Annotated in this window: 179 protein-coding genes, 1 tRNA gene and 2 pseudogenes (1 of these 182 running past the window's edge); 89 read left to right on the top strand and 93 right to left on the bottom strand. The window is 73.6% G+C overall.

Features of this window, described 5'->3' with window-relative positions; translation table 11 throughout:
* The 4 genes in view from ACH4B3_RS16335 to ACH4B3_RS16320 are tightly spaced (each overlapping or abutting the next) and all read left to right on the top strand, a layout consistent with a single transcriptional unit that may run on beyond the window.
* Positions 1–586, top strand: the 3' portion of a protein-coding gene (locus tag ACH4B3_RS16335; RefSeq protein WP_398463502.1) for an ABC transporter permease. It extends 359 nt beyond the left edge of the window; 586 of the gene's 945 nt are visible here — the last part of the coding sequence; its start codon lies off the left edge, out of view; it ends in the stop codon at positions 584–586.
* Positions 583–1569, top strand: a complete 987-nt coding sequence (locus ACH4B3_RS16330) for an ABC transporter permease (RefSeq protein ID WP_398463501.1) — start codon at positions 583–585, stop codon at positions 1567–1569. Before ACH4B3_RS16335 ends, ACH4B3_RS16330 begins: the two co-directional genes overlap by 4 nt.
* Positions 1569–2573 (top strand): ABC transporter ATP-binding protein, encoded by a 1005-nt coding sequence (locus tag ACH4B3_RS16325; protein WP_398463500.1) that lies wholly within the window; start codon positions 1569–1571, stop codon positions 2571–2573. The genes ACH4B3_RS16330 and ACH4B3_RS16325 overlap by 1 nt, the downstream gene beginning before the upstream one ends.
* A complete protein-coding gene (locus tag ACH4B3_RS16320) occupies positions 2570–3544 on the top strand; it encodes an ABC transporter ATP-binding protein (RefSeq protein WP_398463499.1) in 975 nt (324 codons plus the stop codon). The genes ACH4B3_RS16325 and ACH4B3_RS16320 overlap by 4 nt, the downstream gene beginning before the upstream one ends.
* Before the next feature lie 37 nt (positions 3545–3581).
* On the opposite strand, the gene ACH4B3_RS16315 is transcribed toward ACH4B3_RS16320, so the two are convergent.
* A complete protein-coding gene (locus ACH4B3_RS16315) occupies positions 3582–4322 on the bottom strand; it encodes a YitT family protein (protein WP_398463498.1) in 741 nt (246 codons plus the stop codon).
* Positions 4323–4437: 115 nt separating this feature from the next.
* Between ACH4B3_RS16315 and ACH4B3_RS16310 the strand changes: the two genes are divergently transcribed.
* Positions 4438–5922 (top strand): PLP-dependent aminotransferase family protein, encoded by a 1485-nt coding sequence (locus tag ACH4B3_RS16310; RefSeq protein WP_398463497.1) that lies wholly within the window; start codon positions 4438–4440, stop codon positions 5920–5922.
* Between the two features lie 96 nt (positions 5923–6018).
* Here ACH4B3_RS16310 and ACH4B3_RS16305 read toward each other — a convergent pair whose 3' ends face one another.
* Positions 6019–6093 carry a 50S ribosomal protein bL37 gene (locus tag ACH4B3_RS16305; RefSeq protein WP_398463548.1) on the bottom strand — a complete coding sequence of 25 codons (75 nt, stop codon included), beginning with the start codon at positions 6091–6093 and terminating at the stop codon, positions 6019–6021.
* 318 nt (positions 6094–6411) lie between these two features.
* Here ACH4B3_RS16305 and ACH4B3_RS16300 point away from each other — a divergent pair, with 318 nt between their 5' ends.
* Entirely contained in the window at positions 6412–6840 is a 429-nt protein-coding gene (locus ACH4B3_RS16300; RefSeq protein ID WP_398463496.1) for a cold-shock protein, read from the top strand.
* 112 nt (positions 6841–6952) lie between these two features.
* Positions 6953–7372: a GNAT family N-acetyltransferase gene (locus ACH4B3_RS16295; protein ID WP_398463495.1), complete on the top strand. Its 420-nt coding sequence runs from the start codon at positions 6953–6955 to the stop codon at positions 7370–7372.
* A gap of 117 nt (positions 7373–7489) precedes the next feature.
* Here the strand turns inward: ACH4B3_RS16295 and eno are convergent, their stop codons facing one another.
* Positions 7490–8797 (bottom strand): phosphopyruvate hydratase, encoded by a 1308-nt coding sequence (gene eno / locus ACH4B3_RS16290; protein WP_398463494.1) that lies wholly within the window; start codon positions 8795–8797, stop codon positions 7490–7492.
* 163 nt (positions 8798–8960) lie between these two features.
* On the opposite strand from eno, the gene ACH4B3_RS16285 reads away from it, so the two are divergent.
* Positions 8961–9383: a MarR family winged helix-turn-helix transcriptional regulator gene (locus tag ACH4B3_RS16285; protein WP_398463493.1), complete on the top strand. Its 423-nt coding sequence runs from the start codon at positions 8961–8963 to the stop codon at positions 9381–9383.
* Positions 9384–9754: 371 nt separating this feature from the next.
* Here ACH4B3_RS16285 and sigJ read toward each other — a convergent pair whose 3' ends face one another.
* Positions 9755–10702: an RNA polymerase sigma factor SigJ gene (sigJ, locus tag ACH4B3_RS16280; protein ID WP_398463492.1), complete on the bottom strand. Its 948-nt coding sequence runs from the start codon at positions 10700–10702 to the stop codon at positions 9755–9757.
* A 169-nt stretch (positions 10703–10871) separates the two neighbouring features.
* Here sigJ and ACH4B3_RS16275 point away from each other — a divergent pair, with 169 nt between their 5' ends.
* Positions 10872–11861 carry an NAD(P)H-dependent oxidoreductase gene (locus ACH4B3_RS16275; protein WP_398463491.1) on the top strand — a complete coding sequence of 330 codons (990 nt, stop codon included), beginning with the start codon at positions 10872–10874 and terminating at the stop codon, positions 11859–11861.
* Positions 11862–12033: 172 nt separating this feature from the next.
* Here ACH4B3_RS16275 and ACH4B3_RS16270 read toward each other — a convergent pair whose 3' ends face one another.
* The 3 genes from ACH4B3_RS16270 to ACH4B3_RS16260 all read right to left on the bottom strand — a co-directional run bounded on the left by ACH4B3_RS16270 (position 12034) and on the right by ACH4B3_RS16260 (position 13632).
* On the bottom strand, positions 12034–13011 hold the full coding sequence (locus ACH4B3_RS16270; protein WP_398463490.1) for an ArsR family transcriptional regulator: 978 nt from the start codon (positions 13009–13011) through the stop codon (positions 12034–12036).
* A 113-nt stretch (positions 13012–13124) separates the two neighbouring features.
* The gene (locus ACH4B3_RS16265; RefSeq protein ID WP_398463489.1) at positions 13125–13436 is read right to left on the bottom strand and encodes an EthD family reductase; all 312 of its coding nucleotides are present in this window, start codon (positions 13434–13436) and stop codon (positions 13125–13127) included.
* A complete protein-coding gene (locus ACH4B3_RS16260; RefSeq protein ID WP_398463488.1) occupies positions 13429–13632 on the bottom strand; it encodes a hypothetical protein in 204 nt (67 codons plus the stop codon). The genes ACH4B3_RS16265 and ACH4B3_RS16260 overlap by 8 nt, the downstream gene beginning before the upstream one ends.
* Before the next feature lie 139 nt (positions 13633–13771).
* On the opposite strand from ACH4B3_RS16260, the gene ACH4B3_RS16255 reads away from it, so the two are divergent.
* From ACH4B3_RS16255 to ACH4B3_RS16245, 3 genes are all read left to right on the top strand, one after another.
* Positions 13772–14068 carry a winged helix-turn-helix transcriptional regulator gene (locus ACH4B3_RS16255; RefSeq protein WP_398463547.1) on the top strand — a complete coding sequence of 99 codons (297 nt, stop codon included), beginning with the start codon at positions 13772–13774 and terminating at the stop codon, positions 14066–14068.
* A 256-nt stretch (positions 14069–14324) separates the two neighbouring features.
* Positions 14325–15572, top strand: a complete 1248-nt coding sequence (locus ACH4B3_RS16250; protein ID WP_398463487.1) for an MFS transporter — start codon at positions 14325–14327, stop codon at positions 15570–15572.
* Positions 15573–15656: 84 nt separating this feature from the next.
* The gene (locus tag ACH4B3_RS16245) at positions 15657–16949 is read left to right on the top strand and encodes a GNAT family N-acetyltransferase (RefSeq protein ID WP_398463486.1); all 1293 of its coding nucleotides are present in this window, start codon (positions 15657–15659) and stop codon (positions 16947–16949) included.
* Positions 16950–17218: 269 nt separating this feature from the next.
* Here ACH4B3_RS16245 and ACH4B3_RS16240 read toward each other — a convergent pair whose 3' ends face one another.
* The 3 genes from ACH4B3_RS16240 to ACH4B3_RS16230 form a co-directional block, all read right to left on the bottom strand.
* Positions 17219–17881: an HD domain-containing protein gene (locus ACH4B3_RS16240; RefSeq protein WP_398463485.1), complete on the bottom strand. Its 663-nt coding sequence runs from the start codon at positions 17879–17881 to the stop codon at positions 17219–17221.
* Positions 17882–18421: 540 nt separating this feature from the next.
* Positions 18422–19369, bottom strand: coding sequence for a GlxA family transcriptional regulator (locus ACH4B3_RS16235; RefSeq protein WP_398463484.1), 948 nt, complete (start codon positions 19367–19369; stop codon positions 18422–18424).
* Between the two features lie 162 nt (positions 19370–19531).
* A complete protein-coding gene (locus ACH4B3_RS16230; protein WP_398463483.1) occupies positions 19532–20263 on the bottom strand; it encodes a hypothetical protein in 732 nt (243 codons plus the stop codon).
* Between the two features lie 424 nt (positions 20264–20687).
* On the opposite strand from ACH4B3_RS16230, the gene ACH4B3_RS16225 reads away from it, so the two are divergent.
* The 4 genes from ACH4B3_RS16225 (at position 20688) to ACH4B3_RS16210 (ending at position 25299) form a co-directional block, all read left to right on the top strand.
* Entirely contained in the window at positions 20688–21515 is an 828-nt protein-coding gene (locus ACH4B3_RS16225) for an alpha/beta fold hydrolase (protein ID WP_398463482.1), read from the top strand.
* Positions 21516–21590: 75 nt separating this feature from the next.
* Entirely contained in the window at positions 21591–22235 is a 645-nt protein-coding gene (locus tag ACH4B3_RS16220; protein ID WP_398463481.1) for a TetR/AcrR family transcriptional regulator, read from the top strand.
* Between the two features lie 17 nt (positions 22236–22252).
* Positions 22253–22855: a DUF2867 domain-containing protein gene (locus ACH4B3_RS16215; protein ID WP_398463480.1), complete on the top strand. Its 603-nt coding sequence runs from the start codon at positions 22253–22255 to the stop codon at positions 22853–22855.
* A 467-nt stretch (positions 22856–23322) separates the two neighbouring features.
* Positions 23323–25299, top strand: a complete 1977-nt coding sequence (locus ACH4B3_RS16210) for a protein kinase (RefSeq protein WP_398463479.1) — start codon at positions 23323–23325, stop codon at positions 25297–25299.
* 54 nt (positions 25300–25353) lie between these two features.
* Here ACH4B3_RS16210 and ACH4B3_RS16205 read toward each other — a convergent pair whose 3' ends face one another.
* Positions 25354–25704 carry a DoxX family protein gene (locus ACH4B3_RS16205; protein WP_398463478.1) on the bottom strand — a complete coding sequence of 117 codons (351 nt, stop codon included), beginning with the start codon at positions 25702–25704 and terminating at the stop codon, positions 25354–25356.
* A gap of 120 nt (positions 25705–25824) precedes the next feature.
* On the opposite strand from ACH4B3_RS16205, the gene ACH4B3_RS16200 reads away from it, so the two are divergent.
* From ACH4B3_RS16200 to ACH4B3_RS16165, 8 genes are all read left to right on the top strand, one after another.
* On the top strand, positions 25825–26721 hold the full coding sequence (locus ACH4B3_RS16200; RefSeq protein WP_398463477.1) for a LysR family transcriptional regulator: 897 nt from the start codon (positions 25825–25827) through the stop codon (positions 26719–26721).
* Between the two features lie 319 nt (positions 26722–27040).
* Entirely contained in the window at positions 27041–27235 is a 195-nt protein-coding gene (locus tag ACH4B3_RS16195; RefSeq protein WP_398463476.1) for a thiazolylpeptide-type bacteriocin, read from the top strand.
* A gap of 57 nt (positions 27236–27292) precedes the next feature.
* Positions 27293–27475, top strand: coding sequence for a thiazolylpeptide-type bacteriocin (locus ACH4B3_RS16190; protein ID WP_398463475.1), 183 nt, complete (start codon positions 27293–27295; stop codon positions 27473–27475).
* 136 nt (positions 27476–27611) lie between these two features.
* Positions 27612–30293: a lantibiotic dehydratase gene (locus ACH4B3_RS16185; RefSeq protein WP_398463474.1), complete on the top strand. Its 2682-nt coding sequence runs from the start codon at positions 27612–27614 to the stop codon at positions 30291–30293.
* A gap of 29 nt (positions 30294–30322) precedes the next feature.
* Positions 30323–31471, top strand: a complete 1149-nt coding sequence (locus tag ACH4B3_RS16180) for a lantibiotic dehydratase C-terminal domain-containing protein (protein WP_398463473.1) — start codon at positions 30323–30325, stop codon at positions 31469–31471.
* Positions 31468–33201, top strand: a complete 1734-nt coding sequence (locus tag ACH4B3_RS16175; protein ID WP_398463472.1) for a hypothetical protein — start codon at positions 31468–31470, stop codon at positions 33199–33201. The genes ACH4B3_RS16180 and ACH4B3_RS16175 overlap by 4 nt, the downstream gene beginning before the upstream one ends.
* The gene (locus tag ACH4B3_RS16170; RefSeq protein ID WP_398463471.1) at positions 33198–35093 is read left to right on the top strand and encodes a TOMM precursor leader peptide-binding protein; all 1896 of its coding nucleotides are present in this window, start codon (positions 33198–33200) and stop codon (positions 35091–35093) included. Before ACH4B3_RS16175 ends, ACH4B3_RS16170 begins: the two co-directional genes overlap by 4 nt.
* Before the next feature lie 121 nt (positions 35094–35214).
* The gene (locus tag ACH4B3_RS16165) at positions 35215–36888 is read left to right on the top strand and encodes a thiopeptide-type bacteriocin biosynthesis protein (protein ID WP_398463470.1); all 1674 of its coding nucleotides are present in this window, start codon (positions 35215–35217) and stop codon (positions 36886–36888) included.
* A gap of 197 nt (positions 36889–37085) precedes the next feature.
* Here the strand turns inward: ACH4B3_RS16165 and ACH4B3_RS16160 are convergent, their stop codons facing one another.
* The 4 genes from ACH4B3_RS16160 to ACH4B3_RS16145 all read right to left on the bottom strand — a co-directional run bounded on the left by ACH4B3_RS16160 (position 37086) and on the right by ACH4B3_RS16145 (position 39994).
* On the bottom strand, positions 37086–37805 hold the full coding sequence (locus ACH4B3_RS16160; RefSeq protein ID WP_398463469.1) for a S1 family peptidase: 720 nt from the start codon (positions 37803–37805) through the stop codon (positions 37086–37088).
* Between the two features lie 251 nt (positions 37806–38056).
* A complete protein-coding gene (locus ACH4B3_RS16155) occupies positions 38057–38671 on the bottom strand; it encodes a hypothetical protein (protein WP_398463468.1) in 615 nt (204 codons plus the stop codon).
* Positions 38668–39324: a GNAT family N-acetyltransferase gene (locus ACH4B3_RS16150; protein ID WP_398463467.1), complete on the bottom strand. Its 657-nt coding sequence runs from the start codon at positions 39322–39324 to the stop codon at positions 38668–38670. Before ACH4B3_RS16150 ends, ACH4B3_RS16155 begins: the two co-directional genes overlap by 4 nt.
* A gap of 241 nt (positions 39325–39565) precedes the next feature.
* Positions 39566–39994 carry an Rrf2 family transcriptional regulator gene (locus ACH4B3_RS16145; protein WP_398463466.1) on the bottom strand — a complete coding sequence of 143 codons (429 nt, stop codon included), beginning with the start codon at positions 39992–39994 and terminating at the stop codon, positions 39566–39568.
* Positions 39995–40291: 297 nt separating this feature from the next.
* Between ACH4B3_RS16145 and ACH4B3_RS16140 the strand changes: the two genes are divergently transcribed.
* A complete protein-coding gene (locus ACH4B3_RS16140) occupies positions 40292–42586 on the top strand; it encodes a glycosyl hydrolase family 18 protein (RefSeq protein ID WP_398463465.1) in 2295 nt (764 codons plus the stop codon).
* Between the two features lie 137 nt (positions 42587–42723).
* Positions 42724–44337: a carbohydrate binding domain-containing protein gene (locus ACH4B3_RS16135; RefSeq protein ID WP_398463464.1), complete on the top strand. Its 1614-nt coding sequence runs from the start codon at positions 42724–42726 to the stop codon at positions 44335–44337.
* 110 nt (positions 44338–44447) lie between these two features.
* Here the strand turns inward: ACH4B3_RS16135 and ACH4B3_RS16130 are convergent, their stop codons facing one another.
* The 6 genes from ACH4B3_RS16130 to ACH4B3_RS16105 form a co-directional block, all read right to left on the bottom strand.
* The gene (locus tag ACH4B3_RS16130) at positions 44448–45395 is read right to left on the bottom strand and encodes a catechol 1,2-dioxygenase (protein WP_398463463.1); all 948 of its coding nucleotides are present in this window, start codon (positions 45393–45395) and stop codon (positions 44448–44450) included.
* Positions 45396–45419: 24 nt separating this feature from the next.
* Positions 45420–46391: a quinone oxidoreductase family protein gene (locus ACH4B3_RS16125; protein WP_398463462.1), complete on the bottom strand. Its 972-nt coding sequence runs from the start codon at positions 46389–46391 to the stop codon at positions 45420–45422.
* Positions 46388–48289, bottom strand: coding sequence for an asparagine synthase (glutamine-hydrolyzing) (gene asnB, locus ACH4B3_RS16120; RefSeq protein WP_398463461.1), 1902 nt, complete (start codon positions 48287–48289; stop codon positions 46388–46390). Before asnB ends, ACH4B3_RS16125 begins: the two co-directional genes overlap by 4 nt.
* A 95-nt stretch (positions 48290–48384) precedes the next feature.
* A complete protein-coding gene (locus tag ACH4B3_RS16115; protein ID WP_398463460.1) occupies positions 48385–49893 on the bottom strand; it encodes a 4-hydroxyphenylacetate 3-hydroxylase family protein in 1509 nt (502 codons plus the stop codon).
* Positions 49890–50765 (bottom strand): TauD/TfdA dioxygenase family protein, encoded by an 876-nt coding sequence (locus ACH4B3_RS16110; protein WP_398463459.1) that lies wholly within the window; start codon positions 50763–50765, stop codon positions 49890–49892. Before ACH4B3_RS16110 ends, ACH4B3_RS16115 begins: the two co-directional genes overlap by 4 nt.
* A 294-nt stretch (positions 50766–51059) precedes the next feature.
* On the bottom strand, positions 51060–51515 hold the full coding sequence (locus tag ACH4B3_RS16105) for a GNAT family N-acetyltransferase (protein ID WP_398463458.1): 456 nt from the start codon (positions 51513–51515) through the stop codon (positions 51060–51062).
* Between the two features lie 122 nt (positions 51516–51637).
* Between ACH4B3_RS16105 and ACH4B3_RS16100 the strand changes: the two genes are divergently transcribed.
* Entirely contained in the window at positions 51638–52066 is a 429-nt protein-coding gene (locus ACH4B3_RS16100; protein WP_398463457.1) for a hypothetical protein, read from the top strand.
* Between the two features lie 174 nt (positions 52067–52240).
* Positions 52241–52768: a hypothetical protein gene (locus tag ACH4B3_RS16095; protein WP_398463456.1), complete on the top strand. Its 528-nt coding sequence runs from the start codon at positions 52241–52243 to the stop codon at positions 52766–52768.
* A gap of 259 nt (positions 52769–53027) precedes the next feature.
* Here ACH4B3_RS16095 and ACH4B3_RS16090 read toward each other — a convergent pair whose 3' ends face one another.
* The 7 genes from ACH4B3_RS16090 to ACH4B3_RS16060 form a co-directional block, all read right to left on the bottom strand.
* The gene (locus tag ACH4B3_RS16090) at positions 53028–54335 is read right to left on the bottom strand and encodes a phytase (protein WP_398463455.1); all 1308 of its coding nucleotides are present in this window, start codon (positions 54333–54335) and stop codon (positions 53028–53030) included.
* A gap of 627 nt (positions 54336–54962) precedes the next feature.
* The gene (locus ACH4B3_RS16085; RefSeq protein ID WP_398463454.1) at positions 54963–55709 is read right to left on the bottom strand and encodes a succinate dehydrogenase/fumarate reductase iron-sulfur subunit; all 747 of its coding nucleotides are present in this window, start codon (positions 55707–55709) and stop codon (positions 54963–54965) included.
* Positions 55706–57655 (bottom strand): fumarate reductase/succinate dehydrogenase flavoprotein subunit, encoded by a 1950-nt coding sequence (locus ACH4B3_RS16080; RefSeq protein WP_398463453.1) that lies wholly within the window; start codon positions 57653–57655, stop codon positions 55706–55708. The genes ACH4B3_RS16085 and ACH4B3_RS16080 overlap by 4 nt, the downstream gene beginning before the upstream one ends.
* A gap of 3 nt (positions 57656–57658) precedes the next feature.
* Positions 57659–58366: a succinate dehydrogenase gene (locus ACH4B3_RS16075; protein WP_398463452.1), complete on the bottom strand. Its 708-nt coding sequence runs from the start codon at positions 58364–58366 to the stop codon at positions 57659–57661.
* 175 nt (positions 58367–58541) lie between these two features.
* On the bottom strand, positions 58542–59186 hold the full coding sequence (locus tag ACH4B3_RS16070) for a response regulator transcription factor (protein ID WP_398463451.1): 645 nt from the start codon (positions 59184–59186) through the stop codon (positions 58542–58544).
* Positions 59187–59343: 157 nt separating this feature from the next.
* Complete coding sequence (locus ACH4B3_RS16065; RefSeq protein ID WP_398463450.1) at positions 59344–60753, bottom strand: sensor histidine kinase; 1410 nt, start codon at positions 60751–60753, stop codon at positions 59344–59346.
* Between the two features lie 23 nt (positions 60754–60776).
* Positions 60777–61397, bottom strand: coding sequence for a response regulator transcription factor (locus ACH4B3_RS16060; protein ID WP_398463449.1), 621 nt, complete (start codon positions 61395–61397; stop codon positions 60777–60779).
* 237 nt (positions 61398–61634) lie between these two features.
* Between ACH4B3_RS16060 and ACH4B3_RS16055 the strand changes: the two genes are divergently transcribed.
* From ACH4B3_RS16055 to ACH4B3_RS16000, 12 genes are all read left to right on the top strand, one after another.
* Complete coding sequence (locus ACH4B3_RS16055) at positions 61635–62984, top strand: cation:dicarboxylate symporter family transporter (protein ID WP_398463448.1); 1350 nt, start codon at positions 61635–61637, stop codon at positions 62982–62984.
* A 94-nt stretch (positions 62985–63078) separates the two neighbouring features.
* Entirely contained in the window at positions 63079–63780 is a 702-nt protein-coding gene (locus tag ACH4B3_RS16050; RefSeq protein WP_398463447.1) for a LuxR C-terminal-related transcriptional regulator, read from the top strand.
* Between the two features lie 204 nt (positions 63781–63984).
* Entirely contained in the window at positions 63985–64593 is a 609-nt protein-coding gene (locus tag ACH4B3_RS16045) for an NADPH-dependent FMN reductase (protein WP_398463446.1), read from the top strand.
* Positions 64594–64701: 108 nt separating this feature from the next.
* Complete coding sequence (locus tag ACH4B3_RS16040; RefSeq protein ID WP_398463445.1) at positions 64702–66000, top strand: DegT/DnrJ/EryC1/StrS family aminotransferase; 1299 nt, start codon at positions 64702–64704, stop codon at positions 65998–66000.
* Entirely contained in the window at positions 65994–66956 is a 963-nt protein-coding gene (locus tag ACH4B3_RS16035) for an ornithine cyclodeaminase family protein (RefSeq protein WP_398463444.1), read from the top strand. The genes ACH4B3_RS16040 and ACH4B3_RS16035 overlap by 7 nt, the downstream gene beginning before the upstream one ends.
* Positions 66957–67502: 546 nt before the next feature.
* Positions 67503–67886, top strand: coding sequence for a GYD domain-containing protein (locus ACH4B3_RS16030; protein ID WP_398463443.1), 384 nt, complete (start codon positions 67503–67505; stop codon positions 67884–67886).
* 100 nt (positions 67887–67986) lie between these two features.
* Positions 67987–73185, top strand: coding sequence for a beta-ketoacyl synthase N-terminal-like domain-containing protein (locus tag ACH4B3_RS16025; RefSeq protein WP_398463442.1), 5199 nt, complete (start codon positions 67987–67989; stop codon positions 73183–73185).
* The gene (locus ACH4B3_RS16020; RefSeq protein ID WP_398463441.1) at positions 73182–76682 is read left to right on the top strand and encodes a bifunctional LLM class flavin-dependent oxidoreductase/SDR family oxidoreductase; all 3501 of its coding nucleotides are present in this window, start codon (positions 73182–73184) and stop codon (positions 76680–76682) included. The genes ACH4B3_RS16025 and ACH4B3_RS16020 overlap by 4 nt, the downstream gene beginning before the upstream one ends.
* Positions 76679–80128: an amino acid adenylation domain-containing protein gene (locus tag ACH4B3_RS16015; protein WP_398463440.1), complete on the top strand. Its 3450-nt coding sequence runs from the start codon at positions 76679–76681 to the stop codon at positions 80126–80128. The genes ACH4B3_RS16020 and ACH4B3_RS16015 overlap by 4 nt, the downstream gene beginning before the upstream one ends.
* Entirely contained in the window at positions 80125–85425 is a 5301-nt protein-coding gene (locus ACH4B3_RS16010; protein ID WP_398463439.1) for a MupA/Atu3671 family FMN-dependent luciferase-like monooxygenase, read from the top strand. Before ACH4B3_RS16015 ends, ACH4B3_RS16010 begins: the two co-directional genes overlap by 4 nt.
* A 128-nt stretch (positions 85426–85553) precedes the next feature.
* Positions 85554–86360 carry a methyltransferase domain-containing protein gene (locus ACH4B3_RS16005; RefSeq protein WP_398463438.1) on the top strand — a complete coding sequence of 269 codons (807 nt, stop codon included), beginning with the start codon at positions 85554–85556 and terminating at the stop codon, positions 86358–86360.
* Positions 86361–86484: 124 nt separating this feature from the next.
* On the top strand, positions 86485–88689 hold the full coding sequence (locus ACH4B3_RS16000) for an MMPL family transporter (RefSeq protein WP_398463437.1): 2205 nt from the start codon (positions 86485–86487) through the stop codon (positions 88687–88689).
* Between the two features lie 24 nt (positions 88690–88713).
* Here ACH4B3_RS16000 and ACH4B3_RS15995 read toward each other — a convergent pair whose 3' ends face one another.
* Complete coding sequence (locus tag ACH4B3_RS15995; RefSeq protein ID WP_398463436.1) at positions 88714–89871, bottom strand: Dyp-type peroxidase; 1158 nt, start codon at positions 89869–89871, stop codon at positions 88714–88716.
* Between the two features lie 87 nt (positions 89872–89958).
* On the opposite strand from ACH4B3_RS15995, the gene ACH4B3_RS15990 reads away from it, so the two are divergent.
* Positions 89959–91296, top strand: a complete 1338-nt coding sequence (locus tag ACH4B3_RS15990; protein ID WP_398463435.1) for a right-handed parallel beta-helix repeat-containing protein — start codon at positions 89959–89961, stop codon at positions 91294–91296.
* A gap of 7 nt (positions 91297–91303) precedes the next feature.
* Here the strand turns inward: ACH4B3_RS15990 and ACH4B3_RS15985 are convergent, their stop codons facing one another.
* Together ACH4B3_RS15985 and ACH4B3_RS15980 are read right to left on the bottom strand one after the other, a co-directional pair.
* Entirely contained in the window at positions 91304–91984 is a 681-nt protein-coding gene (locus ACH4B3_RS15985) for a hypothetical protein (RefSeq protein ID WP_398463546.1), read from the bottom strand.
* Positions 91985–92302: 318 nt separating this feature from the next.
* A complete protein-coding gene (locus ACH4B3_RS15980; RefSeq protein ID WP_398463434.1) occupies positions 92303–94732 on the bottom strand; it encodes an SdrD B-like domain-containing protein in 2430 nt (809 codons plus the stop codon).
* Positions 94733–95828: 1096 nt separating this feature from the next.
* Here ACH4B3_RS15980 and ACH4B3_RS15975 point away from each other — a divergent pair.
* The 3 genes from ACH4B3_RS15975 to ACH4B3_RS15965 all read left to right on the top strand — a co-directional run bounded on the left by ACH4B3_RS15975 (position 95829) and on the right by ACH4B3_RS15965 (position 99279).
* Positions 95829–97454: a DHA2 family efflux MFS transporter permease subunit gene (locus ACH4B3_RS15975; protein ID WP_398463433.1), complete on the top strand. Its 1626-nt coding sequence runs from the start codon at positions 95829–95831 to the stop codon at positions 97452–97454.
* 398 nt (positions 97455–97852) lie between these two features.
* Positions 97853–98506, top strand: coding sequence for a leucine efflux protein LeuE (gene leuE / locus ACH4B3_RS15970; RefSeq protein WP_398463432.1), 654 nt, complete (start codon positions 97853–97855; stop codon positions 98504–98506).
* 533 nt (positions 98507–99039) lie between these two features.
* Entirely contained in the window at positions 99040–99279 is a 240-nt protein-coding gene (locus ACH4B3_RS15965) for a DUF5133 domain-containing protein (protein ID WP_398463431.1), read from the top strand.
* Between the two features lie 108 nt (positions 99280–99387).
* Here ACH4B3_RS15965 and ACH4B3_RS15960 read toward each other — a convergent pair whose 3' ends face one another.
* The 5 genes from ACH4B3_RS15960 to ACH4B3_RS15940 form a co-directional block, all read right to left on the bottom strand.
* Positions 99388–102147 (bottom strand): DEAD/DEAH box helicase, encoded by a 2760-nt coding sequence (locus ACH4B3_RS15960; protein WP_398463430.1) that lies wholly within the window; start codon positions 102145–102147, stop codon positions 99388–99390.
* Between the two features lie 184 nt (positions 102148–102331).
* Positions 102332–103567, bottom strand: a complete 1236-nt coding sequence (locus ACH4B3_RS15955) for a vanadium-dependent haloperoxidase (protein ID WP_398463429.1) — start codon at positions 103565–103567, stop codon at positions 102332–102334.
* Positions 103568–103929: 362 nt separating this feature from the next.
* The gene (locus tag ACH4B3_RS15950) at positions 103930–105648 is read right to left on the bottom strand and encodes an acyl-CoA dehydrogenase family protein (protein WP_398463428.1); all 1719 of its coding nucleotides are present in this window, start codon (positions 105646–105648) and stop codon (positions 103930–103932) included.
* 101 nt (positions 105649–105749) lie between these two features.
* Complete coding sequence (locus ACH4B3_RS15945; protein WP_398463427.1) at positions 105750–106304, bottom strand: PadR family transcriptional regulator; 555 nt, start codon at positions 106302–106304, stop codon at positions 105750–105752.
* Positions 106305–106641: 337 nt separating this feature from the next.
* On the bottom strand, positions 106642–107133 hold the full coding sequence (locus ACH4B3_RS15940; RefSeq protein WP_398463426.1) for a GNAT family N-acetyltransferase: 492 nt from the start codon (positions 107131–107133) through the stop codon (positions 106642–106644).
* 26 nt (positions 107134–107159) lie between these two features.
* On the opposite strand from ACH4B3_RS15940, the gene ACH4B3_RS15935 reads away from it, so the two are divergent.
* Complete coding sequence (locus ACH4B3_RS15935; protein ID WP_398463425.1) at positions 107160–107681, top strand: CGNR zinc finger domain-containing protein; 522 nt, start codon at positions 107160–107162, stop codon at positions 107679–107681.
* A 115-nt stretch (positions 107682–107796) separates the two neighbouring features.
* On the opposite strand, the gene ACH4B3_RS15930 is transcribed toward ACH4B3_RS15935, so the two are convergent.
* A complete protein-coding gene (locus ACH4B3_RS15930) occupies positions 107797–109014 on the bottom strand; it encodes an MFS transporter (protein ID WP_398463424.1) in 1218 nt (405 codons plus the stop codon).
* A gap of 332 nt (positions 109015–109346) precedes the next feature.
* Between ACH4B3_RS15930 and ACH4B3_RS15925 the strand changes: the two genes are divergently transcribed.
* Complete coding sequence (locus ACH4B3_RS15925; protein ID WP_398463423.1) at positions 109347–109814, top strand: MarR family transcriptional regulator; 468 nt, start codon at positions 109347–109349, stop codon at positions 109812–109814.
* 176 nt (positions 109815–109990) lie between these two features.
* Here the strand turns inward: ACH4B3_RS15925 and ACH4B3_RS15920 are convergent, their stop codons facing one another.
* Both ACH4B3_RS15920 and ACH4B3_RS15915 read right to left on the bottom strand, forming a co-directional pair.
* On the bottom strand, positions 109991–112096 hold the full coding sequence (locus ACH4B3_RS15920; RefSeq protein WP_398463422.1) for a transporter substrate-binding domain-containing protein: 2106 nt from the start codon (positions 112094–112096) through the stop codon (positions 109991–109993).
* 90 nt (positions 112097–112186) lie between these two features.
* The gene (locus tag ACH4B3_RS15915) at positions 112187–113302 is read right to left on the bottom strand and encodes a serine hydrolase domain-containing protein (protein WP_398463545.1); all 1116 of its coding nucleotides are present in this window, start codon (positions 113300–113302) and stop codon (positions 112187–112189) included.
* A gap of 442 nt (positions 113303–113744) precedes the next feature.
* Between ACH4B3_RS15915 and ACH4B3_RS15910 the strand changes: the two genes are divergently transcribed.
* A complete protein-coding gene (locus tag ACH4B3_RS15910; protein WP_398463421.1) occupies positions 113745–115337 on the top strand; it encodes an amidase family protein in 1593 nt (530 codons plus the stop codon).
* Positions 115338–115671: 334 nt separating this feature from the next.
* Here the strand turns inward: ACH4B3_RS15910 and ACH4B3_RS15905 are convergent, their stop codons facing one another.
* On the bottom strand, positions 115672–115848 hold the full coding sequence (locus ACH4B3_RS15905; RefSeq protein WP_398463420.1) for a hypothetical protein: 177 nt from the start codon (positions 115846–115848) through the stop codon (positions 115672–115674).
* Positions 115849–116088: 240 nt separating this feature from the next.
* On the opposite strand from ACH4B3_RS15905, the gene ACH4B3_RS15900 reads away from it, so the two are divergent.
* Both ACH4B3_RS15900 and ACH4B3_RS15895 read left to right on the top strand, forming a co-directional pair.
* Positions 116089–117222, top strand: coding sequence for a hypothetical protein (locus tag ACH4B3_RS15900; RefSeq protein ID WP_398463419.1), 1134 nt, complete (start codon positions 116089–116091; stop codon positions 117220–117222).
* 186 nt (positions 117223–117408) lie between these two features.
* Positions 117409–118212 carry a M23 family metallopeptidase gene (locus ACH4B3_RS15895; RefSeq protein WP_398463418.1) on the top strand — a complete coding sequence of 268 codons (804 nt, stop codon included), beginning with the start codon at positions 117409–117411 and terminating at the stop codon, positions 118210–118212.
* A gap of 118 nt (positions 118213–118330) precedes the next feature.
* On the opposite strand, the gene ACH4B3_RS15890 is transcribed toward ACH4B3_RS15895, so the two are convergent.
* The 3 genes from ACH4B3_RS15890 to ACH4B3_RS15880 all read right to left on the bottom strand — a co-directional run bounded on the left by ACH4B3_RS15890 (position 118331) and on the right by ACH4B3_RS15880 (position 122496).
* Positions 118331–120130: a SpoIIE family protein phosphatase gene (locus ACH4B3_RS15890; protein WP_398463417.1), complete on the bottom strand. Its 1800-nt coding sequence runs from the start codon at positions 120128–120130 to the stop codon at positions 118331–118333.
* Between the two features lie 115 nt (positions 120131–120245).
* Positions 120246–121184: a DUF5996 family protein gene (locus tag ACH4B3_RS15885; protein WP_398463416.1), complete on the bottom strand. Its 939-nt coding sequence runs from the start codon at positions 121182–121184 to the stop codon at positions 120246–120248.
* 391 nt (positions 121185–121575) lie between these two features.
* On the bottom strand, positions 121576–122496 hold the full coding sequence (locus ACH4B3_RS15880) for a carbohydrate kinase family protein (RefSeq protein ID WP_398463415.1): 921 nt from the start codon (positions 122494–122496) through the stop codon (positions 121576–121578).
* Positions 122497–123315: 819 nt separating this feature from the next.
* Between ACH4B3_RS15880 and ACH4B3_RS15875 the strand changes: the two genes are divergently transcribed.
* Positions 123316–125013 (top strand): carbohydrate-binding module family 20 domain-containing protein, encoded by a 1698-nt coding sequence (locus ACH4B3_RS15875; RefSeq protein WP_398463414.1) that lies wholly within the window; start codon positions 123316–123318, stop codon positions 125011–125013.
* Between the two features lie 165 nt (positions 125014–125178).
* On the opposite strand, the gene ACH4B3_RS15870 is transcribed toward ACH4B3_RS15875, so the two are convergent.
* From ACH4B3_RS15870 to ACH4B3_RS15850, 5 genes are all read right to left on the bottom strand, one after another.
* Positions 125179–126411, bottom strand: coding sequence for a cation:proton antiporter (locus tag ACH4B3_RS15870; RefSeq protein ID WP_398463413.1), 1233 nt, complete (start codon positions 126409–126411; stop codon positions 125179–125181).
* A 4-nt stretch (positions 126412–126415) separates the two neighbouring features.
* Entirely contained in the window at positions 126416–126886 is a 471-nt protein-coding gene (locus tag ACH4B3_RS15865) for a cation:proton antiporter regulatory subunit (RefSeq protein WP_398463412.1), read from the bottom strand.
* A gap of 249 nt (positions 126887–127135) precedes the next feature.
* The gene (locus ACH4B3_RS15860; protein ID WP_398463411.1) at positions 127136–127543 is read right to left on the bottom strand and encodes a GNAT family N-acetyltransferase; all 408 of its coding nucleotides are present in this window, start codon (positions 127541–127543) and stop codon (positions 127136–127138) included.
* 308 nt (positions 127544–127851) lie between these two features.
* Entirely contained in the window at positions 127852–128775 is a 924-nt protein-coding gene (locus tag ACH4B3_RS15855; protein WP_398463410.1) for an SMP-30/gluconolactonase/LRE family protein, read from the bottom strand.
* Positions 128776–128881: 106 nt separating this feature from the next.
* Positions 128882–129442, bottom strand: coding sequence for a hypothetical protein (locus tag ACH4B3_RS15850; protein ID WP_398463409.1), 561 nt, complete (start codon positions 129440–129442; stop codon positions 128882–128884).
* Positions 129443–129951: 509 nt separating this feature from the next.
* Here ACH4B3_RS15850 and ACH4B3_RS15845 point away from each other — a divergent pair.
* Together ACH4B3_RS15845 and ACH4B3_RS15840 are read left to right on the top strand one after the other, a co-directional pair.
* Positions 129952–130548, top strand: coding sequence for a TetR/AcrR family transcriptional regulator (locus ACH4B3_RS15845; protein WP_398463408.1), 597 nt, complete (start codon positions 129952–129954; stop codon positions 130546–130548).
* Positions 130549–130815: 267 nt separating this feature from the next.
* A complete protein-coding gene (locus ACH4B3_RS15840) occupies positions 130816–131715 on the top strand; it encodes a putative RNA methyltransferase (protein WP_398463407.1) in 900 nt (299 codons plus the stop codon).
* A gap of 60 nt (positions 131716–131775) precedes the next feature.
* Here the strand turns inward: ACH4B3_RS15840 and ACH4B3_RS15835 are convergent, their stop codons facing one another.
* The 3 genes from ACH4B3_RS15835 to ACH4B3_RS15825 all read right to left on the bottom strand — a co-directional run bounded on the left by ACH4B3_RS15835 (position 131776) and on the right by ACH4B3_RS15825 (position 135436).
* Positions 131776–132324 carry a DUF1062 domain-containing protein gene (locus ACH4B3_RS15835; RefSeq protein WP_398463406.1) on the bottom strand — a complete coding sequence of 183 codons (549 nt, stop codon included), beginning with the start codon at positions 132322–132324 and terminating at the stop codon, positions 131776–131778.
* Positions 132325–132665: 341 nt separating this feature from the next.
* Complete coding sequence (locus ACH4B3_RS15830; RefSeq protein ID WP_398463405.1) at positions 132666–133901, bottom strand: serine hydrolase domain-containing protein; 1236 nt, start codon at positions 133899–133901, stop codon at positions 132666–132668.
* 140 nt (positions 133902–134041) lie between these two features.
* Positions 134042–135436 (bottom strand): MFS transporter, encoded by a 1395-nt coding sequence (locus tag ACH4B3_RS15825; protein WP_398463404.1) that lies wholly within the window; start codon positions 135434–135436, stop codon positions 134042–134044.
* A gap of 71 nt (positions 135437–135507) precedes the next feature.
* On the opposite strand from ACH4B3_RS15825, the gene ACH4B3_RS15820 reads away from it, so the two are divergent.
* From ACH4B3_RS15820 to ACH4B3_RS15805, 4 genes are all read left to right on the top strand, one after another.
* Entirely contained in the window at positions 135508–136524 is a 1017-nt protein-coding gene (locus ACH4B3_RS15820; RefSeq protein ID WP_398463403.1) for a GlxA family transcriptional regulator, read from the top strand.
* 83 nt (positions 136525–136607) lie between these two features.
* On the top strand, positions 136608–137000 hold the full coding sequence (locus tag ACH4B3_RS15815) for a GntR family transcriptional regulator (RefSeq protein WP_398463402.1): 393 nt from the start codon (positions 136608–136610) through the stop codon (positions 136998–137000).
* A gap of 106 nt (positions 137001–137106) precedes the next feature.
* Positions 137107–137781 carry a response regulator gene (locus ACH4B3_RS15810; RefSeq protein ID WP_398463401.1) on the top strand — a complete coding sequence of 225 codons (675 nt, stop codon included), beginning with the start codon at positions 137107–137109 and terminating at the stop codon, positions 137779–137781.
* 83 nt (positions 137782–137864) lie between these two features.
* The gene (locus ACH4B3_RS15805; protein ID WP_398463400.1) at positions 137865–139388 is read left to right on the top strand and encodes a sensor histidine kinase; all 1524 of its coding nucleotides are present in this window, start codon (positions 137865–137867) and stop codon (positions 139386–139388) included.
* 89 nt (positions 139389–139477) lie between these two features.
* Here the strand turns inward: ACH4B3_RS15805 and ACH4B3_RS15800 are convergent, their stop codons facing one another.
* The 4 genes from ACH4B3_RS15800 to ACH4B3_RS15785 all read right to left on the bottom strand — a co-directional run bounded on the left by ACH4B3_RS15800 (position 139478) and on the right by ACH4B3_RS15785 (position 145752).
* Positions 139478–140095 (bottom strand): 2'-5' RNA ligase family protein, encoded by a 618-nt coding sequence (locus ACH4B3_RS15800; RefSeq protein WP_398463399.1) that lies wholly within the window; start codon positions 140093–140095, stop codon positions 139478–139480.
* 26 nt (positions 140096–140121) lie between these two features.
* Entirely contained in the window at positions 140122–142626 is a 2505-nt protein-coding gene (locus ACH4B3_RS15795) for a SpoIIE family protein phosphatase (protein ID WP_398463398.1), read from the bottom strand.
* A gap of 229 nt (positions 142627–142855) precedes the next feature.
* Positions 142856–144841 carry a glycoside hydrolase family 5 protein gene (locus tag ACH4B3_RS15790; RefSeq protein WP_398463397.1) on the bottom strand — a complete coding sequence of 662 codons (1986 nt, stop codon included), beginning with the start codon at positions 144839–144841 and terminating at the stop codon, positions 142856–142858.
* Positions 144838–145752 (bottom strand): phosphatidylinositol-specific phospholipase C, encoded by a 915-nt coding sequence (locus ACH4B3_RS15785; RefSeq protein ID WP_398463544.1) that lies wholly within the window; start codon positions 145750–145752, stop codon positions 144838–144840. Before ACH4B3_RS15785 ends, ACH4B3_RS15790 begins: the two co-directional genes overlap by 4 nt.
* Positions 145753–146114: 362 nt before the next feature.
* On the opposite strand from ACH4B3_RS15785, the gene ACH4B3_RS15780 reads away from it, so the two are divergent.
* Positions 146115–147188: a hypothetical protein gene (locus ACH4B3_RS15780; RefSeq protein ID WP_398463396.1), complete on the top strand. Its 1074-nt coding sequence runs from the start codon at positions 146115–146117 to the stop codon at positions 147186–147188.
* Between the two features lie 67 nt (positions 147189–147255).
* Here ACH4B3_RS15780 and ACH4B3_RS15775 read toward each other — a convergent pair whose 3' ends face one another.
* Both ACH4B3_RS15775 and ACH4B3_RS15770 read right to left on the bottom strand, forming a co-directional pair.
* A complete protein-coding gene (locus ACH4B3_RS15775) occupies positions 147256–147939 on the bottom strand; it encodes a DUF899 domain-containing protein (RefSeq protein WP_398463395.1) in 684 nt (227 codons plus the stop codon).
* Positions 147936–148160 carry a PT domain-containing protein gene (locus tag ACH4B3_RS15770; RefSeq protein ID WP_398463394.1) on the bottom strand — a complete coding sequence of 75 codons (225 nt, stop codon included), beginning with the start codon at positions 148158–148160 and terminating at the stop codon, positions 147936–147938. The genes ACH4B3_RS15775 and ACH4B3_RS15770 overlap by 4 nt, the downstream gene beginning before the upstream one ends.
* Positions 148161–148468: 308 nt before the next feature.
* On the opposite strand from ACH4B3_RS15770, the gene ACH4B3_RS15765 reads away from it, so the two are divergent.
* Positions 148469–149392 carry a MurR/RpiR family transcriptional regulator gene (locus tag ACH4B3_RS15765; RefSeq protein ID WP_398463393.1) on the top strand — a complete coding sequence of 308 codons (924 nt, stop codon included), beginning with the start codon at positions 148469–148471 and terminating at the stop codon, positions 149390–149392.
* A gap of 349 nt (positions 149393–149741) precedes the next feature.
* A complete protein-coding gene (locus ACH4B3_RS15760; RefSeq protein WP_398463392.1) occupies positions 149742–150125 on the top strand; it encodes a hypothetical protein in 384 nt (127 codons plus the stop codon).
* 255 nt (positions 150126–150380) lie between these two features.
* Here the strand turns inward: ACH4B3_RS15760 and ACH4B3_RS15755 are convergent, their stop codons facing one another.
* Positions 150381–151832, bottom strand: a complete 1452-nt coding sequence (locus ACH4B3_RS15755) for an MFS transporter (RefSeq protein WP_398463391.1) — start codon at positions 151830–151832, stop codon at positions 150381–150383.
* Positions 151833–151918: 86 nt separating this feature from the next.
* On the opposite strand from ACH4B3_RS15755, the gene ACH4B3_RS15750 reads away from it, so the two are divergent.
* The gene (locus tag ACH4B3_RS15750) at positions 151919–152305 is read left to right on the top strand and encodes a MarR family winged helix-turn-helix transcriptional regulator (RefSeq protein WP_398463390.1); all 387 of its coding nucleotides are present in this window, start codon (positions 151919–151921) and stop codon (positions 152303–152305) included.
* A gap of 197 nt (positions 152306–152502) precedes the next feature.
* Here ACH4B3_RS15750 and ACH4B3_RS15745 read toward each other — a convergent pair whose 3' ends face one another.
* Positions 152503–153747: an MFS transporter gene (locus ACH4B3_RS15745; RefSeq protein WP_398463389.1), complete on the bottom strand. Its 1245-nt coding sequence runs from the start codon at positions 153745–153747 to the stop codon at positions 152503–152505.
* A 72-nt stretch (positions 153748–153819) separates the two neighbouring features.
* Between ACH4B3_RS15745 and ACH4B3_RS15740 the strand changes: the two genes are divergently transcribed.
* Both ACH4B3_RS15740 and ACH4B3_RS15735 read left to right on the top strand, forming a co-directional pair.
* Positions 153820–154662, top strand: a complete 843-nt coding sequence (locus ACH4B3_RS15740; RefSeq protein WP_398463388.1) for a LysR family transcriptional regulator — start codon at positions 153820–153822, stop codon at positions 154660–154662.
* A gap of 262 nt (positions 154663–154924) precedes the next feature.
* Positions 154925–156433 carry an alkaline phosphatase family protein gene (locus ACH4B3_RS15735; protein ID WP_398463387.1) on the top strand — a complete coding sequence of 503 codons (1509 nt, stop codon included), beginning with the start codon at positions 154925–154927 and terminating at the stop codon, positions 156431–156433.
* Between the two features lie 798 nt (positions 156434–157231).
* Here ACH4B3_RS15735 and ACH4B3_RS15730 read toward each other — a convergent pair.
* On the bottom strand, positions 157232–157738 hold the full coding sequence (locus ACH4B3_RS15730) for a MarR family winged helix-turn-helix transcriptional regulator (protein WP_398463386.1): 507 nt from the start codon (positions 157736–157738) through the stop codon (positions 157232–157234).
* A gap of 126 nt (positions 157739–157864) precedes the next feature.
* Between ACH4B3_RS15730 and ACH4B3_RS15725 the strand changes: the two genes are divergently transcribed.
* The 5 genes from ACH4B3_RS15725 to ACH4B3_RS15705 all read left to right on the top strand — a co-directional run bounded on the left by ACH4B3_RS15725 (position 157865) and on the right by ACH4B3_RS15705 (position 164742).
* On the top strand, positions 157865–158455 hold the full coding sequence (locus ACH4B3_RS15725) for a malonic semialdehyde reductase (RefSeq protein ID WP_398463385.1): 591 nt from the start codon (positions 157865–157867) through the stop codon (positions 158453–158455).
* A gap of 52 nt (positions 158456–158507) precedes the next feature.
* A complete protein-coding gene (locus ACH4B3_RS15720; protein ID WP_398463384.1) occupies positions 158508–159731 on the top strand; it encodes an MFS transporter in 1224 nt (407 codons plus the stop codon).
* 437 nt (positions 159732–160168) lie between these two features.
* Entirely contained in the window at positions 160169–160672 is a 504-nt protein-coding gene (locus ACH4B3_RS15715) for a hypothetical protein (RefSeq protein WP_398463383.1), read from the top strand.
* Between the two features lie 1180 nt (positions 160673–161852).
* Positions 161853–162512, top strand: a complete 660-nt coding sequence (locus tag ACH4B3_RS15710; protein WP_398463382.1) for a DsbA family protein — start codon at positions 161853–161855, stop codon at positions 162510–162512.
* 310 nt (positions 162513–162822) lie between these two features.
* Positions 162823–164742: a hypothetical protein gene (locus tag ACH4B3_RS15705; protein ID WP_398463381.1), complete on the top strand. Its 1920-nt coding sequence runs from the start codon at positions 162823–162825 to the stop codon at positions 164740–164742.
* Positions 164743–165021: 279 nt separating this feature from the next.
* On the opposite strand, the gene ACH4B3_RS15700 is transcribed toward ACH4B3_RS15705, so the two are convergent.
* A complete protein-coding gene (locus ACH4B3_RS15700; protein ID WP_398463380.1) occupies positions 165022–165522 on the bottom strand; it encodes a carboxymuconolactone decarboxylase family protein in 501 nt (166 codons plus the stop codon).
* A gap of 87 nt (positions 165523–165609) precedes the next feature.
* Here ACH4B3_RS15700 and ACH4B3_RS15695 point away from each other — a divergent pair, with 87 nt between their 5' ends.
* From ACH4B3_RS15695 to ACH4B3_RS15670, 6 genes are all read left to right on the top strand, one after another.
* Complete coding sequence (locus ACH4B3_RS15695) at positions 165610–166533, top strand: pirin family protein (RefSeq protein ID WP_398463379.1); 924 nt, start codon at positions 165610–165612, stop codon at positions 166531–166533.
* Between the two features lie 56 nt (positions 166534–166589).
* On the top strand, positions 166590–166931 hold the full coding sequence (locus tag ACH4B3_RS15690; RefSeq protein ID WP_398463378.1) for a GNAT family N-acetyltransferase: 342 nt from the start codon (positions 166590–166592) through the stop codon (positions 166929–166931).
* Positions 166932–166997: 66 nt separating this feature from the next.
* Positions 166998–167570, top strand: coding sequence for an antibiotic biosynthesis monooxygenase (locus ACH4B3_RS15685; protein WP_398463377.1), 573 nt, complete (start codon positions 166998–167000; stop codon positions 167568–167570).
* A gap of 273 nt (positions 167571–167843) precedes the next feature.
* Positions 167844–168563, top strand: coding sequence for a DUF4232 domain-containing protein (locus ACH4B3_RS15680; RefSeq protein ID WP_398463376.1), 720 nt, complete (start codon positions 167844–167846; stop codon positions 168561–168563).
* Positions 168564–168997: 434 nt separating this feature from the next.
* Positions 168998–169777, top strand: a complete 780-nt coding sequence (locus ACH4B3_RS15675; RefSeq protein WP_398463375.1) for a LamG domain-containing protein — start codon at positions 168998–169000, stop codon at positions 169775–169777.
* A gap of 297 nt (positions 169778–170074) precedes the next feature.
* Positions 170075–170659 (top strand): sigma-70 family RNA polymerase sigma factor, encoded by a 585-nt coding sequence (locus ACH4B3_RS15670; protein WP_398463374.1) that lies wholly within the window; start codon positions 170075–170077, stop codon positions 170657–170659.
* A gap of 3 nt (positions 170660–170662) precedes the next feature.
* Here ACH4B3_RS15670 and ACH4B3_RS15665 read toward each other — a convergent pair whose 3' ends face one another.
* Positions 170663–171604, bottom strand: coding sequence for a hypothetical protein (locus ACH4B3_RS15665; protein WP_398463373.1), 942 nt, complete (start codon positions 171602–171604; stop codon positions 170663–170665).
* A 247-nt stretch (positions 171605–171851) separates the two neighbouring features.
* On the opposite strand from ACH4B3_RS15665, the gene ACH4B3_RS15660 reads away from it, so the two are divergent.
* Positions 171852–176234 (top strand): FtsK/SpoIIIE domain-containing protein, encoded by a 4383-nt coding sequence (locus tag ACH4B3_RS15660; protein WP_398463543.1) that lies wholly within the window; start codon positions 171852–171854, stop codon positions 176232–176234.
* A 205-nt stretch (positions 176235–176439) separates the two neighbouring features.
* Here ACH4B3_RS15660 and ACH4B3_RS15655 read toward each other — a convergent pair whose 3' ends face one another.
* Positions 176440–176739 (bottom strand): WXG100 family type VII secretion target, encoded by a 300-nt coding sequence (locus ACH4B3_RS15655; RefSeq protein WP_398463372.1) that lies wholly within the window; start codon positions 176737–176739, stop codon positions 176440–176442.
* A 295-nt stretch (positions 176740–177034) separates the two neighbouring features.
* Here ACH4B3_RS15655 and ACH4B3_RS15650 point away from each other — a divergent pair, with 295 nt between their 5' ends.
* The gene (locus ACH4B3_RS15650; protein WP_398463371.1) at positions 177035–177907 is read left to right on the top strand and encodes an aldo/keto reductase; all 873 of its coding nucleotides are present in this window, start codon (positions 177035–177037) and stop codon (positions 177905–177907) included.
* A gap of 313 nt (positions 177908–178220) precedes the next feature.
* Here the strand turns inward: ACH4B3_RS15650 and ACH4B3_RS15645 are convergent, their stop codons facing one another.
* On the bottom strand, positions 178221–179369 hold the full coding sequence (locus tag ACH4B3_RS15645; RefSeq protein WP_398463370.1) for a DUF475 domain-containing protein: 1149 nt from the start codon (positions 179367–179369) through the stop codon (positions 178221–178223).
* Between the two features lie 755 nt (positions 179370–180124).
* On the opposite strand from ACH4B3_RS15645, the gene ACH4B3_RS15640 reads away from it, so the two are divergent.
* Together ACH4B3_RS15640 and ACH4B3_RS15635 are read left to right on the top strand one after the other, a co-directional pair.
* Positions 180125–181006 (top strand): LLM class F420-dependent oxidoreductase, encoded by an 882-nt coding sequence (locus tag ACH4B3_RS15640; protein WP_398463369.1) that lies wholly within the window; start codon positions 180125–180127, stop codon positions 181004–181006.
* A gap of 114 nt (positions 181007–181120) precedes the next feature.
* Positions 181121–181762 (top strand): annotated as a pseudogene (locus tag ACH4B3_RS15635) (histidine phosphatase family protein); the annotation flags it as partial.
* Between the two features lie 45 nt (positions 181763–181807).
* On the opposite strand, the gene ACH4B3_RS15630 reads toward ACH4B3_RS15635, so the two are convergent.
* The 10 genes and pseudogenes from ACH4B3_RS15630 to ACH4B3_RS15585 all read right to left on the bottom strand — a co-directional run bounded on the left by ACH4B3_RS15630 (position 181808) and on the right by ACH4B3_RS15585 (position 197206).
* Positions 181808–183169 carry an aldehyde dehydrogenase family protein gene (locus ACH4B3_RS15630; RefSeq protein WP_398463368.1) on the bottom strand — a complete coding sequence of 454 codons (1362 nt, stop codon included), beginning with the start codon at positions 183167–183169 and terminating at the stop codon, positions 181808–181810.
* Positions 183169–184227 (bottom strand): AMP-binding protein, encoded by a 1059-nt coding sequence (locus ACH4B3_RS15625; RefSeq protein WP_398463367.1) that lies wholly within the window; start codon positions 184225–184227, stop codon positions 183169–183171. The genes ACH4B3_RS15630 and ACH4B3_RS15625 overlap by 1 nt, the downstream gene beginning before the upstream one ends.
* A 299-nt stretch (positions 184228–184526) precedes the next feature.
* Entirely contained in the window at positions 184527–185639 is a 1113-nt protein-coding gene (locus ACH4B3_RS15620; RefSeq protein WP_398463366.1) for an NAD(P)/FAD-dependent oxidoreductase, read from the bottom strand.
* Positions 185636–186604 (bottom strand): hypothetical protein, encoded by a 969-nt coding sequence (locus ACH4B3_RS15615; protein WP_398463365.1) that lies wholly within the window; start codon positions 186602–186604, stop codon positions 185636–185638. The genes ACH4B3_RS15620 and ACH4B3_RS15615 overlap by 4 nt, the downstream gene beginning before the upstream one ends.
* 675 nt (positions 186605–187279) lie before the next feature.
* Positions 187280–190024 carry an AAA family ATPase gene (locus ACH4B3_RS15610; RefSeq protein WP_398463364.1) on the bottom strand — a complete coding sequence of 915 codons (2745 nt, stop codon included), beginning with the start codon at positions 190022–190024 and terminating at the stop codon, positions 187280–187282.
* A gap of 998 nt (positions 190025–191022) precedes the next feature.
* Positions 191023–191958 (bottom strand): MerR family transcriptional regulator, encoded by a 936-nt coding sequence (locus tag ACH4B3_RS15605; protein ID WP_398463363.1) that lies wholly within the window; start codon positions 191956–191958, stop codon positions 191023–191025.
* A gap of 159 nt (positions 191959–192117) precedes the next feature.
* Positions 192118–192510, bottom strand: coding sequence for a hypothetical protein (locus ACH4B3_RS15600; RefSeq protein ID WP_398463362.1), 393 nt, complete (start codon positions 192508–192510; stop codon positions 192118–192120).
* A 320-nt stretch (positions 192511–192830) separates the two neighbouring features.
* Positions 192831–193168, bottom strand: a pseudogene (locus ACH4B3_RS15595) (ATP-binding protein); the annotation flags it as partial.
* A gap of 68 nt (positions 193169–193236) precedes the next feature.
* The gene (gene gyrB / locus ACH4B3_RS15590; protein WP_398463542.1) at positions 193237–195261 is read right to left on the bottom strand and encodes a DNA topoisomerase (ATP-hydrolyzing) subunit B; all 2025 of its coding nucleotides are present in this window, start codon (positions 195259–195261) and stop codon (positions 193237–193239) included.
* A gap of 598 nt (positions 195262–195859) precedes the next feature.
* Entirely contained in the window at positions 195860–197206 is a 1347-nt protein-coding gene (locus tag ACH4B3_RS15585; protein WP_398463361.1) for an MFS transporter, read from the bottom strand.
* A 47-nt stretch (positions 197207–197253) separates the two neighbouring features.
* Between ACH4B3_RS15585 and ACH4B3_RS15580 the strand changes: the two genes are divergently transcribed.
* Positions 197254–198678, top strand: coding sequence for a PLP-dependent aminotransferase family protein (locus ACH4B3_RS15580; RefSeq protein ID WP_398463360.1), 1425 nt, complete (start codon positions 197254–197256; stop codon positions 198676–198678).
* A 153-nt stretch (positions 198679–198831) separates the two neighbouring features.
* Here the strand turns inward: ACH4B3_RS15580 and ACH4B3_RS15575 are convergent, their stop codons facing one another.
* On the bottom strand, positions 198832–199587 hold the full coding sequence (locus ACH4B3_RS15575) for a helix-turn-helix domain-containing protein (RefSeq protein ID WP_398463359.1): 756 nt from the start codon (positions 199585–199587) through the stop codon (positions 198832–198834).
* Between the two features lie 226 nt (positions 199588–199813).
* On the opposite strand from ACH4B3_RS15575, the gene ACH4B3_RS15570 reads away from it, so the two are divergent.
* From ACH4B3_RS15570 to ACH4B3_RS15545, 6 genes are all read left to right on the top strand, one after another.
* Positions 199814–200485: a DUF4097 family beta strand repeat-containing protein gene (locus ACH4B3_RS15570; protein ID WP_398463358.1), complete on the top strand. Its 672-nt coding sequence runs from the start codon at positions 199814–199816 to the stop codon at positions 200483–200485.
* Between the two features lie 31 nt (positions 200486–200516).
* Entirely contained in the window at positions 200517–201512 is a 996-nt protein-coding gene (locus tag ACH4B3_RS15565) for an ATP-binding cassette domain-containing protein (RefSeq protein ID WP_398463357.1), read from the top strand.
* Positions 201509–202300 (top strand): ABC transporter permease, encoded by a 792-nt coding sequence (locus ACH4B3_RS15560; RefSeq protein WP_398463356.1) that lies wholly within the window; start codon positions 201509–201511, stop codon positions 202298–202300. The genes ACH4B3_RS15565 and ACH4B3_RS15560 overlap by 4 nt, the downstream gene beginning before the upstream one ends.
* A 393-nt stretch (positions 202301–202693) precedes the next feature.
* Entirely contained in the window at positions 202694–203731 is a 1038-nt protein-coding gene (locus ACH4B3_RS15555; RefSeq protein ID WP_398463355.1) for an SGNH/GDSL hydrolase family protein, read from the top strand.
* 521 nt (positions 203732–204252) lie between these two features.
* Positions 204253–204552, top strand: a complete 300-nt coding sequence (locus ACH4B3_RS15550) for a DUF6506 family protein (protein WP_398463354.1) — start codon at positions 204253–204255, stop codon at positions 204550–204552.
* A 310-nt stretch (positions 204553–204862) separates the two neighbouring features.
* Positions 204863–205141: a tyrosine-type recombinase/integrase gene (locus tag ACH4B3_RS15545; RefSeq protein WP_398463353.1), complete on the top strand. Its 279-nt coding sequence runs from the start codon at positions 204863–204865 to the stop codon at positions 205139–205141.
* 70 nt (positions 205142–205211) lie between these two features.
* On the opposite strand, the gene ACH4B3_RS15540 is transcribed toward ACH4B3_RS15545, so the two are convergent.
* Positions 205212–205285 (bottom strand) — tRNA-Pro (locus ACH4B3_RS15540).
* 172 nt (positions 205286–205457) lie between these two features.
* Here ACH4B3_RS15540 and ACH4B3_RS15535 point away from each other — a divergent pair.
* A complete protein-coding gene (locus ACH4B3_RS15535; RefSeq protein ID WP_398463352.1) occupies positions 205458–205751 on the top strand; it encodes a YiaA/YiaB family inner membrane protein in 294 nt (97 codons plus the stop codon).
* A gap of 352 nt (positions 205752–206103) precedes the next feature.
* On the opposite strand, the gene ACH4B3_RS15530 is transcribed toward ACH4B3_RS15535, so the two are convergent.
* A complete protein-coding gene (locus tag ACH4B3_RS15530) occupies positions 206104–207057 on the bottom strand; it encodes an alpha/beta fold hydrolase (RefSeq protein WP_398463351.1) in 954 nt (317 codons plus the stop codon).
* 171 nt (positions 207058–207228) lie between these two features.
* Positions 207229–208254 (bottom strand): LysR family transcriptional regulator, encoded by a 1026-nt coding sequence (locus ACH4B3_RS15525; protein WP_398463350.1) that lies wholly within the window; start codon positions 208252–208254, stop codon positions 207229–207231.
* 71 nt (positions 208255–208325) lie between these two features.
* Between ACH4B3_RS15525 and ACH4B3_RS15520 the strand changes: the two genes are divergently transcribed.
* A complete protein-coding gene (locus tag ACH4B3_RS15520; protein ID WP_398463349.1) occupies positions 208326–209441 on the top strand; it encodes a C4-dicarboxylate ABC transporter in 1116 nt (371 codons plus the stop codon).
* Positions 209442–209476: 35 nt separating this feature from the next.
* Here the strand turns inward: ACH4B3_RS15520 and ACH4B3_RS15515 are convergent, their stop codons facing one another.
* The 3 genes from ACH4B3_RS15515 to ACH4B3_RS15505 all read right to left on the bottom strand — a co-directional run bounded on the left by ACH4B3_RS15515 (position 209477) and on the right by ACH4B3_RS15505 (position 214222).
* On the bottom strand, positions 209477–210214 hold the full coding sequence (locus tag ACH4B3_RS15515) for a helical backbone metal receptor (RefSeq protein WP_398463348.1): 738 nt from the start codon (positions 210212–210214) through the stop codon (positions 209477–209479).
* A 164-nt stretch (positions 210215–210378) separates the two neighbouring features.
* Positions 210379–213006 (bottom strand): ABC transporter permease/substrate binding protein, encoded by a 2628-nt coding sequence (locus tag ACH4B3_RS15510; RefSeq protein ID WP_398463347.1) that lies wholly within the window; start codon positions 213004–213006, stop codon positions 210379–210381.
* A complete protein-coding gene (locus tag ACH4B3_RS15505) occupies positions 212999–214222 on the bottom strand; it encodes a betaine/proline/choline family ABC transporter ATP-binding protein (protein WP_398463346.1) in 1224 nt (407 codons plus the stop codon). Before ACH4B3_RS15505 ends, ACH4B3_RS15510 begins: the two co-directional genes overlap by 8 nt.
* Before the next feature lie 359 nt (positions 214223–214581).
* Here ACH4B3_RS15505 and ACH4B3_RS15500 point away from each other — a divergent pair, with 359 nt between their 5' ends.
* Both ACH4B3_RS15500 and ACH4B3_RS15495 read left to right on the top strand, forming a co-directional pair.
* On the top strand, positions 214582–215499 hold the full coding sequence (locus ACH4B3_RS15500) for a 5'-3' exonuclease H3TH domain-containing protein (RefSeq protein ID WP_398463541.1): 918 nt from the start codon (positions 214582–214584) through the stop codon (positions 215497–215499).
* 37 nt (positions 215500–215536) lie between these two features.
* On the top strand, positions 215537–216391 hold the full coding sequence (locus ACH4B3_RS15495; RefSeq protein ID WP_398463345.1) for a siderophore-interacting protein: 855 nt from the start codon (positions 215537–215539) through the stop codon (positions 216389–216391).
* A 265-nt stretch (positions 216392–216656) separates the two neighbouring features.
* On the opposite strand, the gene ACH4B3_RS15490 is transcribed toward ACH4B3_RS15495, so the two are convergent.
* The 12 genes from ACH4B3_RS15490 to ACH4B3_RS15435 form a co-directional block, all read right to left on the bottom strand.
* Positions 216657–219488, bottom strand: a complete 2832-nt coding sequence (locus ACH4B3_RS15490) for a DEAD/DEAH box helicase (protein WP_398463344.1) — start codon at positions 219486–219488, stop codon at positions 216657–216659.
* Between the two features lie 197 nt (positions 219489–219685).
* Positions 219686–220576, bottom strand: coding sequence for a diacylglycerol kinase (locus tag ACH4B3_RS15485; RefSeq protein ID WP_398463343.1), 891 nt, complete (start codon positions 220574–220576; stop codon positions 219686–219688).
* Between the two features lie 62 nt (positions 220577–220638).
* Entirely contained in the window at positions 220639–221604 is a 966-nt protein-coding gene (gene tatC, locus ACH4B3_RS15480) for a twin-arginine translocase subunit TatC (protein WP_398463342.1), read from the bottom strand.
* Positions 221605–221682: 78 nt separating this feature from the next.
* A complete protein-coding gene (tatA, locus tag ACH4B3_RS15475; protein ID WP_398463341.1) occupies positions 221683–221958 on the bottom strand; it encodes a Sec-independent protein translocase subunit TatA in 276 nt (91 codons plus the stop codon).
* Positions 221959–222215: 257 nt separating this feature from the next.
* Positions 222216–222422 carry a hypothetical protein gene (locus ACH4B3_RS15470; protein WP_398463340.1) on the bottom strand — a complete coding sequence of 69 codons (207 nt, stop codon included), beginning with the start codon at positions 222420–222422 and terminating at the stop codon, positions 222216–222218.
* A 55-nt stretch (positions 222423–222477) separates the two neighbouring features.
* A complete protein-coding gene (locus ACH4B3_RS15465; RefSeq protein ID WP_398463339.1) occupies positions 222478–222726 on the bottom strand; it encodes a hypothetical protein in 249 nt (82 codons plus the stop codon).
* 13 nt (positions 222727–222739) lie between these two features.
* Positions 222740–223711 carry a helix-turn-helix transcriptional regulator gene (locus ACH4B3_RS15460; protein ID WP_398463338.1) on the bottom strand — a complete coding sequence of 324 codons (972 nt, stop codon included), beginning with the start codon at positions 223709–223711 and terminating at the stop codon, positions 222740–222742.
* 20 nt (positions 223712–223731) lie between these two features.
* Entirely contained in the window at positions 223732–224730 is a 999-nt protein-coding gene (locus tag ACH4B3_RS15455; RefSeq protein WP_398463337.1) for a helix-turn-helix transcriptional regulator, read from the bottom strand.
* A gap of 134 nt (positions 224731–224864) precedes the next feature.
* Complete coding sequence (locus tag ACH4B3_RS15450) at positions 224865–225236, bottom strand: FKBP-type peptidyl-prolyl cis-trans isomerase (RefSeq protein WP_398463336.1); 372 nt, start codon at positions 225234–225236, stop codon at positions 224865–224867.
* A 54-nt stretch (positions 225237–225290) separates the two neighbouring features.
* Entirely contained in the window at positions 225291–226292 is a 1002-nt protein-coding gene (locus ACH4B3_RS15445) for an FKBP-type peptidyl-prolyl cis-trans isomerase (protein ID WP_398463335.1), read from the bottom strand.
* Between the two features lie 183 nt (positions 226293–226475).
* Positions 226476–227837, bottom strand: coding sequence for a Pup--protein ligase (gene pafA / locus ACH4B3_RS15440; protein ID WP_398463334.1), 1362 nt, complete (start codon positions 227835–227837; stop codon positions 226476–226478).
* Positions 227838–227846: 9 nt separating this feature from the next.
* Positions 227847–229118: an MFS transporter gene (locus tag ACH4B3_RS15435; RefSeq protein WP_398463333.1), complete on the bottom strand. Its 1272-nt coding sequence runs from the start codon at positions 229116–229118 to the stop codon at positions 227847–227849.
* A gap of 369 nt (positions 229119–229487) precedes the next feature.
* Here ACH4B3_RS15435 and ACH4B3_RS15430 point away from each other — a divergent pair, with 369 nt between their 5' ends.
* Positions 229488–230528 (top strand): LacI family DNA-binding transcriptional regulator, encoded by a 1041-nt coding sequence (locus tag ACH4B3_RS15430; RefSeq protein ID WP_398463540.1) that lies wholly within the window; start codon positions 229488–229490, stop codon positions 230526–230528.
* The last annotated feature ends 158 nt before the right edge of the window (positions 230529–230686 follow it).

Below are 230686 nucleotides of genomic sequence, written 5' to 3'. Positions count from 1 at the left end.
CGCCATCGTGGTGATCGCCGGTACCGCGGCGGGCGTCGCGGCCGGCTACTTCGGCGGGCGCACCGACACCGTGCTCTCCCGGCTGATGGACCTCACCATGTCCTTCCCGTCCCTGATCTTCATGATCGCCATGATGTCGGTGGCCCGGGACGTCAACCGGATCCTGCTGATGGTCGCCGTCATCGGCCTGTTCGGCTGGCCCGGCATCGCCCGTGTGGTGCGCGGCCAGACCCTCTCCCTCAAGCACCGCGAGTACGTCGACGCCGCCCGGGTCGGCGGCTCGGGACCCTGGCGGATCCTCACCCGGGACATCCTGCCGGGTGTCGCCGGCCCGGTCATCGCCTACACCACGCTCATCATCCCGGGGATGATCGCCACCGAGGCGGCCCTGAGCTACCTGGGCGTCGGTGTCCGCCCGCCCACCCCGTCCTGGGGCCAGATGATCGCCGAGAGCGTCGCCTTCTACGACACCGATCCCATGTACTTCGTCATCCCCAGCACCTGCCTCTTCCTCACCGTGCTCGCCTTCACGCTGCTCGGCGACGCGCTGCGGGACGTCCTGGACCCGAGGGGTAGCCGCACATGATCCTCTACATCGGCCGCCGGCTGCTGGGCGTCGTCGGTGTCCTGATCGCCGTCGCCGCCGTGACCTTCACCATCTTCTACGTCCTGCCGTCCGATCCGGCGGCCGCGGCCTGCGGCAAGTCGTGCAGCGCCGAGCGGCTGGCGGCGGTCCGGGCCCACCTGGGCCTGGACCAGCCGCTGTGGCGGCAGTTCGCGGACTTCGTCACCGGCATCTTCACCGGCCGCACCATGGGCAGCGGCCGGTACGCGCTGCACTGCGACTTCCCGTGCCTGGGCTACAGCTACGAGAACAGCGAACCGGTGTGGGACCTGCTCATGGACCGCCTCCCGGTCTCCGCCTCGCTCGCCTTCGGCGCCGCGGTGATCTGGCTCGCCCTCGGCCTGACCGCCGGGGTCGCCGCGGCCCTGCGCAAGGGCACGCTCACCGACCGGGCCCTGATGGTCGGCGCGGTGGCCGCCGCCTCGCTGCCGGTCTACTTCACCTCGATGATGCTCATCTACGGGGTGATCCGGGTGGCGGGCCTGCTGCCCTACCCCAGTTACGTGCCGTTCGGCGACGACCCGCTGGACTGGGCGTCGAACCTGCTGCTGCCCTGGCTGGCGCTGGCCGTGCTGTACGCGGCCATGTACGCGCGGCAGAGCCGCAGTTCGATGATCGAGACGATGGCGGAGCCGTACATCCGCACCGCCCGCGCCAAGGGCCTGCCGCGCCGCACCGTGGTCGTCAAGCACGGCCTGCGGGCGGGCATGACGCCGATCCTCACCATCTTCGGCATGGACCTGGGCGGGCTGCTCGCGGGCGCGGTGATCACCGAGTCCATCTTCGGGCTCCCCGGGGTCGGGCGGCTCTTCCACGGCGCCCTCTCCACCGGGGACCAACCGGTCATCCTCGGCGTCACCCTGCTGGCCGCCACCTTCATCGTGATCGCCAACCTGGCCGTCGACCTGCTGTACGCCGTCGTCGACCCCCGAGTGAGGTACTGATGGCCGACTCCGCGCCACTGCTGTCCGTGCGGGACCTCAGCGTCACCTTCCGCACCGCACACGGCCCGGTCCGGGCCGTCGACTCCCTCGGCTTCGACGTCCGCCCCGGGCGGACGCTCGGCATCGTCGGGGAGTCCGGATCCGGCAAGTCCGTCACCTCGATGGCGGTGATGGGCCTGCACACCGATGCCGAGATCGGCGGCTCCGTCACCCTCGGCGGACAGGAACTGATCGGCCTGCCGGAGCGCCGGCTCAACCGGCTGCGGGGCCGCAAGATGGCCATGATCTTCCAGGACCCGCTCTCCAGCCTGCACCCCTACTACACGGTGGGCGAACAGATAGCCGAGCACCACCGGGTCCACTTCCGCTCCGGCCGCAGGGCCGCCCGGGCGCGGGCGGTCGAGGCGCTCGCCGAGGTCGGCATCCCCGAACCGCGGCGCCGGGCGGGCGAGTACCCGCACCAGTTCTCCGGCGGCATGCGGCAGCGCGTGATGATCGCCATGGCCCTGGCCTGCGAGCCGGAGCTGCTGATCGCCGACGAACCGACCACGGCGCTGGACGTCACCGTCCAGGCCCAGATCCTGGAACTGCTCGCCCGGCTCCAGCAGGACCGGGGCCTGGCCGTCGTGATGATCACCCACGATCTGGGGGTGGTGGCCCGGGTCGCCCACGAGGTGCTGGTGATGTACGGCGGCCGGGCCGCCGAACAGGCCCCGGTGGAGCGGTTGTTCGCCACTCCGGCGCACCCCTACACCCGGGGCCTGCTGGACTCCCTCCCCCGGCTGGACGACCGGGACGACGAACCGCTGCGGGCCATCCCCGGCAGCCCGCCGTCGCTGCTCACCCCCGCGCCCGGCTGCGCGTTCGCACCGCGCTGCCCGCGGCCGGCCACCGCCTCCGCGGCGGAGCGGTCCCGCTGCTCCACCGAACGCCCGGCGTTCGGCGGCCCGGGCGGCCACTCGGTCGCCTGCCACCTTCCCCTGCACGAAGGCGTCGTCTCATGACCATCACCCCACCGCTGCTCTCGGTACGGAACGTGACGATGGCCTTTCCCGGCAAACGGGCCCGTTCGGCGCCGGTCCGCGCCGTCGACGGCGTCAGCTTCGACGTCGCCGCCGGGGAGACGCTGGGCCTGGTCGGGGAGTCCGGCTGCGGCAAGTCCACCACCGGCCGCCTGATCGTCCGCCTCCTGGAACCCACCACCGGCTCCCTCCACTACGACGGCCGGGACATCAGCCACCTGTCCCAGCGTGCGATGAAGCCCCTGCGCAGGGATCTGCAGATGGTCTTCCAGGACCCCCACTCCTCCCTCAACCCGCGCCAGACGGTGGCCCGAGTCATCTCCGACCCGCTGCTGGTGCAGGGTGCCTCGGCGGCCGAGGCGCGCAAACGCGCGGTGGAGCTGATGGAACTGGTCGGGCTGATCCCCGAGCACGTCGACCGCTATCCGCACGAGTTCTCCGGCGGGCAGGCGCAGCGCATCGGCATCGCCCGCGCGCTGGCCACCGGCCCCCGGCTGGTGGTGGCCGACGAGCCGGTCTCGGCCCTCGACGTCTCGGTACAGGCCCAGATCGTCAACCTGATGGAACGGCTGCAGCGGGAACTCGGTCTCGCCTACCTCTTCATCGCCCACGACCTGTCGGTGGTCAAGCGGGTGTGCGACCGGGTCGCCGTGATGTACCTCGGCCGCATCGTCGAGATCGGCGGGAAGGAACGGGTGTACTCCGCGCCCGCCCACCCGTACACCCGGGCGCTGCTGTCGGCCGTGCCGTTGCCGGACCCGGTGGCCGAGCGGGCCCGGGAGCGGATCACCCTGCTCGGCGATCCGCCGAGCCCGGCCGCTCCCCCGCCCGGCTGCACCTTCCATCCGCGCTGCCCCAAGGCCCGGGAGGTATGCCGGTCCGAGGCGCCGCCGCTGCGGATCACCGGGCCGTCCGAAGGGCGGCAGGTGGCCTGCCACTTCCCGGAGGCGTGACCGGGCCGGGGCGGGTCCGCGCTCCCGGGGCGGCGGTTCACGGCGCGTCCGGGCGGCGGGCCGGCGGGCGTTCGGCGGCGCCGCGGTAGGCGAACCGGGGCAGGAAGAACTGGGCGACCGGGCCCACCCCGAGCGCGTACAGCACGGTGCCGACGCCCGCCGTCCCGCCGATCAGGCACCCCAGGACGAGCACGGAGACCATCAGGGTGCGGACCAGCCGGATGGAGCGCCCGGTCAGGGCGGCGGCACCGGTCATCAGCCCGTCCCGGGGGCCGGGCCCCAGCCGCGCACCGACGTAGACCGCGACGGCCAGGCCGTTGAGGAGGATCCCGCCGACGAGCAGACCCGCCCGGGCGGGAAGCCCGAGGTCCGCCGGCACCACCAGCAGGCCGAGGTCGGACGAGCACGCCAGGACGACGATGTTCGCCCCGGTGCCGAACGTCGGCCGCTGCCGGAGGGGGATCCACAGCAGCAGCACCAGCACCCCCACGGCCGCACCGACCGTGCCGAAGCTCAGCGAGGTGTGGCGCACCAGGCCCTCGTACAGCACGCTCCACGGGCTCACCCCCAGCGAGGCCCGGAGCATGACCGCGAGGCTGAACCCGAAGAGGGCGAGGCCGAGGAAGAGCTGCGGGAGCCGGCGCAGCGGGCGTTCGGCGAGGCGGACGTATCCGAGCGGGAGCGGCGGCGGCCGCTCGTCGGTGACCGGCGGCGCCGCCGGGACCGTCCTACGGAGCCCGGCTCCGCCCTGGTAGCCGTCGCCGGTCTGCCGCTCCATACCGCTCCTTCGTCGTGGGGTCCTCGTGGCGGCCGCCGTCCGACCAGGCCGCCGGAGCGAGTCTGTAGAGTGATTGGCCTGGAAGACATGGCCAATCTCGAAGGAATGGTCGGTTATGGCGGAGCGGACCCCCCATCGGCCCCCGGCCGGGGCGGCACACGGCGACCGGGCGCTGGGCAGCCGGCAGCTCGCCGGCATGCTGCCCGACCCGGCAGGCGCCCGGCCCGCCTATCGCCATCTGGCCCGGGCGATCGGTGAGCTGATCCTCGACGGGCGGATCGCGCTGCACGTCCGGCTGCCCGCCGAACGGGAACTGGCCGCAGCGCTGGACACCAGCAGGGCCACCGTGACCGCCGTGTACGACCTGCTGCGCGAGCGCGGGTTCGCGCACAGCCGTCAGGGCTCGGGCACCTGGACGGACCTGCCGGAAGGCCGGAGGCCCAGGGGCGTCACCCGGCTCCTGGGTCCGGAGGACTCCGCGATCGACCTGGCCCGGGCCGCCCCGCAGCTGCCCGGGCAGCTGCTCACCGACGCCCTCGCCCGCATCACCCCGCTGCTCGCGGAACACGCCGGCACGGCGGGCTACCACCCCTACGGGCTGCCGGAACTGCGCGCCGCCGTCGCCGAGCGGTTCACCCGGCGCGGGCTGGCCACCGTGCCCGAGCAGATCCTGGTGACCTCCGGCGCCCAGCACGCGCTCACCCTGGTCCTCGGACTGCTGTGCCGGCCCGGCGACCGGGCCGTGGTCGAGAGCCCGTCCTACCCCAACGCCCTGGAGGCCATGCGCCGCGCCCGGTTGCGCACCGAGTCGGTGCCGGTGACCGACACCGGGTGGGACATCGGCGTCGCGGAGTCGACCCTGCGCCAGGTGGTGCCCCGGCTCACCTATCTGATCCCCGACTTCCACAATCCGACCGGCCACCTCATGCCGGCCGCGGAGCGGGCCCGGCTGCTGCGCGCGGCGGCCCGCTCCGGCGGCTGGCTGGTGATCGACGAGACGCTGGCCGAACTCGCCCTCGACGTCCCGCCGGAGCCGCCCTTCGCCGCCACGGCCGCCGGCGGAGCGGGCCAGGTCATCACCATCGGCTCGATGAGCAAGACGCACTGGGCGGGGTTGCGCATCGGCTGGCTGCGGGCCCCCGCGCGGCTCGTCACCGAACTCGCCGGGCAGCGGGTGGCCACCGACATGGGCGGCTCGGTCCTGGACCAGCTGCTGGCCCTGACGTTGCTGGACCGGTCCGCGGAACTGCTCACCACGCGGCTGGAGCAGCTGCGCACCCAGCGCGCGGCCCTGGCCGGCGCCCTGGCCGAGTATCTTCCGCGGTGGACCTGGCGGCTGCCGCCGGGCGGTCTGTCGATCTGGGCCGACCTGGGAGAACCCGTCAGTTCGGCACTGGCCGACCAGGCCCTGGAGTACGGGGTGCGGATCGAGGGCGGCGGCTACTTCGCCGCCGACCCGGGCCTCTTCGAACAGCGCCTGCGCATCCCCTACACGGCGCCTCCCGACACCCTGCGCGAGGCCGTCCGGCGGATGGCCACCGCCCTCGCGGAGGGCGCCGCGGCGTCGTCCGCCGCCCGGCGCTCGCACTGGGTCGCCTGAGCCGGGCCGCGGCCGGCGGTCCGGCGCACTCCCGCCGGACCCTCCGCACGGAGCCCGCGCTGGCGGGGCCGGCCGCGGGGGCCGCAGACGCGCCCGTCAGGCGTTGGGGCGCTTGCCGTGGTTGGCCGCCTTCTTCTTCCGGGCGCGCCGCTTGTTGCCTCGTGTGGACATGGCACACATCTCCTAGCGGAGCGGACTTTCCGCCCTGCCGTCAGTCTAGTTTCGCCGCGCCGGGCCCGCATCGGTCCGCCCGGGCCCGTACCTGGGTGCAGCGCACCGGGGCGCGCCGCACCGGGGCGCCGGGCGCGCGATGAGCCCGCCCCGCCGGCGCCCGCCCCGGCACCTCCCGGCGTCCCGGCCGGGTTCGCCGTACCCCCGGTGGCGAACAGTGGCTGCTTGTATCCTGAGGCCCGGCGTTCGCGCCGAGCAGCCGTGCTGATGCGGTGGTTCGAGGTTGGTCTGGGGTTGAGTGGGGTGCCTGGTATGGCGATGGGGAAGGTTGTCCGGTTCGACGAGGTCCGTGGTTACGGCTTCATCACACCCGACAACGGCACAGAAGACGTCTTCATGCACGTGAACGATCTACTGGACGACAAGTACCTGTTCCGTCCGGGTCTGCGGGTCACCTTCGAGGTCGAAGAGGGGGAACGCGGTCCCAAGGCCTCGGACGTCCGCATCGTGGAGCAGAGTGGCACCGTCCCGCCGGCGCGGACCGTGCCCGCACTGGGCACCGCGCCGTCGCAGCCGGCCGGCGGCGCCGACGACTCGGTGTGCGACCTGCTGTCGGTCGGCGAGTTCCAGCACGAACTGACCGAGGCACTCCTCAGGGCGGTCCCCTCGCTGACCGCCGCTCAGGTCCTGCAGGTGCGGAGCACCGTCAGCGAACTGGCCCGCACCCACCGGTGGATCGACCTCTGACCGTTCCGGTCACCGGCGTGTACCGGGCCACCGCGCCCGTCCGCGAGGCGCGGCCGAGCGGTGGTCCGGCCGCCCGGGCCGGGGGCTCCGGACGCCCCTACGATACGGGCCCATGAGGATCACGTACGAGTGGCGCGGGGACTTCGACAACACGGCCCTCAACTCCCTCCACGCGGAGGCGTTCGAGCACGCTCCGCTGCCCATCGACTGGCGGACGCAGGTGCAGCGGCACAGCCTCGGCTGGGTCTGCGCCCGCGAGGACGGCAGGCTCGTGGGGTTCGTCAACGTCGCCTGGGACGGCGGGGTGCACGCCTTCATCCTGGACACCATGGTCGCCGGGGACCTGCGCGGGACCGGTGTCGGGACCGAGCTGGTGGCCGTCGCGGCGCGGCACGCCCGCGCGGCCGACTGCGAGTGGCTCCACGTGGACTTCGACGAGCACCTGCGCCCCTTCTACTTCGAGGCCTGCGGCTTCCAGCCGACCGACGCCGGGCTCATCGCCCTGCCCCGGCCGGACGGCCGCCCGGAGTGAGGCACGCCCCGGCCGCCCCGGCCGCCCCGGCGCCCCGGCGGTCGGGCCGGCCCGGCCGCCGGGATCCGGCCGGACCGGGCCGGTGCGGCCCCGGGCGACGGTCTCGCCACCCGCTGGTCACGCCCGGCGCAGTGCGGAGCGGCCCGCGAAGCGCGCCGCGTCGCCCAACTCCTCCTCGATGCGGATCAGTTGGTTGTACTTCGCGGTGCGGTCGGAGCGGGAGAGCGAGCCGGTCTTGATCTGACCGCAGCCGGTCGCCACCGCCAGATCCGCGATGGTGGTGTCCTCCGTCTCGCCCGAGCGGTGCGACATGACGGCCGTCCAGCCCGCCTGGTGGGCCGTGTCCACCGCGGCCAGCGCCTCGGTCAGGGTCCCGATCTGATTGACCTTGACCAGGACCGAGTTGCCGACGCCGGTGCGGATGCCCTCGCGCAGCAGCGTCTCGTTGGTGCAGAACACGTCGTCGCCGGTGAGCTGGCAGCGGTCGCCGACGCGGGCGGTCAGCTCGCGCCAGCCGTCCAGGTCGTTCTCCGCCATCGGGTCCTCGATGGAGACGACCGGATAGGCGTCGATGAGCCTGGCCAGGTGGTCGGCGTGCTCGGAGGGAGTGCGGCGCACTCCCTCGCCCGCGTAGTCGTACACTCCGTCGCGGAAGAACTCCGACGACGCCGGGTCCATGACCAGGCCGATGTCCGTGCCGGGGCGGTAGCCGGTGCGCTCGATGGCGGCCATCACGAAGTCGAGCGCCTCCTCGGCGGTACGCAGCGCGGGCGCGAAACCGCCCTCGTCACCGACGCCCGTGGAGTGCCCGGCGGCCAGCAGATCGCGGCGCAGGGTGTGGAAGACCTCGCTGCCCATCCGGACGGCTTCGGCGAAGGTGTCCGCGCCCACCGGCGCGATCATGAACTCCTGGAAGTCCAGCGGATTGTCGGCGTGGGCGCCGCCGTTGACGATGTTCATCATCGGCAGCGGCAGGAGGTGGGCGTCGGCGCCGCCGAGGTAGCGGTAGAGGGGCCGGCGGTGGGCGGCCGCGGCGGCCTTGGCGGTGGCGAGGGAGACGCCGAGTATCGCGTTGGCACCGAGCCGGGACTTCGTGGCGGTGCCGTCGAGAGCGACCAGCGCCGTGTCGAGACCCGCCTGGTCCGCGGCGTCCCGGCCGCGCACCGACGCCGCGATCTCCCCGTTGACGTGGGCCACCGCGCGGTCGACGCCCTTGCCGTGCCAGCGCGCGGGGTCTTCGTCGCGCAGTTCCACGGCCTCCCGGGCACCGGTGGAGGCGCCGGAGGGGACAGCCGCACGCCCCAGGGAGCCGTCCGCCAGGACGACGTCGACCTCGACCGTGGGGTTGCCCCGGCTGTCGATGATCCGGCGGGCGGTGACGGTCTCGATGGTGGTGGAGGCGGTTCCGGCTGCCGTTGCGGACATGGGCGTTCCTTCCCGTGGTGGTGTACCGCGGCCCCGGCTGCGACAACGCCGGCGCCGAGCCCGACGACGGCAAACCCTACAGCAATGCTGCGCAGTTTGGCTGTACAGCATTGCTGCGCAGGTCAGCTGCACAGCAATGCTGCCCAATGGGGTAAAGTGCCGTATGCCCACCTCGGAAGCCGCCGCCATCGCCGCCGAACTGCGCACCGCGATGGGCAAGCTCATCCGACGCGTCAAGAACGAGGACCGCATCCCGCTGGGCCAGGCCGCCGTGCTCGGCGCACTCGACCGCAACGGCGCCATGACCACCAGCGACCTCGCCGCCGATCAGCGCGTACGCCCCCAGTCGATGGCGCGGGCGGTGGGACTGCTCATGGAACAGGGCCTGATCACACGCCGGGCACACCCCACGGACGGCCGCAAGTCGCTGGTCGAGCTGTCGGACGCGGGCCGGGACGCGCTCGAAGCGGAGCGCGGCCGCAGGGCCGGCTGGCTCGCGCAGGCCATCGAGGCCGAACTCAGCGATGAGGAGCGGGCGCTGCTGGCCCGGAGCACCGCCCTGCTGGAGCGGCTCGCCGCACGCTAGTGACCTGAGTCGGAGATGCGTCATCGGCCTGGTGTGAGTCGTCCTGGACCGAGGATCCCGCCGGTCGTGTCGTCCGATGCCGAGCGGGCGGTGTCGCCGTCGTGGGTGCGTCGTCGTTCGAGTGCCCGGTCATTGGCACCGCGGTCACGGATCGTCCTGGAGAGCGCGGACGGACGTTCCTCGACGACGTCCTCGGTCTCCCCTGCCTGGTTGCGCCAGGGGCGCGGACGGACCCGGGACGCATCATGCTTGGGCGTCACCCGCCCGCCACCAGACCGGCCCGCTCCCCCGGCGAGGTGCGAGGTGGACAGCCCCCGGCGCGAGCACCTGCGGCGGCTCGCGCCGGGCAGGCGATCACCGACCCCGAGGGGTCAGCCCGCCCTCCACGGGCGGAGCTTGTCGGGGTTGCGTACCGCCCAGATCTGGGTGATCCGGTCGTCCGCTACGTTGAACGCGTAGACCGCCACGGTGACGCCTTCGTGCTCGATCACCAGCCCGGCCTGGCCGTTGACCATGCGCTCCAGGACCGTCAGGGCGCCGGCCGCCCGGACCGCGAGGCCGGTGAGGTAGCGCGCGATCCCTTCGCCGCCCTCGATCGGGTGGACGGCGGCGGCGACCACGCCGCCGCCGTCCGCCGTGAACGTGGCGCCGGGGGCGAGAAGGCCGACGAGGGCGTTGATGTCCTGGGCGTCCCACGCCTGCTTGAACTGCCTGACGAGGCGCTCCTGGTGGGCTGTCGGGTTCTCAGGGGGCAGGGAGGCGCGGACGCGGCGCCGGGCGGAGGAGGCCAGTTCGCGGCATGCCGCCGGCGTGCGGCCGGTGATCCCGGCGATCTCGCCGAAGGGGTAGCCGAAGACGTCGTGGAGGATGAGCGCGACGCGCTGGGCCGGGGTCATGGATTCGAGGACGACGAGGAGCGCCATGCTCACCGACTCGTCGAGTGTGACCCGGTCGGCCGGATCCGCGGGGTCGTTCGCGGCGGTGCCCGACCGACCGCTGATCCAGTCGGCCCGCTCGGGCAGCGGCTCGGGGATCCATTCGCCCACGTAGCGCTCGCGCCGTACCCGCGCCGAGCCGAGGAGGTCCAGGCACACGCGGGTGGCCACCGTCGCCAGCCAGGCGCCGGGGGTCTCGATGGCCTCTTGCTGCTGCCGGGACATGGCGTACCAGCGGGTGTAGGTCTCCTGGACCGCGTCCTCGGCCTCGGCCAGGGAGCCGAGGAGCCGGTAGGCGAGACCGATCAGCCGCCGCCGCTCGCTGATGATCGTGTCCAAGCCGGCGTCGGGCTCGTCGCGTCGTGGCTGCGCGTGGTCGGTCATGGTCCCGGTGGCTCCCTGGTCTCGGATCGTCCCTCGCCGGTCCGACGAGACAGCAGGTCCGATTGTCAGGCCCGCGGCTCTCCCTGACATTCCGCGGGGCGGTGTCGTCGTACCTCTCGGAGACGGAATCGGCCCGGCGGACCCGGGCCGCACACCTCAGGAGACAGCGATGACCAGGATCGGCATACTCATCGGCAGCACCCGCCCCGGCCGCAGGGGCGACCAGGTCGCCCGGTGGGTGCACGAGCGGGCGACCCGCCGCGGCGACGCGGAATTCGAGGTGATCGACCTGCTCGACCACCCCCTGCCGCATCTGGACGAACCGCTGCCCGCGCTCACCGGTCGGTACCAGCATGGGCACACCCAGGCATGGGCGGACACCATCTCCGGCTTCGACGGATTCGTCATGGTCACCCCCGAGTACAACGCCTCCATCCCCGGCGTGCTCAAGAACGCGATCGACTACCTGCACGCGGAGTGGACCCACAAGGCCGTGGGGATGGTCTCCTACGGTGCTCGCGGCGGCACCCATGCGGCCCGGCAGCTGCGTGCACTGTGTGAGCTCCTTCAGATGGCCGCGGTGACCCCGCAGCTCGCGCTGTCCCTGCACACCGACTTCGAGGCCCACTCGGTGCTCAAGCCGGGTGCCCACCACATCGGCGCCCTGGACACCCTGCTGGACGAAGTCGTCGCCCGGAGCGTGGCAGCACGGACAACCCCGCCTGCCCCGCGTGAGACGGACGAAGCCGCGATCCGCCGCCGCATCGACGGGATCACCGACGCGATCCGGGCCAAGGACCTGGAGGGCCTGCGGCGGCTCTACGCGACGGACGTGGTGTCCTTCGACATCGATCCGCCGCTCCAGCACCTGGGGGTCGACGCGAAACTCAAGAACTGGGCGAACGTCTTCACGATCTTCCAGGAAGTGACCTACGAGGTGCGCGACCTGATGCCCACGGTCGGCGAAGACCTGGCGTTCGCACACGGCTTCGGTCGCCTCAGCGGCACGCTGCCCGACGGGACGGCGGGGGGTGGCATGTGGGTCCGGGCCACCTTCTGCTTCCGGAAGATCGACGGTGAATGGCTGATCGCGCATGACCAGGTCTCCGTGCCCCTGGACATCCGGGACGGCAAGGGGGTCGTCGACCTCGAACCGTGATGTGAGCGCGCACCCGCCCTGCCCACCGGAGCGGGCAGGGCAGGTGCGCGGCTCCGGTGGAGTCTGCGGGGCGGTCGTGGCCGGCCGGGCACCGCCCTCGTCCGGATCGATGGCGATCGCCTCGGCGGTGATCCGCCGGCCGGCCTCCACGGCCGCGGACGGATCGCGGCTCTCAGCGGCCGGCCAGTTCGTCGCCGAGTGGTGTGCGCCGGTACAGCACGGTGCGGCCGCTGCGGGTGCGGGCCACCAGGCCGGTCCGCCGCAGCACCGCCAGGTGTCCGCCGACCCCGCCCAGGGTCATGGCGAGCTGGGCGACGAGGTGGCTGGTGCTGGCCGGGGTGTCGAGGGCCCGCAGGACCGCGGCGCGGCCCCGGCCGATGAGCGCGGCGAGGTCCCCGTCGGAGTCCGGAGCGCCCGGCTCCCAGAGCGCCGCGGCCCCGTGGGCGGGGTAGCCGATGCCGAACCCGCGCGGCGGGTCCGGGTGCACGCCGTCGGTGCCGAAGGCGTTGGGGACCAGGACGAGACCGGCGCCGCCGAGGTGGTACGTGCCGCCGTCGGTACCGCCGATGACGATGCGTTTGCCGCCGCCGGGCAGCCGGTACAGCGACAGGTCGATGTCGAGCCCGGTCATGACCTGGTGCCAGCCGTGCACGGACAGCCGCCCGGCGCGCTGCACGATGTCCCGTTCGAGCAGGGCGCGCAACCGGGTCCAGTCCGCGGCGAGCAGCTCCGTCCACACCGCGGTGAGGGCGTCCGCCACGCGGTGCGGGGCGTCCGGGCCGTCGAGCGGTCCGGGCACCGGGCGCCCCGCGCGGGCGCCGGAGAGCTCGGCACGGGCCCGCTCGGGCGGCGTCGCCCGGACCGCCGCCACCTCCTGCTCGAAGGTGGTGTCCACGCCCTCGGGCGGGAGCCGGTAGAAGTCGGGGAGGCGGTCCGCGCCGCGGTGCAAGGCGGCCAGCGCGCGCAGCGCCGGGTCGGCGGCGCACAGTTCCGCGAACCGCGGCCGGACCCGCGCCGTCCACGGCGTACGGCCGGGCCGCGTCCCGCGCCCGCCCGCGAGCAGCGTGACCGCGCCGACGGTCTGCGCCAGGGGGGACAGGCCGAACCGTGTCCTGGCCAGGTCCTCGGCGGTGCACTCCAGTACAGTCACGTCGCTCCCGGTGTGGTGTCGCGCGGTGGTGGGCTGTGACCCGGACATGGCCCGACCGGGCCGTGGGATGGTTTGCGGCCGGCCGAACGCGTCCCGGAGCGTATCGTCCTGCCTCAGCCGGTTCCGTCCCGCACCGGGTAGTGGATGACGACCAAACCGCCCGTGGCGTAGTTGACGACATCGGCGGCCACCCGCCGGCCATGCGGCGACGCCAGCGCCGCGGCCATGGCGGCGGCGTCGGCGAAGTCGGCTTCGAAGACCGCGAAATACGGCGCTTCTCCCTCGGTCGCCCCCACGTCGAAGCTGTAGCGCCACGCAAGCGGGCCGGGCCAGTTCCTGACCAGCGGAAGGTGGTTGTTCACGTAGTAGTCGCGGAAGTGATCAGGGTCGGCGGGCTCGGAATACAGGACCAACGACCTATGCATGACGACCTCCGTCCAGGGACGTCGGCCGGCTGCCCGACTCGTGGCGACCCCACCCGTGCACGGCGCCGGCCATGGGGAGGTTTCCGGCGAACATGCGGAACAGCCCGATCGGCGGGGCGTCCCCGGGCACCATGCGCGCGAGCAGTGCGCCGGCCTGGTCGGTGCGCTGCGGTCCCAGCAGGGCTATCCGCGACATCGGCTCTCCCGTCGAGCTCGTTTCGAAATCAGAAACACCGAGGGGATGCCAGTGTTTCGAATAAAGAAACGCAAGGAGGATCATGCCGACGCCGCGCCCAGGAACACCGGTTCGTGGATCGACGACCGGCCGTCCCATCATGGCCGCGATGGACCTGTTCGGCCGTCGGTGGGCGCTGCGAATTCTCTGGGAGCTGCGCGCGGGTCCGCTCGGTGCCCGCGCGCTGCTGGCACGGTGCGAAGGGCTGTCGTCCAGCGTCCTCTACCAGCGGCTCCGCGAACTCGCATCGAGCGGGATCATCGCGCACTCGGCCGATGGCTACGAGCTGACTCGGCTGGGGACAGCACTCCGTGACGCCCTTCGTCCGCTCGACGATTGGGCGATCGTCTGGGCGCAGGAGCAAGGTCACGACGATCAGGAGCCCACGGAGACGTGAAGCTCACGCCCGACCAGGCGGAGCGGTGATGTGACGGCCGCCGACTCGGGACACGGGCCCACGCGGCCTGCGAGAAACCCGCTGGCGAAAGTGCGACCACGTCGGCGACTTCACCGGCTTCGCGTGAAGGTGGCGCCCCCTCACGCCGCCAAGATCACTCCATGGCCCGTTTGGAGCGTATCCGGGTCACCCCCCGTGGTTTCGCGCAGCAACGAAACAATGGGCACGGTCCGGCGCTCCGGACACGCTCTACGGCATGCGCACGTACCGCGAGTTGTTCTCCCTGCGCGAATTCCGCGCCCTGTTCCTCGGCACCACCCTGTCCGTCGCGAGCTCCACGATGGGGACGCTGGGTCTGTCCGGCCTGGTCTACGCCCACACCGGCTCCCCGTTCCTGTCCTCGGTGGCCTTCCTCGCGGGGTTCCTGCCGTACCTGGCCGGTGCGATGACGCTGGGCGCGCTCACCGACCGGGTACCGCCCCGGCTGCTGCTGGCGGGCTGGCCCGTGGTGCGGGCGGTGGCCTGCGGTGTGCTGGCGTCGGGAGCGCTGTCGGTGCCCGCGGCGCTCGCCCTGGTCATGGTGCTCGGCTACCTGGAGTCGGTGCCGAAGGCGGTCGCCCTCTCGCTGGTCGTGGACCTGCTGCCGGGCGGCGGCTATGTGCTGGGCCGCTCCACGCTCAACCTCGCGGTCGGCGCGATGCAGGTCGCGGGCTTCGGCGGGGGCGGTCTGCTGATGGGGCTGGTCGGCCCGTACGCGGCCCTGTGGGCCGCCGCGGGCGCGCAGCTGGCGGTGGCCGCGGTGTACCGGGTGGGGTTGCGGGCCCGGCCCCCGCGGGCGGCCGGCGAACTGCGGTTCGCCGAGGCGGTCTCGGACACCTGGCGCGGCAACAAGGCGCTGTTCGAGCGGCGGGAGGTGCGGGGGCTGCTGTTCCTGCAGTGGGTGCCCAACGGCCTGATCGTGGGCGCCGAGGCGCTGTACGTCCCGTACGCGGGTGACGCGGCGGGGGCGCTGTTCGCCTGCAGCGCGGCGGGGATGTTCGCCGGGGACCTGGTCGTCGGCCGCTGGACCGACCCGGCCCGGCGGCTGCGGCTGGCGGTGCCGCTGTATACGCTGCTCGCGCTGCCGTTCCTCGCCTTCGCCCTGCGCCCCGGCCCGGTGCTCGGGTGCGTGCTGGTCGGCGTCGCCTGTTTCGGTTTCGCCGGCCACCTGGGCACCCAGGAGCGGTATCTGGACGCCGTGCCGGACCACTTGCGCGGTCAGGCGATGGGGCTGGCGAGCGCCGGCATGCAGACCCACCAGGCACTGGCCGCGACCCTCACCGGGGCGGTGGCCGAGTTCCTGCCGGTACCGGTGACGATGGCGCTGGCGGGGGCGGCGTCCCTGGCGGTCAGCGGCTGCCTGCGGCCGCACCTCACCGGGCGGCCGGCGGCCCGCCCCGCGGCCGCGGGTCCGGCCGGGGGGCCGGCGGCCGGGCGGCCGGACCGCTCGGGCCACCCGGGGTGACCGCGCCCGCCGGACGGCGGCGGACGCGGGACGGGGCCCGGAAGCGGGACGACGACGAGGGTGGACACACCGGTGGACGCTCCGATGGACACACCGATGAACGAGGAGACGACTGTGGCGGACCACGGGGCGGAAACGACCCGCACTCCGATCGTGCGGGAGATCGACGAGACGGAGCTGGCGGACTGGGCCCGCGCCTACAACAGCGGCAACTTCCTGCCGCAGCGGCCGGGCGCCGCGGACCGGCACCGGCAGGTCTTCGAGCCGGGCCGCTGGCTGGCCGCCTACGAGGGGCCGCGGTGTGTGGCGACGCTGCGCGGTCTGGCCCTGGACGTGAGCGTGCCCGGCGGCGCCGCGCTCCCCGCCGCCGGGGTGAGCAGCCTCTCGGTGGTCCCCACGCACCGCCGGCGCGGCCTGATGAAGGCGCTGATGACGCACGCCCTGCGGGCGGCGGCGGCGCGCGGCGAGGCCGCGGCGGTGCTGCACTCGGCCGAGTACCCGGTGTACGGGCGGTACGGGTTCGCGCCGGTCACCCGGCACGGCGGCTTCGCCGTCGACGTCACCGCCGCCCGGGGGCTGCGCCCGGGCCCGGTCGGCACCGGAGAGCTCCGGCACGCCTCGATGGAGGACATCCGACGGTGGGGCCCCGCGCTCTTCGACCGTGCCCGCCGGACGCGCCCGGGTGCGGTCAGCCGCTCGGACCGGCACTGGCTGCGGCGCACCGGCGGGACCGCTCCCGCGGAGGCGGACCGGGTCGAGCCCACCGCCGTCGTGCACCACGACGCCGACGGGCGGCCGAGCGGCCTGCTGCTGTACCGGGTGGACGGGAAGTGGACCGACGGGGTGCCGGACAGCACACTGACCGTCAGCGACCTGATCGCCACCACGCCCGAGGCGCTGCGTGCCCTGTGGGGGCATCTGCTCGCGCTGGACTGGATCCGGCGGATCGAGGTACCGGACGCCGCCCCCGACGACCCGCTGCCCCTGCTGCTGGTCAACGCCCGCGCGGTACGTCCGCTGCCCGGCCCCGCCGACTGCCTGTGGCTGCGTCTGCTGGACCTCCCCGCGGCGCTCGCGGCCCGGACCTACCCGGCCGCCGGCGCCCTGGTCCTCCAGGTCGCCGACGAGGGCGGGTACGTCGGCGGGCGCTGGCGGCTGGACGCCGCCGCCGACGGCTCGGGCCGCGCCGCCCCCACCGACGACCCCGCCGACCTGGCACTGGACGCCGCCGCCCTCGCCGCGCTGTACCTGGGCGGCGAATCCGCCTCCCGGCTGGCGGCGGCGGGGCTGGTGGCGGAGTTGCGGCCCGGAGCGCTGCGCACGGCGGACACGCTCTTCCCGGTCCCCGTCGCGCCGTGGTGCCCGGACCACTTCTGAGCCGGCCCCGCGGCCCCGGGGCGGGGCGACGGCCGCCCCGGGGGCCGGGGCGACGGGGCAGCGGGTCGGCGGGTCGGCGGGGAGACCGTCGGCGAGTCGGCGGGGCGACGGGTCGGCCGTGGGAAGGCGTCGACCACGCCCGGCGGCCCGCCCCGGCCCGGTCCGCCGGTGGTTTCCGGCGCCGGCTCGGGAGCGGGGTGCCGGGCTCGGGATCGGGTGCCGGTGCCGGGCTCGGGAGCGGGGTGCCGGGCTCGGGATCGGGTGCCGGCTCAGGAGCGGGGGCCGCCGTCGTCCTGCCAGTCGGCGGCGACGGTCAGCTCCTCCCAGGTCGGGAAGGCGTGCCCGGTGTACTGCCGGTGGAGTTCGCGGGGCAGGCTGAACATCGGGGCCTTGGCCGGGTCGGCCAGCGTCTGCGCCACGATCTCGTCCCGCAGCGCGCGGGCGACGCGCAGCCGGGGAAGGGCGGTGTGGACCCGCTCGACGTACTCGGCGGGGAGGGGTTCCGGGCCACCGGTGAGGTCGAACCTGGCGCCGGCGGACACCAGGGCGATCTCGGGCCGTTTGCGTCCCGCGATGCCGTCGCTGGTGTGCAGGGCGATGGCGTCCCAGACGACCTCCACCTCGGCGGCCGGAAGCCCCTGCGCGGTGAGGAAGCCGGCGGCGAGGTCGGCCCCGTCGACCTCGAAGCGCTGCTGTCCGTTGCCCTTGTCGCTCAGCCCCACGTCGTGCAGGACGCAGCCGAGGAAGAGCAGCTGGTCGTCGTAGTCGTGACCGGCACGCAGGCCGCGCCGCTCGCCGAGCCGGTGGCCGTAGAGGTAGGTGCGGACGCTGTGGTGGAAGACGGTCGTGGATTCCAGGTGCTCCGCGAAGTCCAGTGCGGCCGACGCCACCAGGGTGCGCGGGAGGGGCAGATCGAGCCGGTCGAGGTCCATCGGTCGTCCTTCTTTCCTCGGGGTGATGGTGCGGCGGGCTCCCGCCGGGGCGCGTGCTGCCCGGCCGGTCGTGCGGGCGGTGCGGTTTGTGCGGGGTCGTGCCGGGCGGGCCCGGCGGGGCGGACCGGTGGGCGGGGCGCGCCGGACGGGACCTGCGGCGGATGCCGCCCCGGCCCGGGTACCGGTCTCACCGGCCCGGATCGCGCACCCGGCTCGCCGGACGGTGTCCTGGCGTTCGCCCTCCGGCGCTTCCTCGGCGAGGAGGCCGGCCGCCGGCCGGCAGTGGCGCCCGACCAGCCACCTGGCCTCCGCGCAGGGGTGCTCCTGAGTGGTTCGGCGAAGCGGTTCGCCGCTCAGTCTGTCCGCGCCGCCGAACACCCGACAGTGGCGCTACTGCCCATGATCCGTAAGATACGGCCAGCCGCTCCGGCGGCGGCGTGCGGTGGCCGGCGGATGTCTGCACCGCCCCCGCCGGTGGGCGTTCCGCGGGGCCGGTGTGCCACGGCGGCGGTGTGCGGCGCGGCCGGCGGGCGCCGGGGGTCAGACCCGGAAGCTCGCGCGGTAGGACTTCGGGGTGGTGCCGACGTCCCGGGAGAAGTGGTGCCGCAGGGTCTCCACGGAGCCGAACCCCGTGGCCTCCGCGATCCGGCCCATCGGGAGGTCCGTGGTCTCCAGCAACTCCCGCACCCGTTGCAGGCGGTGGCCGAGCAGCCAGCGCAGCGGGGTGGTGCCGGTCTGCGCGCGGAAGTGCCGGGACAGGCTGCGGGTGCTGAGCCGCGCGTGGGCGGCCATGTCGGCGACGGACAGCGGCCGGTGGAGGTTCTCGCGCATCCATTGCAGGGTGGCGCCGAGGTCCTCCGGATCCGCGCCGGGATCGGGGTGCGTCATGAACTGCGCCTGGCCGCCGGTCCGCTGGGGCGCCATCACGATCATGCGCGCGACGTCGGCCGCGGCTGCCGCACCGTGGTCCCGGCGGACCATGTGCAGACACAGGTCGAGCCCGGCCGCGATCCCGGCCGAGGTCAGGATCTCGCCCTCGTCGACGAAGAGCACGGCGGGGTCCACCTCGACGTCCGGGAAGCCGTCGGCCAGCAGACCGGCGAACCGCCAGTGGGTGGTGGCCCGGCGGCCGTCCAGCAGTCCGGCGTGGGCCAGGGCGAACGCGCCGGTGCAGATCGACGCGGTGCGCGCCCCGCCGGCGGCCAGGTCCCGCAGCAGCCGGAGCGTCCCGGGAGGCGGCACCCGGTCCACCGGGCCGCCGGGGACGATCACCGTGTCGGCGGCGCGTGCGTCGTCCAGCCCGTACCGGGCGGAGATGCGGAAGGGTTCCAGTTCACCCGCGGTCGCGGTGACCGGGCGTTCGGCGCACACCCGCACGTCGTAGGCGGGCGTGCCGTCGGGAAGCCGGGCGAGCGCGAACACCTGGCAGGGGATGCTCAGATCGAAGGCTGACACACCGTCGGAGGCGAGCACGGCGATCACATGCATGCGGCGTCACCTTACGGCACGCCCGCCGGCCGGCCGGACCGGGGCGGCCGGCACACGGCGCCGGTGCGCTGCCCGCACGCCGGTGCCGGCCCGGGCCGGCACCGCGGGCCGCCGGTCCGCGCGCCACCCGCGGCCGCCCGCACCGGCCGGGCTCGCCCGCGGTCATGCGCCGCCGAGGTCCGCCGCGGGCTCGACGACCCGGTCGGCCGGCGGCGGGGTGGCCTTCACCGGCTCGTTGTAGTCGGTGAAGTTCAGGTCTCCCTTGGCCGCGCCCTTGCCCTGGGTGATCTTCACGATGTACGGCCTGCCGTGTGCGGCGACGTACACGGTCGTCCGCTCGTCGTCCGTCCTCCGCTGCAGCGCCAGTACCTCCTTGCCGTCCACGGTGACCGTCTCGCCCTTGGACATCCCCTTCGGGTGCGCGCCGCCGCCGTCGGCCGCGGTGAGAAAGCCGCGCTTGTCGCACACCCCGGAGATGGGCGCCTGCCCGGCCGGTGTCCTCACCCACCGGCCGGCCAGCCGGTCCGCCGAGCCCGCCGCCTCGCGTCCACCGGCAGCATTGGCCCAGAACTTGTCGTTGCCCCTGATGTACGCGGTGTGTCCGGTGCGGATGATGTCCGCCCGGCCGCCCTCGCCGGTCATCCGGCCGACGCAGTTCCCGCGCGCGTCCACCCGGATGTCGACGCCGATCGCGGACCCTTCGCGCCGTACCGCCCCCGTCACGCGCACCGAACCGGCGTCCCGGGTCGCCCGGACGGCCTCGGCGGCGATCCGGTCCGCGCTCTTGCCGCGGAAGCGTTTCCCGGGCGGTTCGCTGTCGGCACATCCCGCCACGCTCAGCACCGCACACGCGCACACCAGCGTCGACGCCTGGATCGCCGGCCTCCTCCGCATCCGCACTCATCCCCTTCGGCGGCCACCGGATGGCCGTTTCGCCCCGATTGCCCATCAGATCACCCTGTGTGAGGCGATTACCCCCAAGGAGCGGATTCTCACGTGGGCGCAGGGAATCACCCATCGTCTGCCGCGGCACCCCGCCGGGCCGGAGGCGTATCCCGGCAGGGCCGGCCAGCGCCCACCGGAAGCGGCCGGCGATGCCGGACCCGGACCGGGAACCGGCGCGCGGGCAGCACGCGGGCGCCGCGCGCCGGCACGGCCTGCAGGGAGCGCCTCACCGGAGTGACGCAGCAGACATTGACCTGTCGTTAACACCCAGTACATATTTCGGAACGCCGGTCGGCAATGCCGACCAGTGTTCGTCACTCGATGCCGCGCGCCGACGCGCCGGGTCGTCTCGTCCACCCTGGGGGGAACCGCCATGCGCCTTCGCCTGATCACCCGACTGCTGCTGACCGCCGCCGCCACCGCGGCCCTCACCCTCGCCGGGCCCGCCGCCCCGGCCTCCGCCTCCGGCCTGGACGCTCCGCCGGCCGGCGCCAACGACTGGTCCTGCAAGCCCGATCGGGACCACCCGGAGCCGGTCGTCCTGGTCAACGGCACCTTCAAACTGATGCGGGAGAACTGGGCGGTGCTCTCACCGGTGCTCAAGAGATCGGGCTACTGCGTCTTCGCCTTCAACTACGGGCACGCGGCCACCCGCCCGATCGCCGACTCGGCCGCCGAGCTCCGGGACTTCGTCGCCGCCGTCCGGGCCGCCACCGGCGCCGCGAAAGTGGACATCGTCGGCCACAGCCAGGGCGGCATGATGCCCCGCTACTACGTGAAGTTCCTGGGCGGCGCGGCACAGGTCGACGACCTGGTGGGCATCGTGCCCTCCAACCACGGGACGGCCAACCCCCTCGCGCTCGCCGCCGGCGTACTGCTCTGCCCCTCCTGCCTGGACCAGCGCACCGGCTCGGACCTGCTGAGCCGGCTGAACGCCGGCCCGGAGGCCCCCGCGGGGCCGGACTACACGGTGATCACCACCCGCTACGACGAGGTGGTCATCCCGTACACGAGCGCGTTCCTGAGCGGCCCTGCCGACCGCGTCACCAACGCGGTGCTCCAGGACCGCTGCCCGCTGGACCTCTTCATGCACGACCAGGCCACCAAGGACCCGAACGTCGCGCAGTGGGTCCTCGACGCGCTCGGCCGCCAGGGTCCGGCCGACCCCGGCTTCCAGCCGCGCTGCCTCTCCCTGGGCTGACTCTTCGACGGGGGGCGTCGCGCGCGGGACGCCCACGAGGGAGTAACATACAAACGTGTATGTAGGAGCTACCCCATGACCCGTGCGGGCGGGACGGGACCCGCGACCACGCGCCGCCCAACCCAGGCCGACCGAAGCGCGTACACCCGGAACGCGCTGCTGGAGTCGGCCGCCCGGGGCCTGTCCCGCTACGGCTACGGCCGCCTGCGGCTCGAAGAGGTGGCGCGCGAGGCCGGGTACACCCGCGGCGCGCTGTACCACCAGTTCAAGGACAAGCAGGACCTGGCGCTCGCGGTGATCGCATGGATCGGCGAGACCTGGACGCAGGAGGTGGGCAGCCTCATCGAGCGGGAGTCGGAGCCCGTGGCGGCGCTGCTCACGCTGGCGCGCGGACACGCCGTCTACTGCCGGCGCGACGTGGCACGCGTGGTGACCGCACTGCGACTCGAGTTCAACGGCCAGGACCATCCCGTCGGACGCGAGGTCGAACGCACTTACCAAGAGTTCGTCACCGACTGCATGGACCTCATCAGCGCCGGACGCGAGGCGGGGTCGATCCCGCCCGGCCCGCCGGTCAGAACTCTCGCACTCGCTTTCGTCGGCGCACTGGACGGAACGGTGATCGCCCTCGCCGGGCAGGCTCCTCATGACGAACTGCTCGCCGCCCGCGCCGTCGCGGGCGTCCTCGGACTCGACTCCCTTGCCGTGACACACCACTGAACACACGGAGGTCCACGATGAAGCTCCCGAACAGCGCGCACACCTCACGGCCCTGGCTGATCCACAAGATCGCACCCGACTTCCACCTCTACGACGTGTGGGCGCTGCCGACCCCCGGCGGGCCTGACGACTTCCACAAGCTGGTGCGTCAGACCTCCGGCGGGGACACGTCGACCAGCCCGTCCTGGGCCGCCCGGATGCTCTTCGAGATCCGCTGGAAGCTCGGGAAGGTGTTCGGCTGGGACGAGAAGAAGACCGGGGTCGGCCGCCGGGTCTCGACGCTGCGCGACCGGCTCCCGGCCGAACTGCGGGACGGCCCGTACGGGCCGGAGTTCCCCCGGCTCCCCTTCAACTCGGTGTACCTCACCGAGAACGACTGGGCGTCCGAGATGGCCAACCGCACCGTGCACGCGGTGATGCACCTGTCCTGGGTGGAGGACGGGAAGGGCGGGTACCGCGGTCAGATGGCGGTGCTGGTGAAGCCCAACGGCATCTTCGGGAAGGCCTACATGGCGGCGATCTCGCCCTTCCGGCACCTGATCGTCTACCCGCCGCTGATGAAGGACTTCGAGCGGACCTGGCAGGCCGAGCTGGCCCGGGAGAAGAAGTCCGCGGCCTAGGTTCCTCCTCCTCGGTCAGTGCCGCGTCCGGATTCCGGATGGGGACGACGGCGAGGTGGGCGCGGCCCGGTCAGGCGGCGGCTTCGCCGGTTCGCCTGACCGGGCCGCGCCGCGCCGGCGCCCGAGGGGTGGCGCGTCGTGCGAGGTGGCGCCCGCGTGCGTCCTCCCGGCCCGCGGGTGCCCGCTCCCGGACGGTGAGCGGGCACCCGTCTTTCCCGGCCCCCGGGCGAGCGGATCCGCCCGGTCGTTCACGGCGTCCTGACGTACGAAGTCGACCGCGGCGCCGACGGGCCGGCGCGCCGAGGGGGAACCGCGGCCGTCCCGGCCGTTTCGATCCGGAGCCGCAACCGCGGCGGGCCCGATTGTCGTGTCACCTACAGGTGATGCACACTCAGGTCACCGCACGGGCGGCCGGGTTGGCGGCCCGGCGCCGGTGGCGCGGGGCACGGCCGAGGGAGGCGACGGGGATGGCCGGTGTAGGCGTCAGGCCGCTCGGCGAGGACGACCCGAAGCGGCTCGGGCCCTACCGGCTGCTGTGGCGGCTCACCACGGGCGGCATGGGACGCATCTACCTGGCGCGGTCCCGTGCGGACGGCCCGCTCGTCGCGGTCAAGACGCTGCTGGCGGAAGGCGTCGTCAGCGAGCCGGACCGGAAGCGGTTCGCCCGCGAGGTGGAACTAGCCCGGCGGGTCGACAGCACCTGCACCGCCCGGGTGCTCGACGCCGACGCGCGGGCCCGGCGGCCCTGGATGGCCATCGAGTACGTGGCGGCCCCCTCCCTCGGAGATCTGGTCCGCGAGGCCGGACCCCTGCCGCCGGCAGCACTGCCCTGGGTCGCCGCGGGCGCCGTGCAGGCCCTGCTCGCCCTGCACGACAAGGGCGTGGTGCACCGGGACGTGAAACCGCAGAACATCCTGCTGCCGCAGACCGGACCGCTGCTCATCGACTTCGGCGTCTCGCACGCCATCGACCGGACGACCACCTCGCTGACGCTGGGCACCATCGACTACACCTCCCCCGAGCAGGCGCTCGGCGAGCGCTCCACCGCCAAGTCCGACGTGTTCTCGCTGGGCGCGACGCTGTTCCAGCTCGCCGTGGGCCGCGCGCCCTATCCGGAGACCGACGACGGCCCGCTGCAGCGACTGGCCCGGGTCCAGAACGGCAGGCTCGACCTCGCCGGGCTGCCACCGGAGCTGGACCCGCTGATCCGCCCGTGCCTGGCCGTCGAACCCGACCGCCGGCCCGCACCGGCGGACCTGCTGCTGCTCTTCCTGGAGGCGGCCGACCGGATGGCCGGGCGGCGGCCCGACGGGCACCGGCTGCCGGTCCGGTGGACCGCGCTGATCGGCGCCTACGAGGCGCACGGGCGGGCGCTCAGCACCGACCTGGGTGCCGCCGCGGCCATGGCAGACGAGCGCACCCGTCCGGTGCCACCGCCGCCGCCCACCCTCGTCGACACCCGGGAGCGGGCGGCCCGCCGGGAGCGCGAGCAGCAGGCGCTGGCGGCCCGGGAACAGCGCGAACGCGAGCTGCGCGAGCTGGCGGACGCCGCCAGGCGCGCCCGGGAACGGGCGGCGGACGAGCACCGGAGCGGCACCCCGGGCAGCGCGGGGACCGGCTCGCGGGGCCAGGGGCCGGCGTCGGGTGTGCTGCTGCTCGTGCTGCTCGTGGCCGCCCTGGTGGTCTGGCGGCCCTGGGACGCCGACGACGGGTCGAAGTCACCGGACGGCGCGGCCCACGGTTCGTCGACGAGCGCCTCCCCGGCCGGCCAGGACGCCACTCCCCCGGCCACCGGCCCGGAATCCGGCCGGCTCACCGGGGAGGCGGAGACCGACACCCCGGACCCGGACGGCGGCTCGGGCGACGACGCCTCCGGCGGGTACGACGAACCCGAGCCGGAGACCTCGTCGCCCGAGCCCGAGCGCGACCCCACCGAGGAGGCGTTCCAGGCCGTGTCGGTCGGTGACTGCCTGCCCGTCTTCGACACCGGCCGCGGCGGCGGCAGCATCGACTGGAGTGCCGCCGTCCCGCCGAAGCCGGTGTCCTGCGGCGGTGAGTGGGCGGGCCTGGTCCGCGTGACCGGAACGACGGGGAGCAGCTGCCCCGGCGGGACGGGACAGGCGTCGTGGACCTACAGCTCCTCCGTCTCGGGCGAGACCACGAGGCTGTGCCTCACCCGTGTCTACCGCAAGCACTACTGCATGCTGGGCAAGCAGTCCGGGGACCGGATCGCGATCGGTCCGATGACGGCCGTGGACTGCCGGGCGACGCAGGTCCCCGCCGCCTACAACCAGATCATGCACATCACCGGCGTCTACCAGGCCCCGCCGGGCGCCGGCGCCGGGAACTGCGTGCAAGGACCGAACGACCGTACGCGGTACTGGGCGTGGCTGGTGGACGACGGCGGGACACTGCTGTGCACGACGGTCTTCCAGGGCGGCTGAGGTGACCGGGGGTTGACCGCAGGGTCGCCGGGGGCGCTTCCGGCCCGCTCCGGGTCACCGGGTGACGGTGACCGCGAGGCAGGCGACGGACAGCGCCAGGAAGCCGCCGGAGGAGGCGAGACCGGGCAGGGCACGGGCCCGTACGTTCACGGCGACGGCCCCGACGAAGTACAGCACCAGACCGACGGCGGCGGCCGTCGCGATGCCGTGGGCGCCCAGGAGCCCGAGGAGCAGTCCGGTGGCTCCGGCCGCCTTGAGCGCCGCGAGCCAGGGGAACCAGGACTCCGGCACCCCCGCGTCGGCCGAGGCGGTGAGCAGGAACCTGGGCTTCACCAGGTCCACCACGGCGCTCGCGGTGTGCGCCACGATTGCGGTGACGGTGATGACGGCGTGGGCGGTGAACACGTGCCTCCCCCTTCGGGCCGGGCCTGCCGGGAGGTCCGGTGGGCCGGCTCCCGCTTGCGGTCACCAGCCTCGCCAGGCCCGGGCCGGAGGGTCCAATACCCGCCTCCATAACCTGGTGGCATGGATGTCGACACCCGGTTGCTGCGGTACTTCGTCGCGGTCGCGGAGGACGGGAACCTGACCCACGCCGCGCAGCGGCTCTTCGTCTCGCAGCCCGCGCTGACCAAGCAGATCAGGCAGTTGGAGACCCGGCTCGGCACGGCGCTGTTCACCCGCTCCCGGGCCGGGATGGCGCTGACCGCCCCGGGACGGGAACTGGCACGGCGCGCCCCGGCGCTGCTGGCCGAGTGGGACCGGACGGTGCGCGGGACGAAGGCCGCGGCGAGCCGGGCGGCGCGGGTGCTGCGGGTCGGCTCCATGGCGAGCGGGGCCAACGAGGCGACGCAGCCGATCGTGGCGGCGTTCGCCCGCCGCCGGCCGGGCTGGCGGGTCGAGATGCGGCAGGCCGCCTGGTCCAACCCGTCCGCCGGACTCGCCGACGGGGACGCGGACGTCGCCCTGGTGCGGCTGCCCTTCCCCGGTCAGGACGCCCTGCGCGTGCGGCCGCTGTTCACCGAACCCCGCTGGGTGGCGCTGCCCGCGGGGCACCCGCTGGCCGCCCTCGAGGTGGTCCCGTTCCCGGAGCTGTGGGGTGAGCCCTTCGTGGCGGCGCCATCCGAGACCGGACCCTGGCGGGACTACTGGCTGGCCGCCGACGAGCGGGACGGCCACCCGGTGCGCGTCGGCGCCGTCACCGAACTGCCCGACGACTGGCTCAGCGCCATCGCCAACGGCTACGGGGTCGCGCTCGCCCCCGAGGCCGCCGCTCGCTTCTACACCCGCCCGGGCATCACCTACCGCCCCGTCAGTGGGGTGAGCCCGAGCCGGGTCGCCGTCGCCTGGGCACCCGCGGACGACACCAACCCGGTGGTCCGGGACTTCGTCGGCTGCTGCCTGGACGCCCTGCCCGGCGGCTGACCGGCGAGCGTCCCGCCGCACCGGCGGCGTCTCCCGGCCGGCGCCGCCGGACCTCGGCGGCCAAGGTCCGTGCCCGTTGCATATGAGACAACGGAAATGACCCAGCCAATCCAGAGATGAGCCACTAAAACCGTGTTCTCTCACCCGACACGGGCCATATAGTCATACCCGCAATACGCGGTGATCGTTTCCGGTCACCGGGCGTCACCGGCAGGGGGGTTCTCGCCGGGTGACGCGTTCTTCGCAAGCCGTAAGGATCCATCCAGCACGGCTCATCCAGTGCACCTTCGGTCTTCACTTCCCCTCAAGGGAGATACGCATGTCCGACATCGCACGCAACGCCGACTTCGACCTCCAGGACATGGAGTTGGACCTCGGCGAACTCACCGTCACCTCCATGCGCGACACCGCCGCCCTCCCCGAGGGCGGGGCGTCCTGGGGCTCCTGCTCCTGCCAGGGCTCGTCCTCCTGCGCCCAGCCGCAGCTGGAGACCGGCGTCGTCGACGCGGGCTGACCGACCGGGACCATCCGGCCTTCCCGCCGACAAGCCGACCAGCGAAGGGAGACACCCATGTCCGACACCTCCGGCGGCCCGGGCTTCGAGCTCGAGGACCTCGACCTCGGCGAGCTCACCGTGACCTCGATGCGCGACACCGTCGCGCTTCCCGAGGGCGGCGCCTCCAACGGTGGCAGCTCCTGTTCCTGCGGGTCGTCCTCGTGTGCGACCCCGCAGCTGCCGCAGCTCCCGTACTAGTCCCGTAGCACCGGCGCGCGTCCCCCGACCCGCGTCCGGCGGTACACGATCGACCGAAGCCCGCCACGGGCCGTGTCCCCGCACCGCGGGTGCGGCCCGTGGCGGGCCGGAGCCACGAAAGGGACGAGGACCCAGCATGCCGTACTCCGCGAGCGGCGGACCCGTCGGCTACCTCGTGCGGTCGGCGCCGTACGCGCTCGCCCGCGCGACCGTGCTCGCGTACCCCGCGCAGACACCGGCCGCCGCGGAGTTCCGCGCCTCGCTCGCCCGGCTGTCCGCGCTCGACCGCGACCTGCGGGACCTCACCCGCCCGCTCTGCGACGACCTGTACGCCAGCCGCCCCGACCACCCGCCGGCCTTCCACCGCGACGTCGTGCTGCCGCTGCGCCGTGCGCTGCACAACGGGCGCGCCCCGCGGCCGGCCCTGCTGGACCGGCTCGGCGACCTGCCCGACCGGGTGCCCCGGCTGGCCGCCTGGCTCGCCCTGCGGCAGCGGCGGGAGGCGGTGCTGGCCGCCCTGGCCCCGGCGGCCGAACGGGCCCTGGCCGCCGAGCGCACCGCCCTCGCCGCTCTGTGCCGGCGGCCCGCCCTCACCCGGGCCGTCGCGCTCACCAGCGCCGACCTGCTCCGGGCGGTGCACCGCGCCGGCACCGGTGCCGACGACCGCAGGAGCCGCAAGGAAGAACCCAACGTACTGCGCCACGCCCTGCGCGCCAGCACCAAGACCAGCCCGCTGTCCTGGTTCACCGCGGTCGGCTGGGGCCGGCTGCCGGACCCGCCGGGCGCGCACCGCCGGGTGCCCTCCTGGGGCGAACCACACCTGTTCGACGGACCGCTGCGGGCGACGGTGAAGGTCAACCGGACCCTGACCGCGGCGCTCACCGTGGCGCTGCTGGACCGTCCGCACCGCCGCGCCGGACTTCCGCACCGCATCACCAGCACCGCTCGCGTCGCCGGCGACCGGGCCGGCTACGCACGCGACCGGACCGTCTTCGCCGGCGGCCGTTACCTGGCGGTCGACGAGGACGAGGTGGAACTGGCCTTCGGCGGCCCGCTGCGGCTCGTCACCCGCCTCGCCGGCACCCCGGTCCGGCTCGGGGAGCTGGCGGACGCGCTCGCCACCGCGCTGCCCGCCGCCGACGACCGCCACGCGACGGCCGGCGCCTTCCTCGACCGGCTGCGGGAGGCCGGTCTGCTGGTGCCCGCCGACCCGGTGCCGCCGCAGGACGACGACCCGCTCGGCGCTCTGGCCGGCTGGCTGCGCACCCTCGGCGGGTCCCCGGAGCAGGCCGCCGCGGAGGACCGGGCACTGGCCGGCCGGATCGACGAACTCGCCGATCTCACCCGCCGGTTCGCCGACGCCCCGGCCGCCGAGCGGCCCGCCGCCCTGGCCGGCCTCTCCCGGCGCTGGGCCGGCCTGCTCACCGACGCGGGCCGCCCGGTGCCCACCGGGGCCGCGCCGCTCAACGTGCTGTCCGAGGACGTCGTCGCACCGCGGCCGCTGCGGCTCGACGGCTTCCTCGACGGAGCCGACCACGAGGCCCTCGGCGAGGTCACCGCGCTGGCCGAACTCTTCGACCTCGGCCATCTGATGCGCAGGATCGCCCGCGACCGCTTCGTCGAGCGGTACGGCAGCGGCGGCAGCTGCCACCATCCCTGGGAGTTCGGCGCCGACGTGGCCGAGGCATGGGAGCGGGCCGGGCGGATCGCCGCGCTGCGCCCCGAGGACCGCGACGCGTTCCCCACCGGGGCCGCGGAACTCGCCGCCCTGCGCGGCGCGGTCGCCGACGCGGTCCGGGACGCCTTCGCCCCGTCCGGCCCGGCGGACGACGACGGCTACCTGCTGCTCCCCGCGGACCTGGTCAAGGGGCTGGGCGAGCGGCTGCCGCGGTGGGCCGTGCGACGCCCGCTCAGCTACGCGTACTTCGTGCAGCGCGACCCGGTCGGCGGCCTGCTGTGCGTGAACCACGTGTACGGCGGCTGGGGCCGGTTCACCAGCCGGTTCCTGGACGCCCTCGATCCGTCCGCGACCGAGGAGGTGGCCCGGCGGATACGCGACGGCCTGGGCCCGGCGGCGCGTGCGGCGCAGATCCGCCCGGTCGGCGGGTTCAACGCCAACCTGCACCCGCCGCTGGTGGCCGACGAGATCGGCCCCGACACCCGCTGGGCGTCGATCGCGGAGGGCGAGACGGAGCTGGTCCACGACCGGGCCGGCGACCAGCTGCGGTTCCGGCTGCGCGCCACCGGCGAGCTGCTCGACGTGCTGTACCCGGGCTTCCTCGCCCCGATCATGCTGCCGCGCCGGATCGGCGCCTACCTCAGCGACCACCCCAACGGCGTCGTCGACTTCCGGTCTCTGGTCCCCCGGCACACCGTGCCGGCGCCCGGCGGTGAGGTGGTCCGCACACCCGGCCTCCGCCACCGGCACGTGGTGCTGCTGCGCCGCCGCTGGCTGCTGCCTCCCGGCGTGGTCCGCGCGCTCGGTGCCGAACTGGCCGCCGGCGACGGGGTCCCGGCAGCGGCCGCGGCCCGCTGGCGGGCGCTGCTCGCCCTCCCCGAACAGCTCTTCCTGCACCCCGCCGCGACCGCCCCCACCGGGCGTGCCACCGAGGACTTCCTCGCCGGACTGGGCCGCCCGAAGCCGCAGTTCGTGGACCTGGGCAACGCGCTGCACCTGCGCTGCCTGGCCAAGTGGATCTCCCGCCACCCGGACGGCCTGGTCTTCGAGGAGGCGCTGCCCGCACCCGGTGGACAGTCCGCGCCCGCCCGGGCCACGGAGCTCGTGGTGGAGACCTACCGCGCCGGACGGCCGTGTTGACCCGCACCCCCCGGACCCAGGAGGCGACCGTGCCGCAGGCCCAAACCGAGGACGCCACCGCCCGCGACGTGGTCGCCTACTACCACCACCCGGTCAAGGCGCCGCTGCTGCGCGGGGTCCTGCTGCCGCTCGCCGGCTCCTGCCGCGACCGGGGCCTGACCGCCCATGTCGAACGGCACTGGCTCCACGGCCCGCACCTGCGGTTACGCCTCCGGGGCCGGGCCGCGGCCGTGGAGCCGGCCGCCGCGGACGCCGCCCGCGCGGTGCGCGGGTGGGTGAGGGCCCACCCCTCGCGCAGCGACCTCACCGAGGCGGAGCTGCTCGACCGGGCGGCCGCCGCGGGACGCGCCGAACTCATCGCCCCGCCCTACGGGCCGATCGTGCCGGACAACACCGTGCGGATCGAGCCGGTCGACCGCTCCGCGCTGCTCGGCCTCCTCGGCGTCGGCGGGGCGGCCCTCCGGGACGACCTGCTGGGCCTCGGGCTGCCCGCGCTGCGGGCCGGTGCCGAGTTCCTCGGCGAGCACGGCGACAGTCCCCAGGCACGGATGCAGCTCGCCGTCGCCGCGCTCGCCGCGCACGCCGCCGCCCACCCCGAGGGGCTCGCGGGCGGCCACTACTCGTACGTCTCCCATCTGGAGGACTTCCTGGTCCACGACGACCCGGACGGGCGGCTGCGGGACGGCTTCGAGCGGCACTGGGAACGCGCCGGTACCGCGGTGACCCGGCTCGTCGGCCGCATCGCCGACGGCGGCGCGGCGGGCTTCGAACGGGCGTGGGCCGACTGGTCGGCCGGCGCCTGGCGGCTCGCGCAGGCCCGCCACGACAGCGGAACCGACCTGCACGGATTCCCGCTCGAGTACCGGGAACGGGCGGCCGCCACCGGGGACCGGGAGGCCATGGAACGCTGGAACCAGGACATCCGCACCCGGTACAGCGAGTTCCACCGACTGCTGCGCCGCTCGGACCCGCAGGGCACCATGTGGAGCCGTCCCGACTACCTGGTGTACCGGGCCTGCACCAACGCCCTCTACCGGCTGTTCGCCATCTGCGACATCCGGCCGCTGGAGCGCTACCTCGCCGCCCACCTGGTCATCCGCGCCGTGCCGGGCCTGACCGGCTGCGACTGGCGCGCGGAAGTGGGCGCCGTCATCGACGCGGTCGAGGGCGGGTCATGACGGGACGGACCGCCGCCACGGCGGCCCCGGACGCACTCGGGACGGCGACCGGGTGGCGGCTGCGCCCGGGGGTCGCCGTCACCGTGCTGCGCAACGGGCTCCACCTGCGCGGCCGGCGCGGCAGCGTCACCCTGGAGGGCAGCACCGCGCTGCCGGCCCTGTGGCGGCTGCTCGAACCGCCGCTGCGCACCGGCGACGCGAGCGAACTGCTGCGGCGGGCGGAGCCGGACCCGGCGCTGCGCAAGGCGCTGGACACCCTGGTCGCCCAGTTGCACGCCCACGATCTGCTGGTGGCGGCGCCCACCGGGCCGGCGGCGGACTGGCTCACCGCGTCGGCCGGGGACCCCGCCCTGGCGGCCGCCGCGATCGCGGCGGCCCCGGTGGAGGTCGTCGGCGGCCCGCCCGGCGGCGCGCTCGCCGAGGCCGCCGCACGGGCCCTGACGCGGGGCGGGGCCCGGGTCGCGCGCCCGGCCGGGACGGCGGTGCCCGACGGAGTGGTGCTGCTGCGCACCGGACCGGCCGAGGAGCCGTGTGCGGTGGCGGTCGCGGTCCGGGGCGGCACCGGCTACGTCACCGCCCCGGGCAGCCCGGCGCAGGCCCGCGCGGACGCGGCCGCCCTGCTCGCGCGGACGCCGGCCGGCGACCCGGACACGGCCGGGCCGGCGGCCTTCACCGCACTGCTCGCCGGCGCCGCCGCGCACCGGTTGCTGTGCGCGGCGGGCGGACTGCCGGACCCCGCGGACGAAGGGGACGACCCGCGGCTGCTGCCGGGGCTGCCCGCCGTGCTGGTGGCCGGTGCCCGGCCGCCGCGCGCCGACTACCGGACCTGGCTGGGGCCGGACCGGATCGACGCGGACCGCCGGACGGCCGTCGAGCCCGCCCGTACCCTGGCCGGCGCGCTGGCCCGGGTGGCGGCACTGGGCGACGAGCGGCTCGGGGTACTGCCCGCGCCGCACCCGGGGACGCTGCCGCAGCTGCCGGTGCCGCTGGCCGGCTGCGAGCTGCCCGGCGGGGCCGTCCTGGCCGGCGCGCCCCGCCTGGACCTGGCCCGCCTCGACGTGTTCTGCCGGGCGGCCGAACTCCGGCTGGGCGACGGCCTGTTCACCGTGGGGGCGAACCCGGGCCACGCCTGGGGGCGGGCGCTGCGCCGGGCCGCCCGGCACGCCCCGGCCCCCTCCCCCGCGGGCGCCGCGCTGCCGGCACCGGTCTGGTCCGGGCATCCGCAGGCCCACCACTGGTGGACCACGCTCACCGTACGTCTGGGGGTGCGGGCCCGGCTGGAGGTGTTCCCGGCGGGGCCGGAGGCGCGGGCGCACCACGCCGTCGTCCGCCGGGACCCGGCCGGCGGCGGCCGCGCCGCGGTCCTCGGCCGGGCGGTGGAGGCCGCTCCGGGGGACGCGGCGGCGTTCGCCGCCCTCTCCGCCGTGGCCGCCGTGACCGCGGAGGGCGCGGGCCCGAGCACGGCCGGGCCGCTGTACCCGTCCTCCGGTTCGGTGGCGCCGCTGGCGGTCGCCGGGGCGCGCACCGCGGCGTGGGAGGACAGCGGGTGGACGACCGGGTGGCTCACCGAAGTGGCCGGGCGGGAACCGGCGCTGCACACCGCGCTGCATCGGCTGACCGGGCTGCGCGCCGACCCGGCGGCTCCGGTGGCGGCCGGTGCCCGGGAACTCGCCGGCCGGCTGGCGGCGTTCGGGTTCACCGTACTGGCCACCGGGGAGGGCGAGCGATGACATCGATGGTGCCACCCCCGCTGGGTCCGCTGCCGGTGCCGGTGCTGGACGCAGGTGCGGTGCCGGCGGCCCCCGCGGGACCGGCCGTGGTCTGGCTCGCGGAGTGGACGCTGGGCGTCGCCGAGGAGCTGAGCCGGCATGCGCTCGGCCGCCCGGGGCCCCTGGTCCCGGTGCGTTTCGACGGGGCGCTGGCCGTGGTCGGGCCGGTGCTGCGGCCGGGCGCGGCCGCCTGCCTGTGCTGCGCGGAGTACCAGCGGCTGGCCACGGCGGGCGGCCGGGTGCCGTGGCAGAGCCCCCGGCTGGCGCTGGCCGGGGTGCCCTCCCCGGCGCTGGGCGAGGCGATCGGCGCCCTCGCCCTGGAACTGCTGGAGGAAGCGCCGGCGGACACCGCCACGGTGTATCTGGTGCACAACGGGCGCGCCACCTGGTCCACCCACCGGATCCGCCCGGTCGGCGGCTGCGCGGTGTGCCGCCCGCTGCCGGCGGACACCGCGGACGGGGTGACGCCGCTGCCGTCGGGTCCCCGGCCGCTGCCAGACCGCACCCGGTTGCGGGAGGAGAATCCCCGGACCGGCACCGCGGATCTCCGCGCGGCGCTGCACGACGAACGGTTCGGGCCGGTGCGCCGGCTGTTCCGGTCCGAGGACTCCGCCTCCTGTCTGACCACGGCGTTCGTGACGGACGGGCGGCCGGTCGACGACGGGGGGTACGGCCGGGCCGCCGACTTCGACCACAGTGAACGGGTGGCGCTCTTCGAGAGCGTCGAGCGGTACGCGGGCATGCGTCCCACCGGCCGCCGGACCCTGCTGCGCGCCTCGTTCGCCGCGTTGGGGCCGGAGCTGGCGGTGGACCCGGAGCGGCTCGGCCTGCCCGACCCCGCCTACCACGGGCATCCGGCCTCCCTGACCGTGCCGTACACCCCGGAGCTGGAGCTGGACTGGGTGCACGGCTGGTCGCTCACCCGGGGCCGGGCCGTCGCCGTGCCCGAGCACGTGGCGTACTGGGACGTGCCGGGGGCCGGCCGGCCGCGCGTGGTGTACGAGTCGTCCAATGGCTGCGGGCTCGGCAACAGCCCGGAGGAGGCGGCGCTGTACGGCCTGTTCGAGGTGGCGGAGCGGGACGCGTTCCTGATGGCGTGGTACGCCGCCACGCCGCTGAACCGGGTCCAGGCGCCGCCGGAGGACGCGGAGGTGGCGCTGCTGGCCGACCGGGCGGCCGTGGCCGGCTACCGCCTGGTCCTCCTCGACGCGACCAACGACTTCGGGATCCCGGCGGTCGTGGCCGTCTGCCGCTACACGGGCCCGCACCCGGACGCGCCCCGGATGTTCCTGGCCGCCGGGGCCCACCACGACCCCCGCACCGCGATCCGGTCGGCGGTCGCCGAGGTGGTCACCAACGTCCTGGAGTCCGCCCACCGCTCACTGGCCGACGGCGGCCCGCGCGACCCCGAACGGCTCCGGCCGATGCTGGAGCGGCCGGAGCTGGTGGTGTCCCTCGACGACCACGTGGGCCTGAACACCCTGCCCGAGGCGGGCCCGCGGCTGGAGTTCCTGTTCGTCGACACGCCGTGCCGGACGGTCGGCGAGACCTGGCCCGGCGCGCCGGAGCCGGTGGACGACCTCTCCGAGCTGCTCGACGCGACCGTGCGCCGGCTCGCCGGCGCGGACCTGGAGGTGATCGCCGTGGACCAGACCGAACCGGGGCTGCGCGACCGGCTCGGCCTCCACTGCGCCAAGGTCGTGGTGCCCGGTTCGCTGCCGATGACCTTCGGGCACGTGAACCACCGCACCAGGGGCCTGCCCCGGCTGCTCGACGTCCCGTACCGGCTGGGCCGGACGGCCCGGCCGCTGCGCCCGCGGGACCTGGCGATCCATCCGCACCCCTTCCCCTGAGGCCCCGCGCCGGCCTCCGCCCGCCCACCTCCGCCCCGGCCTCCCCCACCTCTCCCCACCTCCCCACCTCCCCCGAACTCCCCCGGCCTCCCCCGACTTCCTCCGACAGACGAGGACCGCAGTGACGACCGACACCTGGCACAGCTACCACCTCTTCCTGCACTCCGGCACCGAGGACACCGACGGCTTCCTGGTCGAGGACGCGGCTCCGCTCCTCGACGGGCTGGTGGCGTCCGGCGACGCCACCGAGTGGTTCTTCATCCGGTACGGGGAGGACGGCCCGCAGGTGCGCGTCCGGGTGCGCGGGCTGCGCGCGGCGGCCGCCGCCGAACTGCCGGCGGCGCTGTCCCGGGCGGCGAAGGAGCGCCCGGCGGTCGCGGGGTCGTGGCCCTCGCACCACGGCGAGGTCCGGACGGTGGCGTACGTCCCGGAGACGCGCCGCTACGGTGGCCCGCGCGCACTGCCGGCCGCCGAGCGGGTCTTCGTCGTCTCCTCCCGGGTGGCCCTGGAGGCGCTGCGGGTGCTCCGCCGGCTGCCCGGCGGTTCGCAACGCCTCGCCGTCGCGGCGGACCTGGCCCACGCCACGGTGCACGCGCTCGGCATGGACCGGCTGCGCGGGGCGCAGTGGCTGCGGCGGCACGCCGCGGGCTGGCGGTGGGTCACCGAGGTCCCGCTGCTGCCGGGTGCCGCCGTACACACCCGGGTCAACTCCGTCTACGCGAGCCAGCGTCCGACGCTGGAGCGGCGGGCCCGGGCCGTCCGGGAGGGGCTGGACGGGGACACCGCGGCGCCCTGGCTCACCGACTGGGTGCACCTGGTCCGGGACACGGACGGGCTGCTGCGGACCGAACTCGGCGAGGACGGGGCCGCGGTGCTGCCCTGGGTCTGGGCGTCGCAGCTGCACATGCTCCTCAACCGGCTCGGGATCAGCCCGGACGAGGAGCGCGCGATGTGCCGGCTCGCCGCCCGGACCCTGCTGGACCCCGGGGAGCCGACGGCGTTCTTCCCGGCCGGGCACCGCTCGCCCGACCTGCAGTACCTGGAGCAGAGCAAGTTCCAGATCGGCCGGAACGAGGACACCGCGCTGCGGCCGCTGCCCGCCCCGCCGGCGGCCGCGGTGGACGGTCCGCCGGAGCTGGACCTCCCGTCCGGCCCGCTGCCCGAGGTGCCGCTGGGTACGGTGCTGGCGAGCCGGGCGTCGGTGCGCGGCGCGCTCGGCGGGCCCCTGGACGCGGCCGGGCTGGGCACGCTGCTGTGGCACGCGCTCGCCGAGAGCGGCCGCTCCGAGCAGCGGCTCGCGGACGGCTCGACGCGGTCCCTGACGCACCGCCCCTACCCGAGTGCCGGGGCGCTCTACACCGCCCGGGTGCGTCTGCTCGTCCTCGACGTGGCCGGTGTCCCGGCGGGCACCTACGACTGCGTGCCGGAGCGCCGGACGCTGCGCCGGATCGGGCCGGTGCCCGCGGTGGCGGAGATAAAGCCGCTCTCCACCTACCTCTCCCGGCCGCCGGCCGACCCCGACTGGATCGGCGTCGACGCGGCGCCGGTCGTGCTCGGCCTGTACACGGACCTCGGCCTGCTGCGCCGGCGCTACGGGTTGCGCGCGCTGCGGCTGGCCCTGCTGGAGACCGGCCACCTGGCGCAGACGCTGCTGCTGACGGCCGCCGCGCTGGGCCTGGCCGGAACCCCGCTCGGCGGCTTCCACGACGACCTGGCGCACGAACTCCTCGGGCTGGACGACCTGGACCAGCCGCTGCAGTACCTGCTGCCGCTCGGGCGCCGGCCGGCCGGCTGACCGGGGCCGGGCGCCCGCGCCGCCACCGGGCGCGGCGCCATGGCGAGGGCGCCTGACGGACGTCGCGGCCCGTCAGGCGCCCTCAGCGCGCCACCGTCGCACAGCGGTCCGGATCCGCTCGTCGGATGCGGATCCGCCCTCCGGGCACCCGGGTCCGAAGTCGCCGCCGGCGTGCGGGGCGGCCGGTCCGTGCGGGGTCAGACGCCCGCGACGGACTGGATCCAGGAGCGGTACGCGGTCACGTTGGTGTAGGCGGTGGTGGTCTGGCGGTCGCTGGTGGACGCGACACCGACCTGCACGCCGTTGGCCATCATGGGGCCGCCCGAGTCGCCGCCGGCGGTGATGCCGTCACCGCGCCGGGCGCAGATCGCCTGGCCGGAGTAGGCGTCCCGGCACCCGCCGGTCACCGTCACGTTGGCGACCTTCAGCAGCCGCGACTGGCAGTTGATCTCCGAGCCGCACTGGGAGGTCGCTCCCCAGCCGTAGACCTGGACGTTCTGGCCCACGGTCACCGACCCGGGCTGGCCGAGCCGGGCGTAGGTCGCCGAGACGGAGCGGTCGAGGCGGACCAGCGACAGGTCCGAACCGGAGTGGTTGTAGACCTGGGTCCCGTTCGCCGTGGTGCCGCCGCTGGTCTGGTCCAGGCTGCCGATGCGGAACGACAGCCCGCCGCCGCTGACACAGTGCTTGGCGGTGAGGATCCAGGTGGGGGCGATGATGGTGGCGGTACAGGTCTGCCGACCGTTGGAGAAGAGCCGGGCGGCCCACGGAGCGTTCTGGGCGTACCCGCCACCGATGATGGAGGGGCCGACGTCACCGCTGGTCGACCGGTTCTCGGCGGTGGCGGCACTGGGGGAGAGTGCGAGCAGAGAGATCAGCGCGGCTGCCAGCGCGGTGATCAGCTTGGGTATCCGCAAGGTTCCTCTTTTCCGATGACACGCGAGAGTTCGCGCGCGGTGGTGGGGGGTCACGAGGAATTCCTACGCCCTGGCCGGCCGGCACGGTACTCCCGGGAGCGTCCTAACCCGGTGTTATGGATGGGGTGTCGGGCGGCGGGCCGCCCGGTCCGGCCCCGCGAATTCCGCTTCCGGGTGCCGGGTACCGGACGGCTCGCTGCCCCCGGGCCGGGAGCCCGTCGGGGCGGCCGCACACGCCGCCGCCCCGGGAGTCAGCCGCTGGTCCCCTCCGTGAGCCCCGCCGGGTCCCGCGGCGCCCCGTCGCCCGTGGTCGGCAGGTCGCCGCGCTCGGTACCGCCCTGCCGGTCGCCGCCCGCCGGCTTCGGCGGCACCTCGGCAAGCTCGCCGTCGTCCGCCTGACGGGCGTTCACCACGGCCTGGCGGAGGATGCCGCGGGGGACCTCGTCCCGGTCCGCGGAGACCCGGATGACCCGGCCGGCGTCCTCACGGACGTACTCGTGGGCGGTGCCGGTCGTCCGGTACCAGTTCCCGCCGTCCCGCTCGCATGTCGTCCGCTCGCCCTCGGCCCGGGCGGTGGCCGGCTCCGCGCAGCCGGCCGGTCCGCTCCCGCGCTCGTCGACCCGCAGCTCGATCACCCCGCCGCCGGGCCCGGTGTAGGAGCCGCCGAAGCCCCGGTCGCCCAGCACGCCGACGGACTGCGGCGCGAGGGTGTAGCCGGGCACCTCGGTCACGTACGCCATCTCCGGTTCGGCGCCCAGCGGCCGGGCCCGCGTCTGCGGTGCGGAGCGGTCGGCCGACTCCGATCCGCAGGCGGCGAGCACCAGCGGCAGCAGCACCAGCGGCAGGGCTCTTCGTATGTGCGTCATCTGCCCATCACACCATCCCGGGTGGGCCGTTCCTCCCCCCGAGCCGGGCGGGCGCGGCGGGCGTTCGGGCCTCCGGGCCGCTCACCGCCGGGGCTCCGGGCCGGGCCGGGGGGGGCGGGCGGGTCGCCGCCGGCGCGGAGCGCGGCGGGGCGGGACCGCCGGAAGGCGTCCCGGTCCAGGGCGTGCACGGTGCACGGGCGGCCGAGCACGGTGTCCTCGCGCAGGGGGGTGAAGCCCAGGCGCCGGGCGACCGAGCGGGAGGCGGTGTTCCCGTGGTGGATCATGGCGGTGATCCGCTCCAGTCCCAGGGTGTCGAAGCCCCAGGCGAGGACGGCGCCGGCCGCTTCCGTGGCGTAGCCCCGGCCCCAGTGCGCGCGGGCGAAGGTCCAGCCGATCTCGGTCTCCTGGAACCCCTCCCACCAGTGGAGGCCGCAGCGTCCGATGGGTGTGCCGGTGTCCCGCACTTCGACGGCGCACAGTCCGTGGCCGCGCTCGGTCCACTGCCGCCGGATCTCGCGGAGGCGCTCCGCGGCCTGTGCGGGGGTGTAGCCGCCGACGTACCGCGCCACCTCCTCGTCGGAGTGGAGGCGCACCCACCACGGGGCGTCGGCTTCGGTGAGCGGGCGCAGCCGCAGGCGTTCGGTGGTGATCATGCTGGTTCGGTCCTGTCCGGTCAGGGGGTGTCGGTGGTGGCGGGCTGCCCGGCCGGCCGCGGCCGGCGAGCACGGAGCGGTCGGTGCCGATGGGCCGGCATGCCGGCGGCGAGGACGCGGGGTGGGCGGTACACGGGTACGGGGCCTCCATTGATGTAACAGAAGTGGTTACGACACGGCTCCGAAGAGAGGCCGGTCCGTGTGGACCGGCCGGGGTGGACCGCGCGCCGGCGGCCGGGGTTCAGGCGAGCGTCTCCCCGAGGACGTCGGCCACCGTGACGGCGGCGAGTTCGGCCTTCATCGACTCCTCGGCCCGGTCGTAGGCCGCCCGCAGCACCGGCGGGATGCCCCGCCCGACGACACAGCGGGGATTGGGGGGCGAGGCGTGCAGCGCGATGAGCGGTTCGGGTTCGACGGCCAGGTAGACGTCGCGCAGGGTGATCGACTCCGGCGGGCGGGCCGGCCGCCATCCCGCGCCCCGTCCGCGCTGCGACACCACCAGCCCCGCCTCGCGCAGACCGCCCAGCACCCGGCGGACGACCACGGGGTTGGTGCCGATGCTGACCGCGATCTCCTCGGACGTCACGATGCCGTCGTCCCGCTTGGGGCAGACCAGCGCCATCCAGGTCAGCGCGTGCGTGGCCACCGTCATCCGGCTGCTGCCGCTCACGAACCCTCCCCCTCCCGCGGATCGGCCCCCCCGGGATCTGTCGCAACCAATTCTGTTACGACACAGGGTCGCGCGTCCAGTCACAGCACGGCACGACCGGCCGGCGCCGCACCACGGCCGCACCGGACGGGGCGGCCGGCGGAGGTGGCCACGCCGCTCCCCGGCACCCGTTGACGACTTGGTCCAGACCATTTACGGTACGACTGCTCCTGGCCGCCGACCCCCCGCAGCACGCGGCCCAGGTGGTGCGCCCGAACGGTTCGAACACCCCTGTACGACCCCCACAGGGAGAGAGCCATGTCCCGTCACCAGCGCAGATTCCGGAGCAGAGCCGCGACCCTGCTCGCCGTCCTCCTCCTTCCCCTGGCCCTGCTGACCGGTGCGCACGGCACCGCGCAGGCGGCCGGAACCCTCACCGCCGGCTTCTCCGTCCAGGACAACGGCTCCTGGTGGAAGGGCACCTACACCATCCGCAACAGCGGTTCCGCCGCCGTCAGCGGCTGGCAGCTCGAATTCGACCTGCCGCCCGGCACCACCGCCACCGGCCACTACTACGGCGACGCCACCGTCAACGGACGCCATGTGACGGTCAGGAACGCCCACTACAACGGCACCGTTCCGGCGGGCGGCAGCACCGACCCGTTCAGCTACTGGTTCATCGGCAACGGTCCGGCCGGCACCCCGACCGGCTGCACCGTCAACGGCGACAAGTGCGACGGCTCCCCGGACGTGCCGCCCGGCGCGCCCGGCACCCCGAAGGTCACCACCGCCACCGCGCGCAGCATCGCGCTGGGATGGACCGCCGCCCCCGCCGGCGACTACCCGGTGGCGTCCTACGAGGTGCTCGGCGGCGACGGCGCCACCGTGGCCACCGCCACCACCACCTCGGCGACCGTCACCGGGCTGACCCCGGCCACCCGCTACGAGTTCCGGGTGCGGGCCAAGGACACCCGGGGCAACGTCGGTCCGCCCAGCGCGCCGGTGGCCGCCGGTACCGTGGACCCGGCCACCGACCCGGCCCCGCCGACCGCTCCGGGCGATCTGCGCTCCACCGCCAAGACCGCCTCCACCGTCACCCTGGCCTGGAACAGGTCGACCGACAACGTGGGGGTGGCGGCGTACGACGTCTACCGGGGCGGCACGCTGGCGAAGACCGTCGCCGGGGACACCACCACGACCGTGATCGACGGGCTCTCCCCGGTCACCGAGTACCCCTTCACCGTCAAGGCGCGGGACGCGGCCGACAACTCCTCGCCCGCCTCCGGCACGCTCAAGGTCACCACCGACGACCTGGCCGGCCCCGGCAACCACCTCAACGTGGGCTACTTCGTGCAGTGGGGCATCTACGGCCGCCAGTACTTCGTGAAGAACCTCGACACCTCGGGCGCCGCCGCCCGGCTGGACGTCGTCAACTACGCCTTCGAGAACATCGACCCGACCAACCTGACCTGCATGGCCGGCGTCACCAAGGGCACCTCCACCGATCCGCAGGACCCGGACCAGGGCACCGGCGCGGGGGACGCGGACGCCGACTACGCCCGGCCGATGTCGGCCGCCCAGTCGGTGGACGGCGTCGCCGACGACGGCTGGGGGAAGCTGCGCGGCAACTTCAACCAGATCAGGAAGCTCAAGGCGAAGCACCCGCACCTGAAGTTCGTGGTCTCCCTCGGCGGCTGGACGTTCTCGAAGTTCTTCTCCGACGCGGCGGCGACCCCGGCGTCCCGGGAGAAGTTCGTGAAGTCCTGCGTGGACGTGTGGATCAAGGGCGACCTGCCGGTCTACAACGGCGCGGGCGGGCCCGGCACGGGAGCGGGTGTCTTCGACGGCATCGACATCGACTGGGAGTGGCCCGGCTCCCCCGACGGCCACGCCGGGAACCACTACGACCCGAAGGACAAGGAGAACCTCACCGCCCTGCTCGCGGAGTTCCGCAAGCAGCTCGACGCCACCGGCGGCGAACGCAAACTGCTGACCGCCTTCACCCCCGCCGACCCGGTCAAGATCGAGCAGGGCTGGGACCTGTCGAAGATCTTCGACTACCTGGACTTCGCCAACATCCAGGGCTACGACTTCCACGGCTCGGGCAGCGACAACTCCTGGGAACCCGGCCGCACCGGGCACCAGGGCAACCTGTACACCGACACCGACGACCCGTACCCGACGCACTTCAGCGTCGACAGCGCGCTGAAGGTCTACACCGACGCCGGGGTCAACCCCCGCAAGCTCACCATCGGCTTCCCGTTCTACGGCCGCGGCTGGCAGAGCGTCGACGACGGCGGCAAACGGGGCGAGTGGCAGTCCGCCAGGGGCGCCGCCCCGGGCCAGTTCGCCGAGGAGGCCGGCATCCGCGGCTACCAGAACATGCTGACCAGCGTGCCCGGCCTGACCGTCCACCACGACGAACAGTCGGTCTCCACCTACGGCTACACCGGAGCGGGCGGTCAGTGGTGGACGTTCGACGACGCCTGGTCGATCGGGAAGAAGACCGCCTACATCAAGTCGAAGAACCTCCTGGGCGCCATGGTCTGGGAGATGTCCGGCGACACCCCCGACGGCCGTCTGATGACCGCCCTCGACAACGGCCTGCAATGAACCGCGCGGTCCGCCGCGACGCGGACCGGACGGTGCTCCCCCGCCCCCGCGGCCCGGCACCCGGCGGCGCCGGGCCACGGGGGCGGTGCCGCCACCCCCTCCCCCGCCTGCGCTCCACCACCGCACCAGGAGGTCCTGTGCGTATCCCGAGACGACTCCTCGCCTGCCTGAGCACCGCGCTGCTCGCCGCCGCCGGCGCGCTGGCCGCGCCGACCCCGGCCCAGGCCGCCAACCTGCTGGACAACCCCGGCTTCGAGTCCGGCTCGCTGTCCGGCTGGTCCTGCCCGGGCGGTACCGGCTCGGTGGTCGACAGCCCCGTGCACAGCGGGACCAAGGCACTCGCCGGTGCCGTGAGCGCGAACGGCACCGCGCGGTGCTCGCAGACGGTCCCCGTGCAGCCGAACACCACCTACACCCTCTCCAGCTGGGTGCGCGGCAGCTACGTGTACCTGGGGGTGGCCGGCGGCCCGTCCACCTGGACCCCCTCCGCCCCCGGCTACACCCGGCTCACCGTCACCTTCACCACCGGCGCCACCCAGACCAGCGCCGAGATCTACCTGCACGGCTGGTACGGCCACGGCACCTACCACGCCGACGACGTCAGCCTCGACGGGCCCGGCGGTGGCGACGACACCCAGGCACCCACCGCCCCGGACGGTCTCCGGGCGACCGGCACCACCTCGTCCAGTGTCGCGCTCGCCTGGAACCCCTCCACCGACAACGTCGGCGTCACCGGCTACGACGTCTACCGGGACGGCACCCGGGTGGCCTCGGTGACCGGTACCAGCGCCACCGTCACCGGCCTCGCCCCGAGCACCCGGTACGGCTTCACCGTGCGCGCCAGGGACCGCGCGGGCAACACCTCCCCCGACTCGGCGGCCGTGACCGCGACGACCGAGGCGGGCGGCGGCGGGCCCGGCTTCGTCCAGGCCGCGCCCTACCTCTACCTCGGCTGGGGCAACCCGCCGAGCGCCACCGAGGTGATGGGCGCCACCGGCATCAAGGGGTTCACCATGGCGTTCATCCTCGCCCAGAACGGCTGCAACCCCGCGTGGGACAGCCAGCGCCCGCTCACCGGAGGCGTGGACGAGTCGACCATCAAGGCGATCCGGGCGGCCGGCGGCGACATCGTCCCGTCCATCGGCGGCTGGAGCGGCAACAAGCTGGGCCCCAACTGCGCCACCCCGGAAGCGCTCGCCGGCGCCTACCAGAAGGTGATCGACGCCTACGGGCTCAAGGCGATCGACGTGGACATCGAGAACACCGACGAGTTCGAGAACCCGGCGGTCCAGGACCGCATCCTCAACGCCCTGAAGATCGTCAAGCGGAACAACCCGGGCCTGCGGACCATCCTCACCTTCCCGACGCTGAACACCGGCCCCAACTCCTGGGGAAACCGCCTCATCGAGCGGGCCCACGCGCTCCAGGCGGACATCGACAACTTCACGATCATGCCGTTCAACTTCGGTGGCGGCGCCGACATGTACGGCAGCACCGTCAACGCGACCGAGGGGCTGAAGAACAAACTCGTGTCGACCTTCGGCTGGTCGGACGCCGAGGCCTACGCGCACACCGGCATCTCCGGCATGAACGACCGCAGCGATACCGGCGAGGTCACCACCCCGGAGACCTGGACCCGGATCCGCGACTGGGCCAACGCTCACCACATCGGCCGGCTCTCCTTCTGGGCCGTCAACCGGGACCGGCCCGCCTGGCAGTTCACCTCGATCACCGCGGGCTTCACCGGCTGAGGCCTGCGGCGAGGGCCGGCACGCGCCCGGTGGCACCCCCGCCCCGGGGTACCACCGGGTGCGCCGCGCCGGCCCTCACCGGCCCACCGCCCGGCCGGGCGGTGGGCGGCTCAGCGCCGGACCGGGTCTCCGTGGCGGCCCCCGCCGCCCGCAGCGCCCGCGGTGCCCGGGGCGGCCGGGGCGCCCGTCCAGCCGGTGGCCGGGCGGTCGAACCACAGATGCGTCTGACCGGTGCCGATGGCGTTCTCGTAGGCCGAGAAACGACGGCCCGGCGCCGTGCAGTCCGCCCCGCCGACCGCTCCGGCCAGCATCAGGTAGTGGCCGAAGCGCGCTTCGGGCGCGAACCGCAGGAAGTCCGGCATGCCGCTGATCACCAGGTCGTGGCGGCCCGCCTCCAGCCAGCCGATCCGCTGCTCGTCCGCCTCCCGGGCCTGCGGGGTGACGATGTGCGCCGGGTCCCCCGCCATCCGCTCGCGCAGTTCTGCCAGCGGCCAGAAGGCGTGCGACAGGCCGCCGGAGGCCACCAGCAGCACCCGGCGGTCCAGCGCCGCCACGGCGCCCGCGATCGCGGCCCCGATGTCCAGGAAGTCCCGGGTGGTCGCCGTCTGGCAGACCGACACCGACACCCAGGGTCTGCCGGACCGCCCCAGGTACGTCCACGGGTTGAGGGTGGCGTAGTGCAGGGGCAGGAACGGGTCGTCGACCGCGGTCACCCACAGGCCCCGCTCCCCCGCCGTGGCCGCGACCGCCCGGGCCAGCGCCGGATCACCCGGGATGTCGTAGGGCAGCCGGCTCAGCTCGGACGGCATCTCGTCCGAGGTGTAGGTCCCGGCACGGCGGGAGTGGCTGGTGACCACCGCTTCGGTGGTGGTCGACCAGTGACTGTCCAGGACCACCACGGTGTCGTGGTCCACGGTGTCGAACACCTCGCGGCGCAGCCGGGCCAGCCCGGTGGCGAGGGTGAAGTCGCGGCCGCCGTTCGCCTCGATCCGGCGCTGCTCGGGGAACATGATGACGGGGGCGTGCGAGAGGAGCCCCGCGCCCACGATGTCGCCCATGGTGGGTCGCCTTCCGGTCGGGGGTCAGGGGACGAGGAGGAGCTTGCCGGTGGTGCGGCGGGCCGCCAGGTCGGCGTGCGCCCGCCGGGCGTCGGCCAGCGGGTGGCTGCCGCCGATGGTGACGGTCAGGGTCCGGTCGGTGATGCCGCCGAACACCGCCCCGGCCCGTGCCTCGAACTCCTCGGTGGTGGCCCGAAAGTGCTCCAGGTAGGGGCGGGTGAGGGTGAGCGATCCCCCCCACAGCAGGCGCATCACGTCGACCGGCGGGACCGGGCCGCTGGCGCCGCCGTAGATGACCATGGTGCCGCGGGTGCGGAGGCTGTCCAGGCCGGCGTCGAAGGTGGCGGCCCCCACCCCGTCGTACACCGCGTGCACCCCCTCGCCGCCGGTGAGGGCGCGCACCTCGGCCGCGAGGTCCGGCACCTCGGTGTAGCGGACCACCTCGTCCACGCCGTTGTGACGGGCCAGTTCGGCCTTCGCCTCGGTGGACACGGTGCCGATCACCCGCACGCCGCGCCGTTTGAGCAGCTGGGTCAGGAGCAGGCCCACCCCGCCCGCCGCGGCGTGCACCAGGACGGTCTCCCCGGCGCGCGCCGGGTAGGAGTCGTGGGCCAGGTAGTGCGCGGTCATGCCCTGCACCAGCGCGGCGGCGGCGGTCCGCAGGTCGATGGCGTCCGGCACCGCGATCGCCTTCTCCTCCGGGACGACCACCTTGGTCGCGTAGCTGCCGAGCACCGTGGTCCAGGCGATCCGGTCCCCCGGGGCGAACCTGGTGACCCCCGGCCCGGTGGCGAGCACGTGTCCGGACCCCTCCTCGCCGGGGACGGCGGGCAGCGGCAGCGGGTACCGGCCCTCCCGGCGGTACAGGTCGATGAAGTTCACCCCGGCGGCGGCCAGTTCGACCAGCACCTGCCCGGCGCCGGGCACCGGGTCGGGCCGGTCGACGTGGCGCAGCACCTCGGGCCCTCCGGTCTCCCGGACCTCGATCGCCTTCATCGGTTCTCTCCCGTCGTCGCGTGGTGCGGGTCCGCCGCGGCCGGGAGGCCCACCGGCTCGACGCGGTAGGCGCTGAGCCAGTTCTCCAGGCGGACGGTGGACTCCACGAGGATGCGCTGGAATTCGGAAAGGGTGCCGGTGCCGGTGTCCGCGGCGAGCCGCCGGACCGCGTCGCCGTCGAGCGCGGCGCCCAGCGGTGAGTCGCCGCCGGCCGCCGCGGTGAGGTCCGCCACCAGCGCCCGGTCGTAGGCCGGGTCCTGGATCGAGGGGTAGGCCGCCTTGCGGCGGCGCAGTACCGGCTCCGGCAGCAGGTCGGCCGCGGCGGCGCGGAGCAGCGCCTTCTCCTCGCCGGTGAAGGTCTTCATCGCCCAGGGGACGTTGAAGAGGTACTCCACGAGGCGGTGGTCGCAGAAGGGCACCCGGCCCTCCAGACCGGTGGCCATGCTCATCCGGTCCTTCTTGTCCAGCAGGATGGGCAGCCACCGGGTCAGGGTGAGGTGGCTCAGCTCGCGGGTCCGCCGGTCCGCCGGGTCCTCCCCGGCCAGCCGCGGCACTTCGGCCAGCGCGGTGCGGTACAGGTCGGCCTCGTACTCGGCGAGGTCCAGGTGGTCGGTGAACCAGGGCCGGAACAGCGCGCGCGGATCCAGCCCGCGGTGCGCGCCCAGCTTCAGCCAGGGGAAGGTCTCGGCCCGGCGCGCGCCGGGGTCGGAGAACCACAGGTAGCCGCCGAAGATCTCGTCCGCGCCCTCCCCGGAGAGCGCCACCGTGGCGTGTTCCCGGACGGCCGCGAACAGCAGGTACAGCGAGATGTCCAGGTCGGCGAAGTTGAAGGGCAGGTCCCAGGCGCGCAGCACGGTGCGGCGCACCGCGGGGTCGGTGAGCCGGGCACGGTCCAGGACCACCGGGTGGTGGTCGCTGCCGACGTGCCGGGCGACCTGGCGGGCGTACGGGCCGTCCGGTGTGGGGCGGATGGGGTCGCCCCGGAAGTTCTCGGTGTGGCCGGTGAAGTCGACCGAGAAGGTGGCCAGCGGCGGGCCGCCCGCGGCGAGCCGGGAGCGCTGGGCGAGGGCGGTGACGGTACTGGAGTCCAGCCCGCCGGAGAGCAGCGCGCACAGCGGCACGTCGGAGACCATCTGGCGGGGCACGATGTCGTCGAGCAGGTCCCGGACGGTGGCGATGGTCGTGTCGAGGTCGTCGGTGTGCGGGCGGGCCTCCAGTGACCAGTAGCGCTCCTCGGCCATCCGGCCGTGCCGCACCCGCAGCCGGTGGCCGGGGGGCAGTTCCCGCATCCCGCGGAAGGGCACCCGGCCCGGGGTGCGCAGGAACAGCAGGGCGTCGCACAGTTCCTCCGGTCCGGCCTCGGCCCGGATCCCGGGGTGGGCGAGGAGGGCCTTGGGTTCGGAGCCGAAGACCACCCCGTTCCCGGTGGCCGCGTAGTACAGCGGCTTCACCCCGAGCCGGTCCCTGACCAGCAGCAGTTCCTCCCGCTCGGTGTCCCAGACCGCCAGCGCGTACATGCCGTTGAGGCGGTGGACGAGGTCGGCGCCCCATTCCAGGTAGGCCCGCAGCACCACCTCGGTGTCGCTGGATGTGGTGAAGGTGTGGCCGAGCAGGGCGAGTTCGGCGCGCAGTTCGCGGAAGTTGTAGACCTCGCCGCCGTAGCTGATGACCGCCCGGGGCAGCTCGTCCGGGCCGCGCTCCGGGGTGCGCATCGGCTGGGCGCCGCCTTCGAGGTCGATGACGGACAGGCGCCGGTGGCCGAGGGCGGCGTGCGGGCCGGTCCACACCCCGCCGGCGTCGGGGCCCCTGCGTTCCAGGGTGTCGGTCATGGCCCGGATCACCTCGGTCGGTGTGCCGGGTCCGCGGGTGAAGTCGGCCCATCCGGTGATGCCGCACATACGAGTCTCCACATGTTTCGGTGCCGCGCGGGCCGTCCGGCCGGGCGGGGACACGTCGGGTCCACTGGGGTCGGGCGCCGCCGCCGCGGGCGGCCTCAGCCGGCGGCCGAGGGGCCGCGCCAGGGACCGCGGACCCAGCCGTCGGGGTCGTAGTCCGCCATGCACGCGCGGGCGAACCCCTCGTAGTCGGCGACGGTCCCGCGTCCGGTCGCCCACTTCAGGGTGTCGAGGCGGATCTGTTCGGCGTTTCCGGAGTAGTTGCGCTCGTAGAGCTCGTGCCGACCGCCGAACTCGGTGCCGGTGGCGTCCCAGATCAGTTTGAACAGCTTGATCCGGTCATGGGCGCTGGTGTCGGAGCCCCGGTAGAAGCGTTCGATGAGCGGGCGCAGTTCGGGGTGGTCCAGGTCGCGGCCGGAGGAGGGGACGACGATCGGTGAGCCGCCGAGCGTGGCGCCGAAGAGTTCGTGCACCCGGTTCCACACCTGGGCGTTGTAGGTGCGCATGGCCGCCGCGTACTCCAGTTTGGGGAGCATGATGCCGTCGGTGCCCGGTTCGGGGTCGAGTGCCATGGCGGTGGTCAGGCCCCACACCATGTGGCGCATGGCGACCAGTTCTCCGACGGCGGCCTGCACGCCGCGGAAGGTGTCGGTGCCGTTGGCGCGCACGCCCAGGGAGAGCAGCCCCGCCATGAGCTCCAGCTTGACCGCGAGCCGGATGCCGGACTGGAAGGTGTAGAGGTTGGGGAAGCCGGATCTGGCGTAGAAGCCGGTGGCCCTGGTGATGTCCCGGTGGACCAGGACGTCCTCCCACGGGATCAGCGCCCGGTCCAGCACGAGGACCGCGTCGTTCTCGTCGAACCGGCTGGACAGCGGGGCGTCGAACGGCTCCGGGGTGCGGCTGGCGTACGGGGTGCGGCAGATGAGCTTCACGCCGGGGTTGTCCATCCGGACGAAGAACACCACCGCGAAGTCCTCGCCCTTGCCGGGGGCCAGCGCGGCGGAGGCGACCGGGGCGACGAATCCGGCGTGGGTGATCGCCGAACCGGTGGCGAGCATCTTCGCTCCGGAGACCACGATGCCCTCGTCGGTCTCCCGCTCCACGTGCACGAAGACGTCGCGCATGTCGTGGACGGCCTGTTTGCGGTCGGTCGGCGGATTGATGATGACGTGGTTGAGGAAGAGTCCGCGGCCGGTGAACTCCCGGTACCACCGCACCGCGTTGGGGGCGAACTCGCCGTAGAAGTCGGCGTTCGCCGCGAGTCCGGACATGAAGGACGCCTTGTAGTCCGGGGTGCGCCCGAGGAAGCCGTATCCCATCCTGGACCAGCAGCCGATGGCCTCCCGCGCGGCGAGCAGCTCCGTCGCGGACCTGCTGGGCTTGAAGAACCGGTGGGTGACGGTGCCGAAGTCGTCCTTCGCGGTCAGCGTCTCCCGGGTCGCGGGGGCGTGCAGCGCGTCGTAGAGGGCGCTCACCGACCGGGCGGCGTTGCGGAAGGCGGGGTGGGTGGTGACGTCGGCGACGCGTTCGCCGTCCACGTAGACCGCTCGTCCGTCCCGGAGGCTCTCCAGGTACTCCGCCCCCGTCATCAGGGTGGACGCGGTCACGAGGCGGCCCCTTCGGCGCTCGGGGACGCGGTGGTGGAGCGGACCAGGGCGGGGTTGTCCAGGGGCGGTGAGCCGAGTACGTGCACCCGGCGCAGGTGGCGCCGGCATCCGCTGGTGAACGCCTCCCGGCCGTGCAGCAGGGTGTAGTTGTCGGCCACCACCAGGTCGCCGGTCCGCCAGCTGTGCGCGTACAGGTGCCGCGGGTCGTACAGGGCGCTGGTGAGCGTGTGGTGGAACTCCTCGGTGCGGTCCTCCGGAAGGCCGGTGAACCGCAGGTCGGGGTGGTTGACGAAGTCCGCGTCCGCGGGGACCGGCTCGTTGTAGCGGATCACCGGGAAGCCCCGGTCGGGGTGGGCGGTCACCACCGGGGAGACGGCCTCGCTGTCGTAGAACTCCATCTTCCGCCGGTACTCGCCGGTGGCCCGTTCCCACAGCTCACGCGTCGCCCGGTCCGCGTGCCGCAGTACGGCCCCGGTCTGTGTGAACACCGTCCGGCCGCCGTGCCCGGCTCCGGGTTCGGACACGCAGTGGAAGACCTGGAACTCGGGTACCTGGGGGCGGTACATGCCGTCCCAGTGCAGCGGGACGTAGCCGTGGTCGAAGATGTGGTCGCCCGGGTCGGCGTGCTCGACCAGTTCCAGCACCGCCCCGAAGGGCCACATGCCGATCGCCCCCCAGCCCTCGCTGTAGCCGGTGAGGTCCTCGGGGCCGGTAATGCCTGCGAAGCCGCGGAGCAGGAGCAGATGGTGGTCGCGGACCAGCTCGCGCAGGTCGGGGACCGGGAGTTCACCGAGGTCCGCGCCGGGGCGGGCGGCGTCCACCCGCACGCCGAACGGTTCCAGCGCGCTGACCGGATGACCGGATATCTTCACGAGGTTCTCCATGTGACGGGCTCACATGACCCGGCGGTGCGCCGGTGCGCAGAGAGCGGGGGGAGCGGGGCGGCGTGAGCCGGTCGACCGCCGGCTCGTCCCGGGGTCGCCCGCACGCCATTGTGTGGAGTGCGCAGCCCGCCGCAGAACCTCGTAGCTGTGCATAGGACCGGCCTATGGATACCGGCCGGGCGGCCGTGCGGCCCGCCTCCCGCGCGGCGCCGGTACCGGGGCCGCCCACCCCCGGTACCGGCGCCGCGGCCCGCTCCGCCCGGCGCCCGCCCGCCGCCCGGGTCAGTCGCCCAGTACCAGCATGATGTGCTCGTCCTCGCCGTGCCGCACCGTCTCCGTCCGCCGGAAGCCGAGCTTCTCCAGCAGCCGCACCGAGCCGGTGTTCCCGGCGAACGGGTCGGCGTACAGCGGGCGGGTCTCCTCCAGCCGGAGGAAGAGCGTCAGCGCCCGGGTGCCCACGCCCCGGCCCCAGTACGCGCGGTCCAGCCAGTAGCCGATGAACCGCCGCTCCTCGTGCCACCAGGCCACCACGTTGCCCGCGACGCCGCCGTCCACCGTGACGGTCCGCACGTGCACGGTGGGATCGCCGAGGACCCTGGTGGTCCAGTGCGTCATGAAGGTCTCCCGGTCCCGCGGGGTGAACCCGGACCGCCGGGCCGCCTCCGGGTCGTGTTCCTGCTGGAAGAAGAGCTCCAGGTCGGCCTCTTCGACGTCTCTCAACCGCACTTCGTCACTCATGCCGGGCAGTCTCGCAGCAGCCACCGACGATCACGGCGCGGGGGCCGCGCGCACGGGCACCGCCGGGCGGGGCGGCTTGCCACGAGTGGGCCGGTACCGCCGTCGCTCCCCGCCCGGCCGACGTGACGTCAGCCCCGGCCGCCGACCGCGTCCCACGGGAGGGCGAGGACATCGACACGCTCCGCTTCTTCGTCGCCCGCCACCTCGACCGGGCCTACCCCCACCTGACGCTCGTCGAAGGCAACGACCGCCACCGTAAGAGCCACTTCGTGGAGCCGGGCGTGGACCCCGAGAAGGGGAAGGCCGCCAACGACCTGACCCGGCGCCGGCAGGTGGAGACCATCGCCCGGATCGTCGCCGCACGCACCCGGCCCGACGGACGCTTCCTGGTGCTGGGCAACATGAACGACGCACCGGACGCACCGGCGCTCGCCCGGCTGGCCACGTCCACCCCGCACGCCCGGCACCTGGGTTCGCACATCGACCGGCGCACCCGGCACGGCGGTGACGGCTCCGACCACGACCCCGCATGGGTGGTCCTCGACCTCTGAGCGGCCGCCGGGACGGGCCCCGGCCCGCGGGCGCCCGGGCTCGGCGGCGCATGGCGCGATCGCGCCCCCGCCAGGCGTAGCAGCGCGCCGAGCGGTAACTCGCCTCCGGCGTAAGGGTGTCGCGCGCACAGCCGCGCCGGACACCGCCGCGCACCGCCACGAAGGAGACGAACCTTGTCGCGCAGCCGACTCGCCCGGTACGGCGTCCTGCCGCTGCTGGCCCTCGCCCTCGCCGCCACCGCCCCCGTCGCGGCCGCCCCCGCGGGCTCCGAACACCGAGAGGCGCGACCCGCCGCCGACCGCGGGCCGGTGCCCCCGCGCGCCGGCAGCCCGGACTCGGCGGTCGACCGGGTCGCGGACTTCTACGGAACGTACATCGACGTCCTCCAGGACACCGGGCGCGACGGCCTCGCCGACGCGCTGCGGGACCACTACCTGACCGACGGCCTGCGGGAGTCGCTCACCTCCTGGGAGCGGAGCCACCAGGCCGACGGGGTGCTGCGGTCCGCGCGGGTCCCGTCCGCCTGGCAGGTCACCTACGAGGACTCCGGCATGGGGCGGGCCTGGACCCGGGTACGGCTGACCTGGGGCCCGCCCGGGGAGCAGACCCACACGTATCTGACCGTGCGCTCGGACCTGTCCACCAAACTGATCTCGGGCATCGAGGCGGACACCACCGAGCAAGGCGCCCCGGCCGCCTGAGGCGCCGCCGGGGGCCGCTCCCGCTGCCGGACCGCGCCGAACGGCGCCCGCCCGGCGGCGGACCGGGCGGGCGGACCCGGCGGGCCGGCACGGCGGCACACCCAGGGGCAGCAGGTGGTGCCGGTCGTACCCCGGCGACTCCGGTCGGTGCGGCCGCCGACGCCGGCACCGACCGGAGATATCCGGCCGTTTCCGGCCCATCGGGCAGACCGGTCCCACCCCGGTCTCGGGGAGGCGGCCCGCCGGCGGTCCCCGGAGGTCAGTCGTCGAGTGCGTCCAGGACGTCCTCGAGCGCGACGAACTTGAAGCCGGTGGCGCCGCGGTCGCCGTCGGCCGGGGTTTCCCGGCCGTCCTGGACGACGAGCAGGCCGTGCGGATACCTGCTGCCGAGCGGTGCGTTGAGTACCGCGGCTCCGTCGCACTCCTCCGAGCCGTCGAGCACCGGCGAGGCGGCGGTGACCCGGAAGCCGCCCTCGTACTCGTTGTCGTCGGACCGTTCGCGGTCGTACGCGGCGAAGGTGTCGTCGCCCTGACTGGACGCGAGCAGACGGCCGTCCCCGTCGGACTCGGTCAGCAGGGTCAGCCCCTCGACGTCGGCGGCCAGGCGGGTGCCGCCGAAGCCGGGGTCGGCACCCGCGACGCACTCGTCGGTCGGCTCGTCGTAGGTCGCGGGAACCCCGTACTCACGGACCCGGTCGACCAGCACGGGCGTACCGGTGAGGTCGGCACGCATCCGCCAGATGCCGACGTCCTCCTGCCCGGCGTAGAGCGTGCCGTCGGCGGGGTCGACGACCATGCCCTCCACCTGCGGCAGTTCCCCGGGCTCGGCGCACGGCGACCAGTCGGAGCCGTTCGGCAGGCGGAACACCGACGGCAGGTCCAGGGTGCGGATCGTGCGGTAGCCGACCGTGCCGGCGGGGGTGGCGGTCAGCTCCAGCAGCGCGACACCGGTCCGTTCCCGCCGGCTGACCAGCGCGTAGGAGCGGCCGGTGGCCCGGTCCGTCCAGGTGGCCAGCCCGTAGGCGGTGCGCTGCTCGTCGACCTCCTGCTGGTCGGCGGAGAACACCAGTGGGGCGGCCGGATCGGTGACATCGGTGAGCGGGCCGCCGGGCCGGTCGCGGTCGATGCGGTAGATCCGGAGCCGGTCGTTGCCGCGGTCGGTGGTGACCGCGAGGTCGGTCCGGCCCGACGGCAGCTTCAGGCCGTGCACCAGGTCGACGTTGTTGAACCGGCCGGGCGCGTCGTCCGGGCCGGTGGCGGGCGGGGCGGGGACCGCCTGCACCTGGCGTGCGCCGAGGTCGTAGACCCGCAGCCCGCCCTCCTTGGCCGTGGCGATCACCAGACTGCGGCCCGGGTCGGCCGCGTTGCGCCAGATGGCGGGATCGTCCGCGTCGGCGTTGCCGCCGGCGTCGTCGTCGTACAGCGGCTGGGTCTCGGCGCGCGGGGTGACGGCCGGCAGCGGTTCGGGGGCGGCGGTCCCCGCCTGCGCGGGACCGGTCGCGGCGACGGCCACCAGGGCCGTGCCGAGTGCCAGGGTCACCGATCGGGCTCTGCGGAGCGTGGCCACGAAGGACTCCTTCCGTAGGGGACAGCGGGTCCAGCGCAGCCTGCGCGCCACGCATGACGGCTTACCAGGCGGTAACACCGATCGCGTGTGTCGTTCTGGTGAACAGCGTTCCGCCGGGCGGCCGTTCACCCGATCGGCGGGCGCCGCCGGCTCGCCGCCGCCCGCCCCCGCGCGGCGGCATCCCCGAGCGGCGGCACCCCGCATGGCGCCGTCCCCTCCGTTCCGCCGGCCGCGGGGCACGCCACTGGCTCTCCGCCGGCCGCCCGGGCGGCCAGTTGGCCTCCAGTGAACGGGAGTCGCCCAGGAGCAGCGCGAACACGCCGCTCGGCCGGGGCCCGCGCCGCCGCCGTGGAGGCGCGGGCCCCGGCTCCGGCCGCCGGCGGGACCGGCGGCCGGAGGGCGGCGGAGACGGCGGTTCAGGGGGTGGTCTCCGCCGCCCGAAGCACCCCGCCCACGGAGCGTCGTTCGCGGGGTGCCGTCTTGCGAGGGGCGGCCTCGTGCGGGGGGTGGCATCCCGCGTGTGACGGGTGCCGTGTCGCCGGGGACCGGGTCACGCCGCCCGGGGCGGGCCCCCGGCCCCGGGCGCCCGGTGCCCGGCCCATTCGGCCCGCCCGGCGCTCGCCCTGTTCAGCGCTTGACCTTGAGGCCGGCCCGCAGCCACTCCTTGTTCATCGCCGTGATGGAGGTCAGCGGGATCCCCTTGGGGCAGGCCATGGCGCACTCACCGGCCAGCGTGCAGCCGCCGAAGCCCTCCGCGTCCATCTGGCCGACCATGTCCAGCACCCGGGTCTCCCGCTCCGGCGCGCCCTGCGGGAGCACGTTGAGGTGGTTGACCTTCGCCGAGGTGAACAGCATCGCGGCGCCGTTGGGGCAGGCCGCCACGCACGCGCCGCAGCCGATGCACTCGGCGTGCTCGAAGGCGTAGTCCGCGGCCGGCTTCGGCACCGCGGTGGCGTGCGCCTCGGGCGCGGCGCCGGTCGGCGCGGTGATGTACCCGCCGGCCTGGATGATCCGGTCGAACGCGGAGCGGTCCACCACCAGGTCTTTGATGATGGGGAAGGCGGCGGCGCGCCACGGCTCCACGTCGATGGTGTCGCCGTCCCGGAACGACCGCATGTGCAGCTGGCAGGTGGTGGTGCGTTCCGGCCCGTGCGCCTCGCCGTTGATGACCAGGCTGCACGCGCCGCAGATGCCCTCGCGGCAGTCGTGGTCGAAGGCGACCGGCTCCTCGCCCTTGACGATGAGTTCCTCGTTGAGGACGTCGAGCATCTCCAGGAACGACATGTCCTCCGAGACGCCGTCGAGCTGGTAGAGGGCCATGGCGCCCGGGGTGTCGGCGTTCTTCTGGCGCCAGACGCGCAGGGTGAGCTTCATGCGTAGCTCCGCTGGGTGGGGTGGACGTACTCGAAGATCAGCTGCTCCTGGTGGAGCACGGGGGCGGTACCGGTGGCGGTGAACTCCCAGGCGGCGGCGTAGGAGAACGTGTCGTCCCGGCGGGCCGCCTCGCCCTCGGGGGTCTGTGACTCCTCCCGGAAGTGCCCGCCGCAGGACTCGGCCCGGTGCAGCGCGTCCAGGCACATCAGCTCGGCGAGCTCCAGGTAGTCGATGACCCGGTTGGCCTTCTCCAGCGACTGGTTGAACTCCTGGCCGATGCCCGGCACCTTGATCCGCCGCCAGAACTCCTCGCGGATCTGCGGAATGCGGTCCAGCGCCTTGCGCAGGCCGGCTTCGCTGCGGGCCATGCCGCAGTGGTCCCACAGCAGCTCGCCCAGCTCCCGGTGGAAGGAGTCGGGGGTCCGGTCGCCGTCCACGGCCAGCAGCTTCGCCAGCCGTTCCTCGGTCTCCCGCCGCGCCCGCACCGCCGCCGGGTGGGTGTCGTCGGCGGGCGGCTGGTGGGGGTTGCGGGCCAGGTAGTCGTTGAGGGTCGGAGGCAGCACGAAGTAGCCGTCGGCCAGCCCCTGCATCAGCGCGGAGGCGCCCAGCCGGTTGGCGCCGTGGTCGGAGAAGTTGGCCTCCCCGATGGCGAACAGGCCGGGGATGGTGGTCTGCAGGTCGTAGTCGACCCACAGGCCGCCCATCGTGTAGTGGATGGCCGGGTAGATGCGCATCGGGACCTCGTAGGGGTTCTCCGCGGTGATGCGCTCGTACATGTCGAAGAGGTTGCCGTACTTCTCCGCCACCTTCTCCCGGCCCATGCGCCGGATGGCGTCGGCGAAGTCCAGGTAGACGCCCTGCCCGCCGGGGCCGACGCCGCGCCCTTCGTCGCAGACGTTCTTCGCGGCCCGGGAGGCGATGTCGCGCGGCACCAGGTTGCCGAAGGAGGGGTAGATCCGCTCCAGGTAGTAGTCGCGCTCGTCCTCGGGGATCTCCGCGGGCGGGCGGGTGTCGCCCTTGGCCTTGGGCACCCAGATGCGGCCGTCGTTGCGCAGCGACTCGCTCATCAGCGTCAGCTTCGACTGGTGGTCGCCGGAGCGCGGGATGCAGGTGGGGTGGATCTGGGTGAAGCAGGGGTTGGCGAAGTACGCGCCGCGGCGGTGGGCCCGCCAGACGGCGGTGGCGTTGGAGTTCATGGCGTTCGTCGACAGGTAGAAGACGTTGCCGTAGCCGCCGGTGGCGAGCACCACCGCGTCCGCGAAGTAGCTGGAGATCTCCCCGGTGATCAGGTCGCGGGCGACGATGCCGCGGGCCCGCCCGTCGATGACGATCAGGTCGAGCATCTCGGTCCGCGGGTGCATCTCCACGTTGCCGGCGGCGATCTGCCGGGACAGCGCCTGGTAGGCGCCGAGCAGCAGCTGCTGTCCGGTCTGGCCGCGGGCGTAGAAGGTGCGGGAGACCTGGACGCCGCCGAAGGAGCGGGTGTCGAGCAGTCCGCCGTACTCGCGGGCGAACGGCACGCCCTGGGCCACGCACTGGTCGATGATCTCCACCGACACCTGCGCCAGCCGGTAGACGTTGGACTCGCGGGCGCGGAAGTCGCCGCCCTTGACGGTGTCGTAGAACAGTCGGTGGATCGAGTCCCCGTCGTTGCGGTAGTTCTTGGCGGCGTTGATGCCGCCCTGGGCCGCGATGGAGTGGGCGCGGCGCGGCGAGTCCTGGTAGCAGAACTGGACGACCCGGTAGCCCTGTTCGGCCAGTGCGGCACCGGCCGCGCCACCGGCCAGGCCGGTGCCGACCACGATCACGGTGTGCTTGCGGCGGTTGGCCGGGTTGACCAGTTTGGCGTTGAAGCGGTGGGTGTCCCAGCGCTCGTTCACCGGTCCGGACGGGGCCTTGGTGTCGGCGATCGGATCGCCGGCGGTGTAGTCGGTGTACGCGGTCATCGGTCAGCTCACCACTCCGGTCATGACGCCCACGGGGACGGAGATGAAGCCCACCGTCAACGCCAGGGCCAGCAGGTTGGCGACGGTTTTCAGGGCTCGGTCACGGGTGCGGCTGCCCGCCCCCAGGGTCTGCGCGGCGCTCCAGAAGCCGTGCCGGACGTGCATGCCCACCGCCAGCATGGCGACGATGTAGATGACGTTCCCGTACCAGGTGGAGAAGGTGTCCACCACGTTCTGGTACGGGCGGCCGTCCTCGAAGCCGCCGGAGTGCACGGTGCCGGCGGTGAGGTCGAGGACGTGCCAGACGATGAACAGGCCGAGGATCACCCCGCCCCAGCGCATGGTGCGGGTGGCGTAGCTGGTGCGGGCCCGCCGGTGGGCGTACTTCTGCGGCCGGGCCCGGAGGTCCCGCCGGCTCAGCTGGTACGCGGACACCGCGTGCAGGATCACGGCGGTGAGCAGGACCACGCGGGCGATCCACAGGCCCCACATGTGGTGCAGTACCGGGGCACCCATGACCCGCAGCCAGTGCCCGTACTCGTTCATCTCGTCAGGGCCGAAGAAGATCTTGACGTTGGCCACCATGTGGACGACCAGGTAGAGGATCATGATGCCGCCGGTCACGGCCATCACGATCTTCTTGCCGACGGTCGAGTCCCAGAAGGTACGCGCCATGGACGGCCGTCGGTCCGTCCGCGTTGCCAATGCCATGGGCACGACGGTAACCGCGAAGGATTCCAAAGCTCCAAGATATGAAGTCAATCAAATCCATAGGCGCGGCCTATCGTAAGGGGTTGGTTCCGCTTCTCCGCCGGGTCCGGCCCGCAGCATCTCGTCCGGCCCGGCGCCACCGCGCGGCCCGGGCCCGGACCCGCCGCCGCCCGGCTCAGATCCAGCCCCGCTCGACGGCCCGCACCCCGGCCTCGAACCGGCTCTGCGCCCCCAGCCGGTCCATCAGCTGGGCCACCACCCGGCGCACCGTGCGGTCGGACATGCCCAGCTGGCGGGCGACGGCGCTGTCGGTCAGCCCCTGCATGAGCATGCGCAGCATCTGCCGCTCGGCCGCACTGGGCACGCCGTCCCGCTGCTCCGGCGGCAGCTCGGAGCACTGCCACAGCAGCCGGCCCAGCGCGCCCAGCGCGGGCCGCACCGAGGGGTCCTCGACCACCACGTAGGGGGAGCCCGGCTGGAGCCCCGTGCTGAGGATCGCCCCGTCGTCGGTGAGCACCATCGCGCCGGGAGGCAGCCGGGAGCTGTAGCGCACCTGCGCGCCGTGCCGCTGGTGCCATTCGACGTGCTCGGTCACCTCCGGCACGGCCCGGGCGCCGTGCGGCAGCACCAGCCGGACGCCGCCGGCACCCTCCCGCGGCCGGGGGCCGGCCCGGCGCACCACGGCGAGCAGCGGATCCTCCGGCGAGGTGTAGTTCCAGTAGCAGAAGACGTCGCCGCCGGCCCCGAGGAGCCGGTGCGCCTCGGCGGTCAGGGCGCGGGGGTCGGTCAGCCGCCGGGAGTCGGCTGTGACGAGAACCATGGCGGAACCCTCCTTCGAAGGACGGCGTGCCGCGGCGCCCCCAGGGCGGTGCCGCGGCACGCGACAACCGTCATGGCATGAAAGCCACTGGGCGCCGCGGCGAACCCGCATTGGCCGCTTCGCGCCATGCGGAGACCGGAACAGGACACCGCCGCGGTCAGGAAGGTGACACCGCCGGCCGCCCCCGGTCCCGGCCGCGGGCCGCCTCACCCGGCAGCGCCCCGGGCAGCCGCAGCACCGCGCTCAGCCCCCGCCCCTCGCCCGGCCGCAGCTCCAGCCGCCCGCCGGCCGAGTCCAGCAGCTTGGCGGCGATGGACAGCCCGAGACCGCTGCCGGGGTACGGGCCCCGCCGCCAGCCGCGCTCCAGGGCCGCCTCGCGCTCGAAGTCCGGCAGCCCCGGCCCCTCGTCGCACACCCGGACCCGCACCTGCGGCCCGTCCACCGTGATGCCCACCTCGATCACACCACCCTCCGGGGAGTACTTCAGCGCGTTGTCCAGCAGCACGTGCAGCGCCTGCTCCACGGCGCCGGGACGGGTGAGGGCCCAGGCGTGGCGCGGCCGGGCGAGCTTCAGCCGGATCGCCCGCTGCTGGGCCACCGAGGCCCAGCCGCGCACGCACTCCTCCACCACCCCGCACACGTCCGTGATGTGCGCCGCGCGGTCCACCGGTCCGCCGCGCGCGTGGTCGAGCATCTCGGTCAGGGTCCGGTCCATCCGGTCCACGTCGGCCAGCAGCCGGGCGTGCCGCTCGCCGGCCGAACGCGGCAGCAGGGGCCGGATGTTCTCGATCCGCAGCCGGAGCGCCACCATCGGGTTGCGCAGCTGGTGGGCGACGTCGGCGAGGAAGGAGCGCTGCTCCTCCATCGCCGACTGCACCACCGCCGCCAGCCAGTTCACCTGGGCCACCAGCCGTCCCAGCTCGCCGCCCGCGCCGGCGGCGTCGGCACGCGCGTGGAAGGCGCCCTCGGCCATGGCGTGCAGGGTGTCCCCGATCCGGTCCAGGGCGCGCAGCGTCCGGCGGCGCGCCAGCAGCACCGGCAGCACGCACACCGCGGTCGCGACCGGCAGCAGCAGCCCCAGCACGGTCCAGGCGGTGAGGATCCGGCCGCGCAGCCCGGTGGCGGGCCGCTGCACCAGCAGCGCCCCGGCGCGCGGGCCGCGGGCCGGCACCACCTCCTCGGCGCACAACTGCTCGCCGAGCGCGGGCAGCAGTGCCGACCCGTGGTGGGCGCGGGGCAGGCCCTCCCGCCGGGCGTGCCCGCGGGTGGTCCGGACGGCTCCGTCCGGCCCGGCGGACACGCCGGTCACCGAGCCGTCGGGCCACCGGGCGTACACCTTCAGCGGCCCTTCGCCGACGGCCTCCGCGATCCGGCGTTCGGCGGTCGCGCGGTCGCCGCCGCTCATGGGCCCGGTGAGACCGCGGGCCAGCGAGCCGGCGACGGCGTCCAGCTCGGCGACGGCGTCGTGCCGGGCCTGCTGGGCGTACAGGCAGCCGGTGCAGACGAGCAGCACCGTGAGGACGCAGCCGGTGAGGAGGCACTGGAGGACGGCATGGATCTGACGCATGGACGGGTCCGGCCCCCGGCTCCTCAGCCGGGGGACTGCGGCTCGAAGCTGAAGCCGACCCCGCGGGTCGTCCTGATCCACCGTGTGCTGCCGAGCTTCCGGCGCAGCGCGGCGACATGGGTGTCGAGGGTGCGGGAGTTGCCCACCCACTGCTGGTCCCACACCGCGTCGAGCAGCTGCTCGCGCGGGAAGACGCGGTTGGGCGAGCCGGCGAGCAGGAGTAACAGCTCGAACTCCTTGCGGGTCAGGGGCACCGGCCGGCCGTCGAGGAGCGCCGTGCGCTGTTCCCGGTCGATCGTGAGCCTGCCGCTGACCAGCACCGGCGTCGGTTCGGCGGCCGGCTCCGGCCGGGTGCGCCGCAGCACCGCGGCCATCCGGGCGAGGAGTTCCTGCAGCCGGTACGGCTTGACGATGTAGTCGTCGGCACCCAGCCGCAGCCCGAGCACCTTGTCCATCTCGTCGGACCGGGCCGTGACCGCGATGATCGGCACCCGGCAGCCGAGGAGCACGATGTCGCCCCAGGAGCCGCGCTGCAGGGCGGCCGCACCGGTGGAGACGTGGTCCACCGTCCAGCCGTACTGCCGCAGCCCCTCGATGAGCGCACCGGCTACCTCGTCGTCATCCTCCACGAGCAGAGCTTTCATACCGCTGTCATCCCCCGGCGATCAGCGAGTCCGGTGGCGTTCGCGAACGTCCCGCCCCCAAAGAGTGAACAGCGTTCGCAACACCGTCGTGGACGGCGATCTTACAGACGCTTAACAGCCCTCTGTAGATCTGTAAGCTCGAAAGTTTGCAGTCGCTGTCTAGCATCGGCCGCGTCCGGGCGGCGCAGACGAGCCGTCCAGCACCGCGACGCGGTGTCCGACGGGGGAGCTTCGGGGGTGCGTGAACTCATGGTGGAACGCGCGGCGGTCCGTCCGTTCCACCGGCAGCTGACCTTCTGGATGGTGTGCGGGCTGGCGGGCGGCGTCGTCGTCGGGCTGGTGGCCCCGGAGCCGGCCGCCCGGATGCGCTTCCTCTCCGACGCGTTCGTCTCCCTGACCACGATGCTCATCGGCCCGATCGTCTTCACCACCGTGGCCGGGGGGATCGCGTCGGTGGGCAGCGCGCGCCGGCTCGGCACCCTGTCGGTCAAGGCGCTGTGCTACTTCGAGGCGGCCACCACCCTGGCACTCGTCATCGGCCTGCTGGTGGGCAACCTGCTGGGCCGGCTGCCGGTGGGCGCCGGCGATCTGCGGTCCGGCTCGGACGAGGTGGAGCCGCTCCAGCGGCAGGCCGAGAGCTTCGGAGCGGGCTCGCTGAACCTGGACGCGGTCGTCCCCGACGACCTGGGCTCGGCGTTCACCGGGGAGCAACCCCTGCACACCCTGGTGGTCGCGGTGCTGTTCGGGGTGGCGCTGGTGATGTCGGGACGGCGCGGCGAGCCGGTGGCGGACCTGCTGGACCGCGGCAGCCACATCCTGTTCTGCATGGTGCGGATCGTGGTCAGCTGCGCCCCGCTGGCCGCCTTCGGCGGGGCCGCGTACACCATCAGCCGGTTCGGGCTGGTGCCGCTGCGCGGGCTGCTCTATCTGATCGTCGCCTTCTATCTGACCTGCGCGGTGGTGGTGTTCGGGGGGCTGGGGCTGCTGGCCCGGTACAACGGCTTCTCGCTGCTGCGTCTGGTGCGGTTCCTCCGCCACGAACTGCTGGTGGTGATCGGCACCTCCTCCTCCGGCCCGGTCTTCCCCCGGGTGCTGCGGAAGCTGGAACTGGCCGGGGCGCCCCGCGCGGCCAGCGCCCCGGTGCTGGCGGGCGGCTACTCGCTCCATCTCATCGGTACCTGCCTGTACCTGACCATGGCGGCGATGTACGTCGCGGCGGCCACCGGACAGGGCCTGGGCGCCGGCGACCAGCTGCTGTTCCTGGCCCTGGCGCTGATCGTGTCCAAGAGCGCGGTCGGGGTGACCGGATCGGGACTGCTCACCCTGGTCGCGACGATCGCGGTGACGCAGTCCGTGCCGATGGCCGGGATCGCGCTCCTCATCGGCATCGACCGGATCATGTCCGAGGGCCGCGCCATCACCAACCTGCTCGGCAACACGGTGGCGACGCTCGTCATCACCAACTGGTCCGGCCATCTCGACCTGGCGCGGCTCAACCACACGCTGTCCGCGGCCCGCCCCGCGGAACTCGACCGGCCCGAGGACGACCCGTCGGTCGTCGAGATCCATATCTCCGACGAGGAATGAACGGACCGGACTTTCCGGACCGTACCGCAGAACGCTGTGTATACGGCCTCCCCTGCCTGCACACGCCCCGGGACAGTGGAAAAGGAAAGGACCCATGACCGTTATCGCCACGGCAGTCCAGGCGCTCTCCCCCCGCGGGGAATGGGAGCCGCCGCGGAGGACGACAGCCGCATCGGAGTTCCGTCACGCACTGTCCACCGCCCGCAGGGACGTCGTCATGGTGCGGTCCCATGTCCCGGCGGCGCCGGAGGAACTGGCCGACGAGGCGGGGGCGTTGCGGAGTCTGCTGCGCCGCTGGGTGCGGATCTCCGCCATCTGGGACGAGCGGATGCTGGCCCACCCCGCCACCTCGGAGTACCTCCGGTGGCAGGCGCGGGCCGGGGTCCAGGTGCGCACCGCCGCCAGGGTGCCGGTCACCCTGGCACTGGTGGACTACTCCACCTCGGTGGTGCGTGGGCAGGCCGGTGCGCCGGGCGCCGACCGGACGGTCACCGTGTCGCGCTGCCCGGAGACCGTCAGCATGCTCCACTACCTCTTCCTGGGGCTGTGGGAAGCCGCCTCGCAGCCCGGGACCGACAGCTGGTCGACCGACGACGACCAGGCGCAGGACGTGCTGCGGATGCTGGCCCGGGGGCTCACCGACGAACAGATAGCGCACCGGCTGGACGTCTCCAAGCGCACGGTGAGCCGGACCGTCACCAAGCTGATGCGGGAGCTGAACGCCCGCAGCAGGTTCGAGGCGGGGGTACTGGCGGCCCGGCAGGGCTGGTTCGGCACGGCCGGACGGCAAAGCTGACCGCCGGGCCCGGGACCGCGGCAGCCGCTCCCGGGCGCCGGTTTGGGACAGCCGGCGTCGTCCAGCGGACAGCGCGCTTCAGCCGGCGGCCCGCTCCGGCGATCGTGTTCGGGTGCGCGTGATTTCCAGGCAGGTCCAGGAGGTGGAGGCGTCGATGCGCAACCAGACGGGGGAATGCGGCACCGGCCCGGCGAGGGGGGCGACATGACCGGCCGGCCCGTGGTGCTGCTGGTGGTCGGGAGTCCCGGCCGCGGCTCCCACACCGCGGCGGCGGTCGACGCCGCCGCCGGGCTGCTGGCGCCGATGGGCGCCGAGCCGCTGGTGTGGGACCTGGCCGTGCGGCCGCTGCCCGTCGTGGACCCCTCCTGCCACGGGCGGCCGGAGCTGTACGCCGACCCGCTGGCCCGGGAGTTCGTGCCACTGGTGGCCCGCGCGGACGCCCTGCTGCTGGCGTCGCCGACCTACCACGGCGCCTGTTCCGGAGCGTTGAAGAACGCCCTGGACCACGTGGACACGCCGCGGCTGCGCGGCAAGCCGGTGGCCCTGCTGGCGCACGGCGAGAACCTGACCGCGGTCCAGGTCTGCGACGGGCTGCGGACGGTGGTGCGGGCGATGAAGGGCATCGCCGTCCCCGAGCAACTGGTGACGGTGCCCGGCGACTTCGAGCGGCTGCCCGACGGCCGGCGGCTGCTGAGCGGCGCCGCCGCCCGCGGCCGGCTCGGCGCCGTGTGCCGGTCCCTGCTCACCGCCGCGCGGCGGTGCGCGGCCGAGGACGCGGTCGGCGCCGGGACCGGGCACGGGACGGTCACCTGACCGGTCCGGTGCCCCGCCGGGGCACGCGCCGCCCCGCCGGACGGCCGGGCCCGGACCGGCCCGTTCGGGCGGGACAGCCCGCACCACCGACGACCGTTGGGAGCATCGATGACCGGCAAGACCGTCCAGAAGACCGCGGCCCTCCGGCATGCCGGCCGGGACTGGCGCGTCCCGTACCTGCCGGTGGGCAGTCCCGCCGGTGCCGCCGACATCGAGGCGGTCACCAGCGTGCTCGGCTCCGGGGAGACCCTCTCCGGGGGCGCGTGGCGGCAGCGGTTCGAGGACGACTTCCGCGCCTACGCGGGCACGCCGCACGCCATGAGCGTGACCAGCGGCACGGTGGCGCTGGAGCTCGCCATCCACCTGCTGGGGCTGCGGCCGGGCGACGAGGTCGTCGTCACCCCGCAGACGTACCAGGCCACCATCCAGCCCCTGCTGCGCCATCCGGAGGTGGCGGTCCGGTTCTGCGACGTCCGCCCGGACACCCTCAACATGGACCCCGAGCACCTGCGCACGCTGGTCGGCGACCGCACCCGGGCCGTCATCCTGGTCCACTACGGGGGGCTGCCCGCCGAGATGGACGAGATCACGGCGATCGCCCGGGCCCACGGCGCCCTGGTGGTCGAGGACTCCGCGCACGCGCTGGGCAGCAGCTACCACGGCCGCCGCCCCGGTTCCCTGGCGGATCTCGGCTGCTTCTCCTTCCACTCCAGCAAGAACGTCACGACGCTGGGCGAAGGGGGGATGCTCACCTTCTCCGACGCCGGCTGGGCGGAGCGCGTGGAGCGCCTCCGGGGCAACGAGGCGGACGCCCGGTACAGCCCCCGGGCGCGCCGCTTCGGCACCTCCGCGGAAGCCTTCCCCGGCGCCCTGTACCCGGGGCTGGCCTACACCCACGACTGCCTGGCCGTACTGCGGCCCGGCACCAACGCCACGCTGAGCGAGGCCGCCGCGGCGATGGGCGTGACCCAACTGCGCTCGCTGCCGGAGTTCGTCGCCCGCCGCCGCGCCATCGCGGCCCGGCTGACCGAGGTGCTCGCCGAGTACCCCGGGGTGATCGAGGTGCCGCGCGAACCGGACGGTGTCGTCCAGTCGAACCACCTGTTCACCTTCTTCGTCCGGCAGGGCGGCGGAATCGCCCGCGACCGGCTCCTGCACGAGCTGGCCGAGCGGGGCGTCCAGGTCCCGGTGCGCTACTTCCCGCTCCACCTCACGCCGGAGTGGCGCTCGCGCGGCCACCGCTTCGGCGAGTGCCCGGTGGCCGAACACCTGTGGTTCCATGAGCAGATGAATCTGCCGTGCCACCCGGGACTGAGTGACAAACAGATCGACCTGCTGGGCGAGCTGCTGGCGGACGCGCTGGCCGCCGCTGCGCGGACGCCGGGAGCGGAGGGGTCGCCGTGCTGAGGGTCCTCGACGGCCGGACGATACGGGAACTGCTGCCGGTGACCGAGCTGACCGCCCGGATCGGAGCGGCCTTCACCACCCCGGACGGCGCCCCGGAGTTCGCCCGGACCGCGGTGGACACCGGCGCGGGCGACCTGCTGCTGATGCCCGCGGTGCACGGCGGCACCCTGGCGGTGAAGCTCCTCAGCCTGTTCCCGGACGCCCCGGCGCACGGACTGCCCGGCGTCCAGGGCCTGGTGACGCTCTTCGACGCCCGGACCGGCCGCCCCACCGCACTCATCGACGCCACCGCGGTGACCGAGTTGCGCACCGCCGCGGTGACCGCCCTGGCCACCGACCGGCTGGCCCGCCCGGACGCCCGGGTCCTGGCCGTCCTCGGCACCGGTGTCCAGGGCCGGGGCCATCTGGAGGCGCTGGCCGGCATCCGGCCCTGGGACACCGTGCGGCTGTACGGGCGGGACCCGGACCGGGCGCGGCGGCTCGCCGGGTGGGCCGCCGACCGCGGGTGGGAGGTGGCGGTGAGCGACCGGGCCGGGACGGCCGTGGCGGACGCGGACGTGATCTGCACCGTGACGTCCTCGCCGGTGCCGCTGTTCGAGGCGGCCGCGGTAGCGCGGGAGGGCGTGCACATCAGCGCCGTGGGCGGCTACGGGGCCGACCGCCGGGAGCTGCCGTCGGCACTGGTGGCGCGCGCCCGCGTGTTCGTGGAGTCCGCCGCCGCGGTGCTGCGGGAGGCGGGCGACCTGATCATCCCGATCGCGGAGGGTGCGATGCCCGCGGACACACCACTGGTGGAGCTGCGCGACCTGCTGTCCGGGCGCCACCCGGGCAGGCGCTCCGACGCCGAGGTGACGCTGTTCAAGTCGGTGGGCGTGCCGCTGGAGGACGCCTTCACCTGCGACCTGCTGTACCGGCTCGCCCAGGAGCGGGACGCCGGCACCGCGGTGCCCCTGTAGCGGCCGCCGCCGGGCGCGGCGCAGCGCCGCCCCGCACCTCTCCCGGAGCCGCTACGGCGCCATGACCCGGTGGGCCCGACGGGCCCACCGGGCGCCGAGTGCCGCCCCCGGGGAGCCGTGTACTGCCCATCCGTATGCCGTGTGCTGCCCGCCAGGCGCCGTGCGCTGCCCGCCGGGTGCCGTGTGCTGCCCATTCGCGCGCCGTGTGCTGCCCGCCGCGTGGCCTGTGCTGCCCACCGGACGCCGTGCGCTGCCCGCCGCGTGCCCTGTGCTGCCCACCGGACGCCGTGCGCTGCCCGCGAGGCGCCGTGTGGTGCCCGCCGTCGGCCGGGGCGCGGACACCCCCGGCACGCCGTGGTGCGCGGTGCGGCCGCGGCCGGTGGCCGGGGTCGCACCGCCCCTCGCGGATCCGCCGGCCGGCCCGGCGGATCGCCCGGTGACCGCAGCGCGACAGGTGCTGGCGCGCATCGGACAAACGGTTGTTGGCCACTCGCCGGCCCAGGCAGCATCTGCGGGAAAGAAGCTTGATCCGTCAGGGGTGTTGTCATGCAATTCATGATCCTCGCGCAGTATTCGGAGGAAGTGGTCCGCGGTGTTCTGAAGAACCCGCAGGGAATCGTCGCTCGCGACGAACACGCCTTCAAGTTCTACGGTTCCCTCGGCGGCGAAGTGGTGAACTACTGGTTCACCCGCGACGTCGAGTACAACTTCGCCGTCGTGGTGGATTTCCCGGACATCGAGGCCGCCCACGCCGCCGTGCTCACCGGTTACTCCACCGGCGCCTTCAAGAACAGCAAGCTCATCCAGCTGGCGACCACCGAGGACTTCGTGGGCGCCCTGAAGCGCGCCGAGCCGGCCGTCGAGCTGTTCTACCCGCCGCAGTCCCCGCCCGCCCGGGAGGACTCCGCCGAGGCCGGCGCCGACAGCTGACCCGAGCGCCGGGGACCGCCGTGCGGCAGGGCGGCGGTCCCCGGCGCTGTGCCCTCTCCGTGCCGACACCTGTGTGGAGCATTTTCCGAAAGAGGAAGACGTGAGCGGTTATTCCCTCAAGGCACTGCCGGACCCTGCGGTCACGAATCTCGTCCAGCTGCTCCGGCTCCGGGGCACGGAAGACGGACAGCGAACGGCTTTCACGTTCCTGGCCGACGGCGAATCCGTAACGGAACGACTGACCTACGCCGACCTCGATCTGCGGGCCCGGGCCATTGCCGCGCGGCTGCGCACACTGGCCGGTCCCGGCGAGCGGGTGCTGATGCTGTACCCGTCCGGCCCGGAATTCGTGGCGGCGTTCTTCGGCTGCCTCTACGCGGGCCTGGTGGCCGTGCCGGCCTATCCGCCGCGGTCGGACAAGCACGCCGCCCGGCTCGACGCGGTCGTCCGGGACTGCGGGGCGGCGATCGTCGCCGCCCCGGGCGCGCTGTACGACCGGCTCGCCGGGAAGCACTACCCGCAGGCCCGCTGGCTGGCCTCCGACCGGGTGCCGCTGTCCGAGGCGGAGGGCTGGACCGACCCCGGACCCGAGCCGGACACCCTGGCGTTCCTCCAGTACACCTCGGGGTCCACCGGCAACCCCAAGGGCGTCATGCTCAGCCACGCCAACCTGCTGCACAACTGCGGCATGATGGCCCGCGCCATGGGCCACACCGACCGGCCGGTGTTCGTCTCCTGGCTGCCGCTCTTCCACGACATGGGGCTGATCGCCAATCTGCTCCAGGCCCTGTACTGGCACGCCGAACTGGTGTACATGCCGCCGGAGGCGTTCCTGCAGGATCCCGTCCGCTGGCTGCGCGCCCTCAGCGTCCACGGGGGGACGCTGAGCTGCGCGCCCAACTTCGCGTACGAACTGTGCGTACGCCGGGTCCGTCCCGAGGACCGGGAAGGGCTGGACCTCGGCCGGTGGCAGGTGGCGCTCAACGGTGCCGAGCCGATCCGCGCCGACACCCTGCGCCGGTTCGCCGAGACCTACGCCCCGCACGGCTTCCGGGCCGGGGCCATGTACCCGGCGTACGGGCTCGCGGAGAACTCCGTCTTCGTCTCCTCCGGCCGGCCCGGCGACGGCCCGGCCGTCCACCACCTGGACGGCCCGGCCCTGGAGCAGGACCGGATCGTGGCGGTGGCCCCGGGCACACCGGGCTCCCGCGCGGTGGTCGCGGTCGGCACCACCCATCACGACCAGCGGCTGCTGATCGTGGACCCGGAGACCCGCCGGCCGCTGCCGCCCGGCCGGGTCGGCGAGATCTGGCTGAGCGGCCCGAGCGCCGGCCACGGCTACTGGCGCCGTCCGGAGGAGACCGCGGCCACCTTCGGCAACCGGCCGGCCGGCGAGCCGGCCGACGCCGGCACACCGCCCTGGGTGGCCACCGGGGACAAGGGGTTCATCGCCCCGGACGGCCTGCTGTGCATCACCGGCCGCATCAAGGACATGATCATCGTCCGCGGCCGGAACCTGTACCCGCAGGACATCGAGCGCACCGTCGAGGGCGTGGACCCGGTGTTCCGCCCGGGCTGCACCGCGGCCTTCGCGGTCGAGTCCGACGGCGCCGAACGCGTCGTCGTGGTGCAGGAGGTGCGCCAGGACGACGTGGACGCCGAGCGGCTGGGTCCGGCGGTCGCCGCCGCCGTGGCCGCCGAACACGACGTGCCGCTGCACGCGCTGGTGCTGCTGCGCAACCGCGCGGTCCCCAAGACCTCCAGCGGGAAGATCGCCCGGCGGGCCGCCCGGCACGGCTATCTGACGGGCGCCCTGGACACCGTGGCCACCTGGACCGGCAGCCCGGCCCCGGCCGGCCGGGCGGGAGCGGCGGCCGCCGACGGCACCGGCGCGGACCCGGACGCGGTGCTGCGCCAGGTGCTGGAGGCCGTCGCCGAGCAGCTGGACCGCTCCCCCGACCAGCTCGACCCGCGTACCGAGTTCAGCGCCCAGGGGGTGGACTCGGCGGCCGCGGTGGCCGTCTCCGGCACGCTCCAGCGCACCTTCGGCCGCCGGCTGCCCGCCGCCCTGCTCTACCGGCACCCGACCGCCGAGGACCTGGCCCGGTTCCTCACCGGAGCGGCCACCGGGCCCGCGCGTGCGCTGCCGCGCGGCACGGCGGCCGACGAGCCGATCGCGGTCATCGGCATGGCCTGCCGGCTGCCCGGCGCCGCGGACCCGGACGCGTTCTGGCGCCTGCTGGTCGAGGGCCGGGACGCGATCACCGAGGTACCCGCCGACCGCTGGGACGCCGCCGCGCGGTACGACCCGGAGCCGGCGCGGCCGGGCGGCCTGGCGACCCGCTGGGGCGGGTTCCTGGACGACGTCGCCGGGTTCGACCCGGAGTTCTTCGGCATCGCGCCCGCCGAGGCGGTGGCCGTCGACCCGCAGCAGCGGCTGCTGCTGGAGGTGGCGTGGGAGGCGCTGGAGCACGCCGGGATCGCGCCGGACTCCCTCTCCGGCAGCGACACCGGCGTCTTCGTGGGCATCAGCAACAACGACTACACCCGGCTGACCGCGGGGGTGGCGGCCGCGCTGGACGCCCACTACGGGACCGGCAACGCGCTGAGCATCGCCGCCAACCGGCTGTCGTACCTGCTGGACCTGCGCGGCCCCAGCATGGCGCTGGACACCGCGTGCTCCTCCTCCCTGGTCACCGTGCACCAGGCGTGCGAGGCGCTGCGCCGCGGGGAGAGCTCACTGGCGCTGGCGGGCGGGGTGAACCTGATCCTCAGCCCGGACTACACCGCGGTGTTCTCCCGCGCCCGGATGATGGCCGCCGACGGCCGGTGCAAGGCGTTCGACGAACGCGCCGACGGCTATGTCCGCTCCGAGGGCTGCGGAGTGGTGGTCCTCAAGCCGCTCTCGCTGGCCGTGGCGGACGGCGACCGGGTGCTGGCCGTGGTGCGCGGCTCGGCGGTCAACCAGGACGGCCGGTCCAACGGACTCACCGCGCCGCGGGGCCAGGCCCAGCAGGACGTGGTGCGGGCGGCCTGGGACGCGGCGGGGGTGGCCCAGGAGGAGCTCGGATACATCGAGGCGCACGGCACCGGCACCGCGCTCGGCGACCCGATCGAGTACGAGGCGCTGACCACCGTGCTGGCGCAGGACCGGCCGGACACCGCGGGGCCCTGCTACCTCGGTTCGGTCAAGACCAACATCGGGCACCTGGAAGCGGCGGCCGGCATCGCCGGGTTCATCAAGGTGGTGCTCACCCTCGCGCACGGCACCATCCCGCCGCACCTGCACCTGACCCGGCTCAACCCGCACATCGCCGACCTCGACTCACCGCTGGAGATCCCCACCGAACCGCGTCCCTGGCCGCGCGAGCGGCGCGTCGCCGGGGTGAGCGCCTTCGGCTTCGGCGGCACCAACGCCCATGTGGTGCTCGGCGAGGCGCCCGCCTCGACCGCCGCTCCGCGACCGGCGGAGGAACCGGCCGGCGACACGGTACTGGCCCTGTCCGCGCGCGGTCCCAAGGCGCTGCGCGAGCTGGCGGGCCGGTACGCCGACCACCTCTCCCGCTCCGGTGACCCGCTCGGCGACATCGCGCACACCGCCGCCACCGGCCGCGCCGTGTGGCCGCACCGGCTTGCGGTCACCGCCGCCGACCCGGCCGAGGCCCGGGAAGCGCTGGAGCGGTACGCGCGCAGCGGCAGACCGTCGGCGGCGGCCGCCACCGGCCGTGCCCCGCGCCGCGCCCCCGCCGTGGCCTTCCTGTTCACCGGGCAGGGCGCCCACCGGGCCGGCATGGGCACCGAGCTGTACCGCCGGTGGCCGGTCTACCGGGAGGCGTTCGACCGGTGCGCCGGGGTGCTGCGCGACCGGCTCGCCATCGACGCGCACACGGTCGTCGAGGACGCGGACGCACTGGCCCGGACCGAGTTCGCACAGCCGGCGCTGTTCGCCGTCGAGTACGCGCTGGCCGCGCTGTGGCGGTCCCTCGGGGTGGAGCCGGCGTACCTGTTCGGGCACAGCGTCGGCGAGTACGTCGCGGCCTGTCTGGCGGACGTGTTCGACCTCGAGGACGCGCTGACGCTGCTGGGCACCCGCGCCCGGCTGATGCAGAGCCTGCCGCCGGGCGGCGCGATGCGTGCGGTGCGCGCCGGGGAGTCCGAGGTGCTCCGGGCGCTGGAGCCGTTCGCCGACCGGGTGTCGCTCGCCGCGGTCAACGGCCCCGACGAGGTGGTGCTGTCGGGCGAGGCGGAGGCGGTCCGGCGGGTCGCCGAGGCGCTGCGGCGGGACGGCCGGCTGTCCAAGGAGATCCGCACCTCGCACGCCTTCCACTCGCCGCTGGTCGAGCCGGTGCTGGAGGAGTTCCGCGTCGCGGCCGGGAAGCCGGCCATGCGCCCGCCCCGGCTGCCGCTGGTCTCGTCGCTGACCGGCCGTCTGGCCGGGCCGCGGATGGCCACCGCCGACTACTGGGTGGAGCAGCTGCGGCACGCCGTGCGGTACGCCGACGGCATCGACACGCTGACCGGCGAGGGCTGCGCGCTGGGGGTGGAGATCGGCCCGGACGCGGTACTCGCCCCGCTCGCCCAGCGGGCCGCCAAGGCCGCCGGGAAGTCCGGGCAGTGGGTGCCCTCGCTGCGCGGTGGCCGCTCCGAGCAGCGGACACTGGCCCGCGCGCTGGGCGCGGTGTGGGCGGCGGGCGTGCCGGTGGACCTGAAGCGGCTGCGGGCGGGCCGCCCGGGCCGCCGCTGCGCACTGCCGGCCTATCCCTTCCAGCGGCGCCGGTTCTGGCTGCCCGACGAAGTGGGCGGCCCGGCCGCGCCGGGCGCCGCCGCGGAGGCCCCGGCGGGGTCCGGTTCCGGGCATCCGCTGCTCGGCGTGCGGCTGCCGCGGCTCGCCGCGGACCCGGCCCGGCACGTGTGGCAGCGGTCGCTGGCGCAGGACCAGGTCGCCGTGCTGGACGACCACCGGATCCAGGGGCGGGTGGTCGCCCCCGGTACCAGCTACATCGAGATGGCGCTGGCCGCGGCCCGCGAGCTGGACCCGGAGACGCCGTACACGCTGCGGGACGTGCGGTACCACAGCGTGCTGAGCGTGCCGCCGGGCGGCGAGCGGATCGTCCAGGTCGGCCTGCACGGCCGGCCGGGCCGGCAGCTGACGTTCAGTGTGGACAGCCGGGCGGGCGGTGACACCGCCTCGGGCTGGACCCGGCACGCCAGCGCCCGGCTGGCACCCGCCGGCCCGGCGGTGGCGGCGCTCCGGGCCGGTGCCCGTGCGGAGACCGGCGATGGGGAGCGCGCGTCATGAGATTCAGTCTGATGTTCTTCGCCAGTGACGAGAACTCCCTGCGCGGGACGGACCGTTACGACCTGCTGATCCGGAGCGCCCGCTTCGGCGACGAGCACGGTTTCGACAGCGTCTGGGTCCCCGAGCGGCACTTCACCCCGCTCGGCTCGCTCTACCCCAACCCGGCGCTGCTGCACGCGGCGCTGGCCCGGGAGACCAGCCGGATCGGGCTGCGGGCGGGCAGCGTGGTGCTGCCGCTGCACGACCCGCTGCGGGTGGCCGAGGAGTGGGCGGTGGTGGACCACCTGTCGGGCGGCCGGGTGGGGATGTCGGTGGCGTCCGGCTGGAACCCGGACGACTTCGCCTTCTTCCCCGAGCGCTACGCCGACCGCAACGCCTACCTGGAGCAGGCGCTGGAGACGGTGCGCGCGCTGTGGCGCGGCGAGCAGGTGCCGGCCACCAGCGGCACCGGCAAGCCGGTCCGGCTGCGCACCTATCCGCGGCCGGTCCAGCCGGAGCTGCCGCTGTGGCTGACCGCGGCCAGCTCCCCGGCGAGCTTCGCCAAGGCCGGGCGGGTCGGCGCCCATCTGCTGACCCATCTGCTGGACCAGGGCGTCGAGGGACTGGCGGAGAACATCGCCGGGTACCGGGCGGCCCGCGCCGGTGCCGGGCTCGACCCGCACCAGGGCCGGGTCACGGTGATGCTGCACACCTTCGTCGGCGCGGACGCGGCGGCCGCCACCGAAGCGGCGCGCGACCCGTACTGCGCCTATCTGAAGTCCAACCTGGGGCTGCTGAAGGGGCTGGCCAGGTCCCGCGGCCGGGGCGAGACGGATCTGGAATCGCTGCCGGACGAGGAACTGTCGCAGTTCGTGGCGTTCCTGTACGACCGGTTCGCCTCCGCCCGGTCGCTCATCGGCTCCCCGGACTCCTGTCTGCCGCTGGTGCGGCGGCTGGCGGAGATCGGTGTGGACGAGCTGGCCTGCCTGCTGGACTTCGGCCCGCCGGCCGACGCGGTGCTGGCCGGTCTGCCGGACCTGGACCGGCTGCGGTCGCTGGCCGGGGAGGACGCCGCGGTGCGCGCCGCCGAGGCCGAGCGGCGCACCGCCCCGGTGACCGGCGCCGCCGCGGCGGTGACCGCGGTCGCCGGCCCGGCGGCGGAGCCCGCCGGGGCCCCGGCGGACGGTCCGGCGTGGAGTGACGACGCCGCGGAGATCGCCGCCCGGTGCGTCACCGAGGTGGACGCCGGGGAGTTCTTCGACCGGGTGGCGGCGGCCGGCGCCGCGTACGGGCCGCGGATGCGCTGCCTGGACCGGATGTGGGTGGGCGACGGGGAGGTGTTCGGCCGCCTCCAGGTGCCGCGGGGCACCGAGGACGACGCCTACGAGTTCCACCCCGGGCTGCTGGACAACGCTTTCCTGCTGCTCGGGGCGCTGGCCCCGGAGGCGCTGACCGGCCAGGCGGTGCTGGCCCTGCCGGTCGGCGTGGCCGAGCTGGCCATCCGCCGCCGCCCCCGGGGCACCGTGTACTCCCACGTGGTACGCACCCCGGCCGCCGAGGCGGACGGCGAACTCGCCGCCGACGTGCGGCTGTTCGACGCCGAGGGCGAGGTCGCCCGGGCGTGGGGGCTGCGGATGCGCCGGGTGGAGTCCGCCGACCCGGCGGGCGACGCGGGTGCCGGGCTGTGCTACCGCACTCGTTGGACCGAGGTCCCGCCGCCCGCGGACGCGGCGGACTCCGGCGCCGCGGAACCGGCGGCGCCGGGCCGCTGGCTGGTGTACGCCGACGCGGCGGGCGCCGGGGACGCGCTGGCGGCCGGACTGACCGCGCGCGGCCACCGGGTGGAGGTGGTGCGGTCCGAGGGCGACCCGGACCCCGAGCGGGTGCGCCGGGCGCTGTTCCGGGCGCTGGGGGCCGGGCCGCTGAGCGGTGTGGCCATGCTGTGGCCGCTGGACGCCCCGGAGCTGCCGGAGGCCACCACCGAGCAGGTGGCGGCGGCGCAGCGCACCGGCGGCGAGGCCGCGCTGGCACTGGTCCGCGGCTGCCTGGAACTGGACGATCCCACGCGCTGCGGGCGGCTGTGGCTGGTGACCCGGGGCGCCCAGCCCGCCGGGGACACCCCGGTCACCGTCTCCGGCGTCCTCCAGGCCCCGGTGTGGGGGCTGGGCCGGGTCCTGGCGGTGGAGCACCCCGACCTGTGGGGCGGTCTGGTCGACCTCGACCCGGCCGCCGGCCCCGGGACCTCCGGCGCGGCCGGTCCGGCGCAGGCGGCGCGGCTGGCGGCGGTGCTGACCGGCGGGCGCGGCGAACCGGCCGAGGACCAGCTGGCGGTACGCGGCGAGCGGCTGCTGGCCCCGCGGCTGGTGCGCGACGAGGAGCCGGCCCGGCCCGCGGCGGCACCCCCACGGCTGGACCCGGCCGGCACCTATCTGCTCACCGGCGGCCTCGGCGACCTGGGGCTCGCCCTGGCCCGCCGGGTGGTGCGGCACGGTGCCCGTTTCCTGGTGCTCACCTCGCGCGGCGGGGTCCGCACCGCCGCTCAGCGCGCGGCGGTGGCGGAGCTGACCGGGCTGGGCGTCCGGGTGCACACCGCGGCCGCGGACGTGGCGGACCCGGCCCGGGTGGCGCGGCTGCGCGCGGAGCTGGCCGAGGCCGGCCTGCCGCCGGTGGTGGGCGTGCTGCACCTGGCGGGCGTGGTCAGGGGCGCGATGCTCAGCGGACTGGACACCGAGCGGCTGCGCGAGGTCGCGGCGCCCAAGGTGGCCGGCTCGTGGAACCTGCACCGGGTCTTCGGGGACGCGCGGATGTTCCTCATGGTGTCGGCGCTGCCCGCGGTGTTCGGGCCGGTGGGAGTGGGGGCCGCCAACTACGCGGCGGCCAACGCCTTCGTGGACGCGCTCGCCCACCACCGGCGGGCGGCCGGCGGCGCGGGGGTCGCCCTGGGCTACGGCCCGTGGAACGAGGTCGGCCTGGCCGTCCGCGAGGACGGTCTGGACCAGCTGGCGCGGGTGGGGGTGGGCAGCATGTCCCCGGCCGAGGGGCTGGAGGTCTTCGACCGGGTGCTGCACCACGACCCGGCGCAGGTCACGGTGGCCCGGCTGGACTGGGCGGGCGTCTTCGCCGCCTTCCCCACCGCCCGGCTCACCGGCCAGTTCGCGCCCTTCCTGGGCGCGGCCGGGGAGAACGGCTCCGGGGAACTGCTGCAGGCGTGCGCCGCGGCCGGGGCCGAGCAGCGCACCGGGCTGGTCGGCGAGTACCTGGCCGCCCGGCTGGCGGACGTGCTGCGCGCCGACGCGGAGGAGATCGACCCGCAGCAGCCGATCACCGAACTCGGCCTGGACTCGCTGATGTCCCTGGACCTGCGCAACCGGGTCAAGTCCGACCTGGGGGTGGTGGTCCCGGTGGTGCGGTTCCTGGAGGGCGCGAGCGTCGAGGAGCTGACCAAGCACGTGCTCGATCTGCTGGCCGAGGTACTGGACGAGCCTGACGGCGAGGAACGAGAGGAGATCACGCTGTGAACGGGGGACCCGAGACGGCCGCGCGGGCGGGTGACGGGGACGGCGCGGCCGGCCTGGTGGCGCTGCTGGACGAACTGGCCGCGGCCCGGATCCGGGTCACCGCCGACGGCGGTGACCTGAGGGTGTCGGCCGCGAAGGGAGCGCTCACCCCGGACCTCCGGGACCGGCTGCGCGCCCGGAAGCCGGAGCTGATCGCCCATCTCGCGGCGGAGGCCCGGAGCACCGCCGCGATCGCCCCGGTGCCGCGCGACGGGCGCACCTTCCCGCTGTCGGCGGGCCAGGAGGCGCTGTGGCTGCTCGACCAGGTCGAGGGCCACCAACCGACGTACGTCGTCAGCGGCGCGGTCCGGCTGGCCGGACCGCTGGACGCGGACCTGATGGCCGGCTGCCTCTCCGCACTGGCCGACCGGCACGAGGCGCTGCGCACCGCCTACCGGCCCGGCCCCGGCGGGGTGCCGGAGCAGGTGCTGCTGGACCCGGCGCCGCTGCCGGTGCGCCGGGCGGACCTCACCGGGCTGCCGGAGGCGGAGCGGCGCGCCGAACTGGAGCGGCTGGCCCGGGAGTCGGCGGCCGAGCCGTTCGACCTGGCGGCCGGGCGGCTGCTGCGCGCCCTGCTGGTGACCACCGCGCCCGACGAGGCGCACCTGGTGCTGTCGGTGCACCACGTCGCCGCGGACGCCGCCTCGCTGTCGGTGCTCTTCCGGGAGCTGTTCCGGCTGTACCAGGCGGACGGCGACCCGGCGGCCCTGCCACCGCTGTCGGTGCACTACATCGACGCCGCCGAGTGGCAGCGGCAGACGCTGTCCCCGGTCACCGCGCACCGGCAGCTGGCCTACTGGCGGCGGCAGCTGGAGGGCGCGCCGCCGCTGCTGGAACTGCCCACCGACCGTCCCCGGCCGGCCCGCCAGTCCTTCCGCGGCGACCTGCTGGACTTCTCCTTCGGCGCCGAGGACACCGCGCGGATCGGCGAGCTGGCGGCCGGCGCCCGGGTCACCCCGTACGTGGTGCTGCTGGCCTGCTGGGCGGCGGTGCTGGCGCGGCACGCGGGCGCCGAGGAGATCGTCGTCGGCACGCCGGTCAGCAACCGGGAACGCCCGGAGGCCGCCGGCGTGGTGGGTTTCTTCGTCGGCACCCTGCCGCTGCGGGTGGACCTGTCCGGCGGGCCGTCCCTCACCGAGCTGCTGGAGCGCGTCCAGCGCACCTTCCTGGCGGGCTTCGACCACCGCGACGTGCCCTTCCAGCGGATCGTCGCCGAACTCCGGCCGCAGCGGTCGCTCAGCCACTCCCCGCTGTTCCAGACCATGCTCACCTACTTCGAGACGCCCTACCGGGGCGGCCGGGCCGGGGAGCTGGAGGTCTCCCGGGAGGCCGTGCACAACGGCACCGCCAAGTTCGACCTGACGCTCTTCGCCGAGGACCGCGGGGATGGGCTGGACTGCTCCCTGGAGTACGCCACCGACCTGTTCGACCGGGCCACGGTGGAGCGGCTCGCCGCGTCCTTCCAGGAGTTCGTGCGCGCCGCCCCGCGGACCCCCCGGGCCCCGGTCGGCACGCTGCCGCTGCTGACCGCCGGGCAGCGCGAGGAGCTGCTGGCGGCCTCCGGGGGCAGCCCCCTGGACGCCGACCTCGACCGGCCCGTGCACCGCTACCTCACCGAGCAGGCGCGGCGGCGGCCCGACGCGGTGGCGCTGGTCCTCGGGGACACCGCGCTGAGCTACGCCGAGCTGGAGGCCGAGTCCAACCGGCTGGCCCGGCTGCTGGCCGGGCACGGCGCCGGGCGGGGCGCGCTGGTCGGGCTGTACGCCGGGCGCTCGGTGCGGCAGATCGTCGCCATGCTGGCGATCCTCAAGGCCGGTGCGGCGTTCGTGCCCCTGGACCCGGACCACCCGGCCGAGCGCACCGCGGAGCTGCTCGCCGAGACGGGCTGTCCGGTGCTGCTGGCCGACCGCGACCTGCCGGCCCCGGACGGCACCCGGCTGCTGCGCCTGGACACCCTGGACTGGTCCGGCCAGGACGGGTCCGGGATCGATCCGGTCACCGGCCGGGACGACCTGATCTACGTCATCCACACCTCCGGTTCCACCGGCCGCCCCAAGGGCATCGCCATGCGGCACGGGGCACTGGCCAACCTGCTCGCCTGGCAGGTGCGCGCCTTCCCGTTCGCCGAGGACGACCGGGTGCTGCAGTTCAGCCCGCTGCACTTCGACGTCTGCATGATGGAGACGTTCGGCGCCTGGGCGGCCGGCGGCACCGTGGTGCTGGTGGACGCGGTGACCCGCCGGGACGCGCTGCGGCTGCTGCCGTACCTGGCCGAGGAGGGCGTCACCCGGCTGTTCCTGCCGTACGTGGCGCTGCAGCAGCTGACCGAGGTGGCCGCCGCGCGCCGGACCTGGCCGACCGGGCTGCGCGACGTCTTCACCGCGGGCGAGCAGCTGCACGTCACCACCGAACTGCGGGAGTTCTTCACCCGGACCGGGGCGGCGCTGCACAACCAGTACGGCCCCTCCGAGGCCCATGTCGTCACCTCGTACACGCTGTCCGGCCCGCCGGAGGACTGGGCGGAACTGCCGGCGGTGGGCCGCCCGGTGGACAACGTGCGGGTCTACCTGCTGGACCGGCACGGCACCCCGGTGCCCCGGGGGGTGGCGGGCGAGGTGTGCGTGGCCGGCCCCTGCCTGGCGCGCGGCTACCTGCACCGCGAGGACCTCACGGCGGAGCGGTTCACCGGCGACCCGTTCCGGCCCGGCGAGCGCATGTACCGCACCGGCGACCTGGCCCGGCTGCGGGCCGACGGCGAACTGGACTACCTGGGCCGGATCGACCACCAGGTGAAGGTCCGCGGCTTCCGCGTCGAGCCGGGCGAGATCGAGGCGGCGCTGCTGGCCCATCCGGCGGTCCGCTCGGCGGTGGTGGAGCCGCGCGGCACCGGCGCCGCCCAGGCGCTGGTCGCCTGGGTGGTGGCGGACGGCGAACCGACGCCCGCGGAACTGCGCCGGCACTGCGCCGAGCGGCTGCCGGAGTACATGGTGCCGACGGTGTTCGTGCCGCTGCCGGAGCTGCCGCTGACGGTGGCGGGCAAGGTGGAGCGCCGGAGCCTCCCGGTCCCGGAGCCGAGGGCGGCGGTGGTGACCGAGCCGCGCACCCCGCTGGAGAAGTCGGTGGCCGCCGTCTTCGCCGAGGTCCTGGGGGTCGCCCGGGTCGGGGCCGAGGACGACTTCTTCGCGCTGGGCGGCCACTCGCTCGCCGTCACCCGCGCCGCGCTGCGGCTGACCGAGGAGCACGGCGTCGAGGTCACCGCCCAGGTGATCTTCGGGTCGCCCACGGTGTCCGGCGTCGCCGAGAGCGTGGAGACCCTGCGGTGGGCCGCGGAGGGCGCCGGCGAGGGCTCCGGGCGCGCCGGGCGCGCCGGGGAAGCCGGGGACGAACGGGAAGAGGGGGAGCTGTGACATCGCCGGTGGAACTCCTGGCCGAGCTGCGGTCCCGCGACATCCGGCTGTGGGAGGAGGACGGACGGCTGCGCTTCAGCGCCCCGCCCGGAGCCCTCGACGACGGGCTGCGCGCGCGGCTGCGGGCCCGCCGCGACGAGCTGATCGCCCTGCTGAAGGGTGCCCGGGGCGGCCGGGCCGCCGACCGCCCGCCGGTGCGCCCGCTGGACCGGACCGCCGGGCCGCTGCCGCTCTCCTGGGGCCAGCAGCGCATGTGGGTGATGGCCGAGATGCTGCCGGACAGCGGCGCCGCGGCCTACAACCTGTCCGGCCGGGTGACGCTGGAGGGCCGGGTCGACGAGCGGACCGTCGACGCGCTGCGCCGGGCGCTGGACGAACTGGTGCGCCGCCACGAGGCGCTGCGCACCGTGGTGCGCGTCGGCGACGGTCAGCCGGTGGCCGAGGTGGTCCGGGACTGCGCGGTGGAACTGCCCGAGCACCGGCCGGCGGACGGCGAGACGGTGGCGGAGCTGGCGGCGGCCGAGGCGCGGCGCCCCTTCGACCTGGGCACCGCTCCCCTGCTGCGCGCCCGGCTGGTGCACGAGGGCCCGCAACGGGCCCATCTGCTGCTGTCGGTGCACCACATCAGCTCCGACGCCTGGTCGCTGGGGGTGCTCTACCGGGAACTCGCCGCGCTGTACCGGGGCTTCGCCGGCGAGGCGGAGCCGGACCCGGACGGCACGGTGACGGAACTGCCGCGGCTCACAGTGGGCTACCCCGACTACGCCGCCTGGCAGCGCACCCACCTGACCACCGAGGCCCTGGCGGACGAGGTGGACTTCTGGCGGCGCGAGCTGGACGGGCTGCCCGCGCTGCTGGACCTGCCGGCGGACCGGCCGCGGCCGGCCGTGCAGTCCTACCGTGGCGCGGTGGAGCCGTACCATCTGCCCGCCGAACTGCTGGAGCGGGTGCGGGAACTGGGCCGGGCGCACGGCTGCACCCCGTACATGGTGCTGCTGGCGGCCTGGTCGGCGGTGCTGTCGCGGCTGAGCGGCAGCGCGGACCTGGCGGTGGGCACCCCGGTCGCCGGACGGCTGCGCCCGGAGGTCGAGCCGCTGATCGGGTTCTTCGTCAACACCCTGGTGCTGCGGGTCCGTACCGGTGGCGACCCCACGTTCGGCGAGCTGCTGGAGCGGGTGCGCGGCACCTCACTGGCCGCCTTCGACCACCAGGACCTGCCCTTCGAGCAACTGGTGGAGGTCCTCCAGCCGGAGCGGACGCTCAGCCACAGCCCGCTGTTCCAGCACATGTTCATCCTGCAGAACGCGAACACCGACACCTTCCGGCTGCCCGGGCTCTCCTGCCGGCTGGAGGAGGTGCACACCGGCACCGCCAAGTTCGACACCACCCTGATCGCCGAGGAGGGGCCGGACGGGCTGCGCGGCACCCTGGAGTACGCCACCGACCTGTACGACGCGCGGACCGTCCGCCGCCACCTGGGCCACTGGCGCACGCTGCTGGAGGCGGCGGTGGCCGATCCGGCGACCCCGCTGTCCCGGCTGCCGCTGCTCACCCCCGCCGAGCGGCGGCACCTGCTGACCGCCTGGCACGGCACCGCGCTCCGGGTTCCGGAGGACACCGTGCACGGGCTGGTGGAGCGGCAGGCCGCGGCCACCCCGGACCGGCCCGCGGTGGTGCAGGGCGACACGGTGCGCGGCTACGCGGAGCTCGACGCCGCGGCCGGCCGGCTGGCGCGCCTGCTGCGCGAGCGCGGGGCCGGCCCGGGCACCCTGGTCGGCCTGTGCCTGCCCCGGACCCCCGACCTGGTCACGGCGGTGCTGGCGGTGCTGAAGTCGGGCGCGGCGTACCTGCCGCTGGACCCGGCGGCGCCGGCGGCGCGCAACGACCACATCCTGCGGGACGCCGGGGCGCCGCTGCTGCTGACCGTCTCCGCGCTGCGGAACCGTCTGGTGTGCCCGGCGGGCACCGAGGTGCTGTGCCTGGACGAGCCGGCGGCCGCCGGGCGGCCGGACACCGCGGCCCCGGTCGAGGTGGCGCCCACGGACCTGGCGTACGTCATCTACACCTCCGGCTCCACCGGGCGGCCCAAGGGCGTCATGGTCGAGCACCGGAACGTGGTGAACTTCTGCGCCGCGATGACCGAGGAGTTCGGCGCGGCGGCGGCCGGCACCTGGCTGGGGGTCACCACCGTCTCGTTCGACATCTCGGTACTGGAGCTGGTGTGGACCCTCACCCACGGCTCCACCGTGGTGCTCCAGCCCGATCCGCCGCGCTCGGCGGGCCGCCGGCCCGGCCGGGTCGCCGATCTGAGCCTGTTCTACTTCGCCAGCGCCTCCGGGACCGAGGGCCAGGCGTCGCCGGGCTGCACCTACCGGCTGCTGCTGGAGGGTGCCAGGTTCGCCGACGCGCACGGCTTCGAGGCGGTGTGGACCCCCGAACGGCACTTCCACGCCTTCGGGGGCGTCTTCCCCAACCCGTCGGTGGTCGGCGCCGCGCTGGCCGCGGTCACCGAGCGGGTCGCCATCCGGGCCGGCAGCGTGGTGTTGCCGCTGCACAGCCCGCTGCGGGTGGTCGAGGAGTGGGCGGTCGTGGACAACCTTTCCGGCGGCCGGGCCGGCATCTCGGTGGCCTCCGGCTGGCAGGCGGACGACTTCGTGCTGGCGCCGGAGAACTACGCCGACCGCAAGCAGGTCATGCTCGACGGCGTCGACACGCTGCGCACCCTGTGGTCGGGCGGCACGGTGGAACTGCCCAACGGGTACGGCAGACCGGCCCGGGTGCGGGCGCTGCCCCGGCCGGTGCAGGCGGAGCTGCCGCTGTGGGTGACCGCCGCCGGCAGCCCCGACACCTTCCGCGCGGCCGGGGCCTCGGGCACCAACGTCCTGACCCATCTGCTCGGGCAGGACCTGCCCGACCTGGCCCGGAAGATCGAGGTCTACCGCGCGGCCAGGGCCGAGGCCGGGCACGCCGGGCCGGGCCGGGTGACCCTGATGGTGCACACCTTCGTCGGCCCGGACCCGGAGGTGGTCCGCGAGCGGGTGCGCGAGCCGTTCCGCGACTACCTGGCCTCCTCGCTCGGGCTGATCGCCGGCCTGGCCCGGACCATGGGCCTGGGCGACGACCTCGGCGCGCTGCCGGAGGAGGACCTCCGGACGCTGCTGGACCACGCCTTCGAGCGGTTCTACGGCTCGGCGGCGCTGTTCGGCACCGCCGAGGAGGTCGCCGAGCGGCTGGACGCCATCGCCGACACCGGGGTGGACGAGGTCGCGTGCCTGATCGACTTCGGCGTCGCCGACGACACGGTGCTGGAGTCGCTGCCGCTGCTGGGCGAGGCCCGCGAACGGCACGCGGACCGCAACGCCGAGCCCGGCCCGACGGTGCCCGAGCTGATCGAGCGGCACCAGGTCACCCGGCTGCAGTGCACCCCCTCCCAGGCGGCGATGATCCTCGCCGAGCCGGGCGGACCGGAGGCCCTGGCCCGGCTGGAACTGCTGCTGCTGGGCGGGGAGGTGCTGCCGGCCCCGCTGGCCGAGCGGCTGTCCCGGCTGACCGGGGCCCGGGTGCACAACATGTACGGGCCGACCGAGACGACCATCTGGTCCGCCACCCACCGGGTGGACCCGGACGGTTCGGCGCTGCTCGGCCGCCCGGTCGCCAACACCACCCTGTACGTGCTGGACCCGGCCGGTGAGCCGGTGCCGGCCGGGGTGCCCGGCGAGCTGTACATCGGCGGCGCCGGGGTGGCCCGCGGCTACCGGGGCCTGCCCGGGCTCACCGCGGAGCGGTTCGCCGAGGACCCGTTCGCGCCCGGCGGCGGGACGCGGATGTACCGCACCGGCGACCTGGTGCGCCACCGGCCGGACGGGGCACTGGAGTTCATCGGCCGCACCGACCACCAGGTCAAGGTGCGCGGCCACCGCATCGAGCTGGGCGAGATCGAGGCGGCGCTGCGGGACCACCCGGACGTCGCCCAGGCGGCGGCGACCGTACACGGCACCGGCGTGGACGCCCGGCTCACCGGCTACCTGGTGGCCGGTCCGGGCGCCGCCGTGTCGCTGCCGGCGCTGCGCGCGCACCTGGCCCGCCGGCTGCCGGGGTACATGGTCCCGGCGGCCCTGCTGGAGCTGCCCGCGCTGCCGTACACCCCCAACGGCAAGGTGGACCGCCGGGCGCTGCCGGAGCCGTCGGGTGCCGCCCGCGAGGAGGGCGAACGGATCGCCCCGCGCGGGGTGACCGAGATGCGGCTGGCGGTGCTCTGGGAGGAGGTGCTGGGACAGCGCTCCCTGGGGGTGCGGGACGACTTCTTCCGGCTGGGCGGCAATTCGGTGCTCGCGGTGGTGCTGCTGGCCGAGGTGGAGCGCCAGTTCGGGCGCCGGCTGCCGCTGGCGACCCTGATCCAGGGGCCGACGGTCGCCGACATGGCCCGGGTGCTGGAGCGGGCGGACGGCGACACCGGCCGCCGGTCGCTGATCCGGCTGCGGCCCGGCGGGGAGGTGCCGCTGTACCTGCTGCCCGGCGCGGGCGGCAACCTGGTCTACTTCCACGAGCTGGTGGGCGCCCTGCCGGAACGGCTCGCGGTGCACGGTCTGCAGCCGCTGTTCACCGACGACATCGCCCCGGCCACCCTGGTCGCGGAGCTCGCCCGGCAGTACCTGCCGCTGGTGCTCGAGGCACAGCCGGAGGGCCCGTACCACTTCGTGGGGCACTCCTTCGGCGGGCACATCGGGATGGAGCTGGCGGCCCGGCTGCGCCGGATGGGCAAGGAGGTGGGGCTGGTCGGCCTGCTGGACACCGCGGCCCCGCTGCCCGAACGGCAGCGGCACACCGAGAGCTGGGACCAGGCCACCTGGCTGGCGTCGCTGGCCGGTGTGTTCGGCCGCGTGTTCCGCAAGGACGTGGCGCTGGACGTGGCGGAGCTGCGGCGGCTGGGCGAGGCCGAGCAGTTGGCGGCGCTGCGGCAGGTGCTGGCCGACCACCGGGTGCTGCCCCCGGAGTTCGACGACGACACCCGGCTGCGCGGCTTCGTCCGCGCCTACGTCGCCGACCAGCGCAGCCTGTACCAGCCCGCCGAGCCCTACCCGGGCACCCTCACCTTCTTCCGCGCCGCCGACCTGCACCCGGACAACGTGCCGCCCGAGTCGCTGTCCTGGACGCTCGGGGACCCGGCGCGCGGCTGGGGGCGGTACGCGGCCCGCCCGGTGGAGGTGCACGAGACGCCCGGCGACCACCTGTCCATGCTCGCCGCCCCCCACGTCGACCAGTTGGCGAAGCTGATCGACACGCTGATCGCGCGGTGAGCGCCCCGGCCCGGCCCGGGGCGCCCGCCCCGGGCCGGGCCGGTGCCGACCCGCCCACCGAACCGCTCCGGCCGGACCCCCGCGACGGCCGGCGCCGCCCCCGTGACGATGAAGGGAACCACCCGACCATGACGTTCCAGTTGCTGGACATCCTCGCCTGCCCGGTGTGCAGGGGGGCCGTCGAAAGCTCTTCCGGGCACGAGCTGACCTGCGTCTCCTGCGGGCGTGTCTCCCCGGTGACCGCCGAGTTCACGGACATGGTCCGGGAGGCCGGGAAGCCCGACCCGGCGGCTCCGACGACCGCGCAGAAGCTGATGGAGTCCGCGGCGTTCGTCCGGCTCTACGAGACGGTCATGCGGCCGTTCTTCGCCCGGCTGTTCGCCGGGTTCGGCAGTGGCGTGCCCTCCTACCAGCAGGAGTTCGCGGTCTACCACCAGTGGCTGAAGCTGGACGAGTCGCGCACCGGGACCTGGCTCGACCTCTCCTGCGGCGCCGGGTACTTCACCGACGAGCTGGCGGGCGCGGTGCCCGACGCGACGGTCGTCGGACTGGACATCTCCGTGGCGATGCTGAAGAAGGCGGTCCAGGAGACCGCGGGCCGGACCAACGTCGAACTGGTCCGGGGCGACGTGCGGGGGCTGCCGTTCCGGGACGGGGTCTTCGACGGGGTCAGCAACCCCGGCTCACTGCACCTGTACGCCGACCCGGAGGCCGCCTACCGCGAGGTGTTCCGGCTGCTGAAGCCGGGCGGCGTCTACACCGCCAGCACCTTCGCGATCAACGACTACCCCAGTTCCCGGCTGGGGGTGAAGCTCACCGGCATCCGCCGCACCGATCTGCGGACCCTGCCGGAGCACCTGGCGAAGGCGGGCTTCACCCAGTACCGGCTGCGCAAGTTCGGCTCGGCCTTCATCTTCGCGGTCACCAAGCCGTAGGACCGCACCGGTCTCCGTCCCCGGGCCGGCGGGCCCGGGGACGGAGCTCCCGGCCGCGCGCCGCCCGGCACTCTCCGGGACCCCGCCGGTACGGTCCGTACCGATCGCCGAAACCGAGGACTGCATGTCACTGCTCCTGCGCGTCTCCTCCCGCCCCCGGCTGCTGCTGTCGCTGACCGTGCTGCTGCTGATCGGATCGGTGCTGCTCGGCGGCGGGCTCACCGACCGGCTGAAGCTGGGCGGCACGGAGGATCCGTCGGCCGAGTCCAGCCGGGCCGCATCGGTGATGGACGCCACGTTCCCCGCCGCCCGCCCGAACCTGGTGCTGCTGGTGCGGACCCCGGGGTCCGCCGACGCCCCGGAGACGGCGCGGTCCGCCACCCGGCTGGCGGACCGGCTGGCGGACGAGGAGGGCGTCACCGGCGTCGTCCACTACTGGCAGCGCAAGGACCCGGCGCTGCGCGCCGGGGACGGCGGCCACGCGCTGATCGTCGCCCGCATCACCGGCGACGAGACCCGGTCCGGCAGGACGCTCGACCGGCTCGACGACCGCTACCAGGGCCGGATCGGCGACCTCGACATCCGCATCGGCGGCACCGTCGCGGTGCGTGACGAAGCCCAGCGGCAGACCGCCGACGACCTGGTCAAGGCGGAACTCATCGCGCTGCCGCTGGTGCTGGTCATCCTGCTGCTGGCGTTCGGCAGCGTGGTGGCCGCCCTGCTGCCGCTGGCGGTCGGCGCGGTCGCCATCACCGGCACCGGCGCGGTGCTGCGGATCATCACCGGGTTCACCGATGTGTCGATCTTCGCGCAGAACCTCACCACGGCACTCGGCTTCGGTCTGGCGATCGACTACGCGCTGCTGCTGATCCGCAGGTTCCGGGAGGAGCTCGGACACGGCGCCGGCCCGCCCCGGGCGCTGGAGCGGACCCTGCGCACGGCCGGTCGCACCGTGCTGTTCTCGGCGTTCGTGGTGGCCGTCTCGCTGGCCGCGATGCTCATCTTCCCGATGTACTTCCTGCGCTCCTTCGCCTACGCGGGGATCTCCGTGGTGGCGCTCGCCGCGCTGGCCGCGCTCACCGTGCTGCCCGCGCTGCTGCGGATCCTGGGCCACCGGGTGGACGCGCTGCGGCTGTTCCGCGGCCGCTCGGCGGAGCGGGAGGCCGCCGCCGACCGGCGCTGGCGGAGGCTGACCGGTGCGGTGATGCGCCGGGGCGCCGTGGTCGCGGGGGCCGTCACCGCGCTGCTGGTCCTGCTGGGACTGCCGTTCCTGCGGGCCGAGTTCGGTACCGTCGACGACCGCCAGCTGGGGAAGTCGGCGGCGGCCCGGCACGTCCACGACACCATCCGGGAGTCCTTCCCGGTGAGCCCGACCGGCGGTATCGACGTCCTGGCGCCCGGCGCGCCCGCCGATGACGTCGACGCCTACGCCGGCCGGCTCTCCGCCCTGGACCGGGTGTCCCGGGTGGACAGCCCGACGGGCGTCTACCGGGACGGCCGGCGGGTCGCGGCGCCCTCCCCGGCCACCGCCTACCGGGCGGCGTCGGGCACCAGCCATCTCACGGTGTGGCCGGCCCGCGGTGTGGAGGACATCTCGCCGGAGAGCCAGCGGTTGGTGAGGTCGGTGCGGGAGGTTCCGGCGCCGTTCTCCACGGAGGTCGGCGGGCAGGCGGCCATGCTGGTGGACAGCCGCGCGGTCATCGGCGATCTGCTGCCGTACGCCCTGCTGTTCATCGTGGTGGTCACCATGGTCATGGTCTTCCTGATGACCGGCTCGGTGGTGCTGCCGCTGCAGGCGGTGGTGCTGAACGCGCTGAGTCTGACCGCGATGTTCGGTGCCGCGGTGTGGGTCTTCCAGGACGGGCACCTCAGCGGGCTGCTCGGTTTCACCCCCACCGGCTTCATCGAGACCTCGCTGCCGGTGCTGATGTTCTGCCTGACCTTCGGCCTGTCCATGGACTACTCGCTGTTCCTGCTGTCGCGGATCAAGGAGAACCACAGGCGCGGCGGGGACCACCGGGAGGCGGTGCTGGCCGGGGTGTCCCAGACCGGCGGGGTGATCACCGCGGCGGCGGCCCTGCTCGCCGTCGTGATGATCGGGATCGGCACCTCGCAGATCACGCTCACCAAGATGCTGGGCCTGGGCGTGGCGCTGGCGGTCCTGGTGGACGCGACGCTGGTCCGCTGCCTGCTGGTGCCGGCCCTGATGGGCTTGTTCGGCCGCGCCACCTGGTGGGCACCGCCGTTCCTGCGGGAGATGCGGCTGATCTCCGAGGAGGAACCGGCCCCGCGGCCGCTGGAGCCGTCCGGGCGCTCCGGGGGTGGGTGATCCCCGCCCGGGAGTCGATCGTGATCAGCCGAACAGCGCGGAACCGAGCGGGCGTTGCCGGTCGAAGCCGGGGAGGATCAGGAACGTCGCACTGGCGGTCGTGGTGGTGAAGGGCAGCAGTGCGTCGGAGGTGTCCATGTGGGCGAGGGTGGCGGTGAAGGTCCGCAGGTCGTTCTGGAAGCTGATGAAGAGCAGGCCGGGCGCGGGCTCGTCGGTGCTGTAGGAGCGGCGGAGCATGAGTCCTACCCCGACCGCGGTGGCGTGCGCTCTGCGCGCGTGGGCGTCCGCGGGGACGAGATAGCGCCCGTCCGGTGTCTTGGCCCCGAGTTCCGGGCCCGAGGCGGCGGTGCCGCCGGAGAGCGGGACGCCGCTGGCCCGGCGCCGCCCGAAGACCGCTTCCTGTTCGGCCACGGACAGGGCGGCGAACCGCGGCAGGTCCAGTTCCATGCGCCGCAGTACGGCGAGGGTGCCACCGGCGACCGCGGCGGGCCCCGCCAGCCACAGGTCGCGCTGTTGTTCGGCGGTCGTGTGCGGGCCCACGATGCCGTCGATGAAACCGAGCGGGTTGCGTGGCGCGGTGATCCCGTTGCCGACGGACACGTTCGCGCCGCGGGCCGCGGACTGGCGCCAGCGTTCGCGGACGCGGTCACCGGCCTGGTCCAGCAGCGCGGCGGCGACGACCGGCGGGAGCAGCGCGTCGCCGGCGCAGATCTGCAACAGCAGGTCTCCGCCCCGGGCCGGCGGGGCGATCCGCTCGCGGGAGAATCGCGGGAGGTCCGCCGCGCCGGGCAGCGAGGCACCGGCCGTGCGCACCAGCCGGGGGCCCACGCCGACGGTCACGGTGAGGTCGCCCGGCGGCAGGCCCAGCAGCCGCGTGTCGGTCCCCGCGGTGAGGGTGCGGACGGCCTGGCCGAGTTCGGCCAGCAACGGGCCGGGGGCCACGGAGGCACCCAGGTCGGCCACCACCGCGAGCAGATGGGGCTGGGCCGGCTGGGGAAGCGTGATGCCCGCCTGATGGCGGCCCGTCGCCGGGACCGGCGCGGGCGGGGCCGCCGGGGCCGGGGCGCGCCGGCCGGGCCGGGCGGAGTCCGATGTGCACCCGGCGGCCAGACCGGCGGCCATCATGGCGCCGGTGGCATCGAGGAACCTGCGGCGTGACGGGCGGTGATCGGCTCGGCGCATGGGGTGCAGGGTGCCACACCCGAATGGCGCGCGCCGGTCAACCTCGCGATTCTGGCGTGGATTTGGGCGTCATGCCAGACTGAGATCATGCCTCGATTAGCTCTTCGCGTGTTGGCGGCGGTAGTGGGCACGCTGACTCTGGTGGCAGGCTGTGGCGGCGATGGCGGATCGGGCGAGGGCCGGCGTCCGGCCGGTGCGCAGGTGACGATCCGCGTACCCGCCGATGCCCCCACGATCTCTGCTGCGGTGTCCTTGGCCCGCCCCGGTGACCTGGTGCTGGTCTCGCCGGGCGTGTACCACGAATCGGTGAGGATCGACACGGCGCGCGTCACCCTGCGCGGTTCGTCCCGGGACAAGGTCGTCATCGACGGGCGGTTGCGGCAGCCGAGCGGCGTCGTCGTCTCGGCGCCCGGCGTGGCCGTGGAGAACCTGACCGTGCGGAACAACACGCAGAACGGGGTCCTGGTCACCGGTTCGGCGAAGGCGGCCGCCGGCCTGCCGGGGGAGAGCGGCGGCTACGACACCGGCGACGAGCCCGTCACCTTCCTGAAGTCGTTCCTGGTCTCCCACGTGACCGCGACCCGCAACGGTCTGTACGGCATCTACGCGTTCTCCGCCCAGAACGGTGTCATCGAGCACAGTTACGCCTCGGGCGGCGCCGACTCGGGGATCTATGTCGGCCAGTGCAAGCCCTGCAACATCGTGGTGCGGGACAACGTCGCCGAACTCAACGCGGTCGGTTACGAAGGCACCAACGCCAGCGAGGACATGTACGTGGTCGGCAACCGCCTGGTCGGCAACCGGGTCGGGCTCACCACCAACTCCAACCACCAGGAGAAGCTGCTCCCGCAGAAGGGCTCCGTCATCGCGGGCAACCTGATCGCCGCCAACCAGCAGACGGCCACCCCGGAGCAGGCCGACGGCGGCTGGGGCATCGGCGCCGGCATCGACGGCGGCAGCGACAACCGGTTCGTCCGCAACCGCGTCGCCGGCAACCGCAACGCCGGACTGGTGATCACCGCGACCGCCGACATACCCCCGGTCGGCAACCAGCTCGTGGACAACACGTTCACCGGCAACGGCGTCGACGTCGGCTGGACGTTCCCCACCGCCACCCGGGGACGGGGCAACTGCCTGCGGGGCAACGATCTGCGCAGCACCGTGCCCGCCCGGCTCGCGACGACCGCGGCCTGCCCGCTTCCGGCCGGGTCGTCCTCGCCGTCCGGCACCTGGGCGGCGCCGACGGCGCCCGGGGGCATCCCGTTCACCGAGGTCGCGGCGCCTGCTCCGCAGCCGCAGCTGCCGGGCGCCGCCACCGCGGGCGCCACCACCGTCCCGCCCGCCCCGGCCCTGCCGAAGACGGGGGACATCCGGCTGCCGCCGACGTCGCTGCTCGCCGCGCACGCGCGGGTGCGGACGTCCTGAGCAGCGGCTACCGGGCCGGGGTGGTCCCGGGTACCGGCCGGACCGGTACGTAGCGGTGGGTGTCGAAGTCGATGACCACCGGCTCCGGCTGCGAACCCACGCTGACCCGGACCCGGTACATGGTGCCGTCGGAGCCGATCCAGTAGCGCACGTTGCCCGCCGTACCGGAGCGGTCAGGGGAGGACGGCCCGGTCATGACGTCCACCGAGCGCCCGTCCACCCGCTCCCTCCCCCACCAGGCGGCGCCGTTCTGCGGCAGCAGTTCGGCGTTGTCCGGCCGGTCGCCGCCGAGGCCGAGCGCGATGAACAGGGAGGTGTCCAGCGCGCTGCCGGACGACAGCAGCGGACGGTCGTGCCAGCCCGAACGGGGCGGCGACGCGGGCGCGTGCGCCGGGGCGTCCGTCATCGGGAGGACGTGCACCGAGGTGGGCGTCCACCGGATCAGCCCGTCGCTGGACTCGCCGCGCCCGGTGCCGTGCACCACGCCGTAGCCGACCATGCGCCGGTAGTCGACCGACCCGGTGACGGTCAGCCCGCCGGCGGTGCCCGGCACGGTGATCGTCACCGCGCGGCCCTGCGCCTGGTAGTTGCGGTAGCGCGTGATCGCCAGCCGGCTCGCCTCGTCCGGCGTCAGCGGGCGCGGGTCGCCGGAGCCGGAGCCGCCGTCGGCGACCAGGAACGCGGCCACCGCGACGGCGGCGATGCCGATGACCGCCGCGATGCCGATGACGGCGGCGGACCGGCGCGTCCGCGGCCATCGGCGCCGGCCGGACGGACGACCCGGTGGGGCTTGCCGCCTTCTCACGCTCCGCACGCGGTTCGACGCTGACACTCTGCGATGCATCCTTTCGATCACCACACCGTCCGGCCGCCGCGGGCTCGCGGCGGCACTCGGCAGTCCGGTGGCGGACCATGCCGCGGCCGGCCCTCGTGGACCGGCCGGGATGTGATCTGCCCGTCCGCGCCGTTCGGATCACGGACGGGCAGATCACCGTTGTGCGGTTGTTCAGTGGTGCCGGGCGCGCCGGTTCCGGGTCACGAACACGATGACCAGGCCCGCGCCCACCAGCAGACCGACGCCGCCGATGATCTCCGCGAGCCAGGGCGTACCGGTGTTCGCCAGCGAGCCCCCGTCTCCACCGGCCGGGGCCGGGCGGTTGGCGGGCGGCGCGGGCGACGGCGGCGTGGAGGCCGCGGGCGGTGTCGGATCCGGTGTCGGCGTCGGTGTCGGTGTCGGGGTGGGAGTCGGCGTCGGGGTGGGGGTCGGTGTCTCCTTCGGGATGTACACCCCGGCGTCGATGGTGTGATCGACCCCGCCCGCCTTGGCCGGCGCCGTGACCGGCGCCTTGCCGTTGCACAGCGATCCGGTGGTCGGCGGGGTCACGTTGGAGTCGTGCGCACGGTCGGCACCGGCCCGCGGGAGCGTGAACCTCAGCTCGTCCGCCGAGGGTTGTTCGGGCACCTGGCCGGTGTCCGCGGTGCACACGTCGAACTGCACCGTGTACTTCGCGCCGGGCGTCAGTTCGTACTCGGCGCCGACACCACCGAAGTAGTACTCGCCGGCGGCGTTGGTCCTGGTGGTGGCGACCTGTTTGCCGTCGGCGTCCAGCAGGTTGATCGTCGCCCCCGGCAGCAGCACGTGCCCCGGGTCCTGGATCCCGTTGTGGTCGCCGTCGAACCACACGACGTTGCCGATCTGGATCGGCGCGTTCGCCGCCGCGAACGCGATGTCACCGAGCCCGCCGGCCTTGCCGAACCCGCCTTGTTCCCGGCTGACGAACTGGAACCCGTTGGCGTTCGGGTTGTTGCCCGGGCCCTGACCGGTCGTGATGTCGTGGTACCCGGTCCCCGAGGTGGCGACGTTGACGACCGGGTCGAACTCGGTGCTGACGACCCACTGCTGCTGCGGGATGAACGCCACCGACCCCAGCGCGGTCTCCTGGTGCGCGTTGGCGTAGAAGTCGCCCGGGAAGTACTCGACGACATCGCCGGCCTGGCCGCCGTTGTTGGCGGGGGTGGCGTGGTTGGGGCAGCTTCCGGTGCCTTCCCACTGGTACTCACCGGTGGGGGTGGCGCAGACCATGGTGATGTCACCACCGGCCATGCCGCTCTCCGGCGTGTCGTTCCCCGGGCGGGGATCCAGCCCTCCCCAACCGAGCACGTCCATGAACCGGTCGCGGAATCCCAGGATCATCGAGCCGTCCCGGGCGAAGGCGAGGGAGGCCAGCTCCGGCTGCGGATCGATGAAGACGCCGCCCGACTTCCGGTCGTCCCAGGTGTCCAGGCTGGTGTTCCAGGGGTTCCAGTGGGTGGCCTTGTCACCGGACCCGAAGACGCTGCCGCGTGCGTGGTCGAGCGGGTGGCTCAGCACCGTGGTGAACCGCTTGCCGTCGAAGGTGGAGACGAAGGCTTTCAGGTCCGCGCGCTGCTGCGTGCTCTCCGCGCTGCACACACCGCCGACGTACAGCGTGTTGTTGTGGACCTGGAGACCGAACGGCCGCCAGTCGTCGGCACTGGCACACCCCGGGTCCGGGATCGGGACCGTCGACTTGGGCGCCGCGGCGGTGGCCCCCGACGCGTCGAAGCTCACCAGGCTGCGGGTCCGCAGGTTCACCGCGTACAGCGTGGAGCCGTCCTCCGACAGGGCCAGGCCACCGATGCTCTCCTTGCCCGGCGCGTCGGTGAACCCACCGTCCTTGATCATGTTGGCGGTGTCGTGCCGCGTCACCGCGGCGTCCGGCACCCGCGCGAACAGCCGCGGCGCACCGGATCCGTTGACCGGCACGGTGTAGATCGCGCCCCCGCCCTCCGGCCCGTACGCGGCGTACCGGCGGGCGAACGCGCTCTGGAACAGCCGGGTCCGGTACTTGTCGTACGCCAGCCCGAACGTCGTGCCCACCTGGTCCTGCGTGGCCAGCGTGGTCGGGCAGGCCACATCGGTGGGGCAGGTCCCCCGGGTCTTCGTCCCGAACGCCACCAACGCCCGGTTGTCGTTCCCGTTGGCGCCGTTGTGGATCGGTACGAAGTAGCGCGAGTCCGGCAGCGCGTAGTCGGCCGGATCCCACACCCCCGTGACCACCGAGGCGTTCTTTCCGTCCGACACGTCCACGAACGACGTGAAGCTGTCGAAGTGGTTCTCCGCCGTCGACGCGGGCGCCGCCTGCAGATAGCCGCTGTACGGCGCCGGGATGCTGACGTCGACGCGGTACCGGCCGCCGGTCAGCTCGGTCGACTGCGACACCACGACCTTTCCGGTGGCATCCGTGACGCCGGTGACGAGGTGCCCGGCGGGGTCGGAGACCTTCACCCGCATGCCCCGCTGCGGCACGTCCATCGTCGCGTTGATCACGCCGGTGCCGAAGAAGTCGCGCAGCACCTCGACCGTCAGCGTGCCGTCGGCGGTCGAGGCGGCGGCCGGTCCGGCCGTCGCCCCCATGGCGCCGCCCGCCAGCAACAGAACGGATAACCCGATGCGCGCCGGCGGCTCCGCGAGCCTCCGGGCTAACCGGCGCGATCCTCTGCCGAGTCGGTTCATGGCATCACACTCCACACTTCTCTTGTCGTGAAAACGAAGCACCCGTTTCTCGCCACACGTCCACTTCGTGACCCCAGGCGCGGACGCCGGTCGCGAACGTCACGGAAGAGAAAAGGGCCCACTGCTGTTGCGTGGACCGCTTTGCGGTGATCACATGAGGATTTGCGGGTGAGTTGTAAGACCCGCGGGCCGGGAAAAGCAAACGCGCCCTCACGATCTCCAGCAGGACCGCTCCGGGTTGCGCGCTTTCGCAGCTCGATCACGGTGCCTTCGCCCCCACCCCTGAACTCACCGACCGCCATCGCGAGCAGCGCGCGATATCTTATCCCCGGAGTCTTGCCGCCACCAGCAGAACCCTCGCATCCACCGGGATCCGCGACGGTCTCCGGGCGCTCAAAGAATGGCGACCCGGAAGAATGTGCGACCGCGAAGTGGTGACGGAATCCGGTCCCGCCGGTTCCGTGCCGAAATGTACCGGCGCAGGTGCGACACGGAATGCGGGATCGGCCTGCCGGAGCAGTCCGGAAGCGTCACCACGACGACCTCTCGGGGCCATCCCGTAAACGATCTCCAACGTGGCGTGCGCACACTGGTAGTACGCGAGATTGTTCGATTATCCGGTGAGCGTCCGTCGATACCGGAACCTTCCGCTGCTCGCCGACGACTCCGCCGATCACGGCACTCCCCCGGGCCACCGCGTCGGTGACCGACCGCCACCGGGCCACCTCCGGCGCGCGGACCGGCGTGTTAGGGTGCCGACTGACTTCTCACCGTCGGGCCTCGCGCCTCGCCAACCAGCTTCACCCGGGTCCGGATGACCCGGGGAAGGTGGAAGTCGCTCACCACATCCTGGAAAAGGGTGCTCTGTGGTGGTGGCGATGCGCGTCGACCCTTGCGGCTCCTGCCGAGCCCCGGGGACCGCCGGGGACCGTTCCGGCCCCAGCGGACCGGTCCGCTTCACCACCCCGCGGACGGTCCCCTCAGGGAGGTCTCCGGAGTGCCGGAAATCAAATCCACCGAACACCCGGCCACACAGCGCCCGTGGCGGGTACTCGCGATCATGTGCATCGGCTTCTTCATGGCGTTGCTCGACGGATCCATCGTCAACGTGGCCGTCCCCACCCTGATCCACGGCATGGACGCCTCGTACGACGAGGTGCTGTGGGTCATCGACGGCTACCTGCTCCTCTTCTCGGTACTGCTGATCATCACCGGACGGCTGGGCGACATCTTCGGATACCGGCGGCTGTACGTGATCGGCGTCATCACCTTCACCATCGCCTCGGCGCTGTGCGGCCTGGCCGGCTCACCGCCCCAGCTGCTCGGCGCCCGGCTGCTGCAGGGACTGGGCGGCGCGCTGCTGTTCCCCCAGGTCATCTCGTCGATCCTGACGATCTTCCCGCCGCATCTGCGCGGCCGGGCGTTCGGACTGTTCGGCGCGATCGTCGGCCTCGCCCCGATCGTCGGCCCGATCCTCGGGGGCTTCCTGCTCGCCCACGTCAGCTGGCGCTGGATCTTCTTCATCAACGTGCCGATCGGGATCGTCACCGCCGTGCTGGCACTGACCCTCGCACCACCCATGCGCTCGGGCCGCCGGCACCGACTCGACCTGACCGGCGCCGCGCTGGCCACCACCGGGCTGACCGGCGTCGTGTTCGGGCTGATCGAGGGAGAACGCTACGACTGGGGCACCATCACCGGGCCGATCAGCATCATCTCGGTCATCGCCACGGGCATCGTGCTGCTGGCGGTGTTCGTCCTCCGGCAGCACCGGCGGCCGGACGAGCCCCTGATGCCGCCGGCCCTGTTCCGCGCGCGCAACTTCGCGGTCGGCAACTGGGTCGGGTTCGTCTTCCAACTGGGCATGATCGGCATCATGTTCGTGCTGGTGCTGTACCTGCAGACCGCATGCGGGTACTCGGCGCTGCAGACCGGCCTGGTGGTGCTGCCGAACGCGGTGCTCACCGCCGCCGGCTCGATGTACGCCGGGCGGCTGTCGGACAGGTTCGGCGGCAGGCACGTCCTGCTGGCCGGGCTGACGCTGCTGGCCGTCGGCCTGCTGGTGCTGGTCGCGATGACCGGCCCCACCAGCAGCGCGTGGAGCCTGCTGCCCGGTCTGGCCATCATCGGGATCGCCGGCGGCGCCACCTTCGCGCCCCTGCAGCAGGCCACCATGGACGGCGTCGATCCCCGGCTGGCCGGGGCGGCCTCCGGCGTCTCCAGCACCACCCGGCAGGTCGGCGGCGTCCTCGGCACCGCCGCGCTGGGCGCCCTGCTGTCGGCCCGCCTCTCCTCGACCCTGCGCAGCGAGGCCGAGAAGCAGGCCGGCCGGCTACCGGGGGATCTGCGCGCCCGGTTCATCGACCACAGCACCGCCGCCGCCCATGACTACCGTCCGCCCGCGCCGCCCGGCGGCCTGGACTCCGCCACGGCAGCGCTGTACGAACGCGTCACCGCCGACACCTTCGCCACCGGCTTCGTCGACGCCATGCACACCGCCCTCATGGCGTGCGCCGCGGCCCTGGTGACCGCCGCCCTGTGCTGCTTCCTGTTCAGCCCACGGAAGAAGCCGACGACCACCCCCGTCCCCCAGACGCGGGTCGGAGCCGCACCGCGGGACTGAACCGGCGGTGGCAGTGGTCGCGGCCCGACGGCCGCGGCCACGGTCGGGGCCCTCGCCGGGCGCTGCCTGACGGGCCATGGGCCGTGGCGCGACGTGCGGACCCCGCGGCACCCGTCCCCCGTGGACGCGGGCCGCGGGGAACCGCCGCGTACGACTCCCCGCTGGGGACCGCGCCCCACTCGCCGCGCGTGGCGTGCTCATCCGTTCCGGTCCGGACCCCTGGCGGGACACGCGAAGCCGTGACCGCCGAGGACACGGCATGCGTCCGGCTCGGCACCGGGCCGAAGGCCCACGTGGTCCGGCGAAAACCGAACCCGGGTCGACGCGGGAGGTCGTAGCATGATCCGCTCAGCGGTGTCCGGCGGCCGACCAGACAGCCGGAGAGCGGAGGAAAACTGATGCTGGGAGTGGCGAACCTGCCCACCTATGCGCTGGGTACTCTGCTGATCATTCTGCTTCCGGGGCCGAGCTCGCTGTACACGCTGTCGGTGGCGGTACGGCGCGGCGTGCGGACGGGCTACCGTGCCGCGGCAGGCGTCTTCCTCGGCGAGATGGCTCTCATGCTGCTTACCGCGGCAGGAGCCGCCTCCTTGCTGAAAGCCAACCCCGTCGCGTTCGCGGTGGTGAGGTACGCCGGAGCCGGCTACCTCGGATGGATCGCCCTCGGCATGCTCCGCGGGGCGTGGAGGACCTGGCGAGCCCGCGACGAGCCCGCCGCAGCCGAGCCTCCGGACGCGGAGGGAGCCGCCGTTGAGCGCCCGTTCCGCCGGTCCGTGCTGATCACGCTGCTGAACCCGAAAGCGATCCTGTTCTTCATCTCGTTCTTCGTCCAGTTCGTGGACCCGGCATACCCGTACCCAGCGCTGTCCTTCGCGTTGCTCGCGCTGGTGTATCAGTCCATCAGTATCTGCTATGTCACGGTGCTGATTCTCGCCGGCACCTATCTGTCCGCTCGGTTCAGCCGCCGCAAGCGGCTGTCCGCCGGGCTCACCACCGGCGCCGGCATCGTGTTCTTCGGCTTCGCGGCACGACTCGCCACCGGCGGCGGCTGACCGCGGCGGTGAGTGCTCCCGGGTGCCCGCGACTCCCCCGGGGCCGCCGCTGCCGCCGGCCGGGGCTCCGGCGGGCGGCAGCGGTCTCGTTCCGGCGGGGCAGGGCGATCTCTACGTATACCGCCGGGCTCCCGTGGCAGGCGAAGGGACGGTCACCGGCGTCCGGCGTCCCTCCATCGGATCGCGGGGCACTGTGAGGCGGGCCATCGCCATGCGCACGCTCCTCCATTCACACCGTTCACACTGGTCCGTGCTGTGCCGTCCGTCTGCCCCGAGCCGCTCCGGCCACACTCCGGCCGATCACCTGCGGCGGTGTCTCCCCCGGCTACGGTCGCGGCGGGCCGCCCCCGCTCCGCCCCGGGCCGGCGGCGGCCGTTCACCGTCGACGCCGACGCCCCGCGGAGAGCCCGCGTCCGGCCTGGCGGGGAGCGAGAGGTGAGCCCGCCGAGGAGTCCCTGGCATGTCTCGCGGATTCCGGGTAGACGGCGGGCAGTGCGGCGACCGGGCTGTACGGGGCTGGAGGGAGACGGCTGATGCTGCTGGCGCATCCTGCGGTGCTGGAGAACCTGCTCGAGCAGTACGAAACGCTGCGGATCCTGCAGGCGGAGAACAGCGGTGACGAGGTCAGGCAGCGGATGGACGACCTCGCTTACACGCTGTGCGTGTCCACCGGGACCCGTGACATCGATGCCGCCCTGGTGGCCGCCCGCCACCGGCTTCCGGGCGCCCGCACCGAGGACGACTCCCTGCTCGGCAGCGGCACGAGAGCGTGAGCGGGGCGGACCGGGCCGGCAGAGCGGTCCGGTCCGCCCCGCTCCCTGCCGCCCGGCCGCTCGGTCAGGGATCCGGAGACCCGGGGACCGGTCCGGCCCGGTGCCGGCTCAGGCGCGGCGTGCCACGGCCGAGTACTCGGCCAGCCAGCCGGTCGCCCGGTAGTCACCGCGCCAGGAGAAGAGGGCGACGCCCCGCTCCGCGTCACCGTCGCCGCCCGGCGGTGGGAACGCGGGCGTGGTCTCCCGCTGCCGGGTGTGCACGGTCAGGTGGCTGCGCCCGCTCCAGGCGGTCAGCGCACGTCCGGTCGAGCGGCTGACCGGTGCTCCGTCCGGGCCGGTCGCCAGCTCGCCGTCGGTGACGCGTTCGGCGAGCAGCGCCGCGTACGAGGCGCCGTCCAGACGGCATCCGCGCGGCGGGGTGCGGCTCGTCCAGTCGGGGCCGGTCACGCCGCGTTCGCGGGCGGCCTGCCACATCGCGGGCACCTCCTGGTCGGCGTGCACCCCGGTGGCCATCTGCTCGCACATCCACAGCAGTCGGCCGCTGCCGCGCGGCGGGGCGCAGCGGCGCCAGCGGACGCGGCGGTTCAGGTCGGCGGCCACGATCGCCACCCAGGGGTGGACGGTGCCCCCGTACCCCTGCGATCCCAGCCAGTGGAGGTAGCGGGGGGCGTCCTCCAGTACCGGGTACATGGCCGAGTGGGGGATGCGGGCGAACTCGCGCCGGGGTACGGCGAACTCCCGTGGGCTGTTGGCGACGGCGAGGAGGCTCGCGCGGGCCAGGTCGCCCGGCGCGTACGGCAGGGAGAAGTCCGGGGGGCCGGCCGTCCCGGGGACGCGGGAGAGGTGTCCTTCCGCCTGGAGCAGCAGCGCGACCCTGGGTTTGAGGCTCTCCGAGAGCGAGGCACGGGCCAGTTTGGGGACGGCGGTGGCGATCACTTCGATCAGCTGTCGCTCCGCGTCCTCCGCGTTCCTCGGGACGGGGGTGCCGGACAGCGCGGTGCGCAGCTGGTATCCGGTGGCGGTGGGCACCATGACGCGGGCGGTGAGGGTGCCGAGTTCCGTGGCGGTGAGGGTGCCGCCGTCCGCTTCGCCGGCCTGGCCGAGGTAGTCGGCGCCCACCAGGAAGCCGACCGCGCGCCGCAGGGGCTCCACCGTGGTGCTGCCCTGGTGGTGGGCGAAGGTGCTCAGCCACCACTTCTCGGCTTCCGCACGGGTGCGGACGCGCTGCTGGACCACTTCGGCGAGAACGTGGTCGGGGAGGCTGGAGAGGATCTGGGAGACGACGGTGTAGCCCCCGACCAGCCGCTGCCGCCAGGTCTCGTGCTCGGCCTGGTCGACGATGAGGAAGGCCCAGCCTGCGGTCTCCCCGGCTCCGACGCGGCCGGCCCGGCCGAACATCTGCTGCACGGTGGCCACGTCGACGTCGCGGGTGCCGACCTGGGTGTCGCGTACCACCACGGCCCGGGCGGGCAGGTTGACCCCGGCGGCGACGGTCGAGGTGGCGACGAGCACGTCCGTCTCGCGTGACCGGAACGCCCGCTCCGCGGCGCGTTTGTGCTCCCAGTCCTTGTAGTGGAGTCCGATGCCGGCCGCGTCGCAGACCTTCCGCAGCCGCTCGACGTCGTCGGGGCGGACGCCCGTGGTGTCGGCGCCGCGCGCGGCGGCGAGGGCCAGCGCGGTGCTGCGCACGGAGTGCTTGCTGCCGCAGAAGACCAGGACGCTTCCCCCGTCGCGGGTGACCGTGTCGACGATCGCGTTGGTCACCCGGGTGCGGGCGGCCTGGGTCAGCCGCCAGTCGGCGTGCGCCGGGACGACGGGGAGCTGCCAGGTCAGTGTGGCGGGCCGCCAGGCGATGCGGACCAGCCGGGCCCGCAGCCACTCCGCGACCTCCGGCGCGTTGGAGACGGTGGCGGAGAGGCCGACCATCCGTACCGTGGAGCCGCCGTCCCGCACCCGGGCCAGCAACGCCTCCAGGACGGCGCCGCGTTCGGGGTCGCCCAGCAGGTGGATCTCGTCCACGATCAGGCAGCCCACCTCGGTCAGCGCGTCCCGCAGCGCGGAGGTGCGGCACAGCACCTCGTACTTCTCGGTGGTGGTGACCCACAGGTCGGCGTCCCGGACCCGCTGGACGTCGACGCTGTACTCCCCGGACAGCCGTTCCACCCGGAGTCCGCGCCGCCGCCAGCCGTCGAGTTCCCGGTCCAGCTCGTCGGTGAGGGACCGCTGGGGCACCAGCCAGGCCGCCTTGCGTTTCTCACCCAGCACGGCGCGGAGCGCGGCCAGCATGCCGATGGTGGTCTTCCCCGCTCCGGTGGGCGCCACGACCAGCAGGTTCTCGTCCTGGGACAGCACCGTGGGGGCGGCCTGCGCCTGGGCCGGGTTCAGCGCGGGGTGCGGCAGGTAGGGAAGCCAGGCGGCGGGCACCAGGTCCTCGGCCGGTACCGCGGAGGGCGCCGCGTCCCCGTCCGGGAGCTGTGCCTGCCACAGCGCTTCGAAGGCTTCGCGGGCCGCGGCGGCCGTGCTGCCGCGGCCGGTCATCTCGCGCGCCCCGGGCTGCGCGGGATGGGCCGGGGCGGCGCGCCACACGAGGTCGCCGTCCGCGGTGGTACCGGTGAGCAGTTCCCGTTCGAGCAGGTACCTGACGCCGCGTACCGGGATGCCGCGGGCCGCCAGGCGGTCGCGGAGGGGGTGGAAGCGTTCGTCCTCCGGTACCAGTACCCGGACGTCGGTGTCCGGCCCGAAGTCCTCGATCCGGGCGTCCGGGTCGGTGGTCTTCAGCCAGTACAGCGACTGTGCGGCGGGGCCGGCCGGTTGCCGGGGCGGTGGGATGTCGAGCGCGGCGGGCGTGTCGACTCGGGTCTCGGGCATGCTGCAACAACCCTACGCGACACGGCCGGTGGGACGGGCCGCGGACCGCGGAGGCGGCAACGCGCGGCCGGGTGCGGCAGGCCGCGTTGGGACGTCGTTCCTGCCGGTGGCCGGGAGGGGGTTCCGTCGCGGCCGGGGGCCGCGACGGAACCGGTGCCGCGGCACCGCTCCGGCGGTGGCCGGGTCACCTCAGCAGCGCGGGGAAGCGGCTGAGGGCGTGTGCGGCCACCCGGCCGCCGAGCCGGACTCCGGCGAGGTCCGCGGAGCGGGTGTGCACCCCGGACCAGATGCGGGCGTCGACGTTCTCCCGCGTCAGCCGGTGCCACGAGGTGTAGGTGCGGGTCAGGCCCGGCGCGGTGGGGCTGGTCATCCGGAACGGCCGGGTGCGGGGGCCGGTCAGCGCGGTCAGCACCGCTTCGGCGGCCGCGGCGTGGCTGGTGTGGCCGCTCGGGTAGTCCGGGTGACGCGGGGTGGGGTGCAGTGGTGTCCAGTGCGGGTCGGGTGCCGTCGCGGGGTCACCGTCGAGGTCGGCGGAGCGGATGGCGGTGACCGGCCGCCACCGCAGGTGGGCGTACTTGCTGTCGGAGGTGGCGATCTGGGTGTCCACCAGGGCGATGTGGAACAGCGCCACGAGTCGGGTACGGCTGGTGAGCGGCTGCCCCACCGAACGGGTCAGGGCGACCCGGAGCGGCTCGTTGTACAGGGCCAGCGGGGAGCCCAGCCAGAATTCGGCGGTCTCGGTCTGCTCCGGGGTGCGCCGGGACCCGGTGGCGCCGCCGTACTCCCGCACTTCCGCCAGGTCGGCGCGGTAGCGCTGCGAGCCGAGCGGGGGCGGCGGGTCCAGGCGGAACTGGTCCGGTCGGGCCAGCAGGAACGGCCGCGCGTGGCGGCTGCCCGCCTGGGCGGCGGGTCGGTGGTCGGGCGGGGTGGGCCGCCAGACACCGGGCTGCGGGGCAGGGGGCGTGAAGGGGGCTTCCACCGATCCGGGGTCGAGTCCGTCGCCTTCGCGGGAGGACAGCACGGTGGTGGCGTGCCGTCGGCCGGCCGCCAGTCCCCGCCGCTCCGCCGCGCCGTCCGGGACCCGGTCCAGGGTCCGGCGCAGGGCCGCGTCGAGTTCGGCGGTGCGGGCCGGGATCAGGGTGGTCAGGGAGGTGTGCAGGGCGCCGGCCAGCGCGGCGTCCTGGAAGGCCCGCCGGTCCGGGCCGGCCGGGGCGTCGTGCACGGCGCGGGTGGCGGCCAGCCAGCTGACGGCCCAGGTGCGGCCGTTGGTGATCTGAGCCGGGGATCCGGCCACCGCGATGGTGCGGACGGTGGTGTCGTACCACTCGGCGGCGGTGTCGGCCCCCACCCGGCCGGTCGCCGCCGGGGCGGGGTCGGCCGCGACGCCCGGGGCCACCGTGGCCAGGGCGGTCAGTGTCACGCCCGCGGCGAGCGCCGCACCCCGCCCGGGACGAGGTCTGCCGCCGCCCGGGGCGGCGGTGGCGGATGGCGGTCGGCGCTTCGACCAGCGCATGGGGACCTCGCAGAACGGGTGGGGCCGGCAGGGCACACGCCGGAGGCCGCCGGACGCCGCGGGGGCACGGGCCGGCACGCCTCCCGGCACGGCACAGTACCCCCGAAGGGGCGCAAAACCGGCCTATTGACGCACCGCGTCGGGGTGTTCCCCTCTCCCGCCCGGCCACCGGGAGGGCCGGCCCCGACCGCCGGGTTCCTCCCGTACCGGGCCGCCGGCCGGCCGCGGGAGGAGGGGCCGGAACCGCCGCGGCCCGGCCCCTCGCCGGCTTACGGCGCCATCTCGTAGGCGCCGGAGAGCGCCTCGACCCGCTCCCACACGCGCGCCGAGCGCGCCTCGTCCACGACCGGTCGCCGGACCGCGCCCAGCGCCCAGCGCTGCTGGTCCGGGGAGGCGGAGTCCTTGCCGTGCAGTTCGACGGCGTTCGCGGAGAAGTCGCGCACCAGGACGGCGAAGAGCTCGTCGAGGACGTCCTCGTCCAGGCCGGTCAGGCGCGCCTGCTCCAGGATCAGCTGGCCGTGCACGACGAGCGCGAACAGCTGGCCGACGGCGAGCAGCAGGTCAAGGTCGCGGCTCTGCTTCTCGTCGGGGGCCGCGGTGGCGACGAACTCGCAGAGCGCGTCCGCCTGCTCGCGGAAGCGGGCGACGTTGGGCAGCTCGGCGTAGGCGTCGAAGGCGGTGCGCCAGTCGTGGAAGCGGATGGATCCGAGTCCCCGGGCCGGCCCCTGCCGGAAGAGGAAGTCGTCGTCGGCCGCGTCCAGGCGGGTGGGCACGGGCGCGTACTCGGCCGGGTTCAGCAGGTGGTTGCCCATGAACTTGAGGATCAGTGCGAGGTTCACGTGGACCGTGCCCTCCAGCTTCGGCAGGCCGCGGATCTCGACGGCCGCCTGCGCGAAGTAGTTGTCCTTCTCGAAGCCCTTGGCGGCGATGACGTCCCACATGAGGTCGATGACCTTCTCGCCCTCGGTGGTCACCTTCATCTTCGTCATGGGGTTGAAGAGGAGGTAACGGCGGTCGTCGGGGCCGGCGGAACGGAAGTAGTCCACGGCACGGTCGCTGAACAGCTTCATTCCGACGAGCCGGACGTACGCGTCGGTCAGCTCCCGGCGCACATGCGGGAAGGCGGTGACCGGGCGGCCGTACAGGATGCGGTTGTGCGCGTGGGTGACGGCCTCGTACATCGCGTGCTCGCAGATGCCGATCGAGGCGGTGCAGAGGTTGAACTTGCCGACGTTGACGGTGTTGAGGGCGGCGTCGAAGGCGGCGCGGCCGGTGTGCAGGACGTCGTCGGGCCCGACCGGATAGTCCTCCAGCCGGAACTCGCTCACGTACTTCGACGAATCGACGACGTTCTTGACCAGGTGGTACGCCTCGTGACGGCTGTCGGCGGCGAAGAACACATAGCCGTCGGGGCCCTCGACGTCGGTGCGGCGGCCGAAGACGGAGACCAGGCCGGCCGCGTTGCCGTTGCCGATGTAGTACTTGGAGCCGCTGGCCCGGAAGCCGCCGTTGCCGTCGGGCTCCAGCAGCATGTCGGTGGAGTAGATGTCGGCGCCGTGCGCCTTCTCCGACAGGCCGAACGCGAACACCTCGCCCTGCTGGAGGAGTTCGGCGGCACGGGCGCGGGCGGCGGCGTTGCCGCTCTGCCAGACCGGGCCGAGGCCGAGGATGGTGACCTGCCAGGCGTACCAGTAGTCGAGTCCGTAGAAGCCGAAGATCTCGTTGAGGGCGGCGATCCGGGCGGTGTCCCACCGCGTGTCCCGGCCGCCGCCGGCGGAGGCGGGGGTGAGGAAGGTCGCGAACAGCCCTTCCTTGGCGGAGAACGCCAGGAAGTCCGCCAGCCAGGCGCGCGAGCGGTAGTCCTCGATCAGCCGGCGCTTGCCGCGCTCCTCGAACCAGTCGACGGTGGCCCGCAGCAGCCGGCGGGTCTCGGGGTCGAAGTGCGCCGGGTCGTAGGTGCGCGGGTTGAACAGCAGGGGGTCGGCCATGGGTGTTCGCCTTTCCGGCGGGTGGGTTCGGGTGGGGACGGGTCCGGCCGGCGGACGGGCGCGCCGGGGGCCGGGGTGGTGCGGCGTGGGGCGGGGCCGGGTCAGTGCTCGGCGCGCATCCGGTGGAGGGTAGCGAGCACGTCGTCCAGCCAGGCGAGCATCATCCGCTCGTAGGCGATACCGCCGCGGAGCACGACGTGCTGGAGCTCTCCCCCGGTCGAGGCGCCCGGGGCGTCCGGGCCGGTGAAGTCGCGGTGCTCCCCGGCGAGGTAGTGCGCGAGCCGGTCGGTGTGCGCCCGGTGGTGCCGTTCGACCTCACTGATCAGCGCGGTCGGGTCGTCGAACGCCGCACCGCGGATCTTCACGGCGAGGTCGTGCCGGACGCTCTCGGGTTCGATCGGCTCGTGCAGCCAGCCGGAGAGCGCCTGGTGGCCGAGTCCGGAGACGGAGTACTCCTTCTTGTCCGGCCGGCCCTGCTGCGGCACCTCGCGGGCGTCGACCCAGCCGTCGCTCTCCATGCGCTTGAGCACGCGGTAGATCTGCTGGTGGGTGGCGGTCCAGAAGTACCCGATGGACCGCTCGAAGCGCCGGGCCAGCTCATACCCGGAGCCCGGCTTCTCCAGCAGGGAGACGAGGATCGCGTGTTCGAGCGCCATGCCGCGATTCTGCTATGCAACTCGTTGCATAGGCAAGAGGCTCCCGGTCCGCCCGCCGGTGGGACACGCCACACCGGCGCCGCCCGGGCGAATGCCCCCATTCCGCCGTAGACCAGGCGCGCGGCGGGCCGGGTATCCACGGGTGGGCGGGCCGGGCCGGCCCGGAGCGGCCCGCCGCACGTCGGCGCCGGCCGGGCGGGCCTTCGCGCCTACCGGGGACGCGGCGACCGGCTCCGGGAACGCGGTAGCCGGCTCCGGGGACATGGGCGAGCGGCTCCGGGGACCACGGTGGGCGGCGCCGGGGGAACGACGGGCGGCTCCGGCGGCGGGCCGCCGCTCACGGACGCCAGTACAGCGCCGGATCGGGGTGTTCGGTGAACCCCAGGGCACGGTAGAGCGGTGCGCCGTCGGCGGAGGCGTACAGGTCCGCCCGGGCCACCTCGCGCTCCCGGAACCACTCCAGCAGGCGCAGCATGATCGCTCGGCTGTGGCCGCGCCGCCGGTGGGCCGGATCGGTCACCATGCCGATCACATGCCCGATCCGGCCGTTGCGCAGGTGCGGTCCGGGCAGTCGCTGCTCGATGGTGCCGATGCCGCAGGCGGCGAGGCCGTCCGCGGCGTCCACGACGAGGATCCGGACGGCGTCCGCCGTCAGTTGTTCCTTCAGCACCGCGGCGAGCGCGTGTCGCCAGTCGCCGTCCGCCGCGGCGGGGTCGAAGAACTCGCCGCCGAGCGTCTCGAACAGCAGCGTCCGCAGTCGCACCAGCTCCGCGACATCGCGCTCCGCCGCTCGCCGTACGGGTGTGGGGTGTCCGGTGGTGTCCTTCACCGGACCCACGATGCTGTAATGGCCTTATGCATCTCAACCCTTACGGGGAGGACGTCGTGAACCTCGCCGCGGACCTGGCCAACCGGCGCCCGGCCAGCGCCGAGGAGCTCGCCGACCGCTGCCGCGCCGCCGGGTTGGCGCTGGAGCGCCCGGTCACCCCCCAGGACCTGGACCGCACGCGGGCCGCACTGGACGCCTGGGAGCAGGTCGTCGACGCCGACGACGAACGGGACCGCGCGCGGCTGGTCAACCGGATGCTGGCGGCGTCCGCCGGTCATCCGCGGCTGACCGACCACGGCGGGGACGGCTGGCACCTGCACTACCGCGAGGACGGCCGGCCGTTCGGCTCGGTGCTGGCCACGCTCATCTCCGTGGGCACCGCCCTGCACCTGGTCGGGCGGGGCATGCACCGGCTCCGGCGGTGCGCCGTGGCCGAGTGCGCCACGATCTTCGCCGACACCTCGCGCACCGGGCGGCAGCGCTACTGCTCCCCGCGGTGCGCCAACCGCGACGCGGTGCGCCGGCACCGCGCGCGCACCGCACCGTGAGCCCGCCGGCGCCACGGCGGGGTCGTCACGGCCGGGCGGGACGCGGTCGGGCGGGGCGCGGTCGGGCGGGGCGCGGTCGGGCGGGGTACGGCGCGGCGTCGCGGGGGCGCGGCGGTCAGGCGGTGTCCGGCCCGTCCGGCCCCTCCGGTCGGCGGCCCCGGAGCACCAGGAGCGTGAGAATCCCGGTGGCGCCGCCGAGCAGCATGACGGTGGACGGCGAGGTCCGGTCCAGCACCGCTCCCCCCAGCAGCGCGCCGATCGAGATCGTCGCCTGGAAGGAGGCGGTGAACAGGACCGACGCCGCCTCCGGCGCGTCGGGTGCCGCCTTGGCGAACCAGGTCTGCGAGGCGACCGGCACGGCGCCGTAGCCGACGCCCCACAGCACCAGCAGGGCCGCCGCGCCGACGTCCCAGCGGCCCAGCAGCGGGAGGGCCAGGGTCGCCCCGGCGATCAGGCCGACGGCGCACCCGAGGACGGCGCGCGGGTGCTCCGCCGCCCGGGACCCGCCCAGGAAGTTGCCCGCGATGCCGGCCGCGCCGTAGAGCAGCAGGAGGGTGGTGATCAGGCCGTCGCCGGCGTGGGTGACCCGCTCCAGGAAGGGGGTCACATAGGTGTAGGTGCCGAAGTGCGCCAGCACGGCGAGGAACGTCAGCAGCAGCGCGGAGTGGATGCCGACGCGCCGGACCGTGCCGCCGAGCACCCGCAGCCGGGTGGTGTGCACCGGGGGCAGCGGCGGCACCAGCACAAGCAGCATGAGCAGCACCGCGACCGAGAGGGCGCCCAGGAGCAGGAAGGCGGTACGCCATCCGGCGAGGTCTCCGACCAGGGTGCCGGCCGGTACGCCCAGGACGGATCCCAGCGGTACGGCGGAGAACACGACGGCGGTCGCCCGGGCCGCGGACGCCGGCGGGACCAGCCGTACGGCCAGCCCGGCCGCGATCGACCAGAACCCGCCGATCGTGATCCCCACCATGACCCGGGAGATCAGCACGAGCCGGTAGTCGGAGGCCGTGGCGGCGAGGAAGTTCGCCGCGGCCAGCAGCGCCATGAAGCCGCACAGCAGCCGCCGGCGGTCGATCCGGGCCGTGGCCGCGGTCACGAGCGGCGCCGAGACCGCCGCCAGCAGGCCGGGCATGGCCATCATCAGCCCGGCCATTCCGTCCGAGACGGTGAATCCGGACCCGATCGACGTCAGCAGACCGATCGGCAGGATCTCGGTGGTGACGATGGTGAAGATGCCCAGCATCACCGAGACCACGGCGAGCCACTCCGACAGCGGGGAGCGCGGGGGCGCGGCGGCGCCGTCGGCCGAGGCGGTGGAAGTGGCAGCCATGGTTTCCGTCCTGTGCGGGCAGCGGGTTTCCCGGGCAGTCCAGCAGGCCCCGTACCGGGGTGGCTGGCGGATCCGCGACGGCACCCTGCTCCCGGCAGGATGGCGTCGGATTCCCGCCGGTACCGGACGGTGGACGGCTCCGCATGCCGGGCCGGCGGGCACCGGCCCCGGGCGGTGCCCGCCGGCCCGGCGTGCGGGGGCGCGGCACGGGTCCGGCGGATCAACGGCGCGGCCCGGGGCGGACGTCGAGACGCCCCATGACCGCCTTGACTTCAACTTCACTTGAAGTTTTACCGTCCTGATGTCAGCGATCACCGCAGGAGGGCACGGACATGACGGACCAGCAGTTCACCGACGACGAGCTCGCCACGCAGCCGGCCGCGTACTGGACCGGCGTCGCCTACGAGGCTCTCATCGCGTTCACCCGGGCCCGGCAGGCCGAACTCGGCTTCACCCAGCCCCAGTACTGGCTGCTGCGGAACCTCTCCCCGCACGACCTCTCCCCCGACGGCTCCGGCATGACCGTCCCCGAACTCCGGCAGGCGATGAGCGGCTACCTGAGAGCCGAGGACGACCTGGAGCGCGAGGCCGCGGTCCTGCTGGAGCGCGGCCGGCTCACCCGCGACGACGACGGCCGGCTGTGGATCACCGAGGCCGGGGAAGCGGCCCGGGCCGGTCTCAAGGAGCACACCCCGGCCATCCGCGACCGCATCCACCAGGGCATCGACGACGCGGACTACGTCACCACGCTGAAGGTGCTCCGGCAGATGATCCGGAACACCGGTGGCACCCCGGCCTGACCGCCGGCTCCCGGCGGCCGGGCCGGGCGAGGGGCCGGGCGGGCAAGCGGCGGGGCGGGGCCGGGACGGGCGACGAGGCGGACGGAGGGCGCGAGGCCGCGCCGGGCCCGCCACCGCGGGCGCCCCCGGCCCACCGGCGGAGTTCCCGCCGGGCGGCCCGGGGCCCGATCCCCGGGCTAACGGCCGCCGTTGAGCACCACCCGCCGCACCCCGCCGTCCTCGACGTGCCACTTCCGCAGGATTCTCGTGTACTCGCCGCTGGACAGGAGACCGGCGAGGGCTTCCCGCACGGCGTCCCGCAGGACCGTGCCGTTCCTGGCGACGGCTATGCCGAACGGCTCGGGGTCGATCTGGCCGCCGCTGAGCTCCAGGGCGTCGCCGCCCGAGTGGGTCGCCGCGGTGTGCGCCGCGACCGGGAAGTCGTGCAGGCAGGCCGCGGACCGGCCCCGGACGACGTCCTCGTGGACCTCGGCCGGGGTGCTGAGCTCCCGGAGCGTCCACTTCGCCCGGCTCTTCCCCGCCAACTCGTCCAGGTAGAAGGCGGCCACCGTGCCGCGCTGGACGGCGACCGTCCGGCCGGCCAGGTCCCCGGTGCCCCCGATGCCCTCGGGGTTGCCCTTGCGGACCACCAGGGCGAGTCCGGCGCGGAAGTAGTCGATCATGTCGACGCCGCTGCCGGTCTTCCTGCCGTCCGCCTTCCCTTCCTGACGGTCCCTGGTGTCGGTCATCGCCGACATGACCAGGTCGTAACGGCCGGCGTCCAGGCCGGCCAGCAGGGAGTCGAAGACGGCGTTCTCGAACCGGAAGGGCACGCCCAGCCGACGGCCGAGCGCGTGCCCGAGGTCGACGTCGACACCGACGGCCTCACCCCCCTCGGTGAACTCCATCGGCGGGTAGGTGAGGTCCGAACCGACGATGACGACGCCCCTGTCGCGTATCTCCCGCGGCAGCCGGTCGGACGGTGCCCCGGCGGGCGACGGGCCGCCACCGGACCGCGGGCCGCCGGACGGCTGCCGGGAACCGCTCGGTGTGTTCCCCTTGCCGGTGCCGGTGCCCGCGCGGGCACCGCCGTCGGCACCGCCGTCCGGCCACAGCGCCCAGCCGAGCGCCCCGCCGCCGGCGGCGACTCCCAGGCCGGACAGCGCGGCGAGCACCCGGCGCCGGCCCGGCCCCGGGGCCGCGGGCGGGTGCGGCGGCGGGACCGGGGAGACGCCGGACGGCCCCGGCGGCGGACCGGTGGTGTACCGCTCCTGGGGCGGTGCGCCGGGACCGGGGCCATGGGCTCCCGGCGGCGGGGTGGCGGGCAGCGTGGGCGGCACCGGGCCCGGCACGGTGCGGTCCGGCAGCCGGTCGGCGGCGGGCGACCCGGCCGGCGGCGTCGGCACGGAGCCCTCCGGGGACCTGGGGTCGCCGAGCCGCGCGGACAGCCGGTGCAGCTGTCCGGCGACGGCCTCCGGAAGCCAGTCGCCGTACGGCCCCGGAGCGCCGATCCGGGCCGTCAGGGCGGGCAGTCCGGGCCGGTGCCCCGGCTCCTTCGCCAGACAGGCCGCCGCCAGGTCGGCCAGGTCGGCCGGGAGTCCGTCGAGCCGGGGCCGCTCGTGCACCGTGCGGTACATCAGCACCTGCGGTTCGGCGGTGCCGAACGGACCGCTGCCCGTCGCGGCGAACACGAGCACCCCGCCCAGTGCGAACACGTCCGCCGCGCCGGTGGTCTCGGCTCCCTGCATGACGAGTTGCTCCGGGGCCATGAAGCCCGGGGTGCCGAGGGCGGTACCGGTCATCGTCAGGGCGGTGTCCGCGGCCGAGCGCGCGATTCCGAAGTCGATCACGCGCGGGCCGCCGGCGGTGAGCAGGATGTTCGACGGCTTGAGGTCCCGGTGCACCAGGCCGTGTGCGTGCACCGCGGCCAGCGCGTGCAGCAGACCGGCGGTCAGCAGCCGCACCGCGTCCTCGGGCAGCGGCCCGTGCTCCTGCACGGCGGCGGTGAGCGAGACGCCCGGCACGTATTCGGTGGCCATCCAGGGCACGTCGTCGTGCGGCGCCGAGTCGACCACCGGTGCCACGAACGGCCCGCCCACCCGCTGGGCGGCGGCCACCTCGCGGGCGAACCGGGTCCGGAAGCCCTGGTCGTCGGCGAGTTCGGAGCGCGCGGTCTTCACCGCCACCGTCCGCCCGTCGGCCCCGCGGCCGAGGTAGACCCGTCCCATGCCGCCGCCCCCGAGCAGCCCGATGACCCGGAACGGGCCGATCTGCCGCGGGTCGTCCTTCGCCAGCGGTCGCACCGATTCCCCCGTCCGAGCCGACACTTGTGCACGGCAGTATCCCTCACCTGCTCGTACCGGGGCGGTGGGGGCGGCGGGTCCCGCCCGGGGTCACCGGCCGCAGAACTCGGCCTCGACCACGCGGTCGAGGGAGCCGCTCCAGTCGCCGTTGAAGTTGAACGACAGGGCGTGCTCGCCGTCCGGGGTCGCCAGGGAGTCGGAGACGGAGCCCTGGATGCCCCCGTTGTGGCCCCACAGCGGGCCGCAGGACGACTCGTACTTCATCAGCCCCAGGCCGTAGGAGAAGCGCGTACCGCCGACCGGCACGGTGGTGGTCATCTCGGCCAGCTCGCGCGGCCGGAGGATCTCCCCGGAGAGCAGGGCGGTGTAGAACCGGTTGAGGTCCCCGGTGGTGGAGACCATCTCCCCCGCCGCGCCCGCCAGTGACGGGTTGAGTGCGGTCACGTCGTACGTCACGCTCCCCGGCTCGGCGGGCCCGCCGAGCGTGCCGGTCAGCTTCGAGTAGCCGCGGCCGCTGGGCCGCGGCAGCCGGGACCCGGTGCCCGGCAGGGTGGTGGCGTCCAGCCGCAGCGGACGCAGGATGCGGCGCTCGATCTCCTGGGCGTAGGAGTGGCCGGTGGCCCGCTCGATCACCATTCCGGCCAGGACGTAGTTGGTGTCGGAGTAGTGCCAGCCGCCGCCGGGGGCGAAGTAGGGCCGGTGGCTCATGGCCAGCTCGACGATGCGCCGGGGCGTCCAGGTGTCGTAGCGGTGCCGCAGGAAGTCGGTGCCGAACGCGACACGCCGGAAGTCCGGGTCCTCGGTGTAGCTGTGGATGCCGCTGGTGTGGTTGAGGATCTGCCGCAGGGTGATGCGCCGGCCGTCGTGGCCGTTGCCCCGGACCAGCCCGGGCAGCCAGTGGTCCACGGTGTCGTCCAGGCTCAGCCGTCCCTCGGCCCGCAACTGGAGCATCACCGTGGCGACGAAGGTCTTGGTGATCGAGCCGGCCCGGTACCGGTCGCCGGCCCGCCGCGGCTCGCCGGTGCGCAGGTCGGCAGTGCCCGCTCGGCCGGTCCAGGTGGTCCGCCCCGTGCGGGCCTGCGCGATCACCCCCGGCACGCCGCTCTCGACCGCCGCGTCGATGGCCTCCTGGGTGGCCCGGTGGCCGCCCGCCGCCGGCGTCCCGGCTGCCGCCGCCGGGGCGGGCGCCGGGAGGGCGGCCACCAGTACGGCCGTCGTGACCGCCCCGGCGAGCGCGAGGCCGAGACGCCGCGCCCGCCCCCGGGTGGCCCGCCCGCCGGTGGCCGGGCGGTGCGCCGCCGGTGCGCCGGCGGCCGGTTCCGCGGGACGCCTGGGGGCGCGCGTCCGGCGGGAGGTACGGAGCCTGGGGTGTGGGCGCTCGTGCACGGGTGCTCTCCTGTGGGTCGGTTGGGGGCGACGGTCCGGTGCGCCCAGCGTTTCGGACCGGCGCTCGGGGCGCGATCCAGCCGGCCCCCGGGTCGGCGGTGGGGGCAGCCCCCGTACCCCGGCCGCCGCGCCACCCGCGCCGGGCTTGCCGCACGGGCCGCCCGCGACGCCGCGGGCGGCCCGCACACCGCCGCGTGCGCGCGGCTCGGCACCGCCCCGGCACCCTTGCGCCGAGGCGTCGGCATGTAGTGCGCTGACCCTCATGAGGAACAGGAGTGCTGCCGCTCTGACCGCCCTGCTGGTCGCGGGTGCCCTGCTGGCGGGCGCGCCGCAACCGCCCGCGGAGGCCGCCGGACCCGGCGCCGCGCCACCCGGCCCGCACGCGTTGCCGGGGGTCGACCTCGACACGGTGACGATCCCGCAGTTGCAGGCCCGGATGGCCGACGGGTCGCTGACCTCGTCGGCGCTGACCGCCGCCTATCTGCGCCGGATCAGGACCGTCGACCCCGCGATCCACGCGGTGCTGCGCACCGACCCCACGGCCCCGCGCCAGGCCGCCGCCAGCGACGCCAGGCACCGGCGCGGCGCCGCCCTGGGGCCGCTCGACGGCATTCCGGTCCTGATCAAGGACAATGTGAACACCCGTGGAATGCCCACCACGGCCGGTTCGCTGGCGCTGGCCGGCGGCCCGCCGGACACCGACGCCGTCCTGGTGACCCGGCTGCGGGACGCGGGGGCGGTGATCCTCGGCAAGACCAACCTGTCCGAGTGGGCCAACTTCCGCGCCGCGAAACCCACCTCGGGGTGGTCGGCGGTGGGCGGCCAGACCAACAACCCGTACGTGCTGGACCGCAATCCGTGTGGTTCGTCCTCCGGCTCGGGGGCCGCGCTCGCCGCGTCGCTGTCGCAGGTGGCGATCGGCACCGAGACGGACGGCTCGATCGTCTGCCCGGCCGGGATGAACGGGGTGGTCGGTCACAAGCCCAGCCTCGGACTGGTCAGCCAGGCGGGCGTGGTGCCGATCTCGGCCGAGCAGGACACCGCGGGACCCATGGCGCGCAACGTGATCGACGTGGCGCTCACCCTGTCGGTGCTCACCGGCGACGGCACCCGGTCCGCGGACGGCCCGCTCGGCACCCCGGCGCGCCCGGGGAGCCTGCGCGGGAAGCGGATCGGCCTGTGGCGGCTGCCATCGCTCGGCCCGCGGGTGGACGCCCTGATGACCGGTACCGCGGCGCGGCTGCGGGCCGCCGGGGCGGAGGTCGTCGAGGTGACCCCGCCGTACCAGGCGCGACTCGCCGAGCTGGAGTTCCCCGCGCTGCTGGTCGAGTTCCACCGCGACATCGACGCCTACCTGGCGACCCGCGACGGGCCCCGGGACCTCGCCGGGCTGATCGAGTTCAACCGCGCCCACCCGGCGGAACGGACCTGCTTCGCCGGTCAGGAACTGTTCGAGTCGGCCCTGGCGGCGCCTCCCACCACGGACCCGGAGTACCGGGCGATGCGCGCCGAGCTGCGGGACCTGTCCCGGCGTTCCATCGACGAGACCATGGCGGCCCACCGCCTGGACGCCATCGCCGCCCCGGCCAACCCGCCGGCCTGGACCACCGACTGCGCGCGGGGCGACAACGACGTGATCCCGTCCTCCACCCCCGCGGCGGTGGCCGGCTACCCGTCGCTGTCGGTGCCGGCCGGCTTCGTTTCGGAACTGCCGGTGGGTCTGCTGCTGATGGCCGGCCACCGGCAGGACGCAGAGCTGCTGGCGCTGGGGGCGGCGGTGGAGCGCCGGCTGGACGCCTGGCGGGCACCGCGCTATCTGCCGACGCTGGACCCCGGCGCCGCGCGGACCGGCTGACCACCGCCGGTCCGGGGCACGGCGGTTCGCGCCGGTGACCGGGCCGGGACGGCCGCGCGCGGCCGCAGCCGTTCGCCGGGGAGAGAGCGGCGGCCCCGGTCACGGCGGTGAGCCGGTGCCGCGAAGCCCGCGCCGACCGCCACGCGGGGCCGTGAGGCCGGGGCGAACCGCCGGCACGGGACCGTGAGGCCCGGGCCGACCACCCACGCGAGGCTGTGAGGCCCGGGCCGACCGCCGGCACGGGGCCGCCTTCCGCCCGCCCGGCCTGAGGGCCGGGCAGGCGGCGGGCGCCTCGAACGGAGCCCGGGGGGCGTGTCCGGCGGCGGGGGGCGCTCTAGACGAGCTTGGGCAGCCCGAGGTTGTTGATCAGGGGGCCCTCGATGGTGATCCCTTCGGTGATCAGGGATTCGGGCGACGGCAGGATCGGGTTCGGGGCCGCGGTCGCGGCCGAGGTGAACAGGCCGGTCAGTACGAGGCTGCCGAGCAGCACTACGGTCAGACGACGGAGCATGGGCCCGCCTTTCTGCAGGAGTGGGCGACTGCCGGTACAACCCCCCGGAGGGGCGCCGGGATGCGTGGAGTCCCTCCTGCGCGTGACGCCTTCCCACAGACGTTCCGACCGGACCGGACCGGGCCCGGTCGGCGCGGCCGCGCCGGGCGGCGGTCGCCGGTACGCTGGGGACTCCGCCGGCAGGCCGGCCCCGCACCAACTCCGGTCGTGCGACGTGTTCTTGAGCGAAACGGTGCACACGTGTTCCAGCGCAGGAAGACCACCCAGAATCCCGAGATCGCGAAGCAGATGCGCGCCCTGTTCGCGCACACCTCGGCCGCGCAGCGGGCCGATCCGGAGCTCATGGCGAAGGCGTACGGGGCGCACTTCTACAGCACCGGCGCGGCCCGGAAGCTGGCCCGGCAGAAGAACCTCCTGCGGGCGCACTTCCACATCGGGCTGAACACCCCCACCGGTGACCTGTCGACGCTCACCAAACGCAGTGCGCTGGTCGCCGACACCCTCCTCCTCTCGCACGGCGACACCGGGGCCCGGCACTGCGTCATCCCGGAACTGCGCGACCACTCCAGGCAGCACCCGGTCAGCGCGCATCCGGCGCTGGACTCGCTGACCATCTCCACGCGCGACACCACCCAGGCCGTGCACATGAAGTGCCCCGACCTGCCGTCCCTGGGCCGGTGGATCACGGACGCGGAGCCGCTGCTGAGGGCCGGGCTCGCCTGGTACCTGCCCACCTACTGGGTGACCGACGAGACCACGTGGTCCCCCGGCCTGGCCGGGGGACCCGGTGTCCGGCGCAGCGTACGCACCGCCTACGACATGCCCTCGCCGCTGGACTTCCTGGTGCGGCACGGCAGGGTGGTGGGGGAGTTCGACGCCTCGCCCGTCGCGAGCCAGGTGGTACGGCCGGTGCTCCGGATCGACCTGCCGTTCATCGAGGGCGTGACGCTGCGCGACTTCAGTGAGATCACCGTGCAGGAGTTCGCCTCCTACGCGCAGCTTCGCCTCTTCCTGCGCGACGCCTTCCTCAACCTGGACCAGGCGCTCGGCGCGGACCAGGCCGAGCGCGAGATGATCCGCATCGGGCATGCGATCGAGAGCGAGATCCGGGGTGTCCAGGCGCAGATGGCGACGGTCCGGCGCAGGCGGGCGGTGGCGGTCACCGGGGCCACCATCGGCACGGTCGGCGCCACCCTGGTCGGGGTCTACGGTCCGGCGCTGCAGGAGGCCCTGACCATCCTCGGCGTCGCGGGCGCGGGCGGTGTGTGGGGCGTGGTCCAGGGGCTGCTGGACGGCGGCCCCCGCACCCTGCGCGAGAACCGGTGGTACTACGTGTGGTCGCTGGCGAAGCGGAGCGACCGGTACGGCTTCTGACCGCGCCGGCCCCGGTCCCCGGCTTCCGACCGCGCCGGCCCCGGTCCGGCGCGCCGTCCGCACCGGCGCGGCCGGTCCGGTGGCCCGAAGGTGCCGAGTCTGGCATGCGCGCGCCAAATCAGTCGGATTTCCGCCTACCATCACTGTCTCTGCGTACCAGCAGACCCGTTCTTCCCAGGAGGTGTGATGCGTCAACTGCGTGTCGTGCTGGTGGGCTTGGCCGCGATCGTGGCCGGCCTGCTGTTCGCGCCACCGGCTCAGGCGGCGCCCAATTTCAAGGCGCCGTATCCCTGCGGACAGACCTGGACCTACAGCCACCACTCGGCCGAGGTCCGGCTCGCGCTGGACTTCGTCCGCTCCGACGGCGGCGGGACGGCCGGGACGCCGGTCCTCGCCTCCGCCTCCGGCACCGCGTACCGCTACCACGAGGCGGGGGGCGCGGGGAACTACGTCGTCATCGACCACGGCGGCGGCTGGAAGACGTACTACTTCCACCTCTCGTCGTTCGCGATCAGCCACGGGCAGAGCGTGTCCCAGGGCCAGCAGATCGGCGCCACCGGCTCCACCGGCAACAGTTCGGGGGCGCACATCCACTACGAGCAGCTCTACAACGGCGCGGGCCAGACCATCCGCATCAACGGCCAGTCGCTGGCACCGTATCCGGGCTCGTACCACCAGAAGCACCTGACCAGCGACAACGGCTGCGCCGGGCAGGGCAGGTACTGGGTGGACACCTTCGCCAACGCCCCCGGGCACGCCTCACCGACCAGCACCGTCCAGACCGGCACGCTGTACGCGGGGACGAACTACGTGTTCTGCAAGGCGTGGGGCCGCGAGATCCGTGACGGCCAGGGCAACTACAACCACTGGTGGCTGAAGACCGACCTCGACGTGGGTCCGGCCGGCCAGTGGGTCTCGGCGTACTACCTCTCCCGCTGGGGCAACGACGAGGCCAGGGACAACAGCGGAGCGGTGATTCCCGACTGCTGACCCGGCCCGGACCGCCGTGACGGCCGCATCGATTCCGGTGGCCGCTCCCGGGAGACGCCGGCGGACGGGCGCCGGGTGCGTGACACGCGGGGCGGCCCCGGCCGGGCCGCCCCGCCGCTCACTCTTCCGGGCCGGGAGCGGCCGCCGCGGCCGGATCGCCGTCCGGCGCCGGCAGGTCGTGTTCCGCCCAGACGACCTTCCCGGCCGGGGTCCGGCACGACCCCCAGCGGCGGCTGAGCAGGTTGATCAGCTGCAGGCCCCGGCCGCCTTCGGCGTCGAGGGTGGCGTGCTGGATCTGCGGCAGGTCGGGGCCGGTGTCGGAGACCTCGATGGTCAGCCGGTCGTGCCGCACCACACGCAGTTGCCGCGGCCCGTCGCCGTGGCGCAGCGCGTTGCCGACGAGTTCACTGACCACCAGCTCACCGGTGTCGGCCAGCTCCTGCAACTGCCAGCTGCCGAGCTGTTCGCGGAGCAGGGTGCGCGCCAGACCGGCGGCCGTCCCCTCCGCGGGCAGGTCCCAGACCCGGGCCGCGAACCGCTGCGGCGCGGTGGGGCGGCGGGCGCAGACCACCACGGCCTCGTCGAACCGCTCGGCGCCGCGGATGTCCGTGTCGGCCAGGGTGTCCGCGTCCAGCGGTGCCAGCGCGGCGGCCGCGGCGAGCAGCCGGGCGCGCTGGGTGTCGATGTCCCGGGCGCGGGCCTTGAGCAGGCCGTCGGTGTAGAGCACCAGGGTGCTGCCCTCGGGCGCGGACAGGCGCACCGCGTCGTAGGGGATGGCGCCGGCGCCCAGCGGGGCGCCGCGGGGGACCTCGGGGAAGGCCGTGGTCCCGTCGGCGTGGGCCAGCAGCGGGGTGAGGTTCCCCGCCGTGGCGACGGTGTAGCCGGCGTCCGCCGGGTCGTACACGCAGATCAGGCAGGTGGCGACCTGGTCCTCCTCCAGGTCGCGCGCCGCCACGTCCATCCGGGCGAGCACGCGTTCGGGCGCGATGTCCTGCGTCATCAGGGTGCGGGCGACCGTCCGCAGCCGGCCCATGGTGGCGGCGGCGGCCAGTCCGTGGGCCATCACGTCCCCGACGACCAGCGCGGTCCGCCCGCCGGGGAGGGCGATCACGTCGAACCAGTCCCCGCCGACCCCGGAGGCGTCCCTGGGCGCCCGGTAGCTGGTGGTGACCGTGAGCCCGGGGGTCGCCGGGGTCGAGCGGGGCAGCAGCGCCCGCTGCAGGTTGAGCAGGGCCTCTCGCTTCTGCCCGTACAGGCGGGCGTTGTCGATGAAGAGCGCGGCCTCCGCGGCGAACCGCATCGCGAGGGACAGATCGGTACGGGTGAAGCCGGGGCGGCGGCCGGCCCGCAGGAAGTCCACCACCCCCAGCAGGACGCCCCGGGCGATCAGCGGCACGATGATGAGGCTGTGCACCTTCGCGTCGGCCAGTGCGCGCGCCGCGCTGGGCGTGGTGGTCATCCACCCCAGCTCGGTGCCGGACATCCGCTCCAGCAGGATCGGCTGCCCGGTGGTGAGGCACCGGCTGCTCAGCCGGGTGGCCGGGGCCCCGGCGATCTCGCCGACCGGGTCGGGTTCGAGCATTTCCAGGGCCGCCACGAAGGCGACCGCCATGGCGCGCCGTTCCGGCGGGCCGGGCCCCCGCCACAGGTCGGACTCCTCGCCCCGGAGGACCGATTCCAGCAGGTCCACCGAGCAGGCGTCGGCGAACGAGGGGACGGCGTAGTCGGCGAGTTCCTGGGCCGTGGTGCCGAGGTCCAGCGTCGTGCCCACCCGGGCGCTCGCCCCCATCAGCCAGGCCAGCCGCCGGTGCATCCCCGCGCGGTCGGCGAGGAAGGTACGGGCCCGTGACCAGCCGACACTCGCCGGGTGCCGCCCCGGCCCGGTGTGTCTCGCCTCGTCGCGCCGCCCGCTGCCCATACTTCCGCGCCCCGTTCCGTGTGACACCGGCCGCCGAGCCAGGCCCGTACGGCACCCGTCCCGCACCACCCTAGGCTCCCGGCCCCGAAGAGGCTCGCCGTGGCCAGCGGACGCGCTACCGTCGCCGGGCCCAGCGGCCTGGATCGTCCTCCAGCATGCCCCGGTCCCAGCCGCCGCGTTCCGCCGCCGCCTCGTAGGTGGAGTGCAGGAACTCCAGCAGCGCCCGGTCGGGGTCCCCGGCGGTGCGGACCGCTTCGTAGGGCAGCAGGTACTGGCCGTTCTCCCGGGCGTAGCGGGCCTGGCCGGCCGGGCGGACCCGCTGGTCGGCGTAGCCGTCCGGTTCCGGGTAGGCGTACGAGTAGAAGGCGCCCTCCGCGCCGCCGCCGGGCCAGAAGCCGCAGCTGCTCAGCTCTCGGGAGTAGCCCTCGACCATCACCCAGTCGCCGCAGTTGGGCGCGCCGCCGGGGTGCGGAGGGGCGGAGCGGCCGGAGAAGCGGGTACAGGCGAGGTCCATGGCACCCCAGAAGAAGTGGACCGGGCTCACCTTGCCGACGAAGTGCGAGCGGAACTCGCCCAGCACGCGGTCGGCCTGCAGCAGCTGGCGCCAGAACAGGTGCGCCGCCGTCGGGTCGTAGGAGCGGTGCTGGTGGTCCTCGGCGAAGGGGATCGCCGTCTCGACCTCGTTCGGGCGGGGCTGGATCGGCGCCTCGATGCCCAGCTCGTCCAGGGCGCGGATGGTCTCGTCGTAGAACCGGGCCACCGGTTTGGGTTCCAGCCGGACCCGGCGGCCCGCTCCTTCGCTGCTACGGATGGAGAGCTGGTGGTCGATGAAGTCGAACTCGATGTCGAACGCGCCGGTGCCGTAGGGGATGGCGGAGGTGGTCAGTCCGCGCGGGCTGACGTACAGCGTGACCTGCCACCAGTGGTTGAGCAGCGGGGCGTGCGCGAGGCGGACCTTGCCGACGATCTGCGTCCACATGTGCAGGGTGTCCCGGGTCGGGGTCCAGTCCTCGACCAGGAGCCGCGGCCATGCCTCGCGGGGCGCGCCCTTCACCGCGAGGCCCCCGCGGCCGGCGGCACCGGGGTTCGTGGGGACACGGCCGCCGCCGCGCCGGGCCGCGCCCGGCCCGCCGCCCGGCCGGGGCGCCGGCGGCGTCCCGGTCCCGGCGGACGCACCCCTGACGACGCCGTCCGGGGGCGCCGACCGCCGGTCCCGGTCCTACCCGTCACGCTCATGCCCGCTCCTGCCCTGGTCGCCGCCGTTCCCCCCGCCGCCACAGCCCCGCCCAGCATGCCCTCCCGGGCGGGCTTCCCCAAGGACGCCGGGCCAGGGCACCGGGCCTGTCACCCGTCGTGCGGTGCGGTTGTGCGAGGAGCCGCCGCCGGTGCGGGTACCCGGGTCGCGGTGTCGCGGGCCGGGCGGGGTGGTGCCGCGCCGGGCGGGGTCAGCGGGCGGCGGCGCGCGCGACGGCGGACCGCAGGCCGGGCAGGTCGATGAACTCGGTGTGGGTCCCGGCGCTGCCGCAGGCGAACGCGCCGGAGACCGAACCGGCCAGCACGCACTCCTCGACCGGCCGGCCGGCGAAGTGCGCGTGCAGGAACGCGGTCACGAAGGCGTCCCCGGCGCCGTTGGTGTCGACCACCGGCCGTTCCGGAACGGTCGCGGGGAAGCGGCGTACCGTGTCCTCGCCGCGTACCAGCAGGTGGCAGCCGTCGGCACCGGCGGTGGCGACGACCAGCCGGGCACGGCCCTGGTCGATGACGGCGTGCAGCACCGGGTCCGGCCGGTCGCCCAGCGCGGCGGCGCTGAGGAAGACGATGTCGGAGTCGAGCGCGTAGGTCCGGTGGTGGGCGTCCTGGCCGTCCCAGTCGTGCAGGTCGGTGGAGCTGGAGACGCCCAGTCGCCGGATGTCCGGGTACATGTCGCGGTTGTGGCCGACGATCGACAGGTGGACGTGCCGGGTGCGTTCCAGCCAGGGGAGGTAGAAGTCGCGGGGGAGCCGGAGCTGCCCGGGGTGGCGGCCGTCGTAGAAGGAGAACCGGCGGCCTTGCGGGTCGACCAGGTTCACCCCGCGGGGGGTGCCGTGCTCGGACACCACATGGCTGAAGTCCAGGCCGTGCCGCGCGTAGGCGTCCAGCACCATCCGGCCCTGCGCGTCATCGCCGAGGAAGTCGATGAACTTGGTGGCCACGCCCAGGTGGTGGAAGCCGAGCGCCACCCCGTTACCGGTGTGGCCCACGTAGTCGACGACGGGGGGCACGAACACCGAGTCGCCGGGCGGCATCCGCAGCGCGTCGACCCGCACGATCGTGTCGACACCGGTGCCGCCGACCACCAGTACGTCGTAGTCCTGCCGGTTCCGCATGGGGCTGCTCCTTCCGCGTCCCCCAGCGGGGACGCCGGCTCCACGGTCTGCGCATGGCCGTCCGCCGAGTCCGGTGCCGGTCCGCCTCCGGGGGGAGCCGGGGCACCGGACGGCACCCGCCGCTCCGCGCCCGGGTGCCGCGCGGACCTCGCGTCCGGGGGCGGGTGCTCGCGCACCGGGCGCTCGGGGAGCCGGCCGGTGCGGAGGGGGCTGCGGGCGACCGGGGTGACCCGGCCGACGGTCGAGCGATGTGGCCTTGAGTGAAGCATCGCCAGGAAGAAACTGGCAAGCCCTTTCAGCAACTTGCAGTCAGCGCCCGGGATGCCCCATTTTCCCGGTCGGCCACCCGGCACCGCACCGGCACGGCGAACCCACGGAACGCACCGGGCGACGGGACCGGCATCCGTGGTGCGGGATGATGGAAACCCGGTGGATCCGGTACGGCGAGCGGACCGAGGGGCGCGGGGCCTGCCTGGAACAGGCCGGCGGGGACTGTCATGGAGCCCCGCGCCCGGACGGAACGGCCTCGAAGGCCCGACGGCCGGAGTCCCGTGAGGGGCATCCGGCCGCCGGGCCGGGGCCATGGCCGAAACCTAGCATCTTCGCAAGAGCTTGCGTAAGTCCTTGCAACGAGAAGTCCCCGATGTTTCGCGGCTGTGAGCCGGGTGTGTCCAAAAGGTTGACCACACAACGAGGGCCCCCTACGTTCTCGTCTGCAAAAGCTGCCACGGTTTGCAGCAAGACCTTCAATGGCCTTACGGGCAGGGCGCGTTGCCGCGAGGTCGCACGAACACCCGCAACTCCCCCACAGGAGGAACAATGGCCAGGAGACTCCTCGCCGGCGCCGCCGCGATGGCGGCGGCATCGGCGGCCCTGATCGCCCTGCCGCACCAGGCTCAGGCCGCGCCCCCGGGCGGCAAGGACGTCACCGCGGTGATGTTCGAGTGGCAGTTCGACTCGGTCGCCAAGGCGTGCACGGACCAGCTCGGCCCGGCCGGATACGGCTTCGTCCAGGTCTCACCGCCCCAGGAGCGGCTCCAGGGCGAGGCGTGGTGGACGGGCTACCAGCCGGTCAGCTACAAGATCGGCTCCCGGCTCGGCAACCGCGACCAGTTCCGGAACATGGTCAGCACCTGCCACAGCGCCGGTGTGAAGGTGATCGCCGACACGGTCATCAACCACATGGCCAACGCCCAGGGCACCGGGTCGGCGGGCTCACGGTTCACCAAGTACGACTACCCCGGCCTGTACGGCGGCGGCGACTTCGACGACTGCATGCGGGAGATCAAGAACTACCGCGACCGCTGGGAGAGCCAGCACTGCGAACTCGGCGGCCTCCCCGACCTGGACACCGGCGAGGAGTACGTCCGGGGCCGGATCGCCGGCTACATGAACGACCTCCTCTCCCTCGGCGTCGACGGCTTCCGCGTCGACGCGGCCAAGCACATGGCGGTCGACGACCTGAAGGCCATCCGCTCCAAGCTCACCGACCAGAACGCCTACATCAAGCAGGAGACGCTCTACGGCCAGGGCGAGGACGTCTCCCCCAGCGAGTACCTGGCCGTCGGCGACGCCCAGGAGGTCCGCTACGCCTGGGACCTCAAGCGCGTCTTCAACGGCGAGAAGCTCTCGAACCTGAAGAACTTCGGCGAGGGCTGGGGCTACATGCCCGGCGGCAGGTCCAGCGTCTTCGTCACCAACCACGACACCGAACGGCACGGCCAGACGCTCAGCTACAAGGACGGCGCCAACTACACCCTGGCCCACGTCTTCATGCTCGCCTGGCCCTACGGCTCGCCCGACGTCCACTCCGGCTACGAGTTCTCCGGCAACGACGCCGGCTCACCCAACGGCGGCAGGGTCGACGCCTGCTTCGCCGGCGGCTGGAAGTGCCAGCACGCCTGGCGCGAGATCTCCTCGATGGTGAAGTTCCGCAACACCGCCGCCGGCACCGGGGTCACCAACTGGTGGGACAACGGCAACAACGCCATCGCCTTCGGCCGCGGCGACAAGGCGTTCGTGGCCATCAACCACGAGGGCTCCGCCCTCGACCGCACCTTCCAGACCTCGCTGCCGTCCGGCGACTACTGCGACGTGCAGAGCGGGAAGAAGGTCACCGTGAACGGCTCCGGGCAGTTCACCGCGAGCGTCGGCGCCAACAGCGCGGTCGCCCTGCACGTCGGCGCCCGCGACTGCAAGGACGACGGCGGCCAGCCGCAGCCGGGCGACCCCGGGGCCTCCTTCAGCGTCAACGCCACCACCCAGTGGGGCCAGAACATCTATGTCACCGGCAACCGGCCCGAACTGGGCGACTGGAACCCCGCCGACGCCAGGAAGCTCGACCCGGCCACCTACCCGGTCTGGAAACTGGACGTCGACATGCCCGAGGGCACCAAGTTCGAGTACAAGTACCTCCGCAAGGACGGCAACGGCAACGTCACCTGGGAAGGCGGCGCCAACCGCACCGCGACCGTCGGGAACGGCCGCGTCGCACTGAACGACACCTGGCGGAACTGACCCCCGCGCTCGGGACCCGGACCGCCCGGCGCCGCACCGCGCCGGGCGGTCGCACCGGCGTCCGGCCCGCCCCGTCCACGGCGCCGGGCGGCTCCCGGCGGGGAGAGCCGGGACGCCGCGGGGCCCGGCCGCCGGAGTGAGCGGCCGGGCCCCGCGGGGCCCCGTTCAGTGGCGCTCGGACGTCTCCCGTGCCTCCGGCAGCACCGCGGCCGGCGCCGGTGCCGCCTTGCCGGACCTGCCCAGACGGGCGGTGAGGCGGGTGGCGACCGGCTCGGTGTAGCGGGCGGTGAGCGGGCCGAGGATGACCAGGACCAGCACGTACGCGGTGGCCAGGGGGCCCAGTTCGGGTTCGATGCCCGAGGTGACCGCGAGACCGGCGATGACGATGGAGAACTCGCCGCGGGCGACCAGGGTGCCGCCCGCCCGCCAGCGGCCCTTGACGGAGATCCCGGCACGCTTGGCCGCCCAGTGACCGGTGGCGATCTTGGTGCCGGCGGTGACCACGGCCAGCGCCAGCGCCGGCAGGATCACCGGGGGGATGCTGGCGGGATCGGTGTGCAGGCCGAAGAAGACGAAGAACACCGCCGCGAACAGGTCGCGCAGCGGGCTCAGGAGGTTGTGCGCGCCCTCGGCCACCTCGCCGGAGAGGGCGATGCCCACCAGGAAGGCGCCGACGGCGGCCGAGACCTGGAGCTGCTGGGCGATACCGGCCACCAGCAGGGTCAGCCCGAGGACCACCAGCAGCAGCTTCTCCGGGTCGTCACTGGAGACGAACCGGGAGATGACCCGGCCGTAGCGGACCGCCAGGAACAGCACCAGTCCCGCGACGCCCAGCGCGATGGCCAGGGTGAGGCTGCCCGCGGCCAGTCCCACCCCGGCCAGCAGGGCGGTGATGATCGGCAGGTAGACGGCCATCGCCAGGTCCTCGAGGACCAGGATGCTCAGGATGACCGGGGTCTCCCGGTTGCCGAGCCGGCCCAGGTCGCCCATCACCTTGGCGATGACGCCGGACGAGGAGACCCAGGTGACGCCGGCCAGTACCACCGCCGCCACCGGTCCCCAGCCGAGGATCAGGGCCATCGCGGCCCCGGGGAGGGCGTTGAGGGTGGCGTCGACCAGGCCGGCCGGGTACTGCGACTTGAGGTTGGACACCAGATCGCTGGCGGTGTACTCCAGGCCGAGCATCAGCAGGAGCAGGATCACCCCGATCTCGGCGCCGATGGCGACGAACTCCTCGCTCGCGCCCAGCGGCAGCAGCCCGCCCTCCCCGAAGGCGAGACCGGCGAGCAGGTAGAGGGGTATCGGGGAGAACCGGAAGCGTGCGGCGAACCGGCCCAGCAGCCCCAGGCCGAGGATGATCGCGCCGAACTCGATGAGGAAGACAGCGGAGGAGTGCACCTGATCACTCCCGACCGAGTATCGCGGCGGCGGCCTCGACACCCTCACGGGTGCCGATCACGATCAGGATGTCGCCCCCGGCCAGCCGGAAGTCGGGCGCCGGGGAGGGGATGGCCTCCGCCCGGCGCAGCACCGCCACGATCGAGGCGCCGGTCTCCGTGCGCATCCGCGTCTCACCGAGCACCCGGCCGTTCCAGTACGAGGTGGACGACAGCTCGACGCGCTCGGCGAGCAGCCCCAGGTCGGTGGTGGACAGCAGGTTGGGGCTGTGGTGCGAGGGCATCAGCGCGTCGATCAGCGTCTCGGTCTCACCGGCGGTGAGTTTCACCGACATCGCGCATTCATCGGGATCGTCCCGCCGGTAGGCGTTGAGGATCCGCCCGCCGTCCCGGTGCGCCACCACCGACAGACGGCGGTCCTCCCGCGTGGTGAAGTCGTAGCGGATCCCGATCCCGGGCAGCGGCGTACTGCTCATACGCGGAGCGGGCACAGGTGTCTCCCTTGCGGTGCGGTGGATGCCTACAGCAGACGCACGCCCCTGGGCGCCGCCTTGGGAAATACTTTACCCGTGAAACAAATCGGCGGATCCCTGGCTCCATCGGCGAAACCGGACGACCGAGGTAGGGGGACGGTGGGGCACCGGAGGGCGGGCGGCCGGGCGCGCCTGGGGCAGGCGACCGCGACCGGGCGGGGCGGGTGCGGAACCGCCGGGCCGCCCGGCCGGTCAGCGGCGGCGCCGCGCCGGTGGATCGAGGCGTCCGCCGCGCAGGTGCGGGCAGACGGCGCCCTGACCGGTGAAGGCCAGGCCGGTCTCGTCGGCCATGGCGGCGAAGAACGACCGGCCGTCGGCGGACTGCCGTGAGGTGGTCCAGTGGTACTCCGGGCCGTGGGCGAGCGCTTCGTGGACCGCGCCGCGCCCCAGGCCCTGACGCTGGCAGTGGGGGGCGACCTCGATCTGTTCGACGTACCCGATCCGGCACTCCCGGCATATCCGGTAGTCGAGGCGTCCCACGACGCGGTCCTTGTGGTCGATGACGACGATGGCGTGCCGGCCCTCGCCCTGCTGCGACCGCCGGTACCGGAAGGACACCCCTGCATGGCGAGCCGCGGTTCTCCAGAAGCGCAGGTTCATGCGGGCCACCGTACGACGGTCGTGCGCTGTCCGACCCGTCCCGTCGGGGACTGGATGCGGACCCTTCAACTCCGTTCGCCCGGAATGTCGGTGACGCCCCAGCAGGTGCCCCGACCGCCGGCGCCGCGGTGACGGTCGGCCCGAACCGCCTCGCCGGGACCGCCCCGGCACCGGAAGGGGCGTGGCCGGGCCCGGCCGGCGGCGCGCTCGCCACGGGCCGGGCGGGCCGCCGCACCACACACCCGGTCCGGTGCCGGGCGGCGGCCCGGCCGGGGCACCCCGGGCAGGGGCTGCCGCGGGGGCCCGGGTCAGTGGACCGTCACCTTCACGATCCGGCCGGAGGCTTCGACCACGAACAGCTCGCGGCGCGGGTCGTGGTCGCCGAAGCCCTGGGGCACGCGGACGCTGCACGGCATCCGCAGGCCGGTGGCCAGGACGCAGGAGCGGCCGGTCGCCCGGTCCACCCGGATGAGTTCGCCGTCGCGGAAGGAGGTGACGACCAGGTCCCCGCCGACATGGGTGAGGTCGTCGAGGAGTTTCAGGTCCCACGGGTCGGGGCTGAGCTCGGTGACGGTGGAGTGGCCCGCCGGGTCGTCCAGCGGGACGCGCACGACCGGCGAGGCGGTGCTGGTGATGACGCTCGCGTACAGGTCGCCGCCGACGATGTCCAGGCCGTTGGTGCCGAAGACGTCGGCGGCGCGCGTCCACTCCTCGTCCCTGGTGCCGTCCGGGCGGAACTTGAGGATGCCGGTTTCCAGTTCGCGGCTAAGGTAGAGGTTCCCGGCCGCGTCGATGGCCAGGCCGTTGATGCCGGACAGCCCCGAGACGACCGGCTCGGGCTCCGGCCGGGCGGCCGCCGGGTCGAAGCGCATGACGCCGCTGCCCGAGGCGGAGGTGAACGGGTTCACCCCGAAGTTGACGTACATCATGCCGTCCGGCCCGCGCCGGATGCCGCCGGGACCGTTGACCGGGAAGGAGGTACGCAGCGTGCCGTCGGGCGCGTACCCCTCGACCCGGTGCGCGGCGATGTGCGCCACCCACAGCGTTCCGCGCCCGTCGAACTCCAGGTTCTCGCGCCAGTCCAGCAGCGGGACGCCGCCTTCCCGGAACACCTCGACGCTGCTCCGCTCCGTGCAGGGCGCCGGGTCCCGCGGCGCCGTGGACGCCGCCGCCCGCGGTGGGGCACCGCCGGCCAGCAGCGAGACCAGCAGCGCCGCGGCGACGGCGGTCACGCGGGCGCGGGCCCGGGTTCGCGTCCGGGTCCGGGAGCGTGTCCAGGTCCGGGTGCTTGTGCGGGTGCGGGTCCGGGTGCCTGTGCGGGTTCGTGTCGTCATGGTGCTACCTCCCCGTGCCGTCGGGCCGTACCAGCCAGTCGGGTGCGAACGCCTGGGTCCGCCGCGCGCCGCACAGCAGGACGCCGGCCAGCGAGACCGCGAAGACCGCGGGCAGCGCGGTCAGCCGGGCCCGCCACTCCTCGGCGGGGAGGCTGTCGCCGAACAGCCCGAAGGCCGTGCCGACTCCGGACAGCACCATCACCATCCCGAACAGGTGCAGCAGGCCGCCGGCCGCGTCCGGGTGGCCGCGCAGCAGTCCCCGGCCGCGGAGGCCGATGGTCGTGCCGATCGCCATCGCGAGCACGCAGCCGGCCATGCCGAGGGCGCCGGCGATCGCGCGCTCCTCCCCCGGGGCGGCGTCGACCAGCCATGACACGGTGCACACGGTGCCGTAGCCACCGGCCCCGGTCACCAGGGTTCCGCAGCACAGGCTGAAGACCGCCGCGGCGGTCGCCACCGCCGGGCGGCGCGCCGGGGGCGGGGGCGCGGGGGGCGGCGGCTCCCGGCCGGGCCCGGTCCGGTCGTGCGGGTCCCCATGAGGGGAGCGGAAGGGTGAGGAGGTCACTGCCGGCGCCTTTCGATTCCGTCACGGAGTTCGTCGCGCGATCCCGCGGTGTCCCGGTTGCCGCTGCCCCAGGGCAGTGGGCGCCGCGCCGCGGGCGGGCGGAGCGGGGGAAGTCCCCCCGAGGGCACCGGCATCGGGCCCGTGCCCCCCTCCGGGCGCGGCCGGTGGCGTACTGCCGGGCCGCGTGGCGGGTCCGCCGTTCGGGTGATCGACGGCGGCGCCCGTGGTGCGACGCGCGCCGCCCACCGAGGTGAGCTTCCCGGCCGGGGTGGCGGCCGGGATCGCCGGGCTGCCGAGTACCCGCGTCGCGCCCGCGGACGGCGCGTTCGGCCGTTGTCCCGGGAGCCGCGCGCCAGGTTCCGGTGGCGTGCCGGCAGAGTCGGCCGGGCTGGTGGCCCGGTCTGCCGCAAGTATGGCGCCGGGACAGCCGATATGGAGCTACTTTCTAAAAATTCCCTCTAGTTCTACGTGCAGTAGGCTCTTCGCTATGACGTCGACGGGACCGCACCATGTCTCCTAAGCAGCAGCGTGGCGAAGCCACCGCCGACCGTCTTCTGGCCACCGCCCTGCAGGTGTACGCGTCATCCGGCCGGCAAGGGTTCACGGTGACCGCGGTCACCTCGGCCAGCGGTGTCAGCCTGGGCAGCCTCTACCACCACTTCGGCAGCTTCGACGGCCTCGCCGCCGCCCTGTACACCCGGTGCATGGGGCAGTTGTTCGAGGAGATGACCCGGGCGGTGCAGCGGACCCGGACCGCCCGCACCGGCGTCCGCGCGATCGTCACCGCCTATCTGCGGTTCACCGAGGAGCACCCGGACGCCGCCCACTTCCTGCACGCCTCCGCCTACTCCGGTTACCTCGAAGCGCACGCCGACCGGATCCGCGCGGCCAAGGCGGCCCAGCTGAGCGGCCTCGTGGAGTGGATGCGCCCGCGCGTGGAGGCCGGGGAGCTGGCGCCGATCCCGGAGCCGCTGATCGAGGCGCTGGTGATCGGGCCGGTCGCCGAGACCGCGCGCCGCTGGCTGTCCAGCACCTACGACGTGGACCTGGCCGAGGCCGCCCGGGTGCTGCCGGACCGGATCTGGCGCTCGCTGTGCCCGGACTGAGCGGTGACTCCCGCCGCGGCATGGGCTGCCGGCGCGGCTCGTAGAATGCGGGTATGAGGACCCCGCACCGCCAGGACGTGTGACCACGAGGCATTGAGGGCGATGCGGTAGGCATCGCCCTCCTCGGTGTGCCTGCCACGTGCCACGTTCCCTGCGCCGCCCGTACCGAGGCGGCGGATACCGGGCGCCTCCCTCCTCTGCGGCGGCGGCCCGCTGAGCGCGCGTGCGGGCACGGTCACGTCCCTTCACCGTTGCCAGGAGCGCCTCGTGCCCGCATTGCTTCCCCCTGCCCTCGAACCCTTCCTCGACCTGCTGCGCTGCCCGGTGTGCCGCGCCCGCCTCCGGCTCGGCCGGGGCGCGCTGCGCTGCCCGGCGGGCCACACCTTCGACATCGCCCGTCAGGGCTACCTCAGCCTCCTCACGGGCACCCGCGCCACCAGCGGGGACGACGCGGCCATGGTCCAGGCCCGGGACCGGTTCCTGTCCGCCGGCGGGTACGCGCCCATCCGCGGGGCCCTGGCCCGCCTGGCAGCCGAGGCCCTGCCGGGTCGAGGCACCGTCGTGGACGTCGGATGCGGCACGGGCTACCACCTGGCCGGTGTGCTCGACCAGCTGCCCGACGCCCGTGGGCTGGGGCTGGACACCTCGGTTCGCGCGCTGCGCCTGGCGGCCCGGGCCCACCGGCGAGCCGCCGCGGCGAGCTGGGACGTCTTCCGCCCCTTCCCCCTGGACGACGGGGTGGCCGACGTCGTGCTGAACGTGTTCGCGCCGCGCAACCCGCCCGAGTTCCACCGACTGCTCCGCCCGTCCGGCCGGTTGATCGTGGTGCGCCCCACCGAGCGGCACCTGGCCGAACTGCGTGGCCGGGTGGCCGCGATGGTCACGATCGACCCGGACAAGGAAGAGCGCCTGCGACGGGCGCTGGGCCCCTTCTTCGCGGCCGTCGGCACCCGGAAGGTCGAGTACACCGTGCCCCTGGCCGGGCAGGAGGCCATCGAGCTGGTGGGGATGACGCCGAGCGCGCGGCACCTGAACCCGGCGGACCTGGCCGGTCACGGCGCTCTGCCCGACCAGGTCACCGTTTCCGTGCTGGCCACCTCCTACCGGCCTCGCCGACCGCGGGCGGGCGGACCCGCCTGCCGGCCGGCGAGCGCCGGGCGCGGCTGATCAGCCCGCCCGGGCCCGTCCGGCGCGCCATGCCGGACGGGCCCGGGCCCCGGGCCGGGCTCAGCGCTTGAGCGTGAAGGTGAAGTCGCCGGAGAGCTTGCCGGTCAGCCGGACCGCCGACACCAGTCCGCCCTCCGCGATCAGTCGCTCGACCGCGGCCCGCGAGAGACCGCAGCCTTCGGCGATCAGCCGCACCGGCCGGACGGGGATCCGGGCCGCGAAGCGGACCGACACGTCGACCACCTCGCCGTCCGGGTGACCGGATCCGCCGGTGTCGAGGCGCCAGGCGCCGTCCCAGTCGAGGGCGACGCGGTTACGGCGCCGCACGACCGGATCCCGGAGCAGCTCGGCTGCCAGGTCGGGGTCGTTGTCGTGCAGCCGGTCCAGCAGCCCGGGCCGTACGGAGCGCACGTTCATCCGCTCCAGGACCGTGAGCTTCGCGGTTTCCCCGCAAGCGGTACAGAGCACCAGGAGCCAGGCGTCGATGAGCTTGTGGTGCGCGTTGACGCGGAATTTTCCGCCGGTCCGGAAGCGCTCCGACGCGCACGTGTGGCAGCGGCGGAGGACGATCGGCAGGCAGGTGGGCATGACCACCCAGGTGTTGAGCACAGAGGTACACCGGTTTCAGTGAGAAGTCCGCAGCAGGAAGCGGCGCGGCGCGGATGCGCGACGCGCGACAGATCAGCTCTCGGGAGGTCTCACACGGTGTACAACGGAACGTCCTTGCCCAGACGACGTGGTCGGCAGCACGGTAAGGGCGCACGGCGGCGCCGCTCCACCGGATTTCGAGCGCTGCACCGCCGGGCTCCGTCCGGCGGATCGTGGGGCGAGCCCGGAGTCGGCCGCCCCGGTTCCGGGGCGGCGGCCGCAGCGCCGCGCGCCGCCCTCCGGTGCGGGAGGACGGCGCGCGGGCGCCCCGCGGTCGGCGGGGCCTTCTCGGCGGTGCGGTGTCAGCGGTTCTCGGGCAGGTCGGCTTCGGCCGCGACGGCCGCCGGGGCGCCGCTCTTCACGGTGGACTTCTTGCCGCAGAAACCCGCCTCCAGGGTGCCGCCGAGCGCCGTGTTGGCCGCTCCGCGGTTGGAGGTGTTCGCCATCGCGGTGAGACTGCGCTTGCCGTCCCGGGTGGTGAACGCGTAGGTGTAGAAGCCCTGGACGGTACCGGTGTGGCCGTAGACCGAGGTGCCGCAGGTCAGGTCGTAGCGGCGCAGTCCCAGCCCGTAGAAGCGGGTGCCGGTCGCGTCGGTGGGGGTCATGGTGAGCATGGCGTCCAGCAGGCCGGCGGGCAGCAGCCGGCCGCCGAGCAGGGCGGACATGAAGGTGCTCAGGTCCGTCTCGTCGGAGATCATCGCGCCCGCGGACTGGGCCCAGGACAGCGTCTGCTCGGTGGAGTCGACCAGCGGCGCCCCCGCCTCGTCCGGGTGGAGGTAACCGCGCACGTGCCGGCCCTTGATGGCGGTGGCCGGGTGCACGTACATGGTGTTCCGGAGCTTCAGGGGCTTGATGATGCGGCGCTCGTACTCCTTGGCCACCGGGTTGCCGGTGGCCTTCTCGATGAGCATGCCGACGAGCACGAAGTTGGTGTTGGAGTAGCTGTACGCGCCGCCCGGCTGGGTCGTCCTCGGCTCGCTCAGCGAGAGGTCGACGAGCTCCTGGTAGCCGAAGACCCGGTTGCGGACGGCCTCGAACCCCGGGACCGTCTTCGCGAACATCGCGTTGGTGTAGTCCGACAGACCGCTGCGGTGCGTCAGCAGGTGGCGCACCGTGATCCGGGCGTCGGGCAGCGCCCCGGGCAGATAGGTGGTGACCGGGGTGTCCAGGTCGATCCGGCCCTCCGCCACCAGTTGCAGCAGCACCACGCTGGAGAACGTCTTGGTGACACTGCCGGCGCGGAAGCGGGAGCGCGGGTCCATCGCCGCGCCGGTGGTCCGGTCCTGCACTCCCTCGGTACGGACCCGCGCCCCGTCCGGGCCGGTGAAACGGGCCATGGCGCCCGGCGCGCCGGCCGCGGTGGTGTTCCGCAGCGCCCGCGAGATGCCGTCGAGGTCGGGGGCCACCGGCGCGGCCGCGGCCGGGGCCGTCGGGGTGGCCCGGGCCGGCGGGGCGGCAGCGGCCACCGGCGGCGCGGCCACCGCCACGGCGAGCAGGGCCGCACCGAGAGTGAGACGTCGTTCGATGGTCAGGCGCACGGTTCTCCTCAACTGGTAAAGGGCGGGACCCGGTTCACCGACCGGGTCCCGGGCCCGAGCCTACTCACCACCGGCGGCCACTACGGCGGGCCGCACCGGCCCCCGTGCCGGACGTGACCGCCCGGGCGGCGCCGAGCCGATCAGGCCCGCCGCGGGCCCGGCCGCATCCACACCGTCGCCACCGACGTCACCACCAGCAGCCCCGCGCTGATCAGCAGGCTCACCCGCATCCCGGTGACGAACCCGCCCGCGATCAGGGCGCCGAAGGCGGCGATGCCCAGGCCGCCGGCCACCTGGCGGGCGGCGTTCAGCACACCGGCCGCGAGCCCGGCCCGCTCGGCGGGCACCGCGTCCATCATCGCGGCGGTGAGCGGAGGCACCGTCAGCGCGCAGCCGAGCGCCAGCGGGACCAGCAGGGCGGCCAGCCAGGGCGCCGGAGTCGTCTCGTCGACCGGCAGGAGCAGCAGCAGCGCCGCCGCGGCCAGCGGCTGGCCCACGAGCATGGGCAGCCGGGGGCCGAACCGGGCGGACAGCTTTCCCGCGACGATGTTGGTCACCGCGATCAGCCCGGTCATCGGGAGGAACATCAACCCGGCCGACAGGGCCGAACGGTCCTGCACCTGCTGGAAGAAGAGACTGAAGACGAACACCATGCCGTAGAAGGCCACACTGACCGCTCCGCCCGCCGCGACCGCGATGGCCACGGTGCGGTCGCGGAACAGGCCCAGCGGGACCACCGGGTGCGCCTGCCGGGTCTCCACCCGCCAGAACGCCACCCCCGCCGCCACCGCCACCCCCAGCGCGACCAGGCCGGTGGTACCGCCCTCGATGACCGCGAAGGCCAGGGCGGCCAGGGCGACGGTGGCGGTCACCTGCCCCGGCACGTCCAGCGGGGCGGGCCGGCGCTCCGACCGGGGCGCGCGGACCAGCAGGACCAGGGCCACCGCGGTCAGCGGCAGGTTGACGAAGAAGATCCCGCGCCAGTCCCACACGGTGGTGAGCACCCCGCCCGCGACCGGCCCGACCGCGACGGCCGCGGAACCGCCCGCGGTCCACAGCGCCACCGCCCGGGCCCGCTTCACGGCGTCGTCCGGGTAGGCCTGGCGGACCAGGGCGAGCGAGGCGGGCAGCATGACGGCGGCCGCGACGCCCTGCGCCACCCGGGCGCCGATCAGCACCGGCAGGTTCGGGGCGAGCCCGCAGGCGGCGGAGGCGAGGGCGAACACCGTGAGGCCGAGGGCGTAGGTGCGGGTCGCCCCCGCCCGGTCGGAGAGGGCGCCGGTGGACAGCATCAGCGCGGCGAAGGCGAGGGTGTACGAATCGACCACCCACTGCAACCCGGCGGTGCCACCGCCCAGCGTGTCCTCCATCGACGGCAAGGCCACGTTCACCACCGACGCGTCCAGACAGGTCAGGGTGAAGCCCAGCAGGGCGGCGGCCAGGGTGAGGCCCGGGGACGGCCGGCGGGTGCCGGTGGGCGACGGCCCCGGCGCCGGGCGGAGTTCAGCGGTCTGGGTCGCGTGGTGCGTAGCCATGCCCTTCACTCTGGCGCCGCCCGGCGGCGTAGAGTAGCGGCCTGAACGCCATGCATCCGGAGGTTCTGGCCATGCCGCAGTCCATGCCGCCGTCCATGCCGCAGCCCATGCCGCGCCGGGCGCACCGCGTCGCCGTGATCGCCCCGTCCCCCGTGTCGATGTTCAACCTGGCCATCCCCGAGATGCTCTTCGAGAAGACCCTGGTGGACGGGCGGCCGGGATACGAGGTGGTCGTCTGCACGCCGGTGCCCGGCCGGATCGCCACCACCGGCGGCCTGTCGCTGGAGGTGGCCCGCGGCCTGGACGCCGTGCACGACGCCGACACCGTGCTGGTCGCCGGCACCGGGCACCGCTACGAGCCCGATCCGCGGACCGTGGCCGCGGTCCGCGAGGCCGCCGCCGCGGGCAAGCGGATCACCTCGATCTGCAGCGGCGCGTTCGTGCTGGCGGAGGCGGGGCTGCTGGAGGGGCGCAGCGCCACCACGTACTGGGAACTCGCCGAGGAGCTGCGCAGCCGCTACCCGGCGGTCGACCTCCAGGGCGACGTCCTCTACGTCCAGGACGAGTCGGTGATGACGTCCTCCGGGTACGCCGCGGGGATCGACCTGTGCCTGCACATGATCCGCACCGACTACGGCGCCGCGGTGGCCAACCGGGTGGCCCGCGCCGCGCTGGTCGCCCCGGTGCGGCCCGGCGGCCAGACCCAGTTCACCCAGACCCCGCTGCCGCCCGAGCGCGGCAACGCCTGCGCCGATACCCGGGGTTGGGCGATGCGGCACCTCGACGAGCCGCTCACCCTGACCGACCTGGCCCGGCACGCGGGCGTCAGTGTGCGCACCCTCACCCGCCGCTTCCACGCCGAGAGCGGGGTCAGTCCGCTGCAGTGGCTGCTGCACCAGCGCATCGAGCGCGCCAAGGAGCTGCTGGAGACGACCGCCCTCCCGATGGACCGGGTGGCCCGCGCCTGCGGGCTGGGCACCGCGGACTCCCTCCGCAGCCATCTGACCCGCCGCACCGGGCTCACCCCCAGCGCCTACCGGGCCCAGTTCAGCCGTCTCGCGCCGGCCGGAGCGGCGCGGGCGTCCTGACCCGCGGCCGGCGGGCACGGGGGCCGGTACGGCCTTTTCCGGGCCCCGTACCCGCCGGCCGCGGCCGGCGGTAGGTTCCCGGTATGGAGCGGATGCGCGGGATGCTGAGGTCCGACGACGTCGAGGCGAAGATCCGGGGCGACATCGCCGACGGGGTGTACGCACCGGGCGACCGGCTGCCCGGCCCCGGGGAGCTGGCCGAGGAGCTGGGCAAGCTCACCAAGGCGGTCGAGGCCGCGTACCGGCGGCTGGTCGAGGACGGGCTGCTGGTGGAGGGCATCGTCGAGCCGGGTTTCCTGGTGGCCGATCCGGGGCTGGACCCGGACGTCCGGGCCGCCATGCGGGCGGTGCGCTCCGCGCAGCTCCGGATGGAGGCGCTCGAACGGCGGTCGGCCGAACTGACCGAGCGGCTGGAGTCCGTGGAGCGGCGGCTCCGGGAGTCCGGCTGCCGGTGCCAGGGCGGACACCCGTACTGACCCGTGGTGCCCGAGGGGTGCCCGACGGCGCCGCGGTGGCCGAGCACCCGGTGGCCCGCGGACGTGCGGGGGACGCGCGTGATCGGGCACCGGGTACGGTGCAGCCATGACAGGGCGGGGACCGGGGATCCGAGTGCTGCTGGCGGACGACGAGCCGATGATCCGGGCGGGGGTGCGGGCCATTCTCGCCGCGGCCGGCGGGATCGAGGTGGTCGCCGAGGCCGAGGACGGGCAGCAGGCCGTCGGCCTCACTCTCCGGCACCGCCCGGACGTGTGCCTGCTGGACATCCGGATGCCGCGGCTCGACGGACTGCGGGCGGCCGCGGAACTGCGCCGGGTCTCCCCCGGCACGGCGGTGGTGATGCTCACGACGTTCTCCGAGGACGAGTACATCGCGAGCGCACTGGAATCCGGCGCGGCCGGGTTCGTCCTGAAGGCGGGCAACCCGCGGGAGTTGATCGCCGGGGTCCACGCCGTCGCCGACGGCGGCGCCTATCTCTCCCCCGCGGTGGCGCGCCGGGTCATCACCCGGCTGGGACCGGGCCGGCTCGGCAGGCAGGACACCGCGCGCGCCCAAGTCCGGTCCCTGACCGCCCGGGAGACGCAGGTGCTGGGCCTGGTCGGCGCGGGGCTGTCCAACGCGGAGATCGCGCAGCGGCTGAACGTCGTGGAGGGCACGGTCAAGGCCTACGTCAGTCAGATCCTCGCCCGGCTGGGCTTCCGCAACCGGGTCCAGGCGGCCATCCTCGCCTATGAGGCCGGTCTGGTCGCGGAGGGATGACCGACCGTCAACCACTCCGGCCGGGCCGACGCGTGGAGACCGGCGGGCCCGGCCGGACGCGCGGCGTCCCGGGTGCGGCCGGAGTGCCGGCCCGGCTCCGGGACCTGGGGCTGTGGCTGCTGGTGTGCCTGCCGCCGGTCGCCGCGGCGGTGGTGTCCCCGGACGGGCCGGCCGTGGTGGCGGCGGTGGCCGCCGTGCCGCTGCTGGCCGTCGCCGTGCTGCTGCGACGGCGCCGCCCGCTGGCCGCGCTGGCCGTTCCGGTCGCCCTCGGCCTGGCGTCGAGCGCCGAGCTGTCCGCCCCGGCCTGCTGGCCGGCCCTGGCCCTGTTCGGCTACCTGGCCGGCTGCCGGATGCCGGCGGCCCGTCCCGCGGTGTGGTTCTTCGGGGTCGTCGCGGCGGCCGGTCTGCCGCTGTGCGTACTGGTCGAGCGCGACCTGTGGGGATGGCCCACCCACCTGCTGACGGTGCTGTGCGGCGTGGTCCTGCCGTGGCAGCTGGGCCGCTACCGCCGCCAGTACGCCGCGCTGGCCCGCACCGGCTGGCGGCTCGCCGACCGCCTGGAGCGGGAGCAGTCCGCCGTGGCCGAACGTTCCCGGTACCGGGAACGGGCCCGCATCGCCGGGGACATGCACGACTCGCTCGGCCACGACCTGACGCTGATCGCGGTCCGGGCCGGCGCGCTGGAGGTCGACCCGGCGCTGGACGCCCGCCACCAGGCGGCCATGGGCGAGCTGCGGGAGGCCGCCGCGGCGGCGACCGAGCGGCTGCGGGACGTCATCGGCGTCCTGCGGGCCGACGGCGAACAGCCGCCGCCCCCGGAGCAGGGCGTCGGCGACCTGGTCGACCGGGCGCGGGCCTCCGGGGTCCGGGTCACCCTGGACGACCGGGGGGACCTGGACGGCCTGCCGCCCATGGTGGTGCTCGCCGTCGGCCGGGTGGTGCAGGAGGGGCTGACGAACGCCGCCAAGCACGCGCCGGGCGCGCGGGTCCTGGTCCGGCTGGAGCGCGCGGGCGCGGCCGGGAACCTCTCGCTCACGGTGGCCAACGGGCCGGCCACCGCGGCGGCCCCGTTCCCGCCCGGGGTCTTCGGAGGTTCCGGGCTGGTGGGACTGGACGAGCGGGTACGGCTGGCGGGCGGCACCCTGCGCGCCGGTCCGACGGCCGACGGCGGCTTCGCCGTCACCGCCGACCTGCCGGCCGCCGCCGGTGCCGGGCCCCGGCCGGCCACCACCGCCCCCACCCGTACCGCCGCCGAACTGGACCTCGTCCGCCGGGAGATCCGGCGCCAGGGGAAGCGGACCGTCGTGGTACCGGTCGCGGTGCTGGCCGGGATCCTGCTGCTGATGGTCCCGGTGAGTCTGCTCAGCTCGTCCTTCTCGGTACTGGAGCGGTCCCGGTACGAAGCGCTGTCCGTCGGCGAGACACGCGACGAGGTGGAGTCCCGGCTGCCGCTCTTCACCAGGGACGCCCCGCCGGACGACGCGCCCGCCGAACCGCCGGGCCAGGACTGCGTGTACTACAGCACCGGGCTGCTGTCCGGCGACGCCTACCGGCTCTGCTTCGCCCACGGCCTGCTGGCCTCCAAGGCGGTGGTGGGGCGGTCGTAGCGGTCGGGGCATACCGGCGCGGGGCGCCGCCCGCGCCGCGGCGCCGGCGGCCGGGTCGGCGTCCGGTGCCGCCCCGGGGGCACCGCCCGCTACCCGGCCGGCTCGCCGTCGGCGGGCCCGGGCACCCAGGTCACCTCGCCGGTGCCGAGCGCGACCGCGGCCCGCGGCCGCATCGGTCCCTCGCCCCGGCGGGAGAGCAGCACCACCTCGGTCACGGTGGCCGACGCGCCGCCGAGCAGGGCCTCGCACCGGGCGGCGAGCGGGCGCGGGTGCCGGCTCCGGCCCAGGGAGAGGTGCGGGGTGAAGCCCCTGGACCGGCCCGACCGGCCCGACCGGCCCTCGCACAGGGGGAAGCGCGACTGGAGCGCATGGTGCAGGGCCGCCCAGGGGGCCGCCCCGCCCGAGGCGGGGTCGAGCCAGAGGGTGGCGTCCCGGCGGTGCCGGAAGTAGCGCACGCCTTCCAGCCGGGCGGTGAACGGCGGTGTCCCGGCCGCCGCCGCGGCGACCAGCGGGGCCGCCCGCGCGAAGTCGGTCTCCGGTACGAACCCGAAGACCAGGTTGACGTGCGGCGGCCAGCGGTCGATCTGCCGGTCGTGTTCCCGTCGGATGTGCTGGATCGGGGGCCACAGCTCCGGGGGCGGGATCCAGGCGACCGCGCTCCGCGCCGTCGGCGGAACGGCGAGGACGTCGGTGGGCGTGGCTTCCACGGGGCGGCTCCCCACGGCCGGAGCGGTCAGGCCACTTGCCCGGCCGGCGGCGCGAGCCACTGCTCGGCCCAGATGGTCTTGCCGTGCGGGGTGTACCGGGTGCCCCAGCGCTGGGCGCACTGGGCGACCAGGAAGAGTCCGCGGCCCCCCTCGTCGGTGCTCCGGGCGTGGCGCAGGTGCGGCGCGGTGTTGCTGCCGTCGGAGACCTCGCAGATCAGGTGCCGGTCCCGGATCAGCCGCAGCCGGATCGGCTCCGAACCGTAGCGGACCGCGTTGGTGATCAGTTCGCTCACGATCAGCTCGGTGGTGAACGCCGCCTCCTCCAGGCCCCATGCGGTCATCTGCCGGCCGGCCCGGTGCCGGGCGTCGGCGACCGCCGCGGGGTCCCCGGGCAGGTCCCAGAAGGCGATGTCCTCGTCCGGCAGGCCCCGGGTCCGCGCGATGAGGAAGGCGACGTCGTCGTGCGGGCGGTCCGGCAGCAGGGTGCGGACCATGGTGTCGCAGATCTCCTCCAGCGGCCGGTCCGGGTGCGCCAGCGTGAAGAACAGGCGCTCGAACCCGGTGTCGATGTCGCGGTCGCCCGCCTCGATGAGCCCGTCGGTGAAGAAGGCCAGCACGCTCCCCTCGGCGATCTCGATGTCCGCGCACTCGAACGGCAGGCCGCCCAGGCCCAGCGGCGGCCCGGCCGGCACGTCCGGCATCTCGACCGGGTCGTCCCGCCGGGAGATCACCGGCGCCGGGTGTCCGGCCCGGGCCACGGTGGCACGGCGGTCGATGGGGTCGTAGACGGCGTACACGCAGGTGGCCCCGATGACGCCGCTCCCGCCGGCCAGGGAGCCCTTGCTCTCCTCCTCCTCGGAGAGCCGGATGACCAGGTCGTCGAGGTGCGCCAGCAGTTCGTCGGGCGGGAGGTCCAGATCGGCGAGGGTGTGCACGGCGGTCCGCAGCCGTCCCATGGTGGCCGCCGCGTGGATACCGTGCCCGACCACGTCTCCGACCACCAGCGCCACTCGGGCGCCGGAGAGGGGGATGATGTCGAACCAGTCACCGCCCACGCCCGCCTGCACGTCCGCGGGCAGGTAGCGGTACGCGGCGTCCACCGCGCTCTGCCGTGGCAGCCCGTGCGGGAGCAGGCTGCGCTGAAGGGCCAGCGCCGCGTTGTGCTCCCGGGTGAAGCGCCGGGCGTTGTCGATGCACACCGCGGCCCGCGCCACCAGCTCCTCGACCAGCAGCAGGTCGTCCTCGTCGAACGGGTCCGGGTTCTTCCACCGGGCGAGGGACACCACCCCCATGGTGATGCCCCTGGCCTGCAGCGGGACCGCCATGGCCGAGTGGATGCCCAGCTGGCGCACCTTGGCCGCGCGGGCGGCGTCCGCCACCAGCTCCGGCTCGGCCGGGTCCACCGAGGTGCGCAGGATCGCCTGTCCGGTCCGCAGGCACCTGGTCGGCAGCGAACCGGGGACGTGGCGCGACGGCTCACCGGGCTGGACCACCGCCTCCGGCAGGTCCTTGTGGATCGACCGGTGTGCCGCACGGCGGAGCGTCTCCCCCTCGTCGACCGGGCCGGGGTGCAGCTCCTCCGCGCGCACCACCGCGTCGACGAGGTCGATGGAGACGAAGTCGGTCACGCGGGGCACCAGCACGTCGGTGAGTTCGCGGGCCGTCTCGAGCAGGTCGAGGGTCGTGCCGATGCGCCAGCTCGCCTCGTTCACCAGGGCCAGCCGCTGCCGCGCCCGGTAGTGGCGGGTGACGTCGACGTCGGTCTGGCAGACCCCGAGGACCCGTCCGGAGGGGTCCTGGAGCCGGTACGACATCCCGGAGCGGACGTGGCCGCCGGTGGCCCAGGAGTCCGGGTCGGTGGGCGCGGAGCGGAACTGCTCCAGGGCGAGCGCCGGCACTCCGGCGTCCAGCACCTGCCGGGCCTCCCGCTCGATCGCGGAGCCGTCGCCGCCGGGCATCGACTCACCGGGGCGCCGGCCCAGCCGCGGTGCCGCGGCCACGCCGTCCATCCGTTCCTGGGCCGGATTGATCAGCAGGTACCGCAGCTGGGAGTCCATCACGGCCATGCCGTACGGGGACTGGCTGAAGAGCGCGCGCAGCACCGCCTGCTCCCGCTCCCACGCCCGCCAGTCGGCGGCCTCGGTGGCGACCACCAGCCAGCTGGGTTCGCCCGGCACCGCGGCGAGCTGGAGCGCCCGGACGACCAGTTCCAGCGGGTGTCCGTCGTGGTGCCGCACGGACACCCGCGCGGCCCAGCAGCCGTCCACCCGGTGGCGCTCGGTGATCACCGGAGTGCCGGCGTCGCCCCCGGCGAGCAGCGAGGTGACGGGCCGCCCCACGACCTCGGCGGCCCGGTAGCCGAGCAGTTCCCGGGCGCCGGCCGTCCACCGCTCGACCACACCGTGTGCACCGATCACCGCGACAGCGGCGTGTGCCGCGTCGAGCGGGCTGCCCGCCGCGCCGTCCCAAGCCCCGGGTGTGCTCATCAGCGCCTGCCCATCCATGGCGATGATTCCACCGGAATCAACCATATCCGGCTTGTGTGGTGCCGGGCTCGGTCAGCGGCGGAGCCTGGTGCCGGAACCGCGCGCACGCCCGGGGCACACCCTGGCTCCCCTGGGAGCAGGCCCACCCGCTTCACCACCGGCGATCGACTGCACCTTGTGTTCCCAGGTCGATCGCCGCTTCATTCTCAGATTCGAAGGAATTGCGGTGAAGCCGTCGGAACGCCGGCCCCGGTGGGCGGGGGCTCCCGGACGGCTACCGGGGGCGGCAGAGCAGCGCGGCCGGTGCCGCCGTGGAGCCGACGCGTCCGGTGTAGGCGATTCCGGCCGCGTACTCCCCGCCGCCGCACTGCCCCTTGTAGCGGCCGTGGGCGAATTCGCCGCCCGGGTCGCCCGCGGGCCGGTTGTCACCCCGGTCGAACCAGACGGTGCGGCCGGCGGTGGCGCCGAGCGGGCCGCGGGCCGGCACGCACAGCGCGGCCGAGACCGCGGCGCCGCGCACGCTGTAGCCGATCAGGAACTCCCCGGCCGGGCACTCCAGCTTGGTGTAACCGGTCGCCCAGTCCCCGCCGGTGACGTACCGCTCGTCGCGCACCACGGTGTACCTGCCGTCCGCCGCCCGCAGATCTCCGGTGCCGGTGTCCGTGCACAGCCCGCGGCCGCCGGTGTGGGCCAGGCCGATCAGCCGCTGCCCGTCCGGGCAGACGCCTTTCCGGGCGCCCGGGTCCCAGTCGCCGCCGGCCGGGGTGCGCAGCGAGCGCACGGCGTCCGCGTGGTCCAGGGTCAGCATGTTCCAGCGGGCCGGGACCGCGACCGGTCCGCCCCGGGACGGGGCGCCGACCAGCTTCCGCCAGTCGCCGGCCCGCCAGTCACCCCCGTCGAGGATTCCGGACCGGCGGCCGGCCGGGTCGTAGCGGAGCAGCGCGAAGTCGTCGCCCTTGCCGTCGCCGCTCCAGCCGACCAGCGGCCAGTACGCGAAATCCGTGTCCTCGGCGGCGAGATGGTCGGTGACGTCGGCGAACCACGCCCTTGCCCGGGCCCCGGTCTCGCCCGCCCCGACGCCGAACTCGCTCACCCATACCGGCGCGGTGTGGTGCGTCCCGCCGTCCGTGACGAACAGCGCCTGTTCCCGCAGCACCCGGTACAACTCGGCCCGGGACAGGTCCTGGTAGCGCGGGTCGTGGGTCTCTCCGACGCCGGTCGCCCCGGAGTGCCTGGGCCCGGTGAAACCGTAGAAGTGCGCCGAGTACACCAGCTTCCCGGACCGCAGCAGCGTGTGCGAGAGGGTGCGCACCGGGGTCAGGGTCGGCCGGTCGTGCGGCAGCCCGTCGACCGGTACGCCGGTCCAGTTGATGCCCTCGACGACGATCAGCAGATCCGGGTTGGCCTGGGTGAGGATGCGGTCCGCGGCCTGCTCGGCGGCGGCGAACCAGTCGTGATCGTCACCGCCGCCCCAGTTGGGGTCGTCCCAGATGTCGCGGCGTACCTCGTTGTACAGGTCGGCGCCGACCACCCGCTTGTTCTCCCGGTAGCGGCCGGCCATGAAGGCCCAGTCGTCCACCCAGCGCGCGGTGGTCTGGGAGGTGTTCCAGCGCTCGTTGCCGTCCAGCCCGCAGCACCAGCGCGCGGTGGTCGAGTGGTTGTTGAGGATCACCGCGAAGCCGTCGGCGGTGAGCGCCGCGACGACCGCGTCGTACACCTCCAGCGGCGTCTTGCCGCGGAGCCGCGGGTTGGCGGCGACCGCCGCGTCCGGTACCGGGTCGGTGACGTGGATCGTCTCGTTGGCGAACGGCAGCCGGACGCTGTTGATGCCCAGGCGGTGGAAGTCCGCCAGCAGCGTGGCGAGCGGGGCCCGGTCCAGGCCGAGGGGGAGCAGGTTCGAGTTCTCGCCGGCATGGTGGTTGGCGGCGTCGGCGCTGTCGCCGGAGCCGGTCCAGCTGCCCTGGGCGCCGCCCCAGTTGGCCGACCTGAGCTTGAACCGGTCGCCGGACGCGTCGACCACGTACCGGCCCCGGGTCGACAGCGGCCCCGTCCAGGAGGCGGCCGCCGGGGTCGCGGACGGCCCGCCCCGGTCGGCCCCGGAGGCCGCCGGGTCCGCCGCGGCGGGCGGGGCGGGCGAGGCGGCTGGGGTGGGCGAGGCGGCTGGGGTGGGCGAGGCGGCCGGGGCCGCCGCCGGGTAGCCGGTGAGCAGTGCCACCAGCGCGACCGGGGGCAGCACCCGGCGGACCAGGAGCCGGCTCATGCCCGCCTCCCGGCTGCCGGCCCGGCGGTTCGGTTGTGGGCGATCAGGGTTTCGACCAGCCCGGAACGGGTGTCGGGGAAGTCCATCGGCACGATGCCCAGCCCGCGCCAGCCGGCCGCCTCGGCGCCGGTCAGCAGCGCGTGCACCCGGGGGTTGAGGCGGTCGGCGTTCCAGCGGGGCGGCAGCGCCGCCGAGGTGCTGACGAAGTTGACGTACTGTCTGCCGGGCTGCGCCACGGCCCTCCTGAAGTGGGCCTCGATCTTCGGGTACTTGGCGCCCGGCTCGGCGTTCCAGTCGTCCTGGACGTCGAACACGGCCGGATCGCCCCAGCGGATGCCGCCGGGCAGGCCGGGGTTGTCGGCCATCAGGACGACCCGTCCGCGGACCTCCCCCAGCCGCGGCCAGGCGTCGCCGATGTGGAACAGCGAGCGCCAGCCGCGCCGGTCGAGATAGTCCTCGAACACGGCGCCGAAGGCGGCGGCGCCCGCCTCCGAGTACTCCTGCTTGACCCGCATCAGGACCGTCTCGGAGGGCTGCCGGGTCAGGAAGTCCCGGCAGGCGGTCAGGACGTCGTCGAAGTTGAGGTGCTGGTAGAACGCCCCGTGGTGGATGGTGAACGAGCCGTCGATCACCCGGCAGCGGATGTCCAGGAACCGGATCCCGGAGGCGAGTTGTTCGCCGATGGTGGTGCGCTGGCACTCCACCCACCAGCCGCCGAAGCGCGCGCCGGCATCGTGGGTGCCCGGGATCGTCAGGTCCGGCAGCGGTGTGGCGGCGTCGATGCCCGCCATCCAGTCCCGCACCCCGAGCGGACGGACCGCTTCCGCCGTCCCGGCCACGGCTCTCGGGGCGGAGCCGAGCACGGCGGCGGAGGTGGCTCCCGCGGCGGCGAGGAAGGCGCGGCGACTCATGGACATGCGGGCCCCGGATCGGTGAGAGCGGGCGGCGCCGTACGCGGGAGCAGGGGCGTGCGGCCGGACCTGGTGCGGCGGTGCGGGACATCGGAGGCGTGCCCACCTACCCACCGGTAGGCGACATCAGCATGACGCCCGGTCACCCCCGGTTCAAGAGCCCGGACGGTAAAGGGCCGGACACCCGCGAGCCCGCGGCCACCGCTCCCGTCCCGCGGGCGGGACCGGCGGGGCCGGACCCGCCGGTCCGCTCACCGCCGGGTCCGCGACCGCCGGCCCGGAGGCGATCAAGCCCGGACGGCGCGACGATGGGAGACGGGACGGGCCGGCCCCACCTCGATCCGGACGGAGGATCCCGCGCCATGGAGGGCCAACACACGGAGATTCCCCCGCCGGCCGACGACCCGCGCCCCCTCGTCTACGCGATCGGCACGCTGGGTTTCGGCTTCCCGACCGAAGCGCGCAGGGACGCTTTCCGCCGACGGATGGAGCCCGTGCCGGAGCCGGGGACCGCGGACGGCGGTCAGACCGGTCCCCCGCCGGATCCGGACCACCCCGGGCAGTTGCGCCGCTACCTCATGGGCAACCCGTGGGCGTCCGACAAGCTGACCTGGACACTCGACGGGGACCACACGCCGGTCTACGCGCTGGAGGCGGAGACCCCGGTCGGCCTGGACCGCAGCGGCCCGCCCGGCCCCGGGCCGAGCGGGCCGGCGGAGCGGGACGCCCCGCGGCGGGCCGCCGAGGACCCGGGCGAACTCGCGAGGCTGCTGGAGACCCTCCGGTATCCACCGGTGTCCAGGGTCTACCGGATCTTCCGGGACGCGATCGCGGGCCAGGGCCTGCCGGCGGACGATCCGGGGTTCGTCTCCCGGGTGACGGTCCCCGGACGGCTGACGGGAAGGTCGACGCGCCTGCGCTCGGGACAGGTCGTCCCCGTGGTCGAGGTCAGCGCCCACGGGCTGCACGCCTGGTACGAGCGCGCGCTGATCGACAGGGCCACCGCGGCGATCAGCGGGCAGGCGGCCGGCCACGACCCGGCGTGGAGCGGGGCCGGCTCCCCCGGCCGGTTGGAGGAGCAGCTGCGCGCCCTCCTGGACAAGGTCTACCAGCAGTTCCGCAACCTCGGGCGGAGCGCCGCCGACCGGGCGGCCAACCACGTCGGGACCGACGCGTTCCTCCTCGGCACCCTGCTCGGTGACGGACTGCTGTCCGCGCGGCACGTCCCCGGGGCGCGGGACCACCTCTACGCGCTGGAGGGCATCAGCGTCGCCGGCAGCCCGGCCTGCCGACCCGGCTCGGACTGCCACGACGTCGTCGTCACCTTCCGCGACCCGGCGGACGGCGGACGGCCGCGGGTCGCCTACCGGTTCACCATCGACGTCAGTGACGAACTCCCGGTCAGCCTGGCGCCGGTGCACGTCAGCCGGCGGTGAGCGTCCCCGGCGTATCACCGGCCGGGGCCGCGGGCCCGCCCGCGCCGGGCCCGCGGCCCCGGCCCCCTCACCGCGGCTCGGGCGCGGAGCCGCCGTACGCGTCGTGCCAGTTCCACCACTCGTAGGGCGGGGTCTGCGGATAGCCCTCGGGCGAGTCCTCCCACTCCTCCTGACGTCCCAGAGCGCTCATGTCGAGGTAGCTCCAGGTGCTCCCCAGTGCTTCGTCACCACGGGCGTTGACGAAGTAGGTGCGGAACACCCGGTCGCCGTCGCGGATGAACGCGTTCGTGCCGTGCCACTCGTCCACCCCGAAGTCGGCGTCGAAGTCGTCGGTGATCGTGTACCAGGGCATCGTCCAGCCCATCCGCGTCTTCACGCGCTCGATGTCCCGCTGCGGCGCGCGCGAGGCGAAGGCGAGGGTGGTGCCACGGGCGTTCAGGTGGGCGAGGTGACCGACGTGGTCGGCCACCATGGAACAGCCCACGCAGGCGTGGTCCGGCCAGCCGGTGACACCGGGCTCGAAGAAGGCCCGGTAGACGATCAGCTGCCGACGGCCTTCGAACAGGTCCGGCAGACTCGCCCTGCCTCCGGGGCCGTCGAACGCGTACGCCTTGTCCACCGCCAGCCACGGCATGCGCCGCCGGCGGGCGGCCAGCGCGTCCCGGGCCCGGGTCAACTCCTTCTCCTGCCGCAGGAGTTCACTGCGCGCCTGCTCCCACTCCCGCGCCGGGACGATCGGGGGTGTCTTCATCGGGCGCTCCCCTTCCTGGTCGGTTCGCTGGTCGGTTTCCTGGTCGGTTTCCTGGTCGGTTTGCTGGTCGGTTTGCTGGTCGGTTTCCTGGTCGGTTTGCTGGTCGGTTTGCTGGTCGGTTTCCTGGTCGGTGCCGCACCGTGGGCCGGAGCCCGGGCGGACTGGGCGCCCGCCCGGCGGGCCCCTGCCTCCAGGGTCGGCCGCCACCGGCACGGGCGCATGCCGGGGCACCAGCCCCGTGGGGGGCGCACACCACCGGCGCGGTCTCCCCTCCGGGGCGGACCCGTCGACCACCCCGCGGACGCCGGCCCGTCACCGCGCCCCCGGCCGCGGCACACCGGCGGGACCACCGCCCCTGCGCTGCCGTTCCCTCCTCCCTCCGGCGGCGGACGGGGAGACGGGCCCGCCGCGGCCACCGTCACCGGACGCGCCCGCCGGGCGGCGGCGCCGGCGGCCCCGGATATCCACCCGGGCGGCCACACGGGGTGAGCTATGTTGAGCGGGAGCGGGACGAGAAGGAGGCGCACCGGTGCCATCAGGGCAGCAGGCTCGCGCGCAGGCGTCTGCGATCACGCCGGGAAGACGGTCTCCGGAGGCCGAACCGGCCCCCGCGGACAAGGTTCGCGCGCTGTTCGGCGGTCACCGGCTGTCCCCGGCGCAGCGGCGTATCGCGCAGTACATCACCGATCACCTCACCGAGGCCGCGTTCCTGTCGATCACGGATCTCGCGGACCGGGTGGGCGTCAGCCAGCCGTCGGTGACCCGCTTCGCGACCTCCCTGGGCTTCGCCGGATACCCCGCGCTCCGGGAGGCGCTGCAGCCGATCGCGCTGAGCGCGGTCGCCGGCGCCCCGGCCACCGGGGAGGAGATCCGGCGCAACGAGCTACAGGCGGCCGTCGACGCCGAGATCGCCAACCTGGAGAGCCTTCGCCGGGTGTTCGCCGACACCGAGCAGGTGCTCGACATCGGCCGGGAGCTCGCCCGGTCGGTCCCGCTGACCGTCCTGGGCCTGCGGATCTCCGTCTCGCTCGCCGAGTACTTCGCGTACGCGGCGAAGCGCATCCATCCGGACGTGCGCCTGGTCTCCCGCGGGGGCAGCGTCGCCTACGACGCGCTGCTCCAGTCGCGCGAGGCCGGCGGGACCTGGGTGCTGGCGTTCGCGATGCCGAGGCACGCCAACGAGACCCTGGGGGCGATGCGGGCCGCGCGCAGTACCGGCCTGCGGGTCGCACTGATCACCGACCAGGCGCTCGGGCCGCTCGTGGAGGAGGCCGACGCGGCGTTCACCGCGCCCACCGGATCACGCCTCGTCTTCGACTCGTACGCGGCACCGGGGGTGCTGTCCGCGGCCATCCTCCAGGCGATGGCCGACGCCGACCCCGAGCGCACCCAGCTCCGGCTGGAGAAGTACGAGCAGGCCGCCGAGCAGCACGCCTTCTTCCTGGAGGACTGAGCCTGGCCGGGGGCCCCCGCCGAGCATGGCCCGGACCGCGGACGGGGGCCACCCTCACATACCTGCATGCATGAAATTTTTCATACCCTTGCCTACTTAGCAGTATGTATATTTACTGCCTGTGGCGCACGGGCCGGAAAGGGCTTGGGTCAGACAAGAGCTCGCGACGGCGAGCCCCGGCGCCACGTGGACGAACACCAACGGCCGGCAGCCTCCTCGTCGGCCCGGCGATGTTCCGTTCGGGCGGTCCGCTCCCCTCGGATGCCCTCGGTGGGCCCGGCCGACCCCTGGGCCGGGCCCACCGGCAACCGCCCCGCCATCACGACCCTCCGCCCCGGAAGCGACGACGATGTCCCAGACTTTCCCACCCATCAGCGCGGACTGGCCCAGCCAGGTCGCGGCCCCCGGGAGCCGGGACTGGGAGCGCGGGGCGGCCCGGTGGCTCCGGGATCTCCTCCCCGCCCGCTACGCGGGCTACGCGACCCTCACCCGCCACCACATCCTGCTCGCCCGGCACGCCCAGATCCACCTCCAGCACGAGATCCGGGCGGTCCGGGTCGCCCTGCGCACCAGCCGGGCGGAGCTGCCCGCCCTCGGCATCTCCGAGGGGGTCATCGAGAACACCATCAAGCTGTACGCCGCGGAACTGGAGCAACTGACCCGGCTGGCCTGCGGGGTGCGGCTGGTCACCGAAGCACTCCTGCGGGAACCGGGCGGGCGACGCAGACGGTGACGCCGGCCCCGTTCCACGCCCCGAGGGGCCCGCACACCGGCAGCGCGCCCGCGCGCCGACCACGAAAGGCCCCCCGACCGGGATTTCTCCCGATCAGGGGGCCATTTCGCACCGCCGGGGCGAGCGCAGCCGCACCCGCGGCCTCCGGCCGGGTGGGCGGTGATACACGCCGCGACCGCCGGAACGCCTCACCTCCACCGGCCGCGGCGCCTGCCCGCCGGTCTCACACGACCGGTGTGAGCGGCGGCGGAGGGGTCAGTCGACGAGGACGAAGGCCGGTTCTTCCGCCGGTTCGGTCGCCGCGCGCCGCCCCAGCACACCGGAGAGCGCGATGAGCAGACCGAGAGCGGACAGCACGGTCACCGCGATCAGCGCCGGGGTGAAGCCGGCGAGCAGTGCGTCCGAGCCGGTCTTGCCCTCGCCGCCGGCGGTGAGCACGGCGGTGACGATCGCGAGCCCGACCGCGCCGCCGACCTGCGTGGAGGTGTTCAGCAGACCGCCGGCCAGCCCCTGCTCGTGGTCCGGGATCCCGGCGGTCGCCTGGATGTTGAAGGACGCGAACGCCAGGGTGAACCCGATACCGAGCAGGACCATGCTGGGCAGGACACCAGCCACGTAGGGGGCGTCCCGGTCGACGACCAGGAAGAGCACATAGGCGAGGAGGTGGGCGATCACCCCGCCGGCGATGGTGCGCGCGGTGCCGACCCGTGCGACCAGCCGGTCCATGCGCGGCGAGCCGAAGGCGACGATCACCGCGGCCGGCAGGAAGCCGAGTGCGGTCTGGAGCGCCGACCACTCCAGCACCGACTGCAGGTAGAGCATGACGACGAACTGGAAGCCGATGTAGCCCCCGAAGAACACCGAGATACCCAGGTTGGCTCGTGCCAGCGCACCCGAGCGCAGGATGCCGAGGCGGACGAGCGGGTGCTTGCTGCGGCGTTCGATCGCGACGAAGGCGATCAGCAGGGCCGCGGCCAGGGCGAACTGGATCAGTGTGCTCGGTGCGGCCCAGCCGGCCTCCGGCGCCTCGACGACGGTGTAGACGAGGAGCAGCATGCCGGCGACCGAGGTGATCGCACCCGGCAGGTCGTAGCCGCCGGCGGGCCGGGGGCCGTCCTTGGGCAGCAGGCGGCTGGCCGCGACCCACGCCACGAACGCGATCGGCACCGGCAGGAAGAACGTCCACCGCCAGCCGACCTCGGTCAGTACGCCGGAGAGCACCAGCCCGGCCGAGTAGCCGCTGGCCCCGAAGACGGAGAAGATCCCCAGCGCCTTGTTGCGCGCCGGTCCCTCGGCGAACGTGGTGGTGATGATGGACAGCGCGGCGGGTGCGGTGAAGGCCGCCGCCACGCCCTTGAGGATGCGGGTGGCGATCAGCAGGGCGCCGGAGTCGACCATGCCGCCGACCATCGAGGCGAGGGCGAAGACGGCCACCGCCGTCAGGAAGACGCGGCGGCGCCCCAGCAGGTCGGCGGCGCGGCCGCCCAGCAGCAGCAACCCGCCGTAGCTCAGGACATAGCCGCTGACGATCCACTGCAACGCGCTGGTGGACAGGCCCAGTTCGTCCTGGATGGAGGGAAGCGCGATGCCGACCATCGACACGTCAAGCGCGTCGAGCCCGACGACGAGGGATGCGGTGAGCAGGATGCCCCACGACTTTGCGGTCCACCCGGAGGCGGAGGTGATGACGGGTGCGGAAGGACTCATGGCGTCACACTTACATGCACGCGCATCGAATGCAACTGCATTTAATTCTCCTGCATCAAATGCGGGCGCATGCTACCCTGGGGCCCATGACCGGTAGCTCGGAGCAACAGTTGGTCGAGGAGTGGCGCAGCCTCCTCGCCCGGCACGCCGCCGTGCACAACGCCCTCGAGTGCGAGCTACAGACCCAGCACGGCATGAGCGTCAGCGAATTCGAGGCGCTGGAATCCCTCGCCTCCTCCGAACACGGCAAGTGCCGGGGCCAGGACCTCGGCAACGTCGTCCATCTGAGCCAGAGCGCCGCGTCCCGACTGGTCGCCAGGCTGGAACGGGACGGCCTGGTGGAGCGCGTCATGTGCGACCTCGACCGCCGCGGCATCTTCGTCGTCCTCACCGACGAGGGCCGCCGCCGCCACACCGAGGCCCGGCCCACCCACCGCTCCGTGCTCGCCCGGACCCTCAACGGAGACCACTGACCCCCCACACCCGGCCGCGACCGATACGCCCAGTCCCCTTCCGGACGGGGCCCACGCAGGGCCGAGGCCTGACGTGGTGCGCACCCGAGCCGCGAGCGCGATCCCGCCGAACATCGGAGCGATCCCGGCCGGCATGTCTCGACGGGTCGCGCGTCACCGAAGCGGCATGACCGCAAGCATGCGCATGGGCTCCCGCTTCACACGCCGGGCCGGGTGCGGGCCGCACCCGGTTCACGGTCCGGCGCCCCGGCGGGGCCGGCACCGCTGAGCGGAGGCCGCGTTCGGGTGAGCGAGCGGCGGGACAGCAGGCACCCGGCCAGCGCGGCGGCGAGGCCGGCCAGCCCGGCCGCCGCGAAGCCGCCGGCCGGCCCGGTGACGTCGGTCGCCACCCCGGCGAGCGGGGACCCGAGCGCGAAACCCGCGCTCTGCGCGGACGATTGCAGGCCCGTCACTTCGCCCCGCACGCCGGCCGGCGCCAGCCGGCTCACCGCGTCGGCCACCGCGGAGAGAGCCGGCGCGGTGAGAAGGCCGGGGCCGACCACGGCCACGCACAACCAGGGCCAGTCGTGCGCGAGCCCGGCGGGGATCGTCGCCAGCCCCAGCAGGCCGAGCAGCAGCCACGTGGGCAGCGGCCGGGGCAGCGCACCGTAGACCAGCCCACCGACGACGGAAGCCGCACCGAACACGGCGATGACCACGGCGGCCCAGGACACCTGGCCCGCGTCGTCGAGGGTGGCGACGATGGCGAGGTCGACGCCGCTGAGCAGCGTCGTGGTGCCGAACCCCATCGCCAGCACGGCGATCATCCCCGCGCCCAGCCACTCCCGGCGCGGGGGCCGCCCGGCCGCGGCCCCGTCCACTTCGCCCGCGGCCCGCAGCGGCGGGTCGAGCAGGACCATCCCGACTCCGCCGGCCACGATGGCGGCGCCGACCGCCCACGCCATCACGCCGGGGGACGTCTGCGCCGCACACAGGATCACCACCGCCGGGCCCACCATGTACGACAGCTCGCCCTGCACCGACTCCAGCGCGAACGCGGCCCGGCGCTGCTCCGCCGTCGTCATCGCGGCGATCGCCTGCCTGGTCACCGGCTGGGCCGGCACCATGAACAGACCCGCCGCGAAGGCGGCGCCCAGCAGGATCCCGTACGGCAGGACCGGCACGCTCAGCCAGAACACGACCTGCGCCGCGACCGTCGACAGCAGCACGGTCCGCAGGCCCCGCCGGTCGATCATGCGGCCGAGCAGCGGCCCGCCCAGCGCCAGTCCGGCGGTCAGGGCCGCCGCGACCCCGCCCGCCGCCGCGTAGCCCATGTCCAGGCCCAGCAGGACGTACATGGTCAGCGCCATCACGTCGGCCGTGATCGCGGTACGGGCGAGCAGCGATACACCGAGCAGGGGCGCCATCCCCGGCACGGCGAGTACCTGGCGGTATCCGGTCACCCGCGTGACGCTAGATAATCCGCCACGCCATAGGAAGTCGTTGTTTCATTGGAGCGGGCATAATGAATAGTTATGGCCAGGGATCTTGAGACCGTCCTGCTGCGGTCCTTCGTCACCGCCGTGCGGGCGGGCAGCATCAGCCGCGCCGCGACGGCGCTCGGACTCACTCAGCCCGCCCTCAGCCAGCAGGTGCGCAAGCTCGAGAGCACGGTCGGCCATCCGCTGCTCCACCGGTCACCGTCCGGCGTCTCACCGACCCGGGCGGGTGAGGAGCTCCTGCCGTACGCCGAACGCATCCTCTCGCTCTGCGCACAGGCACTCACCGAGACCGGGCGCGCCCTGACCGGCCACTGCGGCGTCGGGCTGCTCGAGGACCTCGCCGCGTCCCAGCTCCCGCAGACCCTCGCGGACCTCGCCCGGCTGCACCCCGGCGCGACGCTGGAGGTGCTCAGCCTCTCCAAGGCCGGGATGCGGGAGGCCTACGACGCGGGCCGCGTCCAGCTCGTGCTCGACGAGGTGCCGGACCTTCCCGGGCCGACGCGCTGGACGGTACGCCGCCCGCTGGTCTGGGCGGTCGGCCAGGGCGTGGACGTGAACGCCGACCCGCTGCCGGTGGTGCTGTTCTCGAACGTCTGCTCCTGGCGCACGGCGGTGCTGGAAGCACTGGAACGCGCCGATCGGCGCTGGCACATGGCGTTCGAAAGCAACAGCCTGGTCGGTGTGCTCGCCGCGATCCGGGCCGGGCTCGGCGTCGCGGCGCTCATGCCGGCGAACCTCGAACCGGCCATGGCCTGCCACGGCGCGGACGCCCTGCCCACCCTGCCGGACGTCGAGCTCGGTCTCGCACGTCACCCGCGGACCGAAGGCGATCCGCTGATCGACGCCGTGGAGACCGCGCTGCGCCGCACCATCTGAGTCCCCGCGCACGGGCGCGACGCCCCGACCCGGCGACGTCACGCTCGGCCGGAGTCACGGATCACCGACCCCGCGCGGCACGCCCCGAGTAGCATCACGAACTGATAACGGGTCTGGTCCAGAAGTCGCGCCCTGTTCACTCGCGGGGAGGTGCCCGTGAACCTGATCGAGGCCGGCCTCTCGGACGCTTGTGGCCGGCGGCGCACGACCCGCCGTCACCCCTACCTCTCATCCGTCAGAGCTCCAGGGAGATTCCGTGCCCATGTCCCGTTGTCTTCGCACCGCCCTGGCGGCCGCCGTGGCGGTCACCGCGCTGCCCCTGGCGGCCGCCGTCCAGGCAGGCGCGGCGGAAAGGACGGAAGCGCCCCGCGCCGCGGCGGGGGCCAAGCGCGCCAAGTCGCTCGTGATCGGCATCGACGGCGCCACGTTCGGCAAGTTCGACGCGGCGAGGATGCCCACCATCGACGGGCTCAGGGCCGACGGCCTGACCGCCCCCGGCAACCTGTACGCCCCGCCGATGGCGCCCACCTCCTCCGGGCCGGGATGGTCCACGATCGTCACCGGCGTCTGGCCCGACAAGCACAAGGTGGTGGACAACTCCTTCAACGGCAGCGACTTCGCCCGGTACCCGGACTACGGCACCCGCCTGGAGGCCGCGAACCCCGCCCTGAACACCCTGGTCGTCGGCACCTGGGGCCCCATCACCTCCCAGGTCTTCGGCCCGGCCGCGGACACCCGCATCGCCGGCGCCGACGACGCCGACACCACGGCTCGGGCGGCGGCCAAGCTGGCCGGCACCGACGCGGACGCCACCTTCGTCCACCTGGACGAGGTCGACGGAGCGGGCCACGACCACGGCGCCGCAAGCCCCCGCTACCGGGAAGCCCTGGAGACCGCCGACAGCCAGGTGAGCCGGCTGCTGACCGCCGTCACCTCCCGCCCGACCTATCCGGACGAGGACTGGCTGATCATCATCGCCGCCGACCACGGCCACACCGACGGCGGTGGCCACGGCGGCAGCAGTCCCGGCGAGCGGGAGACCTTCGTGATCGCCAAGGGCGCCGGCATCACACCCGGTTCGGTCCGCCACGACGTCAAGATCGCCGACATCGCCCCCACCGTGCTGGCACACGCCGGAGTCACCGCCTACCCGGCCTGGCAACTGGACGGCAAGCCGATCTCCGCCCTGAAGCCGGACGCCTTCGACGCACTGCGCCCGTCACTGCGCACCCGGGTCGACGAGACCGGCCTGCCCTCGACCGTCAAGGGCTGGACCGACACCGCTCCGGCGGGCTGGAGCGTGGACAACTCGGCCATGCCCGCCGGCGGGGTGACCGAGTGGCGCGGCTGGTCCTTCGCGACCGACCGGTTCTGGACCAACACCCAGCTGGGCCAGGGCCGGGAGACCAACGTGCGGGCCCGGGACGTCTTCGCCGTCGCGGACTCCGACGAGTGGGACGACAAGGCGCACGGCGCCGGGCAGTTCGACTCCACACTGATCAGCCCGGCCTACCCGGTGACGGGCGGCACGCGGGCCACCGTCTCGTACGCCTCCCACTACAAGGTGGACGGCCCGCAGACCGGCGATGTGTACATCTCCTACGACGGTGGCGCGCCGCGACTGCTGAAGTCCTACCGCTCGGACGTCAACACCGTCGAGCGGCTCACCGTCGACGTACCGGCCGGCGTCACCTCGGCCCGGCTGCGCTTCCGCTACACCGGCACCAACAGCGCCTTCTGGACGGTCGACCAGGTGACCGTCGCCCGCTGAACCGGCTGAACCCAGGACGTCCGGTACACGGCTCTGCGGCGCGATGGCGCGGACGCCGTCCGCAGGGGCGGACCGTGAGACCCCTTGCGCTCTCACGGTCCGCCCTCCCAGCCGCTGGCGTCGTCCATCTCCTACGGAACGGCGTTCGTCGATCGGGTGCGGAGGCAGTGGGTGATCGAACGACTCGGGAACGTCGACGAGAGATGGTTCTGGCTCACCTTCGGTCGCGACACCGGAAACGGTCTGTACATGCGCCTCCGCGAGGAGGACTTGGACCGACGATTCCCCGGCCTGCTCCAGGCCGTGATTGCCGCGGATAGAAAGAAGCGGCGAGGTGGGTCGACGCAGGACGGCGGTGGCCGACGAGGGCAGCGGGCCGTACCGGCGAAGGCGAGGAGGTGTGCGGCCCTGCCCTCGCGGCGACGGTGGAGCACACGGGGGCGACCCGCTCCGGCGAGCCCACCGATCGGGCACCCGGACGCTCCCGCGACGACCTGAGCACGACAGCCCACCCGGCCGCGGACGGCGGGGCATCGCTGCCGCTTCGGTGGCGTGGCCGCGGGCGTCGCCGTTACCCCGGCGCCCGCAGGGGGGAGCTCGCGGGCACGCCGCACTCCTTGCCGGGTCACCCTGGGCCGAGCCGGATCGTGCGGCGCGAGCCACGCCGTGACGCCGTTGACCAGGACGGCGGCCATCCGCGCGAGGTCCGCGCCGGCCGGGAGGCCCGCCGTCATCGCGGCATGGGCGACGGCGACCTCGGCATAGCGCCCGTTCGCGCGGAGCTCGAGAGTCGTGGAGTCAGGCGATCGACGTGTCTCCGAGGGCCTCGCTGATGTCGCGCAGCGCGTCCGCGGCCCGGGTGACGGTATCGCGGTCGACGTCGGCCAGCAGCCGCTCGTAGTTGCGCAGGTGGTCGGCCATGGCGGAGTCGATGACGGTGGCCCCGCGCTCGGTGAGGCGGATGTACACGACCCGGCGGTCACCGCCCTCCCTGACCCGCTCGACCAGGCCTTTCGCCTCCATCTTGTCGATGCGGTTGGTGATGGCGCCGGACGTCACCATGGCGGCCTTGAGGAAGGCGCCGGCGGTCAGTTGGTACGGCGGGCCGGAGCGCTTGAGCGTGGTGAGCACGTCGAACTCGCCGTAGTCCAAGCCGTGCCGGGCCGCCGTGGCCTTGCAGCTCTTCTCGACCACGCGCGCGAGTCGCTGGATCCGGGCCAGCGCGTGGACCGGCCACAGATGAGGGACCAGGTCGGGGCGTTCCTTCTCCCACTGCCCGACGATCGCGTCCACGGCATCGCTCATCACGACTCCTCCCTGTTCATCTCACCAGACACAGTCTCAATGTTAAGACACTTGACGCTGAGATGACAGTCATGCTTCTATCTCAACGTTGAGATTGTTAATGCTGAATGACCGGAGCGGCACGCCATGAGCCTCGTACTCGACCCCATCGCCCAGGACCTCCTCTTCCGGGAGGCCCGCACCGCCGGCACCTTCACCGACGAGCCGGTGACCGAGGAGCAGGTGCGCGCCGTGCACGACCTCGTCAAGTACGCCCCCACCGCCTACAACACCAACCCCCTGCGGGTGACCCTCGTACGGTCCCCCGGGGCCCGGCGGCGGCTTGCGGCACTGATGGACGAAGGAAACAGGGCCAAGACGGAGGCAGCACCGCTCGTCGCGATCCTCGCCACCGACAACGAGTTCCACGAGGAACTCCCCGCACTGCTCCCGCACTTCCCGCAGGCGCGGGAGACGGTCTTCGCCGAGCGGCAGGTGCGCGAGAAGACCGCGCTGCTCAGCGGCGCGCTCCAGGCCGCGTACTTCCTCCTCGGCGTGCGCGCGGCGGGCCTGGCCGCAGGCCCGATGACCGGTTTCGACCACGCCGGCCTCCGACAGGAGTTCCTGGACGACGACCACACCCCGCTGATGGTCGTCAACATCGGCAGGCCCGGCGAGAACGCGTGGTACCCGCGCTCCCCGCGCCTCGCCTACGAGGACGTCGTCACCACCGTCTGAACCCTCCCCTGCCCTGCCCTGCCCCCTGCTCCTTTCGCCGATGGAGACCGCCATGTCCTTGCTCACCCGCACGAAGGCGCCGACCACGACCGCTGCCGCGGCAGCGTCTCCGCCTCCGGTCCTGTGGCTCGCACTGCTGGCCACGCCGATCGCCCTGAGCGCCAACAGCCCGGTGCTGATCCTCCCGGAGATGGCGGCCGCGCTGGACGTCCGAACCTCCACGGTCACCTGGATCGTCACCGCCTTCGCCTGGGCGATGGCCGTCGGCACCCCGCTGATGGCGAACGTACTGCGCCGCCGTGGCCTGCGCACCGCCCTGCGCACCAGCGCCGCGGCCGTCGTGGCGGGCACGGCGCTGGTGGCCTTCTCCCCGTGGCTGCCGCTCGTGATGGGCGGCCGCGCAGCCCAGGCCGTGGGCGGCGCGGGCCTGGTGACCGTGGCGATGAGCCTGGCCGGCTCGGCCCGGCGGATGGGCGTCATCACGGCCGGCTTCGGAGTCATGGGCGCGGTCGGTCCGCTGCTCGGCTCGCTCGTCGCCGAGACCGTCTCCTGGCGCCTCTCGCTCTCCGTGTCCCTGCTCGGGCTGCTGGCCCTCCCCGCGGTCCTGCGCGGGGCGGAGACCACGGCCCCCACGACGCGAACTCCCTTCGACGCCCGCGGCGCCCTGCTGCTCGTCCTGACCGCCACGGCGCTGGTGATCCTGCCGCGCTACCCGCTGGCGGCCCTGCCCGCCGCGCTCCTGGGAGCCGTACTCCTCGGCCTCCACGTACGTGCGGTCCCCCACGGCTTCGCGCCCCTGGCAGTGCTCCGCAGCCCGGTGTTCGCGGTGTCCGCCCTGCTCGCGATGACCCTGTCGACCTCGTACTTCACCCTGCTGTTCACGATCCCCCAGCTGCTGCGCGACCGCACCGACTGGTCGACCCCGGCCATCGGCGCGGGCCAGATGGCCGCCCTGCTCGTCGGCTCCCTGCTCTCCTGGCTCCTCGCGGCCGCGTCGGCCCGGATGAACCGCTCCCGGGTCATCACGATCCTCCTCGTCCTCGGCGCCCTGGCCCCCCTCGGCACCCTTCTCACCCCGTGGGCCCCGCTGCTCCTCCTCGCCGCCTCCCTCGCGGTCTTCGCCACGACGGCCGGCAACGGAGTCCTCGCGGTGCACGCCGTCCAGGCCACTCCCGCCCCCGACCGCCCCACCACCATCGGCCTCTTCAACCTCGCCTACCAGCTGGGCGGCGCCTTCGGACCGGCCCTCGCGGCCCTGCTGACCATGGGGACATGAGCCCAGCCGGTCCGCGACGGCAGGAGCGCCCCCTCGGCCCGGGTCCACCGGGGCAAGGGGGCGCTGACGCTTCCGGTGCCGCCTCCGTACCGGAGGCATCGCGTCATCCGGTCGGGACGTGTTCCGGTGGCGGTTCGGCGATCTCCGTGGCGATGGCCAGTCGTGCGCACGAGCCCCGCGCTGCGGCTCGTCGACGGGGCCGAGCCGCGCCCGGGACCGGAACAGGGGTGCGACGGGGTCCGCCGGCGGCGAGGAAGCCGCGGCCGGGCTCCTGAGCCGTTCGGACCCCTTCCCGGCATTTCGCCCCGCCGGCTCCGTTCCGTCGCGGTTAGCTGTCGTGGTGCGCGGCGTCGACGCCGGCGCTCCCGGACCGCCCGTGCACGGGTCGCACCGCCGGGGAGGGCTCCCACCGGGGCCGGCCGAGAAGGGAGTACCGCATGCACCGCGACAAACTCGCGATCTACCTCAACGACCACCTGGCCGGTGCCACCTTCGGTGTCGGACTCGCGCGGCGCATCGCCCACCAGCACCGCCACTCGACTCGCGGCACCGACCTGAAGCGCATCTCCGAGGAGATCGCCCAGGACCGGCAGACCCTGCTCGCGGTCATGGACGCGCTCGACGCCGCCCCCCGCCGTTACAAGGTCTACGGTGGCTGGGCAGCCGAGAGGCTGGGGCGTTTGAAGCCGAACGGTGTGCTGTACCGGCGATCCGGGCTGAGCACGCTTGTCGAGCTCGAGACCCTGCGGCTGGGCGTCGAGGGAAAGACCCTGATCTGGCGCACCCTGCTCATCGTGGCCGAGGAGGAGCCCCGTCTGGACGAGTCCCGGCTGCGGGGCCTGCTGGAGCGGGCGCGGGGCCAGATCGACACACTGGAGGCGTTGCGTCTCGCGGCAGCGGCGGCCGTTCTTCTCCCTGGAACGCACCGGCGCGCGTTCTGACCGCCCGCGCGACCGCGGCTGACGTTCGCCCTCTCGGTGGGATCCGCCGCCCTGGTCACTCCCCGGGTCCCGGCCCCGCGCCGGGTGGCCCGGGGTTTCCGTGCCGCGCCGTGACCTTCCTTGGCTACGATCAGCCGCGATGAGAGAACGGCGCGGGATCGTCCGGAACGGCGTGGCAGGGCAGCACCTCGACCTGTCACCGCTGCTGAGCTGTGTCGCGCTGCTCCTCGCGTTGTGGTGGGCCCTGCCGGTGTGCGCGCATGCTTCCGGCGATGCGGTCTCCGCCCTGAAGCCGCGGCCGGTGGCCGTGGCCGGCGTGCCACACGACACGAAAGCCCCGTCGGCGACCGGAGCCGCACCGGAACACCTCTGCCCGGACCCGAGCCATGGGGCGGGAGAGGAGCACTGCCGCCGCGCCGGGGACCCGGTCCTGGCCGCTGTGCCGTCACCACCGGTCCCCGCGGTCAAGGCGACGCTCCCCCGGCCGGCGCGGCCGGCATCGCCGCCTGACCGGCCGGTGACGTCCGACGTGTTCGGTCGGGCTCCCAGCATCCACGAGCTCCAGATCCGGCGGACGTAGACCGGGATCACGCGCGCGTCTGGACCACCCGGCACGCAGGCTCACCCCGGCATGGCCCTTGCGGCGCAGCGGGGGACGGCCGAGGACCAGGGGGAAACGCCTCGGCGGGACCGCGGTCGGCTGCCGGCGGGTCGAGCCGGTGACGAGGGCAGGCATGCTCGCGCAGCGGGTGCCGCTGCCCGGTGACCGTCGCTCGACCTGGACCGGTTGGCCAGGCCGGACACGGCAAACCCCGTGCCCGCCCGGCACGGTCGCGGTCGCGGTCGCGGTCGCGGTCGCGGTCGAAGGATCGTCCGGCCCGACCGCAGGGCCGCATCGTCGCCCCGTCGTGATGGGCGGTACGAAGCTCGGCGATTCGGGCCGGAGAGAAGCGCCCGCGCGAAGGGGACTTGCGCCGCTCCCACCTCGTTCCCGGCCGGCCGGATCGCGGCCACGCCCATCGGACACGTCCGGCGCGTGCCGTGCGAAGCCCGGACCGGACCTTCCGCCCCGGCGATGACGCGCGCAAACAGCCGAAACACCCCGGTGGCACGGGCCCGAAGGGGCTCCCCCGCCTCACTCGACCAACGACGCACACCCCCACCCGACAACCGAGGAATCATGAAGAAACACTTGATCGTCGCCGCTGTGATGGTGGCCGCACTGGCCGCCGCCTTCGGTTCCTTCCTGCTGTTCTCTCCCAACAGCCCGCGCAACGCGGGGCCGGACATCGAGCCCGCCGCCGACGCGCGACCCGTACGCCCCTCCAGCCACCGGCTGACGCAGCCCGAGCGGAGCGAGCTGACCGTGGTGGAATTCCTCGACTTCGAGTGCGAGGGGTGCGGTGCGGCCTATCCGATGGTGGAGAAACTGCGCGAGGAGTACGGCGACCGCGTCACGTTCGTCGCCCGCTACTTCCCGATGCCCGGCCACCACAACGGTGATCTCGCCGCACGCACCGTGGAGGCCGCGGCGCGGCAGGGGAAGTTCGAGCAGATGTACAGCAAGCTGTTCACCACCCAGGCCGAGTGGGGTGAGGCGCGGGAGTCGAAGGAGGACGTCTTCCGCGGCTATGCGAAGCAGCTCGGCCTGGACATGAAGCGCTTCGACACCGACCTCGAAGACCCCGCCACGGCAGAACGCGTCGAAGCGGACCAGCGCGACGGGCTGGGTCTCGGTGTACAGGGCACTCCGACGTTCTTCGTCGACGGCGACAAGGTCGCGCCGGGCTCGTACGAGGAGTTCAGTAAGCTGATCGAGGACCGGCTGGCCGGCCCCTGACCGAGCCGCCTCGCAGCCGCCACGCCGCCTCGGCCCGCACCCCGGGCCGAGGCGGCGTGCCCGCGCCCGGCTGGCCGGTGCTTCCCCTGCCCCGGAGCCGGCTCGGAGCCGGCTCGGAAGGTGCCGGAGGTCAGCGGCCCAGTGATCGCCGGGGGAGCCGGCCCGCCCTGTCCGGGTGGGCCGCGGAGGCGTCCCAGACGCAGTGGTTGGCCACGCCCGGCTATGGGGCCTTCTCCTCCGTGCGCCCCGGTACGCTGCTCCGCACATGTCCGCCAACTGCCGCAGCAGTTGCGTGAGTAGAGGGAACCGCATGACGCGTTGGACAAGGCTCCTGCCGCCCGGTGGCAGGGCCAGGGCGGTGGCCCTGATCCTGGCTGCCGTGATCACGGCGGGTGGGCTGGTCGCCGGGTACCGATGGTGGTCGGACGAGCAGCGCGGCGCTCTTTCGGTAGTGGTGAAGGAGCTGCCCAAGGGGGCCTCGGCCGATGTCACGGTACGGGGTCCGGACGGCTTCCAGCGTCATGTGACGGTCAGTCGGACGTTCGATGACGTCCCTGCGGGGCGGTACACGCTCGAGGTCGGCCCCGCTCGGGGCACGGTCGCCGACGTGTACCCGATGCATGCGACGGTCACCGTGTCCGTGAAGGCGGGCCGCACGGAATCCGCCGAGGCGGTCTACGCCAACGTCGTGCCGCACACGACGAAGGTTCTGGACGCGTCTCGGCTGGGGCTGGTCGGCGATGTCACCGACGGCCGGCTGGTGTTCGACCGTGCATCCGCTCCTGCCGGAAAGCTGGCCGTGGGGGATGTCATCGTCACCGGCATCGGACCGAAGACCCCGGAGGGGCTGATCCGGCGTGTGGCGGCAACCCGGCGCGATGACCGGGGAAGGCTCGTCGTCGACACGAAGCCCGCGACGCTTCGGGATGCCCTGCCCAAGGCTCGGTTCGACTTTCGCGACGTCCGCCCGGACTCCCCGCGGTCCGGACCGGCGGGTGCTTCCAAGGCGCTGTTCCTGCGCGGCGGGGCCGACGGCGCCGGCACTCAGGTGCGGAAGGCTGAAGACCCGGGGCCCGGCGTGCAGACCGGCGGTGACGGTACCTTCACCCTCTCCGCACTGCTCCGGAGAGGGACCCTCATCGAGAACAAGCTCGACTTCGAGTGTTCCGCGGCGCTGACCAGCAAGCCCTTGCAGCAGATCAGCCTCGGCGGACAGCAGCCCCGCCTGGGGGAGTTCTCCGCGGACTGGGACTGGTCGGGAGTCCACCAGGTCAGGTACGCGTTCACGCTCAAGGAAAGCGCCCGTATCCAGGTCCACATGCCGGCCGGCGAGCGAAACAAGTGCGCCTTCAAGTTCCGGGAGCCCGAACCCCCGGTCAGGGTGGCGGCCTTCACGCTTCCGGTCGGGCCCGTTCCGGTGGTCGTCGCCATGGAGGTCTCCATGGTGGCCACCTTGGAAGGCACGCTCAAGTCCGACCTGTCCTTCGACCTCGGCCAGAAGGCCGAGCTGACCGCGGGAATGGAATGGCGGAGCGGCCGGAAGACCCCCATCGCGTCCTTCGAGAACGAGTTCACGCTGCACAAGGGTCCGACTTTCGCCCTGGAAGGGACCGCCAAGGCGGGCTTGCGCATCGGCACGAAGATCTACGGTGTGGCCGGCCCCTATCTCGACATCACCCCGGGATACAAGATCGCGGAGGTGGACGAGATCGGGGGCCAGAGCAAGGCCGAGCTCAAGGGCGGGTTGTACACCGCGGCGGGAATCGAATTCACCCCCTGGGGCGGGACCGACGGACGGCCGACGGCAGCCGTGGAGATCAGCGATCTCTACCATGTCGAGAAGGTGCTCAAGTCGTACGTCTGGAACCCTCCCCCGAAGCCCGGCCCCGCGAAGGCCGATCCGGCGAAGGAAGCGGCCTGTCCTCCCGAAGACGGCATGCGGCAGGAGATCAGCAAGCTCATCACGGGACCGGTAGATCCCGGCGCACCGTTCCTCGGGCGGTACAAGTGCTGGAACGGCTGGGCTGCGGCGGTGTGGAGCGGAGAACCCGCCTCCGATTTCGTCGTCATCAGCGTCTTCCATCGGGACCGCTCCCGCCTCGACCCGGCGCTCGACCTGCTTCCGGTCCTGGACGACAGCGCCGACCCCGACTGGGTGCGGGACTGCCGGAAGTTGCGGGCCCTCAAGCCGCCCGCAGGGCTGATCGACTTCGTCGGCTGTGAACGGTGAGGGACGCGCCGGGACGTGCGGGTCCGCGACGGCGGGTGCGTCGCCCGTCTGTCCGGCGGTCGGCACGAACGCCGGACCGGCCGTCGCCGTCGGCCGCCGGGTGGATCTTCGTGGCCGGTCCGCCGCGGGAGTGACCCACGGCGTGGTCGTCCGGCCCGACGGCCGGGGCCCGTCCTTGGGGACCCCGGCAGCATGCCGATGAGCCCGCAGCCCGCGGCACCCCCCGGGCCCGCCCGCCGGACGGGCCCCGCGTCCGGCGCAGCTTCGGGCCGGCCGGTGTCAGCGGTTGGGGGCCTCGCGTACCGGGTGCTTGCTCAGGATCGAGACGCGGTTGAAGGCGTTGATGGCGATGGCCGCCCAGATCACGGCGGAGATCGCGTCGTCGTCCAGCACCTCGCGCGCCGCTTCGTACGCCCGCTCCTGGGCGAGGGCGTCGGCGGGATGGGTGGTGGCCTCGGCGAGGGCGAGGGCCGCACGCTCGCGGGCGGTGAACAGCCCGGTGTCGCGCCAGGCGGCCAGCACGCCCAGGCGCCGGGTGGTCTCACCGGCCCGCAGCGCGGCACGGGTGTGCACATCGAGGCAGAAGGCGCAGCCGTTGAGCTGGGAGACGCGGAGGTTGACCAGCTCGACCAGGATCCGGTCGAGGCCGGCCTCGGCGGCCGTCGCGCGCACGGCGTCGGCGGTCTTCACCAGAGCCTGGTACGCGGCGGGACTCTGCTTGTCGAGGTGGATCCGGCCGGTGGCCCGGGGGGCCGCCGTGGCCTGTAGCGTCTCGCTCACCGTGTGCTCCTTCGCCTGTTGCCATCAGGACTGTGATCACCCATACTTGTTGAAAGTGAAACTACACGGGTGGAGAGGCGCTGGGAAATGGGCGACACGGAGATCGGCATCCTCACCGCCCGGGACGTCCCGCTGGGCGGACCGCGGGCGATGACCGTGCGGCGCACGCTGCCGCAGCGGGCCCGGACACTCATCGGCGCCTGGTGCTTCGCCGACCACTACGGCCCCGACCGGGTCGCGGAATCCGGCGGCATGGACGTCGCCCCGCACCCGCACACCGGCCTGCAGACCGTCAGCTGGCTGTTCGAAGGGGAGATCGAGCACCGCGACAGCCTGGGCACCCACGCCTTCGTACGCCCGGGCGAGATCAACCTCATGACCGGCGGGCACGGCATCAGCCACACCGAGGTCTCCACCCCCGCCACCACCGTGCTGCACGGCGTCCAGCTTTGGGTCGCCCTCCCCGGCGAACACCGGCACGCCCCGCGCGACTTCCAGCACCACGCTCCCGAGCCGCTCCGGGTCGACGGGGCGGAACTGCGGGTCTTCCTGGGCACGCTCGCCGGCGAGACCTCCCCGGTCCGCACCTTCACCCCGCTCCTGGGCGCCGAGGTCCTCATCGACGCCGGTGCCACCGTCACCCTCGACATCGACCCGGACTTCGAACACGGCCTGCTCGTCGACGAGGGCGACGTCCGCCTCGACGGCACCCCTCTCCGCCCCGCCGAGCTGGGCTACGCCGCCCCCGGCCGCACCACGCTCACCCTCGCCAACTCGTCCGACGGCCCGGCCCGGACGGTCCTCCTCGGCGGCCCGCCGTTCGAGGAGGAGATCGTGATGTGGTGGAACTTCATCGGCCGGAGCCACCAGGACATCGTCGAGGCGCGAGAGGCGTGGGAGCGGTCCTCCGACCGTTTCGGCAGCGTCGACGGCTACCCCGGCGACCGGCTGCCCGCCCCCGCCCTGCCGAACGCCGTCATCGCGCCCCGCAGGAACCCCGCCCGCCGCTGAGCCGCGCACCGGACCGAAACCCCGTACCGCGCAGCGCCCGCACCCGAAGGACCGCCATGAGCGAGCAGCCCACCACCCCCGTCGTCCGTCGCGCCGACGCCCGCCACCGTTACGAGATCCTCGTCGACGGCGAGCGCGCCGGCCTGACCGCGTACCGCGACCGCGACGACCGGCGGGTCTTCTTCCACACCGAGATCGACGACGCCTACGCCGGCCGGGGACTCGCCTCGGTCCTCGTCGAGCAGGCCCTGACCGACGTCCGCTCCGCCGGCCTGCGGATCGTCCCGGTCTGCCCGTACGTGGCCAAGTTCCTCACCAAGCACCAGGAGTTCGCCGACATCACCGACCCGGTGACCCCCGAGGTGGTGCAGTGGCTCGACGCCCGGCTCGGGCGCTGAGGTCACCGCTCACGGCGGACAGTGCGTAGAGTACGGCCGGGCGCGGTGAGATCATGGGAGTCTGTGTTGACCGCCGTCAGCCTTGAGCACGCCACCGTCCCCGCCGACTCGGGCGAGGTGACCCTCCTCATAGCCCGCCGGGTGGAGCCCGGCTACGAAGCCGCCTTCGAGCAGTGGGCGAAGGGCATCCTGGAGAGCGCCGCCGCCTTCCCGGGCCATCTCGGATACGGGCTCTTCCGCTCCTCCGGCGGCGACGCCCCCTGGTTCCTCGTCCACCGCTTCCGGGACTCGGAGGCATGCCGGGCCTGGCAGGAGTCTCCCGAGCGGGCGGCCTGGTTCGACGGTTGCGAGGGGCACCACCACACGGAGATCGCCCGGCGCACCCTGACCGGGATGGAGACCTGGTTCGCCAAGCCGGGCTCGACACGGCCTGCGCCGCCCCGGTGGAAGATGGCCATCAGCGCGACCCTGGCGATCTACCCGATCTCGGTGCTGGGGAGTCGGTTCCTCATGCCGCACCTGACCGGACTCCCCCTCCTGCTCAGCAGCGCGATCGTCGCCTGCGTCTTCAACGTGCTCATGACGTACGTCGCGATGCCCACCGTGAGCAGGCTCCTGCGCCGCTGGCTCACCTCCTAGCGGCCGTGGCCCGGGCGGCGCGTCGCGCCGTGCGTCGGGGCCGCCGTCCGTCGCCGGCGCGACCCGGACGGCACGGACGGCACGGACGGCACGGCGCGGTCGCCGTGCCGGACCGGTGACGCGGTGGGCGGCACGCGCACCGCGGTGCGTTGGTGCACCGCATTAGCCGTCCGTTAGCGGAACGCCAACCCGGTCTTCGAAGCTGAATGCCGGCAGGGCGCGTGACCGGGGCCCTGACCGGCTGAAGCAGTCCGAACCCACGGGGGAGCACCCATGCGCAAGAACCTCATCCGCACGCCCGCACTGGCCGCCATGGCGCTGGCCGCCGTCCTGTCGCTGAGCGCCTGCGAGGACGGGGACGGTTCCACCGGCGCTTCGTCCCCGTCCGGCGCGGCGCAGTCCGCGGGCCAGGGGAAGGAAGCCGACGGCGGCGCGGGCGGCGACGCCAAGGACCCCGGCTCCAAGGGCACCTCGGCAGGGGCGGAGAGCGGCGGTTCGACGGGGGGCAGCGGGACGTCCGGCAACAGCGGCAGCGCGTCCGACGGCGGCGGCACCGGGAGCGGTGACAAGAGCGGCTACGGGCAGGTCTGCGGCACCAACGACCTGACGTGGAACGCCTCGTCCGAGACCCAGGCCGGGGGCTACATCCTCGTCTCGGTGAAGGCCAACGAGGGCATCACCTGCACCCTTCCGGCCGAGCATCCGGTGGTGGCGTTCGGCTCCGACGGCACCGAAGCGGGGCCGGCCCAGCAGTCCGTCGGCGAGCCGATCGAACTGAGCGGCGCCACCACCGCCTACGCCGGGGTGAACCCCAAGACCACCAACACCGATGACGGCAAGGAGCTGAACGCGATCATCGTCGCGGTGAGCCAGGAGGACCTGACCGACCCGGTCAGCCTGGACACCGGCAGCATCACCGTCGACAAGCCGATCGTCACCAACTGGCACACCACGCCCCAGGACGCCGTTCCCGGGGACAGCGGGACCAGCTGACCGACGCGACGCCCGGCCGGTGGGCCGAGGAACCGTTCGCCGGGTCTTCCGCGTGCGCGCCGGGAGCCGGCGGACCTCCCCGAGGGACAGGTGGCCGGGACCGTGCCCGCCGGCGCCGCCGAGTCCCCGGCCGCGTACCGGAAAGCCCCGGACTCCGGCGCCGCCACCGTGCCCGGACCGGCCGCCAGGACCCCGCGCGCCGTGCATCCCACAGGTGAGCGGCGGGGGCAGCCGGCGGTAGCGGGCGAGCACGTCGTGGACGTCCCGGAACGGTCGCCGGACGACGGCCCGTGCCGCCGGAACCTCCCGACGGCGGTGCTCCACCGCCCGGCGCCGCCCTCGCCTCTCACCCCGCGGACCGTACGCCGAACCGCTTCCAGATCGGACAAGTGATCACCAGTGACCTCTTTACGCCCCACGCCCGGGAGAGATTCATGACCCGCCGATGGACGCTCATCACCACGATCGCCGTCCTGGCCGTCGCGCTGACCTTCACCGTCGTCCAGCTGGTCGGCGGTGACGGAGCGGGAGAGTCCGGGAAGGAGCGGGCCGGGGCGGAACCGGCCTCGCCGAACCCGGGCGCCGACGCCGACTCGTTGCGCGGCGTCGCGTGGTGGCCCCTGCACGGGTCCGGCACCGCGAAGGCGGGTGAGCACGACGCCTCCGTCGTCGGCGGCGCGGAGTGGACCGACGGGCCGGGGGGCGGCGCCCTGGGGCTGGACGGGAGCAGCGGATACGCGGACACCGACTTCCGGATCGACACCGCCGGCGCGGACTACTCGGTGGCCGCACGGGTGCGGCTCGCCCCCGAGGGCATGGACGGCTTCCACACCGCCCTGTCCCAGGACGGCGATCAGGTCAGCGCCTTCTCCCTCCAGTACGCCGGCCCGGACCGGACCTTCGTGTTCAGCTTCCCCGGTGCCCGTACCGTCGCGGAGAACACCGAGCAGCCGCAGCCCGGCCGCTGGTACCACCTCACCGGCACGTACAGCCGGCAGGACCACCGGGTGCGGATCTACGTGGACGGCCGGCTCGCGGGAGCCGGCGTGGCCTCCGAGGAAGGGGAACCCACGGGCACGGTGGCGATCGGACGCAGCACGGTCGAAGGTCAGACGGCCAGTCACTGGATGGGCGACATCGCCGACGTGCACGTCTACGACCGGGAACTGACGCCCGACGAGGTGCGGTCGCTGTCCGCCCGCGAACCGGACTGACCGCGGCGTCGACACCGTCGCCATGGGCGCCGGCCGCCACCGGCGGGGCAGGCGCACAGCGAGCCGGGACCCGCGACGGAGCACGGCTCGGCCCCGCGTCGCGCCCTGCCGGAACGCGCCCCCGAAAGACCCGCCGCGGCCGCCGGAACGGCGTCGGCGCCGGCGGGGGCGCTCACCCCTGCCGCGTGCCGGCGCTCACGCCGCACCGAGCGCACGAACGCTCGCGGCGGCGCCGGCCGGCTCTCCCGCAGCCGGCTGAACTCGTCTGCCCCACAGCCGACCGGAGAGGAAACGGCCTTGTCAGCGAGCACTTCGACCGAAGACCCGATATCCCGGCCCCGCACCACGGAACTCCGCCCCGACGAGTTCCTCGAAGCGGTCTACCAGTTACACGGCAACGCGTTGCTGCAGTTCGCCGCACGGCGCCTGGAGGGCGACTGGCACCGCGCCGAGGACGCCCTCCAGGAGGTCGCGATCCGCGCCTGGCACCACGCCGGGGAGCTCGATCCGACCGCGGAGTCGGCGCGGCCGTGGCTGTTCACCGTCCTGCGCAACCTCGTCATCGACGCTCACCGGGCCCGCCAGGCCAGACCGCCGGAGACCGGCGACCCGGAGCTCACCCACCTTCCGGTGTCCGACGACGTGGACCACCTCCTCACCTCTCAGGTGCTCTTCGAGGCATTGCGGGACCTGCGGCCACCGCAGCGCGAGGTCCTGCTGCACGTGCACTACCTGGGGCGCGGCGTCAACCAGACGGCCAGGGTCCTCGGCGTGCCGCCGGGCACGGTCAAGTCGCGGACGCACTACGCCGCCCGCGCCCTGCGGGAGGCGCTGCACAGCCGCGGGATGCGGGCAGGCGGCCGCGACCGGGACGCCGGGTGAGACTCACCCGAAACGCCCCACGTGCCGGGTGATCGCCAGGCCGAGCGGTCCGGTGTCGAGCGATCCGCCCGTACCGACGCGCCAGCGCCAGCCCGCGGGCGCGTCGCCGAGCACCAGCAGCGCGTCACCGCGCCGCAGCCGGTCCAACGCCCCCTCCCGCCGCGGGAGCTGCGAGGCGTCCACGACGAACAGGTGCGGTGCCTCGTCCTGGACGGCGATCCGGCTGCGGCCCTCGATGAGCCGGTAGATCTGGGTGACGTCGGACGCTCCGGGCGCCGGCTGTCCGGTGCCCGCCGAAGCCGCCCTGACGAACGCCTCCTCCAGGGTGGCGGCGGTGTGCAGCCGCGAGGTCCGCGGCATGTCGGCGGCGACGAGCCCGTCGCCGGCCAGGGATCCCACCAGGGTGACCTCGGCGAGGGCCCCCACCGGGCTGGAGAGGGTCTCGGCGACGACGGCCCGCACCAGGCTGCGCACCTCCTGCTCCGGGCCCGCCACGGAGACGGGCCCCGCCGCCCGGGAGAGGTCGACCAGCACCCGGTCGGGCCCGGCCAGCCCCACCGTCACCGTCAGCGCATACGGCAGGGCCGGTTCGCCCTCCGGACCCGGGCGGTGCAGGTCGTCGGGCGAGACCAGCCAGCGCTCGCCGTCCGCCTCGGCGGTCCAGGGCGCGGGGGCGGTCTCCTCCGGGCCGGCCAGCAGGAGTCCGAGCCGCTGCTCGGAGTAGACGACGGCGTACAGGTCGGGCAGCGGCCGGCCGGAGCGCAGGCATTCGCCCGTCAGCCGGCGCAGGCCCGCGTCGACCATGTCCAGCGCCTCCCGCGCCACGACGGCGGCCGAGGCGGCGGCGGGCTTCGGCGGGCGGGACCGCCACTCGGTGACGACCAGCGCGGCGACCGCCCCGATCAGCGCCAGCCCCAGCACCACGGCCAGCACGTACAAGATCATCTTCTGACTCCTCGTCGGGACTTCCCGGCGGCGGAGCCGGGACGGTCGAAAGTGCGGGGCACGGTGACCGCTCGCGGCCCGGCGCACCCCCGAAAGCCACTACGGGGCGCGGCCGCGGACGGTTCACCGGCGCGTCCGTGAACCATCCGCGGCCGGGCTCCGTAGGTCCGGTCAGTGGCACGGGGGCCGCCGAGGAGCTCCCGCGCCTGACGCATTCACGCCGGCTGGAGGACGTCTCGTGTCGTTGATGTTGACCGTGGTCGAAGGGGACGGTGACGCGTTCGACGTCCACCTCGACGCCGACCCCGACACCCCTGTCGGCGCCGTCGCTCAGGCGCTGGCCGGAGCGGGCGGCGTCCACCGGCCCCCGGAGGGTCTCGGCCTGTACGCCGGCGACCGGTTGCTGCCCGCGGACATGCGGCTGCGGGACTCGCCTCTGCACCACGCGGCCATCGTGGGCCTGGGGTGCCCGGCGGGCACCGCGTCGGCCGAGCCGGACGGGCTGGTGGAGGTCCGTGCGGTCGGCGGTAACGGGGCGGGCGCGGTGCACCGGCTCGACATCGGCGAGTACCGGATCGGGGTGGCCCGCGACGGGACCGCCCAGGTGACGCGCGTCATACCGGACCGTCCGTTCGCCGTCCTGACGGTGGGCCCCGGCGGACGCTGCCGCGTGGCGCCCGACCCGGCCGCGCCGGACGGCGGCACCCCGCAGCTGGACCGCGAGGACCTCGCCGAGGCCACCGCCTGGACAGCCGGCGCGCAACTCCTCGTCGGCGGCTGCCTGCTCGAACTCGCCCGGCCCCAGCGGCCGGACGCCGCCGTGCAGCCGTCGGAGGACGGCACCGGCTGGGACTACAACCGGCCGCCGCGGCTGCGGCCGGCCGAGAACGCCACCCGCTTCACCCTGCCCGCCCCGCCCACGCCACCCGCCACCCGGTCGCTCCCGTGGATCGCCGCGGCCGTCCCGCTGGTGATGGCGGTGGCCGGGGTGCTGATCTTCGACCGCCTGACGATGCTGCTGTTCGGGCTGCTCTCCCCGGTCGCGATCCTCGGCAACTACCTGATGAACCGGCGCGACGGGCGCCATTCCCACTCCGAGGCGGTCGCCGCCTACGAGGAGAAGAAGACGCGTATCGAGGGTGACGCGATGCAGGCGCTGGCGGCCGAGCGCACCGCCCGGCGCCGCGGCTTCCCGGACCCGGCCGAGGTCGTCCTGACCGCCGTCGGCCCCCGGCAGCGCCTGTGGGAACGCCGCACCTCGGACGCCGACTTCCTGGAACTGCGCATCGGGACCGCCGACCTGCCCTCCGACGTGGTGCTCCAGGACCCGACCAAGGACGAACACCGCCGTCAGGACCCGTGGACCGCGTACGACGTCCCGGTGACCGTCCCGCTGCGCGAGCACGACGTGCTGGGAATCGCCGGCGAGGGCCCGGCCGCGCGCGCCGTGGCACGGTGGACGGTCGCCCAGGCCGCCGTCCTGCACAGCCCCCGGGACCTCCAGATCCACCTGCTGACGATCGGCGGCCCGGGCCGGGACGGCTGGTCGTGGCTGCGCTGGCTGCCGCATGTGCGGAAGAAGTCCGGTGACACCCTGGCCGGCATCGGCCACGGCGCGGAGTCCTGCGCCCGGCGGGTCGCCGAACTGACCGCGCTGATCGCCGAGCGCGCCGGACGGGAGGACCGGCGGAGCCGGCCCGCCGGACCCGACGTGCTCGTCGTCCTCGACGGAGCCCGCAGGCTGCGTTCGCTGCCCGGCGTGGCGCAGATCCTCCGCGACGGCCCGTCCGTCGGCGTCCGCGCGGTCTGCCTGGACGCCGAGGAGCGGCTGCTGCCCGAGGAGTGCAACGCCGTGGTCGTCGAGGAGCCCGGCGGAACCGTGCGGGTGGGGCGCTCCGGGAGGGGCACCGTCGGGAGTGTCCGGCCCGACGGGGTGTCCCTGGACTGGTGCCGCTCGCTGGCCCGGGCGATGGGCCCGCTGCGGGACCCGGGCGAGGACGGCGACGAGGCCGCGGTGCTTCCCGGTTCCGCGCGGCTGCTCGACGTGCTCGCCCTCGACCCGCCGCAGGCCGACGCCATCCGGGCGCGCTGGTCGGCCGGGGGCCGCTCGACCCGGGCGGCCGTCGGGGTCTCCCTGGACGGCCCGTTCTTCCTGGACCTGCGGCGTGACGGCCCGCACGGGCTGGTCGCCGGTACCACCGGCTCCGGCAAGTCCGAGCTCCTCCAGACGCTGGTCGCCTCGCTCGCGGTGGCGAACCGCCCGGACGCGATGACGTTCGTCCTCGTCGACTACAAGGGCGGCTCCGCGTTCAAGGACTGCGTGCACCTTCCGCACACCGTCGGCATGGTCACCGACCTCGACGCCCACCTCGTCGAGCGGGCCCTGGTGTCGCTGACCGCGGAGCTGACCCGGCGCGAGCACATCCTCGCCGCGGCCGGCGCCAAGGACATCGAGGACTACGTCGAGCTGCTGGAGCGGAACCCGGCGGGCCGCGCCCCGATGCCCCGGCTGCTGATCGTCATCGACGAGTTCGCCTCGATGGTGCGCGACCTGCCGGACTTCGTGAAGGGCCTGGTCAACATCGCGCAGCGGGGCCGGAGCCTCGGCATCCACCTCATCCTGGCGACGCAGCGCCCCAGCGGCGTCGTCTCCTCGGAGATCCGCGCCAACACCAACCTGCGCATCGCGCTCCGGGTGACCGACTCCGGCGAGAGCCAGGACGTCATCAACTCCCCCGAGGCGGCCGGCATCGCGCAGAGCACGCCCGGCCGTGCCTATGTGCGGCTCGGCCAGAACTCCCTGGTGCCGTTCCAGTCCGGCCGGGTCGGCGGCCGCCGGCCGGGCGCCGCGGCCACCTCGCTGCCGGCACCCTGGGCGGTGGTGGTCGACTGGGAGCGGATCGGCGAGCCGCTCCCGCCGCGGCCCCGGGCCGCGGCCGCCCCCGCCGAGGTGGAGACCGACCTCACCGGGCTGGTGAAGGCGATCCGCGAGGCGGACCGGGAGATGCGCATTCCCGCGCAGCACAGCCCCTGGCTGCCGCCGCTGCCCGAGCGGCTCGTCGTCGGCGAACTGCCGCCCGCCCCGCCCTCGGACTACGACCTCGCGCCCGTCGCGTACGGCGTGGTGGACCTGCCCGCACAGCAGGCCCGGCTCCCCCTGGTGATCGACCCGGCGACGCTCGGGCACCTGCACATCATCGGCTCGCCCCGGCAGGGGCGGTCGCAGACGCTGCGCACGCTCGCCGGCATGCTGGCCCAGGCCCACTCCCCCGCCCAGCTGCACCTGTACGGCATCGACTGCGGCAACGGCGCTCTGCTGGCCATGGAGGGGCTGCCGCACTGCGGCGCCGTCACCCAGCGCGCCCAGCCAGACCGGGTAGCCCGGTTGCTCGCCCGGCTGACCGGGGAACTCACCCGGCGGCAGGAGATGCTCGCCGCCCGCGGCAGCGCCGACCTGCCGGAGCTCCGCCGCGCCCTGCCGGAGGACGAACGGCCGCCGCACATCGTGCTGTTCCTCGACCGGTGGGAGGTCTTCGACAAGCAGCTCGGCGAGTACGACTCCGGGAATCTGCTGAGCTCCGTGCTGACCCTGCTCCGGGACGGTGCGAGCGTCGGCATCCACCTGGTGATGACCGGCGACCGGGCCCTGTTCTCCAGCCGGGTCAACAGCTCCACCGAGGACAAGCTCGTGCTGAAGCTGAACGAGAAGTCCGATTACGGAATGATCGGCATCATCCAGCGGAACGTGCCCGACGAGATCCCGCCGGGCCGTGCGTTCCGCGCCGCCGACAAGGCGGAGGTGCAGATCGCGCTCCTCAAGGAGAACCCGGAAGGCCAGGCGCAGGCGGCGGCGCTCCAGCAGATCGCCGCGCAGTGCCGTGACCGGTCGGCTCACCTGCCGGCCTCCACCCGGCCGTTCCGGGTCGACACCCTGCCGGACCGGCTCACCTGGGAGCAGGCGGCCGGCTACGCACCGCGGCCGTGGCCGCACCCCCGGTGGGCGGCGGTCGGCGTCGGCGGCGACGAACTGGCCGCCTACGGGCCGGACTTCTCGGTGACCCCCACCTTCCTGGTGGCGGGCCCGGCCCGGTCCGGGCGCAGCACCGTGCTGGCGACGGTCGCGCTGTCGCTGCTGTCGGCCGGCACCCCGGTCGTGGTCGGGGCGCCTGCCCGGTCGCCGCTGCGGGACCTGGCCGGACGCCCCGGCGTGCTCGCGGTGTTCGGCGAGTCCGACATCGACCCCACTGCTCTGGAGGAGGCGCTGGCCACCTCGCCCGGTGGGGCCGTGGTGCTCCTGGACGACGCCGACCTGCTGCTGAAGACGAAGGCCGAGCCCGTCCTCACGGAGATCGCCAAGGCCGGTACCGAGGCCGGCCGGGGCCTGGTGATCGCCGGTCAGACCGAGCGCCTCGCCTCCGGGTTCTCCGGCTGGCACACCGAGGCCCGCCGCAACCGGTGCGGGCTGCTGCTGAAGCCGCAGAACATGAGCGACGGCGATCTGATCGGCGTCAAGGTGCCCCGCAGCCGGCTGGGCGCCGCCCGCCCGGGCCGGGCGATCCTGCACCTGGGCGACGGGGTGCTGCGCACCGTGCAGGTCCCCGAGACGGTGCTGCCGCCGGCCGGGAGCTGAGGCCCCACAGCGGAGGGCTCCCTCCCCGGCCGCGGCCGGGGAGGGAGCCCTCCGTTGCGACGGGGCACCGTCCGGGTCAGGTGGATCCCGGCGGGTAGCCGGGGTCGTGCCTCACCGTGCGGTCCGTCCCGCTGGGGACGGCCCCGTCGTCCTCGTGTTCCGTCCGGTCCCGCCACCGAAGGGCGGGACCGGACGGGAAGGCACGTCAGCCGATGGCTCCGGAGGTCTGGTCGTCGGTGGTGACGAACGCCTCGGCGACCTTCTTGATGAACTCGCTGACACCGTTCAGGCCCTCGATCGCCTCCTGGGTGCCGTTCTTGTACTCCTCCCAGAACGGGCGGAACTTGGTCTCGGAGCCCGGGGTCGCGTAGGCCGCCTCGACCATTTCGTCCATCTTGGTGTTGGCCTCGAGGAGGCTCTGCTGCATCAGTTCCTTCTGGGTCTGCAGCCAGGTCGCCGCCTCGCGCATCTCGTCCGGGCTGATCCGGATGTTGCCGCCGGCCATGTCGTTTCCTTCCCTCGCTCCGTATCGCCGCGGCCGTCAAGCCGCGCACACCGGGCTCTACGGGGCATCTGCCGAGGCGGTTCACGTCTGTTGCGGAACGGTGACAAAGGCGGCAGGAAGCACGCCGGGCAGGGACACGTCCGCACCCGGGACGGGCCTGGGCGGCCGGCTGCTCCACCCGTTTCCGATGCCCGGAGGTCAGGGCATGCTCGGTGAGGTCGCCGGGCACCGCACAGGTGTGCAGAGCCCGCTGCGACCGGCGTCCCTTTCGGTATCCGACCCTGAAGGATTGATGTTGAGCACGCAGCCCACCACACGTCCCGCCGACGCCTCCGGTACCTTCGCCCTCGGTGGCGACCTACCGGTGAACCGTCTCGGTTACGGCGCCATGCAGCTGACCGGTCCCGGCGTCTGGGGCGAACCCCGTGATCCGGACGAGGCCGTCCGGGTCCTGCGCCGAGCGGTCGAGCTGGGCGTCACCTTCATCGACACGGCAGCCGCCTACGGCCCGTACGTCAGCGAGCGGCTGATCCGCAGGGCTCTGCACCCGTACGCGGACGACCTGGTCATCGCCACCAAGGGCGGCCTGACGCGTCCGGGCCCGGATGACTGGCGCACCAACGGCCGACCCGAGTACCTGCGTCAGGAGGTGGAGCTGAGCCTGCGCCACCTCGGACTCGAACGCATCGACCTGTACCAGTTGCACCGTATCGACCCGGAGGTGCCGCTGGCCGAGCAGCTCGGCGTGCTGACCCTGCTGCAACAGGAGGGCAAGCTCCGTCACCTCGGACTGTCCGAGGTGACGGTCGAGGAACTCAAGGAGGCCCGCACGCACGCTGACATCGTCTCCGTGCAGAACCTCTACAACCTCTCGAACCGGTCGGCGGAGGACGTCCTCCGTCACGCCGAGGCCGAGAACATCGCCTTCATCCCCTGGTTCCCGATCGCCACCGGCGAACTCGCCCGGCCCGGCGGCCCGCTGGACGCCGCGTCGCGGCTGCACCAGGCGAGCCCCGCGCAGCTCGCCCTCGCCTGGCTGCTGCGCCGCTCCCCGGTGATACTCCCGATCCCGGGCACCTCCAGCGTCGCCCACCTGGAGGAGAACACCGACGCCGCGCTGGTGCGACTGGACGACGAGGAGTTCGAGGCCCTCACCGCCGCCGTCTGAACGCGGCGTGTGCCCGTGCCGGCCGGGCGGGCGGACCCGGCGGACGCGGCAGGGGCTGCGGGCGTGCTGGAGGGGCCGGGACGAACACGGCCGGAACCCCCGGAGCCCGACCCGGGGTCAGCGGAACGCGCCGGGTGCGCGAGCCGGCCCGGCAGGGGCACACCGGCGCCGGCGGCAGGCCGGTGCCGACCGGCCGTTGCACACCGGACCGCCGGATCCCGGAGTGGGGCCAGGGCGGGTTTTCGCCCTGGCCCCACTCCGCGTCGGTCCCGTCCGGCCGACGGGGGCCCTGCGGCCCGCGCCGGCGGTCCGGTCAGACGCCGGAAGAGACCTCAGCCCTCTCCTTGGACCCCGTGTCCCCTCCCTCGGCAGCCGCCAGTCGGCGGTTGCGCTGGATCGAGGAGACGAAGGACCAGCCGATCAGCACGACGCCGATGAGGCCCGTGATGACCTCGTGGATCTCGTACCGGATGGTGACGAGCAGGATCACGGCGAGGGCGCCGATCGCGTAGTGCGCGCCGTGCTCCAGGTAGACGTAGTCGTCGAGGGTGCCCTGGCGGACCAGGTAGACCGTGAGCGAACGGACGTACATCGCGCCGATGCCGAGGCCGAGCGACATCAGGACGATGTCGTTGGTGATCGCGAAGGCGGCGATGACGCCGTCGAAGGAGAAGGACGCGTCCAGGACCTCCAGGTAGAGGAACATGAAGAACGCGGCCTTGCCGGCCATCACGATCGCCGGGACCTTCTTGCCGCTCGCCTTGGCCTCTTCCTCGGCCTCGTGCTCGCGCTCCTCCTGTTCCTCGAGTTTGTTCTCGAAGTAGCCGGAGAGGCCGCCGACGATCAGGTAGGTGATCAAGCCCGCGACGCCGGCGATCAGGACGGACTCCGCCTTGTCCGCATGGACACCGCCGTGCTGGTGGGCCTGGGTGGCGAAGGTCATCGCGGAGACCAGCAGCACGATGAGCGCGACGCAGACGGAGAGCATGTCGACCTTGCCGAGCTTGGCGAGCGGGCGCTCCAGCCAGCCGAGCCACTTGATCTCCCGGTCCTCGAAGATGAAGTCGAGGAAGATCATCAACAGGAACATGCCACCGAAGGCGGCGATCGACGGGTGGGCGTCGGTCACCAGCTGCTCGTACTTGTCCTTGTCGTCGAGCGCGAGCCGTACCGCTTCGATCGGACCGATCTTGGCGCTGATGGCGACGATCACGACCGGGAAGACCAGGCGCATGCCGAAGACCGCGATCAGGACGCCGATGGTGAGGAAGATCTTCTGCCAGAAGGCATTCATCTTCTTCAGGATCCCGGCGTTGACCACGGCGTTGTCGAAGGACACCGAGATCTCGAGGATGGACAGGATCGCCACGATCCCGAAGCCGGTCCACCCCCCGTAGATCACCGCTGCCACCAGGCCGAGCGCGGTGACCGCGAACGACCAGCCGAAGGTTTTCAGAAGCACTGGCTACCCAATCGTGTTGTGCGGGGCTCCCCCGCGCCGTACCTGGCTTTACGAAACATTGACCCGAAGTCTAGCCTCGCCGTTTCGGCCGGGCCGAGGCGGCTGTGTCGGTCATCAGCTGCCGGGTGGCCGAGTCGGTTCCGCCGGTCGGGCAGGGTGGAATCCCGGCGAAATGGTCGAATTCTCCGGGTTTTTCGGACCGTGGTGAAGCGCGAGTCGCTCGCGGCAAAGCACTCCCCGTCGGCCCCGGCGGGCAACCTCGAGGCGGTGGGCGCGGAGACGACCGGTCCGCATACCCCGCCCCCGGTCCCGCCGCAGGCCGGATCCACCATCGCCTCACCTTCGCCGACGAGCATCACCACGGGGTTCGGTGAGGTCCGAACGCCGTCGGCCCGCACACGTCCGGCCGGGATTCATCTCCGTCATCGACAACGGATCGGCCCGCGGACCGGTTCCCGACCCGGTTGCCACGGAGGGGTTCACGAATCCCGGTTTCATGGCGGCGTTCGGCGCCGTTCCCACCGCCGCGGCCTCGGCACCGGACGGCACGGGCAATCGCCCGGCTGGTACGCGATCCGCGCAGACCCGTTCCTATCCGAGGCTTACGCATATGTGGCGCCCAGTCACCATTTCGGCTGCCGCGCACGGCCACACATAGCGACGCGACATCGCCGAAAAGACCCCGAGAGATAGCCGATTGACGTCGCCCCACCCAACCGGATGACGACAGAATCATCGTGTGCTATACAGGCATAATGTCTTTACAGAGACCTTTCCGATTCGGTGTCAACATGTTCGTCGCCGGTTCGAGGCGCGAGTGGAGCGCGAAGTGCCGCAGAGCCGAGGAACTCGGTTTCGATGTGGTCGGGGTGGCCGATCATCTGGAATTCCCGGCGCCGTTTCCCTCGATAATGCTCGCGGCCGAAGCGACCGAACGGGTACGGCTTACCACGTTCGTGCTGAACACGCCGTTCTACAACCCCGCCCTGCTCGCGCGGGACGTGGCGAGCACCGACCGGTTCGTCGACGGGCGTCTGGAACTCGGGCTCGGCGCGGGCTATGTGAAAGCCGAGTTCGACACCGCGGAGATACCCTTCCCCAGCGGCGGAAGGCGGGTCGACCAGCTGGAACAGACGGTCACCACGCTGCGTCGGCTTTTCGCGGACACGGATTGGCAGCCGCGGCCGGCCCAGCCGTCCGGGCCACCACTGCTCATCGCGGGCTGGGGCGACCGGCTGCTGCGGCTGGCCGCCGCGCAGGCCGACGTCATCGCCTTCCCCGGAGGCTGGGCCAACACCGCCGGTGACGAACTCCACCTGGCCGGAATCGCACAGGTGGAAGAACGGGTCGGCTACGTGCGCGGCCTGCTCGGTGACCGCGCCGACGCCGTGGAGCTGAATCTCATGGTGCAGCAGGTGATTCCGCCCTCCGAACGCACCACGCTGCCCGACAGGTTCGCGCCACTGCCGCCCGACGCCGAGCACGGGCCCGAGGAGGCGCCCAGCGTGCTGGTCGGAACCCCCGCGGATATGGCGCAACAAATCAGGGAGCGCCGCGAACGCTTCGGTTTCACCTACTTCACGGTCATGGAATACAACATGGAGAACTTCGCACCGGTCATCGCCGCGCTTCGCTGAACCGCACAGTTCGCCACACTGCCACCGGCGACGGGGGCTGTGACCGAAAGGGGTGACCGGATGCGCATCGACTCACGAACCAGTCGTGGAGCGGCCGGCGTGAATCTCACGCCGGCCGACCGCGGAACGTCCACGACCCTGGTGCTGCTACGCCACGGTGAGACGGCGCTGACACCGCAGAAGCGGTTGTCCGGCAGCGGCGGCTCCGATCCGGCGTTGTCGGAAGCCGGGCGGCGGCAGGCCGAGGCCGCCGCGAGGATACTCGCGGCACGCGGCACGGTGCAGGCGGTGGTGTCCTCACCGATGCGCCGGGCCCAGCAGACGGCCGAGACTGCGGCACGTCGGCTGGGCCTGGACGTCCACGTCGACGAAGGGCTCCGGGAGGCGGACTTCGGTGCCTGGGAGGGACTGACGTTCGCCGAGGTGCGCGAGCGCCACCCGGACGAGATGGCGGCGTGGCTCGCCTCTCCGGCGGCGGTTCCGGGCGGGACCGGGGAGACGTTCACCTCGGTCGCGCGCCGGGCCGCGCGCTCGCGGGACCAGCTCCTGGCGCGCTACGCCGGGCAGACGGTGCTGGTCGTTTCGCATGTCGGGGTGTTGCGGACGCTGGTCCGGCTGGCACTGGGCGCGCCGCCCGCGTCGCTGTTCCGGATGGAGCTGTCGGCGGCCTCGCTCTCGGCCGTGTCCTATGACGGGGACGGGAACGCGTCGGTGCGATCGCTGAACGACACGTCGCACCTGGCGGACCACCGCTGACCTCCGCAGCCGATGGGGCGGTGCCCGGCACGGCCCCATCGGCTGTCAGCAGCGGATCGTCTTGGTGCGCATGAGGAATTCGGCGAGGTAGCCGTCGTGCGGCAGCCCGTGCGCCATCCACGGTGTCGGATGGTCACCGACGTAGACGTTGGCGATGGTCGGCTCGGCCACCAGTTCCTCGATCAGCTCCGCGTCGGTGGTGACGGCGGTGAGGACGAGGGTGTCGCGCAGCGGCCGGATCCCGGCGTCGCGGTCCCACGGTGCGACCCACGCGCAGGGGAAGCCCAGCTCCATCCCGAGCTGTTCGGCGAACGGGCTGTCGAGCTGGTGCACCGCCGGCCGGAGCACCGCGGAACCGTCGCCGAGCTCGTCGACGATGCCGTCGCCGCCGAGCCACGCCCTGGTGCCCGCCGTCCGCTGGCGCAGGTACCCGTCCCACCGACGGGCGGGACCGACCGGCATCACCGGCAGGACCGCGCGGTCGTCCGTCGCGGGCAGGCTGGGCAGCGCGGCGAGGCGTTCGGCGATCGCCGCGGCCACGGGGGCGGGGTCGCCCTCGACCAGTACGCCGGTGGCGTTGACGCATCCGACGCCCGCACCACTGCTGATCGACTCCACGACGGTGTCGACGATCGGCTCCCACTCGGTCTCGGCGGTGATGAGTACCTTGGAGCGCCCGGGCCCCTGGGGCAGGATGCGCGGATCGTCCGCGTACTTGCCCACGACGTCCGCACCGCCGTACACCATGCCGAAGTCGGCGTGCCGGAGGATGTCACCGGCCACGTCGTGGTCGGTGGGCAGCAGCACGATCCCGTCGTCGCCGAAACCGGCCTCGCGCAGGGCGGTGACCAGCCGGTGCGGGGTGAACGCCTCACGGCGGGAGGGACGCACGGCGACGCGGTAGCCGAGCGCGAGGGCGTCCAGCCACCCCTGGTGCACCGCAGGGTGATTGCCCGCCGCGTGGACGGCGAACACCGCACCGCGCCGGGTCCACACCGCCGCACCGTCCCGGACCCGCGGATCGCGCCATGAGCCGACCGCGGCGGCCGGCCGCGCGTTCTCCACGCTGTGCTGGATCCGCTCGGCGGCCCGCGCGATGTCGTCGGTGGCTTGGCGCACCACCGTGATCGGTAACCCGGTGCCCATGCTGACGGTGTGCTGGTATTCCTCCGGCGTCAGTCCGGCGACCGTCTGCGTGGCGAAAGCCCGGCCCGCCCGCGCCAACGCCTCGATCCGGGTGTCGGCGGGCAGCACCGGCGCCCGGCGCAGGGCCTTCATCGCGCGGACGACGTAGAGCGAGGGTGCGAGACTCAGTGCCGCGACCGGATTGCCGGCGAGGTCTCCGATGGTCTCCCGGCGCCGGGACCGATAGGGGCCGCCGGGGCCGAGGACGTCCAGGGACAGCATCAGTACACGCCCTCGATCACCTTCGTGTCCCCGAAGGACGCCACGGGTGCGACGTCCGCGACCGCGTCACCGAAGCCGCCGTCCAGCGGTGCGATCCGGGTCGCGTAGTCCCGCTCGAGGTTGTTGACCAGCAGGGCGCTTCGGCTCAGGTGATGCACGACGATCTGCCCGCGCTCGCCGTACGGAACGACCTGGCCGGTGCCGGGGTCGATCACCCGGAACGTGGTGTACGGCGCGAAGGAGTCGAACACGCACGGCTCGTCGTCGCCGAGGCCGGGTCGCTCCACCGACGTCCCCAGCATCATCGTGCCGCCGTACCCGCCGACCATCTTGGCGTTCACGAACACCTCGTCGCGCAGCAGATCCCGGGTGTCGGCGTCCAGATGGGTACCGCCCCAGATGATCGCGCGGACCTTCCGGTTCACCAGCTCGACCAGATCGTCGTGCTGCGCCAGGCGCTCCAGCATCGGCGGGGTGCCGAAGAGGACGCCCACGTCCTGGCCGGCCAGAATGTAGCCGACCTGTTCGATGATGTGATCGGTGTAGGCCTCGGCCATGTCCGTCCGGCCCTGCGCGATCATCTTCTTCACCCATCGCGGGTCCAGGTCGATGCTGAAGTTCAGCCCGCCCCGAGCCGCCGCGGTGTCGACCGCCATCGCTCCCACATTGTGCGGTCCGGTGGGGACCGCACTGAGCCAGTCGACGTCTCGCGGTACGCCGTGGGCGTCCAGTCGCTCACTGAACCATGCGACGCTGCGCCGTTGCCATTCGGCGCTGTACGCCACCCGCTTGGGCTGCCCGGTGGTGCCGCCGCTTTCGTAGACGGCCGCCCCGTGCTCGTCACCGTAGCCCCGGGGAATCAGCTCGCGGACGCCGACATCGCGCAGTTCGTCCACCACAGGGGGGAACAGGCCGAGATCATCGAAGTCCCGGACATCGGTCAGCGGATCGAAGTCGAGCTCCTCGGCCCGTTTCAGCCAGAACGGCGACCCGGTCTCCGGACTGAAGTGCCACCGCATCATCTCCCGAACGAACTCTCCGCCCGTGTGCTCGACCATGGCTTTCCTCTCGACGTAGGTGAACGAACTTCCGGCGACGACCCGTTGGTCCGGTGGTGGGCCAGGCGACCGGGGTGTCTGCCGTACGGCGGTCCCGAGCGTCCGGTCGCGGAGCGGGCCCGCGCGGTCGGGCGGCTCGAGCCCCCGCCGGTGATCTCGAATCGCGGCACATGGAGTCCAAGCGGCGCCTGGCACGCGGCCGGGGCCCGGGCCGTACCCCGCCGACCGCCGGCGCGATCGCCGCTCCGCAGGCAGCGTTCGCCCCGGCGGTCGGTGCGGGCACGACGATCCCCGGTTCGCTACCCGGCCTCGGCCGAACCGCTGAGGCAGCGGGCGGTGGAGAGGCCGGCCGTGTCGATCCAGGACTCCTTGCCGAGCACGAGGTCCCGGATGATCTCACCGGCGGCAGGGGCCTGGCAGAGTCCCTGACCGGAGAAGCCGGCCGCGTAGAAGAACGGGCGGGAGGGATCGCGGCCGATGAAGGCCATCCCGTCCGGGCTGACATCGAGGTCGCCGCTCCACCCCTTCTCGAGGCCGCTGCCGGAGAGGGCCGGGAAGGTCGTGCCGAGGTGGTGCGACACCCGTTGCAGCCAGTCCTGCCGGGTCTCGTCCGGAGCGGGGCGGCCCATCCCGACGAGGATGCGGTCCCCCCAGCTGCGGATCCGCAGGCTGGACGGGTGCATGGTCATCGGCAAGGCCTTGCGCGGGGCGCTGCCGGGGGCGCCGGCCAGGAGCATGTCGACGGGGTACGGGGTCACGGGGACGCGCACGCCGGCCATGGCGGCGACCGTCTCCGCCCAGGGGCCTGCCGCGCAGACGATGGTGTCGGCGCGGATGCTGCCCGCGGGCGTGTGGACCCTTCCCTCCGCGTCGATACCGGTGACGGGGGTTTCCGTGCGCAGGATCGCACCGGCCTGCCGGGCGGCTGTGGCATAGCCGCGCACGATGGCGGCGGGGGTGCAGGTGTAGGCCTCGGGTGACCAGGCTGCCGCCAGGATGGTTCGCTCGTCGACCAGCGGGTTGAGCCGCGCCGCTTCGGCAGCGGTCACGAGTTCGACGTCCACGCCGGCTGCCTGCTGGGCGGCTTGGGTGTGCCGGAACTCCTGGACCTGGTGTTCGTCGGTGAACAGCACGAGCAGGCCGATGCGCTGCAAGTCGAGGTCGGTGCCGGTCCGTTCGGCGAAGGTGTGGTAGGCGGTCAGGCTCCGCACGGCGAGGCTGCTGATGAGGGCGTTGCCGGGAAAGTAGGTGCGCACCACGCCCGCAGTGGTCCCGGACGACCCCGAGCCGAGTGCGCCGCGGTCCAGCAGGACGGTACCGACGCCTGACTCGGCGAGCCGGCAGGCGATCGAGGTCCCGATGACGCCCCCGCCGACGACGACGGCGTCCGCGCGTTCGGGGAGTCCGCTCACGGCCGGCCGACCGGTTCACCGGCGGGCAGTTGGCGCAGGTGGTCTCCGGTGTCCCACGGGTACAGGTGCAGATTCCAACCGCCCAGACAGTTGACGTAGAGGGCCAGCTGGCCCGTCACACTCAGGAAGTCGTCGCGGTCGAGCTGGTCGAGGCAGGCCAGGAAGCGCTGGGTGAAACTCCAGAGCTGCTCCAGGCCGCAGTAGCCCAGAAACTCGGCCGGAATCCCGACCAGCAGGCGCGTCATGTGACGCAGGGAATCCATCGGCATGCCCTGGACGGCGGCCCGGACCAGACCGCCGTAGGTGGCATACCCCAGCGGGCGGGTCTCGCCGTTGACGAACAACAGCGTGGGCAGCACCGTCTCGAAACTACCGGCCCCGGAAGGGATCATGCCCGTGTGGAGGTCGGCGAGCTCCTTCGGTTCGGAGAGCCAGGCCCGCTCGGTCGCGGTGTACACGTCGTGGATGAGACGGCTCGCGTCGGGATCCGCGGCGGTCAACCGCGGAATACGGTGACCGCCTTCGGCGCCCGCCTTGCGGACTTCCACCAGAATCGGCTTCTTCGTCGAATAGACCGAATCCCAGATAGCCTGCCCGGCCTCCAGCAGTGCGGGCATGTCCTCCTGCCGGATCCGGCCCACCGGAGTGGCCGGCATCGGTTCGGTCAACGTGCCGTACTTGATACCCACATGCTGGAGTGCGGAGCAGAATACCGTCCCATCGGGCGCCTCACGCCGGTCCGCTATCCGCGTGGACGCGGGCACGTGCAGCAGCGACGGGATCGGCGCCGCGTGATAGAGATGCTGCCCCGCCACCAGCGCGTGCCCCTGGAGGCTCTGGTAGGGCAGCGCTTCCCACAGCGCGTCGGCGAGTTCCGCGTTGCGGCCGTCGAGTTCCGCGGTCAGGGTGATACCCAGGTCGGGCCAGGCAATCTCGATACGCCGACCGGAAAACGTTTCAGTCAAGGCTTTCCCCTTCGTCTCGGTTGACCTCTGTGGAAACTCCCTGCCATCGAGCCTTCAACGTACCGGCGATCACGCTCGCCCCTACCCCTAATCAACCCCCTATCGTGGCGGACGCCCTACCCCAGCGCGCTGTCCCTGACCGGCTCCGGCAGCAGGCTCGATGTTTCCCGCCCGTGCCGTGGGTGTCTCTTTTCGGGTGTCCTGCGCCGTTCGGCGACCGATTGACGACTTCGTAGCGGGAAATGAGGGGCGCGGCATCCGAATGCCCTGCGACCAAAAGCCTGTCACCAGCCGTTCATGCCATTCCTTTACCGACCCTTGGGAATCCTTGTACCCTTCGGGGCGCTCACCACGGGGCATGGGGCTGCGGCAGCCGCACTTCCTCGGCGCTGGGGGCGGCCGGTTCCCCGGAACGGACCGAACAGGGGCCCCTGTCTTCGCCGCGCCGGCTCCGCGATGCCGTGCGCCCCCGCCGCCCGGCCGGCGTGGTGCAGCCGGCCGGGCGGCGGGGGCGCGGTGTCCGACCGGGGCATCGGACGCGAGGTGCGGCCGCCGCTCCGCAGTGCACGGCCCCGTCCTCCGGTGGGCGCGTCCACGGCCCGATCGCCGGGTCCACCCGGCGGCGGACCAGCGGCCCGGAGCCTTCCTGCCGCCGCCGGGCCGGACGCGGAGCGCTCAGTCCGCCGGGCCCACCAGGCACAGCTCCACCGGCAGACCGGAGCGCCGGCTCACTCCGAGTTTCCGGTACACCTTGGTGAGATGCTGCTCCACCGTGCTCACCGTGATGAACAGCGTTCGTCCTATCTCGCGGTTGCTCCGCCCCTGTGCCGCCAGAGCCGCGACCTTGCGCTCGGCTTCACTGAGCGAGGCGAACCTCTGGATGCCCTTCTGCGACGCCGCGGTATCGTCCTGCGCCGCTGCGCCGCCGGAATCCTGCAGCCTCCGGTAGAGTCGCTCGGCCCCACAGATCTTGGCCATCCGCTTCGCTTGCTGCGCGCTGAGTCTGGATTCGGCGAACCGGCCGCAGGCAAGCTCGGCGTCGCTCGCGTCGGCGAGCGCAAGGGCCAGCTCGAGTCGGTCCCCGGATTCGAGTAACACCTGCACCGCGTCTCTCAACAGGGAGGCTCGGGCCGGGGGCCGCGCCGTCGCGGCCATGATCCGCAGGGAGCGACCACGCACGCGCTTGTCTTCGACGTCCGCCAACGCCAACTGATCCTCGAGCGCGGCCTTGGCGCCGAGTGGGTCGTCGAGACGCAACCACGCCTCCGCCAGGTCACTCCGCCATGGGACGAAACCCGGATGGTCGAGATCGCAGCCGGCGAGCAGTCGACCGCACGCCCGGAGATCCGCCAATGCCGCATACAGCCGGTTGTTCTCGACGTGGAAGCGCCCACGTGCATGCAGGAAGTGCAACCAGAAGGGATTCGGGTGCGCTTCGGGAAGCGCCTCCTTGATGACCGCCTCCGCTTCGTCCATGCGGCCCATGGCCGTGGTGGCGTGGACGAGACAGGACAGCGGTAACCCCAGGGCCGCGCCCCAGTTGTGTTGGGGCATCACGGTCAGGGCTCGGCGGGAGTGCCGTTCGGCGTCGACCAGGTCGCCTCTGCGCACCGCCACCAGCCCCTGGACAGCCGCGAGCATGGCCAGCCAGGCCACGGCCCGGTGCGCCTCGGCCTCCGGCCCGAGCGCCTCGCACCAGCGTTGGGCGTCGTCCAACCTGTTGTCGAAGGTCAGGACGAGCAGGGCGGACAGCACGGTGACCGGCAGAGCGTCGGCGATCCTGCAGCACTGCAGGACCTGTTCGGCGCTCTTGACGAGGTCGCTCCACGAATCGCACTCGACCGTCCGCACGGCACAACTCGCCGTGCCGGTCCCATCGGCCCGGTCCGTTCCCTTGAGGGGCACCACCCATCGGATCCACTGACGCGCGAGCGCCGACTCGGCAGCACCGGTCGGATCGAACTCACCCGCCGGCGCGGCGACCCGCTCGAGCACCGTGGCCGCCTCGTCGGCCCGGCCTTGCCAGGCGAGGAAGGTGCTGAGCGCCACGATGCCGCGGTCGGCCAGACTGCCGTCTTCGAGTGCCGTGTACAGCGGCACCAGCAGTGAGGTCACCGCGGCCGGCGTCATCAGCCACCGGACCCGTGCCAGCGACCCCATGACCTCTGCCCGCTCCCGGGCGTCACCGCAGGCTTCATGGGCGACCTCCAGAAAATCTGCCGCGCGACCCGGGTTCCCTTCGCGCATCGCCTGCCAGGCCGCGTTACGGAGGACGTCCACGGACCACTTCTCCGCGACACCCCCCGCGGCGACCAGGCGTTCGGCAACCTCCGACGGCACCGCCCCGTCGGAGTGCAGCAGCAGCGCGGTGCGCTCGTACAGTGCGGCGAGCGCCGCATCGTCGAGCCCGCTCAACGCAGCGGCCCGGGCGGCAGGGTGGCGAAACCATCCGGAGCGGAGCAGCCCCGTACCGGCGAGGGCGTTCAACGCCTCCACCACGGTCCGCTGTTCGGTGTTGAGCAGCCGTACCAGCACGGCGGCCGATGCCGGCCCACCGAGGACGGCCAAGCCACGGGCCACGTCGAGCAGGCGTGGGTCCCAGCGGTGCAGGCACGCCTCGACGGCCACCGTGAAGTGAGCCCCGATGCGCACGTCTTCCCTGGCGGTAACCGACTCGACGTCGCCGGAGTCGGGCTCGTCGAACCCGTGGCGCTGATCCTGGAACAGCGCTTGCAGGAGCAGTGGACTGCCCCCGGTCGCCGCCCGGAAGGCAGGAGCCAGCCGCTCCGCGTTCGCCTTGCCCAGACGTCGCTGCCGCAGCCAGTCGGCCACGCCGCCCAGCGTCAGTGGCTTCAGGTCCAGGAGATGGAAGTACGGCTGTTTGATGCACTCGGCCAGCACCAGTGGAGGCTTGGAGCTGAATATCCGCCACTCGGCGAACACAGCGACGACAGGACTCGAGGCAAGTCGGCGCAGGATCAGAAGGAGGGTTTGCAGACTGGCTGGATCCGCATACTGCGTGTCATCGACGGCCAGCACCAGGGGTCGGCCGCCGGCGGCTTCGCGGAGAATCCCTGCCAGTTCATCCACCGCGCAAGCGCTCAGCGATAAATCCCGGCAATCCCCTCCTCGTGCAGTCAGGAGATTTTCGAGCCGCTCCGCCACCTCGGCTTCCAGCTCGATGGAGCGGAATATCTGCCTGAGCACACCTAAGGAGTGGACTTGCTCGGAACGGGCTCCCGAAGCGCTCAGCACCAAGGCGCCCGTGTTCTTTGCGTACTCGGAGAAGCTGGACAAGAGTGTGGTTTTCCCCGCACCGCCCGGGCCTGTTATGAGGCCAACCGTTCGACCGTTCGTCGTGCACTCATCCAGCATGCGCTTCATGATATGAAGCTCGATATACCTCTCGACCAAGATCACTAAATTGCCCCCGGTCCACTTTGCATTTAGTTTAAACACTTGGCTGTATCTTCAACGTAACTTCGCCCTCGACGGGCAGTCAAGATCGCCTTACGGGACCTTGGCCCGAAGTCCGCCGATCAAGCAGGAAAGCCGAAATTCGCCCCATCACGGATCTTGTGCGCCATAACGAGATGATCACCCGGTGGGCTTTTTCGGTCAATCATTCCATTCCGCTGATATCGCACAGGCGACCGGCAATTCGTCGCGGCATCCAAGGCTTCGGCCTCCGGCGGGGCGGGGCCATGGGGCGCCGGCCCGCCAGGCACGCCGCCGGCCATCACATCGCCCACCCGGCGGCCGACCACACCACGGGGAAACGCGCACTGGGAACGGCGTGTGTTCGGCCAGCACGACGACGTACTGCCGGCGCACTTCCACCGGCATCTGGTGAGGGTGAGAAGTTCGCGCAGCCGGCCTATCTGCACCTTCCCGGTTTCGACTGGGGGCTCGCGGACCCGGACATCTTCGAGCCGTCCGCCGCAGCCGGGGGCGAGGGCGAGGGGGACTCGGGAGCCGGGGCGCCCGTGGCGCCGACTCCCACGGCACCGGCGGGTCCCGGCGCGGTGAACTTCCACCAATTACGGCGAGCAGAGCACCCAGGCGTACAACCTTTACGGCGAGCGGGGGCAGCGATGAACGACCAGAGCAGCGAGGTGTCCCGTCCGGCGGACCGCGGTACGGACCCAGTGAAGCCGCCGAGGCAGAAAACTCCAGTCGGGCCGCCACCATCGATCATGCCGGAGCTCCACCAATACGGCGATCAGTTCGTTAACGCGGCAAAGGTCGTGTCCAACTTCCCCAATGTCTCGGTCACGGGCCGGTCCCAGATGTCGCGCCCTCCTCGTCGGCAGTCCCGACTGTCTCGGTTGTCCGACGTCAACGGTCTCGGCCTGGAGTGCGTCCCCGGGAGTGACGTGGGGGCACCGTGATCAGCAGTGCGAGGGTCGGTATCCGAATTAGGCTGCCCGTATCCGCAGAGCTGCGACGGCCCAGTCGATCACCGGGGTGAGGCGTTCCGGTGTCGCCCAGTCGTTGATCAGCGCGAGCAGCCGGAGGTACTGGTCCCTGCGCGGATCGCTCGCGGCTTTCAGGCGCTGTAGCAGCCACCGGTGCAGCTCGGCGTCATCGGAGCGGCCGTGGGCGAGCGCGCAGTGGGCGGTGAGCGCCGCGACGACAGGATCGGCCTTGGGCGAGTCGGGGCTGATGCCGCGCGCCATGGCTGGCCCAACGAGATCTCGAACAACGGCGATCATGTCTGGGCGAGGTGGCGTGGGGGCGACGTCGGGCAGGGCGGCCGCGTGGTCTTCGGTCAGGCGCCGCACACTGGTGCGGAAATCCGGGTCCAGAGACAGTTCAGCCAGCTCCACCCATGCTCTGATCTGTTCGTCCGTGGGGCTGTCAGGAAGCTCGGGCGTCATGGAACGCCGAGCTGCGGCGTAGTAAGAACTGCGGTGGAGGCCTTCGAAGACGCTGTTGAGGAAGTCGTCGATCAGGCGTCGGCGTTCGGCTTCGGAGAGCGTGGCCAGCTGGTGAATGAGTTCCATCTCCTCGGGGGTGGGTTCGCGTTTGGCAGCGGCTGTCAGAACCACCCGTCGCAGTCGCAGGATGCTGATCTGCGCGTCAAGTGCGGCAGCGTGTTTGGCGGCGACTTCGCTGAGTGTGAGTTCCTGGTCCACGACCTGCCGGATCATGGCGAGGCCGAGTCCCAGTTCTCGCAGTGTTCGCACGAGGGCAAGGCGAGCGACGGCGTCCTGGGCGTAGAGCCGGTAGCCGGCGTGGGTGCGGTCGGCAGGCTCGACGATGCCCCGATCGGAGTAGAACCGGATGGTCTTGACCGTTAGCCCGGTGCGCTGGGCCAGTTCGCCGATCGAGTAGAGGGTGCCGTCGTCCATGAGCTCACCTTCCTGTCTCCCCCTGCAGGAGACTCAAGTTCGCGCTCTCGGTCTCCACTCCTGCCGCGGTTCCGAGACGGGCGCCGGGGACGTTCGGGCTGAGCGCCTCCAGCTCGCGGCGGAGTCGCTGTAGCTCGTCGTCCTTGGCGGCCAGGACGTTCAGAAGAAGCCGGTGACGCTCGGCGAGTTGACTGAACTCCACATGCGTGCGGGTGAGTTTGCTGGTAAGTCGCTGTCACACAGCCCGGTCAGCGGAGCTGCGGCGGACCTGGTGCCGGCGAGCTTGAGACACAGTGCCTTGGCCGGGTCCTCGAACCAGCAGTAGTTCGCCGCGGACAGGTGCAGGACCGACGCCTTCTTCTTCAGCAGCAGCTCGATCTGCCGGTCGGTGACCACCTTCGCCGGGCCCGGCTCGTGGTCGGCCAGTTCCTTCTCGACGGCGCGGAAGGAGGCCAGCAGCGCGTCGGCTCCCGGGCCGGCGGGCATCTGGCCCTGTTCGAACTGCCGGTATGCCTCGACGGTCCCACTGCGCTGGCTACTCGACCCGCTCACCAGTCTGCTCGCCCTGCGCCTGTGGTTCCGAGAACGTGGCCGCAGGCCGTATTCGGCGGCATGGCAGCTGGCCAGAGTCATGCGTCACCCGGACGAGCTCGTGTACCGCGTTCACGGTCACAGCCCTGACGACCCTGGAGACGTACTTCCTTGATCACGGGCTTTGTAGCCCTCGGCCCGGGCTGTGCCAGCGAGTTGAGCGTCTCTCGAAGGCCGGTCACATGCGCGGTCCAGTGGTGCCGGGCATCATGGGCACGCAGTGGCCATGATGCCCGCGACTCAAGGTCACAGTTACCTCATCCTGGGCCCCGCGAAGCCGTCCGGGTGGGCGCAGCCCAAAGCACGTAGGTGCGGACGCCGTGCAGGCCATCGGCGGCGGCTCAGGAGCCGCCGCCGGATTCTCCGCCGGTGTGGAGCTTGGTGTAGGCGATCCCGACGCCGGACAGGGTTACGGAATTCGGTGTCCACGGGGATGCCGCGGCCGTTGTCAGTGACCTCCACCGAGTCGTCGTCATGCAGGATTACCGCGATGTGATCGCAGGCTAGGGCATCATCGACGGCGTTGTCGGTGATGCCACAGGCAATACGTCAGGCCACGGCTGTCGCTGGATCCGTCCTGTGGGCGGTCGACCGTGGGCGGGGCGGGGAACGCGCTCACGCGATGCTCTCCTCGGAAACGAACGGCATGGTCGGGGCTTCGGACCGGGTCGGCCTGGGGAGGTCGGGTCAGATGTCGAGGAAGCGGACGTCCTTGGCGTTGCGCTGGATGAAGTGGCGCCGCGCTTCGACGTCCTCGCCCATCAGGACGGAGAACAGGTCGTCGGCGATGGCCGCGTCGTCGAGGGTGACCTGGCCCAGGACCCGGTGGTCGGGGTCCATGGTGGTCACGCGCAGCTCCTCGGCGTTCATCTCGCCCAGGCCCTTGAAGCGCTGGATGGAGTCGTCCCTGGTGCGGCGGCCGGCCTGCCGGCCCCGTTCGAGGAGGATGTCGCGTTCGCGGTCGGAGTAGGCGTACTCGACGTGGTCCCGGCTCCACTTGATCTTGTAGAGCGGGGGGCGGGAGAGGTGGACGTGGCCCTCTTCGATCAGCGGCCGCATGAAGCGGAAGAGGAAGGTCAGCAGCAGGGTGTTGATGTGCTGGCCGTCGACGTCCGCGTCCGCCATCAGGATGATCCTGTGATAGCGGAGCTTGGCGATGTCGAAGTCCTCGTGCACACCCGCGCCGAACGCGGAGACCATCGCCTGGATCTCCCGATTGTGGAGGATCTTGTCGATCCTGGCCTTCTCGACGTTGAGGATCTTGCCGCGGATCGGGAGGATCGCCTGGTACCGCGGGTCGCGGCCGGACTTCGCCGAACCGCCGGCGGAGTCGCCTTCGACGATGAAGATCTCGGACTGCGCGGGGTCGCCGGACTGGCAGTCGGCCAGCTTGCCCGGCAGCGCCGCGGACTCCAGCAGTCCCTTCCGGCGGGTCAGGTCGCGCGCCTTGCGGGCCGCGACCCGGGCCGAGGCCGCCTGAACGGCCTTGCGTACGATGTCGGCCGCCTCGTTCGGGTTGCGGTCGAACCAGTCGGTCAGGTGCTCGTGCACGACCCTCTGCACGAAGGTCCGCGCCTCGGTGTTGCCCAGCTTGGTCTTGGTCTGGCCCTCGAACTGCGGCTCGCCCAGCTTCACCGAGATGATCGCGGTCAGGCCCTCGCGGATGTCCTCGCCGGCGAGGTTGCCGTCCTTGTCCCGGAGCAGCTTCCTCTCCCGCGCGTAGCGGTTGACGACGGTGGTCAGCGCCGCGCGGAAGCCCTCCTCGTGGGTGCCGCCCTCATGGGTGTGGATGGCGTTGGCGTAGGAGTGGACGCTGTCGGTGTACTGGCCGTTCCACTGCATCGCGACCTCGACCGAGAGCCGCCCGGTGTCCTCGGCACTGATGGAGATCACCGAGGGGTGGACCGGCTCGCCCTTGCGGGCGTTGAGGTGGGTGACGAAGTCGGTGATGCCACCGTCATAGCGGTAGGAGACCGTCTTCGCCGCCTGCTCCTCGGCAGTGGCCGAGCCGACTGCGTCGACCGCCGTGGCACGCGCGGACGGACGTTCGTCGGTCAGGGTGAGGGTGAGCCCCCGGTTGAGGAACGCCATCTCCCGGAAACGTCCGGCCAGCGTCTCGAAGGAGTACGTGGTGGTCTCGAAGATCGCATCGTCCGCCCAGAAGGTCAGCGACGTGCCCGTCCGGGAGGTGGCCTCGCGGCGGGCGAGCGGGGCGGTGGGGGCGCCGTGCCGGTAGTCCTGGGTCCACCGGTAGCCGTCTGTCCGGATCTCCGCCGACAGCCGGGCCGACAGGGCGTTGACCACCGACAGGCCCACACCGTGCAGACCGCCGGAGACGGCATAGCCCCCGCCGCCGAACTTCCCGCCCGCGTGCAGCACGGTCAGCACGACCTCGACGGCCGGCCGTTGCTCCACCGGATGCGTCCCCACCGGAATGCCCCGGCCGTTGTCGGCCACCCGTACGCCGCCGTCGGCCAGGATCGTCACGTCGATCCGGTCGGCCACCCCGGCCAGCGCCTCGTCCACGGAGTTGTCCACGAGCTCCTGCACGAGGTGGTGCAGCCCTCGCTCGCCCGTGGAGCCGATGTACATCCCGGGCCGCTTGCGTACGGCGTCGAGACCGTCCAGGACGGTGATCGCGTTGGCGTCATAGGACGCGGCCTCGGCGTGGCCGGTCGGCTCGGATCCGGAGGGGTCGGTGTCGGTGTGAATGCCGCACGTGGTCACGGACGCTCTCTTTCGGGCATGGCGGACCGCGCTCCGGCACCACGGTGCGGAAGCGGCCGGACATCTGACGGGAACGGGGCGCGGCAGCACGAAGAGGACCCCTGAGCCCTCAGGACTCGGGGCCAGTGGCCGCCGGGACGGTTCTCAGAGTACCGAAGGCGCCGCCCGCACCCGGGGCGGGAAGATGCCCATACGCCCCTGTGACCCCCCATCACTCCACCGATCGATCCCCCCTGCGTCGCAACCCGCAAAATGCGCCAGAGAGCCACACAGCGGCATTCCTGGCGTCTTGCGGACAGGGCCGGGGACACTTTCTTCGGAGCGGCTCTCCGCGCCCGTGAGCCGCCCTGCGCCAGGCCGGCTCACGGCCCGTCGGACACCCTGCCCGGCGGAGGGCTCCGCGCCGGAGGGGCCATCCGGGAGACGGCCGCCGGTCGACGGCGGTGGCCGGCTGGGTGGCGGACCCGGTGCGGAGTGGCTCGGGTGTTCGGTGACGGTGCGGCCCGGGAGTCGGCGACCGATCCGCACGTGGTCTCCCCGCACATGGCCGCCCCGTTCACCGAGCAGCGGGCCGGAGTCCCGATCACTCAGGCGGGCACGGGCTTCCGGAGTGCGGGGCGGAACGTCGTCGCCGGCGCGGGCGCCCGGGCCGTCGACGTTCCGCACTCGTCCGCGGCGGCTCTCCGGTGGTCGTCCCAGCCTCGCCGGTCGCGGCCTCGGTCACCGCTGGAAACGGTGCACCGTCCGCCGCGGCCCGTGACTCGGTACGGCGGTCGGTCAGGACGGGTTTGAGGGCGCAGAGCATGACCGCGGCGGTCAGGGCGAAGGCCCACGGGTAGCCGGTGCCTGCCGCGAGCCAGCCGAAGGTGACGGCGCCTGCGCCCATGCCCGCGTCGTAGGCGCCGTTCCACAGGGCGCTGACGGTGCCGTACCCGGCTGCCGGCACCCGCGCGTACATCAGTGTCAACGTGGCGTTCTGCGCGATGCCGAAGCCGGCCCCGAACAGACCGACCGCGACGACGACGGCCACCGGACTGCCCGTCAGCGCCATCAGCAGCGTGCCGGAGGCCGACAACAGCAGGCCGGGGAGCAGCAGCGCGGTGGAGCCGTGCCGGTCCGAGTACCGCCCGGCGAGCCATCGAGCCGTCGTGGTCGCCGCGGGCTGCACGAACAGGGCCACGGCGATGAGAGTCGTGGCCGACCCGGGAACCGCGAGCGGCAGGAAGGTGACGACGACCCCGGCGGCCACGGCCGTGCCGGCGAACACTGCGGCGGGTCGCAGCAGTTCGGGCCTGCGCAGCCCCTCGGTCATGCGTACCGGCCGCCCGGACACCCGCAGGCGGTCGGGCAGGCCGGACACCGACGGGATCGCGGCGAGCGCGGCCACGGCCCCCACCGCGAAGACCACGCCGTGGCCCGCGTGGTCGGCCAGCCACACGCCCAGGGGCAGTGCCACCAGCGAGGGCACGCCGCCGACGATGCCGACCAGCGCCAGTCCCTCACCGCGCCGCTCGGCCGGGATGAGTGACGCCGTCAACGCGCCACCCGCGACAACGGTGAACGCGAAACCCAGGCCGCGCAGCAAGCAGACCGCGAGGATGCACCACACGTCCCGGGAGAAGACCAGCGCCATCGTCGGCGCGCCCAGCAGTCCCAGGCCGGCAGCCAGGACGACGCGGTAGCCGCACCGGTTGACCAGGGCCGGGGTGGCGATCTCGCCCACCACCGTGGCCAGCATCAGAGTGCCGGTGGTCAGCCCCGCCTGCCCGTCCCCACCGCCGTCCGCGGCGTAGCCGGGGACGACCGACAGAAGGAGGTAGAAGCTCGTCGAGGCACCCAGGATCGACACGAAGCGCAACAGCAGCGGTCGGCTCACGAGCGGCGGGCGCCGCGCGGGTTCAGAGGGGATCGAGGGGAGGGGATCGGTCATGAACGGGACGCTATGAGCCCCACCGGCCCTCGTTAAGCTCCAGTTTCATGCCTCTGGAGTGGTCCGGTTCCTCGCCCGATCTGCTGCTGCCCGTCGACCGGACCAGCAACCGCCCGCTGCGCGCGCAGCTGGAGCACGGCCTGCGGAACGCCATCCGCACCGGCCGCCTGGAGGTGGGCGAGAGACTCCCCTCGTCCCGCGAACTCGCCCGCACGCTCGGTGTCTCCCGCGGCCTGGTACAGGAGTGCTACGCCCAGCTCCTCGCCGAGGGCTACGTGGTGACCCGCCCCGGATCGGCCACCCGGGTGGCCGCAGGTTCGGCGGCGGCGTCCGTCGCCGCCCGTCCCCGGGCCGTCGCCTCCCGCCTGCTGGCCGACTTCCGGTTCGGGGTGCCGGACCTGCGGTCCTTCCCGGTTCAGGACTGGGTGTGGGCCGTGCGGGAGGCAGCGCGTGGCATGCGCACCGAGGAGTTCGACTACGGTGATCCGCGCGGCGCCGGGACCCTGCGCGAGGTCCTGGCCGGCTACCTGCGCCGGGTGCGCGCCGCCGCGGCCGATCCCGAGCACATCGTCGTCTGCAACGGCTACGCGCAGGGCCTCGGCCTCGCACTCCGTGCCCTCGCGGACGCGGGGGTGCAGAAGGTGGCGTTCGAGGATCCCGGCTCACCCGCGACCGTCACCGCGGCCGCCGGCATGGCGGGCATGCGGTCGGTCCCCGTGCCCGTCGACGAGCACGGCATCGACGTCCGGGCGCTGGCCGCCACCGACGCCCGGGCCGTCCTGGTCACCCCTGCCCACCAGTGGCCCACCGGTGTCGCCCTCGCCCCGGAACGCCGGCTCGCTCTGATCGAGTGGGCCAGGGACCGCGACGCCTTCGTCATCGAGGACGACTACGACGCCGAGTTCCGCTACGACCGCGAACCCGTCGGCGCGCTCCAGGGCCTGGAGCCCCACCGGGTCATCGGGCTGGGCACGGTCAGCAAGTCCCTCGTGCCGGCGTTGCGCATCGGGTGGATGACGTGCCCACCCGCCCTGACCGACACCCTGGCCGAGTGGAAGCACCGCAGCGACCGCGGCGCGCCCGTACTCGATCAGCACGCCCTGGCCACACTGATCGAGTCCGGGCGCTTCGACCGCCACCTGCGCCGCATGCGCGCCGGCTACGCGGCCCGCCGCACCGCCCTGCTCACCGCAGTCGCCGAACACGCCCCCGAGCTTCCGGTGACCGGCCTCGCGGCGGGCTTCCACGCCGTCGCCCACCTACCACCCCGGGCCGACGAGAACCAGGTCATCGCCGCCGCGCGCTCCCGCTCGGTCGGTCTCTACGGGATGAGCCCCTGCCGCGCCGTGCGCACCGAGACACCCGCACAACTCATCCTGGGATTCGGCAACGTCAGCGAGCGAGGCATCGCAGCGGGCATCGCCGCGGTCAGCGATCTGCTCACCCGGCCCGCGGCTGACACGTGCCGGTGACGCGCCCGAACCGCGCCGGCAGGCCGCACCCGGCGTTCCTGCCGACGGCAGGCAGAACCGGGGCCTGCACCGGGACCGTCCCGCCACCGCCGACGGACTGAAGGGCCCGGCCCCGCTGACGTCCTTCCGAGGCCGTGACCGTCAAGCGGCTGTTCAGCCGCGATCCGCAGGTGGCTCGGCGGTGCCGTCCGCCGTCGTTTCGGGTTTCGTGAAGAGGACCTCGCGGGCCTGTTCCGCGGCGCGGGCGATGCTCTCGCCGATGAAGTCGCTGAAGCGGGCGATGTTCTCGAGGCGGGTGGCGGCCGGGGTGTCGGGGCCGAGGATGCCGACGCCCTGCCGTGCGATCTCGGCGAGTTGGGCGCTGGACCGGGCGGCGGCCATCGTCGACTGGTACCAGACGTCGTTGTCCACGACGTAGCGGTCGCGGCGGCGTTCGTCGCGTTCCCGGCGGATGAGTCCCTGGCTTTCGAGGAACGCGATCGCCTTGGAGACGGAGGCCGGGCTGATCTGGAGGCGCCGGACGAGTTCGGATGCGGTGAGGCTGCCCGCGTCGGTGGTGAACAGACAGGTCAGGACCCGGGACGTCATCTTGGGCAGCCCCTGTTGCATGAAGAGGGTGGTGAACGTCTCCTCGTACTCGCGCACGGCCTCGGGATCGCGGCCGTGGGCCTGCGGGGGCGTCTGCTGCCCTCCGGTCGTGGCCTGCCTGCGCCGGTGGGTGCGGCGTTCGGCGGCGTGGTGGGCCAGGTCGGCGCGGTAGGCGACGGGGCCGCCGTTCCGCATCACCTCCCGCGTGACGGTCGAGGTAGGCCGGTCGAGGCGTCTGGCGATCTCCGCGTAGGCGAACCCGTCGGCCAGCCCCGACGCGATCTGCCGGCGTTCGGACTGGGTGAGCCTGCCTCCTGGCACCGAGATCTCCCTTCATGGTTCCTCAGATGCCCCCACTGTAGCTTTCACTCCCCATCCAATGCAACGAACGAGCAGCTGGCGTTGCGTTAAATTTCGAACCGTTGCAACGATTGCAAGGCGTTGACCTGCATAATTCTTAGATGTACGCAACGAATTCGTTGCTCAATCCGCAAAGGCAACGTAGCTTTTGCGATGTCGGAAACACCACCGAGCACAGGAGAGCACGATGCAGAAGTTCGACACCCCCACCCCGGTCACCGCCGTCGTCGACGTCCCCGCCGGGCGCATCCAGTTCATCGCCGCGGACCGGGCCGACACCACCGTCGAGGTCCTGCCCGCCAACCCCTCCAAGAGCCGCGACGCGCAGGCGGCACAGCGGACCCAGGTCGCCTACGACGACGGGGTGCTGCGGATCACGGCCCCGGAGGCGAACAGCGAGCTCTTCGGCTCGTCCGGCTCCGTCGAGGTGACCGTCCAACTGCCCGCCGGTTCCCACGTCGAGGTGAAGGCGTCCTGCACCGAACTGCGGGGGGTCGGACGACTCGGCGATGTCGCCCACGACAGCGCGCTGGGCCCGGTCAAGCTCGACGAGACCGCGAGCGCCCGCCTCAACCTCCAGGCCGGCGACATCTCGATCGGCCGCCTGGGCGGGGACAGCGAGATCAGCACCCAGCACGGCGACCTGAACATCGCCGAGGCCGTGCGCGGCACCATCACCCTGCGCACCGAGAAGGGCGATGTCTCCATCGGCGCCGCCCGCGGCGTCTCCGCCACCCTGGACGCCGGCACCGGCTACGGCCGGATCCACAACGCGCTCAAGAACACCGATGGCGCCGCCACCGACCTGACCATCCACGCGACCACCGCCTACGGCGACATCACCGCCCGCAGCCTCTGACCGCCCACGGCCTCCCAAGGGAGCACTCCTCATGACCGACTTGGCCATCGCGGCGAACGGACTGCACAAGTCCTACGGCGACAAGACCGTCCTCGACGGCGTCGACCTGGCCGTCCCCGAGGGAACGATCTTCTCCCTGCTCGGCCCGAACGGCGCCGGCAAGACCACCGCCGTCAAGATCCTCTCCACCCTGATCGGCGCCGATGACGGCGTTAGCCGGGTCGGTGGCCACGACCTGGCCGCCGATCCACAGGCGGTGCGGGCCTCGATCGGCGTCACCGGGCAGTTCTCCGCCGTCGACGGCCTGATCACCGGCGAGGAGAACATGCTCCTCATGGCGGACCTGCACCACCTGTCCAAGCGCGAGGGGCGGCGCACCGCCGCCGAACTGCTGGAGCGCTTCGACCTGGTGGAAGCCGCGAAGAAGCCCGCTTCCACCTACTCCGGCGGCATGAAGCGCCGCCTCGACATCGCCATGACCCTGGTCGGCAACCCGCGGATCATCTTCCTCGACGAGCCCACCACCGGCCTCGACCCGCGCTCCCGCCACAACATGTGGCAGATCATCCGCGAACTGGTCTCGGGCGGCGTCACCGTCTTCCTCACCACCCAGTACCTGGAGGAAGCCGACCAACTCGCCGACCGCATCGCCGTCCTCAACGACGGGAAGATCGCCGCCGAGGGCACCGCCGAGGAGCTGAAGCGGCTCGTCCCGGGTGGGCACGTGCGGCTGCGGTTCGCCGACCCGGCCGCCTACCGGTCCGCCGCCTCCACCCTGCGCGAGGCCACCCTCCCCCACACTTCCGGCCTCACTCGAACAGGGGGCGCCTCCGACGACGAGGCGCTGGCGCTGCAGATCCCCTGCGGCGGCAGCCAGCGCGAACTGCGCGCCATCCTCGACTGGCTGGACTCCACCGGCATCGAGGCCGACGGACTGACCGTGCACACCCCTGACCTCGACGACGTGTTCTTCGCCCTCACCGGCGGCACCGCCGTCCCCACCCAGCTCAAGGAAGTCGCCCGATGAGTTCCCTCTCCCTCGCCCTGCGTGACTCCTCCACGATGCTGCGCCGCAACCTCCTGCACGCGCGGCGCTACCCGTCCCTCACCCTGAACCTGCTGCTCACGCCGGTCATGCTGTTGCTGCTCTTCGTCTACATCTTCGGCGACACGATGAGCGCGGGCATCGGCGGCGGTGGCGCCGACCGCTCCGAGTACATCGCCTACATCGTCCCGGGCATCCTGCTGATGACCATCGGCGGCACCGTGGTCGGGACCGCGGTGTCCGTCTCCAACGACATGACCGAGGGCATCATCGCCCGCTTCCGCACGATGGCGATCCACCGCGGCTCGGTGCTCGTCGGGCACGTCGTCGGCAGCGTGCTGCAGTCGGTGATGAGCGTGGTCGTCCTGGGCGCCGTCGCCGTGGCCATCGGCTTCAGGTCCACGGACGCCACCGCCCCGGAGTGGCTGGCGGCGTTCGGGCTGCTCGTGCTCTTCGCCATGGCGCTCACCTGGATCGCGGTCGGCATGGGCCTGGTCAGCCCGAACGCGGAGGCCGCCAGCAACAACGCGATGCCGATGATCCTGCTGCCGCTCTTCTCCAGCGCATTCGTCCCGGTCGACACCATGCCCGGCTGGTTCCAACCGATAGCCGAGTACCAGCCGTTCACGCCCGCCATCGAAACCCTCCGGGGCCTGCTCCTCGGCAGCGAGATCGGCCACAACGGGTGGCTCGCGGTCGCCTGGTGCCTGGGGCTCGCGGTCCTCGGCTACTTCTGGTCGATGTCGACGTTCAACCGCGACCCGAAGTGACCCCCAGCACAGCGCGGGCCGCCGCCCGCCCTCGTCCGGCCGAGGGCGGCGTGACGTCCCCCGCTCCCAGAGGGGGTCGTCGAACTCGACGGGCTCGTCCGGGCCCTCGGCGTTCAGTACCGGGCGGATGCGTCCGTGCCGGTCATGACGGGCCCAGAGGGCAACGAGTGCCGCGTCCACCGGCCCCGGCCCCCCTTCGCGCGCGCGATAGTAGCAGGCCGAGCCAAGGTCGATACGAAAGATCCAACCAATTAGCCCGATCGAGTGATGGCGGACCGTTTCGCCGGACAGGGCAGGGTGACGGCGCGGACGATCTCCGCTGAGGTGCGTTCCGCCCCGCCGGGCGTCGTGTTCCGGCTGCCCGGACGTCTTCACACTGATCCCGGAGGATCCATGCGACACCCTGTCTTCCGCCCGCGCACGCGAGCCCTGGCTGTCGGGCTCGCGCTCGCCGCGGCCACGCTCTTACCCTCCGGCTCCGCCGGCGCGGCCGACCAGTACGAGTGGGCCGCGCTCGGTGACTCGTTCACCGCCGGCGTCTTCGTCGGCGACCCGACGCCCCCGCTGGGGGATCCGTCGCAGGACGGCTGCGCCCGGACCAGCGACTCCTACCCCAGCGTGGTCGAGCGGGAACTCGCCGAGTCCCCGCTGAGCAAGAAGGTCCACCTGACCAACGTCGCCTGCAGCAGCGCCGTCATAGCGAACATCGCCAAGGTCAAGCAGACGCCGATCAGCCCGGTCCAGACCCCTCCCGGCGGCTGGCCCGCGGTGGACACGCAGATCAAGCGGGCCGGGCTCGACGAGGACACCGACGTCGTCACCATCGCCATCGGCGGCAACAGCCTGCCCTTCGGCGACATCTTCCCCAAGTGCCTTGAGCTGGGCGCGATCGACAAGTCCTGCCGCGAGTACTTCACCAACCCGCCCGAGGGGGTGGAGAGCGTCCGGGAGAGGCTCGCCCGGGTCCAGGACGAGTACACCGAGATGCTGGCCGCGGTACACCGGGCCGCGCCCAACGCCAAGGTGATCAGCGTCGGCTACCCGGCCATCATGCCGGCCAAGGCCAGTGCCTGCGACCGCGGGTCCCTCACCGAACTCGACACCGTCACCCACGCCGACATCGACTGGCTTCGTGACGACGTCCTCAAGGCTGTGAACAAGAGGATCCAGCGGGCCACGTCGTCCTTCGGCGACCGCTTCGTCAACGTCTACCCCTCCAGCGAGGGCCACGACGTGTGTCAGCCCGCGGGCACCAAGTGGATGGAAGGAATCTGCGGCGACGCCGCGGACTACTGGCCCACCACCTTCCCCGGCACGTCGGTGGACTGCGGTCCCATCGGCAAGCGCGCCACGATGATCCACCCCAACACCGCGGGACACGCCAACACCGCGGTCCAGGTGGAGCGAGCGATCCGCAGCGCCCTCCGCTGACCCATCGGCCCGAACCCCGAGCCGGAGCCCGGCCCCCGGCCGACGGCTCCGGCGACGGGGCGTCCACGCGGTCACGCCGAGTCCGTGACGGCCATGGGTTCGCGGTCGGGCGGGCCGGCGCTCCGCGTGCGGAATCGCCTGCTCCGACACCGCCTCGTACGCACTGACGTACCGCCCGGCCGACACCGGATCATGCACGACCTCCATGCCCGGCCCGGCCCACCGCCCCTCGCCGCTGACGTGGTGCGGGATCACGTTTCCTCGTCCATGCGAATCGAGTGGCAGCTGTACGAGCTGGACTCGGGTGAACTGGTGCGCTGCTCACCGAAAGACGACTCATGGCGCGTCGTCGAGCACCCAGTCGGCTGACTCGCCTGGTCACCAGCCACACAGCCCGAGGTCGGATGGCGCGGGCATTCGGAGTGCGGCGCAGATCACTCGCGGATCGTCTCCGATCCATGCCGTTCCCGGCCTCACTCTGCTTGGCTGGTGGCTCTGACGATCACAGGAGGTCGATACGTATGGCGCTCACACACTGGGGGTTCATCTACACGGCGGACGGCAGCGCGGCTGGTGGCGATGTCAGCATCGTGGACACCGGTATGTGCCGCAGTGTGTTCGTCGGGGTGGAGAAGCCCGAGGAAAGCATCGAAGCCGCGCGCCGCCTGGTGAGTGAGGGCGTGCAACTGATCGAACTGTGCGGCGGGTTCGGGCCGGTATGGGCCGGGCGTGTCATCGAGGCGATCGACGGCGCGGTTCCCGTGGGCGCGGTTGGCTATGGGCCCGAAGCGGTCGATCAGGTGCACGCGATTTTCTCCTGACGGTGCCAGCTCCTTCACTCCGACAGGGACCGGAGCCAGAGCCGGATGGCTACGACTGTGACGGTGCCGTGAAAGATGCAGGCCCTTTTGTGACATGGGAGCTGTCCCGGCAGACGACTCCCGGCCCCGGCGGACTCATCGACAAGGGCACCAAGGACAAGCGCCGGCGGACGGTACCGCTGATCCTCGAGATCCGGGAGCTCGTCGCCCACCGCCTGGACGTCGTGGGTCGCGACCCCATGGCCCGCCTCTTCACCGGCCCCCGGGGCGGTCGACCGCGGTTCTGCGGGACGCGACCCATTGGGACGAGGTGGTCGTCAAGCTGGGTTATGAGCACCTGCGTCGGCACGATCTCCGGCACACCGGACTGACCTGGATGGCCGATGCCGGCGTCCCGCCGCATGTGCTCCGGAAGATCGCCGGGCACGGGTCGCCGACCACGACGCAGCGCTATCTGCACCCGGACCGTCGCTCGATCGAGCTGGCCGGGGCCGCGCTCTCCGCCCACCTGGCGGCCGGCCGGAAGGCCGCTGGTCCCAAAGTGGCCCCAGAGGAAGCCCCGAAGCGGCATCTCCGACTCGTGCGCTGAGCCCGGCCGGAGAAACGCAAAAGCCCGCTGAGCTGGAGCCTTACGCTCCGCCAGCGGGCTTTTCGCACCGTCGGGACGACAGGATTTGAACCTGCGACCCCTTGACCCCCAGTCAAGTGCGCTACCAAGCTGCGCCACGTCCCGGTGCTTGTTCGGTTCGGGGTTTGTTTCCCCTCGCCGACCGCGCATGAGAACAATACCGCACTTCAGGGGGTGGTCGCCTCCACCTTGAGGACAGCGGGGGCGCCACGGGGCTCAGGGCGGGGTGAGTAGGAGTACTCATGCACGGGCGTCACCGGTCGAGCACGCTACGCACATGACGACTCCATCCATCCAGCGGCCGACGACCACGGCGTTCTTCATCCAGGCGGCGGTCTCGTTCGGGATCTCCCTGGCGGCGGTGGCCTACGGCATCGCCAAGCTGCCCCTGGGCACCTGGGAGCGGGGTTTCCTCGCGCTCGGGCTGATCTTCGTCGTGACGTCGAGCTTCACGCTCGCCAAGTGCGTCCGGGACCGGCAGGAGGTCCAGGAGGTGACCAACCGGGTGGACAAGGCCCGGATCGACAAGCTGCTGATCGAGCAGGACGTGTTCAAGCCGGGGAGCATCTGAGCCAGCGGCCGGGAAACGGCCGGAGGGGGGTGACGGGCCCGAGGTGGTGACGGGCCCGAGGGGGTGACGGGCCCGAGGGGCCGTGAGCCCGAGGGGGGCGGCCGGGCCGGCCGGGAGGGGAGGCCGGCCGGGCGCGCCTCGCCCGGCCGGGCGGGCGGGGCCGCGGCACGCCCCGGGGCGGGCGCGGGTCGGGCCGGGAGCGAGGGCCCGGCACCCTGAGGGCCGGGTGTGAGGGCCCGGCACGCTGAGGCCGGGAGCCGCGGCCCGGCGCGCAGGGCCAGGCCGCGTCATACCTGCGGGAGCGGGGTCACGCGCGCCGGGGGCGGGGGGCCGGCGCGGCGGGCCGCGGGGGTCAGGCGGGGCGTGCGGCGTGGGCGTCGAGCCAGGCCAGCAGGTCCTGCTGCACCTCGTCGCGGTTGGTCTCGTTGAGGATCTCGTGCCGTGCCCCGGGGTAGCTCTTCCAGCTGAGGTTCCGGGTGCCGATGTACCGGAAGTCCTCCAGCAGTTCGTAGACCAGGGTCATCCGCTGGTTGCAGGGGTCCTCGGTGCCGACGGCGATGTGCACCGGCAGGTGGGCGGGGATGCGGGCCTGGTTCCTGGGGTCGTTGATCTTCCGCACGGCGCGCACCCAGTCGAGTGACAGGCCCGCGCTGAAGGGGAAGCCGCAGGCGGCGTCGGCCGCGTAGAGGCCGACCTCGGTGGAGTCCCGGGACAGCCATTCGAACCCGGTGCCGAACTCGTAGGGGTCGTTGAAGGACGCGAAGAGGGACGGGACGAAGGTGGACAGCGCGTCCCGGCCCCGGTCGGTGATCTCCCGCTCGATGTGCGCGGAGATCTCCTCGATCTCCGCGCCGGGCAGGGTGCGGAAGGTCCCGGACAGCACCAGTCCGGCCAGTTCGTCCCCGTACTCCTGGGCGCAGTCACGGGCCAGCATCGAGCCCATGCTGTGGCCGAAGAGGATGAGCGGGACGTCGGGGTGGTCGGTCCGCGCCCGGTGCCCGATGGCGCGCAGGTCGGCGACCATGGCGCGCCAGCTGTCGTCGTCGCCGACGATTCCGTAGCCGCCGGTGCTCTCCGCGGTGCCGCCGTGGCCCCGGTGGTCGGAGGCGACGACGAGGTAGCCGTGGTCGGCGAGGAAGCCGGCGAAGCGGCCGTACCGGCGGGCGTGCTCGGCGGCCCCGTGGGCGATCTGGATTATGGCGCGCGGCTGCCCGCTCTCCGGCAGCCAGGTGTACGTGGCGACGCGCGCGCCGTCCGGGGCGTGGAAGTGGTCGGTGCGGTGGGGGGTCGTTCCGGTGGCGGGCATGCCGTGTCGTCTCCTGGGACCGTCGGGATGATGTCGGTGATGCGGTGCTGGTCGGGTGGGCTGGGATGCGGGCTGCCGGAAGCACACTCTCCCTTTGCTCGCCTGATAAGCCAAGAGCGGGCGCGTCGCGGTGCCGGGAGCGGGGGCCCGGGCCGGGCCGGTTGGGGTGCCTCAGTCGTCGGAGCGGGTGAGACCGAGCAGGTCCCGGGCCGGGCCGGCGGGGCGTCGGCCGGCGGGCCAGACGGCGCGCAGGTCGCGCCGGAGGGACACGCCGCCGACGGGGACCTCCACCAGCCGCCGGGCGGCCAGCTCCTCGCGGACCGCGAGTCTGCTGAGCACCGCCGGGCCCGCCCCGCTCACCGCGGCGGCCTTGACCGCGGTGGTGGAGGCGAGTTCGAGCAGCGGGGCGGCGAGACCGCCGTGCGCGGCGAGGGCCGCGTCGAGGACCTGCCGGGTGCCGGAGCCGCGTTCGCGGAGGACCAGCGGGGTCGCGGCGAGCTCGGCGGGGTCGATCGGTGTCCGTCGGCGCGCCCACCGGTGGTCCGGGGCGACGACCACCACGAGCCGGTCGTGGCCGATCACGGCGGTGTCCAGTCCGTGCGGCACGTCCAGGCCCTCGACGAAGCCGAGGTCCGCCTCCGCGGCGAGGAGCTGGGCGGCGACCGCCGCCGAGTTGCCGGCCAGCAGGGACACCGCGGTGTCCGGGCGCAGCGTGCGCAGGGTGATCAGCCAGCCGGGCATCAGGTACTCGGCGATGGTCATGCTGGCGGCGACCCGCAGGCGGGAGTCACGGCGGCCGCGGAGGGCGTGTACCCCGGCGTCGAACGCCTCGGCCGCCTCGACGACGCGCCGGGCCCAGTCGGTCACCAGCGTGCCCGCTTCGGTGAGCCGCGAGCCGCGGGGTGAGCGGTCCACGAGCGGGACGCCGAGCATCCGTTCCATGGAGCGGATGCGGTTGCTGGCGGCGGGCTGGGTGATGCCGAGTTCGCGGGCCGCGCGGCCCAGGCTGCCGAGGCGGGCGACGCCGAGGAGGAGTTCCAGTGCCCCGAGGTCGGGGACCCGGTGGGCGAGCGGGGCGGCGGAAGGTGTGCGGCCGGGGGCCTCCGCGGGGGCGGGGGGCCCGGTGGCGGGCTCCGGGGGCTTGGCTGCCGCCGGGGGGCCGGCCGTCTCCGGGGTCTCATGGTGCGCCGTGCTCATAACGTCAGCTTATGTGCTCATAGGGGAATGATCCCTGGTGGGGCGCCCCGCGAGGGGCGAGGCTTCGGGGCATGACCACCGTTGCCGCCCCCGTCCTCTCCCCCGCCGACCACCCGCTCGGGGAGCGGCGGCACGGCGTCCGCCATCTGGGGCCGAACTGGTACACGGCGGTGATGGGGACCGCCATCGTGGCCGGCGCCGGAGCGGTACTCCCCCGCTTCCCCGGCAGTGTGCCGGTTCTGCGGGCGGTCTGGCTGCTGGCCGTGGCGGCTCTGGTGGCGGTGCTGGCCGCGCGGGCCGCGCACTGGGCCCGGCACCGCGACCGGGCCCGCGCCCAGCTGCTGGACCCGGCGGTCGCGCCGTTCCACGGCTGTGCGGCGATGGCCCTGCTCGCGGTCGGCGGCGCGACGCTCTCGGTCGGGTCCGGCGTCATCGGCCAGGGGCCCGCGGTGGCCGGGGCCGCGGTGCTGTGGGCGGCCGGGACCGTGGCCGCGCTGGCCGCGGCGGCCGGGATCCCCTTCCTGATGATCACCCGGCACCGGATCCGCGCCGAGGACGCCTCTCCGGTGTGGCTGCTGCCGGTGGTGGCGCCCATGGTGTCCGCGGCGTCGGGGCCGGCGCTGGCGCGGTGGCTGCCGCCCGGGCAGGGGCGGGTGTCGCTGCTGCTGGGCTGCTACGCGCTGTTCGGGCTCAGCCTGCTCGCCGTGGCGCTGGTCCTCCCGCTGCTCTTCGCGCGGCTGCTGAGGTTCGGCCCGCCCGCCGCGCCGCTGACCCCGACCGTCTTCCTGGTCCTCGGCCCGCTCGGTCAGTCCACCACGGCTGCCGGGAACCTGGCGGACGCGGCGCCGGGGTCGGTCCACGCCGGGTACCTGGCGGTCGCGTACGGCGTGCCGGTGCTGGGCTTCGCGCTGCTGTGGCTGGCGGTCGCGGGGGCGCTGGTGGTCCATGCGGCCCGCCGGGGCCTGCCGTTCGCCATGAGCTGGTGGGCCTTCACCTTCCCGGTGGGGACCTGTGTCACCGGGGCGGCCGGGCTCGCCCGGCACACCGGGCTGCACGCGCTGTCCTGGCTGGCGGGCGGGCTGTACGCGGGGCTGGTGGTCGTGTGGGTGGTGGTCGCGGCGCGCACCGCGCTGGGGGTGGCGAACGGCTCCCTGCTCGCGCCCGCGCCGGGGCCCGGGCGGTCCTGAGCCTGCCGCCGGCGGCAGACCGGTTCCGTGCCCGGTCAGCGCGGTTCCGCCAGCGCGGCGCGCAGCACCTGCGGGGCCGTGACGAGGGACGGCCCGTACCAGGTGAGGTGCCGGCCGCTGACGAGTGCGGCGGGGAGGCCGGGGAACGCCTCGGGGCCGTCGTCCGCCGTGAAGCGGTACGGCTCGTCGGGCAGCACCACCAGGTCCGCCCCGGAGGCGTTGAGCTCGTCCAGGGGGACCCGGGGGTAGCGTTCGGGGTTCCGCCGGTGGATGCTGCGCACGCCCAGCCGGGCGAGCAGGTCGCCCGCGAAGGTGTCCCGGCCGAGGACCATCCAGGGGCGCCGCCAGATCGGGATCACCGCCTGCCGTGCCGGACCGGCGGGCCGCACGTCGCGCCACGCCGCCTCGGCGTCGTCCAGCCAGCCCGGCCGACGCAGACCGCAGCCGTGCACCAGCAGCCGGTGCAGTTCCCCGAACGCCTGGTCCAGGGTGCGCACTTCGGTGACGAGGACCGGGAGTCCCGCGGCGCGCAGCGCGGCCAGGTCGGGCTCGCGGTTCTCCTCCTCGTTGGCGAGGACCAGGTCGGGGGCGAGCGCCGCGATCCGGGCGGTGTCCGGGTTCTTGGTGCCGCCGATCCGGTCCGCGCCGAGGCCGGGTGGATGGCTGCACCAGTCGGTCACCCCGACCAGCAGTCCGGGCTCGGTGGCCGCCACCGCCTCGGTGAGCGAGGGCACCAGGGACACCACGCGCCGTACCGCGCCGCGACTGCTCATCGCCCCACCGTACGGCCCGGCGCGGGGCCGTGGCCGCTGCGGGTGCCGGCCGGTGCCCGCGTGGGCCCGGGAACGGCGCTGCCGCCGGTCCGTCGGACCGGCGGCAGCGCCCGGAAGGGTGGCACGGCCGCGGGGTGGTGCGGGCCGGGCCGGTGGTGGCGTCGTCAGGAGGCGACCGGCGCCATCTTGTCGACGATGCCGGGGTGGGCGTCCATCCACTTCCGGACGCCCTCCTCGACGTTGCCCTTCCCCGCGTCCTGGATCGCCTGCTCCAGTCCGGCGAGTTCCTCCTCGGTCATGTGCCAGTCCTTGAGCCAGCCGTGGAACTCGGGGAACTTCTCCGGGAACGACTTGTGGCCCAGCGAGTGGATCCGGTTGTTGTCCCCGAAGGCCTTCTCCGGGTCGGCCAGCTTGGTCAGTTCGTACTTGCTGTACGCCCAGTGCGGGGTCCACAGGGCCACCGCGATCGGCTCCTTCCGCTCGTAGGCGCGCTGGAGCTCGGCGAGCATCGCGGGGGTGCTGCCGTCGACGACGTCGTACTCGCCGTCGAGGCCGTACGTCTCCATGACCTTGCTCTTGAGCAGGTTCATCTCGCCGGTTCCGGGCTCGATCCCGATGATCTTCCCGTCGAAGGTCCCGGCCTTGCCCTTGAGGTCGGCCAGGGACTTCACGTCCTTGACGTAGGAGGGCACCGCGATCTCCAGGGACGTCTTGTCGTACCAGGGGCCGATGTCGACCAGGTTCTTCTTGTACCGGTCCCAGTACTGCTTCTGCGCCACCGGGAGCCAGCCGTCGAACTCGACGTCGATCTGCCCGGCGCTCATCCCGGTGAACATCGAGCCGACGTCGTACTGCTTGATGGAGGGCTTGTAGCCGCGGCGCTCCAGGACGTTCTTCCACAGGTAGGTGGTGGCGATGTCCTCGTCCCACGGGAAGTAGCCGATGCGCGGTGCGGCGCCCGCCTGCTTGCCGGGCTTGTCCGCCGCGTCGCCCGCCGGGGCGAGCTTGTCGACGATGCCGGGGTTCTTGTCCAGCCAGGCGCGCACGCCCTGCTGCTGGTTGCCCTTGCCCGCCTCCTGGATCTCCGCCTCCAGGCTGGTGAGCTGCCGCTCGGTCAGCTTGAAGTCCTTCATCCACCGGGCGACCTGCGGCTCCTGCCGGGAGAAGCCCTTGCGGGCCAGGGTGTGGATGCCGTCGCCGGAGCCGAACGCGCCCTGGGGGTCCGCCAGCTTGGTGAGCCGGTACTTGTCGTACGCCCAGTGCGGGGACCAGAGGGTGACCGCGACCGGTTCCTTCTTGGCGTAGCTGCGCTCCAGCTGGGAGAGCATCCCGGCGGTGGAGCCCTTGACGAGCCGGTAGTCCTTGTCGAGCCCGTAGCCGGGGAGGACCTTGTCCTTCATCAGCTTCATCTCACCGGCGCCCGGCTCGATGCCGATGATCCGGCCCTTGAACGTGCCGGCCTTGCCCTTGAGGTCCTCCAGGCTCTTGACGCCCTTGACGTAGGACGGCACCGCGACCTCCAGCGAGGTCTTGTCGTACCAGGCGCCGAGGTCCTCCAGCTGGGCGCGGTACTGCTTCCAGTAGGAGGCGTGCGTGACCGGCAGCCAGGAGTTGGTCTGGATGTCGATGTCGCCGGCCGCCATGCCGGTGTAGAGCGCGCCCACCTCGTACGCCTTGGCCTCGGGCTTGAAGCCCCGCTGCTGGAGTATCTCCTTCCACAGGTAGGTGGAGGCGACGCCTTCGTCCCAGTTGATGTAGCCGATGCTGATCGAGCGGCCCTTGCCGACGTCGGCGGTGACCTTGCGGCCACCGTCGCCGTCGCCGTCGCCGAAGACGTTCATGCCGCCGGCGACGAGCCCGAGGACGATGACCCCGACCATGGCGACCGAGGTGGCCGGACGCCACTGGAGCACCTTCCAGCCACCGGCCGCCGCGGCGTTCCGCTTGGCCAGCGCCCGCCGGCCGAGCGGCGAGACCCGCTGGTTGAGCGCGCCGGTCATCCGGTCCAGGTACATGGCGAGGATGACGACCGCGATGCCGCCCTCGAAGCCGAGGGCCACGTCCACCGAGCTGATCGCCTCGAAGACCGAGGAGCCCAGCCCGCCGCCGCCGACCATGCCGGAGATGACGACCATGGACAGCGCCAGCATGATCGCCTGGTTGACGCCCGCCATGATGGTGGGCAGCGCCAGCGGCAGCTGCACCTGGGTGAGGGTGCGGCGGGGGGTGGTGCCGAACGCCTCCGCGGCCTCCACCAGCTCGGCGTCGACCTGGCGGATGCCGAGTTCGGTCATCCGGACGCCGGGCGGCATGGAGAACACGATCGTGGCGATGACGCCGGGGACGACGCCGACCCCGAAGAAGAAGATGCCGGGGATGAGGTAGACGAACGCCGGCATGGTCTGCATGAAGTCCAGCACCGGTGTGAGCACCGCGCTGACCACCCTGCTGCGGGCGGCCCAGATGCCCAGCGGCACGGCGAACGCGATGGTGATGGCACCGGCCACCAGGACCAGCGACAGGGTCTCCATCGCCTCGTCCCACTGCTCGATCGAGTCGATGAGCGCGAAACCGGCGAAGGCCAGCACGGCGGGCAGCAGGCCGCGCAGCCACCAGGCGAGCAGCGCGAGGATCCCGGTGAGCAGCAGCGGGTCGGGCGCGGCGAGCACCTGGTGCACGCCGTCGTACATGCCTTCGACGACCGAGGAGATGAAGTCGAAGAGCCAGGCGAAGTGGTCGCGCAGGTAGTTGACGCCGGAGTCGATCCAGCTTCCGAGTTCGAGCCTAGGCACCGGCGGCCACCTTGTCCTCCGGGGCGTCCAGGTCCTTGCCCGGCGCCTTGTGCACCTCGTCGGTCCGCTGTCCGGCCGCGCCGTCGGCCGGCGCCTCCGGGGCCGGCTGCGGGTCCCCGGCCGGGGTCCGGTCGCCGGGGTCGGGCGCCGGACCGGGTTCGCCGAGCACGGCGAGCAGCCGGGCGCGCGGCACGACCCCGATCAGCTCGCCGCCCTCGTCGGTCACGGCCACCGCGGTTCCGCTGCGCGAGCAGGGCGTGAACAGTTCGGCGATCGGGGTGTCGGGGCCGACGGTGGCCGGGGCCGCGGCGAGCACGTCCCGCGCGGTGGCGAGCAGGGTGCCGTCCTCGGTCCGGGTGCCCAGGACGGTGTCCGGCTCGGCCATGATCGCGCCGGCGGTGAGCACCCGGGTGCGGTCCACGTCCTGGGTGAAGGAGGCCACGTAGTCGTTGGCCGGGGTGACGAGGATGTCCTCGGCCGTGCCGGTCTGCACGATCCGGCCGTCGCGCATCACGGCGATCTGGTCGCCGAGCCGCATCGCCTCGTTGAGGTCGTGGGTGATGAAGACGATGGTCTTCCGCAGCCGCTTCTGCAGTTCCAGCAGCTGGTCCTGCATGTCCCGCCGGATCAGCGGGTCGAGGGCGCTGAACGACTCGTCCATCAGCAGCAGGTCGGCGTCGGTGGCCAGGGCGCGGGCGAGGCCGACGCGCTGCTGCATGCCGCCGGACAGCTCGTCCGGCCAGGACTTCTCCCAGCCGGCGAGGCCGACGAGGGCCAGCGCCTCGGTGGCCCGCCGCTCGCGCTCGGCGCGGGGCACGCCCTGCACCTCCAGGCCGTAGCCGGCGTTCTCCAGCACGCTGCGGTGCGGGAAGAGCGCGAAGTGCTGGAAGACCATGCTGATCTTCTTGGACCTCACCTCGCGCAGGCCGCGCGGGCTGAGCCCGGTCAGGTCCTGGTCGTCGAAGAGCACCCGCCCGGCGGTCGGCTCCAGCAGGCCGTTGAGCATGCGCAGCAGGGTCGACTTCCCGGATCCGGACAGACCCATGACCACGAATATCTGGCCGGCCTCGACGCTGAACGACGCGTCGATCACCGCGGCGGTGACGCCGTCCGCGCGCAGCCGTTCACGGTCGGCACCGTCCCGCAGCGCTCGTACGGCCTCTTCGGGTCGTCTGCCGAACACCTTGTACAGGCTCTCGGCTCTCAGCCTGGACACATACACCTCTCGGGTCGCACGAAAAAACGACCCGCCACCCCCGCCGGCAGGTCGTGGAGCGGGTGCGGAATCCGTCCGCGGGTGCCGGCCGCCCCCGGAGTCCCCTGCGGGACGTCCGGTGGGCATGCCGGGCTTCGCTCCGGGTCCGCGCCTGCCCCGGCGCTTTTGGTGTAAACCAATCAGTGACCCAGCTCACGTTTCGCGGTGCGAGGGTGTGGTGCCGGCCGGTCACCCGCCCGGTCGCCGCTCCCCCGCCGGGCCGGGCGGGCGCCGGGTGCCCGGGGCGGCCGCCGCCGGGTCGCGGACCGGCCGGTGTCGGCGCGGTACGGCATGATCGGGGCGTGACGCGACGACGCCTGATGCTCCTCGACACCGCCTCCCTGTACTTCCGGGCCTACTTCGGGGTGCCGGACTCGGTACGGGCCCCGGACGGCACCCCGGTGAACGCCGTGCGCGGGCTGCTCGACTTCATCGCCCGGCTGGTCCAGGACCACCGGCCGGACGACCTGGTCGCCTGCATGGACTTCGACTGGCGGCCCCAGTGGCGGGTCGATCTGATCCCCTCCTACAAGGCGCACCGGGTGGCCGTGGCGACCGGCGCCGGGGTGCCGGACGAGGAGGAGGTCCCGGACACCCTCTCCCCGCAGGTCCCGGTGATCGACGCGGTGCTGGACGCGGTGGGCATCGCCCGGCTGGGGGCCGCCGGGTACGAGGCGGACGACGTGATCGGCACCCTGACCGCACGGGCCCGGGGGCCGGTGGACATCGTGACCGGCGACCGCGACCTGTACCAGCTGGTGGACGACGCCCGCGAGGTGCGGGTGCTGTACCCGGTGAAGGGGGTCGGCACGCTCCAGGTGGTCGACGAGGCGGCGCTGCGGGCGAAGTACGGTGTGAACGGCCCGGGGTACGCCGATCTGGCGCTGCTGCGCGGTGACCCCAGCGACGGGCTGCCCGGAGTGCCGGGCATCGGCGAGAAGACCGCCGCGAAGCTGCTGGACGCCTACGGCGACCTGGCCGGGATCAGGGCCGCGGCCGACGATCCGCGGTCCCGGCTCACGCCCACCCAGCGCCGGCGGATCCAGGAGGCGGGGGCGTATCTGGCCGTCGCGCCCACGGTGGTCCGGGTCGCCTCGGACGTGGCGCTGCCCGCGGCCGATCCCGCGCTGCCGCGGGCACCGCGTGACCCCGCGGCGGTGGCGGAGCTGGCGGAGCGGTGGGGTCTCGGCGGCTCGCTGCAGCGTTTGCTCACCACACTCCGAGACGAGACCTGTTAGGTTAGGTAAACCTAACTTATTTCTCGCAGGAGGCGCCGTGACCGACCGGCCGGTCCGCAAGAAGCCGCAGACCCATCACGCTCGAGTGCTCCGCAGCGAACGGTTGAGCCCGCACATGGTGCGGCTCGTGTTCGGAGGCGACGGCCTCTCCGGGTTCACGGCCGGCGAGTGGAGCGACCACTACGTCAAGCTGCTGTTCCCGGTTCCGGGGGTCGGTTATCCGGAGCCCTTCGACATCGCGCGGATCCGGGAGGAGTTCCCCCGCGAGCAGTGGCCGCGCACCCGTACCTACACGGTCCGCCACTGGGATCCGCAGGCCCGGGAGCTGACCGTCGACTTCGTGATCCACGGTGACGCCGGGCTGGCCGGACCGTGGGCGGCGGCCGCCGGCCCCGGCACCGGGATCCGGCTGCTCGGTCCCGGCGGGGCCTACCTGCCCAGCCCGGACGCCGACTGGCACCTGCTGGCCGGGGACGAGAGCGCGCTGCCCGCCATCGCCGCGTCGCTGGAGCGGATCCCGGACGGCTCCGTGGTCCGGGCCCTGATCGAGGTGGCGGACGAGCGGGAGGAGCAGCCGCTCACCCTCCCGGCCGGGGCGCGGGTCCAGTGGCTGCACCGCGGTGCCGCACCGGCGGGCAGCGTCCTGGTGAAGGCCGTCCGCGAGCTGGAGTTCCCGGCCGGCCGGGTGCACGCGTTCGTGCACGGTGAGGCGGGCATGGTGAAGGAGCTGCGCCGGTATCTGCGGGTCGAGCGGGAGGTGCCGCGCGAGGACCTGTCGATCTCCGGCTACTGGCGGCTGGGCCACGACGAGGACGGCTGGCAGTCCTCCAAGCGGGAGTGGAACGCGCAGGTGGAGGCCGAGCAGGAGCAGGACGCCCCGGCCGCCGCCTGAAACGTTTCACCGGCCGGCCACGGCGGCGCGGATCGCCGGGGCCGGCCGGGCCGGGCGCCCGGCTCCGGCCCGTCCCCGCAGCCGGCCGGCAGGTCCGTTCCCGCCGACCGGGCCGGCACCCACTGGTGCGGCCGCGCCGCCGCCCGGCGGTGCGGTCCCGCGTCCCCGGTGCCGCGGGGTGCCGGCGAGGTACCGCGGCGATGCCCCGCCGCCCCGGGACCGGGGCGGGCGCCCCGGCGCGGGCGGCGCCCCGGCGCGGACCGGCTCAGCCCACCGAGGAGTACGCCACCACCCCGCGCAGCAGACCGTCCACCGCCCGGCGGGCGTTGCGCCCCACGGTGCCGTCCCCCGGAGCGGCCTGGGCGATCTGCCCCAGCACGTCGATGAGTTGCTTGCACCAGCGCACGAAGTCACCGGCGGGCATGTCCACTTCCCGCAGCAACTCGTCCAGACCATGCCCGGAAGCCCAGCGGTACGCGGCCCAGGCGAAGCCCAGATCCGGTTCCCGCTGCCCGACGCCCTCGGTCTGGTTGATGCGGTGGTCCTCCTCCAGGGCGTCCAGCCGGCCCCAGATCCGCACCATCTCGCCCAGCGCCTGCTTCGCCGCACCGGTGGGCAGCTTGGGCGGCAGCGCGTCGTCCGCGGTGCGCGCCTCGTACACCAGCGCCGAGGCGCAGGCCGCCAGCTCGGCCGGCTTCAGCCCTTCCCACACCCCTTCCCGCAGGCACTCGCTGGCCAGCAGGTCGAGCTCGCCGTAGAGCCGGGCCAGCCGCCGCCCGTCCTCGGTGACCTCCTCGTCGCGCAGGTAGTCCAGCTCGGTCAGGAGCGCGCAGATCCGGTCGAAGGTGCGGGCGATGGTGTTGGTGCGGCCCTCGATCCGGTGCTCCAGCTGCCGGGTGTCACGGAGCAGCCGGTGGTAGCGCTCGGCCCAGCGGGCGTGGTCCTCACGCTCGTCGCACCCGTGGCAGGGGTGCGCGCGTATCGCGGCACGCAGGCTCGCGATCTCGGTGTCGTCCGCGGCGGCGGACCGGTCCCGGCGGTGCCGGCGCACATCGTGGTGGCCCGCCTTGGTACGCAGCGCGGAGGCCAGGTCGCGGCGCGACTGGGGGCTGCGCGGATTGAACGTCTTGGGGATCCGCATCCGCTCCAGCGGTTCGACGGCCACCGGGAAGTCGATCGCCGCCAGCCGCTTGACCTGCCGCTCGGCGGTGAGCACCAGCGGCCGCGGCCCGTCCTGGGCCTCGTACCCGCGGTGGCCGCCGGCCCGGCCCGCCGCCAGGCCCGGATCGAGCACCAGCGCCAGCCCCGCGTACTTGCCGGTGGGGACGTGGATGACGTCACCGGGCTTGAGCTTCTCCAGCGCGGTCATCGCGGCGGCGCGCCGCTGTGTCACGCCCTGCCGGGCCAGTTCGGTCTCCCGGTCCTTCAGGCGGCGGCGCAGCGCCGCGTACTCGTCGAAGTCGCCGAGATGGCAGGTCATGGAGGAGCGGTAGCCGGCCAGCCCCTCCTCGTTGCGCTGCACCTGGCGGGAGATCCCGACCACCGCCCGGTCCGCCTGGAACTGCGCGAACGAGGTCTCCAGCAGTTCCCGGGAGCGGTGCCGGCCGAACTGCGAGACCAGGTTGACCGCCATGTTGTACGAGGGCTTGAAGGAGGAGCGCAGCGGGTAGGTGCGGGTGCCGGCGAGGCCGGCCAGCGCCGCCGGGTCCATCGCCCGCTGCCAGAGCACCACCGCATGGCCCTCGACGTCGATGCCCCGCCGGCCGGCGCGGCCGGTGAGCTGGGTGTACTCGCCCGGGGTGATGTCCGCGTGCTGCTCGCCGTTCCACTTGACGAGCTTCTCCAGCACCACCGACCGGGCGGGCATGTTGATGCCCAGGGCGAGGGTCTCGGTGGCGAACACCGCCTTCACCAGGCCCTGTACGAACAGCTCCTCGACGACCTCCTTGAAGGTCGGCAGCATGCCGGCGTGGTGTGCGGCGATACCCCGCTCCAGGCCCTCCAGCCATTCGAAGTAGCCCAGCACGTGCAGGTCTTCGTCCGGGATGGCCGCGGTGCGCTCCTCGACGATCGCGCGCACCTTGGCGCGCGCCGCCTCGTCGTTCAGCCGCAGCCCGGCGTGGAGGCACTGCTGCACCGCCGCCTCGCAGCCGGCCCGGCTGAAGATGAAGGTGATCGCCGGGAGCAGCCCCTCGGCGTCCAGCCGGTCGATGACCTCGGGCCTGCTCGGCGTCCAGATGCGGCTGCGCTGGCGGCGCTCCCGCTCCCGGTCCGCCTCGCGCATCCCGTTGCGCCCGCGGCGCTTGTCGCGCCCGAAACCGGGTCTGCTGTTCTCCATCCGGGCCAGCCGCACCAGGTCGGGGTTGACCTCCCGGCGGCCGGTGCCCTGGCCGCCGTCCCGCTGGCTGCGTTCCTCGAAGAGGTCGTACATCCGGCGCCCGGCGAGCACGTGCTGCCACAGCGGCACCGGCCGGTGCTCGGAGACGATCACCTCGGTGTCACCGCGGACGGTGTCCAGCCAGTCGCCGAACTCCTCGGCGTTGGAGACGGTGGCGGAGAGCGACACCAGCGTCACCGACTCCGGGAGGTGGATGATGACCTCCTCCCAGACGGCGCCGCGGAAGCGGTCGGACAGGTAGTGGACCTCGTCCATCACCACGTAGCCCAGCCCGCGCAGCGCCTCGGAGCCCGCGTAGAGCATGTTGCGCAGCACCTCGGTGGTCATCACGACCACCGGGGCGTCCGAGTTGATGCTGTTGTCCCCGGTCAGCAGCCCGACCCGGTCCGCGCCGTAGCGCTTGACGAGATCGGTGTACTTCTGGTTCGACAGGGCTTTGATGGGTGTGGTGTAGAAGCACTTGCGGCCCTGGGTGAGCGCCAGGTGGACGGCGAACTCGCCCACGATGGTCTTGCCGGAGCCGGTCGGGGCGGCGACCAGCACGCCCTTGCCGGCTTCGAGGGCCTGGCAGGCCTCCACCTGGAACGGGTCCAGCCGGAAGTCGTACATGTCGCGGAAGGGGGCCAGCGCAGTGGCCTGCTCGGCGGCCCGGCGGCGGGCCGCGGCGTACCGCTCGGCGGGTGTCAGCTCGTCGGTCATCTTGTCTACGAGACTACCGGCCACCTCTGACAACGCACGATCTTTATCGCAGCCCCTTCCGCGGGCCGGTAGGCACCGGGCCCGGGCGCGGGCCGGGCCGCCCGGCCGGGGCGCGGGCCGCGCGGCCCGGCGGGCGCCCCGGCGGCCCGGTTCCGGGGCGTCCGGCGCGGGGCGGCAGCGGTCCGGCGCGCCACCGCTCAGGCACCCAGCAGCCGCACCGCGCCCGGCACCGCGCGGACGGTGAGCGGCAGCGGCCCCACCAGCTCGCCGTCCGCGTAGCCGGTGACGCCGTCGGCGGCCAGGGTGATGCTGCGGACCCGGTGCACGGTGACCGCCGGGTGGCTCAGATGGGTGCCCCGGTAGACCCGGGGGAACACCCGCAGCAAGGTGCGCCGGCTGCACCGGCCGACGACGGTGACGTCGAACAGGCCGTCGTCGAAGCGGGCGTCCGCGCAGATCCGCATGCCACCGCCGTACGATCCGGTGTTGCCCACGGCGATCAGGGTGGCGTCGATCAGCTGCTCCGGGCCGTTGTCCAGGCGCACCCGGAACGGGGTGGTGCGGAACGCGGCCAGTTCGGCGAGGATCGCCAGGTCGTAGCGGAACCGCCCGGTGGGCCAGCGCATCCGGTTGCCCCGGTCGTTGACGCGGGAGTCGAAACCGGCGGCGAGCACCGTGCCGAACCAGGTCTCCCCGGCCCTTCCCAGGTCCACCGGGCGCCCGCCGCCCGACTTGAGCGCCTCCGCTATCCGGTGCGCGGCGGCGACCGGGTCGCGCACCGGCAGCCCGGTGGCCCGCGCGAAGTCGTTGCCGGTGCCCACCGCGACCACACCCAGCGGTGTGCCGGTGTCCGCGACCGCCTGGAGGGCGAGCGAGGTCATCCCGTCGCCGCCGACCGCGACCAGTGCCCCGGTGCCGCCGGCCACCGCCGCACGCGCCCGGCGCAGGGCGTCGTCGGCGTCGAGGCCCAGCACGGTCCGGACCCGGTAGCCGGCGGCCCGCAGCACCCGGGCCGCGGGCTGTGCCGCGTGCGCGCCGCGCCCGCGGCCCGCCGTGGGATTGACGAAGAGAGTGATGTCGCACGTCACGGCCGGACCCTATCCGGTCCGCCGGGTCCCGGCGCCGCCCGCGGCGGGATCGGCGGCCGGGATCAGGTGATGTCGTCGTAGCCGTTCCGCGCGACCGGGTCGGTGCGGTCGGCCCGGCCGCCGGGCTGCTGGGGCAGCGCGCCGGAGGCGGACACCGGCTCCACGGCGTCGATGCGCTCGGGCGTGAGGTCCAGCTCGGACGCCTCGTCGTCGCTGAGCCCGGCGTCCGGGTTCCGGCGCCGGCGGCGCCGGTCGTTGAAGAGGCTCACCCCGGTGGCGGCGAAGTAGAGCACCACGATCGGCGCGGCCAGCACCGACATGGTCAGCGGGTCGCCGGTGGGGGTGGCGACGGCCGCGAAGACGGTGATGCCGACCACCATGAACCGCCACCAGCCGAGCATCCGCTTGCCGGTGATGACACCGCCAAGGTTCAGCAGCACCAGCAGCAGGGGCAGCTCGAAGGCGAGGCCGAAGACGATCACCAGCCGGGTGACGATGTCGAGGAACTCGTCCGCCGGGAAGAGGTTGTCCCAGCCTTCGGGGGTCAGGCCGACCAGCGCCCCGGCGGAGGTCGGCAGGATGGCGTAGGCGAGGTAGGCGCCGCCGAGGAAGAGCGGCACGCCCGCGGCCACGAAGCTCAGCGCGTACTTCTTCTCGTGGCCGTGCAGCCCGGGTGCGAGGAAGGCCCAGAGCTGGTAGAGCCAGACCGGACTGGCGACGACGACACCGGTCGCCAGGGCCACCTTCAGCATGATCGTGAAGGGGGCGAGCAGTCCGTTGGCGGTGATCTGCGCGCAGGGCTCGCTGTGCTGCTGTCCGACGGTCTGGCCCTCCGGGCAGCCGACGGCGTCGATCACCGGCCCGGTGATGAACTCGGCGATCTGCTTGTAGTAGATCAGCCCGATGATGGTCACCACACCGATGGCCAGGACCGACTTCAGCAGCCTGTTGCGCAGCTCACGCAGATGCTCCGCGAGGGGCATCCGCCCCTCGGGGTCCTTCTCCTGCTTGCGGGCAGACTTGAGCAACCCACGTCCTCGTCTCGTGCGAAGGCCGACGCCGACGCGTCGGGTCGGCGTCGGTGCGGCGGCTCTCTGGGGCCTGCGTCAGCTCTGGGTGGTGCGGTTCGGCTCGGTGACCGGGCGCGAGCTGGTCACGTCGCCGGGCGCTGCCTGGATGGTCTTCGGCGCGTCCTGGGCCGGTGAGTCCGCGGGCGGGGCGCCTGCCGCCGCCTCGTCGTCCTTCTTCATGGCCTTGGCCTCGCTCTTGAGGATGCGTGCCGACTTGCCGAGCGAGCGAGCCATGTCCGGAAGCTTCTTGGCACCGAAGAGCAGCAGGATGACGACGAGGATCAGGATGATCTCGGTGGGCCTCAGGTTCATGTACTACTACCTTCTCGCCGGGGCGGCGTACCTTCTGCCTGCCGTGGGGATCGGACTGGCGTGCTAGTGCTGTCAGCGATCGTAACCCGCAGGGGTGAACGCGGGGCAATGCCCGTGCGTACGCCCGGTTGCGGCGCCCGGGCCGCTGTCAGTGCTGCCTGTGCAGCCTACCCTCCGGCGGGACCGGACAGCAGAGCGCGCGGGCTCGCGCCACCCTTCGCCGGGGCGGTCGACCGCCGCGCGCGCCGGGCCGCCGGTCAGTCCCGGCGGAGCGCCGAGTCGACCTGGGACGCCAGCGGGACCGCGGCCCGTTCCAGGTCCTCCACCGCCCGGTTGATCCGTCGCGAGCTCTCCGCGATCTGCCGGGACAGCCGCCGCACCTCCAGGAAGACCCGCATGGCGAGCACCCCGAGGACGGCGATTCCGCAGAAGGCGAGAGTGATGGCGAGCATCGGCCAGAACATGGGGGGAGCCTATCGGGGCCGGGTCCGGCGCCGGACCGGGGGCGGCGCCCGGGGGTCACGCCGTGGAGTGCACCCGCAGGGTGCTGACCCCGCCCCCGGTGAGCAGCTCCACGATGCGCTCGCCGGCCGGCTTGCGGACCGCCGCCGCGCAGTCCGGGCAGGTGAAGGAGTAGAAGGTGGTGCGGTCGCTGGCCCCTATCACCAGCCGCAGCGCCGTCGCCGTCAGCTCGAACCGGCCCCGGCACTCCGGGCAGCCGGCCTTGAACACCACGGTCCGGGGTTCGGCGGGGGTTCCGGCGCTCACCTGGTACGCCCCTTCACTCGCCGTACGCCGCGAGCGCCTGCCGCGCCGCGTCGCGCGCGCTGTCCGCCAGCCCGGCCGGCGAGACGATCCGGCCGTCCCGGCCCAGGCGCAGCGCCAGCCGGCGCAGCGACCCCGGGTCGGACGTGCGCAGGGTGATCCGCAGCCCGCCGTCGCCCAGCTCCTCGGCCTCCTCGTGCGGGTAGTACTCCGCCACCCAGCGTCCGCCGGGGCCGACCTCGATGATCACCTCGGGGTCCTCGGCGGCGGTCTGCACCAGCCCCGCCGAGAGGTCCGTCAGGTCGCGCAGCTCGATCGGCGGCGGGTCGGAGGGCTCGTCCAGCAGTTTGATCTCGGCGACCCGGTCCAGCCGGAAGGTGCGCCGCGCCTCGGTGCGGCGGCACCAGGCCTCGACGTAGGTGTGGCCGACGGCGAACAGCCGGATCGGGTCGATCTCCCGCTCGGTCAGTTCGTCCCGGGCCGGGGAGTAGTAGCGGATCCACACCCGCCGGCGCTCGGCGATGGCCCGGTCGACGTCGGCGAAGACGCCGCCCTCGGACTCGAAGATCACCGAGAGCCGGGAGCTGGCGCCGGCCGCCTCACCGGCCGCGGCCTCCAGCTTCGCGGTGGCGCGCAGCAGCGCGTCCCGGTCCCCCTCGCGCAGGCCCGGCAGGGTGGCGACGGCCCGGGCGGCGACCAGCAGCGCGGTGGCCTCGTCGGCGGCCAGCCGCAGCGGCTCGCCCGCGCTGGTGCCGGTCGCGTCGGGGTTGTGCCACCAGATGCGGTCGCCGTCGGTGTCGATGTCCAGCAGGTCACCGCCGCGGAAGCTGGTGCCGCACATCGGCAGTACGTCGAGGTCGGCGATGAGCTCGTCCTCGGTGATGCCGAAGGCGCGGGCCACGTCGCTGACGTGAGCGCCCGGGCGCTCACGGAGATAGGTGACCAGGGAGAGCATCCGGCGGGTCTGGTCAATGGCATTGCCGGCCATGGCAGTCGGTCCGTCCCTACTCAGCCGCCTGCGACGGCGCGCAACCGGTCGATGACATCGGCCCGCAGTTCGGCGGGCTCCAGTACGAGCACATCGTGGCCCAGCTCCACCAGCCAGGCGTCCAGCCCGTGTCCGTACGGGATCTCCAGCTCGTCCCAGCCGTCGTCGGCCGGACGGGTGTTCAGCGCCCTGGCCCGCAGCGGGTATCCGTGGCCGGCCCGCAGCCGGATCCGGGCGGTGCCGGTGGCGGTCTCGCCCGCCCAGCGCTCCACCGTCTCGCGGACGGTGACGTGGTCGGGGACGTCGGCGGTGAACGCGCCGGCCCGGGACCGCACCTTGCCGGTGATCCGGGAGAGCCGGAAGACCCGCTCGGCCTGGCGGTCGCGGTCCCAGCCGGCGAGGTACCAGTGGCCGCGCCAGCACTCCAGGATCCAGGGCTCGACCTGACGGCGCTCGGGCTGCGCGGCGCTCGCCTTGCGGTAGTCGAAGACCACCGGGCGGCGGTCCCGGCAGGCGAGCATCAGCGGTTCGAAGGCGGCCTCGTGGGCGGGGATCCGCGGCTCCAGCGCGCCGGGCGGCTGGGCTCCGTACGGTTCCTCGGCGAGCGGCATCCCGGCGGCGCGGAGCTTCTGCAGCGCGCCGCTGGCCGCACCGGCCAGCCGGGCCTGCTGCCAGACCTTGGCGGCCAGGCCGAGGGCGGCGGCCTCCTCGGCGTCGAAGGTGATGGGCGGCAGCCGGTTGCTGTCCCGGCGGGCGAGGTAGCCGGTCTCCCCGTCGAGCCCCTCGACCGTCTCGATGACCAGGCCGAGTTCCCGCAGGTCCTCCTTGTCCCGCTCGAACATGCGGTTGAAGGCTTCGTCCCGGGCGGCCGCGGCGGCGGGGTCGGGGCCCGCGGCGCTCGCGCCCGCTTCCAGGTAGGCCTCGATCGAGGCCCGCAGCTCCCGCTTGGTGAGCGGGCGCCGCGTCCCCAGCAGGCACAGCGCCAGATTCATCAGCCGCTCGGCCTTGGCAATCGCCATCGACGCGCCTCTCGCCCTCTCTGCGTGCAGCTCGTGGGTTTCCTCGACGGTGACCGTACCGCTCCGGGGACGGAAGGTGAAAGCCGAGGGCCCCCGCCGGTCGGCGGGGGCCCTCGGTCGTCACCGGCCGGCTGTCAGACGCCGACCAGGTCGCAGACGAAGATCAGCGTCTCGCCCGGCGCGATCTTGCCGCCGGCGCCGCGGTCCCCGTAGGCCAGGTGCGGCGGGATGATCAGCTGGCGGCGACCGCCGACCTTCATGCCCTGGACGCCCTGGTCCCAGCCCGGGATGACCTGGCCGATACCGAGCTGGAACTGCAGCGGGGTGCCCCGGTTCCAGCTGGCGTCGAACTCCTCGCCGGTGCTGAAGGAGACGCCGACGTAGTGCACGGAGACGCTGTCCCCGGCCTTGGCCACCGGGCCGTCGCCTTCCCAGATGTCCTTGATCTGCAGCTCGGCCGGCGGCTCGCCGCCCGGGAAGTCGACCTCAGGCTTGTCGATGCTCACGAAAATTGCTCCTCGTTACGTTGTGGGCAACCCGCACAGTCTTACAGAGCCGACTTACAGAGCCGACAGGATGTCCACCGAGAAGACCAGCGTGGAGTCGGCCGGGATGCCCTGCTGCTCCTGCTTGCCGTAGCCCAGCTCCGGCGGCACGACGATCAGCACGCGGCTGCCGACCTTCTTGCCCGTCAGGCCCTGCGACCAGCCCTTGACGACCTGCTGCAGCGAGAACTGGGCGAGCTGCTTGCGGGAGTAGCTGGAGTCGAACTCCTTGCCGCCGTCCCACAGCACGCCCTTGTACTGCACCAGGACCGAGTCGGTCGCCTTGACCTCGGGGCCGTCGCCCTCGATGACGTAGTTCGACACGAGCTTCTTCGGCGCGTCGGTCTTGGGGACGGTGATGTCCGGCGCCTTGCCGTCGGTCTTGTCGCCGACCTTGGGCAGGTCGATGTTGTCCTGGGCGACGGTGTCGCCCTTGGCCGAGGCGGTGGCCGAGAAGGTGTCGATGACGTCGACCACGAAGACCATGGTGTCGGTGCCCTTGATGCCGGCCTGGGGCTGGCCCTGCTTGCCGTAGCCCAGCTCCGGCGGGATCGCCAGCTGGACGCGGCTGCCGACCTTCTTGCCGACCAGGCCCTGGTCCCAGCCCGGGATGACCTGGCCGGTGCCGATCTGGAACAGCGCGGGCTTGCCCTGGTCGTAGGAGTTGTCGAAGACCTTGCCGGTCTTCCAGATCTGACCCAGGTAGTTGACCTGGAGGAAGTCGCCCTTGGTGACGGAGATGCCCCGGCCGGCGATCAGCGTCTTGACGGCGAGGTCGGCGGACGGCTCCCCCGGACCCTTGGCGATCTTCGGCTTCTCCCCGAACTTGGTGCCGCCGGTCACCTCGGGCAGCGGCCCGTTCACGATCTTGCCGGTGGGCTGGGGCGACGGGGTCTGGCCGGTGGGGTCCGAGGGGGACGCCTTGTCTCCCTTGTCGGAGCCGGATTCGTCACTGCCGCAACCCGCGAGCGCGAGCAGACCGGCGGGCACGGCGAGAAGTACGGAGCGTCGGCGCACGGAGATCCTCGTTCGGTAGTCCTGCGGGGGCAATGCGCGCCACTCTACGTCGTGGCACGGGCCCCGTACGAGGAACGTACGGGGCCCGTGTGCGCCCGGAGGTCTTCCGGTGGCCGTGGGGCCGGGCCGCGCGGGGCCCGGCCCGGCCGCGTGCCGGGCCGCTCCCGCCCGGCGGGGCGCCGCTCACATGCCCGCGATGAGCTTCTCCACCCGGTCGTCCACCGACCGGAACGGGTCCTTGCACAGCACCGTGCGCTGGGCCTGGTCGTTGAGCTTGAGGTGCACCCAGTCCACCGTGAAGTCCCGGCGCTGCTCCTGCGCCCGCCGGATGAAATCGCCGCGGAGCCGGGCCCGGGTGGTCTGCGGCGGCACCGACTTGCCTTCGAAGATCTTCAGGTCGTTGCAGACGCGCGCCGCCTGGCCGCGCTTCTCCAGCAGGTAATACAGCCCCCGCCGGCGGTGGATGTCGTGGTACGCGAGATCTATCTGGGCGATCCGCGGATGGGACATGGTGATGTTGTTCTTGGCCCGGTAGCGCTCGATCAGCCGGTATTTCATCACCCAGTCGATCTCGGTGTCGATGAGATCGAGGTTCTGCGTACGGACGGCTTCCAGGGCACGGCCCCACAGTTCCAGGACGCGCTCCACGGTTCCGGTGCGGATTCCACGGCGCTCGCAGAAATCCACGGCCTTTTCGTAGTACTCCTGCTGCACCTCCAGTGCGGATGCCTCGCGCCCGCTGGCGAGCCGCACCTTCCGCTGCCCGGTCATGTCGTGGCTGACCTCCCGGATGGCCCGGATCGGGTTCTCCAGGGTGAGGTCGCGCATCACGGTGCCCGCCTCGATCATGCGCAGCACCAGGTCGGTGGCGCCGACCTTGAGCAGCATGGTCGTCTCGGACATGTTGGAGTCACCGACGATGACGTGCAGCCTGCGGTAGCGCTCGGCGTCGGCGTGCGGCTCGTCCCGGGTGTTGATGATGGGCCGGGAGCGGGTGGTGGCGGAGCTGACCCCCTCCCAGATGTGCTCGGCGCGCTGGCTGACGCAGAACACCGCACCGCGCGGGGTCTGCAGCACCTTTCCGGCGCCGCAGATCAGCTGCCGGGTCACCAGGAACGGGATGAGGATGTCCGCGAGGCGGGAGAACTCCCCGTGCCGGGCCACCAGGTAGTTCTCGTGGCAGCCGTAGGAGTTCCCGGCCGAGTCGGTGTTGTTCTTGAAGAGGTAGACGTCGCCCGCGATCCCTTCTTCGTGCAGGCGTTTCTCGGCGTCGACGAGGAGTCCTTCGAGGATGCGCTCGCCCGCCTTGTCGTGCGTGACCAACTCGGTCACGTTGTCGCACTCGGGAGTTGCGTATTCCGGGTGCGAGCCCACGTCGAGATAGAGGCGGGCGCCGTTGCGCAGGAAGACATTGCTGCTGCGGCCCCAGGAAACGACACGGCGGAAGAGGTACCGCGCCACTTCGTCAGGAGACAGTCGGCGCTGTCCCCTGAACGTGCATGTGACGCCGTACTCGTTCTCCAGCCCGAAAATGCGGCGGTCCATGACTGAACATTACGCCTGATGGCCTGCTCTGAAACCGGGTTCGACAGCACCGTTTCGATCATTTTCCGCCGGGACGTCACCGGCCACCGCGTCGGCGGCGGGCCGCGGCGGCGGCACCAGGAAGCGGCCGGCGGCCAGCAGCACCAGGGCCGCCAGCCCGCCCGCCACGGCCGGCACCGCGAAGCCGGCGACGACCTCCCCCGCCTCCACGACGGGTCCGGCGACGGCCGTGCCCACCGCGTTGCCCACCACGAAGGTGGTGACCAGCCAAGAGAACGCCTCGGTGACGGTGCCCCGCGGCGCGTGCCGGTCGATGACGACGAAGGCGCAGGCCAGCGCCGGTGCCAGGAAGACTCCGGAGAGCAGTGTCAGGGCGGTCATGCCGGCCACCCCGGGCACCAGGACCAGCGGCAGGTAGCCCACCGCGAGCGCCGCCACCAGCACCCGCAGCCTCGCCTCGGGCGAGCCGGACCACTGCCGGGCGCCGTAGCAGACGCCGCCCACCAGCGCCCCGACGCCGAGCGCGGAGAGCAGGTAGCTGGAGACCATGCCGCCGCCGTGGTCGTCGGCGTAGGCCACCGCGGCGACCGCGATGGAGCCCAGGGCGATGCCGACGAAGAAGAACGAGCCGAGGAGGACGAGCAGGCCGGGAGAGCGGAGCGCCCCGAGCCAGTGCGCCTCACGCGGCGCCGAGCGCCACTGCCGGGAGGGCGGCGAGACCACCACCCACAGCGCGCCGGCCACCCCGACCACGTTGATGATCAGCAGGGCGGCCGCTTCCGACCAGGCGGCGACCAGCAGGGTGACCAGCAGCGGGCCGACCGAGAACATCACCTCCTGGGCGACCGCGTCCAGCGCGTAGGCGGCGTGGATCCGGTCGTCCCGGCGCAGCACACCGGGCCACAGCGCCCGCAGACCGCCCTCCAGCGGTGGTGTGAACACCCCGGCGACCAGCATGGCCGCGTAGGCCACCGGCAGCGGCTCGATGCCCACCAGGGCGAACAGGATCATGCCGAGCGCGGAGAGCACCGCGGCCGGGAGCATCACCGGGGGCTGGCCGAACCGGTCCACCGCCCGGCCCAGCAGCGGCTGGCCGACGGCGTTGCCCACCCCGTAGACGGCGGACAGCGCGCCGGCGAGGGCGTAGCTGCCGCCCTCGGCCCGGGTGAACAGCACCACGGCGAGGGCGGCGGTGGCGTTCGGCAGCCGCCCTATCAGCGTGCCGGTGAGCAGCCGGGCCGCGTACCGGGTGCGTAGCAGATCTCCGTAGCCGGCGGCCATCGCCCGCTCCTCTCCCTCCGGCGACGACCGGAGGTTTTACGTATAACCTCAGGCGTCATACGTATCATGGCAGCTCACCGCGGGTCCACCGGGAAAGCGCCCGCGACGGGCGAGCGGGGAGCGGGACACATGGCGAGCGGCGCGGATCACCAGCGCCCGGCGGCGGGGCAGCACGCCGTGGACCTCCCGCCGGACGCGCCCGCGCGCCGGGACCGGGAGGACGACGGGCGCGGGCCGGGCCCTGAGGGCGCCGGCGACACCGCGGGACCCGGCGGTGACCGGAGGCCGGCGGAGGACACCCCGCCCCGGGTGGCCCGCCGGGCCGGGCCGCGAGCGGTCCGCGCGGCGCCCACCGGACCGGCCGGACACCTGGCGGCGGAGGTTCCGACCGCCCTCGCCGGGCGGGCGACGAGCAAGGACGTGGCGCGCGTGGCGGGGGTGTCGCAGGCGACCGTCTCGCTGGTCCTGGGGGACAAGTGGCGCGGCCGGGTCTCGCCGCGCACCGCCGACGCGGTGCGCTCCGCGGCCCGGGAACTCGGCTACCGGCCCAATCTCGCCGCGCGCAACCTCCGGCTGGGCCGCACCCGGACGGTGCTCCTCGTCGTCCCCGCGCTGACCACGGAGTTCTTCGCCCGCGTCTACACCGGTGCCGCCCGGGTCGCCGCCGAACACGGCTTCGGCGTGGTGCTCTATCCGTCCCCGGAGGGCGTCGGCCCGGCCCGCGACCCGTTCGACTCGGCGCGTGCCTCCCTGGACGGGATCATCGCCTCCTCCATGGCCGCCGGGGCGCTGGCCGCGGTCCGCGGCGGGGGGCTGCCGCTGGTGATGCTGGACAGCGATCCGTCGGACGCCGCCGCGCACGCGACGGTGAACCCCGACATCGCCGGGGGCATGCGCCGGGTCGCCGAGCACCTGCTCGCCCTGGGGCACCGGCGGATCACCCATCTGGCGGCCGACGTGGACTCCTGGACCTTCCGGGTACGGGCCGGCGCGCTCGCCGAGGCCCTCGGCCGGGTACCGGGGACCCGGCTGCGGACCGAGCGGGCCGCGCTCGGCGTGGAGGACGGGCGGCGGGCGGCGGAGCGGGTGCTGTCCGGGCCCGGACCGGCCCCCACCGCCCTGGTCTGCGACGACGACATCCTGGCCGCCGGTGCCTGCAAGGCCGCGCGCCGACTGGGGCTGCGGGTGCCGGACGACGTGTCGGTGACCGGTTTCGACGACCTGGCCCTGGCCTCCGCGCTGGAACCGGAGCTGACCACCGTGCGGCTGCCCGCCGAGGAGGTGGGGGCTCGCGGGATGAGCGCGCTGCTGGCCGTCGTGGAGGGCCGGCGCAGCGATGGCGGGGAGGTGCCGGTGGAACTGGTGGTCCGCGGGTCGACGGCCCGCCCGAGCGCCGCCACCGGCCCCTGACGGAGCCGCCCACGGCCGGGGCAGCCGGTCCGGCATACGGCCGGGGGCCGGCGGCCGGGGGGGCCGCCGGGCCCCCGCCGGGGGGGTCACACCACGGGGGGGCCGCGGCCCCGCGGGCCGGCGTCCGGGCGGCCGGCCCCGCCCGCGGGCGGGTCCGC

It is taken from the genome of Streptomyces sp. NPDC018031 (genome assembly GCF_044327625.1).
Lineage (GTDB): Bacteria > Actinomycetota > Actinomycetes > Streptomycetales > Streptomycetaceae > Streptomyces.
Note: the sequence above shows the minus strand (reverse complement) of the source record. Positions and strands in the feature narration are given on the sequence as shown.

Bases quoted from the DNA above. Each gene is read 5' to 3' on its own strand.
- ACH4B3_RS15705 (WP_398463381.1), top strand. From the start codon at position 162,823: ATGACGCGTTGGACAAGGCTCCTGCCGCCCGGTGGCAGGGCCAGGGCG.
- ACH4B3_RS16080 (WP_398463453.1), bottom strand. From the start codon at position 57,655: ATGACCGCGTACACCGACTACACCGCCGGCGATCCGATCGCCGACACC.
- ACH4B3_RS15725 (WP_398463385.1), top strand. From the start codon at position 157,865: ATGAGCCTCGTACTCGACCCCATCGCCCAGGACCTCCTCTTCCGGGAG.
- ACH4B3_RS16315 (WP_398463498.1), bottom strand. From the start codon at position 4,322: ATGGAGCGGCAGACCGGCGACGGCTACCAGGGCGGAGCCGGGCTCCGT.
- ACH4B3_RS16190 (WP_398463475.1), top strand. From the start codon at position 27,293: ATGTCCGACACCTCCGGCGGCCCGGGCTTCGAGCTCGAGGACCTCGAC.
- ACH4B3_RS15535 (WP_398463352.1), top strand. From the start codon at position 205,458: ATGACGACTCCATCCATCCAGCGGCCGACGACCACGGCGTTCTTCATC.
- ACH4B3_RS16060 (WP_398463449.1), bottom strand. From the start codon at position 61,397: ATGAAAGCTCTGCTCGTGGAGGATGACGACGAGGTAGCCGGTGCGCTC.
- ACH4B3_RS16005 (WP_398463438.1), top strand. From the start codon at position 85,554: ATGACGTTCCAGTTGCTGGACATCCTCGCCTGCCCGGTGTGCAGGGGG.
- ACH4B3_RS16210 (WP_398463479.1), top strand. From the start codon at position 23,323: ATGGCCGGTGTAGGCGTCAGGCCGCTCGGCGAGGACGACCCGAAGCGG.
- ACH4B3_RS15880 (WP_398463415.1), bottom strand. From the start codon at position 122,496: ATGCGGAACCGGCAGGACTACGACGTACTGGTGGTCGGCGGCACCGGT.
- ACH4B3_RS15660 (WP_398463543.1), top strand. From the start codon at position 171,852: ATGTTGACCGTGGTCGAAGGGGACGGTGACGCGTTCGACGTCCACCTC.
- ACH4B3_RS15605 (WP_398463363.1), bottom strand. From the start codon at position 191,958: ATGGACGACGGCACCCTCTACTCGATCGGCGAACTGGCCCAGCGCACC.
- ACH4B3_RS16330 (WP_398463501.1), top strand. From the start codon at position 583: ATGATCCTCTACATCGGCCGCCGGCTGCTGGGCGTCGTCGGTGTCCTG.
- ACH4B3_RS16020 (WP_398463441.1), top strand. From the start codon at position 73,182: ATGAGATTCAGTCTGATGTTCTTCGCCAGTGACGAGAACTCCCTGCGC.
- ACH4B3_RS15470 (WP_398463340.1), bottom strand. From the start codon at position 222,422: ATGTTCTGGCCGATGCTCGCCATCACTCTCGCCTTCTGCGGAATCGCC.
- ACH4B3_RS16215 (WP_398463480.1), top strand. From the start codon at position 22,253: ATGAAGCTCCCGAACAGCGCGCACACCTCACGGCCCTGGCTGATCCAC.
- ACH4B3_RS16240 (WP_398463485.1), bottom strand. From the start codon at position 17,881: ATGGACCTCGACCGGCTCGATCTGCCCCTCCCGCGCACCCTGGTGGCG.
- ACH4B3_RS15755 (WP_398463391.1), bottom strand. From the start codon at position 151,832: ATGAGTCCTTCCGCACCCGTCATCACCTCCGCCTCCGGGTGGACCGCA.
- ACH4B3_RS16245 (WP_398463486.1), top strand. From the start codon at position 15,657: ATGGACACACCGATGAACGAGGAGACGACTGTGGCGGACCACGGGGCG.
- ACH4B3_RS15555 (WP_398463355.1), top strand. From the start codon at position 202,694: ATGCGACACCCTGTCTTCCGCCCGCGCACGCGAGCCCTGGCTGTCGGG.
- ACH4B3_RS16225 (WP_398463482.1), top strand. From the start codon at position 20,688: ATGCGCCTTCGCCTGATCACCCGACTGCTGCTGACCGCCGCCGCCACC.
- ACH4B3_RS15515 (WP_398463348.1), bottom strand. From the start codon at position 210,214: ATGAGCAGTCGCGGCGCGGTACGGCGCGTGGTGTCCCTGGTGCCCTCG.
- ACH4B3_RS16185 (WP_398463474.1), top strand. From the start codon at position 27,612: ATGCCGTACTCCGCGAGCGGCGGACCCGTCGGCTACCTCGTGCGGTCG.
- ACH4B3_RS15960 (WP_398463430.1), bottom strand. From the start codon at position 102,147: ATGCCCGAGACCCGAGTCGACACGCCCGCCGCGCTCGACATCCCACCG.
- ACH4B3_RS15965 (WP_398463431.1), top strand. From the start codon at position 99,040: ATGCTGCTGGCGCATCCTGCGGTGCTGGAGAACCTGCTCGAGCAGTAC.
- ACH4B3_RS15520 (WP_398463349.1), top strand. From the start codon at position 208,326: ATGACCACCGTTGCCGCCCCCGTCCTCTCCCCCGCCGACCACCCGCTC.
- ACH4B3_RS15580 (WP_398463360.1), top strand. From the start codon at position 197,254: ATGCCTCTGGAGTGGTCCGGTTCCTCGCCCGATCTGCTGCTGCCCGTC.
- ACH4B3_RS16130 (WP_398463463.1), bottom strand. From the start codon at position 45,395: ATGGGCGACATCGTGGGCGCGGGGCTCCTCTCGCACGCCCCCGTCATC.
- ACH4B3_RS15655 (WP_398463372.1), bottom strand. From the start codon at position 176,739: ATGGCCGGCGGCAACATCCGGATCAGCCCGGACGAGATGCGCGAGGCG.
- ACH4B3_RS16170 (WP_398463471.1), top strand. From the start codon at position 33,198: ATGACATCGATGGTGCCACCCCCGCTGGGTCCGCTGCCGGTGCCGGTG.
- ACH4B3_RS16275 (WP_398463491.1), top strand. From the start codon at position 10,872: ATGACCAGGATCGGCATACTCATCGGCAGCACCCGCCCCGGCCGCAGG.
- ACH4B3_RS16325 (WP_398463500.1), top strand. From the start codon at position 1,569: ATGGCCGACTCCGCGCCACTGCTGTCCGTGCGGGACCTCAGCGTCACC.
- ACH4B3_RS15570 (WP_398463358.1), top strand. From the start codon at position 199,814: ATGCAGAAGTTCGACACCCCCACCCCGGTCACCGCCGTCGTCGACGTC.
- ACH4B3_RS15750 (WP_398463390.1), top strand. From the start codon at position 151,919: ATGACCGGTAGCTCGGAGCAACAGTTGGTCGAGGAGTGGCGCAGCCTC.
- ACH4B3_RS16230 (WP_398463483.1), bottom strand. From the start codon at position 20,263: ATGCGGAGGAGGCCGGCGATCCAGGCGTCGACGCTGGTGTGCGCGTGT.
- ACH4B3_RS15640 (WP_398463369.1), top strand. From the start codon at position 180,125: ATGTCTTTACAGAGACCTTTCCGATTCGGTGTCAACATGTTCGTCGCC.
- ACH4B3_RS15810 (WP_398463401.1), top strand. From the start codon at position 137,107: ATGACAGGGCGGGGACCGGGGATCCGAGTGCTGCTGGCGGACGACGAG.
- ACH4B3_RS16030 (WP_398463443.1), top strand. From the start codon at position 67,503: ATGCAATTCATGATCCTCGCGCAGTATTCGGAGGAAGTGGTCCGCGGT.
- ACH4B3_RS15795 (WP_398463398.1), bottom strand. From the start codon at position 142,626: ATGGTTGATTCCGGTGGAATCATCGCCATGGATGGGCAGGCGCTGATG.
- ACH4B3_RS16045 (WP_398463446.1), top strand. From the start codon at position 63,985: ATGACCGGCCGGCCCGTGGTGCTGCTGGTGGTCGGGAGTCCCGGCCGC.
- ACH4B3_RS16265 (WP_398463489.1), bottom strand. From the start codon at position 13,436: ATGCATAGGTCGTTGGTCCTGTATTCCGAGCCCGCCGACCCTGATCAC.
- asnB (WP_398463461.1), bottom strand. From the start codon at position 48,289: ATGTGCGGCATCACCGGATGGGCCGACTTCACCCGCGGACCCGGCACA.
- ACH4B3_RS15525 (WP_398463350.1), bottom strand. From the start codon at position 208,254: ATGAGCACGGCGCACCATGAGACCCCGGAGACGGCCGGCCCCCCGGCG.
- ACH4B3_RS15775 (WP_398463395.1), bottom strand. From the start codon at position 147,939: ATGAAGACACCCCCGATCGTCCCGGCGCGGGAGTGGGAGCAGGCGCGC.
- ACH4B3_RS15980 (WP_398463434.1), bottom strand. From the start codon at position 94,732: ATGGGGGCGACGGCCGGACCGGCCGCCGCCTCGACCGCCGACGGCACG.
- ACH4B3_RS15905 (WP_398463420.1), bottom strand. From the start codon at position 115,848: ATGCTCCGTCGTCTGACCGTAGTGCTGCTCGGCAGCCTCGTACTGACC.
- eno (WP_398463494.1), bottom strand. From the start codon at position 8,797: ATGTCCGCAACGGCAGCCGGAACCGCCTCCACCACCATCGAGACCGTC.
- ACH4B3_RS15790 (WP_398463397.1), bottom strand. From the start codon at position 144,841: ATGAGCCGGCTCCTGGTCCGCCGGGTGCTGCCCCCGGTCGCGCTGGTG.
- ACH4B3_RS15935 (WP_398463425.1), top strand. From the start codon at position 107,160: ATGCATCTCAACCCTTACGGGGAGGACGTCGTGAACCTCGCCGCGGAC.
- leuE (WP_398463432.1), top strand. From the start codon at position 97,853: ATGCTGGGAGTGGCGAACCTGCCCACCTATGCGCTGGGTACTCTGCTG.
- ACH4B3_RS16050 (WP_398463447.1), top strand. From the start codon at position 63,079: ATGACCGTTATCGCCACGGCAGTCCAGGCGCTCTCCCCCCGCGGGGAA.
- ACH4B3_RS16200 (WP_398463477.1), top strand. From the start codon at position 25,825: ATGGATGTCGACACCCGGTTGCTGCGGTACTTCGTCGCGGTCGCGGAG.
- ACH4B3_RS16150 (WP_398463467.1), bottom strand. From the start codon at position 39,324: ATGATCACCACCGAACGCCTGCGGCTGCGCCCGCTCACCGAAGCCGAC.
- ACH4B3_RS16000 (WP_398463437.1), top strand. From the start codon at position 86,485: ATGTCACTGCTCCTGCGCGTCTCCTCCCGCCCCCGGCTGCTGCTGTCG.
- ACH4B3_RS15530 (WP_398463351.1), bottom strand. From the start codon at position 207,057: ATGCCCGCCACCGGAACGACCCCCCACCGCACCGACCACTTCCACGCC.
- ACH4B3_RS15865 (WP_398463412.1), bottom strand. From the start codon at position 126,886: ATGAGCAGTACGCCGCTGCCCGGGATCGGGATCCGCTACGACTTCACC.
- ACH4B3_RS15435 (WP_398463333.1), bottom strand. From the start codon at position 229,118: ATGGCCGCCGGCTACGGAGATCTGCTACGCACCCGGTACGCGGCCCGG.
- ACH4B3_RS15735 (WP_398463387.1), top strand. From the start codon at position 154,925: ATGTCCCGTTGTCTTCGCACCGCCCTGGCGGCCGCCGTGGCGGTCACC.
- ACH4B3_RS16040 (WP_398463445.1), top strand. From the start codon at position 64,702: ATGACCGGCAAGACCGTCCAGAAGACCGCGGCCCTCCGGCATGCCGGC.
- ACH4B3_RS15930 (WP_398463424.1), bottom strand. From the start codon at position 109,014: ATGGCTGCCACTTCCACCGCCTCGGCCGACGGCGCCGCCGCGCCCCCG.
- ACH4B3_RS15820 (WP_398463403.1), top strand. From the start codon at position 135,508: ATGCCGCAGTCCATGCCGCCGTCCATGCCGCAGCCCATGCCGCGCCGG.
- pafA (WP_398463334.1), bottom strand. From the start codon at position 227,837: ATGGACCGCCGCATTTTCGGGCTGGAGAACGAGTACGGCGTCACATGC.
- ACH4B3_RS15690 (WP_398463378.1), top strand. From the start codon at position 166,590: ATGAGCGAGCAGCCCACCACCCCCGTCGTCCGTCGCGCCGACGCCCGC.
- ACH4B3_RS15740 (WP_398463388.1), top strand. From the start codon at position 153,820: ATGGCCAGGGATCTTGAGACCGTCCTGCTGCGGTCCTTCGTCACCGCC.
- sigJ (WP_398463492.1), bottom strand. From the start codon at position 10,702: ATGACCGACCACGCGCAGCCACGACGCGACGAGCCCGACGCCGGCTTG.
- ACH4B3_RS15630 (WP_398463368.1), bottom strand. From the start codon at position 183,169: ATGCTGTCCCTGGACGTCCTCGGCCCCGGCGGCCCCTATCGGTCCCGG.
- ACH4B3_RS16195 (WP_398463476.1), top strand. From the start codon at position 27,041: ATGTCCGACATCGCACGCAACGCCGACTTCGACCTCCAGGACATGGAG.
- ACH4B3_RS15945 (WP_398463427.1), bottom strand. From the start codon at position 106,304: ATGGCGCTCGAACACGCGATCCTCGTCTCCCTGCTGGAGAAGCCGGGC.
- ACH4B3_RS15625 (WP_398463367.1), bottom strand. From the start codon at position 184,227: ATGGTCGAGCACACGGGCGGAGAGTTCGTTCGGGAGATGATGCGGTGG.
- ACH4B3_RS16155 (WP_398463468.1), bottom strand. From the start codon at position 38,671: ATGACGCACATACGAAGAGCCCTGCCGCTGGTGCTGCTGCCGCTGGTG.
- ACH4B3_RS15845 (WP_398463408.1), top strand. From the start codon at position 129,952: ATGTCTCCTAAGCAGCAGCGTGGCGAAGCCACCGCCGACCGTCTTCTG.
- ACH4B3_RS15680 (WP_398463376.1), top strand. From the start codon at position 167,844: ATGCGCAAGAACCTCATCCGCACGCCCGCACTGGCCGCCATGGCGCTG.
- ACH4B3_RS15815 (WP_398463402.1), top strand. From the start codon at position 136,608: ATGGAGCGGATGCGCGGGATGCTGAGGTCCGACGACGTCGAGGCGAAG.
- ACH4B3_RS16075 (WP_398463452.1), bottom strand. From the start codon at position 58,366: ATGGCATTGGCAACGCGGACGGACCGACGGCCGTCCATGGCGCGTACC.
- ACH4B3_RS16300 (WP_398463496.1), top strand. From the start codon at position 6,412: ATGGGGAAGGTTGTCCGGTTCGACGAGGTCCGTGGTTACGGCTTCATC.
- ACH4B3_RS16235 (WP_398463484.1), bottom strand. From the start codon at position 19,369: ATGCATGTGATCGCCGTGCTCGCCTCCGACGGTGTGTCAGCCTTCGAT.
- ACH4B3_RS15560 (WP_398463356.1), top strand. From the start codon at position 201,509: ATGAGTTCCCTCTCCCTCGCCCTGCGTGACTCCTCCACGATGCTGCGC.
- ACH4B3_RS16140 (WP_398463465.1), top strand. From the start codon at position 40,292: ATGTCCCGTCACCAGCGCAGATTCCGGAGCAGAGCCGCGACCCTGCTC.
- ACH4B3_RS15760 (WP_398463392.1), top strand. From the start codon at position 149,742: ATGTCCCAGACTTTCCCACCCATCAGCGCGGACTGGCCCAGCCAGGTC.
- ACH4B3_RS15665 (WP_398463373.1), bottom strand. From the start codon at position 171,604: ATGATCTTGTACGTGCTGGCCGTGGTGCTGGGGCTGGCGCTGATCGGG.
- ACH4B3_RS15730 (WP_398463386.1), bottom strand. From the start codon at position 157,738: ATGAGCGATGCCGTGGACGCGATCGTCGGGCAGTGGGAGAAGGAACGC.
- ACH4B3_RS16320 (WP_398463499.1), top strand. From the start codon at position 2,570: ATGACCATCACCCCACCGCTGCTCTCGGTACGGAACGTGACGATGGCC.
- ACH4B3_RS15825 (WP_398463404.1), bottom strand. From the start codon at position 135,436: ATGGCTACGCACCACGCGACCCAGACCGCTGAACTCCGCCCGGCGCCG.
- ACH4B3_RS15875 (WP_398463414.1), top strand. From the start codon at position 123,316: ATGGCCAGGAGACTCCTCGCCGGCGCCGCCGCGATGGCGGCGGCATCG.
- ACH4B3_RS15890 (WP_398463417.1), bottom strand. From the start codon at position 120,130: ATGGGCAGCGGGCGGCGCGACGAGGCGAGACACACCGGGCCGGGGCGG.
- ACH4B3_RS15715 (WP_398463383.1), top strand. From the start codon at position 160,169: ATGCACCGCGACAAACTCGCGATCTACCTCAACGACCACCTGGCCGGT.
- ACH4B3_RS15990 (WP_398463435.1), top strand. From the start codon at position 89,959: ATGCCTCGATTAGCTCTTCGCGTGTTGGCGGCGGTAGTGGGCACGCTG.
- ACH4B3_RS15585 (WP_398463361.1), bottom strand. From the start codon at position 197,206: ATGACCGATCCCCTCCCCTCGATCCCCTCTGAACCCGCGCGGCGCCCG.
- ACH4B3_RS15565 (WP_398463357.1), top strand. From the start codon at position 200,517: ATGACCGACTTGGCCATCGCGGCGAACGGACTGCACAAGTCCTACGGC.
- ACH4B3_RS15950 (WP_398463428.1), bottom strand. From the start codon at position 105,648: ATGGCCGACCCCCTGCTGTTCAACCCGCGCACCTACGACCCGGCGCAC.
- ACH4B3_RS15925 (WP_398463423.1), top strand. From the start codon at position 109,347: ATGACGGACCAGCAGTTCACCGACGACGAGCTCGCCACGCAGCCGGCC.
- ACH4B3_RS15695 (WP_398463379.1), top strand. From the start codon at position 165,610: ATGGGCGACACGGAGATCGGCATCCTCACCGCCCGGGACGTCCCGCTG.
- ACH4B3_RS16125 (WP_398463462.1), bottom strand. From the start codon at position 46,391: ATGAAGGCGATCGAGGTCCGGGAGACCGGAGGGCCCGAGGTGCTGCGC.
- ACH4B3_RS15460 (WP_398463338.1), bottom strand. From the start codon at position 223,711: ATGGCCGGCAATGCCATTGACCAGACCCGCCGGATGCTCTCCCTGGTC.
- ACH4B3_RS15895 (WP_398463418.1), top strand. From the start codon at position 117,409: ATGCGTCAACTGCGTGTCGTGCTGGTGGGCTTGGCCGCGATCGTGGCC.
- ACH4B3_RS15910 (WP_398463421.1), top strand. From the start codon at position 113,745: ATGAGGAACAGGAGTGCTGCCGCTCTGACCGCCCTGCTGGTCGCGGGT.
- ACH4B3_RS15780 (WP_398463396.1), top strand. From the start codon at position 146,115: ATGGAGGGCCAACACACGGAGATTCCCCCGCCGGCCGACGACCCGCGC.
- ACH4B3_RS16105 (WP_398463458.1), bottom strand. From the start codon at position 51,515: ATGAGTGACGAAGTGCGGTTGAGAGACGTCGAAGAGGCCGACCTGGAG.
- ACH4B3_RS15490 (WP_398463344.1), bottom strand. From the start codon at position 219,488: ATGACCGACGAGCTGACACCCGCCGAGCGGTACGCCGCGGCCCGCCGC.
- ACH4B3_RS15720 (WP_398463384.1), top strand. From the start codon at position 158,508: ATGTCCTTGCTCACCCGCACGAAGGCGCCGACCACGACCGCTGCCGCG.
- ACH4B3_RS16285 (WP_398463493.1), top strand. From the start codon at position 8,961: ATGCCCACCTCGGAAGCCGCCGCCATCGCCGCCGAACTGCGCACCGCG.
- ACH4B3_RS15500 (WP_398463541.1), top strand. From the start codon at position 214,582: ATGCTCCTCGACACCGCCTCCCTGTACTTCCGGGCCTACTTCGGGGTG.
- ACH4B3_RS16255 (WP_398463547.1), top strand. From the start codon at position 13,772: ATGGCCGCGATGGACCTGTTCGGCCGTCGGTGGGCGCTGCGAATTCTC.
- ACH4B3_RS15550 (WP_398463354.1), top strand. From the start codon at position 204,253: ATGGCGCTCACACACTGGGGGTTCATCTACACGGCGGACGGCAGCGCG.
- ACH4B3_RS15860 (WP_398463411.1), bottom strand. From the start codon at position 127,543: ATGAACCTGCGCTTCTGGAGAACCGCGGCTCGCCATGCAGGGGTGTCC.
- ACH4B3_RS16220 (WP_398463481.1), top strand. From the start codon at position 21,591: ATGACCCGTGCGGGCGGGACGGGACCCGCGACCACGCGCCGCCCAACC.
- ACH4B3_RS15995 (WP_398463436.1), bottom strand. From the start codon at position 89,871: ATGCGCCGAGCCGATCACCGCCCGTCACGCCGCAGGTTCCTCGATGCC.
- tatA (WP_398463341.1), bottom strand. From the start codon at position 221,958: ATGAACCTGAGGCCCACCGAGATCATCCTGATCCTCGTCGTCATCCTG.
- ACH4B3_RS15710 (WP_398463382.1), top strand. From the start codon at position 161,853: ATGAAGAAACACTTGATCGTCGCCGCTGTGATGGTGGCCGCACTGGCC.
- ACH4B3_RS16260 (WP_398463488.1), bottom strand. From the start codon at position 13,632: ATGTCGCGGATAGCCCTGCTGGGACCGCAGCGCACCGACCAGGCCGGC.
- ACH4B3_RS16295 (WP_398463495.1), top strand. From the start codon at position 6,953: ATGAGGATCACGTACGAGTGGCGCGGGGACTTCGACAACACGGCCCTC.
- ACH4B3_RS15675 (WP_398463375.1), top strand. From the start codon at position 168,998: ATGACCCGCCGATGGACGCTCATCACCACGATCGCCGTCCTGGCCGTC.
- ACH4B3_RS16310 (WP_398463497.1), top strand. From the start codon at position 4,438: ATGGCGGAGCGGACCCCCCATCGGCCCCCGGCCGGGGCGGCACACGGC.
- ACH4B3_RS15785 (WP_398463544.1), bottom strand. From the start codon at position 145,752: ATGAGTCGCCGCGCCTTCCTCGCCGCCGCGGGAGCCACCTCCGCCGCC.
- ACH4B3_RS16085 (WP_398463454.1), bottom strand. From the start codon at position 55,709: ATGAAGCTCACCCTGCGCGTCTGGCGCCAGAAGAACGCCGACACCCCG.
- ACH4B3_RS15770 (WP_398463394.1), bottom strand. From the start codon at position 148,160: ATGCGCCCGTGCCGGTGGCGGCCGACCCTGGAGGCAGGGGCCCGCCGG.
- ACH4B3_RS16065 (WP_398463450.1), bottom strand. From the start codon at position 60,753: ATGCGTCAGATCCATGCCGTCCTCCAGTGCCTCCTCACCGGCTGCGTC.
- ACH4B3_RS16250 (WP_398463487.1), top strand. From the start codon at position 14,325: ATGCGCACGTACCGCGAGTTGTTCTCCCTGCGCGAATTCCGCGCCCTG.
- ACH4B3_RS16070 (WP_398463451.1), bottom strand. From the start codon at position 59,186: ATGGTTCTCGTCACAGCCGACTCCCGGCGGCTGACCGACCCCCGCGCC.
- ACH4B3_RS16175 (WP_398463472.1), top strand. From the start codon at position 31,468: ATGACGGGACGGACCGCCGCCACGGCGGCCCCGGACGCACTCGGGACG.
- ACH4B3_RS15455 (WP_398463337.1), bottom strand. From the start codon at position 224,730: ATGGCGATTGCCAAGGCCGAGCGGCTGATGAATCTGGCGCTGTGCCTG.